General features: G+C 61.2%; 214 protein-coding genes, 4 tRNA genes, 2 pseudogenes and 1 riboswitch (2 of these 221 cut by a window edge). Of the genes and pseudogenes, 113 read left to right on the forward strand and 107 right to left on the reverse strand.

Annotated features, from left to right (window positions below):
- Positions 1-722: the 3' portion of a lipocalin-like domain-containing protein gene (locus J5274_RS12555; protein ID WP_142822659.1), read on the forward strand. The gene continues 355 nt to the left of window position 1, outside the view; 722 of the gene's 1077 nt are visible here — the last part of the coding sequence; the start codon falls outside the window, past its left edge; its stop codon occupies positions 720-722.
- Here the strand turns inward: J5274_RS12555 and J5274_RS12560 are convergent.
- Together J5274_RS12560 and parE are read right to left on the reverse strand one after the other, a co-directional pair.
- Positions 719-1927: an AI-2E family transporter gene (locus tag J5274_RS12560; protein WP_202617119.1), complete on the reverse strand. Its 1209-nt coding sequence runs from the start codon at positions 1925-1927 to the stop codon at positions 719-721. The genes J5274_RS12555 and J5274_RS12560 overlap by 4 nt on opposite strands.
- Before the next feature lie 166 nt (positions 1928-2093).
- Positions 2094-4157 carry a DNA topoisomerase IV subunit B gene (gene parE, locus J5274_RS12565; protein WP_142822660.1) on the reverse strand — a complete coding sequence of 688 codons (2064 nt, stop codon included), beginning with the start codon at positions 4155-4157 and terminating at the stop codon, positions 2094-2096.
- Between the two features lie 210 nt (positions 4158-4367).
- Between parE and J5274_RS12570 the strand changes: the two genes are divergently transcribed.
- The 5 genes from J5274_RS12570 to J5274_RS12590 all read left to right on the forward strand — a co-directional run bounded on the left by J5274_RS12570 (position 4368) and on the right by J5274_RS12590 (position 9706).
- Positions 4368-5255: an alpha/beta hydrolase gene (locus J5274_RS12570; protein ID WP_142822661.1), complete on the forward strand. Its 888-nt coding sequence runs from the start codon at positions 4368-4370 to the stop codon at positions 5253-5255.
- A gap of 122 nt (positions 5256-5377) precedes the next feature.
- On the forward strand, positions 5378-6148 hold the full coding sequence (gene tpiA / locus J5274_RS12575) for a triose-phosphate isomerase (RefSeq protein WP_142822662.1): 771 nt from the start codon (positions 5378-5380) through the stop codon (positions 6146-6148).
- 133 nt (positions 6149-6281) lie between these two features.
- Positions 6282-6716: a preprotein translocase subunit SecG gene (secG, locus tag J5274_RS12580; RefSeq protein ID WP_142822663.1), complete on the forward strand. Its 435-nt coding sequence runs from the start codon at positions 6282-6284 to the stop codon at positions 6714-6716.
- 139 nt (positions 6717-6855) lie between these two features.
- A complete protein-coding gene (locus J5274_RS12585; protein WP_142822664.1) occupies positions 6856-8484 on the forward strand; it encodes a CTP synthase in 1629 nt (542 codons plus the stop codon).
- Positions 8485-8644: 160 nt separating this feature from the next.
- A complete protein-coding gene (locus J5274_RS12590) occupies positions 8645-9706 on the forward strand; it encodes a HoxN/HupN/NixA family nickel/cobalt transporter (RefSeq protein ID WP_219274616.1) in 1062 nt (353 codons plus the stop codon).
- 69 nt (positions 9707-9775) lie between these two features.
- Here the strand turns inward: J5274_RS12590 and J5274_RS12595 are convergent, their stop codons facing one another.
- A complete protein-coding gene (locus J5274_RS12595) occupies positions 9776-10864 on the reverse strand; it encodes a citrate synthase/methylcitrate synthase (RefSeq protein ID WP_142822666.1) in 1089 nt (362 codons plus the stop codon).
- Positions 10865-10948: 84 nt separating this feature from the next.
- On the opposite strand from J5274_RS12595, the pseudogene J5274_RS12600 reads away from it, so the two are divergent.
- Both J5274_RS12600 and gnd read left to right on the forward strand, forming a co-directional pair.
- Positions 10949-12084, forward strand: a pseudogene (locus J5274_RS12600) (citrate synthase family protein).
- Between the two features lie 193 nt (positions 12085-12277).
- Entirely contained in the window at positions 12278-13306 is a 1029-nt protein-coding gene (gnd, locus tag J5274_RS12605; protein ID WP_142822668.1) for a phosphogluconate dehydrogenase (NAD(+)-dependent, decarboxylating), read from the forward strand.
- A 78-nt stretch (positions 13307-13384) separates the two neighbouring features.
- Here gnd and glp read toward each other — a convergent pair whose 3' ends face one another.
- The 5 genes from glp to J5274_RS12630 are packed head-to-tail and all read right to left on the reverse strand — an operon-like array spanning position 13385 to position 18872.
- On the reverse strand, positions 13385-14611 hold the full coding sequence (gene glp, locus J5274_RS12610) for a gephyrin-like molybdotransferase Glp (RefSeq protein WP_142822669.1): 1227 nt from the start codon (positions 14609-14611) through the stop codon (positions 13385-13387).
- On the reverse strand, positions 14608-15108 hold the full coding sequence (gene moaC, locus J5274_RS12615) for a cyclic pyranopterin monophosphate synthase MoaC (RefSeq protein WP_219274617.1): 501 nt from the start codon (positions 15106-15108) through the stop codon (positions 14608-14610). The genes glp and moaC overlap by 4 nt, the downstream gene beginning before the upstream one ends.
- A 1-nt stretch (position 15109) precedes the next feature.
- Positions 15110-15925, reverse strand: a complete 816-nt coding sequence (trpC, locus tag J5274_RS12620; protein ID WP_142822671.1) for an indole-3-glycerol phosphate synthase TrpC — start codon at positions 15923-15925, stop codon at positions 15110-15112.
- Between the two features lie 16 nt (positions 15926-15941).
- On the reverse strand, positions 15942-16958 hold the full coding sequence (gene trpD / locus J5274_RS12625) for an anthranilate phosphoribosyltransferase (RefSeq protein ID WP_142822672.1): 1017 nt from the start codon (positions 16956-16958) through the stop codon (positions 15942-15944).
- 18 nt (positions 16959-16976) lie between these two features.
- Positions 16977-18872, reverse strand: coding sequence for a peptidylprolyl isomerase (locus tag J5274_RS12630; protein WP_142822673.1), 1896 nt, complete (start codon positions 18870-18872; stop codon positions 16977-16979).
- A gap of 166 nt (positions 18873-19038) precedes the next feature.
- Between J5274_RS12630 and J5274_RS12635 the strand changes: the two genes are divergently transcribed.
- The 3 genes from J5274_RS12635 to J5274_RS12645 all read left to right on the forward strand — a co-directional run bounded on the left by J5274_RS12635 (position 19039) and on the right by J5274_RS12645 (position 22453).
- Complete coding sequence (locus tag J5274_RS12635; RefSeq protein WP_142822674.1) at positions 19039-19320, forward strand: hypothetical protein; 282 nt, start codon at positions 19039-19041, stop codon at positions 19318-19320.
- 429 nt (positions 19321-19749) lie between these two features.
- Positions 19750-20919 (forward strand): HlyD family secretion protein, encoded by a 1170-nt coding sequence (locus J5274_RS12640; protein ID WP_224127790.1) that lies wholly within the window; start codon positions 19750-19752, stop codon positions 20917-20919.
- On the forward strand, positions 20912-22453 hold the full coding sequence (locus J5274_RS12645) for a DHA2 family efflux MFS transporter permease subunit (RefSeq protein ID WP_142822676.1): 1542 nt from the start codon (positions 20912-20914) through the stop codon (positions 22451-22453). The genes J5274_RS12640 and J5274_RS12645 overlap by 8 nt, the downstream gene beginning before the upstream one ends.
- A gap of 27 nt (positions 22454-22480) precedes the next feature.
- Here the strand turns inward: J5274_RS12645 and J5274_RS12650 are convergent, their stop codons facing one another.
- Positions 22481-23035 carry a DNA-3-methyladenine glycosylase gene (locus J5274_RS12650; RefSeq protein WP_142822677.1) on the reverse strand — a complete coding sequence of 185 codons (555 nt, stop codon included), beginning with the start codon at positions 23033-23035 and terminating at the stop codon, positions 22481-22483.
- A 189-nt stretch (positions 23036-23224) separates the two neighbouring features.
- Between J5274_RS12650 and J5274_RS12655 the strand changes: the two genes are divergently transcribed.
- On the forward strand, positions 23225-23473 hold the full coding sequence (locus J5274_RS12655; protein WP_111215685.1) for a hypothetical protein: 249 nt from the start codon (positions 23225-23227) through the stop codon (positions 23471-23473).
- A gap of 137 nt (positions 23474-23610) precedes the next feature.
- The gene (locus J5274_RS12660) at positions 23611-23859 is read left to right on the forward strand and encodes a BON domain-containing protein (RefSeq protein ID WP_142822678.1); all 249 of its coding nucleotides are present in this window, start codon (positions 23611-23613) and stop codon (positions 23857-23859) included.
- A gap of 44 nt (positions 23860-23903) precedes the next feature.
- Here J5274_RS12660 and J5274_RS12665 read toward each other — a convergent pair whose 3' ends face one another.
- The 3 genes from J5274_RS12665 to J5274_RS12675 all read right to left on the reverse strand — a co-directional run bounded on the left by J5274_RS12665 (position 23904) and on the right by J5274_RS12675 (position 24900).
- Positions 23904-24170, reverse strand: a complete 267-nt coding sequence (locus J5274_RS12665) for a hypothetical protein (RefSeq protein ID WP_142822679.1) — start codon at positions 24168-24170, stop codon at positions 23904-23906.
- A gap of 20 nt (positions 24171-24190) precedes the next feature.
- Positions 24191-24454, reverse strand: coding sequence for a hypothetical protein (locus J5274_RS12670; protein WP_142822680.1), 264 nt, complete (start codon positions 24452-24454; stop codon positions 24191-24193).
- 152 nt (positions 24455-24606) lie between these two features.
- Positions 24607-24900: a DUF2934 domain-containing protein gene (locus J5274_RS12675; RefSeq protein WP_142822681.1), complete on the reverse strand. Its 294-nt coding sequence runs from the start codon at positions 24898-24900 to the stop codon at positions 24607-24609.
- A gap of 180 nt (positions 24901-25080) precedes the next feature.
- Here J5274_RS12675 and J5274_RS12680 point away from each other — a divergent pair, with 180 nt between their 5' ends.
- Complete coding sequence (locus J5274_RS12680; RefSeq protein WP_142822682.1) at positions 25081-26007, forward strand: DUF429 domain-containing protein; 927 nt, start codon at positions 25081-25083, stop codon at positions 26005-26007.
- Positions 26008-26089: 82 nt separating this feature from the next.
- Here the strand turns inward: J5274_RS12680 and sfnG are convergent, their stop codons facing one another.
- The 5 genes from sfnG to xylF all read right to left on the reverse strand — a co-directional run bounded on the left by sfnG (position 26090) and on the right by xylF (position 31381).
- Positions 26090-27193, reverse strand: a complete 1104-nt coding sequence (gene sfnG / locus J5274_RS12685) for a dimethylsulfone monooxygenase SfnG (RefSeq protein ID WP_219274618.1) — start codon at positions 27191-27193, stop codon at positions 26090-26092.
- 526 nt (positions 27194-27719) lie between these two features.
- Positions 27720-27796: transfer RNA gene (locus J5274_RS12690), tRNA-Arg, on the reverse strand.
- A 168-nt stretch (positions 27797-27964) separates the two neighbouring features.
- Positions 27965-28750, reverse strand: coding sequence for an ATP-binding cassette domain-containing protein (locus tag J5274_RS12695; RefSeq protein WP_142822684.1), 786 nt, complete (start codon positions 28748-28750; stop codon positions 27965-27967).
- Positions 28751-28764: 14 nt separating this feature from the next.
- Positions 28765-30078, reverse strand: coding sequence for a sugar ABC transporter permease (locus J5274_RS12700; RefSeq protein WP_142822685.1), 1314 nt, complete (start codon positions 30076-30078; stop codon positions 28765-28767).
- 262 nt (positions 30079-30340) lie between these two features.
- Complete coding sequence (gene xylF / locus J5274_RS12705; RefSeq protein WP_142822686.1) at positions 30341-31381, reverse strand: D-xylose ABC transporter substrate-binding protein; 1041 nt, start codon at positions 31379-31381, stop codon at positions 30341-30343.
- Between the two features lie 221 nt (positions 31382-31602).
- Here xylF and J5274_RS12710 point away from each other — a divergent pair, with 221 nt between their 5' ends.
- Positions 31603-32841, forward strand: a complete 1239-nt coding sequence (locus J5274_RS12710; RefSeq protein WP_142822687.1) for an ROK family protein — start codon at positions 31603-31605, stop codon at positions 32839-32841.
- 63 nt (positions 32842-32904) lie between these two features.
- On the opposite strand, the gene iolG is transcribed toward J5274_RS12710, so the two are convergent.
- Entirely contained in the window at positions 32905-33897 is a 993-nt protein-coding gene (gene iolG, locus J5274_RS12715; protein ID WP_142822688.1) for an inositol 2-dehydrogenase, read from the reverse strand.
- A 155-nt stretch (positions 33898-34052) separates the two neighbouring features.
- Between iolG and J5274_RS12720 the strand changes: the two genes are divergently transcribed.
- Positions 34053-34289: a hypothetical protein gene (locus tag J5274_RS12720; RefSeq protein ID WP_142822689.1), complete on the forward strand. Its 237-nt coding sequence runs from the start codon at positions 34053-34055 to the stop codon at positions 34287-34289.
- 18 nt (positions 34290-34307) lie between these two features.
- Here J5274_RS12720 and J5274_RS12725 read toward each other — a convergent pair whose 3' ends face one another.
- A complete protein-coding gene (locus J5274_RS12725; protein WP_142828839.1) occupies positions 34308-34817 on the reverse strand; it encodes a hypothetical protein in 510 nt (169 codons plus the stop codon).
- Positions 34818-34871: 54 nt separating this feature from the next.
- Positions 34872-35876, reverse strand: coding sequence for a LysR family transcriptional regulator (locus J5274_RS12730; RefSeq protein ID WP_142822691.1), 1005 nt, complete (start codon positions 35874-35876; stop codon positions 34872-34874).
- A 269-nt stretch (positions 35877-36145) separates the two neighbouring features.
- Between J5274_RS12730 and chvE the strand changes: the two genes are divergently transcribed.
- From chvE to araD, 5 genes are all read left to right on the forward strand, one after another.
- On the forward strand, positions 36146-37210 hold the full coding sequence (gene chvE, locus J5274_RS12735; RefSeq protein WP_142822692.1) for a multiple monosaccharide ABC transporter substrate-binding protein: 1065 nt from the start codon (positions 36146-36148) through the stop codon (positions 37208-37210).
- A 95-nt stretch (positions 37211-37305) separates the two neighbouring features.
- Positions 37306-38841 carry a multiple monosaccharide ABC transporter ATP-binding protein gene (gene mmsA, locus J5274_RS12740; protein WP_142822693.1) on the forward strand — a complete coding sequence of 512 codons (1536 nt, stop codon included), beginning with the start codon at positions 37306-37308 and terminating at the stop codon, positions 38839-38841.
- On the forward strand, positions 38841-40052 hold the full coding sequence (mmsB, locus tag J5274_RS12745) for a multiple monosaccharide ABC transporter permease (RefSeq protein WP_219274619.1): 1212 nt from the start codon (positions 38841-38843) through the stop codon (positions 40050-40052). Before mmsA ends, mmsB begins: the two co-directional genes overlap by 1 nt.
- 118 nt (positions 40053-40170) lie before the next feature.
- On the forward strand, positions 40171-41169 hold the full coding sequence (gene araD1, locus J5274_RS12750) for an AraD1 family protein (RefSeq protein ID WP_142822695.1): 999 nt from the start codon (positions 40171-40173) through the stop codon (positions 41167-41169).
- A gap of 57 nt (positions 41170-41226) precedes the next feature.
- Positions 41227-42966: an L-arabinonate dehydratase gene (gene araD, locus J5274_RS12755; protein ID WP_142822696.1), complete on the forward strand. Its 1740-nt coding sequence runs from the start codon at positions 41227-41229 to the stop codon at positions 42964-42966.
- Positions 42967-43079: 113 nt separating this feature from the next.
- Here the strand turns inward: araD and J5274_RS12760 are convergent, their stop codons facing one another.
- On the reverse strand, positions 43080-44507 hold the full coding sequence (locus J5274_RS12760) for a DUF6880 family protein (RefSeq protein ID WP_142822697.1): 1428 nt from the start codon (positions 44505-44507) through the stop codon (positions 43080-43082).
- A 274-nt stretch (positions 44508-44781) separates the two neighbouring features.
- Between J5274_RS12760 and J5274_RS12765 the strand changes: the two genes are divergently transcribed.
- The 3 genes from J5274_RS12765 (at position 44782) to J5274_RS12775 (ending at position 51515) form a co-directional block, all read left to right on the forward strand.
- Positions 44782-44855: transfer RNA gene (locus J5274_RS12765), tRNA-Gln, on the forward strand.
- A 194-nt stretch (positions 44856-45049) separates the two neighbouring features.
- On the forward strand, positions 45050-46636 hold the full coding sequence (locus tag J5274_RS12770; RefSeq protein ID WP_219274620.1) for a hypothetical protein: 1587 nt from the start codon (positions 45050-45052) through the stop codon (positions 46634-46636).
- 223 nt (positions 46637-46859) lie between these two features.
- Positions 46860-51515 carry a hypothetical protein gene (locus tag J5274_RS12775; protein ID WP_219274621.1) on the forward strand — a complete coding sequence of 1552 codons (4656 nt, stop codon included), beginning with the start codon at positions 46860-46862 and terminating at the stop codon, positions 51513-51515.
- Positions 51516-51570: 55 nt separating this feature from the next.
- On the opposite strand, the gene J5274_RS12780 is transcribed toward J5274_RS12775, so the two are convergent.
- Both J5274_RS12780 and J5274_RS12785 read right to left on the reverse strand, forming a co-directional pair.
- The gene (locus J5274_RS12780; RefSeq protein WP_142822700.1) at positions 51571-52182 is read right to left on the reverse strand and encodes a PilZ domain-containing protein; all 612 of its coding nucleotides are present in this window, start codon (positions 52180-52182) and stop codon (positions 51571-51573) included.
- 173 nt (positions 52183-52355) lie between these two features.
- Positions 52356-52952 (reverse strand): PAS domain-containing protein, encoded by a 597-nt coding sequence (locus J5274_RS12785; protein ID WP_219274622.1) that lies wholly within the window; start codon positions 52950-52952, stop codon positions 52356-52358.
- A gap of 266 nt (positions 52953-53218) precedes the next feature.
- Between J5274_RS12785 and J5274_RS12790 the strand changes: the two genes are divergently transcribed.
- Both J5274_RS12790 and J5274_RS12795 read left to right on the forward strand, forming a co-directional pair.
- Complete coding sequence (locus J5274_RS12790; RefSeq protein WP_142822702.1) at positions 53219-53998, forward strand: rhomboid family intramembrane serine protease; 780 nt, start codon at positions 53219-53221, stop codon at positions 53996-53998.
- Positions 53999-54105: 107 nt separating this feature from the next.
- Positions 54106-54540 carry a CBS domain-containing protein gene (locus tag J5274_RS12795; RefSeq protein ID WP_142822703.1) on the forward strand — a complete coding sequence of 145 codons (435 nt, stop codon included), beginning with the start codon at positions 54106-54108 and terminating at the stop codon, positions 54538-54540.
- A gap of 73 nt (positions 54541-54613) precedes the next feature.
- On the opposite strand, the gene J5274_RS12800 is transcribed toward J5274_RS12795, so the two are convergent.
- The 3 genes from J5274_RS12800 to folE form a co-directional block, all read right to left on the reverse strand.
- Complete coding sequence (locus J5274_RS12800) at positions 54614-55579, reverse strand: patatin family protein (protein ID WP_142822704.1); 966 nt, start codon at positions 55577-55579, stop codon at positions 54614-54616.
- 116 nt (positions 55580-55695) lie between these two features.
- On the reverse strand, positions 55696-56142 hold the full coding sequence (hisI, locus tag J5274_RS12805; protein ID WP_142822705.1) for a phosphoribosyl-AMP cyclohydrolase: 447 nt from the start codon (positions 56140-56142) through the stop codon (positions 55696-55698).
- A gap of 19 nt (positions 56143-56161) precedes the next feature.
- A complete protein-coding gene (gene folE / locus J5274_RS12810) occupies positions 56162-56776 on the reverse strand; it encodes a GTP cyclohydrolase I FolE (protein ID WP_142822706.1) in 615 nt (204 codons plus the stop codon).
- 272 nt (positions 56777-57048) lie between these two features.
- Between folE and J5274_RS12815 the strand changes: the two genes are divergently transcribed.
- The 4 genes from J5274_RS12815 (at position 57049) to J5274_RS12830 (ending at position 60954) form a co-directional block, all read left to right on the forward strand.
- Positions 57049-57495, forward strand: a complete 447-nt coding sequence (locus tag J5274_RS12815) for an iron-sulfur cluster assembly scaffold protein (RefSeq protein WP_142822707.1) — start codon at positions 57049-57051, stop codon at positions 57493-57495.
- 2 nt (positions 57496-57497) lie between these two features.
- Positions 57498-57854 (forward strand): membrane protein insertion efficiency factor YidD, encoded by a 357-nt coding sequence (gene yidD, locus J5274_RS12820; protein ID WP_142822708.1) that lies wholly within the window; start codon positions 57498-57500, stop codon positions 57852-57854.
- 165 nt (positions 57855-58019) lie between these two features.
- A complete protein-coding gene (gene thrS / locus J5274_RS12825) occupies positions 58020-60008 on the forward strand; it encodes a threonine--tRNA ligase (RefSeq protein ID WP_142822709.1) in 1989 nt (662 codons plus the stop codon).
- Between the two features lie 106 nt (positions 60009-60114).
- Entirely contained in the window at positions 60115-60954 is an 840-nt protein-coding gene (locus J5274_RS12830; protein ID WP_142822710.1) for a lysophospholipid acyltransferase family protein, read from the forward strand.
- Between the two features lie 26 nt (positions 60955-60980).
- On the opposite strand, the gene J5274_RS12835 is transcribed toward J5274_RS12830, so the two are convergent.
- Entirely contained in the window at positions 60981-62096 is a 1116-nt protein-coding gene (locus J5274_RS12835; RefSeq protein WP_374113721.1) for a hypothetical protein, read from the reverse strand.
- Positions 62097-62298: 202 nt separating this feature from the next.
- Between J5274_RS12835 and J5274_RS12840 the strand changes: the two genes are divergently transcribed.
- The 3 genes from J5274_RS12840 (at position 62299) to J5274_RS12850 (ending at position 64783) form a co-directional block, all read left to right on the forward strand.
- Complete coding sequence (locus J5274_RS12840) at positions 62299-62886, forward strand: nitroreductase (RefSeq protein WP_142822711.1); 588 nt, start codon at positions 62299-62301, stop codon at positions 62884-62886.
- The gene (locus J5274_RS12845) at positions 62886-63497 is read left to right on the forward strand and encodes a flavin reductase family protein (protein ID WP_142822712.1); all 612 of its coding nucleotides are present in this window, start codon (positions 62886-62888) and stop codon (positions 63495-63497) included. The genes J5274_RS12840 and J5274_RS12845 overlap by 1 nt, the downstream gene beginning before the upstream one ends.
- A 146-nt stretch (positions 63498-63643) precedes the next feature.
- Complete coding sequence (locus J5274_RS12850) at positions 63644-64783, forward strand: DUF2336 domain-containing protein (RefSeq protein ID WP_142822713.1); 1140 nt, start codon at positions 63644-63646, stop codon at positions 64781-64783.
- A 16-nt stretch (positions 64784-64799) separates the two neighbouring features.
- Here the strand turns inward: J5274_RS12850 and pcaD are convergent, their stop codons facing one another.
- The gene (pcaD, locus tag J5274_RS12855) at positions 64800-65600 is read right to left on the reverse strand and encodes a 3-oxoadipate enol-lactonase (protein ID WP_142822714.1); all 801 of its coding nucleotides are present in this window, start codon (positions 65598-65600) and stop codon (positions 64800-64802) included.
- 287 nt (positions 65601-65887) lie between these two features.
- Between pcaD and malQ the strand changes: the two genes are divergently transcribed.
- Entirely contained in the window at positions 65888-67687 is a 1800-nt protein-coding gene (gene malQ / locus J5274_RS12860; RefSeq protein ID WP_142822715.1) for a 4-alpha-glucanotransferase, read from the forward strand.
- Positions 67688-67720: 33 nt separating this feature from the next.
- On the opposite strand, the gene J5274_RS12865 is transcribed toward malQ, so the two are convergent.
- Positions 67721-68626 (reverse strand): LysR family transcriptional regulator, encoded by a 906-nt coding sequence (locus J5274_RS12865; RefSeq protein WP_142822716.1) that lies wholly within the window; start codon positions 68624-68626, stop codon positions 67721-67723.
- On the opposite strand from J5274_RS12865, the gene J5274_RS12870 reads away from it, so the two are divergent.
- From J5274_RS12870 to J5274_RS12915, 10 genes are all read left to right on the forward strand, one after another.
- Positions 68570-69484 (forward strand): LamB/YcsF family protein, encoded by a 915-nt coding sequence (locus J5274_RS12870; RefSeq protein WP_224127675.1) that lies wholly within the window; start codon positions 68570-68572, stop codon positions 69482-69484. The genes J5274_RS12865 and J5274_RS12870 overlap by 57 nt on opposite strands.
- A 74-nt stretch (positions 69485-69558) precedes the next feature.
- Entirely contained in the window at positions 69559-69792 is a 234-nt protein-coding gene (locus tag J5274_RS12875) for an acetyl-CoA carboxylase (RefSeq protein WP_142822718.1), read from the forward strand.
- On the forward strand, positions 69792-71156 hold the full coding sequence (locus tag J5274_RS12880) for an acetyl-CoA carboxylase biotin carboxylase subunit (RefSeq protein ID WP_142822719.1): 1365 nt from the start codon (positions 69792-69794) through the stop codon (positions 71154-71156). The genes J5274_RS12875 and J5274_RS12880 overlap by 1 nt, the downstream gene beginning before the upstream one ends.
- Positions 71157-71168: 12 nt before the next feature.
- Entirely contained in the window at positions 71169-72044 is an 876-nt protein-coding gene (locus tag J5274_RS12885; protein ID WP_142822720.1) for an allophanate hydrolase subunit 1, read from the forward strand.
- Positions 72034-73005 carry a biotin-dependent carboxyltransferase family protein gene (locus tag J5274_RS12890; protein ID WP_142822721.1) on the forward strand — a complete coding sequence of 324 codons (972 nt, stop codon included), beginning with the start codon at positions 72034-72036 and terminating at the stop codon, positions 73003-73005. The genes J5274_RS12885 and J5274_RS12890 overlap by 11 nt, the downstream gene beginning before the upstream one ends.
- 262 nt (positions 73006-73267) lie before the next feature.
- The gene (locus tag J5274_RS12895; protein WP_219274623.1) at positions 73268-74020 is read left to right on the forward strand and encodes an ABC transporter ATP-binding protein; all 753 of its coding nucleotides are present in this window, start codon (positions 73268-73270) and stop codon (positions 74018-74020) included.
- On the forward strand, positions 74017-74751 hold the full coding sequence (locus J5274_RS12900; protein ID WP_142822723.1) for an ABC transporter ATP-binding protein: 735 nt from the start codon (positions 74017-74019) through the stop codon (positions 74749-74751). The genes J5274_RS12895 and J5274_RS12900 overlap by 4 nt, the downstream gene beginning before the upstream one ends.
- A gap of 1 nt (position 74752) precedes the next feature.
- The gene (locus J5274_RS12905; protein ID WP_142822724.1) at positions 74753-75658 is read left to right on the forward strand and encodes a branched-chain amino acid ABC transporter permease; all 906 of its coding nucleotides are present in this window, start codon (positions 74753-74755) and stop codon (positions 75656-75658) included.
- Positions 75659-75661: 3 nt separating this feature from the next.
- Positions 75662-76744 carry a branched-chain amino acid ABC transporter permease gene (locus J5274_RS12910; RefSeq protein WP_142822725.1) on the forward strand — a complete coding sequence of 361 codons (1083 nt, stop codon included), beginning with the start codon at positions 75662-75664 and terminating at the stop codon, positions 76742-76744.
- A gap of 41 nt (positions 76745-76785) precedes the next feature.
- Positions 76786-77988, forward strand: coding sequence for an ABC transporter substrate-binding protein (locus J5274_RS12915; RefSeq protein WP_142822726.1), 1203 nt, complete (start codon positions 76786-76788; stop codon positions 77986-77988).
- Positions 77989-78412: 424 nt separating this feature from the next.
- Here the strand turns inward: J5274_RS12915 and J5274_RS12920 are convergent, their stop codons facing one another.
- The 7 genes from J5274_RS12920 to J5274_RS12950 all read right to left on the reverse strand — a co-directional run bounded on the left by J5274_RS12920 (position 78413) and on the right by J5274_RS12950 (position 85923).
- Complete coding sequence (locus tag J5274_RS12920) at positions 78413-79234, reverse strand: MBL fold metallo-hydrolase (protein WP_142822727.1); 822 nt, start codon at positions 79232-79234, stop codon at positions 78413-78415.
- Between the two features lie 4 nt (positions 79235-79238).
- On the reverse strand, positions 79239-80018 hold the full coding sequence (locus J5274_RS12925; RefSeq protein WP_142828833.1) for a TatD family hydrolase: 780 nt from the start codon (positions 80016-80018) through the stop codon (positions 79239-79241).
- A gap of 6 nt (positions 80019-80024) precedes the next feature.
- On the reverse strand, positions 80025-81578 hold the full coding sequence (gene metG, locus J5274_RS12930; protein ID WP_142822729.1) for a methionine--tRNA ligase: 1554 nt from the start codon (positions 81576-81578) through the stop codon (positions 80025-80027).
- A 118-nt stretch (positions 81579-81696) separates the two neighbouring features.
- Positions 81697-82716, reverse strand: a complete 1020-nt coding sequence (locus J5274_RS12935; RefSeq protein WP_219274624.1) for a DNA polymerase III subunit delta' — start codon at positions 82714-82716, stop codon at positions 81697-81699.
- A complete protein-coding gene (tmk, locus tag J5274_RS12940; RefSeq protein WP_142822731.1) occupies positions 82713-83399 on the reverse strand; it encodes a dTMP kinase in 687 nt (228 codons plus the stop codon). Before tmk ends, J5274_RS12935 begins: the two co-directional genes overlap by 4 nt.
- 149 nt (positions 83400-83548) lie before the next feature.
- A complete protein-coding gene (locus J5274_RS12945) occupies positions 83549-84730 on the reverse strand; it encodes a D-alanyl-D-alanine carboxypeptidase family protein (protein ID WP_142822732.1) in 1182 nt (393 codons plus the stop codon).
- A 68-nt stretch (positions 84731-84798) separates the two neighbouring features.
- Positions 84799-85923 carry a septal ring lytic transglycosylase RlpA family protein gene (locus J5274_RS12950; protein WP_142822733.1) on the reverse strand — a complete coding sequence of 375 codons (1125 nt, stop codon included), beginning with the start codon at positions 85921-85923 and terminating at the stop codon, positions 84799-84801.
- A 339-nt stretch (positions 85924-86262) separates the two neighbouring features.
- Between J5274_RS12950 and J5274_RS12955 the strand changes: the two genes are divergently transcribed.
- Entirely contained in the window at positions 86263-86601 is a 339-nt protein-coding gene (locus tag J5274_RS12955; RefSeq protein ID WP_142822734.1) for a hypothetical protein, read from the forward strand.
- Positions 86602-86796: 195 nt separating this feature from the next.
- Positions 86797-86886: transfer RNA gene (locus J5274_RS12960), tRNA-Ser, on the forward strand.
- A 73-nt stretch (positions 86887-86959) separates the two neighbouring features.
- On the opposite strand, the gene J5274_RS12965 is transcribed toward J5274_RS12960, so the two are convergent.
- Both J5274_RS12965 and J5274_RS12970 read right to left on the reverse strand, forming a co-directional pair.
- Positions 86960-87370 carry a hypothetical protein gene (locus tag J5274_RS12965; protein ID WP_142822735.1) on the reverse strand — a complete coding sequence of 137 codons (411 nt, stop codon included), beginning with the start codon at positions 87368-87370 and terminating at the stop codon, positions 86960-86962.
- Between the two features lie 113 nt (positions 87371-87483).
- A complete protein-coding gene (locus tag J5274_RS12970; protein WP_219274625.1) occupies positions 87484-88443 on the reverse strand; it encodes a LysR family transcriptional regulator in 960 nt (319 codons plus the stop codon).
- Positions 88444-88522: 79 nt separating this feature from the next.
- On the opposite strand from J5274_RS12970, the gene J5274_RS12975 reads away from it, so the two are divergent.
- From J5274_RS12975 to J5274_RS12985, 3 genes are all read left to right on the forward strand, one after another.
- Positions 88523-88768 carry a hypothetical protein gene (locus J5274_RS12975; protein WP_142822737.1) on the forward strand — a complete coding sequence of 82 codons (246 nt, stop codon included), beginning with the start codon at positions 88523-88525 and terminating at the stop codon, positions 88766-88768.
- A 2-nt stretch (positions 88769-88770) separates the two neighbouring features.
- Positions 88771-89481 carry an SDR family oxidoreductase gene (locus J5274_RS12980; RefSeq protein ID WP_142829059.1) on the forward strand — a complete coding sequence of 237 codons (711 nt, stop codon included), beginning with the start codon at positions 88771-88773 and terminating at the stop codon, positions 89479-89481.
- A 123-nt stretch (positions 89482-89604) separates the two neighbouring features.
- A complete protein-coding gene (locus tag J5274_RS12985) occupies positions 89605-90135 on the forward strand; it encodes an ester cyclase (protein ID WP_202617103.1) in 531 nt (176 codons plus the stop codon).
- Between the two features lie 499 nt (positions 90136-90634).
- On the opposite strand, the gene J5274_RS12990 is transcribed toward J5274_RS12985, so the two are convergent.
- The gene (locus J5274_RS12990) at positions 90635-91207 is read right to left on the reverse strand and encodes a TetR/AcrR family transcriptional regulator (protein WP_224127681.1); all 573 of its coding nucleotides are present in this window, start codon (positions 91205-91207) and stop codon (positions 90635-90637) included.
- A 137-nt stretch (positions 91208-91344) separates the two neighbouring features.
- Between J5274_RS12990 and J5274_RS12995 the strand changes: the two genes are divergently transcribed.
- Entirely contained in the window at positions 91345-92076 is a 732-nt protein-coding gene (locus J5274_RS12995) for an SDR family oxidoreductase (protein WP_142822740.1), read from the forward strand.
- A gap of 343 nt (positions 92077-92419) precedes the next feature.
- Here the strand turns inward: J5274_RS12995 and J5274_RS13000 are convergent, their stop codons facing one another.
- The 3 genes from J5274_RS13000 to J5274_RS13010 form a co-directional block, all read right to left on the reverse strand.
- Positions 92420-92860: a tetratricopeptide repeat protein gene (locus tag J5274_RS13000; RefSeq protein ID WP_142822741.1), complete on the reverse strand. Its 441-nt coding sequence runs from the start codon at positions 92858-92860 to the stop codon at positions 92420-92422.
- 129 nt (positions 92861-92989) lie between these two features.
- Positions 92990-94891, reverse strand: a complete 1902-nt coding sequence (gene cysC, locus J5274_RS13005; protein WP_374113722.1) for an adenylyl-sulfate kinase — start codon at positions 94889-94891, stop codon at positions 92990-92992.
- 527 nt (positions 94892-95418) lie between these two features.
- A complete protein-coding gene (locus J5274_RS13010; protein WP_142822743.1) occupies positions 95419-96561 on the reverse strand; it encodes a hypothetical protein in 1143 nt (380 codons plus the stop codon).
- 657 nt (positions 96562-97218) lie between these two features.
- Here J5274_RS13010 and J5274_RS13015 point away from each other — a divergent pair.
- The 4 genes from J5274_RS13015 (at position 97219) to J5274_RS13030 (ending at position 100791) form a co-directional block, all read left to right on the forward strand.
- Positions 97219-97779, forward strand: coding sequence for a transglutaminase-like cysteine peptidase (locus J5274_RS13015; protein WP_374108282.1), 561 nt, complete (start codon positions 97219-97221; stop codon positions 97777-97779).
- 247 nt (positions 97780-98026) lie between these two features.
- A complete protein-coding gene (locus J5274_RS13020) occupies positions 98027-98791 on the forward strand; it encodes a hypothetical protein (RefSeq protein ID WP_142822744.1) in 765 nt (254 codons plus the stop codon).
- Positions 98792-98917: 126 nt separating this feature from the next.
- A complete protein-coding gene (locus J5274_RS13025) occupies positions 98918-100417 on the forward strand; it encodes a D-alanyl-D-alanine carboxypeptidase (RefSeq protein ID WP_142822745.1) in 1500 nt (499 codons plus the stop codon).
- A gap of 107 nt (positions 100418-100524) precedes the next feature.
- Positions 100525-100791: a hypothetical protein gene (locus J5274_RS13030; protein ID WP_142822746.1), complete on the forward strand. Its 267-nt coding sequence runs from the start codon at positions 100525-100527 to the stop codon at positions 100789-100791.
- 1 nt (position 100792) lies between these two features.
- Here J5274_RS13030 and J5274_RS13035 read toward each other — a convergent pair whose 3' ends face one another.
- Entirely contained in the window at positions 100793-101230 is a 438-nt protein-coding gene (locus tag J5274_RS13035) for a DUF1489 family protein (protein ID WP_142822747.1), read from the reverse strand.
- 61 nt (positions 101231-101291) lie between these two features.
- A complete protein-coding gene (locus tag J5274_RS13040) occupies positions 101292-102698 on the reverse strand; it encodes an L-serine ammonia-lyase (protein WP_142822748.1) in 1407 nt (468 codons plus the stop codon).
- A 211-nt stretch (positions 102699-102909) separates the two neighbouring features.
- On the opposite strand from J5274_RS13040, the gene J5274_RS13045 reads away from it, so the two are divergent.
- The 3 genes from J5274_RS13045 (at position 102910) to J5274_RS13055 (ending at position 105156) form a co-directional block, all read left to right on the forward strand.
- A complete protein-coding gene (locus tag J5274_RS13045; protein WP_111221941.1) occupies positions 102910-103602 on the forward strand; it encodes a DUF599 domain-containing protein in 693 nt (230 codons plus the stop codon).
- Positions 103603-103680: 78 nt separating this feature from the next.
- Positions 103681-104670, forward strand: coding sequence for a heparan-alpha-glucosaminide N-acetyltransferase (locus J5274_RS13050; RefSeq protein WP_142822749.1), 990 nt, complete (start codon positions 103681-103683; stop codon positions 104668-104670).
- Positions 104671-104682: 12 nt separating this feature from the next.
- Entirely contained in the window at positions 104683-105156 is a 474-nt protein-coding gene (locus J5274_RS13055; protein ID WP_142822750.1) for an isoprenylcysteine carboxylmethyltransferase family protein, read from the forward strand.
- Positions 105157-105174: 18 nt separating this feature from the next.
- On the opposite strand, the gene J5274_RS13060 is transcribed toward J5274_RS13055, so the two are convergent.
- Both J5274_RS13060 and mgtE read right to left on the reverse strand, forming a co-directional pair.
- Positions 105175-105567, reverse strand: a complete 393-nt coding sequence (locus tag J5274_RS13060) for a MerR family DNA-binding transcriptional regulator (RefSeq protein ID WP_142822751.1) — start codon at positions 105565-105567, stop codon at positions 105175-105177.
- A 93-nt stretch (positions 105568-105660) separates the two neighbouring features.
- Positions 105661-107079, reverse strand: coding sequence for a magnesium transporter (gene mgtE, locus J5274_RS13065; protein ID WP_142822752.1), 1419 nt, complete (start codon positions 107077-107079; stop codon positions 105661-105663).
- Between the two features lie 164 nt (positions 107080-107243).
- Between mgtE and J5274_RS13070 the strand changes: the two genes are divergently transcribed.
- A complete protein-coding gene (locus J5274_RS13070; RefSeq protein ID WP_219274627.1) occupies positions 107244-107750 on the forward strand; it encodes a peptide deformylase in 507 nt (168 codons plus the stop codon).
- Positions 107751-107803: 53 nt separating this feature from the next.
- A complete protein-coding gene (locus J5274_RS13075; RefSeq protein WP_142822754.1) occupies positions 107804-108295 on the forward strand; it encodes a BON domain-containing protein in 492 nt (163 codons plus the stop codon).
- Between the two features lie 69 nt (positions 108296-108364).
- Here the strand turns inward: J5274_RS13075 and J5274_RS13080 are convergent, their stop codons facing one another.
- Both J5274_RS13080 and lipB read right to left on the reverse strand, forming a co-directional pair.
- The gene (locus J5274_RS13080) at positions 108365-108904 is read right to left on the reverse strand and encodes a hypothetical protein (RefSeq protein WP_219274628.1); all 540 of its coding nucleotides are present in this window, start codon (positions 108902-108904) and stop codon (positions 108365-108367) included.
- Between the two features lie 377 nt (positions 108905-109281).
- Positions 109282-110001 (reverse strand): lipoyl(octanoyl) transferase LipB, encoded by a 720-nt coding sequence (gene lipB, locus J5274_RS13085; RefSeq protein ID WP_219274629.1) that lies wholly within the window; start codon positions 109999-110001, stop codon positions 109282-109284.
- A gap of 201 nt (positions 110002-110202) precedes the next feature.
- On the opposite strand from lipB, the gene J5274_RS13090 reads away from it, so the two are divergent.
- The 9 genes and pseudogenes from J5274_RS13090 to fghA all read left to right on the forward strand — a co-directional run bounded on the left by J5274_RS13090 (position 110203) and on the right by fghA (position 118315).
- Positions 110203-110287 (forward strand) — tRNA-Leu (locus J5274_RS13090).
- Between the two features lie 182 nt (positions 110288-110469).
- Complete coding sequence (locus tag J5274_RS13095; protein ID WP_219274630.1) at positions 110470-111405, forward strand: DMT family transporter; 936 nt, start codon at positions 110470-110472, stop codon at positions 111403-111405.
- 84 nt (positions 111406-111489) lie between these two features.
- Positions 111490-112200, forward strand: a complete 711-nt coding sequence (locus tag J5274_RS13100) for a hypothetical protein (RefSeq protein WP_219274631.1) — start codon at positions 111490-111492, stop codon at positions 112198-112200.
- Positions 112201-112309: 109 nt separating this feature from the next.
- Positions 112310-113783, forward strand: a pseudogene (locus J5274_RS13105) (acetyl/propionyl/methylcrotonyl-CoA carboxylase subunit alpha); the annotation flags it as partial.
- Entirely contained in the window at positions 113756-114319 is a 564-nt protein-coding gene (locus J5274_RS29350; RefSeq protein WP_374113744.1) for a biotin/lipoyl-containing protein, read from the forward strand. The pseudogene J5274_RS13105 and the gene J5274_RS29350, both read left to right, overlap by 28 nt.
- Before the next feature lie 101 nt (positions 114320-114420).
- Positions 114421-115686: a hypothetical protein gene (locus tag J5274_RS13110; protein WP_142822761.1), complete on the forward strand. Its 1266-nt coding sequence runs from the start codon at positions 114421-114423 to the stop codon at positions 115684-115686.
- A gap of 149 nt (positions 115687-115835) precedes the next feature.
- Complete coding sequence (locus tag J5274_RS13115) at positions 115836-116963, forward strand: S-(hydroxymethyl)glutathione dehydrogenase/class III alcohol dehydrogenase (protein ID WP_142822762.1); 1128 nt, start codon at positions 115836-115838, stop codon at positions 116961-116963.
- Between the two features lie 54 nt (positions 116964-117017).
- Positions 117018-117485 (forward strand): YaiI/YqxD family protein, encoded by a 468-nt coding sequence (locus J5274_RS13120; RefSeq protein ID WP_142822764.1) that lies wholly within the window; start codon positions 117018-117020, stop codon positions 117483-117485.
- A complete protein-coding gene (gene fghA / locus J5274_RS13125; RefSeq protein WP_142822766.1) occupies positions 117482-118315 on the forward strand; it encodes an S-formylglutathione hydrolase in 834 nt (277 codons plus the stop codon). Before J5274_RS13120 ends, fghA begins: the two co-directional genes overlap by 4 nt.
- Positions 118316-118369: 54 nt before the next feature.
- Here fghA and J5274_RS13130 read toward each other — a convergent pair whose 3' ends face one another.
- The 7 genes from J5274_RS13130 to crcB all read right to left on the reverse strand — a co-directional run bounded on the left by J5274_RS13130 (position 118370) and on the right by crcB (position 123968).
- Complete coding sequence (locus J5274_RS13130; RefSeq protein WP_142822768.1) at positions 118370-118759, reverse strand: DoxX family protein; 390 nt, start codon at positions 118757-118759, stop codon at positions 118370-118372.
- A 112-nt stretch (positions 118760-118871) separates the two neighbouring features.
- Positions 118872-120404, reverse strand: a complete 1533-nt coding sequence (locus J5274_RS13135; protein WP_142822769.1) for an acyl-CoA carboxylase subunit beta — start codon at positions 120402-120404, stop codon at positions 118872-118874.
- Positions 120405-120469: 65 nt separating this feature from the next.
- Positions 120470-120955, reverse strand: coding sequence for a hypothetical protein (locus tag J5274_RS13140; protein WP_142822770.1), 486 nt, complete (start codon positions 120953-120955; stop codon positions 120470-120472).
- A 53-nt stretch (positions 120956-121008) separates the two neighbouring features.
- Positions 121009-121797, reverse strand: coding sequence for an ATP12 family chaperone protein (locus J5274_RS13145; RefSeq protein ID WP_142822772.1), 789 nt, complete (start codon positions 121795-121797; stop codon positions 121009-121011).
- Positions 121798-121806: 9 nt separating this feature from the next.
- Entirely contained in the window at positions 121807-122463 is a 657-nt protein-coding gene (locus tag J5274_RS13150) for an HAD-IA family hydrolase (protein WP_142822773.1), read from the reverse strand.
- Positions 122460-123455: an RluA family pseudouridine synthase gene (locus J5274_RS13155; protein WP_111221920.1), complete on the reverse strand. Its 996-nt coding sequence runs from the start codon at positions 123453-123455 to the stop codon at positions 122460-122462. The genes J5274_RS13150 and J5274_RS13155 overlap by 4 nt, the downstream gene beginning before the upstream one ends.
- Before the next feature lie 135 nt (positions 123456-123590).
- On the reverse strand, positions 123591-123968 hold the full coding sequence (crcB, locus tag J5274_RS13160; protein WP_142822775.1) for a fluoride efflux transporter CrcB: 378 nt from the start codon (positions 123966-123968) through the stop codon (positions 123591-123593).
- Between the two features lie 156 nt (positions 123969-124124).
- Between crcB and J5274_RS13165 the strand changes: the two genes are divergently transcribed.
- Complete coding sequence (locus J5274_RS13165; protein WP_111221918.1) at positions 124125-124397, forward strand: hypothetical protein; 273 nt, start codon at positions 124125-124127, stop codon at positions 124395-124397.
- A 13-nt stretch (positions 124398-124410) separates the two neighbouring features.
- Here J5274_RS13165 and J5274_RS13170 read toward each other — a convergent pair whose 3' ends face one another.
- Positions 124411-124941, reverse strand: a complete 531-nt coding sequence (locus J5274_RS13170; RefSeq protein ID WP_202617102.1) for a copper chaperone PCu(A)C — start codon at positions 124939-124941, stop codon at positions 124411-124413.
- 181 nt (positions 124942-125122) lie between these two features.
- Positions 125123-125209, forward strand: a riboswitch (glycine riboswitch).
- A 154-nt stretch (positions 125210-125363) separates the two neighbouring features.
- Between J5274_RS13170 and gcvT the strand changes: the two genes are divergently transcribed.
- From gcvT to gcvP, 3 genes are read left to right on the forward strand one after another with little or no spacing between them, the layout of a single operon-like run.
- A complete protein-coding gene (gcvT, locus tag J5274_RS13175; RefSeq protein ID WP_142822778.1) occupies positions 125364-126500 on the forward strand; it encodes a glycine cleavage system aminomethyltransferase GcvT in 1137 nt (378 codons plus the stop codon).
- Between the two features lie 27 nt (positions 126501-126527).
- Positions 126528-126890: a glycine cleavage system protein GcvH gene (gene gcvH, locus J5274_RS13180; protein WP_142822779.1), complete on the forward strand. Its 363-nt coding sequence runs from the start codon at positions 126528-126530 to the stop codon at positions 126888-126890.
- Entirely contained in the window at positions 126890-129754 is a 2865-nt protein-coding gene (gcvP, locus tag J5274_RS13185) for an aminomethyl-transferring glycine dehydrogenase (RefSeq protein ID WP_142822781.1), read from the forward strand. Before gcvH ends, gcvP begins: the two co-directional genes overlap by 1 nt.
- 36 nt (positions 129755-129790) lie before the next feature.
- On the opposite strand, the gene J5274_RS13190 is transcribed toward gcvP, so the two are convergent.
- Both J5274_RS13190 and sufA read right to left on the reverse strand, forming a co-directional pair.
- Complete coding sequence (locus tag J5274_RS13190; RefSeq protein ID WP_142822782.1) at positions 129791-130414, reverse strand: LysE family translocator; 624 nt, start codon at positions 130412-130414, stop codon at positions 129791-129793.
- A gap of 95 nt (positions 130415-130509) precedes the next feature.
- Positions 130510-130902 carry a Fe-S cluster assembly scaffold SufA gene (sufA, locus tag J5274_RS13195; protein ID WP_142822784.1) on the reverse strand — a complete coding sequence of 131 codons (393 nt, stop codon included), beginning with the start codon at positions 130900-130902 and terminating at the stop codon, positions 130510-130512.
- A gap of 190 nt (positions 130903-131092) precedes the next feature.
- Between sufA and J5274_RS13200 the strand changes: the two genes are divergently transcribed.
- Both J5274_RS13200 and J5274_RS13205 read left to right on the forward strand, forming a co-directional pair.
- A complete protein-coding gene (locus tag J5274_RS13200) occupies positions 131093-131398 on the forward strand; it encodes a type II toxin-antitoxin system RelE/ParE family toxin (RefSeq protein WP_142822785.1) in 306 nt (101 codons plus the stop codon).
- The gene (locus J5274_RS13205; RefSeq protein ID WP_142822787.1) at positions 131395-131697 is read left to right on the forward strand and encodes an addiction module antidote protein; all 303 of its coding nucleotides are present in this window, start codon (positions 131395-131397) and stop codon (positions 131695-131697) included. Before J5274_RS13200 ends, J5274_RS13205 begins: the two co-directional genes overlap by 4 nt.
- Here J5274_RS13205 and J5274_RS13210 read toward each other — a convergent pair whose 3' ends face one another.
- From J5274_RS13210 to J5274_RS13235, 6 genes are all read right to left on the reverse strand, one after another.
- The gene (locus tag J5274_RS13210; RefSeq protein ID WP_142822788.1) at positions 131698-132078 is read right to left on the reverse strand and encodes an SUF system Fe-S cluster assembly protein; all 381 of its coding nucleotides are present in this window, start codon (positions 132076-132078) and stop codon (positions 131698-131700) included.
- Between the two features lie 114 nt (positions 132079-132192).
- Entirely contained in the window at positions 132193-133434 is a 1242-nt protein-coding gene (locus J5274_RS13215; protein WP_142822791.1) for a cysteine desulfurase, read from the reverse strand.
- 12 nt (positions 133435-133446) lie between these two features.
- Positions 133447-134721, reverse strand: coding sequence for a Fe-S cluster assembly protein SufD (gene sufD, locus J5274_RS13220; protein ID WP_142822793.1), 1275 nt, complete (start codon positions 134719-134721; stop codon positions 133447-133449).
- Positions 134722-134743: 22 nt separating this feature from the next.
- The gene (sufC, locus tag J5274_RS13225; RefSeq protein ID WP_142822795.1) at positions 134744-135499 is read right to left on the reverse strand and encodes a Fe-S cluster assembly ATPase SufC; all 756 of its coding nucleotides are present in this window, start codon (positions 135497-135499) and stop codon (positions 134744-134746) included.
- Between the two features lie 281 nt (positions 135500-135780).
- Positions 135781-137250, reverse strand: a complete 1470-nt coding sequence (gene sufB, locus J5274_RS13230) for a Fe-S cluster assembly protein SufB (RefSeq protein WP_142822796.1) — start codon at positions 137248-137250, stop codon at positions 135781-135783.
- 148 nt (positions 137251-137398) lie between these two features.
- Positions 137399-138565, reverse strand: a complete 1167-nt coding sequence (locus J5274_RS13235) for a cysteine desulfurase family protein (RefSeq protein ID WP_142822798.1) — start codon at positions 138563-138565, stop codon at positions 137399-137401.
- A gap of 220 nt (positions 138566-138785) precedes the next feature.
- On the opposite strand from J5274_RS13235, the gene J5274_RS13240 reads away from it, so the two are divergent.
- Complete coding sequence (locus tag J5274_RS13240) at positions 138786-139463, forward strand: alpha/beta hydrolase (protein ID WP_111221903.1); 678 nt, start codon at positions 138786-138788, stop codon at positions 139461-139463.
- A gap of 87 nt (positions 139464-139550) precedes the next feature.
- Here the strand turns inward: J5274_RS13240 and J5274_RS13245 are convergent, their stop codons facing one another.
- Both J5274_RS13245 and J5274_RS13250 read right to left on the reverse strand, forming a co-directional pair.
- Positions 139551-140228: a hypothetical protein gene (locus J5274_RS13245; RefSeq protein WP_142822800.1), complete on the reverse strand. Its 678-nt coding sequence runs from the start codon at positions 140226-140228 to the stop codon at positions 139551-139553.
- 171 nt (positions 140229-140399) lie between these two features.
- Entirely contained in the window at positions 140400-141524 is a 1125-nt protein-coding gene (locus tag J5274_RS13250) for an anhydro-N-acetylmuramic acid kinase (RefSeq protein WP_219274633.1), read from the reverse strand.
- A 162-nt stretch (positions 141525-141686) separates the two neighbouring features.
- On the opposite strand from J5274_RS13250, the gene tyrS reads away from it, so the two are divergent.
- The gene (tyrS, locus tag J5274_RS13255; protein WP_142822803.1) at positions 141687-142943 is read left to right on the forward strand and encodes a tyrosine--tRNA ligase; all 1257 of its coding nucleotides are present in this window, start codon (positions 141687-141689) and stop codon (positions 142941-142943) included.
- 54 nt (positions 142944-142997) lie between these two features.
- Here the strand turns inward: tyrS and J5274_RS13260 are convergent, their stop codons facing one another.
- A complete protein-coding gene (locus J5274_RS13260; protein ID WP_202617101.1) occupies positions 142998-146429 on the reverse strand; it encodes an AsmA-like C-terminal region-containing protein in 3432 nt (1143 codons plus the stop codon).
- Between the two features lie 104 nt (positions 146430-146533).
- On the opposite strand from J5274_RS13260, the gene J5274_RS13265 reads away from it, so the two are divergent.
- The 5 genes from J5274_RS13265 (at position 146534) to J5274_RS13285 (ending at position 151421) form a co-directional block, all read left to right on the forward strand.
- The gene (locus J5274_RS13265) at positions 146534-147001 is read left to right on the forward strand and encodes a peroxiredoxin (protein WP_142829150.1); all 468 of its coding nucleotides are present in this window, start codon (positions 146534-146536) and stop codon (positions 146999-147001) included.
- The gene (locus J5274_RS13270) at positions 146991-147857 is read left to right on the forward strand and encodes a ferritin-like domain-containing protein (RefSeq protein WP_374113723.1); all 867 of its coding nucleotides are present in this window, start codon (positions 146991-146993) and stop codon (positions 147855-147857) included. Before J5274_RS13265 ends, J5274_RS13270 begins: the two co-directional genes overlap by 11 nt.
- 106 nt (positions 147858-147963) lie before the next feature.
- Positions 147964-149238 (forward strand): M23 family metallopeptidase, encoded by a 1275-nt coding sequence (locus tag J5274_RS13275; RefSeq protein ID WP_162854763.1) that lies wholly within the window; start codon positions 147964-147966, stop codon positions 149236-149238.
- Between the two features lie 234 nt (positions 149239-149472).
- Positions 149473-150999, forward strand: a complete 1527-nt coding sequence (locus J5274_RS13280; protein ID WP_142822806.1) for a DEAD/DEAH box helicase — start codon at positions 149473-149475, stop codon at positions 150997-150999.
- On the forward strand, positions 150999-151421 hold the full coding sequence (locus J5274_RS13285; RefSeq protein ID WP_142822808.1) for an NUDIX domain-containing protein: 423 nt from the start codon (positions 150999-151001) through the stop codon (positions 151419-151421). The genes J5274_RS13280 and J5274_RS13285 overlap by 1 nt, the downstream gene beginning before the upstream one ends.
- 9 nt (positions 151422-151430) lie before the next feature.
- Here J5274_RS13285 and J5274_RS13290 read toward each other — a convergent pair whose 3' ends face one another.
- From J5274_RS13290 to J5274_RS13310, 5 genes are all read right to left on the reverse strand, one after another.
- Positions 151431-151751 (reverse strand): TfoX/Sxy family protein, encoded by a 321-nt coding sequence (locus tag J5274_RS13290; RefSeq protein ID WP_111221896.1) that lies wholly within the window; start codon positions 151749-151751, stop codon positions 151431-151433.
- Positions 151752-151755: 4 nt separating this feature from the next.
- Positions 151756-152415: an NTP transferase domain-containing protein gene (locus J5274_RS13295; RefSeq protein WP_142822809.1), complete on the reverse strand. Its 660-nt coding sequence runs from the start codon at positions 152413-152415 to the stop codon at positions 151756-151758.
- The gene (locus tag J5274_RS13300) at positions 152373-153062 is read right to left on the reverse strand and encodes an XdhC family protein (protein ID WP_307877635.1); all 690 of its coding nucleotides are present in this window, start codon (positions 153060-153062) and stop codon (positions 152373-152375) included. Before J5274_RS13300 ends, J5274_RS13295 begins: the two co-directional genes overlap by 43 nt.
- A 5-nt stretch (positions 153063-153067) precedes the next feature.
- The gene (locus tag J5274_RS13305) at positions 153068-153394 is read right to left on the reverse strand and encodes an XdhC family protein (protein WP_142822811.1); all 327 of its coding nucleotides are present in this window, start codon (positions 153392-153394) and stop codon (positions 153068-153070) included.
- A 107-nt stretch (positions 153395-153501) separates the two neighbouring features.
- Positions 153502-153957 (reverse strand): flavin reductase, encoded by a 456-nt coding sequence (locus tag J5274_RS13310; RefSeq protein WP_142823586.1) that lies wholly within the window; start codon positions 153955-153957, stop codon positions 153502-153504.
- 197 nt (positions 153958-154154) lie between these two features.
- Here J5274_RS13310 and J5274_RS13315 point away from each other — a divergent pair, with 197 nt between their 5' ends.
- The 11 genes from J5274_RS13315 (at position 154155) to J5274_RS13365 (ending at position 163932) form a co-directional block, all read left to right on the forward strand.
- The gene (locus J5274_RS13315) at positions 154155-155237 is read left to right on the forward strand and encodes an ABC transporter substrate-binding protein (RefSeq protein WP_142822813.1); all 1083 of its coding nucleotides are present in this window, start codon (positions 154155-154157) and stop codon (positions 155235-155237) included.
- Between the two features lie 101 nt (positions 155238-155338).
- Positions 155339-156025 carry a ribulose-phosphate 3-epimerase gene (gene rpe, locus J5274_RS13320; RefSeq protein WP_142822815.1) on the forward strand — a complete coding sequence of 229 codons (687 nt, stop codon included), beginning with the start codon at positions 155339-155341 and terminating at the stop codon, positions 156023-156025.
- 7 nt (positions 156026-156032) lie between these two features.
- Complete coding sequence (locus J5274_RS13325) at positions 156033-156518, forward strand: hypothetical protein (RefSeq protein WP_142823587.1); 486 nt, start codon at positions 156033-156035, stop codon at positions 156516-156518.
- 89 nt (positions 156519-156607) lie between these two features.
- The gene (gene purB, locus J5274_RS13330; RefSeq protein ID WP_142822816.1) at positions 156608-157909 is read left to right on the forward strand and encodes an adenylosuccinate lyase; all 1302 of its coding nucleotides are present in this window, start codon (positions 156608-156610) and stop codon (positions 157907-157909) included.
- Positions 157910-157983: 74 nt separating this feature from the next.
- Positions 157984-158538: an alpha/beta hydrolase gene (locus J5274_RS13335; RefSeq protein ID WP_142829152.1), complete on the forward strand. Its 555-nt coding sequence runs from the start codon at positions 157984-157986 to the stop codon at positions 158536-158538.
- Positions 158539-158649: 111 nt separating this feature from the next.
- Positions 158650-161196: a bifunctional diguanylate cyclase/phosphodiesterase gene (locus J5274_RS13340; RefSeq protein WP_142822819.1), complete on the forward strand. Its 2547-nt coding sequence runs from the start codon at positions 158650-158652 to the stop codon at positions 161194-161196.
- A 239-nt stretch (positions 161197-161435) separates the two neighbouring features.
- Positions 161436-162200, forward strand: coding sequence for a phosphoribosylaminoimidazolesuccinocarboxamide synthase (gene purC, locus J5274_RS13345; RefSeq protein WP_111221888.1), 765 nt, complete (start codon positions 161436-161438; stop codon positions 162198-162200).
- An 18-nt stretch (positions 162201-162218) separates the two neighbouring features.
- The gene (gene purS, locus J5274_RS13350) at positions 162219-162461 is read left to right on the forward strand and encodes a phosphoribosylformylglycinamidine synthase subunit PurS (RefSeq protein ID WP_142822821.1); all 243 of its coding nucleotides are present in this window, start codon (positions 162219-162221) and stop codon (positions 162459-162461) included.
- A 19-nt stretch (positions 162462-162480) separates the two neighbouring features.
- Complete coding sequence (locus J5274_RS13355; protein WP_142822823.1) at positions 162481-162738, forward strand: hypothetical protein; 258 nt, start codon at positions 162481-162483, stop codon at positions 162736-162738.
- Positions 162735-163406, forward strand: a complete 672-nt coding sequence (gene purQ / locus J5274_RS13360; RefSeq protein WP_142822825.1) for a phosphoribosylformylglycinamidine synthase subunit PurQ — start codon at positions 162735-162737, stop codon at positions 163404-163406. Before J5274_RS13355 ends, purQ begins: the two co-directional genes overlap by 4 nt.
- A 118-nt stretch (positions 163407-163524) precedes the next feature.
- Entirely contained in the window at positions 163525-163932 is a 408-nt protein-coding gene (locus tag J5274_RS13365) for a hypothetical protein (RefSeq protein WP_142822827.1), read from the forward strand.
- A gap of 14 nt (positions 163933-163946) precedes the next feature.
- On the opposite strand, the gene J5274_RS13370 is transcribed toward J5274_RS13365, so the two are convergent.
- Positions 163947-164183, reverse strand: a complete 237-nt coding sequence (locus tag J5274_RS13370) for a DUF1127 domain-containing protein (protein ID WP_142822828.1) — start codon at positions 164181-164183, stop codon at positions 163947-163949.
- 101 nt (positions 164184-164284) lie between these two features.
- Between J5274_RS13370 and J5274_RS13375 the strand changes: the two genes are divergently transcribed.
- The 4 genes from J5274_RS13375 (at position 164285) to J5274_RS13390 (ending at position 169031) form a co-directional block, all read left to right on the forward strand.
- On the forward strand, positions 164285-165703 hold the full coding sequence (locus J5274_RS13375; RefSeq protein ID WP_142822830.1) for a PLP-dependent aminotransferase family protein: 1419 nt from the start codon (positions 164285-164287) through the stop codon (positions 165701-165703).
- Between the two features lie 132 nt (positions 165704-165835).
- Positions 165836-166429 (forward strand): acyloxyacyl hydrolase, encoded by a 594-nt coding sequence (locus tag J5274_RS13380; RefSeq protein ID WP_142822832.1) that lies wholly within the window; start codon positions 165836-165838, stop codon positions 166427-166429.
- Between the two features lie 121 nt (positions 166430-166550).
- The gene (gene purL / locus J5274_RS13385; RefSeq protein ID WP_142822834.1) at positions 166551-168782 is read left to right on the forward strand and encodes a phosphoribosylformylglycinamidine synthase subunit PurL; all 2232 of its coding nucleotides are present in this window, start codon (positions 166551-166553) and stop codon (positions 168780-168782) included.
- Positions 168783-168797: 15 nt separating this feature from the next.
- Positions 168798-169031: a BolA/IbaG family iron-sulfur metabolism protein gene (locus J5274_RS13390; protein WP_142822835.1), complete on the forward strand. Its 234-nt coding sequence runs from the start codon at positions 168798-168800 to the stop codon at positions 169029-169031.
- Between the two features lie 16 nt (positions 169032-169047).
- On the opposite strand, the gene J5274_RS13395 is transcribed toward J5274_RS13390, so the two are convergent.
- On the reverse strand, positions 169048-170199 hold the full coding sequence (locus J5274_RS13395) for a hypothetical protein (protein ID WP_142822837.1): 1152 nt from the start codon (positions 170197-170199) through the stop codon (positions 169048-169050).
- Positions 170200-170485: 286 nt separating this feature from the next.
- Between J5274_RS13395 and grxD the strand changes: the two genes are divergently transcribed.
- The 3 genes from grxD (at position 170486) to J5274_RS13410 (ending at position 173481) form a co-directional block, all read left to right on the forward strand.
- Positions 170486-170818: a Grx4 family monothiol glutaredoxin gene (gene grxD / locus J5274_RS13400; RefSeq protein WP_142822838.1), complete on the forward strand. Its 333-nt coding sequence runs from the start codon at positions 170486-170488 to the stop codon at positions 170816-170818.
- Positions 170819-170957: 139 nt separating this feature from the next.
- Positions 170958-172187 (forward strand): multidrug effflux MFS transporter, encoded by a 1230-nt coding sequence (locus tag J5274_RS13405; RefSeq protein ID WP_142823588.1) that lies wholly within the window; start codon positions 170958-170960, stop codon positions 172185-172187.
- A 10-nt stretch (positions 172188-172197) separates the two neighbouring features.
- On the forward strand, positions 172198-173481 hold the full coding sequence (locus tag J5274_RS13410) for a multidrug effflux MFS transporter (RefSeq protein ID WP_219274634.1): 1284 nt from the start codon (positions 172198-172200) through the stop codon (positions 173479-173481).
- A 10-nt stretch (positions 173482-173491) separates the two neighbouring features.
- Here the strand turns inward: J5274_RS13410 and J5274_RS13415 are convergent, their stop codons facing one another.
- From J5274_RS13415 to J5274_RS13465, 11 genes are all read right to left on the reverse strand, one after another.
- Complete coding sequence (locus tag J5274_RS13415) at positions 173492-174316, reverse strand: inositol monophosphatase family protein (protein ID WP_142822842.1); 825 nt, start codon at positions 174314-174316, stop codon at positions 173492-173494.
- Between the two features lie 21 nt (positions 174317-174337).
- Positions 174338-175165, reverse strand: coding sequence for an inositol monophosphatase (locus J5274_RS13420; protein WP_142822843.1), 828 nt, complete (start codon positions 175163-175165; stop codon positions 174338-174340).
- 48 nt (positions 175166-175213) lie between these two features.
- Entirely contained in the window at positions 175214-176086 is an 873-nt protein-coding gene (gene ttcA / locus J5274_RS13425) for a tRNA 2-thiocytidine(32) synthetase TtcA (protein WP_142822845.1), read from the reverse strand.
- A 71-nt stretch (positions 176087-176157) separates the two neighbouring features.
- Positions 176158-177087 carry a glutaminase gene (locus tag J5274_RS13430; protein WP_142822846.1) on the reverse strand — a complete coding sequence of 310 codons (930 nt, stop codon included), beginning with the start codon at positions 177085-177087 and terminating at the stop codon, positions 176158-176160.
- A gap of 67 nt (positions 177088-177154) precedes the next feature.
- Positions 177155-177772 (reverse strand): 30S ribosomal protein S4, encoded by a 618-nt coding sequence (gene rpsD / locus J5274_RS13435; RefSeq protein ID WP_111221875.1) that lies wholly within the window; start codon positions 177770-177772, stop codon positions 177155-177157.
- Positions 177773-178051: 279 nt separating this feature from the next.
- Entirely contained in the window at positions 178052-179566 is a 1515-nt protein-coding gene (locus J5274_RS13440) for an ATP-binding protein (RefSeq protein WP_142822848.1), read from the reverse strand.
- 168 nt (positions 179567-179734) lie between these two features.
- Positions 179735-180022 carry a HigA family addiction module antitoxin gene (locus J5274_RS13445; protein ID WP_142822850.1) on the reverse strand — a complete coding sequence of 96 codons (288 nt, stop codon included), beginning with the start codon at positions 180020-180022 and terminating at the stop codon, positions 179735-179737.
- A 40-nt stretch (positions 180023-180062) separates the two neighbouring features.
- The gene (gene murI / locus J5274_RS13450) at positions 180063-180863 is read right to left on the reverse strand and encodes a glutamate racemase (protein WP_142822851.1); all 801 of its coding nucleotides are present in this window, start codon (positions 180861-180863) and stop codon (positions 180063-180065) included.
- On the reverse strand, positions 180844-181671 hold the full coding sequence (locus tag J5274_RS13455) for an RNA methyltransferase (RefSeq protein WP_142822853.1): 828 nt from the start codon (positions 181669-181671) through the stop codon (positions 180844-180846). The genes murI and J5274_RS13455 overlap by 20 nt, the downstream gene beginning before the upstream one ends.
- 76 nt (positions 181672-181747) lie before the next feature.
- On the reverse strand, positions 181748-183760 hold the full coding sequence (locus J5274_RS13460) for an FUSC family protein (RefSeq protein ID WP_142822855.1): 2013 nt from the start codon (positions 183758-183760) through the stop codon (positions 181748-181750).
- A 45-nt stretch (positions 183761-183805) separates the two neighbouring features.
- Entirely contained in the window at positions 183806-184348 is a 543-nt protein-coding gene (locus J5274_RS13465) for a hypothetical protein (protein ID WP_142822857.1), read from the reverse strand.
- A 229-nt stretch (positions 184349-184577) separates the two neighbouring features.
- On the opposite strand from J5274_RS13465, the gene J5274_RS13470 reads away from it, so the two are divergent.
- Positions 184578-185789, forward strand: a complete 1212-nt coding sequence (locus J5274_RS13470; RefSeq protein WP_111221868.1) for an NADP-dependent isocitrate dehydrogenase — start codon at positions 184578-184580, stop codon at positions 185787-185789.
- A 78-nt stretch (positions 185790-185867) separates the two neighbouring features.
- Positions 185868-186314 (forward strand): GNAT family N-acetyltransferase, encoded by a 447-nt coding sequence (locus J5274_RS13475; RefSeq protein WP_142822858.1) that lies wholly within the window; start codon positions 185868-185870, stop codon positions 186312-186314.
- A gap of 74 nt (positions 186315-186388) precedes the next feature.
- Here the strand turns inward: J5274_RS13475 and alaS are convergent, their stop codons facing one another.
- Both alaS and recA read right to left on the reverse strand, forming a co-directional pair.
- Positions 186389-189049, reverse strand: coding sequence for an alanine--tRNA ligase (gene alaS, locus J5274_RS13480; RefSeq protein WP_142822860.1), 2661 nt, complete (start codon positions 189047-189049; stop codon positions 186389-186391).
- Positions 189050-189212: 163 nt separating this feature from the next.
- Positions 189213-190301 (reverse strand): recombinase RecA, encoded by a 1089-nt coding sequence (recA, locus tag J5274_RS13485; protein WP_111221865.1) that lies wholly within the window; start codon positions 190299-190301, stop codon positions 189213-189215.
- A 240-nt stretch (positions 190302-190541) separates the two neighbouring features.
- On the opposite strand from recA, the gene J5274_RS13490 reads away from it, so the two are divergent.
- The 3 genes from J5274_RS13490 to J5274_RS13500 all read left to right on the forward strand — a co-directional run bounded on the left by J5274_RS13490 (position 190542) and on the right by J5274_RS13500 (position 193436).
- Positions 190542-191486: a carbohydrate kinase family protein gene (locus J5274_RS13490; RefSeq protein WP_142822862.1), complete on the forward strand. Its 945-nt coding sequence runs from the start codon at positions 190542-190544 to the stop codon at positions 191484-191486.
- A 46-nt stretch (positions 191487-191532) separates the two neighbouring features.
- Entirely contained in the window at positions 191533-192459 is a 927-nt protein-coding gene (locus J5274_RS13495; RefSeq protein ID WP_142822864.1) for a pseudouridine-5'-phosphate glycosidase, read from the forward strand.
- An 80-nt stretch (positions 192460-192539) separates the two neighbouring features.
- A complete protein-coding gene (locus J5274_RS13500; RefSeq protein WP_142822866.1) occupies positions 192540-193436 on the forward strand; it encodes a DMT family transporter in 897 nt (298 codons plus the stop codon).
- Between the two features lie 17 nt (positions 193437-193453).
- Here J5274_RS13500 and cckA read toward each other — a convergent pair whose 3' ends face one another.
- The gene (cckA, locus tag J5274_RS13505; protein WP_142822868.1) at positions 193454-196060 is read right to left on the reverse strand and encodes a cell cycle histidine kinase CckA; all 2607 of its coding nucleotides are present in this window, start codon (positions 196058-196060) and stop codon (positions 193454-193456) included.
- 333 nt (positions 196061-196393) lie between these two features.
- Between cckA and J5274_RS13510 the strand changes: the two genes are divergently transcribed.
- Positions 196394-197494 (forward strand): flagellar biosynthetic protein FliO, encoded by a 1101-nt coding sequence (locus J5274_RS13510; RefSeq protein WP_219274635.1) that lies wholly within the window; start codon positions 196394-196396, stop codon positions 197492-197494.
- Positions 197495-197586: 92 nt separating this feature from the next.
- Here J5274_RS13510 and dksA read toward each other — a convergent pair whose 3' ends face one another.
- A complete protein-coding gene (gene dksA, locus J5274_RS13515; protein WP_142822871.1) occupies positions 197587-198006 on the reverse strand; it encodes an RNA polymerase-binding protein DksA in 420 nt (139 codons plus the stop codon).
- Positions 198007-198287: 281 nt separating this feature from the next.
- Between dksA and J5274_RS13520 the strand changes: the two genes are divergently transcribed.
- The 4 genes from J5274_RS13520 to J5274_RS13535 all read left to right on the forward strand — a co-directional run bounded on the left by J5274_RS13520 (position 198288) and on the right by J5274_RS13535 (position 202080).
- Positions 198288-198797 carry a histidine phosphatase family protein gene (locus J5274_RS13520; RefSeq protein ID WP_142822873.1) on the forward strand — a complete coding sequence of 170 codons (510 nt, stop codon included), beginning with the start codon at positions 198288-198290 and terminating at the stop codon, positions 198795-198797.
- Between the two features lie 79 nt (positions 198798-198876).
- Positions 198877-200352, forward strand: a complete 1476-nt coding sequence (locus tag J5274_RS13525; protein WP_142822875.1) for a YcjX family protein — start codon at positions 198877-198879, stop codon at positions 200350-200352.
- Entirely contained in the window at positions 200349-201425 is a 1077-nt protein-coding gene (locus tag J5274_RS13530; protein ID WP_142822876.1) for a YcjF family protein, read from the forward strand. Before J5274_RS13525 ends, J5274_RS13530 begins: the two co-directional genes overlap by 4 nt.
- A gap of 103 nt (positions 201426-201528) precedes the next feature.
- Positions 201529-202080, forward strand: a complete 552-nt coding sequence (locus J5274_RS13535; RefSeq protein ID WP_111221855.1) for a hypothetical protein — start codon at positions 201529-201531, stop codon at positions 202078-202080.
- Between the two features lie 75 nt (positions 202081-202155).
- On the opposite strand, the gene folK is transcribed toward J5274_RS13535, so the two are convergent.
- From folK to folP, 3 genes are read right to left on the reverse strand one after another with little or no spacing between them, the layout of a single operon-like run.
- On the reverse strand, positions 202156-202674 hold the full coding sequence (gene folK / locus J5274_RS13540) for a 2-amino-4-hydroxy-6-hydroxymethyldihydropteridine diphosphokinase (RefSeq protein ID WP_224127693.1): 519 nt from the start codon (positions 202672-202674) through the stop codon (positions 202156-202158).
- Positions 202667-203035: a dihydroneopterin aldolase gene (folB, locus tag J5274_RS13545; protein WP_142822878.1), complete on the reverse strand. Its 369-nt coding sequence runs from the start codon at positions 203033-203035 to the stop codon at positions 202667-202669. The genes folK and folB overlap by 8 nt, the downstream gene beginning before the upstream one ends.
- Positions 203032-203883 (reverse strand): dihydropteroate synthase, encoded by an 852-nt coding sequence (folP, locus tag J5274_RS13550; protein ID WP_224127696.1) that lies wholly within the window; start codon positions 203881-203883, stop codon positions 203032-203034. Before folP ends, folB begins: the two co-directional genes overlap by 4 nt.
- Before the next feature lie 110 nt (positions 203884-203993).
- Between folP and J5274_RS13555 the strand changes: the two genes are divergently transcribed.
- Positions 203994-204623, forward strand: a complete 630-nt coding sequence (locus J5274_RS13555) for a DUF922 domain-containing Zn-dependent protease (protein ID WP_142822880.1) — start codon at positions 203994-203996, stop codon at positions 204621-204623.
- Between the two features lie 295 nt (positions 204624-204918).
- Here the strand turns inward: J5274_RS13555 and J5274_RS13560 are convergent, their stop codons facing one another.
- Both J5274_RS13560 and J5274_RS13565 read right to left on the reverse strand, forming a co-directional pair.
- Positions 204919-205239: a 2Fe-2S iron-sulfur cluster-binding protein gene (locus J5274_RS13560; RefSeq protein ID WP_142822881.1), complete on the reverse strand. Its 321-nt coding sequence runs from the start codon at positions 205237-205239 to the stop codon at positions 204919-204921.
- A 161-nt stretch (positions 205240-205400) separates the two neighbouring features.
- Positions 205401-205769 (reverse strand): Hpt domain-containing protein, encoded by a 369-nt coding sequence (locus J5274_RS13565; RefSeq protein WP_142822883.1) that lies wholly within the window; start codon positions 205767-205769, stop codon positions 205401-205403.
- Positions 205770-206239: 470 nt separating this feature from the next.
- Between J5274_RS13565 and J5274_RS13570 the strand changes: the two genes are divergently transcribed.
- Positions 206240-213112 carry a hypothetical protein gene (locus J5274_RS13570; protein ID WP_142822884.1) on the forward strand — a complete coding sequence of 2291 codons (6873 nt, stop codon included), beginning with the start codon at positions 206240-206242 and terminating at the stop codon, positions 213110-213112.
- A 93-nt stretch (positions 213113-213205) separates the two neighbouring features.
- On the opposite strand, the gene J5274_RS13575 is transcribed toward J5274_RS13570, so the two are convergent.
- The 10 genes from J5274_RS13575 to J5274_RS13620 form a co-directional block, all read right to left on the reverse strand.
- Positions 213206-213508, reverse strand: coding sequence for an RcnB family protein (locus tag J5274_RS13575; RefSeq protein WP_142822885.1), 303 nt, complete (start codon positions 213506-213508; stop codon positions 213206-213208).
- A gap of 159 nt (positions 213509-213667) precedes the next feature.
- Positions 213668-215275 (reverse strand): glycoside hydrolase family 43 protein, encoded by a 1608-nt coding sequence (locus J5274_RS13580; RefSeq protein ID WP_142822887.1) that lies wholly within the window; start codon positions 215273-215275, stop codon positions 213668-213670.
- Between the two features lie 86 nt (positions 215276-215361).
- The gene (mgrA, locus tag J5274_RS13585; RefSeq protein ID WP_142822889.1) at positions 215362-216393 is read right to left on the reverse strand and encodes an L-glyceraldehyde 3-phosphate reductase; all 1032 of its coding nucleotides are present in this window, start codon (positions 216391-216393) and stop codon (positions 215362-215364) included.
- Between the two features lie 64 nt (positions 216394-216457).
- On the reverse strand, positions 216458-217591 hold the full coding sequence (locus J5274_RS13590) for a Gfo/Idh/MocA family protein (protein WP_142822891.1): 1134 nt from the start codon (positions 217589-217591) through the stop codon (positions 216458-216460).
- Positions 217592-217605: 14 nt separating this feature from the next.
- Positions 217606-218367, reverse strand: a complete 762-nt coding sequence (locus tag J5274_RS13595) for a sugar phosphate isomerase/epimerase (protein ID WP_142822893.1) — start codon at positions 218365-218367, stop codon at positions 217606-217608.
- 87 nt (positions 218368-218454) lie between these two features.
- The gene (locus J5274_RS13600) at positions 218455-220911 is read right to left on the reverse strand and encodes a glycoside hydrolase family 2 protein (protein WP_219274636.1); all 2457 of its coding nucleotides are present in this window, start codon (positions 220909-220911) and stop codon (positions 218455-218457) included.
- A gap of 121 nt (positions 220912-221032) precedes the next feature.
- Positions 221033-222124, reverse strand: coding sequence for an ABC transporter ATP-binding protein (locus tag J5274_RS13605; protein WP_142822897.1), 1092 nt, complete (start codon positions 222122-222124; stop codon positions 221033-221035).
- A 2-nt stretch (positions 222125-222126) separates the two neighbouring features.
- Entirely contained in the window at positions 222127-223065 is a 939-nt protein-coding gene (locus tag J5274_RS13610) for a carbohydrate ABC transporter permease (protein ID WP_142822899.1), read from the reverse strand.
- Positions 223058-223954, reverse strand: a complete 897-nt coding sequence (locus J5274_RS13615; protein WP_142822901.1) for a carbohydrate ABC transporter permease — start codon at positions 223952-223954, stop codon at positions 223058-223060. The genes J5274_RS13610 and J5274_RS13615 overlap by 8 nt, the downstream gene beginning before the upstream one ends.
- 65 nt (positions 223955-224019) lie before the next feature.
- The gene (locus J5274_RS13620) at positions 224020-225258 is read right to left on the reverse strand and encodes an ABC transporter substrate-binding protein (RefSeq protein WP_142822903.1); all 1239 of its coding nucleotides are present in this window, start codon (positions 225256-225258) and stop codon (positions 224020-224022) included.
- A gap of 445 nt (positions 225259-225703) precedes the next feature.
- Between J5274_RS13620 and J5274_RS13625 the strand changes: the two genes are divergently transcribed.
- Positions 225704-226744 carry a LacI family transcriptional regulator gene (locus tag J5274_RS13625; protein ID WP_142822905.1) on the forward strand — a complete coding sequence of 347 codons (1041 nt, stop codon included), beginning with the start codon at positions 225704-225706 and terminating at the stop codon, positions 226742-226744.
- Positions 226745-226836: 92 nt separating this feature from the next.
- Here J5274_RS13625 and gndA read toward each other — a convergent pair whose 3' ends face one another.
- Entirely contained in the window at positions 226837-228264 is a 1428-nt protein-coding gene (gene gndA, locus J5274_RS13630) for an NADP-dependent phosphogluconate dehydrogenase (protein WP_142822906.1), read from the reverse strand.
- 205 nt (positions 228265-228469) lie between these two features.
- Here gndA and J5274_RS13635 point away from each other — a divergent pair, with 205 nt between their 5' ends.
- Positions 228470-228877: an SRPBCC family protein gene (locus tag J5274_RS13635; RefSeq protein WP_142822908.1), complete on the forward strand. Its 408-nt coding sequence runs from the start codon at positions 228470-228472 to the stop codon at positions 228875-228877.
- Here J5274_RS13635 and J5274_RS13640 read toward each other — a convergent pair.
- Positions 228874-229485, reverse strand: coding sequence for an ABC-type transport auxiliary lipoprotein family protein (locus J5274_RS13640; RefSeq protein WP_219274637.1), 612 nt, complete (start codon positions 229483-229485; stop codon positions 228874-228876). The two genes, J5274_RS13635 and J5274_RS13640, sit on opposite strands and share 4 nt — an antisense overlap.
- Positions 229486-229517: 32 nt before the next feature.
- Positions 229518-230686: the 3' portion of an MlaD family protein gene (locus J5274_RS13645; RefSeq protein ID WP_142822911.1), read on the reverse strand. 202 nt of this gene lie beyond the right edge of the window; only the last 1169 of its 1371 coding nucleotides appear in the window; its start codon lies beyond the right edge, outside the window; the stop codon is at positions 229518-229520.

Genomic DNA, 230686 nt, shown 5'->3' on the forward strand with positions numbered 1-230686 from the left:
TTTCGCGCGATGGTTCAGGCGCTGCCGGGGTCACGGCGACGCCTTTTGCGGCGTGGATCGACGACTGGCAGATGAAGACGCGTCCGGATAAACCGGCAGGTGGCGACGCGCTGTCCCACATCGATCTCACTGCCACCGGTGCAAGTTTTCGCTACGATCTCACTCTCGACGCGAAAGGTCCCATCTTGGCGCAGGGCGATGGCGGCTATTCGGTGAAATCGGCCGGCGGTCAGGCAAGCGAATACTATTCGCAGCCGTTCTACGCGGCAAAGGGCACGCTGAAACTGCCGGGTGGCGATGTCGCCGTGACCGGGGATGCGTGGCTCGATCGGGAGTGGTCGTCGCAGCCGCTTTCGGCCGACCAGAAGGGCTGGGACTGGTTTTCGCTGCATCTCGAAAACGGTGAAAAGCTGATGGGTTTCCGGCTGCGCGACAGCGGCGCGGGTTTCACCTCGGCCACCTGGATTGCCGCCGATGGCAAGCCGACGCCGTTACCCAAAGGCGCCCTGACCATGACGCCGCTCAAGACAACGAACGTCTCAGGCCACACCGTGCCGACCGAATGGCGCCTGGATATCCCGGCCCGCAATTTCAGTGTGACGACCAGCCCGCTGAATGCGCAGGCCTGGATGGCAACGCGCTTTCCATACTGGGAAGGGCCGATCAGCTTCCAGGGAACGCAAAAGGGCCGCGGTTATCTCGAAATGACCGGTTACGACTAGCGGACAGCGCTGGCATCCAGATCGGCCTTCGGAACGTCGCGGTGAATGCGCAGCGGCTGTTCGGCGTCGTTGTATTCCTGCTCGTCCTCTGCAAGCTCGACTTCGCGGATCCATTCGCGCCAGATCGCAACGATGATCGCCATCAGCACCGGACCGATAAACAGCCCGAGAAAGCCCATCGTCTTGACGCCGCCGACGAGGCCGAAAAACGTCGGCAGGAACGGCAGCTTGATGGGGCCGCCGACCAGTCTCGGTCGCAGCGTCTTGTCGACGATGAAAAGCTCGACCGTGCCCCAGACGAGCAGCGCGACGCCGGCGACCTGGGCACCGCTGCCGAGCAGATAGAGTGAGACCAGCGTGAATGACAGGGGCGCGCCGCCGGGAATGAGCGCCATCACACCGGTGAGCACGCCGAGCGTCACGGGCGAGGGGACGCCAGCGATCCAGTAGGCGACGCCGAGGACGATGCCTTCACCGATGGCGATGACTGTCATGCCCATGACCGTCGAACTGATGGTGATCGGCACGACCCGTGAGATCCGCGCCCAGCGATTGGGGAAGATGCGCTCGCCGATCAGATCCAGCTGCCGCACGAAACCGATGCCGTCACGATAGACGAAAAACAGCGCGATCATCATGAACAGCAGCGTCAGGATCACGTGGAATGCGCCACCGCCTGCCGCAAGGACCGCGCGGTAGATGTTGCCGATGTTGGCGCCGCTGACGACCTGCGCCATTTCGCCGATGGCACCGGGAACGCCGACATAATGCGTCCATTGCTCATTGAGCCACGGCCCGGCGATCGGCAGGTCCATGATCCACAGCGGCGTCGGAGCGCCGAAGCGATTGACGTGCAGCGCCCAAGTGAACCACTCCTTCACCTCGCCGGAGGTGTAGATCACCGCAAAGACGATCGGAAGCACAAGGAAGGCAATGATCAGAATGATGGCGATGGAGGCGGCGATGGTGCGCCGATTGCCGGTGCGGCGCAGGATGTCGCGATAGATCGGCCAGGTCGCAAAGCCGATGACCAGCGCTGCCAGCACCGGAACGATGAAGCCGTAAAAGAAGTAGATAGCGGCCAGCGCGATAAGCAGCAGCAACCAGCGCGCGGCGGAGATCGACGGGATCAGCGCCATCCGTGCCTGTGTCGCTGGTCCCAGCCAGCTCGGTTCCCCCGGCTTTTGACGTTCGAACATACCCACCCGGACTTCTGTCTTCATTTCAGTTCAATTGGTTATGGGGCATGAACCAGGCTGATTCAAGGGTAAGGCCCGCAATGGCCTATATTACGCCGCCGTGACAGCGATGCGACCGCAAGTGGTTGTGGAGGAGAAAAAGTCTACCTCGCGTCGCTCCCCGATATCGACCCTAGATATCGAGATTTTCCGCAAAGGCTGCGCGCTCCTGAATAAAGCGGAAGCGGGCGTCTGGCTTGGTGCCCATCAAGGCATCCACCGCATCCCGGGTCCCCTCGAAATCGACATCGTCGATTGCGACCTTCAGCAGCGTCCGCCGCGCAGGGTCCATCGTCGTTTCCTTGAGCTGTGCCGGCATCATTTCGCCAAGGCCCTTGAAGCGCCCGATTTCGACCTTCTTGCCCTTGAACACCGTGTTCATGATCTCGGCACGGTGCGCATCGTCCCGGGCATAAAGGGTTTTTGCACCCTGGGTCAGCCGGTAGAGCGGCGGCACCGCGAGGAACAGATGGCCACCCCGGATCAGGTCCGGCATTTCTTGGTAGAAGAAGGTGATCAGCAGCGACGCAATGTGGGCGCCATCGACGTCGGCATCGGTCATGATGATGATGCGTTCGTAGCGCAGATCCTCGTCCCGGTATTTGGCGCGCGTTGCGCAGCCGAGGGCCTGGATCAGGTCGGAAATCTGCTGGTTGGCCGACAGCTTTTCGCGGGTGGCACTGCCGACATTGAGGATCTTGCCGCGCAATGGCAGGATCGCCTGATTGGATCGGTTGCGAGCCTGCTTCGCTGAACCGCCAGCCGAATCGCCTTCGACGATGAAGAGTTCGGCACCGGCGGCCGTATTCTGCGAGCAGTCGGACAGCTTTCCCGGCAACCGCAGCTTGCGGACCGCGGTCTTGCGATTGACCTCTTTTTCCTTGCGACGACGCAGGCGTTCCTCGGCACGTTCGATCACCCAGTCGAGCAGCTTTTCGGATTCCGCCGGATTGTCGGCGAGATAGTGGTCGAAGGGGTCGCGCAGGGCATTTTCGACGATGCGCTGGGCTTCGGCGCTGGCCAGTCTATCCTTGGTCTGGCCGACGAATTCCGGCTCGCGGATGAACACCGACAGCATGCCGACGGCTGAAATCATCACGTCGTCGGTGGTGATCGCGGCGGCGCGCTTGTTCTGCGTCAGCTCGGCGTAGTTCTTCAAACCCTTCAGCAGCGCAATGCGCAGGCCTGCCTCATGGGTTCCGCCTTCGGCGGTCGGAATGGTGTTGCAATAGGAATGGACCTGCGGATCGCCGCCGTACCAGCTGATCGCCCATTCCAGAGAGCCGTGGCCGCTGGCCTTCTCCGACTTGCCTGCAAAGATCTCGCGGGTGACGGTGAACTCCTTGCCCATTGTCGCCTGCAGATAGTCTTTCAGGCCGCCCGGAAAATGGAAGACTGCCTTGTCGGGAATATCGGAGCCTTCCGGCAGCATGCCGGCATCGCAGCTCCAGCGGATCTCGACGCCGCCGAAAAGATAGGCTTTGGAGCGGGCCATGCGGAAAACACGGGCCGGATCGAACTTGGCGTGATCGCCAAAGATCTGCGGATCGGGATGGAAGCGCACGCGCGTGCCGCGACGATTGTGGATATCGCCGAGTTCCTCGAGACCGCCCTGCGGAATGCCGCGTGAAAAGCGCTGGCGATAGAGCTTCTTGTTGCGGGCAACTTCGACTTCCATGTCGTCCGAAAGCGCATTGACCACGGAGACGCCGACCCCGTGCAGACCGCCTGAGGTCTCGTAGGCCTTGCCATCGAACTTGCCGCCCGCATGCAGCTTGGTCATGATCACTTCGAGTGTCGACTTGCCCGGCACCTGCGGATGGTTTTCCACCGGAATGCCGCGGCCATTGTCGCTGACGGTCAGGTAGCCTTCGACGTCGAGATGGACCTCGATAAAATTCGCATGGCCGGCGACGGCTTCGTCCATCGAATTGTCGATGACTTCGGCAAACAGATGGTGAAGCGCCTTTTCGTCGGTACCGCCGATATACATGCCGGGGCGCATGCGCACGGGTTCGAGGCCTTCGAGCACGCGGATGGCCGAGGCGTCGTAGCCGTCCGAAGAAGATTGCGTCGGCGGCGCCGGGCGAGGAGCGGCTGCGACTTCCGGCTTCTTCGGGGCATCTGCCTTCTTGGCGACTTCCGGGGCTGCGGCGATCGTCGAGACTGCGGAAAAGAGATCGTTGCTGTCATCCATAAGCGTGTTCAAATCTTAAAGTGAGAGTAATCCCCGCGAGCGGTTGCAGGCCAGAGCGAATCGAATGGCGCTGCACGCTCGACTGATCCGGATTCTGGCAGAAATCTAGCAAAAAAGCGACGCAGGCAGATTCCGGGACCAATTGGAAAAAAGATTTGCGTCGGCCACCGCCGAATGGCAAGCCACAGTTCTTCAAAGGGTCCCATCGGCATGCCAATGTCCACAGTTCATTTCCTCAAGATCGCTGCCACCGTCGCGTTTATCGCCTTCCTGGCCACGGACGCGTCTGCCGTGCAACTGAAACCGTTCAAGGACGAGCTCTTTTCCAGCCAGACCGTCGTCGAGAGCCACGATAACGGTGCGTTCGAGACCATCGACTACCAGGAGATGCGCGACATCAACGGCCGGGACATCGTTCCGGAGCGCCGCGTCAAGCCGGCCTATCTCGGGCTCGGCGTCCGCTGGAAGCAGACGGACGAGACACTGGCTCTCGGTGCACGCAAACTCGATGTCACCAGGGTGGGACCTGCGAGCGGGCAGGCATTCACTGTTATCTTTATCCACGGTCGAGCCGGTGACCGGCGGCTGGGCTCGAACGACTATATGTTCGGCGGAAACTTCAACCGGCTGAAAAATCTCGTGGTCGACAATGGCGGCAGCTACTATGCGCCGACCATCAGGACGTTCGATGCAGAAGGCGTGGCCGATGTCGCAGCGCTGATCCGGGCAGCCTCCGAACAATCAGGCGGACAGCCTGTGATTCTGTCCTGCGCCTCGATGGGCAGCATCGTCTGCTGGGGGATCACGCGGGATGTCGAGAGCGTCAAGCGGCTTTCCGGCATGGTGATGATGTCAGCCGTGACCGACCCGACCTTCGCCAAGAGCCCGTTCTACAAAGCCCGGCTGCCGATCTGGTTTGCCCATGGCAGCGCCGACAAGGTCTATGCGGCTGCAGACCAGCAGGCGCAGTTCGAAAAGCTTATCAAGGCGAAGTATCCGACCCGCTTCACGCTCTATACGAACGGCACCCACGGAACGCCATTGCGCATGCTGGACTGGCGCAAGACCCTCAACTGGCTGTTTTTACCCTCGCCATGATCGCAATTTTTGCTTTCGGGCGGAGCGACGGATGGCAATCGGGATGGCGTAATGGCGCGCAACTTTCATTTTGCCGATTCTTTTGCTAGGTCCGCATGCAAAGCGACGGGAGGAGAGGCGCCATGACACAGAAGATACGTCCGCTATTGGCGGGCAACTGGAAAATGAACGGCACGCGGGACAGCCTGACGGAAATCAAGGCTATCGCGGATGCGATCGATCAGGCGCAGGCGGAGAAGGTCGAGGCACTGCTCTGCCCACCGGCAACGCTGCTCTATGTGGCGACCGCACTCTGCGATGACAGCCCGCTGGCGATCGGCGCCCAGGATTGCCACCAGCACCGCATTGGCGCCCACACCGGGGATATTTCCGCTGAAATGATTGCGGATTGCTTTGGCACCTATGTGATCGTCGGTCACTCCGAGCGGCGCCGGGACCATGGCGACAGCAGCGAACTCGTGCGTGCCAAAGCGGAGGCCGCACATGCGGCGGGACTGACCGCCATCGTCTGCGTCGGCGAGACTGCCGAAGAGCGTCAATCCGGCCATACTATCGATGTTCTGAAGCGGCAGATCGAAGCATCGGTCCCGCGCGGCTCGACGGCGGACGATACCGTCATCGCCTATGAGCCGGTCTGGGCCATCGGAACCGGCCTTGTGCCGCAGGAAGACGAGATTGCCGCCGCCCATGCTTTCATGCGCGCCGATCTCGTGGCGCGGCTGGGACGGACTGGTAAAAGCATGCGGCTCCTCTACGGCGGCTCCGCGAACCCTGCCAACGCAGCTGTTCTCATCGGCATCGATAACGTCAATGGCTTGCTGGTCGGCGGAGCGAGCTTGAAATCGGTCGATTTCAACGCGATATACAACGCATATCTGAAACACACGGCCTGACGCTGGCCGCCTCCTGCCGTTTTTCGGCTGCAGGGGCGGGCCGCGATGAAAAGGCTTGGAATAGGCGAGAGGCTCATGTAAAGAGCCGCGAGCTTTTATTCTTATGCCCGTATACGCGGGCGGGACTGGACCTATGCAGACCGTATTGATTGTCATTCATCTCATGATCGTGCTTGCGCTGGTCGGAGTGGTTCTTATTCAACGCTCCGAGGGCGGCGGCCTTGGCGTCGGCGGTGGGTCGGGCTTCATGTCCGCCCGTGGCGCTGCCAATGCGCTGACCCGGACGACGGCGATCCTTGCGACGCTGTTCTTCATCACGTCGCTCGGTCTCGGCGTCCTGTCGCGCTATGAAGGTCGCCCGACCGACATTCTCGACCGGATCACGCCGGCTGGACAGACGAAGAGCGGTGGCATTCTCGACTCGCTCGGCGGCGCAAAGCCTGCAACGGGCACGGCCCCTGCTGGGACTGCACCGGCAGGGACGGCACCCGCTTCGCCTTCCGGCCAGGCTGCTCCGGCAACGCCAGCTCCGGCACCGGCGCCGACCGGTGTCCCCACGGGTCAGTAACAGACCCTGAAACGATCCTCCGGCAGGTCTCAAAACCTGCCGGTTTTATTTTGTCCATCCTCCGCCTCGTCTTCAAAAGTTCTGGAAAAGAATTTTGGGGCTGGCGGAATCATTTGTTAAAAGGTAACCGGTGGCTCCCATGGCGCGATATGTATTCATCACCGGCGGCGTGGTTTCCTCTCTAGGCAAGGGAATTGCGGCCGCTGCTCTCGGAGCACTCTTGCAGGCCCGCGGTTATAGATGCCGCCTGCGCAAGCTCGACCCCTATCTGAATGTCGATCCGGGCACCATGAGCCCGACACAGCACGGCGAAGTCTTCGTCACGGATGACGGCGCAGAGACCGACCTCGACCTCGGGCACTACGAGCGCTTTACCGGCCGCTCCGCCACCAAAACCGACAACATCACAACCGGTCGCATCTACAAGAACATCATCGACAAAGAACGGCGCGGCGACTACCTCGGCGCCACCGTCCAGGTTATTCCGCACGTTACCAACGAGATCAAGGATTTCGTTACCGAAGGCAACGACGACTACGACTTCGTCATCTGCGAAATCGGAGGTACTGTCGGCGATATCGAGGCGATGCCTTTCATGGAGGCCATCCGCCAGCTCGGCAACGACCTGCCGCGCGGCACGGCCGTCTACGTCCACCTGACGCTGATGCCGTACATTCCGGCTGCCGGCGAGCTGAAGACCAAGCCGACCCAGCATTCCGTCAAGGAACTGCAGGCGCTGGGTATTCACCCCGACATCCTGCTCGTACGCGCCGATCGCGAGATCCCGGAAGCCGAGCGCAAGAAGCTTTCGCTGTTTTGCAATGTCCGCCAGTCCGCTGTTATCCAGGCGCTGGACGTTGCCAATATCTATGATGTGCCGACGGCCTACCACAAGGAAGGTCTCGACAACGAAGTGCTGGCCGCCTTCGGTATCGAACCGGCACCGAAGCCGCGTCTCGAAGCGTGGGAAGAAGTCTGCAATCGTATCCATACGCCCGAAGGCGAGGTGACCATTGCCATCGTCGGCAAGTACACTGGCCTCAAGGATGCCTACAAGTCGCTGATCGAAGCGCTGCATCACGGCGGCATCGCCAACCACGTCAAGGTGAAGCTCGAGTGGATCGAATCGGAAGTCTTCGAAAAGGAAGACCCGGCTCCCTATCTCGAAAAGGTGCACGGCATTCTCGTGCCCGGCGGCTTCGGCGAGCGCGGATCGGAAGGCAAGATCCACGCGGCCCGATTCGCCCGCGAGCGCGCAGTTCCCTATTTCGGTATTTGCTTCGGCATGCAGATGGCGGTCATCGAGGCGGCCCGCAACCTGGCCGGCATCGAGCACGCCTCGTCGACGGAATTTGGCGCCACCAGCGAACCGGTCGTCGGCCTGATGACCGAATGGATCAAGGGCAACCAGCTAGAGAAACGCGCGGCCTCAGGTGACCTCGGCGGCACGATGCGCCTCGGCGCCTACAAGGCAGCGCTCAAGAAAGGCACGAAGATCGCGGAGATCTATGGATCTTCGGATATTTCCGAACGCCATCGCCATCGCTACGAGGTCAATGTCGATTACAAGGACCGGCTGGAAAGCTGCGGCCTGGTATTTTCCGGCATGTCACCGGACGGCGTGCTGCCGGAGACGATCGAGTACCCCGATCATCCATGGTTCATCGGCGTCCAGTACCATCCGGAACTGAAGTCCCGTCCTCTCGACCCGCATCCGCTGTTCGCAAGCTTCATCGAGGCAGCACTCGAACAGAGCCGCCTAGTCTAAGGCGACAAGGCAGATCAGGAAAACACTTGGAGCCCGGCGAAAGCCGGGTTTCTTTTTGCGCTGCATCAAATTTTCGCAAAACTACGTCATTTGCCTCTCGTCTCGATTTTCTTTCCATGGCAGTTTGCGGCCTATTGTCCGCAAAGGAGAACGATGTTCTATGCCCAATCCGTTTGACGACCGGAAAGACCGTGCCGGGACGAAGATCACCATGACCTACGTCCTGCTGATCGGCTTCAATATCGGTGCGTGGGTCTGGGCATGGACCGCCTTTTCAGACCGTCCAGCCTTGTTGGGGACGGCATTCCTTGCCTACATGCTCGGCTTGCGGCATGCCTTCGATGCCGATCATATTGCGGCTATCGACAATGTCGTGCGCAAGCTGGTGCAGGACAAGAAATCGCCGGTTTCCGTTGGTTTCTTCTTTTCGCTCGGTCATTCCAGCATCGTCGTGCTCGCATCGATCGCCATTGCCGCCACTGCTTCGATGATGCCGCTCGGCGCTTTCCGCGATGTCGGCGGCATTGTCGGTACATCCGTTTCAGCGCTGTTCCTGGTCGCCATCGGCGTTGCCAATTTCTTCGTGCTGCGCGGTATATGGGCAGCTTTCCGTCGCGCCAGGCGCGGCGAGACGATCGTCGAGGAAGACCTCGATGCACTGTTGTCGAACAGCGGCTTTCTCGCGCGCATCTTCCGGCCGATGTTCAAGATCGTCACGCGCTCATGGCACATGTACCCCATCGGCTTACTATTTGGCCTCGGCTTCGACACGGCAACGGAAATCGGCTTGCTCGGGATATCGGCGACGCAAGCTGCGCAGGGCATGTCGTTCTGGACGATCCTCGTTTTCCCAGCGCTTTTCACGGCCGGCATGTCGCTGCTCGACACCACCGACAGCGTCTTGATGACCCGTGCCTATGGCTGGGCCTTCATCAATCCGATGCGCAAGCTCTGGTACAATCTGACGATCACCGCCGCCTCGGTCGCCGTGGCGATCTTCATCGGCGGCATGGAGGCACTTGGCCTTCTCGTCGATAAGTTCGGGCTCGAGGGCGGCGTTTGGGGCACAATTGCCGATCTCAACGACAATCTCGCCAATTTCGGCTACGCCGTCGTCGGCATTTTCGTCGTCAGCTGGCTGATCTCGACGCTGGTCTACAAGATGCGCGGCTATGACGATGTGACCCTGAACCTCGCCGCTGGGCAATCCACCACGAACTGATGGATCTGGCATGATCGGCTGTCTTCCGGATCCACCAATAGCGGCGGATCCGGGTTTGTCTACCGATCGTCAGGCGGCCTTGGGCAGTGGCCCAGTATAGCGGGATTGCGGGCGGATGAGTCGTCCGTCCAGCACCTGCTCGCGCGCATGGGCAATCCAGCCGACCGTGCGGCCGATTGCGAACACGCCGGTGAATGACTCCCTGGGGAAACCGAGCGAATCGAGCAGCAAGGCCGTGTAGAATTCGACGTTAGTCTCGATAGGGCGATCCGGCTTGCGTTCGCGCAATAAAGCCAGTGCGGTCTGCTCCACGGCTTCCGCCAGCGCCATCCGTCGTCCGTCCACCTGTCCGGCGGCAACGATCGGCTTTAGTGCTGCCTTCAGGGCATCGGCGCGCGGATCGCGCACCCGGTAGATGCGATGACCGAACCCCATCAGCCGCTCGCCCTTGTCGAGTTCGGCGGCGATCCAGGCGCGGGCGTTGGCGGGTTCGCCGATGGCGTCCAGCATATCGAGCACCGGCCCCGGCGCACCACCATGGAGCGGACCGGTCAAGGCTCCGAGCGCCCCGAGCACGGAGGAAGTGAGCCCCGCCTGGGTCGAGGCGATGACACGGGCTGCAAACGTCGAGGCGTTCAATCCGTGGTCGGCGATGGTGACCAGATAGGCATCTAGTCCCGCCGTCTGTTCAGCCGTGGGCATGATGCTGGTGAGCATTCGCAAAATATCCTCGGACTGCGAAAGGCCGGCATCCGGGCGTATCGCCGGCTTGCCGTCGCGCAGCCGCAGAACTGCCGGCAGGAACACGGCAGGTGCTGCCAGCAACCTGAGAGCCGTGGCACGGTCCGCACCATCCGGCACGCGGGCAAGCAGCGCCCTGATAGCTTCGACCGGCGGCAACCTGAACAGGCCCGCTTCGCTCTCGGTTACGATGTCGAACATCGAAACTCTTGCGTCACCGATGAGTGACTTCAGCCCATCGACATCGTTCGTTTCCGGAAAAAGCCCCGAAAGCAACAGCTGCGCAACGTCCTCGTAGCGGCTCGTTGCCACGAGGTCGTCCAGCGACACGCCACGTATCACCAGTCGACCGGCGAGCCCGTCGACATCGGACAATCGGGTTTCTGCGGCAATGACATCGTCCAATCCACTTTTCATCGTCTTCTCCTTTGACTATGCGAGAGGATCGGCGCCATTTGTATTGACGTCAATCTTGATGCTTTCGATCAATATGAGGATGCCATGTCGTGGCTGACTGCAGAGCAGGCGTTGCAACTGCTCGGAACGAAACAGCAGACCTTGTACGCCAATGTCAGCCGGGGTCGCATCCGTGCCAAGCCCGATCCGGCCGAGGGCCGCCGCAGCCTTTATTTTCGCGATGACGTGCTCCGGCTCGCCAACCGCCAGGCCGGTCGCCGCAAGAGCGAAACTGTTGCTGCCGAAGCAATCCAATGGGGTGATCCCATGCTGCCCTCGGCGGTCTCGACCGTTTCCGATGGCCGGCTGTTTTACAGGGGCAGGGATGCTGCAGCGCTGTCGGAGAATGCGACGCTTGAGGAAGTTGCAGCCCTGCTCTGGGATATGCGCCGTCCGCTGTCTTCCCTGGCGAAGCTCGACGGCTCGAAAGACGGCGCGACAATCGCATCGGCTTTGGTTGCACTGGCAGGTCGGGCGACGCGGGATCTACCGTCCATGGAGAGATCCCAGTCCGCGCTGCAGGCCGACGCGCAGAGCGTGCTTGCCACGGTCGCAAATGTGCTCGCTCCCTGGTCCGCCGACCAGCCCCTGCATAGACGTCTGGCGGAAAGCTGGGGCCGCCCTGCCGCAGCGTCGATCATTCGCTGCGCGTTGGTGCTGTTTGCCGATCACGAACTGAATGCCTCGACCTTTGCCGCCCGCGTCACAGCCTCGACAGGCTCCTCCCTGTCTACGGCGGTCCTGTCCGGGCTGGCGACGCGGGGCCGCTGCATGGCGGCGCCTGGCAGGCTGTGAGGGTACTCGTGGGCAACGCCGAGGAGCTCGGTGCCCACGAGGCGGTGAACCGTTATCTAGCTCAGGGGCGCAAGCTGCCGGCCTTCGGGCATCGCCTTTATCCGCACGGCGATATCAGGGCCACCACGCTGCTCCGACATTTCGAGCTCCCTACGGCCTTCGCCGACCTGCAGGCGGCAGCGGAGGAAATCGTCGGCGAACGCGTCAATGCCGACTTCGCCCTGACGGCGCTTGCCGTCGCCTACGACCTCCCGCGCGATGCGCCGATGATCATATTTGCGATGGCGCGGGCGGTAGGGTGGCTGGCACATGCGATCGAGCAGGCTTTGGGTGGGCGGCTTATCCGACCACGCGCTCGTTACATCGGCCCCACATTGGAGGCTTGAGCCTGCGCCCCAATGGCAGTAGGAAGATGTAATTCAAACGATTAGGGTTGCTCACGTATTCTTGATGTTTCGCAGCTACGCTTGCCTGCTAACCCTCGACGCCGTAATTTGCGAGCACTAAGGCCTGTCGCAAAATCACCCTATACACTTGACCGGAGCGACCGCTCCAAAACCGTCCCAAGGAGACGTGACTATGCAGATTGGTATGATTGGCCTCGGCCGCATGGGCAGCAACATGGTGCAGCGGCTGATGAAGAGCGGCCACACGGCCGTCGTCTTCGACGCGCGCGCCCAGAGCGTCGAGGACCTCAAGGGCATGGGCGCCACCGGCAGCTCCAGCCTTGAGGACTTTGTCGCCAAGCTGGATAAGCCACGCGCCATCTGGATGATGCTGCCGGCAGCCATCGTCGACAACGAACTGACCAAGCTGGTGCCGTTGCTCGAAGAGGGCGACATCATCATCGATGGCGGCAACTCCTATTATCATGACGACATTCGTCGTGCGGCGATGCTGAAGCAGAAGGGCATCCACTATGTCGACGTCGGCACCAGCGGCGGCGTGTTCGGCCTGCAGCGCGGCTATTGCCTGATGATCGGTGGCGAAACGCCGACCGTCCAGCATCTGTCGCCAATCTTTGCAACGCTCGCGCCCGGCATGGGCGACGTGAAGTCGTCCGCCCAGCGCAGCGAAGTCGCTGCTGCCAAAAGCACGGCCGAGCAGGGCTTCCTGCATTGCGGTCCGCATGGCGCCGGTCACTTCGTCAAGATGGTCCACAACGGCATCGAATATGGCCTGATGGCTGCCTACGCAGAGGGCTTCAACATCCTGCGCCATGCCAATATCGGCATGCAGCAGGCCGAGGCAGACGCCGAGACAGCGCCGATGTCCAACCCGGAATTCTACCAGTACAACCTCGACATCCCGGAAATCGCCGAAGTCTGGCGTCGCGGCAGCGTCATCACCTCCTGGCTACTCGATCTGACGGCAGATGCGCTGCACGAAGATCCCGCCCTGTCGCAGTATGCCGGACGCGTTTCGGACTCCGGCGAAGGCCGCTGGACGATTTCCGCGGCTATCGACGAAGGCGTTCCGACACCTGTCCTGAGTGCGGCCCTGTTCAGCCGCTTCTCTTCGCGCGGCAATGACGGCTTTGCCAACCAGGTGCTGTCAGCCATGCGCGCCGGCTTCGGCGGCCACCACGAAAAGCCGCCGGTCAAGTAAGCCTATCGGCGAGACACGATCTTCCATCGGGCGGCGCAAGCCGCCCGAAGTGATTCTAACGGTTGCTTGTTAAGGGCGTCAGCCCTGCAGGTCGGGCCGCAGCAGGAGGATGGGGCAGGGCATGCCGGCCGGCATTGCCGGTGCATTCGGCGGCCGGACGATCAGGCAATCCGCCTGCGCGAAGATCTTCATCATCGAGGAATCCTGCTTGTCGAAAGGCTCTGTAAGCCAGTTGCCATCGCTCGATTTGGAAAGCGTTGCGCGGACGTAGTCCTGACGCTGGTTGTTCGCGGCAAGCGGTGTCGCCGTCAGCGCTGTCGCGCCACGCTGGATCGGCGGAAGGCTGGCAAGCTTGCGGATCAGCGGCTCCAGGAACAGGATCCCACATACGAGACTCGACACCGGATTGCCGGGCAGGCCGAGGACATGGGTTGGCCCGAGACTGCCGACCATCAACGGCTTGCCCGGCCGCATGGCAATGCGCCAGAAGTCGAGCTGCATGCCCGCTGCGACAAGCGTCGCCTGCACAAGGTCATGGTCTCCTACGGAGGCCCCGCCGAGCGTCACGATGACGTCTGCACCGGCGTCGCGCGCACGTTCCACAGCCGCCGTGATTGCCGCGCTGTCATCCGGCGCAATGCCGAGGTCGAGGATATCGGCTCCGGCCTGACGGGCCAGCGCTGCGATACCAAAGGTGCTTGAGGCAAGGATCTGCGACGGGCCGGGGACTGAGCCGGGCGGCAGGAGTTCGTCGCCGGTGGCAAGGATCGCCACCAGCGGTCTGCGAAAGACGTCCAGCGTCGCATGGTTCATGGCTGCTGCCACCGTAAGCCGGGTGAAGTCCATGACGGTGCCGTGCGGCAGCACGATCTCGCCATCGACGAAATCCTGACCGCGTGGTCGCACATGCTGGCGGGCGCGTACCGGATAGGTCGAGCGGATGCTGCCATCCTCCGTCGTCTCGACATCCTCCTGCAGAAGCACGCTGTCGGCACCGTCTGGCAGAGGTGCGCCCGTGAAAATCCGAACTGCTTCTCCGTCGGCAACCGACCCATCGAAGGCATGGCCGGCGGCCGAGACGCCGATGACTTTCAAACTGCTATTCGGTCCAGAGAGATCGGCGTGCCGGATCGCGTATCCGTCCATCGCGGAGGCGTCGAAAGGCGGCTGGGTGAGGCGGGCGGGAAGGTCTCTCGCCAGTACACGGCCGGAGGCATCACTGAGGGTCACAGTCTCGTGCTCGGCGACAGGCCGCACCTTGTCCAGCAAGCGCGCCTGCGCTTCGGCAACAGGCAGCAAGCTCATGGGGATGGGCCTGCAAGCCGGAAGTCGCCGGATTTGCCGCCGGACTTTTCCTCGAGCCGGATGCCGCCGATTTCCATCAGCCGGTCGGCCGCCTTAGCCATGTCGTAGATAGTCAGGCAGGCAACGGAGACGGCGGTCAATGCTTCCATTTCGACGCCGGTGCGTCCCGTAAGCTTGGCAGTTACCGTCACACGCAATCCGGGCAGGCTGTCGTCGGGCGTGATCTCCACACCGATCTTCGTCAGCATGAGCGGATGACAAAGAGGAATCAGGCTCGATGTCTGCTTGGCGCCCATGATCCCTGCCAGGCGGGCCGTGCCGATGACGTCGCCCTTCTTGGCATTGCCCTCGAGGATCAGCCGTAGTGTCTCCGGCTGCATCTTAACATGGCCCGAAGCCGTGGCACTGCGCATGGTCTCCGCCTTGTTGCCGACATCGACCATGTGCGCTTCGCCGGACGCATCGATGTGCGTGAGGCTGCCGTGCTCTGCCGCCATGCTATTCGGCCGCCAGCGCGGCGGCTTCGCCTGTCAGGAGGGTTCGCGTTGCCGCTGCCACATCGTCCTTGCGCATAAGGCTTTCGCCGACCAGGAAGGTATCGATCCGGCATGCCTGCAGCCTGAGGCAGTCGGCGTGGGTGAAGATGCCGCTTTCGCCGACGATTATCCGATCCGCGGGCACCATTGGTGCCAGTCTTTCGCTGGTGGCAAGGCTGACCTCGAAAGTGCGCAGGTCGCGGTTGTTGATGCCGATCAGCGGCGACGACAGTTTCAGCGCACGCTCCATTTCCGGCTCGTTATGCACTTCCACCAGCACATCCATGCCGAGCCCGAAGGCTTCGTCCTGAAGGCGCTCCGCATCCTCGTCCGAAAGCGATGCCATGATGAGAAGGATGCAGTCGGCACCCCAGGCGCGAGCTTCCTGCACCTGGTAGGTCTCGAACATGAAATCCTTGCGCAAGGCGGGCAGGCTGCAGGCGGCGCGGGCAGCAGTCAGGAACGCCGGGGAGCCTTGGAAGCTAGGGGCATCGGTCAGCACGGAAAGACAGGCAGCTCCGCCCGCTTCGTAGGCCGCAGCCAATGCCGGCGGATCGAAGTCGGCACGGATCAGCCCCTTGGACGGGCTTGCCTTTTTGATTTCGGCGATGAGCCCGAACATGCCTGCCTCATGCTTTGCCACGAGTGCCCGGTGAAAGCCGCGCGGCGGGGTCTGGTCCGCTTGCATGGCCTTGAGGTCGGCAAGCGACACCGATGCCTTTGCGGCCTCGATTTCCTGCCGCTTGTAGATTTCGATCTTTTTGAGAATGTCGGTCATGGCGAGCGCCCTTCCTTCAGTCGCTGTCGTTGGAGACGGCAATCAGCCTGTCGAGAGCGGCAGCCGTAGCGCCACTGTCGAGCGATTTTGTGGCAAGCCGCATGCCGTCGATGACGGTCCCGGCCTTGCCGGCTACGACCAGCGATGCAGCGGCGTTGATCAGCGAGATATCGCGATAGGCATTTTTTTCGCCGGAGAGCACGGCACGCAAGGCTGCCGCATTGGCAACGCCGTCGCCGCCCTTGAGGTCGGCCAGAACAGCATGCTGCACGCCAAAATCGCCGGGGCCGAGTTCGAATGTCCTGATCTTGCCGTCTTCGAGTGCCGCGACCTGCGTCATCCCCGTCGTGGTGATCTCGTCGAGGCCGTCGCCATGGACGACCCACACGCTTTCAGCACCGAGATCGCGAAGCACTTCGGCAAGCGGCACCACCCATTGCGGCGCATAGACGCCGAGCAACTGACGGCGCGCGCCCGCAGGGTTCGACAGGGGGCCGAGAAGATTGAAGATCGTCCGGGTACCGAGTTCCACCCTGGACGGGCCGACATGGCGCATCGCCGAATGGTGCATCTGGGCGAACATAAAGCCGATGCCGGCGTCGCGGATGCAGCGGCCTATATGCTCCGGCGAGATGTCGAGCTTCACACCCAGCGCCGAAAGGCTGTCGGCAGCACCGGACTTGGAGCTCAGCGCGCGGTTGCCATGCTTTGCGACGGGAACGCCGCAACCTGCGACGATCAAGGCGGCGAGGGTGGAGATATTGTAGGTGCCGGTCCCGTCGCCGCCGGTGCCGACGATGTCGATGGCATCGGCCGGAGCTTCCACAGGCAGCATCTTGGCGCGCATCGTGGTGACGGCGCCGACGATCTCGTCGACGGTCTCGCCTTTCATCCGCAGCGCCATCAGGAAGCCGCCGATCTGCGACGGCGTCGCTTCGCCGGACATCAGGATCTCGAAGGCCTGCCGCGCCTCGTCGCGCGTCAGACTTTCATGGCCGGCGACTTTGGCAAGCAGTGGCTTCAGATCGGCCATCGAGGTCGGTTCCCTAGCTTAGCGCTGCACGGCCTGAGCCGCGGCCTCGCGGTTTACGGTCACGCCGTATTTCGTCTGCAACTCGGCAACCATCTGGTCGAGGATATCGTCACCAGCAGCGTCTGCAATCCTGGAAATCTGCTGGTCCTGGTTGGCAAGGACATCCGTGGCTGGCGGCGTCGTGTTGACGTCGGTTACCTTCAGCAGGATCTGCGTCGTGTCGTCGCCGCCGATGGCGCTGGCAACCGTATCGACAGGTCCGGAGAATGCTGCCGACACACCGGCGCGGCCAAGGACGCTGTCGTCCATGTTGCGCGTCACGTTGGTCTTGTTCTCGACGGCAATGCCAAGCGGCGCGGCAATATCGGCGAGCGACTTGCCCTTCTTGGCCTCATCCTTCAGGGCGGTGGCCTTAGCGGCGAGGGCGACCTTCTGCTGTTCCGCTGTCCAGTCGGCAGCGGCCTTGTCATGCACCTCGGCAAGCGGACGATCGTGCTCAGGGGTCACGTCCAGTACGTCGAACCAGACATAGCCATCGCTGCCGATGGGAACGGGAAGTGCCTGGACGCCGACATCGGTCTTGAAGGCTTCTGCGAGCAGCTTCTGGCGCTCGGGAATATCTTTGACCTCATTCCCAGCCTTGTCGAGGCCGGTGGCGTCGACGGAATCGACCGTCACTGGCTTCAGTTTCAGTTGCTGAGCTGCCTCGACCAGTGTCGCGCCGGAGCCGCGTGCATCTTCGAATTTGTCGTGCAGGTCTGCGATCTGAGAAGACGCTGCGGCAATTGCCATCTGCTTGCGCAGGTCTTCCTTGACGTCCTCGAACGACTTGGCGCTTTCCACCTTGATGTTGGTGACGCGCAGGATCACCGGTCCGAACGATCCCTCGATGACGCCTGTCGTGCCGCCGTCCTTGGTGACAGCGAAAGCCGGTTCCGCAATGGCTGAATCCGGAACGCTCGCCTTGTTAAATGTGCCGAGCATGACGTCGCTGGCGGTCTTGCCCTGGTCGGTTACGAGCTGGTCGAAGGTCGTGCCGGTTTTAAGGGCGACGGAAGCCGCGTCCGCCAGGTCCTTGTTGGCAAAGCTCAGCTGTTCGATCGTCCGGGTCGCCGGCGTCGTGAAGCTTTCCTTGCGCTTTTCGAATTCGGCGCGCACCGCATCGTCGGTGATGGCGGCGGTATCGGCAATGTCGGCTGCCTGCAGCTTCACGTAGGAGAGTTTGCGATACTCCGGCGCACGATACCGCGACTTTACGCCTTCGAACCACTTCGCCAGCACGTCGTCAGCCGGTGCCTTGACCGGATCGATGTTCGCATTGGTGAGGATCAGGTAGTCGATGCTGCGGCTTTCGTCGTGGAATTCCTTCAGGCCGGCAACCAGCGTTTGCGGTGCCTTGAAGCCGTTGGATATGGAATCGACGATCTGGCCGCGAACTGCGACCTTGCTGCGCTCATTGATATAGTCATCCTGGCTGATACCAGCATTGGCGAGGCGGCTGGTGAACAGCCCGCGGTCGAATTGACCTGTGTTCGACTTGAATGCCGGGTCTTCGCCGATCAGTTTGGCGAGCCGGTCCTGCGACAGGCCGAGGTTCATGTCGGCTGCCAACTGGTCCAGCGAGGCGCCAGCGACGAGCTGGGAGTTGGTCTGCTGTTCAAGCCCGAAGGCGCGGGCCTGCTCCGGCGACAGCTGCGTTCCGAACTGCTGGCTCAGCGCCGAGAGCTGGCGTCGATAGGCGAGGCGGTATTCCGCGGCGCCGATCTGCTGGTCCCCGACGGTAATCACGGTCGATCCGGTGCTTCCGCCGATCAAGGACCGCGACACGCCCCAGATCCCGAAGGATGCCACTAGCAACAGCATCAGGCCCTTGGCGACCCAGGTGCGGGCCAATTCTCTCAGCAGTTCAAACATCGGAATGCTAACCTCAATATGGAACGGCCTCGCAAATCAGGCGAAGCATTGGCTGTTCCTTAGAGCAATCCGCACGGGAATTGAAGAGCATCCGCCGAAATCGCAAAATGCGCGGAACCAATGCCGATACTCGGCGTTTATCGGGCACAAACAAAGGAGCTGAAAAATGGCTGAACTGAAAACCGCTTCCATCCAATCCGCAGCAGCACGTGTCGAAACTGAAGCAGCAGCGCAGGATCTTTCCGCGCAGATCACTGCCCTCAAGGAAGATCTGGCAAAGCTGTCTGAAAGCGTTGTGGCGATCAGCCAGGGTGCCAAGACGGTTGTGACGGAAGAGGCCGCTCTGGTAACCTCTCGCGTCCGTGACAAGGTTCGCGAAGAGCCGCTTTTCGCGCTCGCCGTGACCGCAGGTGTCGCCTACGTCGTCGGCCTTCTCAGCCGCCGCTAATACCTTAAAATCTGAACTAACAGGAAAGCCGGCGGTCATCGCCGGCTTTCTTGCGTTTGTGGCTTTGTATACAGCTAGAGCGATATAGAACGTTTGACTTATTATGTATTAGGGTATAGTAAGCATGCTAACGAATAGCAGGCTTTATGCCCATGACGATTTTCTCTTTCCACGCTTTATCCGAAGGCGTTACAGCGCGCCGCCAAGTGTGCGAGCCGGCTGTCGTCCTGAATTCCTGCTCCCACAAGCTCCCTGGTCATAACAGACCGTCGGCGAGGGGCCGTCGCGCGCATTTCCCGCTCGTCCCGACATTCTTCACAAATTCTCGCCCCAACCAAGTTGACAGCTGCCGGTTGGCGCTGTGCCAGCAAGAGACCTCCCATGGCTGAACGACTACCTCTTCCCAGATCCGCCAAATCCGAAAAGACCATGCGTGTCGTCACGACGGACGAGATCGCCGAGGGACCCTCCGGCAATCCGACCGCGGCGCCGACCGCAGTCGTCCCGCCTGCGGCAGTGCCCTCAGCACCGCGCAAACGTCGTGGTGCAACGCGGCTGATCCTGTTCGCGGCGCTCCCCATCGTCTTGGTCATCGGCGGCTATTTCTACGTCACCGGCGGGCAGGTCATGTCCACCGACAACGCCTATATCGGCGCCGACATGGTCGGGGTTTCCACCGATGTCAGCGGCTTCGTCGCTGCCATCGAGGTGCATGAAAATGAACAGGTGAAGAAGGGCCAGGTGCTGTTCAGACTGAAGCCCGATTCCTTCCAGATTGCGCTGGAGGGTGCCAAGGCACAGCTCGGCGTTGCCCGCAACCAGATCCTGAACCTGCAGGCCAGCTACCAGCAGACCCTGGCGGAGATTGCCCAGGCCGAGGCGGACCTGCCGTTTTACCAGACCTCGTTCGATCGCCAGCAGAGCCTGATCAACAGCTCCGCAGCCTCCAAGGCCGCCTTTGATTCGGCCAAGCACGACCTCGACGCCGCCAAGCAGAAAGTAGCGGTCGCCAAAGCCCAGGCCGCCACAACGCTGGCTCAGATCGGCGGTGACCTTAACCAGCCGCTCGAGCAGAACCCCACCTATCTGCAGGCCAAAGCCGCCGTCGACGACGCGCAGCGCCAGCTCGACGACACCGTGGTTCGGGCGTCCTTCGATGGCACCGTGACCAATGTCGACAGCCTCCAAGTTGGTGGCTACCTCGCGGCTGCCCAGCAAGGCTTTTCACTGGTGTCGTCGAACGACATGTGGATCGCCGCCAGCCCGAAGGAAACCGAACTCACCTACGTCAAGCCGGGCCAGAAAGTCTCCATCTCCGTCGATTCCTATCCGGGCACGGTCTGGACGGGCACTGTCGCCAGCATCAGTCCCGCCTCGGGCTCCAGCTTTTCGTTGCTGCCGGCGCAAAACACCACCGGCAACTGGGTTAAGGTGGTCCAGCGCATCCCGATGCGGGTGAACATCGACGATGCCGCCGGCAAACCGCCGCTTCGGGTCGGCATGAGCACGGAAGTGGACGTCGACACGGGCCACGCTCGTGGCTTGCCGGATTTTGTCGCAAAACTGCTGGGCCGTTCCGATGGCAAGGGTCATGAGTAACCCATCCGACGGCGCCGCGCCCGTCATCGCCAACCGCGGCGCAATCACCGCCTGTGTCATTCTCGCGGTCATCATGCAGGCGCTGGATACGACGATCGCCAATGTGGCATTGCCGTATATCCAGGGCAGTGTCGCAGCCAGTTCCGACCAGATCAACTGGGTGCTGACCTCCTACATCGTCGCTGCCGCCATCATGACGCCGCCATCGGGCTTCCTGTCCGCCAAGTTCGGCCGCAAGCGTGTGCTGCTGACGGCAATCGCCGGCTTCGTGGCCGCCTCTGTGCTCTGTGGCTTTGCCCAGTCTCTGGTGCAGATTGTTGGCTTCCGCCTGTTGCAAGGTCTTTTCGGCGCGGCTCTCGTGCCGTTGTCGCAGGGTATCCTGCTGGACATCTACTCCGTCGAGGAGCGCGGCAAGGCCATGGCGCTGTTTGGTGTCTCGGTGATGGTTGGTCCGGTGCTCGGCCCCGTCATCGGCGGCTGGCTGACAGACCATATTAGCTGGCGCTGGGTGTTCTACATCAACGTGCCGATCGGCCTTGTCGCCTTTATGGGCATCGTCGTCTTCGTCAAAGAGACGAAGGTCGACGCGCTGGCTAAGCTCGACGTTTTCGGCTTCAGCATGCTGAGCCTCGGCATAGCTTCGTTGCAGCTCTTCCTCGACAGGGGCGAGCAACTGGACTGGTTTTCATCCGGCGAGATCATCGTCGAAGCGCTGGTCTGCTTCTGCGCCTTCTACCTGTTCGTGGTCCACACATTCACCACAGAGAAATCCTTCGTCAACCCGCGTCTCTTTCTCGATCAGAATTTTTCCGTCAGCATGTTTTTCATCTTTATCGTCGGTGTCACTTATCTGGCATCGCTGGCGCTGATGACGCCCTATTTGCAGACCCTGATGGGCTATCCTGTCGTCACGGCGGGCATCGTCATGGGACCGCGTGGCCTCGGCACCATGGTCTGCATGTTTCTTGTCGGGCGCCTCATCGGCAAGGTGGATACGCGCTGGCTCTTGCTGCTGGGGCTCGGCCTCACGGCCTGGGCGATGTACGAGATGACCGGCTGGACACCCGATGTCTCGCAAACGACGATCATCGTTGTCGGCTTTGTCCAAGGCGCCGGTTTGGGCTTCCTGTTCGTACCGCTGACCACCGTCGCATTCGCGACCCTGCCGGCGCACATGCGCGGCGAGGGGACAGGGCTGTACAATCTATCGCGCAATATCGGCTCCAGCGTCGGCATCTCCATCGTCTCGGCGCTGATCATCCGCAATACCCAGAGCAACCACGAATCGATTGCTGCCTACGTGACGCCGTTCAACCACGCGTTCGACGCACCAGCCGCCCAGGGCCTAAGCCCGCTGACCGCGATTGGCCGCGCCAGCTTGGACAATATCGTTACCCTGCAGGCGACGATCATCGCCTATATCGACGACTTCAAGCTGCTGATGCTGATGTCGCTGTTTGCCATGCCGCTGGTCATCCTGCTGCGCAAGCCGGCTGCACCGCCGAAGGTCGACCACAGCATTGCCATGGAATAGCAAATGCCGGAGCCTGCCGATGCGGCATCAGCCAAATTTACGGCTGACAAAGCGCGATCCTGCCGCTCCGAACCGCCAGGCAGCCGCGACATTGCGCGTGATGCCGATCCGCGGCCCCGAAACGATGTCCATCGCAGGACCCGCAGTCAGTGTGAACGGCGGCTGGTCCAGAGGCAGCCCGTTGTGTGCGAGTTCGATGCCCAGCGCCTGGCTGAGCTTGCCGGGACCGCTGCACAGTTGCGCAAGATTATCCGTGCCGCGTCGCGCTGCCATCCTGTCGAGACCGGTGTTCGGTTCCAGCGCACGGATCAGCACCGCGCTACCGGGCAGGCAGACGAAGTTGATGCACCAGTGAATTCCGTAGGAGCGGTAGACATAGGCATGCCCGGCAGGGCCGAACATCACGGCGTTGCGCAATCCCGGACCGCGGAAGCTGTGGGAGGCTTCGTCGTCCAGCCGATAAGCCTCCGTTTCGACTATCAAGCCGCCGACGCCGTCGGCGCAAAATTGCCAGCCGATGAGATCGCGCGCGACCTCCACGACATCCCGCCCGAAAAAGGCAGCCAGGCTGTTGCTGAGCATAAGACACAAACCTTTGATCGATGGAGGTCACCCTGCAACTGCAGACGTTGAGCACGTGCGTGTATAGTAACCCGGTCCAATCGAAGTCAACGAACCCCGGGCCCGGCGACCTCAGGTTCAACTTGCCGAGTTGCTGCTCAAACTGGGAACATATTAGCGTTTTGCGTCTTTCCACGCAGGAGGCTGCGGATGGCTAAGTTCTATTTCAACATAAGCGATAACGAGGGCTTTTCCGCCGGTGACGCGCCCTTCGAATATCCGACGCTGACTGCGGCCATCGACCAGGCTAAGAGCGTGCTGGCAGAGATGGCGATCGATGGGATCCCAGAGGGCAACGGCCGTCGCCTCTCCGTGGAAGTCGCCAATGACCGCCGCCAGCCCGTTGTCCGGTTCACGATTGTGCTGATGGTCGACTATTCGCCCAGCGATAGCGCCTGACGGGTTTTGCGGGCGTAGACATTGCAGCCCGATATGACAATCGATGACGCTCTGACATCAAAATTGTGAATATGAACGCACGATGAACAAAATTGGCGTTCATACGTTACAACTGATAGAAAAAGGAGCGTGTCGCCATGTTCATGTCTATTCTTCCAACGAGCGGTTTTGTCGGCGCCCAGATGGCTGGCCTTTGTGCAGCAGTTTCCTCAGCCTTGGCCTACGCATCCGGCCTTGACGGAGCCCGTATTGAAGTCACCCAGGATCGAGGTGTCATCTATCTCGACGGCTCCGCACCGAGCCTTACGGCACTAGAAGCCGCAGTCAACGTAGCGCGCGAGATCGCCGGCAATTCCGTCTGCAACCGCATCGAGCCAGCCTACTGAGCCTTACCACCGGCGACAGGCTCCTGATATTCGCGTAGACCGATCTACGGCCGCTTGGCCGCATCCTTGTCAACGACCTCGAAGATTGCCCTCAGCCGATCCAGGTCGTTGGCCTTCAGCGTTTCCACATCCCCGGTCGGATTGAGTGGCTTGAACCATTCGATCGCCTCCCGCAGCACTGTCGCGTAGGGCTCGCGGTATTCGCTCAGCCCTAGCACCCATTCTCGGACGGTTTCGCGCTCCATACGGGACGCGGCATAGCGAGCATGGACGGTCTTGGCGGAACTGATGAGGTCGTCGACGTTTTTCATGGGCACTCCTCGGCTGACCGTCAATGGACCGGCGGGTCCTGGTCGTCAAGGAAAGTCCGTATTCCCTCGCGCTCTATAGTCGCCAGGAATTCATCGAAGGCATCGCGGTCGGTGGAGAAACCCTCTTCCCACATGGTTCGTCCATCCGCAGCATCGGTCACCTCCATCTTCCAGTCGAGCGTGGTGCCAGCTGCACGGAATATGTCAACGCGCACCGTGGTGCCGCCTTCCGAAAACTCACCGGAAAGCTCCGAGTGCTCAATTCCATCTTCGTTCCGAATCATCCGATCTTATCCTCCAGCTTTTCGCTTCCTAACATGCACGAAAGGCGAATTCTCGACGGTTGGGTATCGACAAAAGAAGAGCCCGATGCGCTGGGCGCATCGGGCTCTGATAGTTCATAACGGCCGCCTCTTATTCAGCACCTTGTGCAAAATTAGGGCTGTTCGCGGGTGCCGTTTGCATTGGTGCGCTGATCGTCGTCCTCCAGATCCGTTGAGACCATATACGTGTCCGAATGCTCGCGGGCCGCCTCGCGCATGGCGCGCGGGCTGGCGAGATCGTCACCTTCGATGGTCTCGGAATCGGCCTTGCCGCCAGTTCCGGCCTCAGCGTCGTAGTCGCGCTCTGCTTCAGCCCAGTGCTCCGAGTGAGCGCCGTCCGGCTGTCCGTTGCGTTCCCAGATTGCGTGTGCGCGGCGTTGGATTTCTGTTTCGCGGTTATCACTCATCATCATTCTCCCGTTGATGCATATAAAACATGCACGGCGTCAAAGCGTTCCAAAGAAACGGAAGTGTGAATATATACGGTACGGATAAAGCGGTGTTTGCAGGCGAAACGCAACATCAAAGTTCTGCGCTAAAACTATCGCCTGTATACCCAGCGAGCACGTCAAAAAAGGATAAATGGCATGGCACTCGAGGTCTGCGCGCATTGCGACTGGAGCAAGCACAGCGGAAAGCGCTGGATGTCGGCCGCCATTCGGGCGGATGGCAAATGGATTGTCGCGGCTCCGGAGCTTGTCGGCGATACCGCCACCTTGTTTCAGAGACTGGCAGGACGTTCCCACCAGTCCGGCTCGCTGCTGGTAGGGTTCGACTTCCCGATTGGGCTTCCGAAAGCCTACGCCGCAGATGCCGGTATTGCCTCGTTTCGCGAGGCGATCGCACAGTTCGGGAAGGGCGATTGGTCCGATTGGTATGACGTCGCCGATCAGCGCCACCAGATATCCCATCGACGGCCGTTCTACCCGATGCGGCCAGGCGGAACGGAGAGAGCCCATCTCTACGACGGACTCGGCATCCTAAGGAGCGATGACTTGTTGCGAGAATGCGAACGGGCGACGCCCTACAGGCCAGCCGGCTGCTCATTATTCTGGACACTGGGCGGCAATCAGGTTGGCAAGGGTGCGATATCGGGATGGCAGGAGATCATTGCGGCGGCGCTCGACGAAGTTGGCATCTGGCCATTCGATGGAACGCTCGCAGAGCTTACCTCCTCCAGGTCTGTGGTGATCTGCGAGACCTACCCGGCCGACGTATACAGCATGCTTGGAATTGGGAAAAAGTGGGGAAGCAAGAGGCGTCGGGAGGATCGACGGCGCGTCGGTCCCGGCATTCTGGAGTGGGCGAAAGCGCGTCAGGATATCGACACGACGGCAATCGTCGACTGCCTGCGTGACGGCTTCGGAGACGACGGCTCCGGAGACGATCGCTTCGATGCGGTTGTCGGGCTGCTCGGAATGCTCGAAGTCGTCACCGGCCGCCGCCCGGAAGGCTCACCGGACAGCGATAGCGTAACGCAGGTCGAAGGCTGGATACTCGGACATCTTCGTTGACAGTTGCAGGCGCAGGGTTGGCAGGTGCGGATCGCTAAAGATCCGCACCGGTTTCCTGGTCGATCTCGCTTGTTGACGCTGCCTATTCGGCGGCGACGGCGGTGGTGGATGCTGCCGCTTCGATCTCGCGGACAAGCGGGATCACATGGCGGCCGAAATACTCGACCTCTTCCTGGAAATGCAGAAAACCCAGCAGGATGAGATCGGCACCGGCGCGCTTCAGATCGACGATTCGCTCGGCAACCTGCCGTGGCGTACCGATCAGGTTTGAGCGAAAGCCGTCATTATACTGGACGAGGTCCTCGAACGTCGATTTCGCCCAGTTGCCCTCGCCCTCGGGGGAGGCCTTGCCGGCATTCTTGACCTCATGGGCGAAAGCCTTGACGGCGTCGATGTTGGCCTTGTCGATGATCTCGGCAAGCACTGCCTTCGCCTCTTCCTCCGTCTCGCGGACGATGGCAAACGCATTAACGCCGACGCGAACGGAATGGCCATTGGCCGTCGCTTTCGTCTGGATATCGTCGAACTGCTTGCCGATTTCCTCCGGCGTATTGCCGTTGGTGAAATACCAGTCGGAGACACGCGCGGCCATGTCGCGCGCTGCCCGAGACGAACCGCCCTGAAAGATTTCCGGCTGCGGGTCGAGTGGTTTCGGCTTCAGCGAATAGTCGTTGAAACGATAGAAGTCGCCGCGGAAAGTGAACTTGTCCTCGGTCCAGATGCCGCGCAGTGCGCGAATGAATTCTTCCGAACGGCGATAACGCTCGTCGTGGTCGAGCCAGTGCTCGCCGATGGCATGAAACTCTCCGCGAAACCAGCCGCTGACGACATTGACCGCGACGCGACCGTTGGTCAGGTGGTTGATCGTGGCGATCTCCTTGGCCGCAAGCGCCGGGTTCCAAGGCCCCGGCAGCAATGCTGCAATGACCTTCAACGTCGTCGTTGCCGCGAGCAGGGCATGACTGAATGCCACGGATTCATGCTGGAATTCCGCGCCGTATCCGGCCGTGAAGCGGATCTGGCTCAGCCCATATTCAAAGCCCGCCGCTTCCGCGATCTGCGCCAGCTTCCTGTTATAATCGATCGTCCAGGACGTTCGTTGTTCGATATCGGACGTCACCAGCCCACCCGAGACATTCGGCACCCAATAAGCAAATTTGACAGGGTCGGAGTTGTGAAAAGTCATCGCATTATCCTCCTTCATGCAAATCAGGCTCGGGCGCGTCGCGAAGAGTGTGGTGGACGGAACGCAACAGTCAAAAAGTCCACCGATTGAGGCCTTCATAATCTACCAAATCGATAGAACTTGAAGGACGCCGAATGCCAATAAACCACGACTTCAGAGAAAAATGCCCGGCTCGCATCGTGCTCAAGGAGAATATCAATCTCGCATCCGTCAGGCGCCACTCGGATGATCGACAGTGCGAACTGCGGTCACTGATATCGCGCCGCCTCCGCCCGCATATTCCGAAGCGGCCTTGTGAGGCACGCAAAGCTTGGTGATCAAGCTAAGGGCGACTGCGGTAAAATCTGGACGATCTCGTGCGTGAGGACAAGCGATTCCGGGGGCACGCAACTAACGATTCGCAAGTTTGAAGCGTGCAACTATAAGACTATTGCAACGTCTCGATATCGCAGCAAAAGGAAGACCAAGGCTGCAGGAGATGAGGCGTTAGCTTGTTTTACAAGGTGGAGACCGACAAATTAGGAGATGGCGCACCCGACAGGATTCGAACCTGTGACCTTTGGAATCGGAATCCAACACTCTATCCAGCTGAGCTACGGGTGCATGCCGAGGGCGGGGCTTACCGCCTGTCCGATGGCAGGTTCATAGCCCAGGTCGCGTCAGGCATCAATGCGGAAAATGCGGAAAAGCTGTCAACGACGCCAACAGTTTTCCGCAAAAGAAAAGGCCGCGAAGTTTTGGTTCGCGGCCTTATGCTTTCAAGCGTGGCGATTACGCCGTCTTCATGGCGCCGGGGCCTGGAGTGGCCTTGGGCGGCACCTTGCCGAGGATGATCATGCCGAGCACCTCGTCCTTGGTGACATCCTCTGTACGGGCATGGCCCACCACCTGGCCGTTCTTCATGACGGAGACGCGGTCGGCGAGATCGAAGACATCGTGGATGTCGTGGCTGATGAGGAAGATACCGATGCCTTCCTTTTTCAGTTGCTTGATCAGTTCGCCCACCTGCGCCGTCTCTTGCGGGCCAAGGGCCGCCGTCGGCTCGTCCATGATGAGGATGCGCGCGTTGAAGAGGATAGCCCGCGCGATCGCCACCGACTGCCGCTGGCCACCGGAGAGCGCCTTGACCGGTTCCTTGAAGCGCTTGAAGTTGGGGTTCAGCCGGCCCATCACCTCGCGCGCCGAGGCCTCCATCGCCACGTCGTCGAGCGTGCCCCAGCGGGTCTGCAACTCGCGACCCAGATAGAGATTGGCGGCCGCATCGACATTGTCGGCGACCGCGAGCGTCTGGTAGATCGTCTCGATGCCGAATTTCTTGGCGTCGCGGGGCGTGCGGATGTCGACGGTCTCGCCGTTGATCAGGATGTCGCCGCTGTCGCGCTTGTAGGCGCCGGACAGGATCTTGATCAGCGTCGACTTGCCGGCGCCGTTGTGGCCGAGGAGGGCGACGACCTCGCCGGGGTAGAGATCGATCGAGGCGTTGTCGACCGCGTGTATGCCGCCGAAGGAAATGGAAATGTTCTTCAGTTCCACAAGCGGAGTGTTGTGATCCGTCATAGCTGGAATTCCTCTTACTTGGCCCGCGAGCGATAGACGGTGTCGAGCCAGACGGCGATCACCAGCACGACGCCGACGACGACGTTCTGGATGGGGGTATCGACATTGGCGAGCCCCATGCCCGACTGCAGCGACTGCATGACGAGGGCGCCGAGCATGGCGCCGGCCACCGTGCCGGTACCGCCGGCGAGCGACGTGCCGCCGATGACGGCCGCAGCGATGGTGTAGAGCTCATAGGTCGTGCCCTGCGAGTTGGCGGCGGCATTCAGCCGGGCGGTCGAGATCGCGGCGGCGACGGCGGCGAGAAAGCCCATTAGCGTGAATATCTTCACCGTGACCCAGCGCGTCTTGATGCCGGCGAGTTCGGCTGCTTCCGGATTGCCGCCGATGGCAAACACATAGCGACCGAAACGTAGCCGCGTGGCGATGAACGTCATGATGATCCCGGCGGCGACGGCAATCAGGACGGGGACTGCAATACCGTAGGGGATATCGAGGCCGCCGTCAGGCCAGGCGATGCCGTGGTCGTTGGCGTATTTCTTGGCGATACCGACCGGCCAGTAATAGATGGTGAAGACATAGATCGTGCCCAGCACCATGGCCGAGCCGAGGATGGCGAGGAAATATTCGGCCCAGACGGGGCGCCTGGGAAAGTTGAAGCGCTTGCGTTGGCGCCGCGAGCCGGCGATGCCGACGACGATCATCAGGCAGGCGACGATGCCGATGACCCAGCTCCAGGTGGCGCCGATGGAGCCTTCCGCGCCGCCGCCCATGATCCGGAAAGTGGCATCGAGAGGCGCCACGGTCTGGCCTGACGTGACATACCAGGCAAGCCCGCGCCAGGCGAGAAAGCCGCCGAGCGTGACGATGAACGAGGGAACGCCGAGGAAGGCGATGATGATACCCTGCAGGAGCCCGATCAGGGCGCCGGCAGCCAGTCCGCATATCAGCGCGATGACCCATGTCCAGTGGCTGTCAAAGCCGAGATAGGTCGGCAGCCATTTTGCCTGGACGACACCCATGATCATGGCGACGAAGCCGAGCAGGGAGCCGACGGAAAGGTCGATATTGCGGGTGACGATGACCAGAACCATGCCGGTCGCCAGGACGGCGATCTCGCAGGTCTGGACAGAGAGGTTCCAGAGGTTGCGCGGGGTTAGGAACAGGTGCCCGGTATAGAGGTCGAAGCCGACCCAGATGATCAGCAGGGCGCCGACCATGCCGAGCATGCGGGTATCGATCTCGGTGGCACGCAGGAAGCGCGTGAGCGCATTGGTCTCCGTGGCGCGCGCACCGCCCGATGTTGTGGACTGGGTCATGTCGGCCATTGCTCTGCCGTTCTCCACTGTTGAGCGCAGACCGTCGACACTTTGCGTTTCACTGGCATAAGTCTGGCGCTGTTCTCGAATATGCGTCCCCGGCCGATGGATGGACAATCTCTCGGCATAGGTGCCGGCACGCGCGGTGACGACCTCAGTGACGCAAGCGTTGCGGCAGTGGCCATAGCGTCCTTGCAGACATGGCCACGCCGGTGGCGATCGGCGCCGCACCGGATATCGGGCGGCGCCTCACTTGCAATTGGGTCAGCGGTTACTTGCAGGCAGCAACGGCACCGGCCTTGACGCCCTGGCAGGCTTCGGCCTTGGAAATCCAGCCAGCGTCGATGACGACGTTGAGGTTATCCTTGGTGATGGCGACAGGCGTCAGGAAGACCGACTGCATTTCGACATGCTTCGGACCACCGTTGAAGCTCTGGACGCCCTTGATTTCGGTCATTTTCTTGCCCCCGGCGAGATCGAGAGCGATTTCAGCGGCGCGCTTGCCGAGTTCGCGGGAGTCTTTCCAGACGGAAACGGTCTGGGTGCCGAGCGCGATGCGGTTGAGGGCCGCCTTGTCGGCATCCTGGCCGGATACAGGCACGGAACCGGCAAGGCCTTGTGCGTCGAGCGCAGCAACGGCGCCGCCTGCAGTGCCGTCGTTGGAGGCAACGACCGCGTCAACCTTGTTGTTGTTGGCGGTCAGGATCTGCTCCATGTTGCGCTGTGCATTCTGCGGCAGCCAGCCATCGGTATAGGCTTCGCCGACATTCTTGATCTTGCCGGCATCCATGGCAGCCTTGAGGACTTCCTTCTGGCCTGCAAACAGGAAGTCTGCGTTCGGATCGGAAGAAGAGCCCTTGATGAAGACGTAATTGCCTTCAGGCTTGACCTTCAACACGTCGCGGGCCTGCATGCGGCCGACTTCCTTGTTGTCGAAGGTGATGTAGAAAGCAGCCGGATTTTCGATGAGTCGGTCGTAGCCGACCACTGGAATACCCTCGTCTGCGGCTTTCTCGATTGCCGGGCCGATGGCGTCGCTGTCCTGGGCAAGCACGATCAACGCCGTGGCACCCTGCGAAATCAGCGATTCGACGTCGGTCAACTGCTTGGAAGCAGAAGACTGGGCATCTGCCGAAATGTACTTGGCGCCCGCTGCGGCCAGTGCCTTCTTGATTGCGGCTTCGTCGGTCTTCCAGCGTTCTTCCTGAAAGTTCGACCAGGAAACGCCGACGACGAGATCCTTGGCGAAGGCGGTCGTCTGCATCGTCAAAACTAGGGCTGCGCCAGCGGCGAGCCTAACAAAAGTTTTCATAATACCCTCCCGAGTGAAGCGCGACCGCACGCACCTCTAGAGCTCCCGCCCGGCCGCCGCGAATGTGCTGTCGAAAAAACTCCTTTTTTCTCGACAGTCGAGAAATTAAGTGTCAGAGAATTTTAAGGCTGTCAACACTGCACGACAGGGTTTTGTCGGTAACGAAAATCCAACCGCAGGTTCGTCAGGCGCCGCGGACAGGCAGAGGGGAGAGACACCTGATGCAAGGCAAGTCCAGTGCCGAGTGGGTGCGCCGGCGCAACAGCGTCATGGTGCTCAGGGCACTGCGCCGCCACGGGCCGCTGGCTCACACGGAGCTCTCGGATCACACGACCTTGTCGTCCGGCACGATCTCGGCAATCACCGCCGATCTCGAGCGTGCCCAGATCATCGTCAAGACCGAGCAGCAGCTGGCTGGCGGCCGCGGCCGGCCGCGCGTGGCCTTTGCCCAGCGCCGCGACTGCGGCTATCTGGTGGTGCTCATCATCTCGTCGGATGCGGTTCAATATTCGTTGGTGGATTATGCCGGCACCTTGCTCGATCGATTTTCCGAAGGCCGGTCGCAGGACGGAACGGGCATTGCCCGATTCGTCGAATCCATAAGGGCAGGGTTATCCAGAATTGTCGCCCGCTCGAAGATTGCGCCGCAGGACGTGCTCGTCATCTCGATCAGCAGCAAGGGCCTGGTAGACGGTCTTGAGCCGGTGCTGCGCTGGTCGCCAATCTTCGGGGAGGAACAGATCGACTTTGCCGCAGTTCTCGGAAACGATTGGCCGGCGAAGATCATTCTCGGTAACGAGACGCTGCTGGTGGCCGATGCCGCCGGACAGCGCGAGGAGCAGGGCCGGGGTTTCGAGACGCTGGCAGCCCTGTCGCTTGGCCACAGCATCGGGCTCGGCATCGTCAGGCGCACCGCCAATGGCGACCGCGAGGTCGCGGCACCTAATTTCGGCCATATGCTGCATGAGCCGAATGGCGGCCTCTGTCGCTGCGGGTCGCGCGGCTGCATCGAGGCCTATGCGGGTTTCTACGCCATCCTGCGCAATGCCTTTGCCGTGCCGCTCGACACCATTCCGGCCAAGTTCGTACCGGTCGCCGAACTCGACAAGATCGCAGCCAGCGCCCGGCAGGGAAATCGTCGCAACCGCTTTGCCTTTCACCAGGCAGGCCTGGTGCTCGGCAATGGCCTGTCGCGGGTGCTCAGCCTTTACGAGCAGATGCCTATCGTGCTGACGGGTCCGGGAACGCGATACGTCGATCTATTGCAGGAGGGTATGGAGGAGGGTTTGCGGCAGTCGCAGATCGTTCGCATGGGAGGCCTGCCGGAAATGAGGATCATGGCAGACGAACAGGCGCTGGTCTTCGAGGGCCATCTGCGCCGGGCGCTGGATGCGATAGACGGCGACATCGTTGCATTGCGGGCGATTGCCGATGTCGAGATCAAGGATCGGGCGGGGTAGGCACCCCAATATATCGACGCCGGATAGTGGCCCGGCGTCGATCGATAGCTTGAGCGGATAATCTCAGGCGACGGAAATCAATTTGCCTTCCTTGACCGAGCGCACTGCCGCGTCGGCAAGTTTCAGCGCGGCGAGGCCATCGGCGCCGGACGGGCTGATGTCGGTGCCTTTCTCGACGGCGCTGATGAAGGCGGCAATCTCGTTGGCATAGGCTTCCGTATAGCGCGTCATGAAGAAATCATGCAGCGGCGGACGGGTATATCCGTCGCCATTGGCGACCTCGATGGAGAAGGGGCGCTGGTTTTCAGCGGCTACCATACCCTTCGAGCCGTGGATTTCGATGCGCTGGTCGTAGCCGTATGTAGCACGGCGCGAATTCGAGATCATCGCCTGCTTGCCGGACGCCGTCTGCAGCAGCACCGACACGCTGTCGTAATCTCCGGCGACGCCAATTGCCTTGTCGATCAACACTGCGGCCGTGGCGCTGACGGACACCGGCTCTTCGCCGAGCAGGAACCGCGCCATGTCGAAATCATGAATGGTCATGTCGCGAAAAATGCCGCCAGAGCGCTTGATGTAGTCGACGGGCGGCGCACCGGGATCGCGGGAGGTGATCGTCACCATCTCGACGTCGCCGATCTTTCCATCGTCGATCGCCTTGCGCACGGCCATGAAATGCGGATCGAAGCGGCGATTGAAGCCGACCATAAGCTTTCCCTTGGTCTTTGCGACGACGTCGATGCACGCCTCGACCCGGGCGGTATCGAGGTCGATCGGCTTCTCGCAGAAGACAGCCTTGCCAGCGCGGGCAAAACGTTCGATCAGGTCTGCGTGTGTATCTGTCGGGGTGCAGATGACCACTGCGTCGATATCTGCTGACGATTCGATCGTGTCGATGGTGCGAACCTCGCAGCCATAGGCCGAAGCTATCGCATTGGCTGCGGCCGCAAAGGGATCGGCTACCGCTACCAGTTTCGCATCACCGTTGGCGCTGACTGCCTTGGCGTGAACCTTGCCGATACGGCCGGCGCCGAGCAGGCCAAATCTTACCGTCATTTTCCATCCTCCCAGATTCGGAACAAATAAACCGTCTTGGTCTCATTCTGGAATTTTCATTCCATCTTCCTGTGCCGTCGTCAAGCGCCCGGGGTTTCACAATCGCGAAATTCAGCTTATGGACGGTGCCGAACAAACAAGCGGACAACAGCCTCATGAAAATGATCGACCCGAGCCATCGATTCTACCGCCCAATCTACGTGCGCATCGGCATCGTCGCCCTGTGCCTTGGGTGGGCAATCATCGAGGCAACCTTCGGTGAGCCGATCTGGAGCATGGCCATCGGTGCCGTAGGTGCCTATGCTGCGTGGGTTCTGCTGTTGAACTATACGCCCACGCCGGAAGAAATCGCACCGCCGCCGCCGCGTGACGATGCAGGTCCAGAAGCCTGATCTGTCTGAAAGCCTAATCTATTTGAAAAGTCTGGCGCGGATCTCGATGCGGCGCAGTGCCTCGTCGATCAGCAGGTTGGCGATTTTCATGCGCGTCGTCGCCTGTTCCTTGAACAGCGGGTTGACGCTGTCGGGATGGTTGGCCTTGGCAAAACTGCGGCGCTTGTCGTTGAGCGTCTGCAGCGTGTCCGCAGCCGAAATTCCAAGTTCCGCAGCAACCTCCTGCGGCAGGATACGCGCCAGGTGGACCGGCATCACCGGTGCGGCGCATTCCTCCGGCTCTATGTCTTGCGTTGCAGTGGACGGCGCCTCAGGCGCGAGCGGTTCTCGTTCGGGCCCGAGGTTGTCGAGATAGGCCTGGTCAGGTCGCGCCTCGGATACGGACACGCCATCCCGCACATCAGCCGCGAAGCTGGAATTCAGGCCTTGAATTCGGTGCGCCGAAGCCGGCTGAGCGAAAACTGCTTCTTCATCCTCGGCGTCGAGACGGTCGAGAACGGATTGAAATATGGATTGTCCAAACAGCATGATGTCTCCCAATCCGTAAAGCCTACGACGCGAAAGTGGTGTCTGGCTGGTCGGTCAGATTGCAGCGCGCCGGCTTTCCTGCAGGATCATGTCATAGAGCAGCAGGGCGCTGGGTGGCAGGGCACGCTCGCGCGCCGTGATGAGGCTGTAGGGCTTCACATCTATGGCGAAATCGATCGGCAGGATGCAGGCCTCGCCTGCGTGAGAACTCTGGCCGCAGATGAAATCGGCCATGTCGAGAGCGATCGGCGAAATCGCATCTGTCTTGCAGACGACGGCAAGGGTCAGGACCACCGACGACGTGTTGACGATATTCTCCGGCAACGCCACGCCGGCGGAGATGAAGATATCCTCGAGCCTGCGGCGCAGCAGCGTACCCGGCGGCTGGAACACCCAGTCCTGGCCGGTGAGATCCGCAAGCCCGACGACGCCCTTTTTGAGCAATGGATGCCCCTTGCGTACAATCAGGCAGGCCTTCTCGATGCCGATCTGGTGGGCGGTGAACAGCCGCGGGTTCAGTTCGTCCGGAATGCGGCTGATGATGAAGTCGTGGCGTGCTGCCAGCAATTCGCGGGCGAGAACGTTGCTGTTGTCGACCTGGATATTGATTTCGATGCCGGGATAGGCCTCTGTCACCCGCTGTATCGCCGGGACCACCAGACTGATGGCCGGAGCTGCCACCGCACCGAGATGCACGGACCCACCCTTGCCGGTACGCAACTCGGCAATCTCGCGGCTGGCCTCCCGCAGTTCCAGCAGGATCTTGCGGGCCCGCTTGGCAAGCGCCAGGCCGAACGGCGTCAGTTCCACGCCACGGGCAACGCGCTGGTAGAGAGATGTCTTGGCGATCGCTTCCATCTCCGACAACATGCGCGAAGCTGCAGGTTGAGAGATATTCATGGATTCGGCTGCGGCGGATATCTGTCCGTGATCCTCGATCATGACAATCATCCGCAGATGATTCATCTTCAATCCGTTGCGCAGGAGGCTGTCGTCACGAAAATTATCTGTGTGAATTTCTATACCATCACGAGAATAATCGTTGTGTATGTTCTCCATGGTGGCATTTTTCCTGCTTACGGGGCCAAAAAGTAGTACTTTTTACCATTATACCAAAATCATCATATTGTACGCCAGTTATTCTATTTGACAGTTATACGAATTGATTCCAGTTTGCCGCCGTGCTGGGAGCAGCATGACACGTGTGGGATCGTGGAGGAGACGTACTTCGTATTGATATTGAAGTAATATCCAATCAACGGAACCTGCCACAGTTTCGGGGTGGGCGCTTTTGCGTACGCCAAATTTTTAAAAAACGGGAGAGAGCAATGAAATCCATTATCTCATTGATGGCCGCAGCGGCCTTCGGTGTTGCAACATTTGTCATGCCAGCCATGGCTGCCGACAAGGGTCTGGTTGGTATCGCTATGCCAACGAAGTCTTCGGCGCGCTGGATCGATGACGGCAACAACATCGTCAAGCAGCTTCAGGCTGCTGGTTTCACGACCGACCTGCAGTATGCTGACGACGATATTCCTAACCAGCTTTCGCAGATCGAGAACATGGTCACCAAGGGTGCCAAGGTTCTCGTCGTCGCTTCGATCGACGGCACGACCCTGTCGGACGTTCTGCAGAAGGCCCATGACGCCGGTATCAAGGTTATCGCCTATGACCGCCTGATCCGCGACTCGGCCAACGTCGACTACTACGCTACCTTCGACAACTTCCAGGTCGGCGTTCTCCAGGCTGGCACCATCGTTGACGGCCTCGGCCTCAAGGACGGCAAGGGCCCGTTCAACATCGAGCTCTTCGGCGGTTCGCCGGACGACAACAACGCCTTCTTCTTCTATGATGGCGCAATGTCGGTTCTTCAGCCTTACATCGACAGCGGCAAGCTCGTCGTGAAGTCCGGTCAGGTTGGCATGGACAAGGTCGGTACGCTGCGTTGGGATCCGGCAACGGCCCAGGCCCGCATGGATAACCTCCTGTCGGCCTACTACACCGACGCTCACGTCGACGCAGTCCTGTCGCCTTACGACGGCCTGTCGATCGGCATCATCTCGTCGCTCAAGGGCGTCGGCTACGGCTCGGGCACCCTCAAGCTGCCAATCGTCAGCGGCCAGGATTGCGAAATTCCTTCGATCAAGTCGATCATTGCTGGCGAACAGTATTCTTCGATCTTCAAGGACACCCGCGACCTCGCCAAGGTCACCGTTGCCATGGTCACCGCAGTTGCTACCGGCGGCACACCTGAAGTCAACGATACCAAGACCTACGACAACGGCGTCAAGGTCGTTCCTTCCTACCTGCTGAAGCCAGTCGTCGTCACCAAGGACACCTACCAGAAGGTCCTGATCGACAGCGGCTACTACAAGGCTGAACAGCTTAAGTAAGCAATGAAAACCACCGGAACCCGCAGATTGCGGGTTCCGGACTTCGCATTTATGATCGTCGCGTCAGTCACGACTCCCGGCGTTGGATTTTGATTATGGACAATATTATCCTAGAGATGCGGGACATCACCAAGACGTTCCCGGGCGTCAAGGCGCTTGAGAATGTGAACCTCAAGGTTCGGCAAGGTGAGATCCACGCACTGGTGGGCGAAAACGGGGCCGGCAAGTCGACCCTCATGAAAGTTCTATCCGGCGTCTATCCGGCCGGCACATACGATGGCGATATCGTATACGAAGGCGATGTACGTAACTTCAAGGTCATCAAGGACAGTGAAGCCATCGGCATCATCATCATTCACCAGGAGCTGGCACTGGTGCCGCTTCTGTCGATCGCCGAAAACATTTTCCTCGGCAACGAGGTTGCGACCAACGGTGTCATTCGCTGGCAGGAAGCTTTTTCACGCACCCGCAAGCTGCTCGACAAGGTTGGATTGAAAGAGTCGCCGGAAACCCTCGTGACCAACATCGGCGTGGGCAAGCAGCAACTGGTCGAAATCGCCAAGGCGCTGTCGAAGAGCGTGAAGCTGCTGATCCTCGACGAGCCGACGGCCTCGCTCAACGAAAAAGATTCCGACGCCCTGCTCAATCTCCTGATCGAGTTCCGCAACCAGGGCATCACCTCGATCATCATCACGCACAAGCTCAACGAAGTGCGCAAGGTGGCCGACCAGATCACCGTCCTGCGCGACGGGATGACCGTGAAGACGCTGAACTGTCACGAGGAAGAGATCAGCGAAGACATCATCATCAAGAACATGGTGGGCCGCGAACTGGCTGACCGCTATCCGCCGCGCTCCGTGCCGATCGGCGAGACGGTTCTGGAAGTCAAGAACTGGAACGCCTTCCACCAGCACCACCGCGACCGCCAGGTTCTCCACGACATAAATGTCAACGTCCGCAGGGGCGAAGTGGTCGGTATTGCCGGCCTGATGGGGGCAGGGCGCACCGAGTTCGCCATGAGCGTCTTTGGCAAATCCTACGGCCACAAGATTACCGGCGAAGTGCTGATGGACGGCAAGCCCGTCGATGTCAGCACCGTGCGCAAGGCGATCGACGCCGGTCTCGCCTACGTGACGGAAGACCGCAAGCATCTGGGCCTGGTGCTGAACGACAGCATCATGCACAACACCTCGCTGGCCAACCTTGCCGGCATCTCCAAGGCGACCGTCATCGACAGCCACAAGGAATCGGACGTCGCCACCGACTTCCGCTCCAAGCTGCGCATCCGCAGCTCCGGCATCTTCCAGGAGGCCGTCAATCTTTCGGGCGGCAACCAGCAGAAGGTCGTCCTTTCCAAGTGGCTGTTCTCGGATCCTGAAGTCCTGATCCTCGACGAGCCGACGCGTGGTATCGACGTCGGCGCTAAATACGAAATCTACAGCATCATCAACCAGCTGGCTGCCGACGGGAAGGGCGTTCTGATGATATCATCGGAAATGCCCGAACTGCTTGGGACTTGCGACCGCATCTACGTCATGAACGAAGGACGCATCGTCGCTGAATTGTCCAAGGAAGAGGCAAGCCAGGAAACCATCATGCGCGCTATCATGCGCTCTGGGGAGAAGAAATAATGACTCCTGTTAACCCCCCCGCCGCTGAGGAAAGCCACGTGATTTCCGCCGTCGATTACATCCGCGGCAATATTCGTGAATATGGCATGCTGATCGTTCTCGTGGCGATCATGGTGTTCTTCCAGTTCTACACAGGCGGTATCCTGTTCAAGCCGGTCAACCTGACGAACCTCGTGCTGCAGAACTCGTTCATCGTCATCATGGCGCTGGGCATGCTTCTCGTCATCGTTGCCGGTCATATCGACCTTTCCGTCGGCTCGATCGTCGGCTTCGTCGGCGCCATCGCCGGTATCCTGACCGTGCAATACCAGATGAACTTCATCCTTGCGGCCCTGCTTTGCCTGGTCGTCGGCGGTGTCATCGGGGCGGCCCAGGGCTACTTCATCGCCTATCACAAGATACCGTCGTTCATCGTCACGCTGGCCGGTATGCTTGTCTTCCGCGGCCTGACGTTGTTCGTCCTCGGCGGCAAGAACATCGGGCCTTTCCCGAAGGACTTCCAGCTGATCAGCACCGGCTTCATCCCCGATTTCATCGACATCAGCGGGCTCGTCTACGGTCTTCACTCGACCTCGATCATCCTGTCGATCGTCATGCCGCTGCTCCTCTTCATCATGGCGTGGCGTCGCCGGAAGACCAACGAGAACCACGGCATCGACGTCGAGCCGATGAGCTTCTTCCTCATCCAGAACCTGATCATCTGCGGCGCCCTGCTGTTCCTCGGCTACCAGCTGTCGTCCGACAAGGGCCTGCCGAACGTCCTGATCATCATGGTCATCCTGATTGCAGCCTACGCCTTCATCACCCGCCAGACGACCATCGGTCGTCGCGTCTATGCCATGGGCGGAAACGAGAAGGCGACGAAGCTTTCGGGCATCAACACCGAGCGCCTGAGCTTCTTCACATTTGTCAACATGGGTGCGCTTGCAGGTCTCGCCGGCATGATCGTCGCCACCCGCCTGAATTCGGCAACGCCGAAGGCCGGCGTCGGCAACGAGCTTGACGTCATCGCGGCCTGCTTCATCGGCGGTGCCTCGGCGTCCGGCGGCGTCGGCAAGATCACCGGTGCTGTCATCGGCGCGTTCATCATGGGCGTCATGAACAACGGCATGTCGATCGTCGGTCTCGGCATCGACTTCCAGCAGATGGTCAAGGGACTGGTGCTTCTCGCTGCCGTCTTCTTCGACGTCTACAACAAGAACAAGGGCTGATCGCCTCTGGCGATCGGTTCCCATTTGCAGTCAGGCGAGCGATTTTCGCGGGCTCTTTCCTTAAGGGCGTGCCACGCGGGCTAGTCGCTTCCGCCTTCCAGATAGAAGGACAAGGTCCGTGCTCATTTCCCAGATCAAAGGTGCAGACGGCGCGATAACAGTCGCCGTCCGCAACGAACCGGGCGAAACCGCCAAGGCCGTCAAGGGTGCCGCCAGCGTCTATGCGCTCGCGATCGAGGCTGCGGATGGTGGAAAATCACTCTCCGAAGTCATCGCCGCCCATGGGCTGGGTGAGACTGTCGACCTCGACAAAGCCTATGCCGAAGGCAGGTTCCTGCCGCCAATCACGCATCCGGACGCTGCCCACCTGCACCTGACAGGCACGGGCCTTACCCATCTGGGTTCGGCTGCCACCCGCGATTCCATGCACAAGAAGACATCCGAAGAGGCTGAGGAAACCCTCACCGATTCCATGAAGATGTTCCGCATGGGCCTTGAGAACGGCAAGCCGAAGAACGGCGAAAAGGGTGTCCAGCCCGAGTGGTTCTACAAGGGCAACGGCAACGAGGCCGCAGCCCCCGGCGCACCCTTGGTCTCGCCCTCTTTCGCGCTCGACGGCGGTGAAGAGCCTGAAATGGCCGGCATCTATGTCATCGGCAAAGACGGCACGCCGTTCCGCATCGGCTTTGCGCTGTCGAACGAATTCTCCGATCACGTGACGGAGCGGATCAACTACCTCTACCTCGCGCATTCCAAGCTGCGGCCCGCCAGTTTCGGCCCGGAAATCCGCATCGGCGCTGCGCCCGACGATATCAGGGGCACGTCGAAAATCACCCGCGATGGCAAGGTCATTTTCGAAAAGCCTTTCCTGTCGGGCGAAGCGAACATGTCGCACACCTTCGCCAATCTCGAATATCATCACTTCAAGTACGGCCTGTTCCGCGCCCCCGGCGACGTTCACGTCCACATGTTCGGCACGGCGACGCTGTCGTTTGCGGACGGTATCAAGCCACAGGCCGGCGATGTTTTCGAGATCGAGGTTGCGGATTTCGGCCTGCCACTGCGCAATCCGCTCGCCGTAGCCGCGGAAACAGACGTGACGGTTCGCCAGCTCTAGAGACTTATGCTCCGGCCCGAGAGGGATGATCCGGAACGCCCCCAAGGACGATGTGACATGCACAAGAAAGCAGAATGGCCGCGCCGGTTGAGATCGCAGGAGTGGTACGGCGGCACCAGCCGTGACGTGATCTACCACCGTGGCTGGATGAAGAACCAGGGCTATCCGCACGACCTGTTTGACGGACGGCCGGTCATCGGCATCCTCAACACCTGGTCGGACATGACCCCGTGCAACGGCCACCTTCGCGAGCTCGCGGAGAAGGTGAAGGCCGGTGTCTGGGAGGCCGGCGGCTTCCCGATGGAAGTGCCGGTATTCTCGGCTTCCGAAAACACCTTCCGCCCGACCGCGATGATGTACCGCAACCTCGCTGCACTGGCGATCGAGGAAACCATCCGTGGCCAGCCGATGGACGGCTGCGTGCTGCTCGTCGGCTGCGACAAGACAACGCCGTCGCTGATCATGGCAGCCGCTTCCGTCGACCTGCCGTCGATCGTCGTCACCGGCGGCCCGATGCTGAACGGCTATTTCCGTGGCGAGCGCGTCGGCTCGGGCACCCATCTCTGGAAGTTCTCCGAGATGGTGAAGGCCGGCGAGATGACGCAGGAGGAGTTCCTCGAGGCAGAAGCGTCGATGAGCCGTTCTTCCGGAACCTGCAACACCATGGGCACCGCCTCGACCATGGCGTCGATGGCCGAAGCCCTCGGCATGGCGCTGTCGGGCAACGCCGCGATCCCCGGCGTAGACAGCCGCCGCAAGGTGATGGCGCAGCTGACAGGCCGCCGCATCGTCGAGATGGTCAAGGACGACCTGAAGCCTTCCGACATCATGACCAAGGAAGCCTTCGAGAACGCCATCCGCACCAATGCGGCCATCGGCGGCTCCACCAATGCCGTCATCCACCTGCTTGCCATGGCCGGTCGTGTTGGTATCGATCTTTCGCTGGACGACTGGGACCGTTGCGGCCGCGACGTACCGACCATCGTCAACCTGATGCCGTCGGGCAAGTACCTCATGGAGGAGTTCTTCTACGCCGGCGGTCTGCCTGTCGTTCTGAAGCGCCTCGGCGAAGCGGGCCTGCTGCACAAGGACGCGCTGACCGTCTCGGGCGAGACGATCTGGAACGAGGTCAAGGACGTTGTCAACTGGAACGAGGACGTCATCCTGCCGGCCGACAAGGCGCTGACCCAGTCTGGCGGTATCGTCGTCGTGCGCGGCAACCTGGCTCCCAAGGGCGCGGTATTGAAGCCATCCGCTGCTTCGCCGCATCTGCTCGTCCACCGCGGTCGGGCTGTCGTGTTCGAGGATATCGACGACTACAAGGCGAAGATCAACGACGACACGCTCGATATCGACGAGACCTGCGTCATGGTCATGAAGAACTGCGGCCCGAAGGGATATCCCGGCATGGCCGAGGTCGGCAACATGGGCCTGCCGCCGAAGGTGCTGAAAAAGGGCATCACCGACATGGTCCGCATCTCGGACGCTCGCATGTCCGGCACTGCCTACGGTACCGTCGTGCTTCACACATCGCCGGAAGCCGCTGTCGGCGGCCCGCTGGCTGTCGTGAAGAATGGCGATATGATCGAGTTGGACGTGCCCAACCGGCGCCTGCATCTCGACATTTCCGAGGCGGAACTGGCAGAGCGGCTGGCCGCATGGCAGCCGAACCACGACTTGCCAACGTCCGGCTACGCCTTCCTGCACCAGCAGCATGTCGAAGGTGCCGATACCGGCGCCGATCTCGACTTCCTCAAGGGCTGTCGCGGCAATGCGGTCGGCAAAGACAGCCACTAAAAGCCATCCAGATATGATATCGACGAAAGGCGGGGCCATAACCCCGCCTTTTCCTTATCTGCAATTGGCCAAGACTTTGCCGGCGGGCGAGGCGGCTTCCGGCTAACTACGCTTTACCCGACAGCGCTCCAGAAACCATGCTTCTTGCCATGCCTTCGCTTCAGCGCCGCGACATAGACAGCATGATCCGGGAACGCCCCAAAATCGGCGATATGGCTTGCGAGCATTGCGCAGGTGGCAAGGTGCCGGGCGGCGTGGCGATAGCGGCTGGAGCGGCCGCCCTCCAGCGAGAAGTCGATCATCGCCCGCAACAGGATGGTGGCCGCCAGCGGTTGTTTTTCCTGCAGCCAGTCGGCAGCTTTGGCCAGGATCTCGTAGAGGTCGCCGTCGATCTCCCCAGCGCGGGCAAGCACGAGCTTTGCCGCTTCCGCCGGCGCCGGCCATCCCTCGTAAAACATCAGCGCCGTATGGACATCCTCGAAGTCGGCCACATAGGCGAAGGCCTTTTCCTCGGCCTCGATATCGTCGAAATCCGGCAGGCGCTTGATGAACGCCTTCAGGTGTTCGACGCTCAGGTTCCGCTCGAAACACTGCCAGCGAAAAGCTTGCGCCTCCGCCTTGCGGTCGAGCGCCTCCAGCGTCTCGATGCGCAAATGCTGCCACTCGATATCCAGCGCGGGGCGTCCCGTCGGCGGCGCCTTGTCGAGCGCCTCTAGCGCTTCCGCCGCCCGCCCGGCCGCAAGCAGCCGCGCGGCAATATCGGCGGCAATGGCAGGCACGGTCTGCGACTTTTCACTGTGCTGACGGACAAAGGCATCGACGTCCCCCTCGGCATCGGCGATCTGCTGCAGCGCGATGCGGACGGCGGAGTCCCGATGGCGGGCCTCGATCTCGTCGGCATAAATCGGCCCGCTCATGCCCCAGCCGATGGCGACGCGGTCTTTGGGCACCTCGAGCTGCTCCTGCTGCCATCCGTCCAGAAGCTTCTTGAGTTGCGCCAGCCCGGTCTGCCCCAACGCCGGTGCAAGCGCCGGGATCAGCGGATCGCATTCGCCATACTCGTTGCGCCTGATCGCGCCAAATACCTGTTCCGGCAGCCTCTTGTGGTGGGAAGCGCTTGGGGCGATGGTGCCGAGATCGACGCAAGCAGCATGAAAACTGCCGATGATCACCCCATTGCTGTCGTCGCATCGCGCAAAGATTGAACCGGCTAGCTCGAGAAAGCGCCACAAAAGGTCCATCGCCTCGTCAGGATCGCCATCGGCGATGGTGCCTGAAATCATCGTACGCTGCGTTTCGAGGTCGCTCTTAAGGGCCTTGATCTTGCGCCAGTCGATGTAGGTTTTCGCCCGGTCGATGGACGACAGCCGCTTGCGCACCTCGCGCGCCACCTCGGCCGTGCTCTGCGCACCCGCCAGCTCCAGGCGAAGCCGCCGCTTGTGCGCCGCGTTGCCCATGCTGATCTCGATCAGCAATTCGGACAGCCGCCCGGCGCCGAGCGCCTCGAGGTTCTTCGCATTCAACGTCGTCTTGGCGGCCATGAAACATCTGCTTCTTTGGTTTCGATCCGGGTGTGCGGAGCCGGCAGATTAACGGCGCCAAGGGCAGGGGGCAATCGCGTTCGCCACCCAGATGCAGCCCAAGCGCATCCCGTCAGAGCGGTTTTTGCAAGAAGAAACAACAGCCTCGCCACGCCAGCCGATAAAAATGCGCACTAAGCCAAAACACCCGCCGGCAGGGGGTTGCATCGCCAAGAGAATCCTTTATATGACGACGCACCGGCGAAGACCTGAGGCATGCCACAGGGATCTCTATTGGGGAATAGTTCAACGGTAGAACGACGGACTCTGACTCCGTTAATCTTGGTTCGAATCCAGGTTCCCCAGCCAATTTTGTAAAATTCACGTTGCTTTTAAGATTTGTATCAGAACAGATTTTGCCTATCGGGCGATCGTGAATTGCATCTGCATAAAAATGTTTTGCTATAGCGTTTCCATGCAACTTCTATCCGAGAATTTTAGCTACTAAAACAAGCGTTTTTCTTTGGCAAATTTCCGGAAGCTATTGCCTTCTAAGTGTGCCAATGGCGCATGCAAGCATCGGTTGGGAGCGCAATTTGAATAGAGATATTGGGAGTCTGGGGGAGGGATTCTTCGACCAACTTATTGTGCACACCCCGGGGCTGGTCTGCAATAAGGTTCAGGCCGATAAGCGTGGCTGGGACTTTCTCGTTGAGTTTCCTTCGAAATCCTTAAATTCGCTACCCTTGGATATGCAACCTCCGCCTCTGTCTGCCTTTGTGCAAGTAAAGAGTACCGAAAATCGAAATCTGTCGCCCCGCATAAGGCTCTCCAACGCCCGTCGCTTTTTGCTGAGGCCGGACCCATGTTTTTTCGTACTTTTTGTCTACGAAAAAGGTAAACGGGAGCCTTTCAAAGCGTACTTAAAACATTTCTGGTCTGAGCTGATTGAGCAGACTGTGCGTGCGCTACGCACAGCGGAGAAAGACGGTCGCACCAAATTGAACTTGACCATGATGCCGGTGAATTTCGACGAGTCCCATCAGATTTCTTTCGATAATATAAGCGATCAGATGCTAAGAGCGATAAACGACATCAAAGGGCACTATGCTTCCGAAAAAGGAAGGTTGACTTATTTCTCTGGCGCGGAAGGTGGTTTGGGGTCGTGCAGCCTAGCCTTCGACGAAAGCGTATCCGATGATGATCTTATCGATCTCGCTTTGGGACTAAGAGCCAGTGTTCCGATTGACCGTTTCGCACCTAATTCGAAGCGATTTGGAATAACACTGCCGTTGCCGGGGGTGAGGGATGGACCAGGAGAGATTTCTCTGGAGGTGAAGCCTTCGTGCTCTGCGACACTTATTTTGTCAGGGCAGAGTTTTGATGACATCATCATGCCCGTCGATTTTTATGCACCAACCGCGTTTCCTTGGATTAGACATGAACTAATTCGTTACCGAATAAAGAATTCTTTTTTAGATTTTATCTTTCATCCTGCGAGCATGACCGCAAGTAAAATCGAGATTGATCTACCCTCCGGGGCTTCGTTATCGATCCATGACTTCGAACGCTTTTTAAGTCTGTTCGTGACATTGCGCGGGAAATCAGTAACTTCACAGATATGGTTCGAAGATAGTATGAAGATGTGGGGGACGATGGAGGTTCCATCGATCAGACCGAGCGAAGATATTACCGGCTGGACAGCGCATCTTCATTTTCTTCGGCACTTTATCGAAAAGGCTTCTCATTTCGTCGAGGGCGTCAATTTATCCCAGACTCAAATGATTGACGCGTCCGAGGAAGTTTTCGAATTTATGTTTCTTTTGAACAGCCCCACGATGAATGCAAACGGTCAGATTGAAAAATTACCTACCCTAAGCGCACAATATCGAATATTTCATCCGCTTATGGTTCAGGTGGGTCTGTTCTGTTTTTGCTGTTTGGTATCGCGACTGAGTACCGCGATTTGCGAAGAAGATGAGCGCATCAACATTTCTATGAGCGAACCGAGTCATCTAGCGAGTTATATTCTGAAAGCGAATGAGGGCATAACTGCCCAGTTGCTGGCTGACATTGAGCAACGCGCGAAATCTTTTGACGGGGAAGTCGCAAATATTATCCTCGCTGCTCCCCCCTTAGTTCGCGCCTAAGCAGCTCCGTATTTAATACACCATACACCCCATCCCCGACAGCCCCGTGCAAGCTCATCCTCCCATAACCGCCTCAGGTCGGGGAACGTGGCGAGTCTTTGTGCGCGTCCTGTAAGCGGCCGAGCTGTGAGGGCGTTCGGGGTCCCCTGTGATTTCGGGCGTGCATTGTTCGCGGGGGCGCGGGCAGGGCTTCGCGGCTGTCAAGATATCAAAGGGGTTCCACATGATTTCGCCGATTTCCTCGCTGAGCGCCACGCAGATCAGGGCGCTTGCGACCACGACTATCGCGGCCTGGACGACCAACGACATTTCGGCGTTGTCGACGACGCAGATCAAGGCGCTCTCGGCAGCGCAGGTCGCGGCCCTGGAAACGGAAGACCTTGCTTCCTTCTCGACAGCCCAGCTCTCCGCCATCTCGGCAACCTCGATCACCAGCCTCAGCCTCGACCAGCTGGCCATACTCACCACCGACAAGATCGGCGGCCTCGCGGCGACGCAGATCGCGGCGCTGAAGACCGCACAGATCGGCGCGCTCGACGCGCAGCAGATCGAGGCGCTGACGCCCGCCCAGGTGGCATCCCTCAGTGCCGGCCAGATCGCAGCACTGTCGACGGACGATATCGCCGGCTTCTCGACGGCCGACATCGCCGCAATCAGCGCCAGTGCCATTACCGGGCTGTCGTCCGCCAATATCTCCGTGCTCAGCTCCGGCCAGACTGCGGCCCTCAAAACCAGCCAGATCGTCGTGCTGAGGACCAGCCAGGTTGCGGCGCTGACGACGGACCAGATCCCCGCGCTCTCGACCGCGCAGGTTGCCGCCCTCAGCGCGACGCAGGTCAGGGCCTTGCCGACCGGCGATGTCGGTGTCCTCTCCAGCGCGCAGATCGGCGCTCTCGGAACGAAGGCGATCGCCGGCCTGACGTCGGCCCAGATATCGTCGCTGTCGACGGGGCAGATCGATGCCTTCACGTCGGTGCAGATTGCCAGCCTCACCTCGCTGCAGGTCTCCGCCGTCAGCGCCGCCGGCCTCGCCACCTTCTCCTCCGGCGACATGGCGGCGATCAGCACCGTGGCGCTGGCAGGCCTGTCCACCGCCAGCATCGCAGCACTCACCTCCGACCAGGCAGCAGCGCTGAAGACAAACCAGATCGCGGCGCTGAGAACGGGCCAGATTGCAGCGCTCACCTCCGACCAGATCCCGGGCCTGTCGACCTTGCAGATCGCCGCCCTGAGCGCATCGCAGGTGAGGATGCTGAACGGCGCCAGCATCGCCGCTTTGTCCACAGACCAGGTTGCGGCCATCAGCACCAAGGCCGTCTCGGGCCTCACCACGCAGCAGATCTCGTCGCTCTCGACAGGGCAGGCGCAGGCGCTCACTCCGGCACTGGTCGGCGTCATGACGGCAGCCCAGATCGGCGCGCTCAATACTGCTGATCTCGCCACCTTCTCGACGGCCGATATCGCCGCAATCAGCGTTGCCGCATTGCCGGGCCTCTCCACCGCCAATGTCGCCGCTCTCAGTTCCGACCAGCTTTCTGCCCTGAAGCCCACCCAGATCGCAGCCCTGAAGACAACTCAGATCGCAGCGCTCGACGCAACCCAGACACCGGCGCTGACGACGGCGCAGGTGACCGCGCTGACTTCCCTGCAGCTCAAGGCTTTGGCGAGCACCAGCGTCAGTGCCCTGTCCGCCGACCAGATCGGCGCGCTCAATGCCAAGGCCGTCGCCGGCATGACGACCGCCCAGATCGCGGCCCTCTCCACGGATCAGGCTGCAGCGCTGACATCCAGCCAGATCGCAAGCCTCAACTCCGGCCAGATTGCAGCACTCAGCACCGCCGATATCGCGACGTTCTCGCCCGACGAAATCGCCGCCATCAGCGCGGTCGCCCTGGCAGGGCTGTCCACTGACGGTATCGCGGCGCTCACCCCGGATCAGGCGGCGGCGCTGAAGTCGGCCCAGATCGCGGCCCTGAAGTCCGGCCAGATCGCGGCCCTTTCGTCCGACCAGATTGCTGCGCTTACGACATCGCAGGTCGGCGCGCTGGTCTCGGCGCAGGTCAAGGCCTTGTCCAGCGGCGGCCTTGCGGCCCTTTCCGGCGACCAGATCACCGCGTTGAACGGCAAGGCTATCGCAGGCTTTACCTCGCTGCAGATCTCCTCCCTGTCGACGCTGCAGATCGAGGGCTTCACATCCGCCCAGGTCGCCAGCCTCAGTTCAGCGCAACTGGCAGCGCTGAGCACGGCAGACCTCGGTGTTCTGTCTACGGACGAGGTCGCGGCCATCAGCAACGCGGCGCTCTCAGGCCTTTCGAGCGCCGGCATTGCCGCCCTCTCGCCGGAACAGACGGCAGCGCTGAAGGCAACCCAGGTTGCCGCCCTGAAGACGGCGCAGATCGCAGCCTTGAGTGCCGCCCAGATTGCCGAACTCGGCACCTCGCAGGTAGCCGTGCTGACGGCAGCGCAGACCGGCGCACTGTCCAGCACCACCATCGCCGCGCTGTCGAACGAACAGATCGGAGCCCTCAGTGCCAAGGCCGTGGCAGGTCTCACGTCGGCACAGATCGCTGCCCTGTCGGTCGATCAGGTGGAATCTCTGACCTTGGCGCAGGTCGCAGGCCTCGGCTCCGCCCAGATCGCCGCCATGAGTTCAGCGGATCTCGCGGCCTTCTCTGCCGATGAAGTGGCAGCCGTCAGCACCGCAGCGCTGTCCGGCCTCTCCAGCGATGTCCTGTCGTCCCTCAGCGCCGACCAGATAGCAGCGTTGAAGACAAGCCAGATCGCGGCCCTTAAAACTGCCCAGATCGCCGGCCTTGCATCCGGGCAGATCGGCACCCTGAGCACCACGCAGGTTGCCGCCCTCAGCGCCGCGCAGGTCACGGCTCTCTCCTCCGGCAGCGTCACGGCCCTCTCCGACGACCAGATAGCGGCGTTGAGCGTCAAGGCGGTCGCTGGCCTGACGTCGACGCAGATCACCCTGCTATCCAGCGACCAGATCCAGTCGCTGACCTCGGCACAGGTGGCAGGCCTTGGCTCCTCCCAGATTGCCGCTCTGAGCACGGCAGGTCTCCAGGCCTTCTCGACCGACGATATCGCGGCGATCGGGACGGGTGCTCTTGCAGGCCTCTCGACCACGGCCATCGCCGCCCTCAGCCCGGATCAGGCCGCAGCGCTGAAGACGACGCAGATCGCGGCGCTGAAAAGCGCACAGATCGCGGCTCTGACCACGGCACAGATTGCCAGCCTTACGACCCAGCAGATCGGGGCGCTCAGTTCATCAGCCATCTCCGGCATTTCGACAGCTGACATCGCAGCCTTTTCCGCAGACCAGATCGCCTCGCTGACGGCAACGGCGATGAAGGGCCTGACCTCCTCGCAGATCGCTGCCCTGACGACCGACCAGGTCAGCGGTCTGTCTGCATCGCAGATCGGGGCGCTGAATTCCTCGCAAATTGCAGCCCTCAGCACCGCCGACCTCGCGACCTTCTCGGCAGCCGATCTGGCCGCGATCAGCGCGGCGGGCATGTCGGGCCTCTCCAGCGACAATATCGCCAGCCTTTCGCCTGACCAGGTTGCTGGCCTGACCGCGGTCCAGGTGGCCGGGCTGACATCGTCACAGATAGCCGCCCTGACCGGGGCACAGGTTGCAGCGCTGACGACCACGCAGGTAGCCGCCCTCGGCTCGTCAGCGATACCCGGCCTGTCCACGTCAGGCATCGCATCCCTGTCGGGCGATCAGATTGCGGCGCTCACCACCAAGGCCGTCGCCAGCCTCACCACGGCGCAGGTCGGCGCCTTGTCCAGCGACCAGATCAACGCGTTGACGGCAACGCAGATTGCCAGCCTTGCCTCGAGCCAGGTTGCCGCCCTGACTGCGGGCGATGTTGCGGTCCTTACCGCCGACGATATCGCAGCGATCACGGCCTCGGCGCTTTCCGGCCTGTCATCCAGTAACATCGCCGCCCTCAGCGCCGACCAGATCGCAGCCTTGAGTGCCAGTCAGCTGGCTGCACTGCAGACAGCCCAGGTTGCGGCGCTGACTTCAGCGCAGCTTCCGGGCCTCACATCGTCGCAGATCGGCGCGCTCACCTCTCTCCAGATCGCGGCGCTCTCCAGCGACAGCATTGCAGCCCTGTCGCCCGACCAGGTGGCTGGCCTCAGTGCCAAGGCCGTCGCCGGCCTGACGGCAGCCCAGGTCGCCGCCTTGTCGACCAGCCAGGTCGAGGCGCTGACACCGACCCAGTTTGCAGGCTTCAGCGCCGCGCAGGTCGGTGGCCTCAACAGCGCAGATGTGGCTGTTCTCTCGACGGACGATATCGCAGCTATCGGAGCGGCTGCGCTGCCGGGGCTGGCGAGCGCCAACATTCCGTCGCTCACGCCGGACCAGATGGCGGCCCTGAAGACAAGCCAGATCGCCGCACTGACCTTCGCCCAGACCCGGGCCCTGAGTTCGGCACAGGCCGCAAGCCTCAGTACCGATCAGGTGGCGGCGCTGAACGCGGTACAGATCGCAGCGCTCGGAACGGCCAGCGTCGCAGCGCTCTCGACCGATCAGGTCGCGGCCCTGAATGCAAGGTCTCTGGTCGGCCTGACCACGGCGCAGATCGGCGCCATGTCGACGGCGCAGGTCGAAGCCCTGACGCCGGCCCAGGTGGGCGCACTCAATTCCCTGCAGATCGCGGCATTGAGCACGGACGGGCTGTCAGCCTTCTCGCTGGCAGACATCTCCTCGATCTCTACGGCAGCGATTGCCGGCCTCTCCACGGGTGATATCTTCGGATTGTCGAGCGCCCAGTTGCAGGCAATCACCGCATCACAGGCCGAGGCACTGGATCCAACCCAGATGGCGGCGGTCATCACAGCCTACCAGTCGTTCTGATAGGATTGGACCATGTCTCTACCCACGGCGCGAAAAGCGTCGTGGGCTTTCCGGCTCAGAGAAATTCGCGCAGCGTGTCGCGCGATTGCAGCGACAGGAATTCGATTGCAACGCCCTCGCGGAAATGGCGAACGATCCTGCCGCGCATGTTGCCGAGGCGGACGGCCATGCCGAGGGCAGGGCGCGCTTCGACATCGACGGCAGCACCGGAGAGCGACAGATCCATGAGGCGGCAGTTATAGACGGAGCCATCCTCGAGGGTCAGTTCCACCGTCGCACTCTTCGGCGTCAGGCGGTCATGGCGGCGATCCTCGGGCAGGCCGAGTTCGTGCTTGTTGGCAAGCCAGGTCAGCTGTGCTGCGAGCTTCTCGCGTTTGCGATCAGTGGCGTTGATCGACATGTTGAAGCCGCGATTGTCGACCGAGATGACAAGACCCTCAATCCGGCCTAGATGGTCGATATAGGCAATAACCCGCTCATTCGCGCGCGGCCTGCCTTCGCATGTAACGTAAAGGTCGCCCGGCGACATATCGACGACCATGCACTCGAATTCATCGTAATTGGCCAGCATCAGGCGACCTTGCATGTTGATCGGCACCCTTTGAAAGGTCCGTTGTTCCATGCGCGGCGCACTCCGCGTTGTCATTGCTGGCTGGAATGAGTGCATAAAGCGACTTCTTGATCCTGTGAGGCTCCAAGGATTGGTAGCAGAAATTTGTTAATAGATGATTGGCCGCCGTACGCCAGTTGCATTCGATGCACGTCATGCACTCATTCGCCACGCCCCAAAAGAGCACAGGTTGTATCGTGACTATCGGAGCATCGCTGACGGTTCGAAGGTCAGAGATTGAGTGCCCGGCGAACGGCGTGGGACAGCCCCAACCCCTTGCTTGCCAAAGCCGATGCTGGAGATTGCGGCGCAGGCGTTTCGGGTTCGCGCAAGCCCGTCCGGCCATCGATCGTACGGCCACGATCGAGACGAAGACCGGCGAGGGGCTGCGTTCCAAGCCAGGCGCTTTTGCTCGTCGCCACCAGGCAACCCAGCACCCGGTCGCAGCGATCCGGCGAGGAGCGCATCGGCAGCAGGATGACCTCGAATGTCATCGAGCGGCCATAGCCGCCATTGCCCGTTGCGTTGAGCACGGCCGGCGAAACCCCGTCCATGACGCCCTTGGCAAAGGTGACGGCCTCGGCACCCTGGCTGCTCCACAGCGAAGAAAAAGGCATGTCGCGAAGTTCCCGGCCGAAAAGGCTGCAAATCATCGTCCCCGCCAGTCGAAACCGGGGACCGCCGTCATCGGCGGCTTCCAGGATGAAGACCTGCGGCAACATGTGGCGGATGGCACCCGGATCGATCTCGGACCGCAACGGAGCGTCGGCGATCCCTCGGGTGCTCTTCCAATAGGTAAACAGTTCAAAGCTCGTATCCAGGCGCATGGTCGGTCCGTGTGTCAATTCGGTGCAGGATGGCGGATATTTCCGCCCTCTGGTCCATCCCATGCTTATTCCGTGCCACGGCAACCGGCTTAGGGTTAACGAAGCCTTTCAATTGACCGGCGACGTCTTCCCGTGAGATCGAGGATGATAATCATCCGAAGGGGTGACAGCGCCGACTTCAAGCCGCCCGGCTCAATCGGGCGGCTTCTTTTTTGGCAACCGCTCCTGTATGCCTTGCGTTTTCCTTTCACGACGAAGAGCATGACATGCAAGACGATGCGCCGAAGCTTCCGCCGACCGTGGAGAACCGCCCAGACGCGCCTCCGCCGCGCACGCCGATCTTCAATCTGCCCCCCGTGCTCGTCGCCAGCCTAGGCCTGCTGCTGGCGATCTTCCTGATCCAAAGCGTATTTTTCTCGACGGACACGCTCGACTGGTTCTTCTTTACTTTCGGCTTCGTACCGGGCCGCTACATAACGCCTTTGTCGCAGCAGGGTCTGGAGTGGCTCTGGACGCCGGTGAGCTATTCGCTGCTGCATGCGAGCATCGAGCACATCCTGTTCAACGGCTTGTGGCTGATGGCCTTCGGTGCGCCGGTGGCTCGCCGCATCGGCCCGGTGCGCTACATCGCATTCTGGATACTCTCGGCAATCGCAGCTGCAGCACTCAATGCCGCCATCCATTGGGGCCAGATGACGTTGATGATAGGCGCATCGGGCGTCGTCTCGGCGCTGATGGGGGCTGCCTGCCGCTTTGCATTTCCGCCCGAGAAACGCGGGCCTCGCCCGATGGAATCGCACCTCAATCCAAGACTGTCGATCATTGGCGCATTGCGAAGCCGGACAGTCCTGATGTTCATCCTGTTCTGGTTCTTCACCAATATCCTCATCGCCTTCGGCATGCCGCTGATTGGCGATGGATCGCAGGACGTGGCATGGGACGCTCATGTCGGCGGCTTTATCTTCGGTTTCCTGCTCTTTTCGCTGTTCGACCGCCCGATAGAATTGCCGACGCCGCCTGAAGACGTCGCCGCCATCGATGGCTGAAGGTTGCATTCCCGGCAACCTGAGTGCAACATCGAATTCCGGCCGCGCGGAGGGAGGAGACCACGGGCGACCGGAATCCTATTGCGATTTCGAAAGGGGAGGATCGAATGCCAATTTCCGTAAAATCCATTTTGGACGCCAAGGGTCGCGCCGTGGTGACCGTCGGTCCGGACACTACGCTGCTTGAGGCCGCTGCGATCCTTGCGGAACACCGCATCGGTGCGCTGGTGATCGGATCGCTCGGAGGCACTATCTCCGGCATATTCACGGAGCGGGACGTTGTAAAAGCTGTTGCCAAATATGGCCGCTCCAGCCTCGACCAGCCCGTCGTAGAAGTGATGAGTTACAACATCGTCCGCTGTAGCGAAGATTCGACGGTCGACGAGGTCATGGAGATGATGACCCAGAGACGGTTCCGCCATGTACCGGTGGAAGACGACGGCAAGCTCAGCGGCATCATTTCGATCGGCGACGTCGTCAAGGCCCATATCCGCGAGATTGAACTCGAGGCCGAACAGATCAAGGCCTATATTGCTGGATGAAATATCCTGGGGAGTGGGCTGATCACAGCACCTCCCCAGCCATGATTGCCGAACGAGCGCCACCCCACCCACTTCAGCGGGCGTAAGCTTCCTGCATGCGGCGAATCTCCGGAAGTCGGGCCGAAGCCTCCTCATAGCCGCGATCGATAGCCGCACCGGCGCGATAGAACTCGGAAAGGCCGATATCGCTCAGTCGCGGATGGAGCGCCAGATCCGGTGGATCGCCGGCAAGGCGCGCGCGCGAAATCCTGTCCTGTATGATGTTGAAGGCCTGCACCATGACGCCGGTCATGCCGAGCCTGGTGTACGGCGCTTCGGGCTGGCGATGGATGTCGGTCGCCGGCAGCAGAGCGTTGTGCTTGACCACGGCGGAGCGGCCGTAGAGATCGTAATTGAGGTTGACCGCGACGACCAGCGGCTGCTCGTAGGACCGGCAGACCGAGACCGGCACCGGATTGACGAGTGCGCCGTCGACGAGCGTTCGGTTGTTGCTGCGCACGGGCTCGAAAATTCCGGGCAGCGCGTAGGACGCCCGCAACGCTGTGATCAATGATCCGTTGGTAATCCACACCTCATGGCCGGTGTTGAGTTCGGCCGCCACGGCGACGAAAGGCCGGGGCAGGTCCTCGATGTTCAGCCCCTGCAGATGCTCCTGCATCCGCTTGGTCAGCCGCATCCCGCCGAACAGCCCGCTTCCGCCGATGGTCAGGTCGAGCAGGCTGGCAATGCGGCGCATGGTGAGCGAGCGGGCGAAGGATTCGAGTTCATCGAGCTTGCCGGCAAGATAGCAACCGCCGACGAGTGCGCCGATCGATGTGCCGGCAATCATGCCGATCTCGATGCCGGCCTCGTCGAGCGCCCTCAGCACGCCGATATGCGCCCAGCCTCGCGCTGCGCCGCCGCCCAGCGCCAACGCGATTTTCGCTTTGCTTGGAAGGACCGGAATGAGGGCCGTTGCGGAGAGATCGTTGCCTTTGGCCGGGGAGGTAACCGCCGGACTCTGTCCGGCGCCCTGACGATTGAAACGCCAGTTCAGCATCTTGTCTTCCTTCGAGGCGTATTGCGCCTCTTGTTATGTCGCGTCCCTTTTTGTTTGCCTGAACATCATACGTCGACAGGACTTAACAGTGTAATGCCCTGCCGGATCAATTTGTCTTAATGGCCATACACATCGCGTGGGTCGAAGTGGCGGTGGGTGTCGACGATTCGCACCACCGGCTTACCGTCCTGCAATTCGACAACCCGGTAGAAACACGAGCGGCGACCGGTATGGCAGGTTGCAGCGTGGCCACCCACCTCGACCTTCAGCAGGATGGCATCCTGGTCGCAATCGGTGCGGATTTCCACCACCGTCTGGAGATTGCCGGAGGTTTCGCCCTTCTTCCAGATCTTGGCGCGCGACCGGCTGAAATAATGCGCAATGCCGGTGCTGAGCGTGAGGGACAGAGCCTCGGCGTTCATGTGCGCTACCATGAGCAGGACACCATCACTGGCGTCGGTGACGACAGCGGTGATCAGACCGCCATCGTCGAAACGCGGCGTGAACTCGCCGTCATCCTCAAGTTCCGCCTTGTCGCGGGAAGGCTCCCTGAATCCTATCATCGCAAACCGTCACCTGAAATTAGCGTCCGCGCACCAGCGTCATGAAACGCGCCTGCTCGGCCGGATCGACCTTGTAAGAGCCGGTGAACCGTGTCGTCAGCGTTGTCGATCCCTGCTTCTGCACGCCGCGCATGGCCATGCACATATGCTCGGCCTCGATCATGATTGCAACGCCACGAGGACGCAGCGTCTCGTCGATTGCGGTGGCGATCTGTGCCGTCATAGTTTCCTGGGTCTGCAGGCGGCGCCCGAAGATATCGACCACACGGGCGATCTTGGAAAGGCCAAGAACGCGGCCGTTCGGCAGGTAGGCCACATGAGCTTTTCCAATGATCGGCACCATGTGGTGCTCGCAATGGGAAAAGAACGGAATGTCGCGCACCAGAACCATGTCGTCGTAGCCAGCCACTTCCTCGAAGGTCCGGCCAAGCACATCTTCCGGATCCAGGTCGTAACCGGCGAACAGTTCGCGGTATGACTTGGCGACGCGTGCGGGCGTGTCGATCAATCCCTCCCGGGTCGGGTCGTCACCGGCCCAGCGGAGAAGGACACGCACGGCATCCTCGGCTTCCTTTTGAGTAGGACGATCCGGGTGGGTGTCGGTCAGCGCCAAATTCTTCAACACAGCGTCCATTTCAGGCTCTCCTGATCCGCGATAGGGATCGTTTCAGTCTCGTCAGCGACATTGCCAGCCGGACACGGCTTTCGGCAAAATCAGTCCATACGTCCAGATTCTCGCGGCCGTCGTACACTGTTTCGGGTGAAACTCGCAGAAGAGCGTTGTAAAATCATGTCCTACGAACGAGATACATATAGTACGGCACCCTTGATGTGAAAGTGTTCGATCGGACACGGTGTGTTTTTCGTTTAGAATACAGTGACCGCCATATCGGAGCCCGGAGCGCAATGGACGACATCTACAACACCAAAATCCTTGAGTTTGCCGGCAACATTACGCGTATCGGTGTGATCGAGGATGCGGACGCCAGCGCCAAGGCGCACTCGCGTCTATGTGGCTCCCGCGTCACAATATGGCTGAAACTCGAGGGAAATATGGTCAGCGACTTCACCCACGACGTCAAGGCATGCGCGCTCGGCCAGGCTTCATCGTCGCTCATGGCACGCCATGTTGTCGGGGCGACCGTGTCAGAACTGCGCCAGGCTCAAAGCGACATGCTGGCGATGCTGAAGGCAGACGGCGAGGGGCCTGTCGGCCGATTCGAGGAGATGCGATACCTCCGCCCGGTCAAGGACTATAAGGCGCGGCACGCATCGACGATGCTGACATTCGACGCCGTCATCGATGCCATCGAGCAGATCGAGGCCAAACGCGGCGTAGCCGTGGAGGCCTGACCATGTGCGACGCGCACGGCCATGGCGACAAACCCCGCCAATCCAGAAACTATGCCGGTCCCTTCCGCAAGACCCCGGACCGACTGCTCGGTATTGGCCTGATCCGCCTCTACCAGCTGACACTTTCCGGCTTCATCGGCAATTCCTGTCGCCACCTGCCGACCTGTTCGGAATACGGCTATGAGGCAATCGCACGACATGGCCTCTGGCCCGGCGGCTGGATGACGTTGTTTCGCGTCGGCAGTTGCGGTCCTGGCGGCAGCAGCGGCTTCGACCCCGTTCCGGAGGTTCTCGAGCGCAGATACCGGTGGTGGACGCCGTGGCGATATCTGGCCCTACGCCGCTCGCCGGGCGCCTGATGAACAACATCACACACGGCCGGGTAGAACATGAAGGGCGTGCCTGATCTTTACTCAAAGCCTGAAAACATCTATCAGGCGCTGCGAGATCGGCGGCCGATTGCCCCGTCTCGTTTATGACGCACCACCCGCATTGGTTGGCGGGACTGGATAAGGAAGCTTATGATGACGGACGCTATTTCCCTGACATTTCCCGATGGTTCGGTGCGCGGCTTTGCAGCCGGCGCAACAGGCCGGGATGTCGCCGAATCGATATCAAAGTCGCTGGCCAAGAAGGCCGTGGCGATTACCATAGACGGCACCGTACGGGACCTCTCCGAACCGGTGACATCAGGGGCGATCGAGATCGTCACCCGTACCGACGCACGCGCGCTGGAACTCATCCGCCACGACGCAGCCCATGTCATGGCAGAAGCCGTGCAAGAACTATGGCCCGGTACGCAAGTGACCATCGGTCCCGTGATCGAGAACGGTTTCTATTACGACTTTGCCAAGAACGAGCCGTTTACGCCGGACGACCTGCCCGTCATCGAAAAGAAGATGAAGGAAATCATCCAGCGCAACAAGCCGTTCACCAGAGAGATCTGGTCGCGCGAAAAGGCCAAGCAGGTATTTGCCGACAAGGGCGAGACCTACAAGGTCCAGCTGGTCGATGCGATCCCTGCCGGCCAGGATCTGAAGATTTACTACCAGGGCGACTGGTTCGACCTCTGCCGCGGCCCGCACATGGCCTCGACTGGCCAGATCGGCACTGCCTTCAAGCTGATGAAGGTGGCCGGTGCCTACTGGCGTGGCGACAGCAACAACCCGATGCTGACCCGCATCTACGGCACGGCGTTCGCCGAACAGTCGGAACTCGACAACTACCTGAACATTCTGGCTGAAGCCGAGAAGCGCGATCATCGTCGCCTCGGCCGCGAGATGGACCTTTTCCATTTCCAGGAAGAGGGACCTGGCGTGGTCTTCTGGCATGGCAAGGGATGGCGGCTGTTCCAGTCGCTGGTATCCTACATGCGCCGGCGTCTTGCGCGCGACTACCAGGAAGTCAATGCGCCGCAGGTGCTCGACAAGTCGCTCTGGGAAACCTCGGGACACTGGGGCTGGTACCGCGACAACATGTTCAAGGTGACGGTTGCCGGCGACGAGACCGACGACGAACGCGTCTTCGCGCTGAAGCCCATGAACTGCCCCGGTCATATTCAGATCTTCAAGCATGGCTTGAAGTCGTACCGCGAACTGCCTGTACGCCTTGCAGAATTCGGCAATGTTCATCGCTACGAACCCTCCGGCGCGTTGCACGGGCTGATGCGCGTACGCGGCTTTACGCAGGACGACGCCCACATCTTCTGCACCGACGAACAGATGGCCGCCGAATGCCTGAAGATCAACGATCTCATCCTGTCGGTCTACGAGGATTTCGGCTTCCAGGAAATCGTCGTCAAGTTGTCGACACGGCCGGAAAAGCGGGTCGGGTCGGATGCCCTGTGGGATCGCGCCGAAGCCGTCATGATGGAAGTGCTCCAGACCATCGAGGCGCAATCGGGCGGGCGTATCAAGACTGGCATCCTGCCGGGCGAGGGCGCCTTCTACGGTCCGAAGTTCGAATACACGCTGCGTGACGCCATCGGCCGCGAATGGCAGTGCGGGACGACGCAGGTCGACTTCAACCTGCCGGAACGCTTTGGCGCCTTCTACATCGACCAGAACTCGGAAAAAACCCAGCCGGTTATGATCCATCGCGCCATCTGCGGCTCGATGGAGCGCTTCCTCGGTATCCTGATCGAGAACTTCGCCGGTCACATGCCGCTGTGGATTTCACCGCAGCAGATCGTCGTCGCAACCATCACATCCGAGGCTGACGACTACGGCATGGAAGTAGCCGAGATGCTGCGCGAAGCAGGCCTGCAGGTCGAGACCGACTTCCGCAACGAGAAGATCAACTACAAGATCCGCGAGCACAGCGTCACCAAGGTGCCCGTGATCATCGTTTGCGGCAAGAAGGAAGCCGAAGAGCGCTCGGTCAATATCCGCCGCCTCGGTTCGCAGGCACAGACTTCGATGTCGCTCGATGCGGCTATCGAAAGCCTGACGCTGGAAGCCACGCCTCCTGACGTTCGCCGCAAGGCAGCGGAGAAGGCGGCCCGGGCAGCCTGAGCGATCACCCTCTGACAGAGCCGTGCTGGCTCTGTCAGAGAACTGACATCGAAGTGTAATATACCGACGCCAGTGTGATCAGGGGCGGGTCTTTCCCGGGATAATCGTGAAGCTCAAAGTGCTTTCCTACGCCAATGACCGTGACCCCCGGCTGAAGCGCTGGTTCATTCGCTCCATCGAGGGACTGTCGGGCCGGGATCGTTACGCGCGGCTTTACGACATCTGGCGCAGCGACATCGTTGCCTCCGGCGACCGGGTGTTCGGCAAGATGCTGGATCTTATCGACATCCGCATGGACGTGCGCGGCGCCTGGCCGCCGGCGAACCTGCCCGATACGCCGCTCGTCATCGTCGCCAATCATCCCTTCGGCATCGGCGACGGAATCGCGGTGCTGGCGCTCGCCGAACAGCTCGGTCGCCCCTTCCGGGTGCTGATCAACGATGAACTGCTCAAGGTTCCGGAGATGAGCGCCTATTCGCTGCCGATCTCGTTCGAGGAAACCCGCGAGGCGATGGCGATGAATATGCAGACCCGTCACGAAGCCGTTCGTCTCTTGAAGGAAGGCGTGACCATCATCGTCTTTCCCGCTGGTGGCGTGGCCACGGCGAAACGGGGCTTTGGGCTGGCTGAGGATCTGCCCTGGAAGATTTTCCCGGCCAAGCTGGTGCAGGCAGCGCGGGCATCCGTCATTCCGATCTATTTCGAAGGCCAGAACGGCCGTCTGTTCCACCTTGCGAGCAAGCTATCCCTGACGCTACGCATCTCTATGCTGATTCGGGAATTCCGACGCCTCTCCGGCAGCACGATCACCTCACATATCGGCGAACTCATCACCTTTGAAAAGCTCAGCGAGGGTGCCGATCGCAAGGATCTGCTGTCGCGACTTTATAGCGCCGTGTTCTCGATGGCGCCGCCGAAGCGCCCGGTTCTCAGCCGCGCCAGCTGAGTTTGGCCGAACTGAGGTGAACCCGGCTAATCCATGCTGGTGCCGTCGTCGCCTGCGGGTAGCGGCGGCTGGACGGCCGAGGGGCCTCCCGCCTCGGGCGGCGCGGTTGGCGCTTGTGCGGCCGGCGCCTGCGGGGAAGGCGCCTGTTGCAGCTGGTCGTCAGGTCCGTTTTCGGGATCCTGCAGATCCTGCGGCTGCTGCTCTTTCATCAGCACCTCGACATCGGTGTTTTTGCCGGCCGCGACACTGAAATCCCGCTGATAGATCTTGTCCTTGTTGCGCGCGACCGCGGTGTAACGCCCCTCGGCCAGGATCATCGTCGGGAAGGCACTGACGCTCTCGCCGACAATGTCGCCGGCAGCCGTCAGCACGGACCAGGCTGTATCGGCAATAGCCTCGCCGCCGGCATCCGAAACCAGCTTGAAGGTGAGTTTTGCGGCGCGATGCTGGATCGTTGCCTCGGTCACCTTGCCGGCCTCGACCTGGATATCGGCGCGGATGATGGCATTGACCTGCCCGTATTCCGAGACAATGTGGTAGGTCCCGGCGCTGAGTCCCACCAGCGTGTTCGGCTTGACGTCGGACATGACGAGACCGCGTGTCCCGTCCTCCTTCACCTCGTTGGAATAGACGGAAAAGCTGAGCTCGGCCGGTGGAATCCTGACATCGGAGCCGGACACCGCGTTGAGCAGGATACCGCCGGCATCGAGCACCATGACCTGCTTCTGCGTCTCGCCGCTTTCCGGCACTGTGAGCTTCTTGGTAACGCCGGCACGACCGAATGAAACGTTGACGAAATAATCCCCCGGGCCGAGCTGAAAGGCCGCCGAACCGCCTTTGGAGCTTGCCACCAGCGGCAGTTTTCCGTCACCGCCAGCGACGGGACTGAACACGTACCAGGACAGACCCTGTTGCAAAGGCGGTCCATCCGCCGTCAGCTTGGCGTCGAGTGCGACATCGCGGATGGCGGCGGCCTTCTTGTCCGTCCCCGGGGAGATGAAAGCGTTTAGCTTCGGCATTTTCGCCGTACTGTCGAGCTGCTTGAATTCCTTGAAGGCATCGTCTGCCCGGACGGAGAGGCCGGTAGCGAGCAAAAGCATCGCCGTCAGGCCTATACGACCGGTATGAACAAAAGCCGACATGAATTCCCACCGATCGATGACGCGTATCAATCTGCAACAGAAGACCAACGCGGTGGCAAATTCAAGACCTTGGCCATCATAGCCCCCGGGTTTCGCATGGTTTTGTCCCTGCAGCGGCAATTGACATCGGCGCAACCGACAGCGACAAACCGGCATCGCCATTCATGACACTTGCGACCTTGTCGCCACGATGGAATTTCTGATGAAAAACGACATCACGCTGATCGATTACCTCGCTGTCCGCCGGTCGACGCCTGCCTTCCAGATGTGCGAACCCGGGCCGGGCAGGGGCGAACTCGAGGACATGTTGCGACTGGCCTCGCGCGTGCCGGATCACGGCAAGCTCGCACCCTGGCGCTTTATCGTCTACCAGGGCAACGAGCGAGCCAAGATCGGCGAGGCGCTGCTGCAATTGGCGCTGGAGGCAAAGCCTGACCTTTCCGACGAAATGAGGAAGGTCGAACTCGCCCGGTTCACCCGCGCGCCTGTCGTCATCGCCGTCGTCAGCACCGCCGGACCTCATGTCAAGGTGCCCGAATGGGAGCAGGTCCTGTCGGCTGGCGCGCTCTGCCTCAATCTGTCGATGGCGGCCAACGCCCATGGCTATGTCGCGAACTGGCTGAGCGAGTGGTTTGCCTATGACGAGCGCGCCTATCCGTTGCTCGGCATCAGGCCCGGCGAGAAGGTTGCGGGTTTCATCCATGTCGGATCGACCACCTTCCCGATCACCGAGCGGCCGCGCCCTGAACTCAGCGACACCGTGACCTGGGTCGGCGGAGGCGACGGCTGATGTTCTACAGCACGGACACCAACCGGCACGGCCTGTCCCACGATCCGTTCAAATCCATCGTCACGCCAAGGCCCATTGGCTGGATCGGCAGCAAGGGCAGGGATGGCTCGATCAACCTGTCGCCCTACTCATTCTTCAACGCTGTCTGCGACACCCCGAAGATCATCATGTTCTCCTCGCAGGGCCGCAAGGACAGCGCCCGGAACGCTGAGGAGACCGGCGTCTTCACCGCAAATTTCGTCAGCCGCAACCTCCTCGAACAGATGAACGCCTCTTCGGTGAGCGTACCCTATGGCGTCGACGAGTTTGCTGTCGCGGGTTTGACAGCGGCACCCGCTCAGCTGATCGATGCGCCCTATGTTGCGGAGGCCTTCGCCGTGCTCGAATGCAGGGTGACGGAAATCCGTAATCCCATGACCTTGTCCGGGACGCCGGCCAACAATTTCATGGTGTTCGGCGAAGTCGTCGGCATCCACATCGACGAGGCAATCATCCGCGACGGGCGCCTCGACATGGAACTGGCACAGCCCATGGGCCGCATGGGCTATATGGACTACAGCGAGGCCAGCACCGTGTTCGAACTGCTGCGTCCACCCACGCCAAAGTCGTAATTCGATGTCGATTTACCCGTCGTCGGCCAATTCGACAATCTTACCGGACGCTTAACGCCTATGGTGAACCAATCATAAACTTTTTGCCGCTAGCCTCGGAATCACAGTAGCGGACGGCAGCCGTCCCCAACATCGAGGCCGGAAAAGTGATCGTAGAGGCATTTCTTCGCTGGGCGGAAACGGCCAAGGCCGGCGACAGGGCAAGGGCTGCCAATGCGCTCGGACGGGCGTATCTTGGCACAACCATGCCAGCTGCCGAACGCGATGCGGCCGAGATGGCGATGACTTTCCTGCTTGACGATCCATCACCACGCGTCCGCCTGTCTCTCGCGGAAGCGTTGGCCCATGCAGCAGATGCGCCGCGCAACGTCATCCTGTCGCTGGCAACCGACCAGCCCGAAATTGCTGCGCAGGTCATCCTCTGCTCGCCGCTGTTTAACGACGCCGATCTCGTCGACCTCGCTTCGCGCGGCGACAGCGTCACGCGGGTGCTGATTGCCTCGCGCGGAGCGCTCGGTCCCTCGGTTGTCGCGGCCATTGCCGAGATCGGCGACGAAGAGGAAGTTCTTTGCCTGCTGGAGAATGGCGGGGCTTGCTGGTCGCGCGCTTCGTTGAAGCGTGTCACAGATCGGCTCGGCCATTCCGCCGATATCCGCCGTCTGCTGCTGGAGATGCATGACTTGCCCTGCGATGCACGCCATCTGCTGATGCAGCAGGTCAGCGACGCGCTGGCGGAATTTTCGCTCGTACAGGCAACCCTCAGCCCGCGCCGCCTGCAGCATGTGACCCGAGAGGCAGGCGAAGCGGCTACCGTGGCAATCGCGGGTGCCGTCAACCATGATGAAATCTCCGGAATGGTCGAGCACCTGCGGCTGTCCGGGCGCCTGACGCCGGCTTTCCTGATGCACACGCTGTGCAGCGGCAAGGTCGATTTCTTTGCCGGCGCCGTCGCCAATCTCTCAGGCTGCAGCGAGCCCCGCGTCCGTTCCATCCTCGGCACCGGACGCATGCATGCCGTGCGTGCCCTCTTTGAAGCCGCCGGATTGCCGCGCGACATCAGCACGCTGTTCGTCGAGGCGACGATGCTCTGGCGCCAGGCTTCGCGTTCGACCATGGAGACGATGCTCGATACCGTGTCTCAACGTCTGTTGCGACGCCTTGGTCGGAGACACGGCACTGCTGGCGGCGCCACCGACTTGCTGGTGATGGTGGAAAAGCTGCACATCCAGGAGCAGCGTCAATCGGCCCGCAATTTCGTCTCCCAGGCAATGCCCTGCGCGGCCTGAGAAACCTAAGGATCGCCTATTTCCCCGCCTCGACTTCGGCGATGAAAGCCTTGATGATTTCGGTAAGCAATGCCGGCTGTTCGACGCAGGCTATATGTCCGGCATCGCGGATCAGCTCATAGCGCGCATCGGGAATACGCTTGGCCATCGCCAGAACGACAACTGGCGGTGTCGAGCCGTCCTTACCGCCGGCGACACAGATCGTCGGTACGGCGATGGACGTCGCCGCCGCCTCATAGTCCGCGTCTCTCAACGCCTCGCAGGTCGCCACGTATCCCTCGGCCGGCTGACGGACCAGCATATTCCGATAGCCGGCATAGGCTGTATTCTCTGGGCGTCGGAATTCTACCGTGAACCATTGCTCCATGATGCCGTCGGCAAGCGCCTCGATGCCACCGGCATTGACTGCGGCGATGCGGTCGTTCCAGAGTGCGGGTGTCCCTATCCTCGGCGCCGTGCCGCAAAGGATGAGACCTCGTACCAGTTCCGGACGGCGATGGTAAAGCGACTGGGCAATAAGCCCACCAACAGACAGCCCGCAGATATACGCATTGCTGACCGAGAGCATGTCGAGAAGACCGGCGAGGTCGCCGGCATGGTCCTCGATCGCATATGGCGTCCGGCCAACATCCGAAAGACCATGACCGCGCTTGTCATAGAGGACGATGGCGAAATCGCCCGCAAGGCGGACGATCACGTCGCGCCATATGCGGAAATCCGTGCCGAGAGCATTGGCAAAGACGATCGTCGGCTTGTCGGCCGGCGCGCCGATGATTTGATAATGGATCATCACATCGTTGATGCGGGCAAACTGCATGCTTTGTCCTCACGATCGGTTTAGGCTTCCTTAGCCAGCGGCATGCCGGCAAAACGCTCTATTGCCATGAGGATCGCTGCACGGCAAAGAAAATCAGTCCGTTGCAGCGAGCGGCTTAGGTCAGTTCGATCAGTCGCCACTCCGAGCCACGGACACCTCGGGGAGAGCATTCCGACGCTCATCTACCCAATGGCTGGCGGATTGGTTCGGAACAATAGCAAACCGATTTTGTTGTCCTAGCAACGCCGCAAGGGCCTCCGTCCCGGCGCTCGAGGAATTGACAGCCAATGCAGAAACATCATCAGAGCCTGAGAAGCATTGCCCGCATCCACGGCATAGACCTCCGAAGGCCGCTCTCTGACGGCAGCACAACGGCAGTATCCGACGCTACACTGCGGATGATGCTGACGGCGCTCAAGGTCACGTTCGATGATGAAACAGCACCCACATGCCCCGCCAACTGTTTCCTACCTCCAGAAATCGTGGACCGTCCGTGCTGGGGTCTGAGCCTGCAACTCTACGAGCTTCGTTCAGCCCGGAACTGGGGCATCGGTGACTTCCTCGACCTTGAGGCGTGCTGCGATATCGCCGGCCCGCTGGGTGCCGACTTCATTGGCCTTAACCCGCTGCATGCACCATTCACGGCCGATCCCGAGCGCTGCAGCCCCTATGAGCCTTCCAACAGGCAGTTTCTCAACCCTTTCTATATTTCAGTCGATGCGGTCGAAGGCTTCGTGATGACGCCCGCGCTGGATGAGCGCATCCGGCGACTTCGTGCCACGGAGCTTGTGGACTACAGGCAAGTGGCGGAACTGAAGCTCGAGGTGCTGCTAGATCTCTGGACGAGCGGGAAGGGCGGTCGCGGTAGCCCTGATTTTGCCGCCTATGTCTCGGAAGGCGGCGAAGGTCTGCAGCGACACGCCCTCTTTGAAGCCCTCTCTACCGAGATGGCCAGGCGCGGTGTCGGGACCGGTTGGCACGCATGGCCGGAGGCTTATCGCACTCCATTTTCAGAGGAGGTCGGCCGCTTTGCGGAGGAGCACGCCGAAAACATCATGTTCCACAAATGGCTGCAGTGGCTGGCGCATCAGCAACTCGGCCTAGCCGGCACCCGTGCCAGGGAACGTGGCATGCGCATCGGGCTATACCTCGACCTTGCCGTCGGCGAGGCGCTCGACGGCTCTGCGACCTGGAGCGACCCGGATTTCTACGTCTCCGGCGCCAGCATCGGTAACCCGCCCGAACCCTATGCCATCGACGGCCAGGACTGGCGGCTGGCCGCCCTTCTGCCGGACGCGATCGCATCTGGCGAAGCCTCGCCGTTCCAAAAGATGCTGGCGGCTGCCATGCGCTACGCCGGCGCTATCCGCATCGACCACGCGGCCGCTCTTTCGCGCCTCTTTCTCGTACCCACCAGCGGCACTCCGGCAGACGGGGCATATGTTTCCTATCCGCAGGAAGACCTGATCCAGGTCCTTTCCAGCGCATCGCAGCAATACCGCTCTATTGTCATTGGCGAAGATCTCGGCAATATCCCCGGTGGTCTCCGCGAAGACCTCGCCGACGCGCAGATCCTCTCCTACCGCATTCTGTCCTACGAGCGAAACGGGCAGGGGTTCATCGCACCGGAAGCGTACCCGGCCCTCGCGCTTGCCTGCGTCTCCACCCACGATCACCAGACATTTACGGGCTGGTGGCGCGGCGACGACATTGCTCTACGCTCTGAGCATCGGCTGGTGCCCGCCGAGCTTGCCGAAGTCCACGAGATCGCAAGGCAGGAGGAGCGTGATGACCTCCTGCGTGCCTTTGCAGATGCCGAGGTTCGCGAGCCAGCGATAACAACGGGCGAAGACGAAAGTATTGCTCTTGCCGTAGCCTCCTATCGCTATATCGCGCAGACGCCATCCGCGATGGTAGCGGTCAGGCTTGCAGACCTCACCAACGAACCGAACCCGACCAACATTCCAGGTACCAGCACCAGCTATCCGAACTGGAAGCCCAAGCTGTCAGTCCCGCTGGAATCGCTCGGTGAGGCACCGCTGTTTCGTGAAATCGTCAGCGCCATCAGTCAGATCCGACCGCGATAGTGCAAAGGCAGCAGGCTGAGGTAACTTGCTGGCTCAGCCCCCACCACCAAGTGTCACGGACATGAAAGCCCGGAATGTCGCTGCGGCCGTGGCCATAGGTCGCGCGCGCGCCCAGGCCAGTCCGACATCCATACTGGGGACGGGTTCGATCAGTCTGCGAACTTCGATGCGCTGCCCCTCGAGAGACCACGGCCGATAAACCATGTCCGACAGGATAGTGACGCCGACACCGGCTGCGACGAGCGAGCGGACGGCCTCGACGGAGCTGGTCGTCAACACGGCATTCGGCTTTTTACCGGCAGCATCCCAGTAGCGTGTGGCGGTCGTGCTCGCCTCGTCGACGGTCAGCATCACATAGTCCTCCTGCGCGACGTCGGCGAGGCTGATTTCGGTCCGTGAAAGCAGGTGGTGATCGGCCGAGAGCCAAAGTCGGCGTGACGATCGCAGCAGCAGTTCCTGTTCGAGTTCGTCCGAATTCGCCAGGTTGGAGACCAGCATGATCGCGATATCCAGGTCGCCGCTGGCCAGCTGTCGCTCGACTTCGGCGCGGGGCAATTCCCTGATCTCCACCGAGATATGCGGGTAGGTCTTCCGGAAGCGCGCGTAGTATTTCGACATGAAGTAGCCGGTCACCGTGTAAGTCATGCCCATGGTCAGTTTTCCCGACAGTTCCGCACGCTCGCGCAGAGGGCTGTGAACCGCAGCGGCGACCGCTCCGGTGATGATCCGTGCGTGATCGAGGAACCGGGCGCCCTCCATCGTCAGCCGCACACCTCCATGCGTCCTCTCCAGAAGCTTGACCCCAAGCTCCTCTTCCAGCGATTTTATCGCTGCCGTTACCGCCGATTGGGAGATGTTGAGGTTGACGGCCGCGTGGCTCACTTGTCCACTTTCTGCAGACGCAATAAAATAATCCAGTTGTTTCAGCGTGATGCTCATATCTGTTCCACCAATTTCTTATTATCGTTTTTTTCGATATTACATTACGAAAATTACTATTTCACAAGAGGCAAAAGCTCGGACAAGATTTGTGCAACGCCGCAAAGACGGCAGCTTATAAGGGGCACGACAACGATGAGCGTCACGCTGAACTGTGACATGGGAGAGAGCTTTGGCCTTTACAGGCTGGGCGACGACGCCGGGCTTATGCCGCTTATTGATGCGGCGAATGTGGCCTGCGGCTTCCATGCATCCGATCCCGACCATATGCGAACAACAGTCCTCCGCGCCAAGGAGCATGGCGTCAAAGTCGGGGCACACCCGTCGCTTCCTGATCTCCAGGGTTTTGGCCGACGCGAGATGAAGATGAGCCGGCAGGAGATCGCCAACTCGGTCATCTACCAGGTCGGCGCGCTGCTCGGTTTCCTGAAAGCGGAAAACATGCCGCTCAATCACATCAAACCGCATGGCAGCCTTTACAACATGGCCGCCCGCCAGGAAGAAGTTGCTCAAGGCATATGTGATGCGGCAGAGGTGTTCGGTGTGCCGGTGTTCGGCATGACAGGTACCCTGCACGAAAGCATCTACCCGCAGCGCGGCATCCGCTTCATCCCGGAATTCTATGCCGATCTCGACTATACGCCGGCGGGTGCGCTGATCGTCACGCGCGAGCATCCGGCCATGGATCCGGAGCTGATGGCGTCCCGCTGCGTGCGCGCATTGACGGACAAGCAGGGCACGGCTACCGACGGCAGTCTCTTCCCGGTTGGCTGCGAAACGATTTGCGTGCATTCAGATACGCCGAACGCTATCGATATTGCCAAGGCCGTGCGCAGCGCAATCGCGCCCTGGCACTGATTTCGGCGGCCGCCACCTATGGCGGCCTTATTGCCTGCATCCATCTCGCATTGTCGGAACAGGAGACCCATTCCATGCCACAGATCCTTTCACCGCTTCCCGGAACGTTCTACCGCAGTGCGGCACCTGGCCAGCCACCTTTGAAGGCCGACGGCGACGATGTCGCGATTGGCGACGTCATCGGCCTGATCGAGGTGATGAAGTCCTTCCACGAGGTCAAGGCAGAGGTTGCCGGTAGCGGGATTTCCTTCCTTGTCGATAACGAAGACCCTGTCATGGCAGGCGCACCGCTGGCGGACGTCGGCTGATGCTGAAGAAGTTGCTGATAGCCAATCGCGGCGAGATCGCAGTGCGCGTCATCCGCGCTGCCAAGGACCTCGGTATTGCGACGGTAGCAGTTTATTCCACGGCCGACGCGGATGCGTTGCATGTTCAGCTTGCAGACGAAGCCGTCAACATCGGTCCACCGGCAGCCAAGAAGTCCTACCTGAACATCGAGGCCCTGTTGGCGGCAGCCCGCGACACCGGTTGTGACAGCATTCATCCGGGCTACGGCTTCCTTGCCGAAAATGCCGAGTTTTCCGATGCTGTGACGGCGGCAGGCCTCGTCTTCGTTGGCCCCTCCGGCAATGCAATCCGCTTGATGGGCGACAAGGTTTCGGCGCGCCTCGCTGCGTCTGCTGCCGGCGTTCCCGTCGTTCCGGGTTCGGTCGGTCGCGTCGAAAGCATCGAGGCAGCGCGGGACGTTCTGGCAGAGACCGGTTTCCCGGTAATGATCAAGGCCGCTGCCGGCGGTGGCGGACGCGGCATCCGCATCGCCAATTCGTCAGCCGAGTTCGAGCAGGCCTATCCGCAGGCCCAGGCCGAAGCCCTGGCTGCTTTCGGGGACGGAGGCCTTTACATGGAGAAGGTCATAGGCCGTGCCCGCCATATCGAGGTGCAGGTGCTTGCCGATGGCCATAATGCGGTCCATTGCTACGAGCGGGAATGCTCGCTGCAACGTCGTCGCCAGAAAGTCTGGGAGGAGGCGCCTTCGCAAGCCCTCTCAGATGCGCTGCGCGAAGAACTCTGCGCCTCGGCCGTAGCGCTCGCAAAGGCCGTCGCCTATTCCGGCGCGGGGACAGTCGAATACCTCTACGACGATGCTGCCGACCGCTTCTATTTCATCGAAATGAACACCCGTATCCAGGTTGAACATCCCGTGACCGAGGCTGTGACCGGCATCGATCTCGTGGCGGAGATGCTGCGGATTGCCGGCGGCGAGCCATTGCGATTGTCCCAAGCCGATATCAGGGTCAGCGGACACGCAATCGAAGTGCGGCTGAATGCGGAAGATCCCGCCAAGGACTTTGCGCCGTTTCCGGGCAAGGTCGGCGATCTCAGAATACCCGGCGGCCCCGGCGTTCGCTTCGATTCGATGCTCTACGCCGGTTACCAGGTGCCGCCCTTCTACGATTCACTTCTCGCCAAGCTGATCGTCCACGCAGAGACCCGGGAAGGGGCGATTGCGCGGCTGCAAAGGGCATTGGGCGAACTCAAGATCTCGGGCATGAAGACGACCAAGCCGCTGTTTCTGGCACTTGCCGCAGATCCGGCAGTCCAATCAGGAGACGTGCATACGCGCTGGCTGGAAGGCTGGCTTGTCGAAAACGCAGCGGCGCTTGCCAGCTGAAAAGGAGAACCGATGTCGATACGCTTCAACTTCGGCGGTGACGAACACATCTTCGGCGAGGTGTCCGAGGAAATGTCGCTCACTTCGTTCTTCACCGGCCTTTCGATGATCAACGCGGTTCGCGAGGCCGGTATCCGAGGGGTCACGGAGACCTGCCCGGCCAATGCGAGCTTCCAGATCCGCTTCGATCCGGATGTCATTTCGCCGCAAGATCTTCTGAAAGAACTGCAGTCAATGGAAGACGCCGCGTCGAAATCCGACGCCGCGCTTAAAACACGCATCATCGAGCTTCCCGTCTATTTCCAGGATCCCTGGACCCACGAGACGGAAATGCGCTTCCGCGAGCGTCATCAGGACCCCAGCGCGACGGACCTCGAATATTCGGCCCGCATAAACGGATACGCCACGATCGAGGAATTCATCGCCGCCTATTCCGGTCAGCCCTGGTTCGTTTCCATGGTCGGCTTCGTGGCGGGCCTGCCATGGCTCTACCAGATGGTGGAGCGCAAGAAGCAGATCGAGGCGCCGAAATACCTGCGTCCCCGTACGGACACACCGAAACTCACCGTCGGTCACGGCGGCTGCTTTGCGGCGATCTATTCGGTACGCGGCGCCGGCGGCTACCAGATGTACGGCGTCACGCCGGCACCGATCTATGACCCGACCCGCAAGATCCGCTATCTCACCGACGAGATGTGCCTCTTCAAGCCGGGTGACATCGTCAAGTTCAAGTCGATCACGCGTGACGAATACGATGGCACGCTTGAGGAAATCGAGGCGAACCGCTGGCAGCCCACGACGCGCGATTGCACCTTCAAGCTCACCGACTTCAACAAAGACATGCTTGGTACCAATGTCCAACTGATGGAGCTTCTCAATGGCCGTTAAAGTCATCAGTCCCGGCCTTGCGACCTCCGTGCAGGACCTCGGTCGCCCCGGCTATTATCACGTCGGCATCCCCGAAGGCGGCGGCATGGACCGGTTTTCGAGCCGTATGGCAAACCTGCTTGTCGGCAACGACGCAGGAGCAGCGGTCCTCGAAGCGACGTTCATGGGGCCTGAGCTGGAGTTCACTCAACCGGCCGTGGTCGCCATCACCGGCGGCGAGTTGCCGCCCAAGGTCAACGGCGAGGAGCGCCCAACCTGGGAAAGCTTCGAGGTCAAGGCGGGCGGCCGTCTCTCCTTTGGCTACCTCAAATCCGGCGCGCGCGCCTATATTGCGATTTCGGGCGGCATCGACGTGCCCGTCGTGCTCGGGTCCCGCTCCACCTACGTGCTGGGCGCGCTCGGCGGCTTTGAAGGCCGCGTGCTGAAAGCCGGTGACGAGCTTCCCATCGGGCAGGCAACCGGTACCGCCGGCCGCTCGCTACCAGCGGCCCTGCGCGGCCTCGGCGCGATGCCGGCAGAACTGCGCATGCTGCCCGGCATCTACTGGCACAGGATCACCGAGGCTGCAGGAAAGCGGTTCTTCGAGGATACCTGGAAGGTAGCCCCAGAGGCAGATCGCATCGGCTACCGCTTTCGTGGGGGTACACCGCTGGAATTCATGCCCCGTGAACAGCCTTTTGGTGCAGGTTCCGACCCTTCCAATATCGTCGATGCCTGCTACCCCTATGGCTCGGTTCAGGTGCCGAGCGGCACGGAGCCGATCGTCCTCCACCGTGACGCCGTATCGGGCGGTGGCTACATGATGCTCGGCGTGGTGATTTCGGCAGACATGGATCGCATCGCCCAGATGCAGCCCCATACGCCAGCGCGCTTCGTTCCCGTCACCCTCGAGGAAGCTCTTGCTGCGCGCGCCGATCGCCGCGCCGAACTCCGGAAGGCGGAAGACTACCTGACCGCCTGAGGCAGCGGCCCGCGACCGGTCAGGACCGGGCGAGGGAAGGGACGAGGCTAAGGTCGGCGCGAGCCGGCCCTTCGAAGCGCCAGCCGACAAAGGCTGGCACGCGCAACAACAAGACAAAGCCGGTAAACGGCGAGACTTTGGCAGCCGAGTGGTCCGCAGAGATCGCCGGTACCGAAAAAGGGGAACATAGCTAGACTCGGCAGGCTGTAACACGGCCGGACCCGTCGTTCCCTTTCCATCGGTAACACAAGGAACTGGGAACATGGTTGAACTGAGCGCGCAAAACATATCGGTCGCCTTTGCAGGGCTCAAGGCGCTGTCGTCGGTGACGCTCGACATCACGCCCGGACATATCAGCGGACTGATCGGCCCGAACGGTGCCGGCAAGACGACGCTCGTCAACGTCCTCACCGGATTTCAGGCGCCGACGGAGGGCGAAGTGAAGCTCGATGGAGCATCGCTCAATCGCCTCAAGCCGCATCAGGTGCGCCGCAGGGGCATCGCCCGAACGTTCCAGGGCGGGCGCCTGTTTCGCGACCTCGCGGTCGTCGACAATCTGGAAGTGACCGGCGTCGGGCTCGGCATGAGCCGGCGCGCCGCCGTCGCCGAAGCTGAGGCCATGCTCGACTGGATGGGCATCGGATCGCTCGGTTCGCGTATCGCCGGAACGCTTCCCTACACGGACGAGCGCCGGGTCGCTATCGGCCGCGCGCTGATGGGCCGCCCAGCCTACATCCTTCTCGACGAGCCCGCCGCCGGCATGAGCAGCCAGGAGGCGGCCGACTTGTCGTCCCTTGTGCGCAAGATCGCCCGCGAACTCGGCTGCGGCGTGCTGATCATCGAGCACAATGTCGGTCTCGTCCTCGGTCTCTGCGACCACATCGTCGTGCTCGATTCCGGTGCTGTCATAGAGGAGGGGACACCGACTGCGATCCGCAACAGCGAAAAGGTCCGCCACGCCTACATGGGGACCGCTGCTGACACACCGCTACCGGTCGTGGAGGTGCTGCTATGAGCCTGCTGGTTCTCGCCGATATCGAGGTTCGCTACGGTCGCCTGACGGCCGTGCGCGGCGTGTCGTTTTCCATCAGGGATGGTGATACGGTTTTCATTACCGGGCCAAACGGCGCCGGCAAGTCATCGTTGCTCCGCGCAATTGCCGGCGTCACGCCCGCCTTTGCAGGGACGATCGATTTCGACGGCTACAATATCACCGGCCGCGCGCCGGAGGATATTGCCCGCCTCGGCTTTTCGCTGGTGCCTGAGGGCCGGGATGTCTTCGGTTCGCTGACCATCGAGGAAAATCTGCTGGTCGGCACCGGAATGAAGGCAAAGGATCGCGGCTGGAAGGCCAAGGTCGCCGAGGATCTCGAGGCGGTCTACCAGACATTCCCGATGCTGAAGGAACGCCGCAACGGCCAGGCCGGCCTGCTGTCCGGCGGCCAGCAGCAGATGCTCGTCATCGGCCGGGCGCTGATGACCAATCCGCGCCTTATCGCCATCGACGAGCCGTCGCTCGGGCTGGCGCCCAATATCACCGACCAGGTGTACGAGCGGCTGATTGCCCTGCAGGCGCTGCGCAAGTTGACGCTGCTGATCGTTGAACAGAGTTCCACCCGCGCCAATCTCGTCGGCGGTCGAATGCTGCTGATGCGCGGTGGCGAGATCGTGCTCGACGGCGACGCGCGCGAACTCGGCACCAGCGAGGCCATCCAGGCCGCCTATTTCGGCTACGAGGACAAGTGAGATGTTGCAGATCGTATTTGACTCGCTGTCACTCGGTTCGCTCTACGCGCTCGGCGCCCTCGGCATCGCGCTGATCTTCGGCGTCATGCGCCTGGTGAATTTCGCCCACGGGGACGTCATCGCCTTCTGCGTCTTCGCATTGCTCTGGCCATCCACGGATGCGATGGCCATCGTCTTTGCCGGAAACCTGCCATGGTACCTGCTGGTGCCGCTCGTGCTTGCTACCGGTGCTGCGCTGTCGGTCCTCTGCGAAGTCGTCGTCTTCCGCCGTTTTCGCCGTGCCAACCCGGCCACCATGATGATCGCCTCTTTCGCACTCGGCTTCGTCATCCGCTACTTCCTGCTGATGCTCTTCACGAGCCGCCCGAAGTCGATCTCGCTGCTGCCCATGCTCTCGCAACCGGTGGAGATCTTCGGCGCCCGGCTGCCTCTGCTGCAGCTGATCACCATCGTCGCGACAGTGTTGATCCTGATCGCCCTTTCGCTCTTCCTGCGCCGCACGAGGTTCGGGCTGGAAATGCGCGCAGCCGCCGAAAACTTCTCGATGGCACGGATGCTCGGGGTGAGGGCCAACCGGGTGATCATGGGGGCCTTCGCATTGTCCGGAGCGCTGGCTGGCGCAATCTCGCTGATCTTCGTCTGCCAGACAGGCACCGCCGATATCCAGATGGGTGGGGCGATCATGCTGATGGCATTCATCGCAACCGTGATCGGCGGCCTCGGCAGTCTTCCGGGTGCAGTGCTTGCCGGCTTCCTGCTGGGTGCTGCCTCCGTCATCATGCAGGTGGTGTTGCCGATCGATGCGCGTCCGTTCCGTGATGCCTTCGTCTATGGCGCCGTCATCCTCGTCCTCCTCTTCCGTCCGCAAGGTCTGATCGCCGCGCGCGGCACCAAGGAAAGGGTCTGATCCATGACCACTGCTACCGCTCCCGCCTTGCCGGCCGAACTGGCATCGCCGCGCAAGCCCGCACCCTTCGCGCTCGCCCGGCGCACGATCATGACGCCGATCCTGCTGTCTCTGCTCATGCTGGCGATCGCCGTGCTGACCGTCATGACCGGCTCGCGTCCGTTCAACCAGGCGGTGATCGATGTCTTCGTCCGCATCACCCTGGTCGTCGGGCTCTATATCTTCATCGGCAACTCCGGGGTCCTCAGCTTCGGCCATATCGGATTTACCTGCATGGGTGCCTATGCCGCAGCGTGGCTGACCATCAGCCCGATGATGAAGAAGAGCGCGCTTCCGGGCTTGCCCGGGTGGCTGCTCGAGACGCGTCTTCCATACTGGGAGTCTGCGATCATCGCGGCGATCTTTGCCGGGCTGGCGGCCTTGGTGTTCGGGCGGGTGCTGATGCGCCTGTCGGGCATTGCAGCCTCGATCGCCACCTTCGCGATGCTGGCGATGATCAATACCATCTACTCCAACTGGCAGGACGTCACCGGCGCGACGTCGTCGGTGGTGGGCATTCCCATCGTCCGCCTCATCTGGCCTTACGTGGGTGCTGCCGTCCTCGCCATCTTCATCGCTTGGGCCCATGCCATCTCCCGCTCGGGACTGGCCTTGCGCGCCGCCCGCGACGAGCCGACCGCAGCAGCGGCCTCGGGCGTCGACATCCCGAAGGAACGGTTGGTCGCGTTTACCATCTCAGGCGTGGTCATGGGTCTCGGAGGCGCTCTGATGGCGCATTCGATCGGCGTCGTCACGCCCGACAATTTCTACCTCGGCCTCACCTTCATCACGCTTTCCATGCTCGTCGTCGGCGGCATGAGCAGCCTTTCCGGCGCGGTGATCGGCGTGGTCCTTCTCTCTGCCCTCATCCAGGCTCTGCGCTGGCTGGAGGCGGGTGTCCCCGTGGGCACAGTCACCCTCGCTCTTCCCAAGGGGCTCCAGGAGATCGCCCTCGGTGTCATCATGATCGTAATTCTCGCGCTTCGTCCTGCCGGCTTGATAGGCAATCGCGAGATCACGTTTTTCAGGCGTAAACATAACAAATAGCCGACGAGGACAACAATCGTCAGGCAATAAAGGAGCAGCTAATGGAATACGTAAGAAGACTATTTGCAGCAGTTCTGGCCACGGCATTCGCCGCGGCCGCAGTTCCGGCCATGGCCGACGACAGCAAGATCGTTGTCGGCTTTGCGACGGCCGCATCCGGCTTCATGCAGGCTTACGACAAGCCCGCAACCGATGCCGCGATGATCCGCATCGACGAGATCAACGCTGCCGGCGGCCTGCTCGGCAAGAAGATCGAAGTCGTATCGGCCGACACGAAATCCGACCGTGCAGAAGGCGCCAAGGCCGGCCTGTCGGTCATCGACCAGGGCGCAAGTCTGGTGGTCGTTTCCTGCGACTACGATTTCGGGGCACCGGCAGCGCTGGCCGCCGAAGATGCCGGACTGGTGTCGTTCTTCCTTTGCGCGGAATCGGTCAAAGCCGGTATCCAGGGCGTCGGCAAGCACAGCTTCTCGGCTTCCGTGCTGGCAGCGGTGCAGGGCGCGACGATGGCCGAATGGGCCTTCAAGGAAAAGAAGGCCCAGACCTTCTACCGCCTGCTCGACACCTGGACGGAATACAACAAGGGCATCTGCGACGGCTTCGACTGGATGATGCCGAAGCTCGAAGCCCAGGGCGCCAAGCTCGTGGGCCAGGATACCTTCAAGAACGAAGATGCCTCGATCGCCGCCCAGATCACCCGCATCAAGTCGCTCCCCAAGGAGCCTGACGCCATCATGCTCTGCACGATGATGCCGGGCGCCGTCTCGGCGATCAAGCAGATCCGCGCCGCCGGTATCAACTCGATGATCCTCAACGGCTCCGGCGTCGATGGCAGCTACTGGCTGTCGGCCGTGCCGGACCTTTCGAACTTCTACACGCCGGTTCAGGGGTCCATCTACGGCGACGACCCAAATCCCGATGTGCAGAAATTCAATGCCGTCTATAAGAAGAAGACCGGCACGGATCCTTCCAGCCAGTATGTCTATCCCGGCTATTCGATGATCGACGTCTGGGCCAAGGCCGTCCAGCGCGCAGGCACGACCGATGCCGACGCGGTGGTTGCCGAACTCGAGAAGATGAAGGACGAGCCGACGCTCTTTGGACCGCGCACCTTCACCGCCGAACTGCACCACCAGAACAAGGCGCGCTACCTGATCGTCGAAACCAAGAACGGCAAGCCCGGCGTCGTCGGCAACTGGACGATCTCCGAGCCAGTTCCAATGGAAGCTTTGGTCAAGAAATAACAACCCACCACCGGGTCTGACCCCCCAAAACCAAAAAGCCCGACCGCCTCCAAGCGGCCGGGCTTTTCAAGTTCTGCTACGGAGAAAAGTGTGACGCGGGCTTACCGAAGCTACGCCGAGAGCCGGCCAGGCGGCGGACGTTGATCCCGCGCTAAATCTCACATCTCAGTCGCCGCCCATGGCCACGCTGGCAACAACGGGCAGGGGTCCTTTGCGCAATATCCTGGCGTTCGGCCATGTCGAGCTGCGAGTAGGTGCGTTTCATGTCCCATTCCTTACAAGCGATAAACCATTGTTATCTATTGCAAGTCGCACTTCATCCTTGAACCCACCCCGCTAAATACAAAAGTTGGATAAGATAGATTATGGAACTGATGTGGATAGCCACATACTACCAAACCCCGCACCCATCGCAGATCCACGGCTACTCCGGCGTGTCGATCTCGAACTCGAAGCTCATCTGGTCGTAGGCCGGTTCGACGTTGGCTGGTGTTTCTCTGAGAACGGTGGCGTAGTCGAGCGGTGTGTGCATGTGGGTCAGGATGGCGCGCTGTGGCTTCAGGCGGCTGATCCAGTCGAGCGATTGCTCCAGCGACAGATGGCTTGGATGGAACCGGTACTGGAGCGCGTCGATGATCAGCACGTCGAGGTTTGCGAGAGCCTGGATGGATGCTGGCGGGAAATCGCTGACGTCGCTGCAATATGCGACGTCGCCGATGCGAAAGCCGAGCGACTGGATGTCTCCGTGTTGCTGCAGATGCGACTGGACATGGATCGGGCCGCCGGCGCCGTCGATTACGAACGCCTGCATATCCTCAATGATGACGGGCGCGACGATCGGCGGGTAATTGCTGCCGGCCGGTGTTTCCAGGCAATAGCCAAAACCTTGCCGTATGCGGTCCATGGTGACCCTGTCGGCGTGGATCGGAATGCGCTGGTTGTCGATGTGGAAATAGCCGCGCAGGTCGTCGATGCCATGGATATGGTCGGCGTGTGCGTGGGTGTAAAGCACCGCGTCGATTGCCTCGACCCTGGCGCGGACCATCTGCTCGCGAAAGTCGGGACCGGTGTCGACAACGACGGTGGTGACGCCACCATCGGCTGCAAACTGTTCGATCAGCAATGCCGCCCGGCTGCGCCTGTTCTTGGGATTGGTAGGGTCGCAGGCGCCCCAGTCGCCGGTGATGCGCGGAACGCCCGGAGACGATGAGCAGCCGAGAATGGTGAACCGCCGCCTGTAGGTCACGCCGTCAGATCCTCGGCATCTTCGAAAAAATCCTGAATGCATTCTCGGTCGTCAGCGCCGCTACTTCCGCACTGCTGACGCCGATGGTCTCGGCCAGCACTTCAGCCGTGTTGACGACGTAGGACGGCTCGTTGCGCTTGCCGCGCCAGCGTTTTGGCGCAAGGTATGGCGCATCGGTCTCGACCAGAAGCCGGTCATGCGGGACGGTCCTGGCCACTGCGCGCAGTTCCTCGGATTTGGGGAAAGTCAGGATGCCGGAGAACGAGATATAGCCGCCGAGCGCGACGCCCGTGGCTGCCAGATCGGCACCCGCCGAGAAACAGTGCAGGATGAAGGGGAAGGCGCCCTTCCCTGTTTCCTCGGTCAGGATTTCAGCCATGTCGTCGTCGGCGCTGCGACTGTGGATGACAAGCGGCAGGCCGGTTTCGCGCGCCGCAGCGATATGTCGGAGAAAGCCGGTGCGCTGATCTTCAGGCTTCACGGTGTCGTAGAAATAGTCGAGCCCGGCCTCGCCGATGGCCACCACCTTCGGATGGCGCGACAGCCGAACGAGATCCTCGACCTCGATGTCGAGCTCCTCGTCGGCATTGTTCGGGTGCGTGCCGACGGAGCAAAACACCGACGGATAGGCGTCGGTGATCGCCAGCAGGCTGTCCAGCTTGGCGACCCGCGTCGAGATCGTCACCATCTGGCCGACGCCGGATGCGTGGGCACGCGCCACGATGGCATCGCGCTCATCGGCGAAATCGGCAAAATCGAGGTGGCAGTGGGTATCGACCAGCATTTCGTCCTAAGCCTCCGGCGCCACGTAGCGCGGGAATACCGGCTTCGGTGCCTCCAGCGGGGTGCCCGGCACGAGACGACCCGCCTCGCCCAGCGCCGCAAAATCACGTTTGTCCGCAGGCGCTGCTACGAGGTCCAGCAGCTTGACTGCCGAATCCGGCACGAACGGCTGCAGCAGGATCGCAATCTGGCGAACCACCTCGGCGGTCACGTAAAGGACTGTTCCCATACGGACAAAATCGGTCTTCTTCAGCGCCCAGGGCTCCTGGCCGGCAAAGTACCGGTCGGTTTCAGACACGACGGCGATGATGGCCGCCAGTGCCCGGTGGATCATCTGCTTGCCCATCTCGTCGCGGGTGATATCGGCCAGGGCATCGACTTGCGCCAGCATCGCCTTGTCCTCATCTCTCAGAGGCCCAAATTCCGGAATTTTTCCGTCGCAATTCTTGACGATCATCGACAGCGAACGGCTGGCGAGGTTACCGATGCCGTTGGCAAGATCGGCGTTGATGCGTGTGCCGATGGCGTCTTCGCTGCAATTGCCGTCTTGCCCGAACGAGATTTCGCGCATCAGGAAATAGCGGATCGGGTCGAGGCCGAAATGGGCAATTAGCTCGAACGGATCGAGCACATTGCCGAGCGACTTCGACATCTTCTCTCCACCCTTGGCAAGCACGAAGCCATGGGCAAAGATCCGCTTCGGCAGCGGCAACCCGGCCGACATCAGGAACGCCGGCCAGTAGACGGCGTGGAAGCGTATGATGTCCTTGCCGATCACATGCACGTCGGCCGGCCAGAATTTTGCGCGCGGGCCGTTAGGGTCTTCCAGATAGCCTGTCGCGGTCAGGTAGTTGGTGAGCGCATCGACCCAGACATACATGACATGTGCGGGATCGTTCGGCACCTTGATGCCCCAGTCGAAGGTGGTGCGCGAGATCGACAGGTCGCGCAGCCCCGATTTGACGAAGGACATCACCTCGTTGCGGCGCTCGGAGGGGCCTATGAAATCGGGATCGCTTTCGTAGAGCGCCAGCAGCTTGTCCTGGTACTGCGACAGGCGGAAGAAATAGCTTTCCTCCTGCACCCATTCGACGACCGTTCCCTGCGGCCCGTAGCGCAAACCGTCGGCGCGCTTCTCGGTTTCGTTTTCCTGGTAATAGGCCTCGTCGCGCACGGAATACCAGCCGGCGTAGGAATCCTTGTAGATGTCGCCATTCTCGGCCATCCGGTTCCAGATGTCGCGCGAAGTCTGGTGGTGACGCTCTTCCGTCGTGCGGATGAAGTCGTCGTTCGATGAATTCAGCAGCTTGCCCATCGCACGGAACTCGTCCGAGTTTCGCAATGCCAGCGCCTCCGGGGCAATCCCCTCGAGCTTTGCTGTCTGCTGCATCTTCTGGCCGTGCTCGTCGGTGCCGGTGAGAAAAAACACCTCGCGCCCGTCCAGCCGCTGGTAGCGGGCCAGCGCATCCGTGGCGATCAGCTCATAGGCATGGCCGATATGCGGCCGGCCGTTGGGATAGGCGATCGCGGTTGTGATGTAGAATGGGGAAGTGTCTTTCATCGGCGGCATCGAGCCCGTCTTGTTATGTTTGAAGAAGCTGCGTCGCTATTATCGCAAGTCGCACCGCAGCGAAACCTTGAAGTTTGGCGCCAGCGTCGATCGACCCGGCAGGAGGCGACTACAGCTGCTGTTTGAGATCGCCCAGCACGGTTAATATGGTCTGCTTGCGATCGAGATTGTAGGCCTGCGACACTATCAGCCGTTCGGTGACGTCAGAATGAAGCCGCGACATCCGCTCGGCGTCCACCACCCGGCCTTCGAGTGCCGCCTGGCGCGCCCGTGCCATGATGTCGTCCTCGATCTGGGAGACGAAGAAATCGAAGATCGTTTCGCTCTCCCGGCCCGACAGCACGTCCGCGAGCTTGTGCATCGCCTTGCGCGCTGCAGGCCCGTCGGAAGCCACCACCTGGCGGTAGGCCGCGACAATGTCCGAGCCACTGTAGTTGATGAGCTTCAGCGCCTCGCTGACGCTCCCCTTGGCATCGCGCAAAAGGTTGGCATCGGCGGCGATGTCGAGATTGGACAAAGCCGCTGCCAGCGCTTCATCACTAAGCGGTGACAGGCGCAATGGCAGGCATCGCGAGCGTATGGTCGGCAGAAGCTTGCCGGGCGCGTGCGACAGCACCAGGAACAGCGCCCGCTTAGGCGGCTCCTCGAGTATTTTCAGGATGGCGTTTGCAGCGCTGCGGTTCATGTCGTCGGCGGGGTCGATGATAACGATGCGCCAGTTGCCGGTGCCCGACGTCTGCGAGAAGAATTTACCGGCCCTCCTGACCTCGTCGACGGTGATTGCCGATTTCACCTTGCCGGTCTTCTCGTCGACAGGGCGCGCCAGATAGAGAAGGTTGTGAGACGCGCCTGAAGCGATGGCATGGCTGACGACAGAGGCCGCATCGGGATCGGCGATCTCGCCCGGCGCCATCAGCGGATCGGGATGCGACAGCACATGATTGGCAAAGCGGAAGGCCAGCGTCGCCTTGCCGATGCCCTCCGGCCCCTCGATCAGGATGGCATGGTGGCCCTTGCCGGAACGATAGGACTGGGCCAGGAACGCATCTGCCTCCGCATGGCCGAAAAGCCTGGTATTTTCCATCGGAGCAATGGCGCCGTCCAGCACGCCGGGCCGTTCGTCGCTCATTGTGCGGTCTCCGGCCTGGGCCCCGCCTGCCCGTCATGCGATGCAAGCCGCTGGCTGACAATGGCAAGGATGCGGGCCGCGATCTCTTCGGGTGCATGCAGGGCGTCGATGACATGGCAGCGTTGCGGATCGCCGGCAGCAATATCGAGAAACGCTTCCCGGCGCTTTTCATGGGTTTCCATCTCTTCCTTTTCAAAGCGATCCGGCTCGGCCGTCGTCGCGGCTCCGCGCCTGTGTGCACGCTCGAGGCCGACGCTGGCGGGCAGGTCGAGGATCAGGGTGCAGTCCGGCACGACGCCGTCGACGGCGATCCGTTGCAGCGCCTCGATGAAATCCGGCTCCAGATTGCCCGTTACGCCCTGGTAGACGCGCGATGAATCCATGAACCGGTCGCAGAGAACGATTTTCCCTTGCGCCAGAGCCGGGCGGATGACCTCCTCGACATGATCGTTGCGGGCCGCAGCAAACAGGATGGCCTCCATGCGCGTCCCGAAAGGCTCGGCAGCCCCGGAGAGCAGCACGTGGCGCACCGCCTCCGCACCGGGCGGCCCGCCGGGCTCGCGGGTGACCAGCACATCGCGACCGCTCGCCGTCAGGGCTTCGGCGAGCAAACGGATTTGCGTCGATTTACCGGCACCCTCCCCGCCTTCAAAGCTTATGAACAAACCGGTTCCGTTCGACAATTGCTCGCATCCTGCGATCTCGCATTCAATTCGGCAGTCAGATAGGCACTGCCATCGGCCGTTGGCGCCTGTTTAACGCAAGACGATGCCGGGCGAAACCTTCTGGCCGAGAGTTTGCAATGTTGTACGGTGATTTGCCCGAAGCTCTCTCAAGCCGGCGTCGGCGTTTCCCAGAGCCAGGAAAACAAGAGCGTTTCCGATAGCTCGACGAGAGCATCGAGCGCCCGGCGCCCGAGACCGCCCTGCGCGACATCGCCGTCGGTGAACAGCGGAACCTCCCTGACGACGCGGGTGCCAGAAAACACTTTCAAAATCCCCGCCGGCTGTCCGCTTGCAACAGGCGCGGCCAGCGGCCAGCGGTAGATGACGCGGGCCGTCAGCCGATCGGGATTGTTGACAGGCACGTAGACATCCACGCCTGTCTTGGCGACAAGCCCGACCGATGCCCTGGCGCCGCCGTAGACGCTGGCCGTGCCGATCACTTCGCCCTCATCGAAGACACGCTGGCTCCTGAAATTGCTCAGGCCCCATTCGAGCACACGCTTGGCTTCCTCGGTGCGCTCCTTGTCGGAGCCGAGCCCGCCCATGGCCAGAAATAGACGCCGACCGTCACGCGTCACGGAGGAGACGATCGAAAACCCCTCGCCCTCCGCAAAGCCGGTTCCCAGTCCATCGACGCCCATGGTCAGCGGCAGCAACGGATTGCGGTTCCGCTGGAAAATCTTGTTCCAGGTAAAGTCGGGCTGCGCGAAGGATTTGTAGAGGTCCGGATACTTTGACTGCAGGTCGCGCGCCAGCGTTACCAGTTCGCGGGCGGAAACCTTGCTGTCGGCATCGGGAAGTCCTGTCGCATTGCCGAACTGCGCCTTCGGCATGCCGATCTCGCGCGCATGCTGGGTCATCCTGCGGGCAAACTCCGCCTCGCTGACGGACATGCCTTCGGCAAGCACGATGCAGGCGTCATTGGCCTGCTGGATCGCCACGCCCTGAACGAGGTCGCCGATCCGTACGCGAGATTTCAGCGCTGCAAACATAGTAGACGCCCGCGACGGTGCACCGCCCCTGCGCCAGGCATTTTCGGATACGGGATAGGTGGTGTCGAGGCTGACCTCGCCGCGGGTCAGGGCATCGAAAACCACGTCCAGCGTCATCAGCTTGGCCAGCGACGCCGGTGAAAACGGCTTGTCCTCGTTCTTGGCCAGCAGAACGGTTCCGGTAGAGGCCTCTATCATAAAAGCCTGCCCGGCCTTGGTGTCGAAGGCGGGCGGTGGCGCTTGCGCGACCGCATTTGTGGAAAACAGCACGACTGCAGCGAAAAGGCATTTCAGCATCGATAGTCCCCTTCCCGCTTGCCTGCATTCAAATTACGCGCGGCCCGGGGTGAAGGCAATTGCCACCCTCAATCGACCTGCGCGGCAGCCATCTGCCGATGATACGAAGCCAGTATCGATTTCTGCGTCAGGCCATCGTTGCGGACCATAACGGCATCGAACGCCAGCGCCCGAGGCGCCGCCCTGTCAGGCTCCCCATAGGCGACGGCAAGCGACGACGCCGGCGTCAGCGCGGCAAAACCCTGGCGGGAATTCGGCCGCTCGTAGGGAACGGGCCCGATCTGCGGCAGCGACACGAGGATACCCTGGGCCGCCGGCTCCGGTGCGCCCCAGTTCATCTGTGGCTGCTGCTGCTTGAAGGCCGGCGATGTCGGGCTCGATCCGGCATAGGCAGTCGATGCCATGGGAGCAGCCACGGGCACCGGCACGCCCGATGTCGGGTGGCGGGTCGGCTGGCGCAGCGGCGTCTGCACATAGTCCGGCAACTGGTCGGCGGTCATCTTGCCATTCGATGCGACCATCAGGCCGCTGCCGAACTGGCTGCCGGGATTGATGCCAGGCACGCGGCTGCCTTTCGGCACGTAGGAGGCCATCAGATAAGGCATGTCGTGACCCTCGAGCGGCGCACGACCGACATATTGCACCCGCACCGCGCCGGTCCCGCTGTCGCGAAGATCGAGGAGGTCGGCGCTCTTGTTCGAAAGGTCGATGATGCGACCGGGATGATACGGCCCACGATCGTTGACACGCACGATGACCGACGAACCGTTCTCGACATTGGTAACCCGCGCATAGCTAGGCAGCGGAAAAGTCGGATGGGCTGCAGACAGGCTCAGCTGGTCATAGACCTCGCCATTGGCCGTCAATCGGCCGTGAAATGCGGAACCGTACCAGGACGCGATACCGACCTTGTTATACCTGTAGTCTTCCTTCGGATAATACCACGCACCCTTCACCTGATAGGGATTGCCGACCATGAAGCGTCCGCCGCCGCTCGGGATCTTGCCACTGGTGACGACGCGCGGGCTGGCCTTGACGCCATATTCGGCTTCAGAAAAATATTCCTTGCCATGCTTGGTCTTCAGAGGCGGAGCATGCGTCGTGCCGCAGGCGGAAACGGCTGCACACACGGCCGAGAGAGCCGCCCAACGCAGGCCTCTCCTGTATGATACCGAAACATTCTCGAACGTCATGTCTGCCAAACCGATACGCGATACTGAACAAGGTGGAACAGAAGAGGGTGGATGAGACGACGGGTCTCCAACTCCAATTCCGACCTACGCCCCAATCACCTAACGGGACTTTAATCATGTTTGCATGATGTCAAATTAGCCGGTCCCAGTGGCCTAAAAGGAACAATTGTAACGATCATGGTTAACCAGCAGTAAACGGAACCAGGCAACCCCGCGCCAACGCTGACGGCCGGGAAAAGTATCAACCCGTTGCGTGACTGCGCTGTCCCTACGGATCGAATCTCAACCCCCAGGTCAGGTTCGTCCCCTAGCCGTACGGTTTTATCCCGGGGAAGCTACATGCGTCTGTTTTCGATCATCCTGGCCGGCTCACTGGCGGTTTCCACCACTGCGTTCGCCAATTCTCCCTGCAGCGGCAAGAAAGGTGGCATCGACCATTGCGAGGGCAGCACATTCATCTGCAATGACGGGTCGGTGAGTGCCAGCAAGAAGTCATGCTCAGCCACCATGGGAACGGGCACGGGAGCACTCGGCATCGCCGGTGCCCAACAGGAAGAAATGTCGCCGGCAGCTTCGAGCGACTGCTCCTGCCGATCCGCAACCTATTGCACCGGCCCAAAAGGCGGCCACTTCTGCACCACAGATACCGGTGGCAGGAGCTATCTCCGTAAAGACTGACGAACGAGCCTCGACCAGCCAACGATGTTGGCTTAGATCAATGTGGCGAGGATGCTTGCACCGCCGAAAAGGTTGACGCCGCGTTGCAAGAAGCTATAAGCGCAAGTCGAAAACCGAATTAGTTGCAAACTGTGCCGCAACTAATCATCCCGGTCGACGGTATTGAAGAAGAAACCGCTTCAATATCAAATACTTGGAAGAGTGTCCGAGCGGTTTAAGGAACCGGTCTTGAAAACCGGCGTGCGGGAAACCGTACCGTGGGTTCGAATCCCACCTCTTCCGCCATTTCGCCGCAGATTGTGCGACAAACTGCGATTGCTGCGAATGGGATCATCATGTCATCTCGCCGACGCGCAAATCAAAAGTGCTCGTCAAGAAACGCCGCCGCTTCGTCCGAGATACCGACTACCTTGTTCGTCGCCTGACGATAGAGTTTAAAATTTTGCTCGGTTCCCGGCTGGCCATCATTCCATTCATTGAGAGGCTTTAGCTCGCTCCGCCCCAGCGGCCTTTTTACGAGCGCGGTGCATCTAATGGTGAGGCTCACGCGCGGCGTTTGCCGGGCGACGCCGCGCTTCTTTGCAATCGCCTCGGCATAAGTCACGATGCCACGCGCGCAAAGGCCTCGTCCGCCCTCGTTCTCGCTCGCGAATACGAAAACTACGTCACCTTTGACGATCTGTTTGCCGCCGTACATCGTTTTCTGTGCGGTGAACGAGAAACTTTTAGCCCGTGGATCGCCAACCTCAGCCTTGATCGCGAACGCCATGACCCTCCCTCCCGACTGCCCAAAGGGCATCATAGTGCTATAGCGTAGACATAGTGCCATCGTCATCGGGCGTCGCCCGCCACTTTGCCGAGGCAGCCGTGTCTGCGACCGGCTTATCGCAGATCGCCGCCCTTTTCACGCCATGAAACGCCTTCGCCGGCGATCGACTGTTGCCGATCCGAATCAATCGTGGTGTCGATGTAATCCGCAAGCCCGTCGAGCAGGACGCGTGTTTTGAGTGGCAAATACCGAGCGCTTGGATAGAGGGCAACGATCGGCGCTTCGCCACCATCCCAACCTGGCAGTACACGCTCAAGCAGGCCTGTGGTGAGGTCCCCGGCAATATCGACTTCCGATTTCAACATGATGCCAAGGCCGTCCCGCGCCCAGCCGTGCACGACATCGCCGTCATCGGCGCGTAGCCGTGCATGGGCCGCAATATTTGCTGTGGCGCCATCGGGCCCGTGCAGGTACCAGGGTTCGCTGGCGGCGCCATAGCGCAGGAAAGCGTGCGCCTTTGAATCGCCCGGCGTGAGCGGCCGGCCAACGCGATCGAGATAAGCGGGCGCCGCAACCAGGATGCGCCGATTGTCGGCGAGCTTTCGCATCATGGCCGAACTGTCAGCGAGGGCGCCGATGCGGATCGCGACATCAAAGCCGTCGCCTACGATATCGACCACACGGTCGTCGAGTTCCAGCGCGACGGTAAGGCCGGGGTAGCGCTCGGCAAGTCGTCCAAGGGCCGGCGCCACGAAGCGCCGGCCGAAAGCGATCGGCGCACTGACGCGCAAGGTTCCGACCGGCTCGTTGCGACCGCCAGCCAATCGGCCTTCCGCCGCCTCCAGGGTTTCGAGAGCCCGCACAACATCGGCCAGCAGCCGAGCGCCTTCGTCTGTCGCGCTCAGTGACCGGGTGGTACGATGTATCAGCCGAACGCCGACGCGGCTTTCGAGTGTCCCGAGCCGCTTGCTGACCACGGCCAGCGTGACGCCAAGGCGCAATGCTGCAGCCGTCAGGCTGCCCTCCGCCAGGATAGCGCGAAACGTATTTAGCTCGTTGAGGTCGTCGAGCATCAATTATCAATCCAAAGTCGACAAACAATCGTCTATAAATAACATTATCATCTATGGCACGATAGTCCATATCTGGCTCATGACGAATGTAGCCATTCTCACCACCAATCGAACGCTTCTCGGTAGCGGCCTTGCCGCAATCGCCGCGTTCGCGATCTCCGCTCCCGGCAATGCCCGATCGAAGCCCGCCGTGTGGTTCGCTCGCAAGGATGAGATCGCGACATGGGCAGCCGAGCACCGCGCGATCACTCCCATTTATGACCTCGGCGCTGGCCGTCAGCGGGTTGCCCCGCTCAGCCGCCTGATCCCGAACGAAAGGATTTGACCATGACTCTCTCCCTGAAAGATAAACGCGTCCTCGTCGTCGGCGCCACCGGCGGGATTGGTGCCGCGACGGCCGAAGCTTTTGCCGCGACCGGTGCTTCCGTCTTCGCCGCTGGCCGGCCCGGTCCCAAGCTCGAAGCCCTCGCCACCCGCATCGCGGCCCAGCCCGTCGCGCTCGACACTCTCGACAACTCCGCCATCGAAGTCTTCTTCGGCGAGGCGCAGCCGTTCGACCACCTGGTGATCGCCGCGGCGGCAACCCGGAGCGGTCCCGTTGGTGGGCTGTCGCTCGACGACGCCAAGGCCTCCATGGAAAGCAAGTTCTGGGGCGGCTATCGCATCGCGCGGGCCGCCAGAATCGCGGATAGCGGTTCGATCACCTTCGTCTCGGGATTTCTCTCACGGCGTCCGAGTGCGAGTTCGGTGCTGCAGGGGGCAATCAATGCGGCCTTGGAAGCGCTCGGACGCGGCCTGGCGTTGGAACGGGCCCCGGTCCGGGTCAACACAGTGTCGCCCGGCCTGATCGACACGCCGCTCTGGGGCGGCATGGAAAAGGCCGACCGCGCAGCCATGTTCGCCCGCACGGCCGAACGGCTGCCCGTGCGTCGCGTCGGCCAGCCGGAGGACATCGCGCAGGCGATCCTGTTCGTCGCGACCAATCCCTTCGCCACCGGTACCACGGTCACAGTCGATGGTGGCGCCACCATCGCCTGAGACAAGCGGTGCTCGCCCCAACTCGGAAACACGACCGCTTCACCACTGCGCCGACCGCTATCCTCGACGAACGCGTGTGTCGCGGGGACGACAATGCCGCCAACCCCTGAAAGAGAAAATGTCATGCGCAAATTTCCAGTCGCAGCCGCCATCCTCGGAATGCTGCTCTCGGTGCCAGTCGATGCCGCGGAGCTGAAGATCGACGATCTCACCGTTGGAAGGACCGTCTCGAACGAACAAAACCAGGCGACAGTGACGGCAGCGAAAACCTTCTATCAATTCTGGAACACCGGCGACGAAGCCGCCCTCAAGGCAGCGATTGCGTCGACCTTCACCGACCGCACGCTGCCGCCCGGCCGTCCCCAAGGACCGGAAGGCCCGGCGTTCGCCTCGAAAAAATTCCGCTCAGCGGTCCCCGATCTCCGCGTCGAGGTGAAGAAAATGATCGTCACAGATGAGTTTGTTACGGTTCATATGGAGTTCAGAGGTCATTTCACCGGCACCTTCGGCACAGTGAAGGGCCAAGGACAGGCGATCGACTTCATCGCGACCGATCTGCTCAAGGTGACCGATGGGCGGATTACGGACAACTGGCACATTGAGGACAATCTGACACTGCTCTCGCAAATGGGCGTCGCGACCGTAACGCAGTAATGGTTGCGCGAACCTGAAAGCCCCTACCGTGTGGGAGCGCTTTCGAATGGTGCATCAAGTTGCGCGAGCAGCGGTCCATTCCTGACGGCGATGATATCATCATCGGCCAGATGCGGCATTAGAGGGCTATAGCGTAGACGTAGTGCTCTTCATCATCGCGCGGGGCCCGCCATTTCGCCGACTTTACGCCATGGTGCGACATTCTTCGCGATAGATCCTCGACCACCGCCGATAGAGCCACAGAGGCGATATGTGAGGATGTCATACATGGCTTATGAGAACCCTCGGATCGGCAGCAAGCGCCCCCAGACGGACGCTTAAATGAGCATTTCGAGCCGCCGAAAGCGGCCATTTGTTCAGCGCGATCTTTCCCGTTTCTCTGTCTCCCCGCGAAGATTTGGGGGGAAGCCGAAGTTGCGCTCGGTCGCGTGTATGAGGAACGCGGCGGCTTTCTCGCTCCCGGTCCGCAGTCGGGAAAGTTGCCTTGGCGGTGAAGGCGTTAAGGCGGCGATCGAGCCGCTTCCAAATAGGCGTTGCACATCATCATGAGCTGACCTTGGACGGCGCGTTCCTCGTCTGGAGGCAAGTTGCGCTCGAACACGTTGCGGACCGTGCCGAAAACGGTGGCTAGCAGCGTCAGGTTGACGGTCGACAGCTCGGCAAAGGTCGCATCGGAAGCGGTTCCTAACATCGCAGCGGTCGCGGCATCGACACGGGTGGCGAAGGCTGCGATCAGCGCCTCGTTGTCAATCTCCACAACGGAGCGATAGAGCGCGCGTGTCACCTCCGGCCGCTCCGTCTTGGCGTGCCAGTAGGTCGTCACCAGCGCCTCGACCATCCGCTTGATGGCAGCGCCGTGCTGCACCAGGCACGCAGCCTCTATTTTGGCCGCCAGTGCGTCGAGATAGCGTTCGTTGAGCGCATAGAACAGCGCCTGCTTGTGCGGGAAATACTGGTACAGCGTGCCCACCGACACGCCCGCCCGCTGCGCGACGCGCGTGGTCGTCAATCGGTGCGGTCCATCGCTCACCAAAACCTGAATGGTCGCCTCGAACATGACGTCCAGCGTCACCGTCGCTCGTGCCTGACGCGGCATTTTCCGGGGGTTTAGGTGGGACGGCCGCGCCGAAGCCATAAGCGAATCCTCAAACCAATCGATTTTTTATACATTGGAGTGCCACCAAAACGAACACCACAAGGACTGAACACATGGCCGACACTTCCCGCATCGCGCTCGTCACCGGCGCGAACAAAGGCATCGGACTGGAAATTGCTCGCCAACTTGCTCAAGCGGGTGTCACCGTTATCATCGGCGCTCGCGATCCCGATCGCGCCAGCTCGGCCGTGAGCGGGCTATTGGAAGCTGGCCTGTCGGTTCGATCCGTTACCCTCGACCTCAACGATCATGCGGGCATCGCTGCGGCGGCCGAAACTATTCGCGCCGAATATGGTCGGCTCGATATCCTCGTGAACAACGCCGGCATCGTCGATGCCGAGGACGGGCCGCCGACCAGCGGCTCAGCGGAGGCCGCGCGGCGAACCATGGACACCAACTTCGTCGGCACGTTGGCTGTGACGCAGGCGATGCTGCCGCTACTGCGCCTGTCGTCGGCCGCCCGTATTGTGAACCTATCCAGCTCGCTAGGTTCGCTCGCGCTCAACGGCGATCCAGCCTCGCCCTACTATTCAGCCCGGCTGATCGGCTACAATGCCTCCAAGGCGGCGCTGAACATGCTGACTGTGCAGCTTGCCGAGGAACTGCGCGACACGCCCCATGTCATCAACTCGGTTAGCCCCGGCTTTGTGAAGACCGACCTGACCGGGGGCAACGGCTTCATGACGCCCCAGGAGGGCGCGAAGCTGCCGGTCAAATACGCGCTGCTAGGTGGAGATGCGGTCTCCGGCCGCTTCGTTGAAGCAAGCGGCGAGACGCCTTGGTAAGCTTTCGCGTAGGACGCCCTGCCCGCATGACGGACGAGAGAGACGAGAGCGGACGGCCGGCAATTCACCAGCCCGGCCCTTCAGGACATGGATAAAATGGCCAAACTGCTAATGAACCGTGGCAATTGGCCTCGGAAGTCTCGCCGTGCGGCGGCAGGGGGATACAGCTTAGACATCATCACAATCGGGCGCGGCCGCCACTTCGCCGATGTTCAATCAGAGGCATTGTCGAGATGGTTTGCCCCACACCCTCACAGCCAGTCGAGCTATCCCGAGCGCTGTCCTCTGGCCAGTTTGGTCATCAATTTGCGCTTCGAAGACGCCAATGCGGCACGGCAAGCAGTCAAGATACCAGCTTCCGCATGCGCAGGTAGTTCAGATACTTCGCATCGGATTCCTCGAAGATCTCCTCGCCCTCGGCCATGTAGGCGCGCAAGAGCGGGTCGGTGCTCTCCTCCTGATGCCCAAGATCGTAAAGGCATGTGCCTATGCCTAACTGAACAAAGCCGTTGGCATGGCCATCGCTGCTCGCTGCCGCCCGCTGGAAGGAGGAGAGCGCGGACTCCATATCGCCTTGCTGCCTTTGGGCGTCGCCTATAGAAGCATAGAGCCAAAGCGCCGCATCCCATTTGTGGTGCGGCTCCGGTAGCAAACGGATGGCCGACTGCCAGCACCGGATCGCACCTGTCTCGTTGCCGGCATCAAGCAGGTCATTGCCCTGCTCGGACAACTCCGTTACGCGCTCATGAATGTCGTCCGCCAGTTCTTCCTGTTCAACACTCATTCTGCAAAGCCTTGTCTATCGATTTATCGGATATCTCTGTGGCGGGCGACGAAAGATACCCTGCTCTATACGTACCCGACCGTCGCGTCCGCGGCCATCGTCTTCAATCCTGTTGAATGAAATTGCGCGTTAGACCAGAAACCCAAGCCCACGAAGCCTTTTCTCCAGCGCGGCCATCGTTTCCTCCGGCGACCTTCCGACGGTCTCCAAGCGGACCTCGGGTTTTTCCGGGGCTTCGTAGGGGGAATCGATGCCCGTGAAGTTCTTGAGCATCCCATTTAGCGCCTTGGCATAGAGACCTTTTGGATCGCGGCGGGCACACTCTTCGAATGGCGTATCGACGAAAACCTCGACAAATTCGCCTGGCTGCAACATCTCCCGCGCCATCTGTCGCTCTGCACGAAATGGAGAAATAAACGACACCAGGACGATGAGGCCAGCATCGGCCATCAGCCGCGCGACCTCGGCAACACGCCGGATATTCTCGACCCGGTCCTCGTCCGTAAATCCCAGATCGCGGTTGAGCCCATGACGCACGTTGTCGCCATCCAGGAGATAGGTATGGTAGCCGGCAAAATGCAGCTTTTTTTCGAGCAAATTGGCAATTTCCGACTTGCCCGCACCGGACAGGCCAGTGAACCACAGGACGACCGGCTGTTGATACTTTGCCGCCGCGCGCTGCGTCTTGTCGATATCGAGAGACTGCCACTGGATATTCCCAGCGCGCCGCAACGGATTGAGGATCGTTCCTGCAGCCACGGTGGCATTCGTCATCCGGTCGACGAGGACGAAGGCACCGGTGATGCGATTGACCGCGAAAGTGTCGAACGCGATGCGCGACTGTACCGAAATATTGGCCACGCCTAGCGCGTTGCGCTCAAGCGTCTTTGTCGCCTCATGGGCAAAGCTGTCTACGTTGATGCGGCATTGCAGATCCGTCACCGTGGCGTTGACCTGCTCAACCTCCGTCCGCAGGATATAAGATCGACCGGGTAACAACGGCTGCTCATCGAACCAGACGAGATTGGCGGCGAACTGGTCAGAGACATGCGGATGCGCGGAGGGCGACACAAGCATATTGCCGCGCGATACCTCTACCTCGTCCTCGAGCACGATCGTGATCGCCTGGCCTTCGATGGCGCGCGTAAGATCTCCCTCGTCAGTGAGGATGCGCTTCACCCGTGTCAATTTGCCGGATTTGGCGATGGCGACGACGTCGCCCTGCTTTACCGATCCGGAAGCCACTGTGCCGGCAAAGCCGCGCAAATCGAAATCGGAACGGCTGACATACTGCACCGGGAAACGAAATGGCGCGTCGGCAGTTGCCTCCCCGATCGATACGGTCTCGAGCTGCTCCAGCAAGGTCGGACCCACATACCAGGGTGTCCGGTTCGATCGCCGCACGACGTTGTCGCCGTGGCGCGCCGAAACAGGGATCGCCTCGATTGTCTCGAAACCGAGTTCAGCAACAAACCTGCGATACTCTTCCTCGATACGTCGGAATACGTTGCCATCAAATGCGACAAGATCGCATTTGTTTACCGCCAGAATGACGTGGTTGATGCCGAGCAGCGAGGCGATGACCGAATGGCGGCGCGTCTGGGACAGTATCCCCTGGCTTGCATCGACAACGACGACCGCCAGATCGGAAGTCGAGGCGCCCGCCGCCATGTTGCGCGTGAATTGAGCGCGACCCGGTGCATCGGAGGCGATAAATTTTCGCTTCGATGTTGAAAAGAACCGATGACCGGGATCATTGTCAGACACCAGGGATCCCTTGGCTTCATGCGCATTGGCGAGCGGCGAAAAATCGGTGTCTTCATTGTTGGAAGATGCGTACAAACGGCTTTGACTTTCGGACGCAGGTTCGTGTGCAATCACGCTGTCATCGTCCAGAAGCCGGCCAATTAGTGTGGACTTGCCGCCATCGATCGATCCACACGTCAGAAACCGCAGTTGCGGCTTCTGCGTCCGCGCGGTAGCGATCGCGCTTTTTTCGTCAGCGGCAGGCTTGCCTCGGGACCTGTTCAAATGGGGGCGCATGCCTGTCAAAATAACCCGCTTATGACTTTGTGTTCATCCGCAAATGCGCGTCCGAATCAAGTTAGAGAAGGGGCTTCCCTTCAGTTATCGCAGGCGGCAGCTGATAGTTTGCCGCGCTTGAACACCTACATTCTAAGGAGCAGGCTCTGCTCAGGTACCGACAACGTGAAGTTGACATCTGCTTCGCTAAGGATTCGTAGGTCACCGTTTCAGATAATGTCATTAGTCTTTGGAATTTCAAGTTGGCAGCCAATTAAAAAACCAAAAGACAGTTCTTTAGATACCAATCCGGATCCACCTGCGAAATACACTTAGGATTGCAATAAGCGTGAGAAAATCGGCAGAATAACAGGCAGCGGCCTGACACTTCTGAATTGCGGCAATAAATATGTTAGCGCCGCATTCAGGCGTTGAAGTTTTCAACGCCTGAAAAAGATGAGGATAAGGGTGACAGCCGCTCGTGACGTCAACCTGATGTCAACAAAGCCCTATCAATCAACCCCGCGCCAAACTTTTTACCGGCGGCTGATACCCTTGGCCGCTGACAACGCTGCGCGTACGGGACCCGTGGCGCGCCATGTCCGGCTTTCGGTGACAGCTCTGAAATCGGCTTCGGCCTTTTCAGCGCGAGCTTGTTCGGTGGAAACCGAAATTTGCAGTTTGGCGGCTTTGCTTTCGGCGCGCTCTGCCTGCACGCGCAATCCGGATGCTTCATTCGAGAGCCGAGCGGATTCTTGCACCAACGCGGCCACTTCGCTCTTGAGGCGGGACACTTCGCTCTGCAGACCTTCGGATCCCCCCTTCAACCCGGCTGCTTCGCTTGCAGAACGACCCGCCTCATCAGAAACCCGCGAAAGCTCCGCACGAACTCGAGCCAGTTCGCGCCGCAGCGCAAGCATGTCCACTTCGTCATGCCGCAGCGACGCCGGCCCACGGTGCAGCGTCGGTGAAGTCTCCCGTTTGGTCCCCTCCTCACCGCCGACACGCACCTTAGCAGGATCGGCTATTCGCTCGTGGGCCGAATATGCGAGCTCTGGCGTCACCTCCGGCGGGAGGACAGGCTGGAGCGCTCTGAAGAGGTATTGCTTGTCCTCGATTATTTTCGGGAAAGCTAGAAAATGGATCGGTATCTCGGCTCTTGCGGCGCGCCAGATCAAGTCGTGGAACGACACAGCCAGCAGGCGTGCCTGATCGAGGGGATTGACCGAATAGACTACACCGCCAGGTGTCGTTCCCCAAACTTCCCAACTTTGGTCCAGCTCTGCCATCCAGGGAGCCGACTCGTGCATCGCCCGCATTTCTAGGACTGTGCGGCTGGTCGCAGCTTCCACGAGATCGCGAACAGGAATCAAAATTGCGTCCACGGCGATATGCGGGTTAGCCAGGATTTGTTCAAAATACTGACCGATCCACGGAGACTTCACCACATAGGGCAGGTTCTCTCCGGTTCCGCTGACGATTTCTTCCAAGCCGGCATTTGCCGTGTCGTCCCACATTACCTGGCCATCTCTGCTGCGCGAGAGAGTGGTATCGAGCCCGAGTTCTGTTAGATAGCGCACCAGAAAACTGGTGCCTGCACGCCCGGTGCCAGCAATCAGAAGATGACGCTTTGGCGATTGGTATGAGCCCGCCGCTGGATCGGCTTTAGTTTCGTTCAATCTATTACATCCTTTATTGCGCTGATGTAGCGCTGAAAACAAACGGCAGCCGTATTACGCGGATGGCTGCATGAGACAGGGCACTCACCCGTTCATAAGTTTGACGTGGCACCAATGTTTTGCCAATTCACGATTTGCGCGAGATATTACGAACGCCTGACAAATTCAATCGTTGGGGAATTGTCAGTTCTCAGCTCCGCGTTAAGCGGAGAAAAAAACGCATTTCCGAAAAATAATTTTTGCACAGCTGCTGGGCTGAAGGCGGAGATAGGTGGATGTTGTGGTGACAAAACGTGCTGGGATGTTCTGAAACGGGACAAGGTGTGCTGGATCGGCACAATTTCTTTCACAGTCCGCTCAGGCAGTCGCATTTTGGTACAATGGCGTAAAACCTATAGATATCAGTGGGATGCCGGCGTTGGGGGCTGCTTTCGGCCGTCACTTCGTCTTTTCCCATATATTTCGATTTTCGTTCAAATTTGCGTCGATTTTTATTCGAGTTTTATTACTGTTTGTCTTTTGTTTTATTCTATTAAGTCCTTAATTTGACTACGTAATTTTGCGTGGGGTAAAAACGTCTGTGGCAATGTCGTCTCCATAACGGGGACGAAAAAAATGATAACATCCTTGCTGCGCAGAGCCGCCACGGCCGCCGTCATGACACTCAGCCTGATTGGCTTTGCTGAGGCGACACCGGCGACCATGGGGATTACCGGAAATGCTGCTCCGCCGATCGGCCACTACGAATTCTGCCGCGACAATCCGAGCGAGTGCGCTTATGCTGGCGGCGACGCCGGTCCTGCAATTCTCAGCGAAGACCGCTGGAAGACGATCCTCAAGATCAACTACACCGTCAATACGACGATCAAGCCGATGACCGACATGGAACTCTACGGCGTCGAGGAAAAATGGGCGATCCCCACTTGGGCCGGCGATTGCGAGGACTACGCGCTGCTGAAGCGCAAGGAGCTCATCGCTGCCGGGTTCTCGCCGTCGGACACGCTGATGACAGTGGTTCTGCAGCCAAACGGCGAAGGCCATGCCGTGCTGACAGTGCGCACCGACCATGGCGATTTCATTCTCGACAACATGCGCAACAAGGTCATGCTCTGGTCGGATACGGAATACACATATCTGAAGCGCGTTTCGGTCGAAAATCCTTCACGCTGGGTCAAGATCCAGGATGGCCGCGCAGTTGCCGTCGGCAGCGTGAAATAAGCTTTTGCATAACCGGTCGCCAGCGCGTCGCTGTCGTCCGTCTAGCCCGGTCCGTCCCCGTACTCGTCATTGACCGGCGCTTCGAGCCGTTCCCGCTGTCCCGGGAACGGCTCTTTTTTGTTTCCAGCCAATGCAGCCGGCGATTAACCCGACGTTAACCATGATGGCGCCAACTGGGTCGTATCGAGACTCATTCGTATTGTTGCCGGGGCACAAAGCTGCCGGCGGATAAACGAAGGCAAGATCCATGGCCGCCGCCTCCCCGTCGAATACTACCGTGGATAACCACCTACCGCTCGTGAGTGGCGGCGTGGCGTGGCGATTGTTTTTCCTGCTGGCTTTGCTGGTCGTCCTGACGATAGCCATTGCCGTCGGTGGACACTGGATCGGCAGACGGATTTCACTCGCCGGCCACACCACCAGCACACAGACTTTTGCGATCACCATCGGCGAAGACAGCCTGAGGCTGGCGGCAAATACCATCCGCTTCCCGAGCGAACGCATCGATGGCGTCACCGAGCGTGTCGATCTCTATCTGACGTTTCCCGAGATGCAGGGATACAGCGACGCCAACAGTCAGAATTTCAACGATATTTCCCGCTCGTCCTCGCTGGTCTTCCTGCAGCTGACGCAAGGGACGATGTCACGCGACATGTCCGGACGACTGGAGCCGATCTACGCGCATTTGATCGAGGGCGCCCCATTTTCGGGACCGAACGGACTGACGGCCCATCGGCTTCGGTCCGACGCCGGATATGCCGGCGAGACCCTGCTGACAGCACCGCGGCTCGGCAAGCCGGACTATGTCGTCCGTTGTCTGCTGCCGTCTTCGCCTGACAAAGCCACCAGCGCAGATTGCCAGAGAGACGTCAAAATCGGTAACGATCTCAGTCTTCTCTACCGCTTTTCCAGCCGCCTTTTGGGCGACTGGGATCATATTGATGCCGCACTTCAGCAGTTTGTGGAAATGCGCCTGACCCAATCCGCAACACCAACGGCTGCCCTTCCCTGAGACGTCGCAAAAGCAGCCAAATCCCGCAACGAACTGTTCATCATAAACCGATTGGTAACGCTACGCCCCTATTATTGCCCGCAACGGGCGCTCTGGGGAGGTTGCGGCCGGATCGTTGGAATTAAAATGCAAGTGAAGAGTGAAATAGTGCCCAGGTCAATTTTCAGAGCATCGTCGTCCCGTACCCGTCGGTCTGTCACCAAGATTTGCCTCGGTTTCGCCATGATGGTCTCCGTCATTGCCGTCGCATCGCCGTCAAACGCTGCAAAATATGCTGGGATCGTCGTCGATGCGAAGACGGGCAACGTGCTCTATAGCGAGGATGCTGATTCTCTGCGCTATCCGGCGTCTCTGACCAAGATGATGACCCTCTATCTCACCTTCGAAGCGCTTGAATCGGGCCGTATCAAGCTTGACACCCAGATACCTTTCTCTGCGCTTGCCTCAGCCCAGGCACCCACCAAACTCGGCGTTCGTCCCGGCGGCACGATCACCGTCGAACAGGGAATCCTCTCGCTCGTGACGCTGTCGGCCAACGACGCTGCAATGGCGCTTGGCGAATATATCGGCGGCTCCGAGGAGAAATTCGCCGCGCTGATGAACAACAAGGCGCGCGCGCTCGGCATGACGCGCACGACCTACCGCAATCCGAATGGCCTGCCCAACACCGCGCAGATGACCACGGCGCGTGACCAGGCCCGGCTCGGCATCGCCCTTCGCGAGCATTTTCCCCAGTATTACGGCTACTTCTCGACACGCTCCTTCACGTTTGGCAGGCGCGTGATCGCCAATCACAATCGCCTGGTCGGTTCGGTTCGGGGCGTTGACGGCATCAAGACGGGTTACACACGGGCTGCCGGGTTTAATCTGGTGACGTCTGCAGAGCTCGAAGGTCGCTCTATCGTCGGCGTCGTGCTCGGTGGCGCCTCTACCCCTGCCCGCGACAACCAGATGCGCAAGCTCGTTGCTACGTATCTGCCAAAGGCATCGCTGCATGCAGACGCCGGCAAGGCTGTGGCGCAGGTCGCCCAGGTGGCCCCGGAGCGTCCGGCCTTCCAGGCACAGGCGCCTTTGAAACCGAATGTCGCCGCTGCCGCAGCCCGTATGGCCGCTATGGGCGATGTTCGCCCGCCGGCAAGTGTGCCCACGCCGTCCGGCCGTGACCCGTCGTCCAGCGTCGCGGCATTCGCCGCAGTCACGCCGACATCGTCCAATCCGCTCGTTGCGACCAAGCCACACAACAAGAATGTACCGCCAAACGACGTCGCCTCGATCGTGCCGGCCTACGCCCAGTCGTCCAGCGACAGCGATGACGTCGACAGCGTCGTGACTGCATCCACCCGCCCGGCCAAGGCCAATCCACTGGATGACAAGGGACCCCGCGGGTGGGTAATCCAGGTCGGCGTTTCTCCCAGCAAGGAGATGGCAAGCGATCTCCTCGACAGCGCCAAGAGCAAGGGCGGCAAGTCGCTGCGCTCTGCAAAGGCCTACACGGTGGCTTTCGGGAGTGGCAACTCTCTCGTCTACCGCGCCCGCTTCGGCGGCTTCGAAGACCAGCGTGAAGCCACCAACGCCTGCAGCGTCCTCAAGCGCTCCGGTATCAAATGCTGGGCGAGCCTGCAGTAGGCCGTCTTGCGATGTACTGGCCGATGCCGCGTTCCAGCATCGGTTCTTCGAATAGACGCGTAATGTTCGTTCGACCCTGAATTTGTAATGTGTACGGGGAATTTAAAATGGCAGTGAACGAGAACAGTCCGGATATCTCGGTCGGGGGGGGCAAGGGCAGGCCGAAAGCCTACGCGCTGCACCCTCTCCACGAGGCGGCAATGCGGATCGCCGAAATCGGGCGCGGCCGCTCCCGGTCTAAAACCAAAGACCTGATCGGTGTACTGTTGTGCCATGGCGCGCGCGCCTGGCGCTATTCGCAGCCCGAAGCACGCATCCATCTGCATGTCTCGACCATCAACAGACAGGCGCCAGTGCTGATGCGGCTTCGCTAATTCAGAGAAGACCGAGTTCGATGAGTTCGCGGCGAAGCTCCGCGGGCATCTCGGCAACGTCAGCACCGAGGCTGTGCAGGTCGCGCGGAACGTCTTCCTCGGTTAGGTAGCGCCAGCCCTGGAAAGGCCGGCGCGGTTGGCTGGTGGTCTCGATGACTTCCGGACCGAGGATAAGCCTGCAGCGCGAAATACCCTCCCCGTCGGTAAAGCTGACGACATCCAGGAGCTTCTGGCGGGCCTGGACCTGGCCCTTGATCACCCAGTATAGCGAACCACCGTCCACTAGCTCCGCAATGCGTTTCGGCACCATCCGGGTCGTGTGCACGCTGTGCGGTTCGAGACCGGCGGCAAGCGCGGTCAGCGAGCTCTCGGCAACCCATTCGCGCAAGTCATCGATAGAATCGGCGCCGACGCAGAGTTTGATCATATGCAAAGCCATGCGGCCGTTTCAAATCCTTTTGGCCGGCAGCGTCAAGCCTTTCCGGACGGCATCCACAAGCTCAGCACTCGACCACGTTGACGGCCAGTCCGCCTGTGGAGGTTTCCTTGTATTTCTCGCTCATGTCGTAGCCTGTCTGGCGCATGGTCTCGATACAGGCGTCGAGCGGGACGAAGTGCTGCCCATCGCCCTTCAGCGCCAGCGAAGCGGCGGTCACCGCCTTCACCGCACCCAGCGCGTTGCGCTCGATGCAGGGCACCTGCACGAGGCCCGCAATCGGGTCGCAGGTCATGCCGAGGTGGTGCTCCAGGGCAATCTCGGCGGCGTTCTCGATCTGCTCCGGCGAGCCTCCCATGACGGCAGCAAGCCCCGCTGCGGCCATCGCCGCTGCCGACCCCACCTCGCCCTGACAGCCCACCTCGGCGCCGGAAATCGACGCATTGTGCTTGATGATGCCGCCGATGGCCGCTGCCGTCAGCAGATAGTCGCGGATACCGCGCTCGTCGGCATCGTCGTGGAAATGGGTGTAGTAGCGGATCGTTGCCGGGATGACGCCGGCAGCACCGTTGGTGGGGGCCGTGACGACGCGGCCGCCGGACGCATTCTCCTCGTTGACAGCCATCGCGTAGACGCTGAGCCAGTCGTTGGCGAGCAGCGGATTGATGCGGTTGCTCCGCCATTCCTCTTCGAGCTTGGTGTGGATGGTGCGCGCCCGACGACGGACGTTGAGCCCGCCGGGCATAATGCCCTCGCCCTTGAGGCCGCGGTCGATACAGCTGCTCATGGCCGCCCAGAGCTTGTCGAGCCCGGCATCGAGCTCGGCCGTGGTCATCTTGGTTTCCTCGTTGGCGCGCTTCATCTGGGCAATTGACAGGCCGGAGCGTTGGGCCATCTCGAGCATCTGCTTGGCGCTGGCAAAGGGAAACGGGATCTTTTCGCCGGAAACGGGCTTCGCTTTATTGGCCCGCATCTGCGCAAGTTCCGTATCGGTCACAACGAAGCCGCCGCCGACGGAATAATAAATGCGCCTGACGAGCAGCCGGTCGTCCTTGTCGAATGCCGAGAAGCTCATGCCGTTGGCATGGCCGGGCAGCGGCGTCTTCTTGTCAAACACCAGGTCGGTCTTGGGCTGGAAGCCGTAGGTCGGGTGGCCGGGGGGCGATATCTGGCCACTGCGCTCCACCTCGGCAATGATGCCGTCCATACGATCCGGATCGACCGTGTCCGGCTGTTCGCCGGTAAGGCCGAGGACGACGGCGCGGCCGGTGCCGTGGCCGATGCCGGTAAAAGCCAGCGAGCCGTGCAGGCTGACCTTTATCTGCGCCACATGGACATTCGAGGACGGGCGCGGCCATTCGCTCGACAGCAGGAGGTCGAGAAACAGGTTGGCTGCCGACATGGGTCCCATCGTGTGCGAACTCGATGGACCGACACCGATCTTGAAGACGTCGAAGACGGAGAGAAACATGAAAACCTGCAGATAGGAGGAACGGCTGCAACGAAGCTATGTCAACGACATCACGGGCCACGGCGACCCACCGACATCGGATGGGATGACAGCGACATTACGACACTGCGGCCATGGTTCAAAGATAAGATGCGCGCAGCACTCCTTCAACATTGCACTTGCGGCCGTCATGGCTAGTGTCGGGGCTTGAACAGCCCTGGGGACCCGCTTGATGTCGACCGCCGATTTTGCCGCCTTGGCACTTTTCATCTTTCTCTGGATAGCCCTCAACTGGATCACCAGCAGTTCGAGGTTCTTCAACCGCATCAGCCTGACGCAGGCGATGATCGAGCGCCGGCGCGAATGGATCTACAATTCGCTGCGCCGCGACCTGAAGATGATCGATACCCAGATCCTTGCAGGCCTGCAGAACGGAACCGGATTTTTCGCCTCGACCTCCATCTTCGCGATCGGCGGCTGTTTTGCGCTGCTCGGCGCCACCGACAAGGTCAATGCCTTCTTTGCCGACCTGCCCTATGTCTTCAACGGCAGTCGGACCACCTTCGAATTGAAGGTCGCCGGCCTCGCTGGCCTGTTCGGCTATGCCTTCTTCAAGTTCGGTTGGGCATACCGCCTGTTCAACTATTGCACGATCCTCTACGGCGCCATCCCGATGATGGGCGATGTCGACAAGGACCCGGCATTGACGCGCCGCGCCGCCGAGCGCGTCATCCACATGAACATCATCGCGGCCCGCAATTTCAACGCCGGCCTGCGGGCGATCTTTCTCTCCATAGGTTATCTCGGCTGGTTCGTCAGTCCCTATGTGTTCATGGTCACCACCCTTTTCATCATCGTCGTCCTCATACGCCGCCAATTCTTCTCCGACGCTCGGCTTGCCATCATGGATATCGATGTGCCTTGAAATCGCCGCGCTTGTCCTATTTCCGGGAACATCTTCTGCTGCGGCCGATGAACACTGTTTCCCGGAAAGGATGAGTTGATGGCTGCTGTCGCCGAGAGCATCGACGAACCGCGCAAGCCCCCGCGTATCGGCCTGCTCGACACGTTGCGCGGCATCGCCCTGCTGGCCATGGCGAGCTATCACTGCACCTGGGACTTCGAGTTCTTCGGATATCTCGATCCAGGCACGGCCGAAACAGGTTGGTTGAAGATATACGCCCGCGTCATCGCAAGCACCTTCCTCTTCATGGCCGGCGTCAGCCTTGTCCTCGCAAACCGGCCGGCCATCCGTTGGCAACCTTTCTGGAAAAGGCTGGCGATGATCGCGGTGGCGGCGATTGCCATCTCGGTCGTGACGCGGTTCGCCATGCCGGACGAGTGGATCTATTTCGGCATCCTCCACAGCATCGCAGCACTCAGCCTCATCGGCATCGGCTTTCTGTGCCTGCCGACAGCCTTTATCTGGCTGGCCACAGCAGTGCTGGGAGTAGGCTGGGTCGTCAATGTCTTCGTCATGCCGGGTGCGCTTGGCTCGGACCTGTTCAACCCTCGCTACCTTGCCTGGCTCGGCTTTGCGACGATGCCGGTGCGCTCAAACGACTTCGTGCCGCTATTTCCTTGGGCGCTGGCCTTCTTTGCCGGCTTCAGCGCAGCCACTCTCGCCCTGCGCACCAGTCTGCCGCAGCGGCTGGCATCATTGGGTACCGGCAACAGCCTACTGGCGAAAGGCGGGCGCCACAGCCTGCTCTTTTATCTGCTGCACCAGCCCATCCTGTTCGGTCTCGTCTATCTTCTGTCGCTGGTCGCACCGGCGCCAAAGCCGGATCCAGCTGTCGGCTACCTCCGCCAATGCCAGGCCACCTGCACCCAGTCAGCAGGCGAAGCACTGTGCCGCAGCTTTTGCCAATGCACACTCACCCGGATGAAATCACAAAGTCTGTTCGAGCCACTCCAGTCTGGCGCAATCCAGGCAGATCAGAATGATCAAATACAGAGAATCGCAGTACAGTGTACGGAACAAGCGCAGTGACGGGAGTATTCTATGAATGCCTATCGTGCCAAGCCGCTCAGCTTTCCCTGGCCTCCGTTCATCTATGGGCTTGCCATTATCACGGCGATCGTTGCTGACGCGGTCATCCAGATACCCATACCCGGACTTCGATCTTCCTATTTCTGGACGCTCGGGGCCGCTCTTACACTCATAGCCGTCTGGCTGGACCTTTGGGCGATGAAAACGTTGCTTGACCGAAGAGCCACGGTCATGCCCCATCGTCGCTCGGTTCACCTGATGACGACAGGACCGTTTCGCTATACGCGCAACCCGATATACCTTGGTTATACGCTGGTCACGGTCGGGTCGGCGTTGCTGACCGGCAACCCATGGCTACTGGTCGCAGCCCTCGCCGCGACAGTCGCCACCGACTACGGTGCGATCAGACATGAGGAACTGCACCTGCTGTCCCGGTTCGGCTGCGAGTTCGAATTCTACTGCCGCCATACGCGACGCTGGCTTTAGCCGTAAGACTGCCGCGCCTCAGGTTCCGACACCGATTTCAGCCAGTCGGCCTATGCAGGCCTCCTCGACATGGTCGAGTTCGGTCAACGTATCCTCGATGTCCTTGCGCTTCTGCCGCAAATCGTCCCGCTTTTCAGCAATCCTCTTCATCAGAAGCTTGAGCTGGCCGATCTCGCCGGGCGGTTCGCGGTAGACCATGATGATCTCGCGAATCTCGGCAATCGTGAAGCCAATCCTTCGGCCTCGCAGGATTTCGGCAATAAGCCGCCGGTCAGCCTGGCGAAACAGCCTCGTGCGGCCGCGCCGCTCCGGATGGATCAGCCCTTCGTCCTCGTAGAAACGTAGCGTTCGGGTGGAAACGCCGAACTCGCGTGTCAATTCGGTGATGCTGTAAAATTTGTCGACCGGCAATGAATCTCGCCTCCGGGGCTGAAGCAATGGCTCTTACGTAAAAGTCAATTCTAGCCAATGTCGCCCGGCCCGGCAATCGATCAATGGCGCCGCTCAGTGAATGACAAACCACCATGTTGCGATGCCGAGAAATGCGAAATAGCCGGTGCAGTCGGTAACCGTGGTAACGAAGGCCGACGAAGCGATGGCGGGATCGGCGCCCATCCGGTTCAGCAGCAACGGCAGCAGGATACCGCCAAGCGCCGCCGCGACAAGGTTGATGACCATCGCGGCACCGACGACCACGCCAAGCTGGAGATCGTGAAACCAGAAGGTGGCGATCGCTCCCATGAGGATGGCGAACACGATGCCGTTGAGCAACCCGACGGTCGCCTCCCTGCGGATGATCCGTGCCGCATTGTAGATATCGAGATCGCCAGTCGCCAATGCGCGTACGGTCACCGTCATCGTCTGCGTACCGGCGTTGCCACCCATGGAAGCGATGATCGGCATCAGCACGGCGAGCGCGATCATCTTCTCTATGGAAGCGTCGAAGACACTGATGATGCTGGACGACAGGATCGCCGTCAGCAGGTTGACGGCAAGCCAGAGAAAGCGCGACCGCACCGTCGAAGCAACGCTATCCGACAGTTCTTCATCGCCGACGCCGCCGAGCCGCTTGATATCCTCGTCCGCTTCCTCGTTGATGACGTCGACGACGTCGTCGATGGTCAGCACGCCGACTAACCGACCGTTATCATCGACCACAGCGGCAGACAGCAGGTCGTACTGCTCAAAAAGACGGGCAGCCTCTTCCTGGTCCATCTCTGCCGAAATCGGATGCGTGGTCTCGCGCATGATGTCTTCGATCTTCGTCTGGCGTTTGCTGCGCAGGATGCGATCGAGCGCAAGCCCTCCGAGTAGCTTGAAGGTCGGATCGATGACGAAGATTTGCGAGAAGTCTTCCGGCAACCCCTCTTCCTCGCGCAGATAGTCGAGCGTCTGGCCGACTGTCCAGAAAGGCGGCACTGCCACGAACTCCGTCTGCATGCGGCGACCCGCCGAGCTTTCCGGATAATCCAGCGCCCGCCGCAAACGAACACGTTCGGTGAAAGGCATCTGCGACAGGATTTCGTCGCGATCCTGCTTGTCGAGGTCCTCCAGGATATAGACAGCGTCGTCCGAATCGAGCCCGCCGATACCGGCAGCAATCCGCTCGTTAGGCAGGTGATCGACGATCTCGCGGCGGATCGCCTCGTCGACCTGCGTCAGCGCCGTCATATCGAAATCGTCACCGAGCAACCCGACAAGCGCCAGCCGTAGGTCGGAGTTCAGCGCCTCGAGAAGATCGCCAAGCTCGGATTCGTGCAGACGCACGACATTGCGGTGCAGAAAACCCGTATCGCCGGCATCGATCGCATGGCTTACCTGCGTCAGAAAATCGGCACGTACATTGCCGTCTTCGTCGTAGATGTCGAAGTGCCCGGTGTGGCTCCCGGCGCGAACGCGTTCGTCTGTGTCAGTCGTCGTCATCCGCGCCTCGCATTTTGCCGCATTCAGCACACCGAGTGAGAATGGCTGGATAAAATCCAATGTCAACAAGCGGATAGCCATGAATTCCGGTGGGATGGGAAGCTTGACACAGCCATTCGTTCAACAGTCTAACCGCTACGCCACAGTTTTAAAAAAAGTGACCCATGACCCCTCTTGCCATTCTTCGCTATCCAGATGCCCGCCTGAAGGTCGCCTGTGCCCCGGTGGTTGCCTTCGATGACGATCTTCGCCGGCTGTCGTCGGATCTGCTGCAGACGATGCGGGCAGCACCCGGGGTCGGAATAACGGGCGCCCATGTCGGCATCCTGAAGCGCGTCGTGGTGATCGAACTGCAGCCGGGAGACACCATCCGGACCCTCATCAATCCCGAGATCGTCTGGTCATCCACCGAAACGGCGCGCCATCTGGAAGGCAGTGTCTGCATGCCGGGTGCAACAGAGGAAGTCGTTCGGCCCTCCAGCATCCGCTACACCTACCGCGACATCGACGGTGCGCACCACGAGGATACCGCCGACGGCTTCCTTGCGGCCTGTATCCAGCATGAGATCGACCAGCTCGACGGCATCTTCTGGCTGCAGCGTCTGTCGAAGCTGAAAAGGGACCGGCTTGTCAAAAAATGGGAAAAAGGTGAAAGCGCCCGACGCGATTGAACCAAGCGCGCTTCAAGCCGTTGTGGGACTGAAACGACGCAAGGAGTTCGATCATGGGTGGTATTAAGAAAGACACGACACGCGAGGAAGACTACCGCGACTACGAAGAGCGCGACCTGAAGGAAGGCTGGCCCTATGACGACGATGCCGGCGCCTCGTCCGAGCCATCAGAGAATCGCCCTTATGGCGAGACGGACGCCAACTTCGATGAAGGCAGCAACAAAAGCTTCACCGTCGCGCGCACCGACGCCGACGGCCAGCAGGAGCGCCAGTCCAATTCCCTGACATCGACGACCCGAGACCTTGTCGAATCGGACGATATCGAGGAGCGGGTGATGGATGCGCTCAGCGACGTCGAGGGTGCCAGCCCCGAAATGATCGACGTGCGCTCGGAAGGCACAGTTATCATCCTTGAGGGTGAGGTCGACGATGCAGCAACGGCGCGCCAGCTTGGACGCATCGCCCGCTCAATCTCCGGTGTGACCGCCGTTCGCAACCTCATCCAGATCATCGGCGTCGACGCAAACATCCCCGACGACGACTGATAACAATAGGATAGACGCAAGAACGGGCGCCCCAACGGCGCCCGTTTTCGTTTGCGTCAAAGTATGAAATCAGCCTTTGAGCTTTGAATTGCAAAGGCTGTAATAACCGCCGCCCTTCTGGATCCACTTGACGCCGGCCAGCGCGTTCTTGGCCTTGGCATCGTGGTAGGCATCGACGCAAGTGTGGAAGCGGGCCTTGCCGGCAGTTTCGGACGCATATTTCGGCGAAACGGCAGTGGGCAGGCTCAGGCCGGCAGGCGCTGCCATAGTCGGCTTGGCCGGCTCCTTGGCTGGGGGCGCCGTGGCGTCCGGCTCGTCTGCTGCCTTTGTTGCAGTCGGCTTGGCGGCCATTGTGTTGGCCTTGGTTGGCGCAGCGGCAGTGGTTGCTGCCGGCGCTGCGGCGGCAGGCGCTGCAGCGGCATCGGCGCCGCACTGGGCGGTACGGTAATCGTTCCACTTCATGCCGTTCAACGTCCCTGCGGCCTGCGCCGCCTTGTACTTAACGCTGCACTCTTTCATCGTCAGGGCCGACGCGGGCGTGATCAAGGTCAGCGAGCCAAGCAGGGCGAAAGAGGCGAAAGATGTGAGTAAGAGTGTACGGCTGGTCATTCCAAGTCCTCACTTTGATGGTTGGGTCAGTATCGATCCCGCGATTCCCCGTCTTGCGTTGCGCAGGGAGCCGCTGAAAGAAGAGACTATTTCAGCGAAGGTGAACGCAGGATGACGAAAAGGCCAGGCCTCATTTCAAGGGACTAGAAGAGAGGCGGTCGGGATTATGGCGTGCACCAGCTGAAACACCACTCCGCACAGAACGATGAACGCGAGGCCCATGGGCATCAGCAAATTGTTGTTCAGCATGCATGGCTCCCCCCGATACTTGGTTCAAGCATAGTCTACTATCAAGGACTGGCAAGCCCGATATTAATGTTTGGTTAAGCTTGATGCAGCGCCCAGCAACACAATAATATCAACATAATCGAAGCATATCAGGGCTTGTCTTCAACAGTCGGACCAAACACTGCCTCGAATGACTGTCGCAGGTTGACGTCGACGTCTGCCATGGTGACGGGCAGTCCGAGATCGACAAGGCTGGTGACGCCGTAGCCTGCGATGCCGCAAGGCACTATACCCGTGAAATGCTCCAGATCCGGCTCAACGTTCAGCGACAGGCCATGGAACGTCACCCATTTGCGCAGACGGATACCGAGCGCTGCGACCTTATCCTCCGCCATCGATCCATCTGGCAAAGGCGGCCGTTCTGGACGCCGCACCCAGACACCGACCCTGTCCTCGCGCCGCTCGCCACGCACGTTCATCGTCTCCAGCGTGCCGATGATGACCTCTTCCAGCGCTGCCACGAATGCACGGACGTCCTGGCGCCGGCGCTTCAGGTCCAGCATGACGTAGACGACGCGCTGGCCTGGACCGTGATAGGTGTATTCGCCGCCTCGCCCGGTCGCAAAAACCGGAAACCGGTCCGGCTGGATCAGGTCGGCCGAATGGGCGCTCGTGCCGCCGGTATAGAGTGGCGGATGTTCGACCAGCCATACGAGCTCGTCGCTGCGCCCCTCGGCAATGTCAGCCACTTCCCGTTCCATGGTCGCCACGGCATCGGTGTAGTCCACCAGGCCGTCAGCGACACGCCAGCGCACCGGAGGCGAACCAGGGGCCGGAATCATCGAAATCTCAAGATCCTTGCGCAACATCGCCGTCTGACTTCCCTGCAACAATTTATGTGAGACCGCCGGCAATAGCTGCAGCCGTTATTATGGCGTTATATGGATGGTTTAGAGGGTAAATTCAAACGCTTGTCACAGCATGTGAAAAAATCGGTGATAACGCCCTTGTGCCCCTCAAAGCCTTTTGCTACATGCAGCGCGCCGGAGCAATTCGGCACCTACCACGATGCGGTCGTGGCGGAATTGGTAGACGCGCAGCGTTGAGGTCGCTGTGGGGCAACCCGTGGAAGTTCGAGTCTTCTCGACCGCACCATCTCTTCTCGCAGGCTTTATGCAGCGGAACGAAGAGCTCTCTTTAAAGTCGAAAACGACTTTCGCTTCGGCGAGCCGCCGGGGCAGCCGCAAGATGTTATTGTTATCCCTGCTTCTCATAGTTGCTCTTGCCTGCGCATTTCGCCTGTGATTGATGTCACGACGAAAACCGCAGAGCACCCAATGTCCCCAGCTGATTCTTCCTTTCAAAATCCGTTGCGCGGAATGCTGATCATGGCAGGCGCGATGGTCGTGCTTCCGGTCATGGATGCGATTGCCAAGTATATGGCGACGTTTGAGGGGATGTCGCCGGGACAAGTGACTTTTTACCGCTTCTTCTTCCAGCTCGTCTGTACCCTGCCGCTGCTTCTGGCCGGCGGATCTGTCTTTTCCACCAGGCGCCCGTGGATGAACCTTTTGCGCGGCGTCCTGCATGGAGCGGCAAGCCTGCTGTTCTTCGTGGCTGTCAAATACATGCCGCTTGCCGATGTCTTCGCCATCTATTTCGTCGAGCCATTCATCCTGGTCTGCCTGTCGGCAGTCTTCCTCGGCGACAGGGTCGGCTGGCGGCGGTGGCTGGCGATCGTCGTCGGTTTCGGCGGCGCGATGATCGTCATCCAGCCAAGCTTCGAGATCTTCGGCCTGAAAGCGCTGTTGCCCGTCGCCTGCGCGTTTCTCTACGCCATCTACCTGTTCATGAACCGCGCCATCGGTGAAGCCGATTCGCCCTTGGCAATGCAGACCATGGCCGGTATCGGCGGTACCGTCTTCATGGCCGGGGCCCTGTTCGTCGGCAATGCCGCCGGCGCGGAGGACTTCTCCCTGTCGTTGCCCGGATCCACCCTCGGCCTCCTGCTGCTCCTCATCCTCGGCTCGATTTCCGGCTACGCTCATATTCTGGTTGTCAGGGCATTTCGTCTGGCGCCGCTCTCGCTGCTGGCGCCGTTTCAGTATTTCGAAATCATTTCGGCAACGGTGCTCGGCTACGCGCTTTTCGGCGACTTTCCGAACCTCTCCAAATGGATCGGTATTGCCATCATCGTCGGCTCCGGATTGTTCATCATCTGGCGCGAGCGGGTTAACTCGCGATTGTTAAAAACAGCGGTATTCGCTGACTAGGACATTAACCGCGATCCTTGAGGCTTTCTCAACCGGAGGGCGGTAAAGAATTTCCCAGTTTCATGAAGAAACGGGAGATAAAAGATGAGCGAGTTCCGTCTCTCTTTTCCGGCTTGGCTTCTTGCCGGAAAGAGTCGGCTTTCGGCCGAAGATGTACTGACATTGCGTAGGATTAGCTTTCCGGATGGCATCCGGGCGTCTGAAGACGCGGCTCTCCTCATGTCGATCCACAATTCCATCCCCGAGAAATGCGACGAATGGCATGGCTTCTTCATAGGAGGGCTGGCCGATTTCATCGTCAATCACAGCTATCCCCAGGGTTCGCTGGATGATGCGAACGCGGCCTGGCTGATACAGGCGCTGTCCAGCGATGGCGTTGTCCACGCACCGAGCGAATTCGAGGTGCTGATGCAGGTCATCGATATCTCGGCAAACGTGCCGCCTGCGCTCGGCGCCTTCGCGATCGACCAGCTGAGATACGCCCTGGCTGCCGGCACCGGCGCCTATTGCGAGCTTCGCAGCATCGATAGCAGGGGCATTACCCGCCACGACGTCGAGTTTGTCCGGCATGTGCTCAGACACTCGATAGACCCGTCTGGCATCGTCCTTTCGGCTGTCGAGATCGAGGCTCTCGACCGTGTTGAGCTGGCAGCGGATCCGCATGCAAACCATCCCGACTGGACCAGGTTGCGACAGGCAGTCCGGGCGAAGCGCAGTGAAAATACCCCGCGCATCCGCTGGCTCCGCGTGTCGGACGATATGCTGGCAGAGGGCAACACCGAGGCTGCCGCCTGAGCTTGGTAGACTCCGGCTGGGCAATTTGCCCGCCGGATGTTTTACAGCATTGAACCGCTTGCGGATTTGCGATTAGAACAGTCGATACTCAAGCCGCTGCGGAGCATCGATGTTCACGAAAATCCTGATCGCCAATCGCGGCGAGATCGCCTGCCGGATCATCAAGACGGCGCGGCGGATGGGCATCGCCACGGTTGCCGTCTATTCGGATGCCGACCGAGACGCGCTGCATGTCGAAATGGCCGACGAGTCCGTGCACATCGGTCCACCGCCTGCGGCAGAGAGCTACCTCGATGCAGACAGGATCATCGCTGCCTGCCGCCAGACCGGCGCCGAGGCTGTCCATCCCGGCTACGGCTTTCTCTCGGAACGGGCATCCTTCTGCGAGGCGCTGGAAGCCGAGGGGATCGTTTTCATCGGGCCGAAGCCCAAGGCCATCAAGGCCATGGGCGACAAGATTGAATCGAAGAAGTTCGCCCGCGCCGCTGGTGTCTCCACGGTTCCGGGCTATCTGGGAGTAATCGCCGACGCCGACCATGCGGAGACTATTGCCGCAGAGATCGGTTACCCCGTTATGATCAAGGCCTCCGCCGGGGGCGGTGGCAAGGGCATGCGTATCGCCTGGAGCAGTGCCGATGTCCGCGACGGGTTCGACCGTGCCAGTTCGGAAGCCAGAAGCTCGTTCGGCGACGACCGGCTGTTCATTGAGAAATACATCGTCGATCCCCGCCATATCGAGATCCAGGTGCTCGGCGATGCTTTCGGCACCGTGCTCTATCTCGGCGAACGCGAATGCTCGATCCAGCGTCGGAACCAGAAGGTCGTCGAGGAAGCACCCTCGCCCTTTCTCGATGCCGCCACACGGAAGGCCATGGGCGAGCAGTCGGTGGCGCTAGCAAGAGCCGTCGACTACCAGAGCGCCGGCACCGTCGAATTCATCGTCGACAGCGAGCGCAATTTCTACTTTCTCGAGATGAACACGCGCCTTCAGGTCGAGCACCCCGTTACCGAGCTTGTCACGGGCATCGATCTCGTCGAACAGATGATCCGGATCGCAGCGGGTGAGCGACTATCCCTGGCGCAGGAAGACGTGGCGCTGAAGGGCTGGGCCATCGAAAGCCGCGTCTATGCCGAAGACCCCTACCGCAATTTCCTGCCATCAATCGGCCGATTGACCCGTTACCGCCCACCGGCCGAGCGCCGGACGACAGATACGGCTCTCCGCAACGATACCGGCGTCTTCGAAGGTGCCGAGGTATCTATGTTCTACGACCCGATGATCGCCAAGCTCTGCACATGGGCGCCCGATCGCCTGCAAGCCATCGAGGCCATGGGTGAGGCGCTGGATGGCTTCGTCGTCGACGGGATCGCCCACAACATTCCCTTCCTGTCCGCGTTGATGAAGCATCCGCGCTGGCGGGAGGGACGGCTCTCCACCGGTTTCATCGCCGAAGAGTTTCCCGATGGCTTCGCGCCGATGGCGCCGGACGCAGAGCAGACCGTAACGCTGGTGGCGATTGCCATGGCCTGCGGCACGATCGATGCTGACCGCCGCCTGCACTATGCCGACCGCCTGCGTCCGCCGCCTGGGGACGAGATGATAGACCGTGTCATCAAGCTCGGGACGGATTACTTCCGCGTGCGGATGGCGAAGCGCGATAACGCAACGCCGTTTACGTATCTCATCGAGATAGCGGGCAATGAGATCGCGGTTGTCACCGGCTGGAGACCCGGCGATGCGGTGTGGTCAGGAACGGTGCACGGGCAAAGCGTGACTGTCCAGACCCGGGAGCAGTCCAACGGCCTGCGCCTGGATTGGCAGGGCCTGTCGGTCGTCACCCGGTTCCTGACACCCCGGCAGCATGAACTCGACCGCCTGATGCCCATCAAGACGCCGCCAGATACCTCGAACCTGCTTCTATGCCCGATGCCGGGCCTGCTGGTCTCCATCGCGGTGACGGAAGGACAACTGGTCAAGGCTGGCGAAACGCTGGCGGTCGTCGAGGCGATGAAGATGGAAAACGTGTTGCGGGCGGAGCGTGACCTGACCGTCGGCGCGATCGCAGTCAAGCCGGGGGAGAGCCTGGCGGTAGACGCTGTCATCATGACATTCGCGTGAGCCGGCCGGATGGTTAAATTGGTCGCTATGATCCTCGCGCTTTCTTAAAGAATCTGGCGCGATAAACGCCTTCAGGAGCAATTGCGCCCTGAGGAAAAACCGTGTCGTCGCTCTATTCCGCCATCCTGTTGCTGGCGATCAATCTCGGCGTACTGTGGCTGCTGATGGCTGCTCCCGTCGGGACGCGCACGATCCGCATGCGTCGCTCCTTCCGCCAGTCCGCCGATGCTCTATGGCGGGCGGTCAATCCGTCTGGAGCCAGCGCCGACTGGCACCATGCCGTCATCTCCAGCCGCGCCATGCCGGATAGACCGGGCATTGTCGAGCAGACCTATCGCCATCTCGACCGAGAGGGACAATCGATCCGCCGGCTTTTCGACGTCAAGATGACCGAGCCGATGCCCGGCATGCTTGGCTACACGGCAACGGTCGTTGACGACAGCACGCTCGACAATCGCTTCTGGCGCCATTTCCACGAACGGCGTCAGGTCGTGACCGACGCATCCGGCACGACGTTGATCGTCGAGCAGACCGATACCTATCGCGGTTTTGCTTTTCTGATCTTTCGCTATTTCACGCTCCGCCGCGAGTTGCGCGCCCTCGAGGGCTGGCTGAAAACAGGCCAGTCGACGCCCAACGGCATTTTTGAACATCCGCTCGTCCAGACCTTCCTGGCAGTCCTGTCGACCCTGATCCTCTGGCCATTTTTCGGCCTGGATGCCGCCGGGCTGATGATATCCACCTTCCTGACGGTAGTCATCGTCCTGCACGAACTCGGTCATATGGCCGCCTACCGGACATTCGGCCATCGCAAGGTGCGGATGATCTTCGTGCCCCTCCTTGGCGGCATCGCGATTGGCGGACGGCCATACAACAGCCTGTTCGAAGTCGCGACCTGCGCGCTCATGGGATCAGGCATGTCCGCCTTCCTGGTGCCGATCCTGATTGCAGGCATACGCGCCAACGAGGCCGGCTGGCTGCCGGCCGATTGGCACGGACCTCTGCTTGTCTTCCTGCTCATTCTCGGCGCCTTCAATCTCCTCAATCTTTTGCCGATGTATCGCTTCGACGGGGGTCAGGTTCTGCGCCAGATCTTCACCGGGAAATTCAGCCTCGTCTTTGCCAGTTTCGCAATAACGCTGGCGATACTTGCCGTTGGCTGGTCCATCGGCCTGACAGCATCTACGCTGCTTGCCGCCCTTGCGGTGTTCACGCTGCTAAGCCTGATCGGCTTCGGCTCGGTCAAACCAAAGCACGAACTGGAGAAAATGTCCGGTGGCGAGCGACTGCTCGTCTCGTTCGGGCTTTATGCCGCCGTGGCGATGCATGCCTATGCCATCCGTTTTGCCGCAGACATCCTGTTCTGATCGCGACCTCTTCGGTCGAAACTCCGGCTGGCGTAGTGGCTTCGACTGCGAACCCGGCTAAGTATCTGATTTTTCGCTTGAGCCGTGGCCGCGCGCCGTGCAATGTCGCCGCACTCGACAATCCAGTGCAAATCAGCAGGAGACAGACGATGGACGTACGCGCCGCCGTTGCCGTTCAGGCAGGAAAACCGCTCGAAATCATGACCGTCCAGCTCGAAGGCCCTCGCGCCGGCGAAGTGCTGATCGAGGTCAAGGCGACCGGCATCTGCCACACCGATGATTTCACGCTCTCCGGCGCCGATCCCGAAGGCCTTTTCCCGGCGATTCTCGGCCATGAAGGCGCCGGCATCGTCGTTGACGTGGGCCCCGGCGTGACCTCCGTCAAGAAGGGCGATCACGTCATCCCGCTGTACACGCCGGAATGCCGCGAATGCTACTCCTGCCTGTCGCGAAAGACCAACTTGTGCACCTCGATCCGCGCCACCCAAGGCCAGGGCGTCATGCCCGACGGTACGTCGCGTTTTTCCATCGGCAAGGACAAGATCCATCACTACATGGGCTGCTCGACCTTCGCCAATTACACGGTCCTCCCCGAGATCTCGCTCGCCAAGGTCAATCCCGACGCGCCGTTCGACAAGATCTGCTACATCGGCTGCGGAGTGACGACTGGCATCGGCGCCGTCATCAACACGGCAAAGGTCGAGATCGGCTCGACGGCAATCGTCTTCGGTCTCGGCGGCATCGGGCTCAACGTGCTGCAGGGTCTCCGGCTGGCAGGCGCCGACATGATCATCGGCGTCGATCTCAACAACGACCGGAAGGCCTGGGGCGAGAAATTCGGGATGACGCATTTCGTCAATCCGAAGGATGTCGGCGACGACATCGTTCCCTATCTCGTCAATATGACCAAGCGCAACGGCGACACCATCGGCGGCGCCGACTATACGTTCGATTGCACAGGCAACACCAAGGTCATGCGCCAGGCGCTGGAATCGTCTCATCGGGGTTGGGGCAAGTCCGTCGTCATCGGCGTTGCCGGCGCTGGCCAGGAAATCTCAACCCGCCCGTTCCAGCTGGTCACCGGCCGCTCCTGGATGGGCACGGCCTTCGGTGGCGCGCGCGGCCGCACGGATGTGCCGAAGATCGTCGACTGGTACATGGACGGTAAGATCCTGATCGATCCGATGATCACCCACACGATGCCGCTCGACGACATCAACAAGGGGTTCGAGTTGATGCACAAGGGCGAAAGCATCCGCAGCGTCGTCTTGTACTGATCTGGTCGAGGGCGGCCTTCCGGCTGCCCTCCCGTCTTGAAAATGGACCGTCTTATGATTTACGTCGATGCCGACGCATGCCCGGTGAAGCCTGAAGTCCTGAAGGTTGCCGAACGGCACAATCTCGAAGTGACTTTCGTTGCCAACTCAGGCCTGCGCCCGTCACGAGATCCGATGATCAAAAATGTCATCGTTTCCAACGGCTTCGATGCCGCTGACGACTGGATTGCGGAGCATTGTGGCGTTGGCGACGTGGTGGTCACTGCCGACGTGCCGCTGGCCGGACGCTGTGTTGCGACCGGTGCCCTCGTAACGGGTCCGACGGGACGGGTCTTCGACACGGGCAACATCGGCATGGCAACGGCAATGCGCGATCTTGGCGCCCATCTGCGCGAGACCGGCGAGAGCAAGGGCTACAACCCAGCCTTCTCGCCGCGCGACCGGTCCAGCTTCCTCGAAACATTCGACCGGCTCTGCCGGCGGGCGAAAGCCCAAGTCCCCCCGACTGGAGATCCCACATGAAGGTCCATTCCCAGGTTACCGCTTTCGGCGGAATGCAGGGCGTATACTCGCACGAATCCGAGGCCTGCCAGTGCGAGATGACGTTTGCCGTCTTTGTGCCCCCGCAGGCCATCGAACGGCCCTGCCCGGTCCTTTGGTTCCTCTCCGGCCTCACCTGCACCCATGCCAACGTGATGGAAAAGGGTGAATATCGGCGGATGGCGGCGGAGCTCGGCCTGATCGTCGTCTGCCCTGATACAAGCCCGCGTGGCAACGATGTGCCCGACGAACTCACCAACTGGCAGATGGGCAAAGGTGCGGGTTTTTATCTGGATGCCACCGAAATGCCATGGGCTGCAAACTTCCAGATGTATACCTACATCACCGAGGAGTTGCCGGCCTTCATCGCGCAGCATTTCCGAGTCGACATGACACGCCAGGGCATCTTCGGACATTCCATGGGTGGCCACGGCGCCCTGACGATCGCCCTGAAGAACCCCGACCGTTTTCGCAGCTGCAGTGCTTTCGCGCCCATCGTCGCGCCGATGACCGCCGACTGGTCGACCGGTGCTTTCAAAAAGTATCTCGGTGAAGATCAGGCGACGTGGCGGGCCTACGACGCCTGCGCGCTCGTCGAGGACGGCGCCCGCTTTCCGGAAATCCTGATCGACCAGGGTAAGGCTGACGGCTATCTGGACACCGGCCTGCGCCCATGGCTTTTCGAGACAGCGACCGAAAATACCGGCATCGCACTCACGCTGCGCATGCACGAGCGCTACGACCATTCCTACTATTTCATCTCGACCTTCATGGACGATCACCTGAAGTGGCATGCCGAACGGCTGGCCTAGGTCGGAACGTGGATATCGAAAGGGGGAAGCCAAGCGCTTCCCCCTTCGAGCCGTTTACTTCTTGCGATTGTCGACGGCCAGCAGGCCCGGGCCTGCGAACACGAAAAACAGGAAGACGAAGCAGAACAGAATGGCCGCATCGCCACCGTTATTGACCGGGAAGAAATCCTTCGGTGCGTGCGCCATGAAATAGGCGACGGCCATGTTGCCGCAGAGAATGAAGGCAACCGGGCGGGTGAAGAGGCCGAAGAGGAACAGCAGGCCGCCGAATGCTTCGAGAATACCTTGGGTCAGAGACAGCGCCGTCAGTGGCCCGGCGTGCTCGCCGTTCGGAAAGGCAAAAAGCTTCTGCGTGCCGTGCTCGATGAACTGCAGCGCAGTCATGATGCGCAGGATCGTAAGAGCGTAGGGTTGGTATTGGTTTAATCGATCAAAAAATGCCATGAAAATCTCCGGTTGAAAGCTCCCGCGCAACCGTTAACCTGACGGTTCGATTCCACGAAGACACAGCTTCTGACACCACATCAATTTTTCGTGTAAAATCCGCGACTTGTCGTCACAGGGGAATGTTGTCGTGCTTCTTCCAAGGGTTCGACAGGTCCTTGTTCCGCAGCATCTTCAGCGCCCTTGCCAGACGCCTGCGAGTTGAGTGCGGCATGATGACCTCGTCGACATAGCCTCGCTCGGCGGCGACGAAGGGTGACAGGAAACGATCCTCGTACATCTTGGTATGCGCCGCGATCTTGTCCGGGTCGGCGATATCCTTGCGGAAAATGATCTCGACCGCGCCTTTGGCCCCCATCACCGCGATCTGCGCAGTTGGCCAGGCATAGTTGATATCGCCGCGCAGATGCTTGGATGCCATCACGTCATAGGCACCGCCGAACGCCTTGCGGGTGATGACAGTCAGCTTCGGCACCGTCGCCTCCGCATAGGCAAACAGCAGCTTGGCACCATGTTTGATCAGCCCGCCATATTCCTGCGCCGTGCCGGGGAGAAATCCAGGCACATCGACGAAGGTGACGACGGGAATGTTGAAGCAATCGCAAAAGCGCACGAAGCGGGCGGCCTTGCGAGAGGCGTCGCTGTCGAGCACGCCGGCCAGAACCATCGGCTGGTTGGCGACGAAACCGACCGTCGATCCCTCGATCCGGCCGAACCCACAGACGATGTTCTTCGCAAAGCTTGCCTGGATCTCGAAGAAGTCCCCCTCGTCCGCCACCTTGAGGATAAGCTCCTTGATGTCATACGGCTTGTTGGCGCTGGCTGGGATCAGCGTATCCAGAGACATATCCATGTCAGTCACTGACTGGTGACTGGAAATAGATGGCACCGGCGCGGTGTTGGAGAGCGGCAGCAGATCGATCAGCCGGCGCACCTGCAGCAGTGTGTCGATGTCATTGTCATAGGCGCCGTCGGCAATCGACGATTTCGTCGTGTGGATCGATGCCCCGCCGAGTTGCTCTGCCGTCACGGTCTCGTTGGTCACAGTCTTAACCACGTCAGGCCCGGTGACGAACATGTAGGACGTGTCGCGCACCATGAAAATGAAGTCGGTCATCGCCGGCGAATAGACGTCGCCACCGGCACAGGGGCCCATGATGACCGAGATCTGCGGAATGACGCCGGAGGCAAGGACGTTACGCTGGAAGACCTCGGCGTAGCCACCAAGCGCTGCAACGCCCTCCTGGATACGGGCACCGCCGGCATCGTAGAGACCGATGATCGGCGCCCGGTTCTTCAGCGCCATATCCTGCAGCTTGATGATCTTTTCGGCATGCGCTTCGGAAAGCGAGCCGCCGAAGACGGTAAAATCCTTGGCAAACACGAACACAGTCCGGCCGCTGACCGTCCCCCAGCCGGTGACGACGCCGTCGCCGGCAATACGGTTGTCCTGCATGCCGAAGTCGCTGGAGCGATGCTGAACGAACATGCCGAACTCTTCGAACGATCCCTCGTCGAGAAGCACGTCGATCCGCTCGCGTGCCGTCAGCTTCCCCCGCGCATGCTGTGCATCGATGCGAACCTGTCCCCCGCCGAGCCTGGCCGCCTCGCGGCGTTCTGCCAGTTCCTCCAGAATGTCTTTCATGCCAGCCTCAGGTCCAACCGCATTTCAGGGTCTGTCGTCTCACGCCTCGGTCGCTTCCGGACCCGTCAGTTATCAGGTCGCGGCGCCGTAAGCCCGTAGGCCGCACGAATGCGTGCGGCAATATCCTCGGCCATGAGGTCGTCTATTGCATCGCTATCGGCCGAAAAAGTTGTCGACTCGAAGGAGTTCACGGCAACCACCGAGCCTGTATCGATCGCACTGGCGTCGATATCGACCTTTGCGGAGTTGCGGTTCTTCTCGTAGCCCTGAGCCCGCTCGGATTGTGTGATGTGGATGGTGAGTGCCACGGCACCCTCCGTCACAGCATGCTTGGTGGCAGCAATCGCGGCGTTCACCCGTGTGCTGACCTCGGACAGCAGCCTCGGAGACGCGCCATTCGCGGAGACGACAGTGACACTGCGGACATCGTAGACAGGCCCGGGCGGCGGATTCAAAGGCGGCATGTGATAGCACGCGGACAGCAGCACGCATGCTGCCAGCGCCGGCAACAGCCGAACCTTGGTGGAGAAAGAAATTTTGCTGCCGATCATCACGCTACGCCCGTTAGGCCTCAACCTTCGCTATAACGGATTGCAAATCAACACTATTCCGCCAAAGCGTGACGAAAAACCTCGGCAGCGGTGAGAAATTCTGCAAACCGCAGCGACCGTCGGTGCTCCGCTTCTGCATCGCTGCCCCACTGTTCGCTCGTCCAGTCCTCGTCGAGATGTGCCAGCGACCAGCTTTCTTCTGCCGGAAGATATCCCTCAGCAAACGCCAGTGTGAGGATCGCCGATCCCGTCAGCGTCGTCAGGGTATGAAGGCCTGCCAGTTGCAGCGGGTTTCCGTATTTCGAGAGCGCTGATTCGAATTTGTCGATGGCCTCTTTCGGCTGCTCCCGATGCATCACACCTTCGGCCAGCAGAAACCGGGCCCCGAATGTCGCATCCGCCCAGTCCAGTACGGGGTCCCAGCGCTCTGCCTGGCGCCGGACGAGTTCGACCGGCGTATGCGCCCGGTAGCAAATGAGGTCGATGCCGCTATAGCGGACGATATCGTCTGAAACGGCCTTGGGATCTTTGGCGATCCCGTCCAGCGCCGTGTTGACCAGCCGCGTGACCGGCATCGTCATCGGGTCGATGAAATCAGCCTGGGCCCGCCATTCCCCGGCGATCCGATCTGCTAGCACCGCGTTTGCAACGCTCAGTGCGTTGCGGGCCGGTGTCTTCACGGGACGACCGTCGAGTTCCACTGCAAAGCCACCCTCGCCCTGGCGAACACCGACCTCCTTGTAGAAGCGCTTCGGCAGCGGCTTCTTCATGGCAATCTGCGCACGGCGAACCGGGTCGGGATCGCTTAGCTGCTGGGTGAAATCTGTCAGATCTTCGCGCATCGGATAGCCTCAGACAATATGGCTCAGCAGGTCGTTCGGATGGTGGGCGATGGCGTCTGCACCGCTTGCAAGCAGGTCTTCTATTGCGGCATAGCCCCAGGCAACGCCAATCGCCGTTGCACCGGCGGCCTTGGCCATCTGCATGTCGTATATCGCGTCGCCGATGACAACCGTATCGTGGGCAGAGATGCCGGTTTCCTCGCAGCATTCCGTCACCATGGCGGGATGCGGCTTCGACGGGCAGTCGTCGGCTGTGCGCGAAACGACGAAATGCGGCGCAAGGCCGTGCATGTGTAGGATCTCGGTGAGCCCGCGACGGGATTTGCCGGTGACTGCGCCGATCGTCAACGCGTCGCCGCGCGCAACCAGCGTATCGACCAGCGGCCGTATACCGTCGAACAAGGGTGTATCCATGCCCGGCTCATCGCGCACATCGGTGTAGATGGTCTTGTAATGAGCCATCATGGCTACCGCCTCGTCGTCGACATGCTGACGACCCAGCATGCGGGCAATGGCGATATCGAGCGTCAGGCCGATGATCGACTTGGTCGAGGCGATGTCCGGCCGCTTGTGCTTGAAGTCGACAAAGGTGCGGGCCATCACCTCATGGATCAGGCGCGCGCTGTCGACGAGCGTACCGTCGCAGTCAAAGAGAACGAGCTTCATTCTTCGTTGTTTTCATAGGGCGAGAGATCGAAGCCGAGCAGGTTCCAGCTCTGCACCATGTGTGGCGGCAATGGTGCCGTCACGCGCAGTCGTCCGCCGTTCGGGTGCGGTATGTCGATGTGCCGGGCATGCAAATGCAGCCGCTTCTGGATACCGCCGGGGAAAGGCCAATTGTGGTCTTCCTCGAAATATTTCGGATCGCCGATGATCGGATGGCCCATGCCCAGCGCATGAACGCGGAGCTGGTGGGTACGGCCCGTATAGGGCTCCATCTCGAGCCATGCCATCGTCTGCGCCGCTGTTTCCAGCACACGGTAATAGCTGATCGCATGATCGGCGCCGTCTTCGCCGTGCTTGGCGATGCGCATCCGATCGCCGTCCGGTGTCGCTTCCTTCACCAGCCAGCTTGAGATCTTGTCCTCGTGCTTGCGCGGGACGCCCTTGACCAGCGCCCAGTAGGTCTTTTTCGTGTCGCGCTCGCGAAACGCCGCTGTCAGCTTCTGTGCTGCACCGCGGGTGCGGGCGACAACGATGACGCCGGTCGTGTCGCGGTCGAGACGATGCACCAGACGCGGCTTTTCGCCCTTCTTGCTGGTCCAGGCTTCGAGCATCTTGTCAAGGTGACGGTGCAGGCCGGAGCCGCCCTGCACGGCGAGGCCGGCCGGCTTGTTGAGCACGAAGACTTTCTCGTCCTCATGCAGCAACATGCGGGCCAGCAGATCGCCATCGTCGTCGTTTTTCAGGTCGCCGCCGCTGATCGGGCCGCCCTTGATGATCTTCTCGTCGATATCCATCGGCGGAATACGCACGGTCTGGCCGTACTGGACACGCGCGTCGGTCTTCACGCGTCCGCCATCGACCCGCACCTGGCCGGAGCGAAGCAGTTTCTGCAGCTGCCCGAATCCGAGGCCTGGAAAATGCACCTTGAACCAGCGGTCAAGGCGCATGCCCGACTCTTCCGGCTCGACTAGTCTATGCTCAATCCCGGCCATGCTTCTTCTTTCAAACGATGAGGTCTCGGCCTAAGCCGGCCTTTTGCCGTCGCTTTAGAGCATTTTTCGGCAAAGTGGAAACCGGAATCGTCGCCATTGGTCGTTTGTTACGCTTTCCGGCCCGGTTTTGCCAGATCAGGTCAGCGCCCGCGCCACCATGAGGCCTGCAAAGACCGTGCAGAGCGACACGCCGACGCTGACGAAAACATATAGCAAGGCAAGGCCGACATTGCCACGCTCAGCCAAGGCGATGGTATCGAGCGAAAAGGCGGAGAATGTGGTGAACCCGCCGACGAACCCGGTCATCAGCAAAAGGCGCAGATTGTCCGATCCGCCATATTTCCGGGCTATGACCTCGGCAAACACGCCGATGACGAAGGAACCGACGACGTTGACGGTCAGCGTCCCCCAGGGGAAGGCAGGCCCGCCGATCCTGAAACCCCAGATGCCGACATAATATCTGAGCACAGAGCCGATTGCGCCGCCGAAAGCGACCAGAAGAACTTGAAACATGAGGTGCTGTTACCGAAGGATTGGAGATCCCGCCAAGGTAGAAATCAGCAAAGCCTCATTCGTTTGGCTATCCGTAAAATACCACCGGTTTTCTTCAGCGCGCAAGAAGATCGTCGCGATAAGGTTCCATATGGTTCTCCGTCTGGACATCTCGTAATGGTCGAAGTCGTCAACGTTTCCGCCTACATGGCATCCTGGGCCGCTGACATGACCAAACAGCCGACGCTGGTTCCGCCTGCCATCGCCGAGCGTACGGCGCGCAAGGAAGCGCTGCGCCGACTACGGGATGGTGTTGACGACAGCGATGTCGAAAGCATTTCGCCAATCATTCAGGCAACGACCATCGGCCTTGACCTGATGAACGAAGGCAGCCGCCAGCCGCGCTCCACGCTCCAGCACGCGCTGGATTCCTACGCCGAGAACGACTGACTTGCCGTTCCGCCTAGTTGCCCCTCGCTGCCTCCACCGGCAACGACATCGAAACCGCTCCGGCTTTTTCAAACGTCAGCATAACCGGCACGATACCGCCTTGTCTGAAGGGCGCCCTCACTTGCTTGAACATCATGTGAAGCGTGTTCGGCGACAGCACAACCGTCGCGCCCGGGGCGATCACGATGCCATCCTTCAGTTCGCGCATCCGCATGATGTTGTCCTTCATCGTCATTTCGTGAAGCTCGACTTTCGCTGCCGTCGGAGACGAGACGGAGACCAACCGCTCTTCGCTGCTGCCACCATTGTGGATCGTCACGTATCCGCCGCCGACCGGCTGCCCCGGCAACATCGCCCTGACATAGCCGCCGGTGATGTCGAGATCGCCTGCCTTGACCGCCGCTGTGCCGACAGGTTCCGGGCTGGACATCGACATGCCAGACATATTTTTCATATCACTGCTCTGCGCCAGCACTATCGAGGTTCCCGACGCAAGCAGCACCACCGTGAGCCCTAGAACTCTGAGGGAGTTGCGTTTCTGCATAGCGTTCTCCTGTCTGGCGATGCACGTTTCACATCGTATGCGATCTTCGGATGATGGGATGTTTGGCCCGAACTTGCAACGCTGCCGCGCAGGCATCGCGAATGCCGGAACGCCGCGACAAAAAACTGCCGGATCGCGACATTTCCACTTGCCAACGCCGGCGCCCGCCCGATAATGGCTGCCAACCCGATTGGGAGAATCCGGCGATGCCGGTGCCGAAGGAGCAACCGCCCCGGAAACTCTCAGGCCCAAGGACCAGTCGGGGGCAGACGAAACTCTGGAGAGAGGCGCCGCGTTGACGGTGCTCGCCGAAGGGATAACAATCTCAGGCGAACGGACAGAGGGGGCTCATCACCAAGGCGCCATTGCGCCGGATCCATGAGCCCGCGCTTCGAGAGAAGTGCAAACGCCGGAGGCGTCGTTTGACCGAGACAGTTGCCCTGAAAAAGACAGCACTGCACCAGCTGCACATTGCACTGGGTGCCCGCATGGTGCCTTTCGCCGGATACGACATGCCGGTGCAATATCCGGCCGGCGTCCTCAAGGAGCATCTGCATACGCGATCAGCCGCCGGTCTCTTCGATGTGTCGCACATGGGCCAGATCATCATCCGCGCCCGTTCAGGCACTTACGAGGATGCGGCCCTGGCGCTGGAGACCTTGGTGCCCGTCGACATCCTCGGCCTCAAGGCGGGACGTCAACGCTACGGCTTCTTTACGGATGACAGCGGCGCAATTCTCGACGACCTGATGATTGCCAATCGCGGCGACCATCTGTTCGTCATCGTCAACGCCGGCTGCAAGGACGCCGATCTCGCCCATCTGCAGAAACATATCGGCGATCGGTGCGAGATCACGCTGCTGGACCGCGCCCTCGTTGCGCTCCAAGGCCCCCGTGCGCAGGCAGCGCTGTCGGAGCTCTGGCCGGGCCTCTCGGAAATGAAGTTCATGGATGTCCGCGATGTCGGCCTGCACGACGTACCCTGCCTGGTGTCGCGTTCCGGCTACAGCGGCGAGGACGGTTTCGAGATTTCCATTCCGGCAGACAAGGCCGAAACGGTGGCCAAATGGCTGCTCGATCATCCCGACGTGCAGCCGATCGGCCTCGGCGCCCGCGATTCCCTCCGGCTCGAGGCCGGCCTCTGCCTCTATGGCAATGATATCGACACCACCACATCGCCCATCGAGGCAGGGCTGGAATGGGCGATCCAGAAAGTCCGTCGCAACGGCGGCGCTCGTGCCGGTGGCTTTCCGGGTGCGGAACGTATTCTGGCCGAACTCGACCACGGGGCGTCGCGCCGCCGCGTGGGACTGAAGCCGGAGGGCAAGGCACCGGTTCGCGGCCATGCCAAACTTTACAGCGATGCCGAAGGCTCGACGGAGATCGGCGAGGTCACTTCCGGCGGCTTCGGCCCGAGCGTCGATGGCCCCGTGGCCATGGGCTATGTGCCGACAGCTCTCGCTACGCCCGGAACACCGATTTTCGCCGAGGTGCGCGGGAAATTCCTGCCCCTCGTCGTCACCGCCCTTCCCTTCATCACCCCGACTTACAAACGCTAAAACCGGTTCCCCAGAGAGGATATTTCCATGTTGAAGTTCACCGAAGAGCACGAATGGCTGAGCATCGAAGGCGGCATCGCCACGGTCGGCATTACGACCTACGCCGTCGACCAGCTTGGTGACCTCGTTTTCGTCGAACTGCCGGAGATCGGCGCCACTCTGACGAAGGCAGGCAATGCTGCGACGGTCGAGAGCGTCAAGGCCGCCTCCGACGTCTACTCCCCGCTCGATGGTGAAATCACCGAAGTCAACGAAGCGATCGTAGCAGATCCATCGCTGGTCAACTCCGACCCGATGGGCAAGGGCTGGTTCTTCAAGCTGAAGCTCGCCAATGCCTCCGATGTCGACACGCTGCTGGACGAAGCCGCATACAAGGAGCTCACCGCCTGATGAATACGCCGACCGAGTTTACCTTTACGGACTACCAGCCGTATGATTTCGCCAACCGCCGTCACATCGGTCCTTCGCCCGAGGAAATGGCGGCGATGCTGAAGGTCGTCGGCTACAAGAGCCTCGATGCGCTGATCGACGCCACCGTGCCGCCAGCGATCCGCCAGACGTCGCCGCTCGCCTGGGGGCCAGCGATGACCGAACGCGAGGCGCTCGACAAGCTGCGCGAGACCGCCAACAAGAACAAGCTGCTCGTCTCGCTGATCGGCCAGGGCTACTACGGCACGATCACTCCGCCTGTGATCCAGCGGACCATTTTGGAGAACCCCGCCTGGTACACGGCCTACACGCCTTATCAGCCGGAAATCAGCCAGGGCCGCCTGGAGGCGCTGCTGAACTACCAGACCATGATCACGGATCTGACCGGCCTCGACGTTGCCAACGCCTCGCTTCTGGATGAGGCCACAGCGGCCGCCGAAGCCATGGCGATGGCCGAGCGCGTGTCGAAATCGAAGGCCAAGGCATTCTTCGTCGATGCCGCCTGCCACCCGCAGACAATCGCACTGATCGAGACCCGCGCCGAGCCGCTGGGCTGGCAGGTTATCATCGGCAATCCCTTCACCGATCTCGACCCGGTCGATGTGTTCGGCGCCATCTTCCAGTACCCCGGCACCCATGGCCACATCCACGATTTCACCGGCCTGATCTCCAGATTGCACCAGACCGGTGCGATTGCCGTTGTCGCCGCCGACATCCTGGCCCTGACGCTGCTGAAGTCCCCCGGCGAAATGGGTGCAGATATCGCCATTGGTTCGTCGCAACGGTTCGGCGTACCTGTCGGCTACGGCGGCCCACACGCCGCCTACATGGCGGTCAAGGATGTCCACAAGCGCTCGATGCCCGGCCGGCTGGTCGGCGTCTCGCTCGACGCCCGCGGCAACCGCGCCTACCGCCTGTCGCTGCAGACGCGCGAACAGCATATCCGCCGCGAAAAGGCGACTTCCAACATCTGCACCGCCCAGGTGCTGCTCGCCGTCATGGCCTCGATGTACGCGGTCTTCCACGGTCCCCAGGGCATCAAGGCAATCGCCCAGCAGGTGCACCAGAAGGCCGTGCTGATGGCCAAGGGTCTCGAAAAGCTCGGCTACACCATCGAGCCAGAGACCTTCTTCGACACCATCACCGTCGATGTCGGTCACATGCAGGCGCTGATCCTGCGCGCCGCTGTCGCGGAGGGGGTCAACCTGCGGAAGATCGGCGAAACCCGGATCGGCATGAGCCTCGACGAGCGGACCCGCCCGGCAACGCTGGAAGCCGTCTGGCGTGCCTTCGGCGGCACGTTCGAGCTCGCGGACTTCGCTCCGGAATATCGCCTGCCGAAGGACCTTTTGCGCACCAGCCCCTACCTCACGCATCCGATCTTCCACATGAACCGCGCAGAAAGCGAAATGACCCGCTATATCCGGCGGCTGTCGGACCGGGACCTGGCGCTCGACCGTTCGATGATCCCGCTCGGCTCCTGCACGATGAAGCTGAACGCCACGGCCGAGATGCTGCCGATCAGCTGGCCGGAATTTGCCGATATCCACCCCTTCGTGCCCGACGACCAGGCGCTCGGCTATCGCGCCATGCTCGATGACCTCACCGAAAAGCTCTGCGCCGTCACCGGCTACGACGCCTTCTCGATGCAGCCGAATTCCGGGGCTCAAGGGGAATATGCCGGTCTCCTGACTATCCGCAACTACCACCGTGCCAACGGCGACGATCACCGCGACGTCTGCCTGATCCCCACCTCTGCCCACGGCACCAATCCGGCCTCGGCACAGATGGCCGGCATGAAGGTGGTGATCGTCAAGGTCGGTGACGACGGCGATATCGACATGGACGATTTCCGCACCAAGGCAGAGCAGCATGCGGCAAATCTCTCCTGCTGCATGATCACCTATCCCTCGACCCACGGCGTGTTCGAGGAGACGGTGAAGGAGATCTGCGAACTCGTCCACAAGCACGGTGGCCAGGTCTATCTCGACGGCGCCAACATGAACGCCATGGTCGGCCTGTCCCGACCCGGCGATATCGGTTCCGACGTCAGTCACCTGAACCTGCACAAGACCTTCTGCATCCCGCATGGCGGTGGCGGTCCCGGCATGGGCCCGATCGGCGTCAAGGCGCATCTGGCAGCCTACCTGCCCGGCCACCCGCAGACGGACGGTCGCCCCGGCGCCGTCTCGGCAGCAGCCTTCGGGTCTGCCTCGATCTTGCCGATCTCCTGGAGCTACTGCCTGATGATGGGCGGCGAAGGACTGACGCAGGCAACCAAGGTGGCAATCCTCAACGCCAACTACATCGCGGCCCGGCTGAAGGACGCCTATCCGGTGCTCTACACATCGAAGGCCGGTCGCGTGGCGCATGAGTGCATCATCGACACGCGTCCCTTGGTCGACAGCGCCGGTGTTACCGTCGACGATGTCGCCAAGCGCCTGATCGACTGCGGTTTCCATGCGCCGACAATGAGCTGGCCGGTGGCTGGCACCCTGATGATCGAGCCGACCGAATCGGAAACTAAGGCTGAACTCGACCGCTTCTGTGCAGCCATGCTCGCCGTCCGCGACGAGGCCCGCGCAATCGAGGACGGCCGGATGGACAGGACGAACAACCCGTTGAAAAATGCGCCGCACACGGTCGAAGACCTCGTCGGCGAATGGAATCGCCCCTACTCCCGCGACCAGGCCTGCTATCCGCCTGGCGCCTTCCGCGTGGACAAATACTGGTCACCGGTCAACCGCGTCGATAACGTCTACGGCGACCGCAACCTCATCTGCACATGCCCGCCCGTCGAGGACTACGCCGAAGCGGCAGAGTAAAGACAGAATGGCTCCGGATCGAACCGGGGCCATTTTTCATGCGAAGAACTTGTAGGTCGCAACGCAAAGCGCCAGAGCACCGAAGCCGATCAGCAGGTAGGCCGAGACCCGCCCGACCTTGTCGGCAAACTGGTCCGACAGCCGGTCGCGCGCCAGACGAACCGCGCCGCTGAGGAACAGCCACCAGGCGACCGAGCCCGTAAACGCTCCCCCGACGATAAACGCTGCACTCGCAGCACTGCTCTCATGAGCAAGACCGAAGGCTGCAAAAAGTGCGCCGAAGGAAATGATCGTCGCCGGATTGGAAATGGTCAGGAAGAATGTCGCGACGGTCGTTCGAAAAAGATCGGCGGCGCCGATATCCGCAGCCGCGATGGGGTCGCGGCCGAGGCTCTTGTAGCCGAGCCAGATCAGCAGCAGCCCGCCACAGAATGCCAGCGGCAAAGCGATCTTCGCGAGCACGTCAGCAAATATAGCCAGCCCGCCAACGGCAACCAGGGCGTAGCTCGCATCGCCGAGCGCCGTCCCGAGACCCAGTGCAGCGCCGGCCCAGAAACCGCGTTCCAGCGTGCGGTTGATGCACAAGGTACCAATCGGCCCCGGTGGCGCGGTGATGATGATCCCGAGCAGCGCGCCCTTCAGAAACAGTATCAGCCACATGCTACATCACCGGTCCTGCCGGCAGCAGCGAACGGAGCACGAAAAGCAAAGGCCGCCCGAGACGGCGGCCTTTGTCCAACGGCGGCGATAAGAGATCAAATGGCTGCAACAGACGCCTCGCGCTGGGAGGCGAGCGCTGCGAGATCCGCAGGCTTGAGTTCGACCGATTCGCCACAGCCGCAGGCGGAGGTCTGGTTGGGATTGGTAAAGGTGAAGCCGGAGCGCAGCGTCGTCGTTTCGAAACCCATCTCGGTTCCGAGCAGGTAAAGTACAGCGGACGGCTCGATCCAGACCTTGGCCCCGTCGCGCTCGATCAGATCGTCCTTGGGATTGGCTTCGGTCACCATGTCGATGGTGTATTCCATCCCGGCGCAGCCACCCTTCTTGATGCCGACGCGAACGCCCTTGGCATCCGGCCCGGAATTCCCGACGATCGCCTTGACGCGATCTGCCGCGCTTTCGGTCATGGTCATAACTGCAAAGCCCATCGGCCTAGTCTCCTGTGGCAACCGGGTTCAAGGCCCGGTGCTTCGTCGCATCAATTTAAGCCGAGCGGCTTAAGGCTTCAATAGCAATCTCGATACAATCGGCAGCCGCACACGAGGCGGCCAGTAATTCGTTGCGCCCAGCCCTGAACTCTGTAACTGTACAATATGCACTCTATGGAGTACATTTCCTGTGTTCGTTATCCAGCGCACCGAAATCTTCCAGCAGTGGATTATGCGACTGAAGGATCGTAGCGCCGCCGCTCGCATTGCATCGCGCATTTTGCGCGCGGAAGACGGTAACCTGCGTGACGTCAAACCTGTCGGAGATGGCGTCGAGGAAATGCGTATCGACTACGGGCCGGGCTACAGGATCTATTTCCTCAGACGGCGCTCGGTGTTTGTCGTTCTTCTCGTCGGCGGCGACAAGAGCACGCAGCGAAGAGACATCATCGAAGCAAAGCGCCTTTGTGCCGAATGGAAGGAGCGGAACCAATGACCTCAGACACCAGACTTTTCGACGCTTCCGAGGTTCTCGACAGCGAGAGTGCAATCGATGAATTTCTCGCTGCGGCATTCGAAACCGAGGACCCGGCATTTATCGCCAAAAGTCTTGGGGTGATTGCCAAAACCCGAAACATGAGCGCGATCGCCCGAGATGTTGGAATGAGCCGTGCTGCCCTCTACAAATCGTTGAGCGGCAAAGGCAATCCGGAATTTGCGACCATTATAAAGGTTATGAAGGCACTTGGCCTCGGCCTGGCTCCTGTCTCTCGGTCTAACCAGGGCGCTGCCTGATCAGTACCAGCCGACGGAAACCTGCGCTTCTTCCGACATCCGGGCCGGCGTCCATGGCGGGTCGAAGGTCATACCGACCTCGACGCCGGAAATGCCTTCCACCGCACCCACGGCGTTCTCGACCCAGCCGGGCATTTCGCCGGCAACCGGGCAGCCGGGAGCGGTTAGAGTCATCATGATCTTCACCATCCGGTCGTCCTCGATGTCGATCTTGTAGATCAGGCCGAGTTCGAAGATATCAGCCGGGATTTCCGGATCGTAAACCGTCTTCAGGGCCGCAATAACATCATCGCTCAGGCGCGCCAGCTCGTCGGCCGGAATGCTGGAGTGGACGATGCCTTCGCGCACGTCGGTCGTCTGTTCGCTGTTATCCAGGTTCATCTCGGGCACTCCTTAGAGCAGTTCCGGCAAATGTACGTAGCGGCTTTACATCCGGAAATGCGTAAAAACAGAGAGATAGAGCACTTCTGTGTATAGATGAACGGCAGAAATGCTCTAGGCAAAGAATTTTCGTGCATGATCGAGCGCATCGGCAAGTGCGTCGACTTCTGCGCGGGTATTGTACATGCCGAACGATGCACGGCATGTGGAGGTGACGCCAAAACGTTTCAAGAGCGGCTGGGCACAATGGGTCCCTGCCCTGACGGCGACGCCCTGTCGGTCGATCACCATCGATACGTCGTGAGCATGGATGCCGGCCAGTTCGAACGAGAAGATAGCTCCCTTGCCGGGCGCGTTGCCGAAGATGCGCAGCGAATTGATGGCGCGCAGGCGTTCGGATGCATAGGCGGTCAGATCGGCCTCATGGCGGGCAATGGCTTCGCGTCCGATGCTGTCCATGTAATCAAGCGCGTAGCCGAGCCCGATTGCCTGGACGATCGGCGGGGTGCCTGCCTCGAAACGGTGGGGCGGGTCGTTATAGGTCACCGCCTCCTCGCCGACGTCGACGATCATCTCGCCGCCACCCTGGAAAGGCCGCATCTCGCGCAGGCGCGACTGCTTGCCGTAAAGCACGCCGATACCGGAGGGGCCGTAGAGCTTGTGACCGGTCACCACGTACCAGTCACAATCCATATCCTGCACGTCGACCGGCAGATGCACCGCACCCTGGCTGCCGTCGACAATCACAGGGATGCCGCGCGCGTGTGCAATCCGGCAGATTTCCTTGACCGGCAGGACAGTACCGAGTGCGTTCGACATATGGGTGACGGCGACAAACTTGGTGCGCTCGGTCAGGCTTTTCTCGAAATCCTCGATATGAAACGCACCCTCGTCGTCTACCGGCACCCAGACCAGCTTGGCGCCCTGCCGCTCGCGGATGAAGTGCCACGGCACGATGTTCGAGTGATGCTCCAGGATCGTCAGCACGATCTCGTCGCCTTCACCGATATGCGGCATTCCCCAGCCATAGGCGACAGTGTTGATCGCCTCGGTGGCATTTTTGGTGAAGACGATATCGTCGATACCGGGGGCATTCAGAAACCGTCGCACTTTTTCACGCGACGCCTCGTAGGCCTCCGTAGCGGCATTCGAGAGGTAGTGGAGCCCGCGATGGACGTTGGCATATTCGTTGGAATAGGCATTCGAAATGGCATCGATCACCACCTGCGGTTTTTGCGCCGAGGCACCGTTGTCGAGATAGACGAGCGGCTTGCCGTAGACCTCTTTCGACAGGATCGGAAAATCCCGTCTGATGGCCTCGACGTCATAAGTGGTGGCAGTGGTGATCTTGTCCATCATAGGATCCAATCAGGCGTGCTTTTCGAGCCAGGTCGAGATGATGCCCTTCAGCGCCCCGACCAGGGCTTCGTTTTCAAGTTCCTCGACCACCTCGATGACGAAGGCGCTGACGAGCATCGCCCGTGCCTTGCTGGCGGGAATACCGCGGGCCATCAGGTAGTAGAGATGGGTGTCGTTGATATCGATGACGGTCGCGCCGTGGCCGCACTGAACGTCGTCGGCAAAGATCTCCAGCTCCGGTTTTGCCGAGAAATCACCATCGTCCGACAGCAAAAGCGTGTTGCACGACATCTTGGCATCGGTCTTCTGGGCATCAAGAGCAACACGGATCATGCCCTGGAAGACGCCGCGAGCCCTGTCGAAAACAACGTTGCGGATGATTTCCTTAGACGTCGTATTCGGCACGTTATGGCCGAGCGTCATGGTGACGTCCGTATGGGTCTCTCCGCCGAGGAGGTTGACGCCGCGCAGCTGCAGGTCCGCACCCTCGCCTGTGACAGCGATGTGCAGCTCCTGGCGCACAAGCTTGCCGCCGGCATTGACGACGAACAGCGTGAGCTTTGCGTCCTTGCCGAGATCAATGCGGATTTGGCCAAGATGGGTATCTTCCGTGCCCTGCTCCTGCAGGATGACCCAGGTAACCTCGGCGCCTTCGCCGATGCGGACTTCGCTGACGGCCGAGACAAGCGCAGCATCTGCGGTCACCGCACGGTGACGTTCGATCAATGTGACACTGGAGCGGGCACCGAATGTCACCGGCAGGCGGCTGTGCATCTGTCCACCGGCATGGATAAACTGGATTTCAAGCGGCGACTCGAGTTTCGTATCCGCCGCAATGTCAACGACATAGCCGTCGCGCACAAAACTGCCGTTGATACGGCCGATGGCATCGTCCCTATCGAGCGCATCGAGACCAGCGGTCGCACTGCCGTCGATCAGACTATCGGCATAGGACTGCACGGTCACGCCGGCAGGCGCCGAGAGGGTGCCGCTCAGACCTTGGGAGACAGTCAGCACCGCCGAACCAGGCACAAGCGGTTCTAGCTCCTCGACGCGGCCGGACGTCGCTGCCTCCGGTACCGAGCGCAAGAGGTTTTTCAGATCGGTGTAATGCCACGCCTCGACGCGGCGCGTCGGCAGGCCGGCAGTCTTCAGCTCGTCCAGCAACCGGTCGCGCAGCGCGAAAACGTCGCCATTGCCCGGCAGTTCGCCGAGTTGCGTGTTGTAGGCCTCGATCAGCGCCAATTCGGCTGCCGTCAGGCGGGTCGTCGTCTGCATGTTCATGGACGTCGTCCTTTCCGCCCTATCAGGCTGCAGCGCCAATGATATCGGCGTAGCCATTGGCTTCGAGATCGTGGGCCAGCGTCTTGTCGCCGGTCTTGATGATCTGGCCCTTGTAGAGAACATGGACCGTGTCAGGTACGATGTAATCCAGCAAGCGCTGGTAGTGGGTGATGACGATAGTGGCGCGATCCGGCGACCGCAGCGCGTTGACGCCATCGGCAACGATCTTCAGGGCGTCGATGTCGAGGCCCGAATCCGTCTCGTCGAGGATGCAGAGTTTGGGCTGCAGCAGCGCCATCTGAAGGATCTCGGCGCGCTTCTTCTCGCCGCCGGAAAAGCCGACATTGAGCGGACGCTTCAGCATCGCGGTATCAATTTGAAGCTTGGCTGCAGATTCCTTGACAAGGCGCATGAAATCCGGCGTCTTGAGTTCTTCCTCGCCGCGCGCCTTGCGCTGTTCGTTCATCGCCACCTTGAGGAACTGCATGGTGGCCACGCCCGGGATCTCGACCGGATACTGGAAGGCAAGGAAGATACCCTTCGACGCACGTTCGGCAGCGTCGAGTTCCAGGATACTTTCCCCGTTATAAAGGATCTCGCCCTCGGTGACTTCATAGTCGCTGCGACCGGAGAGGATGTAGGACAGCGTCGACTTGCCGGAGCCGTTCGGACCCATGATGGCAGCGACTTCGCCGGCCTTCACCGTCAGGTTGAGGCCACGAATGATCTCGGTGCCGTCTTCGGCGATGCGGGCGTGGAGGTTTCTGATTTCAAGCATGTCTGTAATCCATCTTCAAAGTTTGCGTTGCGCGCTTTGTAGCGCTGCAGTCAGAATTTACGCACGCTCAGGGTGCCAGGACCTTAAGCAGCAGAACAATCAGCCGGAAGAAAAAGCTGGCCAAAAAAAGCCAAATATCCGCTCCGAGCAATGCGTCGACGACGACCGAGAACCGTCCCATCCGATCCGCAAGGTAACGATACTTGCGGGGTGGGGCCTTGGCTGCAGAGCGGTGGTCGGTGAACGACTGCCCTGGGTTTCCCGGCCGCGTCGCTTTCATATCAACCCACACTGCCCTCAAGCGAAATCGAGATCAGCTTCTGCGCTTCGATCGCAAATTCCATCGGCAGTTCCTGCAGGACTTCCTTGACGAAGCCGTTGACGATCAGGGCGATGGCCTCTTCGGTCGGGATACCGCGCTGCAGGCAGTAGAACAGCTGGTCCTCGGAGATCTTCGAGGTCGTCGCTTCATGCTCGAACTGCGCCGAGGAATTCTTCGCCTCGATATAGGGCACGGTGTGCGCGCCGCAGCGGTCGCCGATCAGAAGCGAGTCGCACTGGGTGAAGTTTCGGGCGTTGGTCGCCTTGCGATGGGCCGAAACCTGGCCACGGTAGGTGTTCTGCGAGACGCCGGCAGCAATGCCCTTGGAGACGATGCGGCTCGACGTGTTCTTGCCGAGATGGATCATCTTGGTGCCGCTGTCGATCTGCTGGTGACCGTTGGAGACCGCAATCGAATAGAACTCGCCACGGCTGTCATCGCCGCGCAGGATGCATGACGGATACTTCCAGGTGATGGCGGAACCTGTCTCGACCTGCGTCCAGGAGATCTTGGAGCGTGCGCCGCGGCAATCGCCGCGCTTGGTGACGAAGTTGTAGATGCCGCCCTTGCCGTCCTTGTCGCCCGGATACCAGTTCTGCACGGTCGAATATTTGATCTGCGCATCGTCCAGCGCCACCAGCTCGACGACAGCCGCATGCAGCTGGTTTTCGTCGCGCTGCGGTGCGGTGCAGCCTTCGAGGTAGGACACATAGGCCCCCTCTTCGGCAATGATCAGCGTCCGCTCGAACTGGCCGGTGCCCTTCTCGTTGATGCGGAAATAGGTCGACAGCTCCATCGGGCAGCGAACGCCCTTCGGAATGAACACGAACGAGCCGTCTGTGAATACCGCCGCGTTGAGCGTCGCATAATAGTTGTCGGTGGTCGGCACAACTGTGCCGAGATACTGCTTGATGAGATCCGGATGCTCGCGAATGGCCTCCGAGATCGACATGAAGATCACGCCGGCCTTCTTTAGCTCTTCCTTGAACGTCGTCACCACCGAGACGCTGTCGAACACAGCATCGACGGCGATCCGCGAAGTCTGGACACCGGCAAGGATTTCCTGCTCGCGCAAAGGGATACCAAGCTTCTCGTAGACCTTCAGCAGCTCAGGATCGACGTCGTCGATAGACTTCGGTCCCGGCGTGCTCTTCGGCGCGGCGTAATAGTAGATGTCATTGAAATCGATCTTCGGATAGTCGACGCGGGCCCATGTCGGCTCCTCCATCGTCAACCAGCGACGATAGGCATCGAGACGCCATTCGAGCATCCATTCCGGTTCCTGCTTCTTGGCAGAAATGAAATGGATAATCTCTTCGGAAAGGCCCTTGGGTGCCTTGTCCATTTCGATGATGGTCTCGAAACCATACTTGTATTGGTCCACATCAATCAGGCGCACCTGATCGATCGTTTCCTGGACGGCAGCCATGTCGTTCTCCAATCTCGCCGGATACAAGGTCCGGCAGCTTGTCAACGGTTTAGCAAATTTGCATTTGCCACTATGTAGGTGGCCAATGGGATTTTTTCACCCCGATTGGCAAGCGTAAACTTGCGTTTCCGCAAAATTCAAAATGCGGTCAAGCCGCAACCCCGGAAAGCCTTCGCCTCCCGGCAATTTTCGCAAACGCTGCGAGCACCCGGTCGATGTCGTCATTTTTCGTGTCGAAACCAAGCGATATACGCAATGCGCCGAGACGTGGATCGCGACCCATCGCCACCAGCACGTGGCTCTCGCCCAGCTTGCCCGCCGAGCAGGCAGAGCCCGCCGAGAGCGCAACGCCCTCGAGATCGAAGGCAATCTGCCCGGTTTCAGCCTTCAGCCCGGGCAGCGTGAAGAATGTCGTGTTCGGCACACGCGGCTGGCCCTCGCCGTGAATGATCACGTCATCAGCCGCATCGCGCATGCCTCCCTCCAGTCGGTCGCGCAATGCCAGAACGGCCGCATTTCGCGACTGGAACTCAGCGGTGGCCGCAGCAGCGGCCGCACCGAAGCCGATCACCGCCAGCGAATTTTCCGTCCCCGACCTGTGACCCTTCTCCTGGCCACCGCCATGGATCAGCGGCTTTGGCATCATGATCTCCCCGCGCGACACGAGCGCCCCGGCGCCCTTGGGACCGCCGATCTTGTGCGAAGAGACGATCATAAAATCCGCGCCGATCTCGTTGATGTCGGTCTTCACCCGACCGACACCCTGGACAGCATCGACGACGAAGATGCCGCCATGGCGGCGCACAATCTCTGCTGCCGCCCGGACCGGCTGAAGGATGCCCGTCTCGTTATTGGCGAGCATGATTGCGACCATCGGCAGGCCTTGTGCCTTGTCATGGCCGGAGAGCATGGTCTCCAGCGCGACGAGATCGACAACGCCATCGAACGTCACCGGAATTTCGCTGACGCGGTCCTTTGCAAACCGCCCGCCTTCGCGCAATGCCGGATGCTCGATAGCCGAGACGTAGAGGTGGCCAACGGCGAGCGGCGTGCGGCCCATGCGAAACTCGGGCGTCAGCACCATGTTGGCTGCCTCGGTGGCGCCGCTGGTGAAAATCACATGCGCCGGGTCAGCACCTGTCAGGACAGCCACGTCGCGTCTGGCGGCCTCGATGGCAGCGCGCGTGGCGCGGCCTTCGCCATGAACAGAGTTGGGGTTGCCGAAAAGATCGAGTCCACGCAGCATCGCCTCCCGCGCCGCCGGATGGAGCGGGGCGGTGGCATTCCAGTCAAGATAGAGGCGTGATGCCGCCATGACCTGCTTTTCCTGCCTCAGCGATGCGGATTACCGGCGCCGGCTCATTTTTCTTGTAATTGCCGGCGGGCTTGCCTTATGACACCTCCACAACGCGTGGAAGATCATGCAGAGTTTCGAATTGTTCTAAACTGCGTTCTAGAAAAGATGAGCGCGTTCGTCAAGTCAACTTGCTGCCTAATGCATCTTGTCAACGCCGAAAATCAGGTACGGAGTATCGATGCCCGAAGTCATTTTCAACGGCCCCGCTGGCCGCCTTGAGGGCCGCTATCAGCCATCCAAGGAAAAAAGCGCACCGATCGCTCTCGTCCTTCATCCGCATCCGCAGTTTGGCGGAACGATGAACAACCAGATCGTCTACCAGCTGTTCTACATGTTCCAGAAGCGCGGTTTCACCACCTTGCGCTTCAATTTCCGCAGCATTGGCCGCAGCCAGGGCGAATTCGACCACGGCGGCGGCGAACTGTCGGATGCAGCCTCGGCGCTCGACTGGGTACAGAGCCTGCACCCCGATTCGAAAAGCTGCTGGATCGCCGGCTATTCCTTCGGTTCGTGGATCGGTATGCAGCTTCTGATGCGCCGCCCGGAAATCGAAGGCTTCATGTCGATTGCGCCGCAGCCGAACACCTATGATTTCTCCTTCCTCGCCCCCTGCCCGTCGTCCGGCCTGATCATAAACGGCGATGCCGACAAGGTAGCCCCGGAGAAGGATGTCAACGTGCTGGTCGACAAGCTGAAGTCGCAGAAGGGCATCCTAATCACCCACAAGGTCGTGCCGGGCGCCAACCACTTCTTCAGTGGCCAGGTCGATACGCTGATGGGCGAATGCGAGGACTACCTCGATCGGCGCCTCAACGGTGAACTGGTGCCGGAACCGGCCGCCAAGCGCATCCGCTGAACTTAGACAGCCGGAATTTTCAGAGCCGCCGAAGCAATTCGGCGGCTTTGTTCGTTTGTCGATGGCGACCGATTGAGCTCCCGGAACCTAGCGACCGATCGTCGGCCACGGGAATGAAAGCACTTCGCGCGTGTAGGTCTCCACCACGACACTGAACGGAACGCCATCCCCACGGGTCAGAAACGCGCGGTGCTGGAGGACAAACTCAGGTATGGAGAGGTCGCCGCTGGTCGAAGGCGGGAGCACACCTCCCATGTCCCAATCGGCTGGCAGCGGTTGCCAGAGCAGTTCGGCTGAAACCGTGTGCCTTTGAAAATGCAGATCCTGCACCGCGCGTCCGAACGCTGTATCAGTCGTTTCCAGAACGTGATTCATGCTCTCCGTCAGACGCGATGGAACGTACCAGTTGTCGGCTTCGGACAGGATATGGTCGCCGCACATCAGCTTGACCCGGCGATACTTGACCGGCTCGGTATCGGTCACGCCCAGGAGTTTGCGGACCCCTGCATCGGCCGGCTTTTCAGCCCCCGGCTCGAGATGCGCGACAACTTTCGGCGTTGGCGCAAGCTTGTGGGTGGCGCACCAGCGATCGAGCGTCAGCGTGGCGCTGTCATGGCTGAGCAGATCTGCGTTCAGCGCGTTGACGATGGCCAGTGCCGTGAGGCGACCGACGGCGGTGTCGGGCGGACCGGGCTGGTCTGCCGATGCCGTGCCGGTGAGCAAAAGGCCAAGGGCCAGGGTGGATAAAGAGAACCGGGTTTTCATATTTATGCCTCGCATATACGCCTTGCCGCGGTGTGATTGCTACAATCCGCGTCAAAACCTTACTACCGCTTGCGCTATGGCAATCCGATGACACACCGATTTCCCGTTTCATTTTCATGTGCTTAGACGCTGAGAAAATGGTGGAGAACTGTCATGCCGCACGCCATGCGATTACCCGTGGCGTACCAGTATACCACCGGTCACCGGGACGCTGACACCCGTGGTTCCCGGATAGGTCAGCGGCAATCCCTCCAGCGAGCGGACCGCGAGATAGGCCCAGGCTTCCGCCTCCATGCTGCCACCATCGAAGCCGGCCGCTTCAGCAGCAACGACGCGGGCGCCTTGCTCTTCCGCCAGTTCGGAAAACTCGGCCATGATTACCGGGTTCAGCCGACCGCCACCGCAGACGACATAGTTTTTCGGCGGCTGCGGCAGATAGCCCGCGAGCTTCAGGATGGACGCAGCAGTGACATGCGCCAGGGTCCGCGCGCCATCGGCAAGCGAGACTTCACCCTTGACCGGCGGCAGGAAGTCGCTGCGGTCGAGAGACCGGCGCATGTTGGCGGAAAAGAACGGGCTGTCGAGATAGCGGCGCACCAGCGGCGGAGACACCGTGCCCCTGGCGGCGGTCTCGCCATTGCGATCGTAGGCCTTGCCGGTATGGGCCTCGATCCACTGGTCGATCAGCATGTTGCCGGGACCGCTGTCGAAGGCGGAAAGCGCGCCATCCTCGGCAACGTAGGTGAGGTTGGAAATACCACCGATGTTGACGAACACCACCGGTACTGCGAGTTCCGGCGGCAGGTTGGCCGACAGCGCCGCATGGTAGATCGGGATCAGCGGCGCGCCTTGTCCGCCCGCTACCATGTCGTTGGCACGCATGTCGTAGACGACATCGATGCCAGTCTCCGCAGCCAGCAGCGGCCCGTCGCCGATCTGCACCGTCAGCCCCTCGTCCGGGCGATGCAGCACGGTCTGGCCGTGAAAGCCTATGACGTCGACGTCGGCGGGCGACAGGCCGTTGCGCATCAGGAAGGATTTGACGGCCGCCGCATGGCAGAGCGTCAGCGCCTGTTCGGCAGCACCGAGATCGCCCGGCCGTTCGCGCCGATCCTGGATTACCTTGGCCGTCTCCAGTGCTTTTTTCCAGCGGCCGCGCAGTTCGTCGTCGTACGGAATATAGAGGCTCGCCCCGCGCTCCACGACGTCTCGTCCGTCGGTGCGCAGCAAGGCGATATCGATCCCGTCCATCGACGTGCCACTCATCAGCCCGATTGCCGTTCTTGTCTTCGTCATGAACCCTCGCAAAACCTGAACCCTCGCAAAACAGCCCGCGCAAAACATTGCCGCCGCAATAGTGCACTTTCGCGAAAACAGTGCTAAACGCGCCGCGACGGTTCAACAACAGCGATTTTGCCCCTTTGCACGCCTAGGGCGGCGCATTCGAGAGACCCTATCATGGCCGAATTCAAATCCGATTTCCTGCACACTCTTCAAGAGCGCGGCTTCATCCACCAGGTTTCAGATGAGGCCGGCCTGGATACGCTGTTCGCCAAGGAAACCGTCACGGCCTATATCGGGTTCGATCCGACAGCCCCAAGCCTGCATGCTGGATCGCTGATCCAGATCATGATGCTGCATTGGCTGCAGGCCACCGGCCATCGCGCAATCTCGCTGATGGGGGGCGGCACCGGCATGGTCGGCGACCCCTCCTTCAAGGAAGAGTCGCGCCAGTTGATGACGGTCGACACCATCGAAGGTAACATCGCCTCGATCAAGCAAGTGTTCTCCAACTACCTCAACTACGGCAACGGCAACAACGATGCCTTGATGATCAACAATGCCGAATGGCTGCGGTCGCTGAACTACCTCGAATTCTTGCGCGATGTCGGCCGGCATTTCTCGGTCAATCGCATGCTCGCCTTCGACAGCGTCAAGACCCGGCTGGAGCGCGAGCAGTCGCTGTCGTTCCTCGAGTTCAACTACATGATCCTGCAGGCCTACGACTTCGTCGAGCTGGCCAAGCGCTACGACTGCCGGCTGCAGATGGGCGGCTCCGATCAATGGGGCAATATCGTCAACGGCATCGATCTCGGTCACCGCATGGGGACACCGCAGCTCTACGCCCTGACCTCGCCGCTGCTGACGACATCGTCGGGCGCAAAGATGGGCAAGTCGGCGAATGGTGCGATCTGGCTCAATGCCGACATGCTGTCGGCCTACGATTTCTGGCAGTACTGGCGCAACACCGAGGATGCCGACGTCGCACGCTTCCTGAAACTCTACACGACCCTGCCGATGGACGAGGTTTCCCGCCTCGCCACACTCGGCGGCGCTGAGCTAAACGACGTCAAGAAGATCCTTGCAACCGAGGTGACCGCCCTTCTGCACGGCCGCGCCGCTGCCGAACAGGCGGCCGAAACGGCGCGCAAAACCTTCGAGGAAGGCGGCATCGCCGAGAACCTGCCATCGATCGACGTGCCCTCGGCAGATCTGGAGGCTGGCATCGGCCTGTTGTCGCTGATCGTACGCGCGGGCCTTGCAACATCCAACGGCGAAGCACGCCGGCATGTCCAGGGTGGCGCTGTACGCATCAATGATCAGCAGGTTACCGACGAGCGCCAGGCGATCGGCACCGGTAACGTGACTGCCGATGGCATCATCAAGCTCTCTCTCGGCAAGAAGAAGCACATGCTGATCCGCCCGCAGGGCTGAGGCACTAAAATCATCGCGATCAGGCCGGCCATCGTGCCGGCCTTTTTGTCTCCGCTAGAATTCGAAAATCTGCCGGAAGATGCCGGGGGCGATGACCGAGAGCGGGTTGATCACCAGGTTGGGCGAATCGAATGGGCCCGTCAGTTTGAAGGTGATGCCGATCAGGCCGCGGTCGGTACCGTTGCCAAGCAGGAAGCCGACGATCGGCACCTCGGCAAACAGCCGGTTCAAGCCGTAGGCGGGCATGAACGTGCCGGTCATGTCGGTGTTGCCCTTGGCATCCTTGATCGTTCCTTGGAACGTCGCCCCCACCTGGTCGCCGCGCACGACGCCGTTCTCGACGGACACCACACCCTTGCGGATGGACAGGTGCGCAAAGCCACGCTGGAAATTCTGCGCGCTGGTGTCGATATCGTGCTTGACGGCGGAGTTCAGGCTTTCGCCGTCCCGTCCCGCCGGCGTCGTGACGATGGATTGCAGCTTCTTCTCGTTGACGATGGAAAAACGCCTGATATCGATGGACCCGTCCCAGCTGTCGTCGCCGTCGGCGCGAAGGTTGAGATTGAGCAAGCCGCCTTTCAGGTGGCCGTAGACATCGACGAACCGTGCCACCGAGCCGGCGTCGCTGCTGGTGACATGGAACGTGCCACTCTGCCCGCCCTTTGTCATCTCCGTGACAACAGCCTGCCCGGTCCGGGTGACGCCGGAGAAGTCGGCCTGCGTCGCCTTGCCGTTGTTAAGCGCATAGACAAGGCTGACATTCCTGATCGTCTCGTCGTTGAAGCCGATGATCTTGTCGAGCTTGGCACGGATCGTCGCATCCGTCTTGTCGCTACCGCCGGCGTCGCCCTTGCTCGGCGCCTTCAATCGCGCCAGGATCGGCCTGATATCGGCGGCGTTGCCATCCACCCTCACGTCGTACGCGCCCTTTGTGCGCTTGATCGACAAGGCGAAATCGTCAACCGACGATAGCTTGATGCTCGAGAAGTCGGCGGATGACAATCCGGATTTGCCCACCTGGATGGAGCCGGTAGCCCCGAAGCCATCACCCTTTAGCGTGAAGTTCTTCAACGATGGCTGGTCGGCCGGCCCCGATGCCTCGAACTCGGCATTGGCAGCAATACCGCTTCCCTTCGACCAGCCGATCCAGGGCACGGTGAGCGCTGCCTTGGTCAGGTCGATCTTGATGTCCTGCCGGTTTTCATCGATCCGCGTGACCTTCACCTTCAGCGGCCCGTCGACGAAATCGGAGAGCCCCGGGAGGATGGTCTCCCGCTGCTGATTGGAAAGCGTCACGTCGACAACGCGCTCACGCTTGATGGACGATCCCTTTTCCGTTGGCTCGACCATATCGATTTGCGCCGGGATGCCGTCGATAAGCGCGTCTGCGGCGAGATGCACCTCCTGCGGATCGGCATCGATGGTACCGTCGACATTGGTGATCTTGCGACCGTCGAAGGCCTTCAGGACGTCGACCTTGTGGAGCTGCAGGCTGGCCTTCCAGACTGGTGGCGGCGGGTCCTGATCGTTGATCAGGCCAAGCGTCGCCTCGACATCCGCGTCGATCTTGCCGCTGAAATCCTCGGGCTTGAACTCGGTGCGCTGCAATACGCTCAAGGGTTTGAAGCTCAGCAACTCACCAACCGCGTCGCCATTGCCGGAAAGCGCCAGCTTCATCTTCGCGGTCAGCGGCTTGTCGTAAACCGCAGGAATGGAAAAGGTGCTCGGACCGACTGCGACCTGTCGGCCAGACGGAAAATACGACGTACCCTTGACGATATCGACAGAAATAACCGGACCCTTGAGGTCGAAGTGACCCGTCATGTCGCGGATAGGCGGAATTTCACCGGGCACGTTGAGGCGCGAACCGTTGATATCGAAAGCCAGATGGATCTCGTTTTCGTCCAGCCGCAGATTACCGGTTGCCGCCGCCTGGGCAAGCCGCCCGCCGGGAATGAACAGTGAAATCGTGGCGTTGCTCATGGCCCCGCCGAACAGGTTGCCCTGTACCCAGGTGCGCGCTTTAGGCGACATCCAGAAAGGCCACAGCTGTTTGACGGCAGCGGCCTGCAGCTGCTCCGCCTGGGCGCCGAAGCTGATTTCCGGCGAACCCGGCGCAATGCGCAGCCGCAAGGAACCAAACAGCGATCCCATCGGCGTGGTGATGCCGATGGTGTCGAGTTTCAGCTCCTTGTCGGCCGTCATGTAGCGGCCATTGGCATGGCCATCGAAGCTGAGCGGAGCTTCACCGGCTTCAGAAGTCGCTGCCGTCGCGTTGGCGATCCGGAAATCGACGCCAAAACCCTTGGCAGCGGTCGGATCGACCCGGTCGAGGTCGATAACCGAACCGAAAAACGGCACGACCGTCGATTGGAACGTCGCCAGCGACTTGTTGATCTCGAGCGCCTGGCGATCCGAATTGTAGCTGAGATTGATATCCGCGCCGGAAATCTCCTGCGCATCGCGGTCCATATAGAGCGTGCCGGGCAGCACCTTGATGGCGGCTGTCAGCTTGGGATCGACACCCGATGCGCCACGGGTAGACGACAGCGAGACGTCCGCAAAGCCGGTAATCCCCTGCCGCGGCGTCCCGTTCGAATCGTAAGCCATCGACAGCGGCACCAGATCGAGGTGGCGGATCACGGCCGTCATCGACGACGGCCGATCGGCCTCCTGGGTGGCATTCACATCCAGCGACGCCACTGAGCCGTCGATCGATAGCTGGCCTTTCAAGCGCAGCGTGTTGGGCGTCGGACGTGAAAACGCCAGCTGGTCGATCACCAGCGAAATCGGCGTGCCACCGTCCTGTCTTGCGAGCTTTACGGCAAGGCCGGATATCTCGACGGCATCCGTACCGCCGCGTTCAACGAAATGCTGCAGGAAATCGAGATTGGAGAATGCCGATTCCAGCGCGGTCGGGATGCTGTCTACCCGGAGATTGGCGACATCGATAGGCTCGCTCTGCGGCAGCAGCGCGGTGTCGAGAGCTATACCCTTGGCCCGGACTGTTGCGATTGCGATTCGGCCCTGAACGAGCGCAAACGGATCGAGAACCATGCGCACGGCGCCCATGGTCGAGAGGTGCTTCCCGGTTTCCTGGTCGACGACATTGACGTCGCTCGCCTCGAGCGCGAGTTGCATGTCGGAGGTGAACCGCAGCACCGTCGAGCCGACCTCGGCCTTGTAGCGCGGTCCGATGGCGTTATCGAGGGCAGCCTGGGCCTTGACCGAGAGCGGTTCGTCGAAGATCCCGCTCTCGATGCTGGCGATGACGACACCGGCGATCAGCACGATAAAGATGGCGAAAACGCCGGTTATGCGGGTCGCATGCCAGACATGTCCACGGCGGCGACGGCGGCGGCGCGGGCTATTGACGATAATCGGATCGTCGACCTGCGAGGACGGCATTTGATCGAGCGGAACCAGATCCTTCTTGCGGAATTTCAACTTTTCGCCCCGGATCAATCCACCGCGTCCTTCTGTCATGCGTTTTTACAGTTGACGGTCCGCAAGAGCGGCGCCAAGCACATTTCACTATATCGGCATAGTCGGTATAGTCATCAAAATCCCGGCAAAAGAAAGGTTTTCCCATGACAGAACTCAGTGTCGGCGCAAATGCGCCCGCTTTCGATCTTCCACGTGACGGGGGCGGAAACGTCTCCCTTGCAGCGTTTCAGGGCAAGCCTGTCGTACTGTTCTTCTACCCTAAGGACGACACGTCGGGATGCACCACCGAATCAGTGGCCTTCACTGGTCTCGCATCGGAATTCGAGAAAGCCGGTGCAGTGGTAATTGGCATGTCGCCGGATTCCGTCAAGAGCCACGACAAGTTCGTAAAGAAACATTCCCTTGGCGTCATCCTCGCTGCCGACGAGGAAAAATCCACGCTGGAAGCCTATGGCGTCTGGAAGGAAAAGAGCATGTACGGCAAGAAATACATGGGCGTCGAGCGCACCACCGTGCTGATTGGTGCAGATGGCCGAATCGTCAGGATCTGGGAGAAGGTCAAGGTGCCCGGTCACGCCGAGGAGGTCCTGGAGGCCGTCCGTGCGCTCTGAGCGCGACGCGGACGCCGTGACAGTCTCCGATGTGCAAGCCGCCGCCATCGTCTCGCTTCGCGGCGGGGCGATCGCGGCCATCGGTGCGTGCGATGTCGAGCGCAAAGCCGAGCTTGCGCAGGAGACCGCCAGACGCTGGTTCGCCCGCGTCCTGTCGCTGCGCTCGCCGCTCGACCCTGTCCTGCCGGATCGCCCGGGACGCCCGGCAAAGCCGGAACTGATCCCGCCGAAGAATATGGAAAAGCGGTCCCTTCACAGTGTAAAGGGCCGCATTGCGCTTCTCCACGCCATCGCTCATATCGAATTGAATGCCGTTGACCTCGCGCTCGACATCGTCGCCCGCTTTGCGACCGAAAAGGTCCCGAACTCGTTTTTCGATGGCTGGATGCAGGTTGCGTTCGAGGAGGCGAAGCATTTCCGGCTGGTGCGTCAGAGATTGCAGCAGCTTGGCGCCGACTACGGCGACCTGCCCGCCCATGACGGCCTGTGGCAGGCAGCCCACGCCACCCGGACCGACCTGACGGCGCGCCTGGCCGTCGTACCGCTCATTCTTGAGGCACGCGGCCTCGACGTGACGCCGGCGCTGCAGACCAAGATGCGCGAAACCGGAGACTTCGAAAGCGCCGCCGTCCTCGATGTCATCTACGAGGATGAAAAGGGCCACGTCGCGGTTGGCGCCAAGTGGTTCAGATTTCTCTGCGCCCGCGAGAAACGCGATCCGGTCGCAACGTTCCAGGCGCTCGTCCGCAGCAATTTCAGGGGTCCTCTGAAGGCGCCCTTCAATGATATTGCACGTGCCGAGGCCGGCTTGACGCCGTCCTTCTACCGCTCGCTGACCTCCACCAACCGCAGTTGATTTTGCAAACGATTTTGCCGCAGGCAAGCCTGCGGAAAGGCTTTGTTAACCATGCTCGTGCCTAATCCTGCCTGCAGCGCAGAAACGCTGCGGTGGGAGAATCGCCGTGGGAAACGGACAGCAGAACAGGATTTTTGGCGGCGCCCGGCAGCAGCATGTCATCATCCTCGCCAGCGGCGACAAGGTCCGGCACATGACGCTGCGCCCCTGGATGATGGCATCCGCCATCGGATGCGCTGCAATCCTCGTCATCGGCTATCTGCTGGCAACCTCCTATCTCGTCCTGCGTGACGATCTGATCGGCGCCACCATGGCCCGCCAGGCGCGCATGCAATATGATTACGAAGACCGAATTGCCGCATTGAGGGCGCAGGTTGACCGCGTCACCTCGCGCCAGTTGCTCGACCAGCAGGTAGTCGAGCAGAAGGTCGACAAGCTGATGCAGCAGCAGATGTCGCTCTCGTCGCGTCACGGCAAGCTCGATGCATTGCTGGACCGGGCCGAAAGCTCGGGCGTCATCGACAAGCAGCCACCGGCCCCCGGTGCAGATCATGCCGAATTGACCGCCCGACAAAAGGCCCTCGAACTGGCCAACGCCGGTAGCCCTGCGGAAGTCACCCCCGACAACTCGACGCTCGCCTACCTGCCCGCCAAGGAAACCGTCGCCGACCATGCCGACCGGGTGTTCTCCAAGGTCACCCTGTCGCTGAAGAAGATCGAGCAGGACCAGCTGAAGCGCATCAAGCGGCTGACCGATGGCGCCGACGACACAGCCGATAACATCCAGTCGATCATCAAGACGGTGGGCGTCACAGTTCCGGCGTCCCCCGCCGCGATCGATGACGATGGAGGCGTCGGGGGCCCTTTCCTGCCGCCGGAGAATGTCGACCCGTTCGACCAGTCGCTGGCAAATCTCGATACGGCGCTGACGCGGCTTGAAGCAGCGCGCGGAACGGTCGAACAGCTGCCCTTCCGCAACCCCGCACAGGGCAAGCTGATCACCAGCCCGTTCGGCAACCGCAAGGACCCCTTCTTCGGCAAGCTGGCGCTGCATCCCGGCGTGGATTTCCATTTCGATCCCGGCGAGGCCATCAAGGCAACGGCGCCGGGCAAGGTCGTTTCGGCAGGCTGGGCCGGCGGCTATGGCAACATGGTGGAAATAGACCACGGCGATGGCATCTCGACACGCTACGGTCATATGGCAGCCATCACCGTCCAGGCCGGCGATACGGTCAAGGCCGGCGAGCAACTCGGCCTTGCCGGCAGCACGGGACGGTCGACCGGAACCCATCTCCACTACGAAGTCCGCGAGGACGGACGTCCCGTTGACCCGATGTACTTCGTCAATGCAGGCATCAAGCTTGCCAGCTATATCAATTAGCTAGCCTTGCAATTTATCGCTTTGCCCGGGGCATTTTTGTCCCTATGATCATGACAGCAATGCAACAGGCCACCGCGCGACGGAATTTTTTTACCCCGCGCGCCGGGAACACTCCCTCGTTGCCTCATTTCCTTGACTTCAGGGCGTTTTGATACTATGTGGCGCTGCATTGCGGCATACAGCCTGTCGACTCATCGTGCGGTCGACCAAACCGAAACGGAAACAGTTTTCCCTTTGACCACATTTGCTGACCTTGGCCTGAGCCAAAAAGTCCTATCCGCTGTCACCGACGCGGGCTACACCATCCCTACTCCGATCCAGGCCGGCGCCATCCCGTTTGCGCTGCAGCGCCGCGATATCTGCGGCATTGCGCAGACCGGAACAGGCAAGACCGCCTCGTTCGTGCTACCGATGCTGACCATGCTCGAAAAGGGTCGGGCCCGGGCGCGCATGCCGCGCACGCTGATCCTCGAGCCGACGCGCGAACTGGCAGCCCAGGTGGCTGAGAACTTTGAAAAATACGGCAAGAACCACAAGCTGAATGTCGCGCTGCTGATCGGCGGCGTGTCGTTCGAAGAGCAGAACAAGAAGCTCGAGCGCGGCGCCGACGTGCTGATCTGCACGCCTGGACGCCTGCTCGACCATTGCGAACGCGGCAAGCTGCTGATGTCAGCCGTCGAGATCCTGGTCATCGACGAAGCCGATCGCATGCTCGACATGGGCTTCATCCCGGACATCGAGCGCATCGTCAAGATGATCCCGTTCACCCGCCAGACGCTGTTCTTCTCGGCCACAATGCCGCCGGAAATCCAGAAGCTGGCCGACCGCTTCCTCCAGAACCCGGAACGCATCGAAGTATCGCTGCCGTCCTCGACGGCAAAGACCGTGACGCAGCGTTTCGTTGCCTCGCACGGCAAGGATTACGAAAAGCGCGCGACACTGCGCGACCTCATCAACGCCCAGACGGATCTCAAGAACGCGATCATCTTCTGCAACCGCAAGGTCGATGTTGCCGATCTCTTCCGCTCGCTCGAGCGCCACGGCTTTTCAGTCGGCGCGCTGCACGGCGACATGGACCAGCGCTCGCGCACGACGATGCTGCAGAATTTCCGCGATGGCCAAATCCAACTGCTGGTGGCATCCGACGTTGCCGCACGCGGCCTCGATCTGCCCGATGTCGGCCACGTCTTCAATTTCGACGTTCCGATCCATTCGGAAGACTATGTCCACCGCATCGGCCGCACGGGACGTGCCGGTCGCTCGGGCGCAGCATTCACGCTGGTGACCAAGCGTGATACGAAGTATATCGATGCCATCGAGAAGCTGATCGATCAGAAGATCGAATGGCTTAACGGCGACCTGAACGCTCTCCCGCCGGCAGATGAAAGCCAGGAAACCGAACGTCCGCGCCGTGGCAGCAGCCGCGACAAAGACAAGGAACGCGGTCGCGGCAGAGGTCGTTCTGCACCGAGCCATCCCGTTCACAAAGCTGATATCGACGTGGTTGATACTGTCGTTCAACCCGTCGAAGTTGCACCCGTACCAAAGGCCGAAGTTGTGAAGAACGAGCGCAAGATCGAGACTAACAAGCCGCAGAACAATAATTCTCGCAACAATCCCGGCCGCCCTTACCCGGCAAACGATGACAATCGCGAACGTCGTGCCCGCTATCATCGCGACCAGGACGACGGCCCGACACCGCTGGGTTTCGGAGACGACATCCCTGCTTTCATGCTGATCGTCACTGCCGCCAAGGTCTGATGACTGCACCGGGCACCGATTTTCCGGGGCTGGGCACCGGGCTTGCCATCCTTCGTGACGGCAAGCTTCTGCTCTATAAGCGGATGAAGGCGCCCGAAGCCGGATTTTGGAACATCGTCGGCGGCAAGATCGACCTGATGGAAGCCTCCGCCTCTGCTGCCAAACGCGAGGCAGGGGAAGAGTGTGGTCTCCAGATTGGACAGATCGATCTGCTCTGCACGACGGAGCAGATCATCGAGGCGGACCGCCAGCACTGGGTGTCCCTGATTTACGTCTGCACGGATTTTGCCGGCGAGCCATCGCTGATGGAGCCGGACAAATTATCCGAATTCGGATGGTTCAGCCGCAACGCGCTGCCAAGCCCGCTTTCTGCCTTTACCAGGGCTGCCATCGACCACCTAGACACCGATCTCTTTCCCTGACTTCAGCCGTTACTTCTCCGTCCGCAGCGCCGCCTCGTATGCAAGCCGCACCCATTTTGCCATGACATCGGGATCGTCGAACGCATCCTCCGGGATCGACCAATACGGCATGAACACCGGCTTGCCCTTCTTCCCCTCGTACGACCAGCGCCTGGCGCCGGCCGATTCGAAAGCGGGCGAACTGACATCGTCGGCCTTCAGCAGCATCTCGTCGCGAAAATCCAGGGCGATGATCCGGCCCTGATGATAGACGCCCTTGCCGCCGAACATCCGCTTGATTGTCACCGGCCCGAGTGCCGCAAACATTTCCTCGATATCAAGATTGTCCAAGACCTTACTCCTTCAGAGTGCCACCGGCTGCAAGGACGGCATCGGGCGTATCGACATCGAGATGCGCAGCACGACCGATCTCGACATCGACAACCGGCAGGCCGCACCCATCGATTATACCGCGCGCACCCACATCGCCCCTCAGTGCCATCACGGCTGAGCGCAGCGAAATCGGCAGGATCACCGGGTTGCCACGCTCTCCATCCGAGACCGCGCGGACGATAGCCTCGCCGCCGGCCGCTTGAAACGCCTGGATCAGCGCCATGAGATCGGAGGTTTCGACGCCGGGCATGTCGGCCAGCATCACCAGCACGCCAACGCTCCCCGACGCCGACACGGCGCCGAAACCAGCGACGAGAGAGCTGGCCATACCGCTTTCGAAATCCGGATTATAGACGTTTTCGATATCGAGCCCCGCCAGTGCGGCCGTTATTTCTAGATGTCTGTGCCCGGTGACAACGAAGACCGGCGCGCCCGTTGCGCAAGCCCGTTCTACCATGACCGTCACCAGCGGGATGCCATCGAATGTTGCCAGCAGCTTGTGCGGACCACCCATGCGGCTGGCTTTACCGGCTGCCAGCACCACGATTGCAACGGAATAGCGTGCGATCTTTTCCGGCATCAGGCTGCCTCCCCAGCCGAGGATGGGGACCGGCGACGCCATGACTGGATAATCTCCGCCAGAATGGCGACGGCAATTTCGGCGGGGGTCACGGCCCCTATGTCGAGCCCGATTGGCGCATGTATCCTCGAAAGGTCCGGATCGCCAAACCCCTCCGCCTGCAAACGCAGCAGGCGCGCGGCATGGCTCCGTCGACTGCCCAGCGCACCGACATAGAAGCACCCGGCTTGCAGCCCAGCGCCGATGGCGTAGTCGTCGATATCAGGCTCATGCGCCACCGCCACCACAGCGGTGTGGCGATCCACCACCAGCTTTTCCCTTGGCCAGCCGACGATAAGCTGCGCCGACTCGAAGCCATCGGCAGACGAAAAGCCGATCCGGGGATCGATGATCGTGAGATCGAATCCCGCCACACTCGCCATCGACGCCAGTGCTCGACTTATCCGCACCGCGCCGATGACGACGATTCTAGGTTCTGGCACATGGATGTTGAGGAAAAGCTGGCTTCCGTCGAGTGCAATCTTCGACGATCTGCCGCTCCGGAATGCAGATGTGACCGCATCGCCAAGAGCGCCGTCGATCCCTTCGCCTTCGACCACAAGCCGCTCCGTCCCATCCACGAGATCGGTGACGACAACAGCGGCATGCCGGTCACGACGCAAAGAACATAGCTGGCTAAGCGTTTCCATTCGCATCAGCCTACCTTCTCGATGTAGACCTCGATCCTGCCACCGCAGGAGAGGCCGACAGCGCGGGCCACCTCGTCGGTCACCCGGAAATCCATGAGCCTCCCGGCGCCGGTCGCGATGACCTCGAGCGCTGCAGCAACCACGTCGCTCTCGATGCAACCGTTCGAGAGCGTACCCTCTGTGGCACCGTCCGCGGAGACCACCATCTGTGTTCCCACCGGCAGCGGCGCCGAACTCCATGTCTCGGTCACCGTCGCCAGTGCCACTGCCGTGCCGGAAGCAGCCCATCTTTCGGCTGTATCGAGGACATCCGTTCCTGCAAGTATCGACATTGGTCCTCCTGGACCCCACAAAAGATGGGGAATGCATGGCAATCAAGCGCCGATAGCCAAAGTTAAAGTCAGGCCGGCATGTGTCAACACGCCGCCCGGACGAAGATCTATCGGCCAACGGCGTGGTAGTCGCGGTGCATGTAGAGCAGAGCCGGGCGTCGCTCACTGAAACGCACAGCCACCACTTCCCCGAAGATGACGTTGTGGGTCGTGCCGCGCGTCACATCGACAACCTTGCAATCGAAGGCAGCGAGGGCGTCGACCAGAACGGGCGCGCCGGTCGCCAGCGTGTCGAAACCGCCCATGGCAAAGCGCTCGTCGGTGGACAGCTGCGTCTTGCCGGAGAAGGCATCGGCCAGCACCTGATGATGGGCGCCGAGTGCGTTCAGCGAAAAGATGCCGCTCGCGAGGAAGATGTCGTTCTTGGCATTGCCGCTGTTGAGGCAGACGAGCACCGTCGCTGGATTGTCGGAGACCGAGCAGGCCGCCGTGATCGTCACGCCGCGACGGACACCCTCATGCACGGTCGCAACCAGCTGCACGTGGCCGGCGTAGCGGCTCATGGCGTCTCTGAAATGGGCCGGATCCAACGACTGTTCCAAGCGATCTCTCCCATTCTGCTGCTGGCATCGCCAATATGGAGCCCACGCGCCAGCTTTTCCACCATGCTCAGGTGAAAGCACGTCTTGTACCGGATTTTCTTTGACGGCAGGGAGTGGTCCGATAAAAGAACAGGAGAAACAATCGGGATTTTCCTTTCATGAACAGGCTGCGTCGATCCCTGCTCGCCCTGGCGCTGCTGTCTGCGGCGGAAAGCAGCCATGCGGCCGGCGTTTCCATCGGCGTGGTCGCGCCCCAGAACGGCACCTTCGCATCGCTCGGCGCCCAGATGATTGCCGGCGCAAAATTCCAGGCACAGGCCGCCAACGACGCCCTGACGACAGTTGACGAACCCTGCACCGAAAACAGCGGCCAGGTCATCGCCGACGCCCTGATCAAGGCCAAGGTGCAAATCGCCATCGGCTTCCTCTGCAGCGATTCGCTGGAAGGTGCGCTTCCGCGCTTGAAAGATGCCGGCATCCCTGCCATCACCGTGTCCGTGCGCTCGCATATCCTGATGGAAGATGCGTTGAAGAACGGCTGGCCGTTTTTCCGTCTCGCCCCGGCAGACAGCGCCGAGGCAAAGCGGATAATCGGCGTCATCCTGCAGAACTGGGCCTCGCAGCCGCTGGCGCTGGTCGATGACGGCACCATCCATGGCCGGGAACTCGTCGATGCCGTGCGCACCGGCCTTGACGAAAACGGCCTGAAACCGGTCTTCAACGACACGCTTCGTCCCGGTCAGGATCAGCAGATCAGCCTCGGCAGGCGCCTGAAAAAGGCTGGCGCCACAGCCCTGCTTGTCGGCGGAGACCGCAGTGACGTCGCAATCATCGCCCGCGATGCGGCAGCGGACAAGGATGCCCTGCAGATCATGGGAGGCGATGCGATGCGGGCTGCCGACCAGCCCATTCCGCTTGCCGACGGCGTGCTTGCCGTGACCATACCGGACTATGCCAGCCTTCCCCCGGCCGCACAGGCTGCCAAAGCCTTGCGCGACGCCGGTGTCGAGCCGGAAGGCTACGTCCTGCCGACGGCGGCGGCTGCCCTGATCGCCGACCAGGCCGTCACCGCAGCGCTGGCGGACAAGACCCCAGTCGCCGCGAAGCTCGTGGGAACGACATGGCAGACACCGGTCGGCCCCGTCGCCTTCGGCAACGATCACGAATTGACCGAGAACCCCTATCGCCTGCTGGAATGGCGCGACCATCGCTTCCAGCCGCCGGTCTCGCCCGGCAACTAGCCGGCAAGCCCCTGCCCGGGTGGAGTGCTGGCGGCGCGTCGTTGCCGTTCCTCCCATCCGGTGATAATCAAGCGTCAGATGACTTTGGAGTTTCCCCGACCATGCCGTTGCCGATCCGAATTGCCCCTTCCATTCTCGCCGCCGACTTCTCCAAGCTGGGCCAGGAAGTCCGTGACGTGACCGCGGCAGGCGCCGACTGGATCCACCTCGACATCATGGACGGACACTTCGTGCCCAACATTTCGTTCGGCGCCGATGTCATCAAGTCCCTGCGCAGTTTTACCGATGCCACTTTCGACTGCCATCTGATGATCGAGCCCGTCGATTTCTACCTGGAAGCCTTTGCCAAGGCCGGTTGCGACCGCATCACCGTGCATGCCGAGGCTGGCCCGCATCTGCATCGCTCGCTGCAGACCATCCGCAATCTCGGCAAGAAGGCCGGCGTCACACTCAATCCGGCGACCCCATTGTCTGTGCTGGAAAACGTGCTCGACGATGTCGACCTGATCCTCATCATGTCGGTCAACCCAGGCTTTGGCGGGCAGAAGTTCATCCCCGCAATGGCCGACAAGATCCTCAAGGCCCGGCAGATGATCGGCGACCGACCGATCGAGCTCGAGGTCGATGGTGGCGTGACCGTGGAAACCGCATCGATGATCACCGCAGCCGGTGCGAATGTGCTGGTCGCAGGGTCGGCAATCTTCAAGGGCGGCTCGGCTGAAGCCTATCGCAAGACGGTCGGCGATCTGCGTGCCGCTGCTGAGCAGGGCCGCGTTGGCGCGGCGTGAGCCGTCGCTGATCGACAAGGCGGCGCGGACAACGACCGTACCGCTGCATCTGACAGGCGCTGTTGCCTGGGGCGCCCTGATGACGCTTTCCGCGGCACTGGCGCTCTACCGGCACAACGGCCTGCAGACGGACCGGCTCGACAGCCTGCTGATCGTCTATTTCCTCGGCGGCGCCCTCGCCTGGCCTCTTGCTGTAACGGCGGCTGGCTGGTTATCGGGCGGCAAACCGGTGGAGACACGCTTTGCTGCCTGCCTGCTTTGCCTGGCGCTCGCAACCATGTCGATGACGGCTTTTCTCTTCGCGCTCGACTACCGCGTCTTCTATTCGCGCTGGCATGCACCGGCCGGATCGCTCATCTGGATGTTCCAGTTCGTCTTCACCGGTGCCAGTGCGGTCTATCAGTTCGGTGTGCTCGGCAGCCGCCTGTTTCTGCCGCTCGGGCTCATCTGGCTGCCGACGGCAAGCTACTATCTGGCGCGACGCCTGCGATGAGCGCCCGCCAAGCGTTGAGATTGTCATCCGTCTTTGCTAAAGGGGCGGCAAGCCTTGAAATTCCTGCTGTTGAAGAAAGCTGAGAGCTTATGATCCCTCGCTACTCCCGACCGGACATGGTCGCCATCTGGTCGCCCGAAACGAAGTTCCGCATCTGGTTCGAGATCGAGGCCCATGCCTGCGATGCGCTGGCAAGCCTCGGTGTCATACCGAAGTCCGCGGCCGAGACGATCTGGGAAAAAGGCGGCAAGGCAACCTTCGACGTCGACCGTATCGACGAGATCGAAGCCGTCACCAAGCACGACGTCATCGCCTTCCTGACGCATCTGTCGGAAATCGTCGGCCCGGATGCCCGCTTCGTCCACCAGGGCATGACATCCTCCGACGTCCTCGACACCACCTTCAACATCCAGCTTGTGCGCGCCAGCGACCTGCTGCTGGCCGATCTCGACCGCCTGCTCGCGGCGCTGAAGACCCGCGCCTTCGAGCATAAGGACACGGTCCGTATCGGTCGCAGCCACGGCATCCACGCCGAGCCGACCACCATGGGCCTGACCTTTGCCCGCTTCTACGCCGAGATGGTCCGCAACCGCGCCCGCCTCGTCGCCGCCCGCACAGAGATCGCAACCGGCGCTATCTCCGGCGCCGTCGGCACCTTTGCCAACATCGATCCGTCAGTCGAGGAATATGTCTGCGAGAAGCTCGGTCTTGCTGCCGAGCCGGTGTCCACACAGGTCATCCCGCGCGACCGCCATGCCATGTATTTCGCCACGCTGGGCGTGATCGCCTCCTCGATCGAAAACGTCGCCATCGAAATCCGCCACATGCAGCGCACTGAGGTCCTGGAGGCGGAGGAATTCTTCTCGCCCGGCCAGAAAGGCTCGTCGGCGATGCCGCACAAGCGCAACCCGGTGCTGACCGAAAACCTGACGGGCCTCGCCCGGCTGGTGCGCATGGCGGTTATCCCCGCCATGGAAAACGTTGCCCTCTGGCACGAGCGCGATATCAGCCATTCGAGCGTAGAGCGCGCGATTGGTCCAGACAGCACCATCACGCTCGACTTTGCACTCAACCGGCTTGCCGGCGTCATCGAAAAGCTGGTCATCTATCCCGAGAACATGCTTCGCAACATGAACAAGTTCAAGGGCCTGGTCATGAGCCAGCGCGTGCTGCTCGCCCTCACCCAGGCCGGCGTTTCGCGCGAGGATTCCTATCGCCTCGTCCAGCGCAATGCCATGAAGGTCTGGGAACAGGGCAAGGACTTCCTCGAAGAACTGCTTGCCGACCCCGAAGTCCGCGCCGCGCTTTCCGAAGAAGAATTGCGCGAGAAATTCGACCTCGGCTACCACACCAAGCATGTCGACACAATCTTCCGCCGCGTTTTCGGCTGACGATCCTAAGGCGGCAGCGTCTGGCTCCGCCTTCATCCCGGCACCGGCGTGTTCAGCTCACAGATGGCAGAAGCATGAAAGTATCCGAAGCAGATATCCTCATCGTCCCCGGCTATACCAACTCCGGTCCTGACCATTGGCAGACGCGCTGGGAGCAGAAGCTCAGCACGGCGCGGCGCGTCGAGCAGGCGGAGTGGTCGAAGCCGGTGCGAGACGACTGGGCAGCCCGCATCGCCGAAGAGGTAAATGCCTCGACCAAGCCCGTGGTTCTGATCGCCCATTCGCTGGGCGTGCCCTCGGTGCTGCATGCCATCCCGCATTTCAAGAAGCCTATTGCCGGCGCCTTCTTCGTGGCCCCACCAGACGTTACCAACCCGGAAATCCGCCCGAAGCACCTGATGACCTTCGGCCCCTATCCGCGCGATACACTGCCCTTTCCATCGATGACCATCGCCAGCCGCAACGATCCTTTCGGCACCTATGAGCACGCCGAGGAGATTGCCAAGAGCTGGGGGTCTACCTTGATCGACGCTGGCGAGGCCGGCCACATCAACGCCGATTCCGGCCATGGTCCCTGGCCCGAGGGCACGATGGTCTTTGCGCAGTTTCTCAGCAAACTGAAACCATAAAAACTCCCCTGACTGTTTGAGGGCAAAGTTACATTAGCTTTTCCGCTTATGTTGTTTATCTCAAATTAATCAAATGCACCCACAGTATTGGCAGTGTCTGTGGGTGCTCCTTTGACTTGGTTTTCAAACGATGAGACGCGTTTCGACGGCGTGACGGCGGGCGTCTTCGATGTTCTCCATCGCGTTCCCGTAGCAACCCTTGCCGTCTCGCTGGCCGACCATTGCATGGTCTACGCCAACGCAGCATTCTGTGCGCAGTTTGGTACTCCCACCGGGCATAAGACGGTGGATGAACTTACTCTACCCGACGACCTTCCCCTTCTTCGCAGGCAGTTGAACGGGCTTTCAAGCGAGCCCAGCGTCGAAGCCGTCTCGATGCGGCTGCGGGGCAACTCGGATCGTCCAATCTGGGTTTCGGCGTCCTTCACGAAGCTTGCGACACCGGAAAATTGCATCCTCATCCAGCTGGCCGATATCGACCGTGAAAAACGCCTCATCGAAGACCTCGGCGAAAAGGAAAGTCGCTGGAACTCGGCACTGACAGGCTCGGGGCTCGGGGTCTGGGATCACGACTTCGTCAAGGGACGGTTGAGCTATTCCGAGACCTGGCGAAAAATGCGCGGCTACACGTCGGAGGAGGAAGTCGACGCTGCACTTGAAAACTGGATCCTGTCCGTTCACCCGGACGATCGCGACTATGTGTTGAAGTCCATCGAGCTGCAAAATTCAGGCAAGGCCGTGAGCGGCACCTTTTGCTACCGGGAGCGTCACAAGGACGGCCACTGGATCTGGATGGAATGCCGCGGCGCCGGCGTCGAATGGGACGAGCACGGCACTCCCACCCGAATTATCGGTACCGATATCGACATCACCGCCCGCAAGGCTGCCGAGGAGTTGCTGACACACACGTCGAGACGGCTCGATCTGGCGCTCGATGTCTCCGGCATCGGTGTCTTTGAGGCTAATTTGGATACAGGGGTTGTCGAGTGGGACCATCGCCTGCTCGTCATCTACGGCCTGCAACATACGCCGAGCCTCAAGCGGCTCGACGCATGGATCGAAACCATCCATCCCGATGATCGGGAGAGAATCGAGAGGCATCTCCAGGACCATCTAGCCGCCCGCGAGGCTTTCGAGCAGGAATATCGGATCGTCCGGCCCGATGGTACGGTCCGTGTCATCCGCGGGCGCTCGACAACATTTGTGGACGGCAGCGGCACCAACAGGATGATCGGCGCCAACTGGGATGTGACGACCGAGGTCGGGCTCCGGGACGAGCTTAACCGCGCCAAGGAACTCGCAGAAGCCCGTAACATCGAACTTGAACTGGCCAAGGAGAAAATCGAGCACATCGCTCTCCACGACCACCTGACCGGGCTTCCCAATCGCCGCTATCTCGATCGTATGCTCTCGGCACGAGCCGAAGAGTGCCGCGCTGATGGCACGGTCCTCGTGGTCCTCCATGTCGACCTCGATCGCTTCAAGCAGATCAATGATACGCTGGGTCACCGCGCCGGTGACATGATGCTCAAGCATGCCGCCTCCGTGCTGCGCGATGGCGTCGCCGCCGGTGATTTCGTCGCGCGGATCGGCGGCGACGAATTCGTTATCGTCTGCACCCGGAAGGCATATTCAAGGAAGATTTCCGGCCTCGCCGAACAGGTTATTCGCGAACTGCACAAGCCGGTTCGCTACGAAGGCCACGATATCCGGTTCGGCGCCAGCATCGGCATCGCCTTCGACAGCGGCGACGACCTCGATGCCAAGCAACTGCTGCTGAATGCCGATATCGCGCTTTACCGCGCCAAGGGCAGCGGTCGAAACAGGCACGAGTTCTTTTCGCTGGATGCCCGCCAGCATATCGTCACCACCAAGCGCCTATCGGATGAAATCCTCCTCGGCATAGAGCGCCATGAATTCATACCGTTTTACCAGCCGCAGTTCTCTGCATCCACGCTGAACGTCATCGGCGTCGAGACGCTGGTGCGTTGGCAACATCCCGAGCATGGCATCCTGTCTCCCGACCGCTTCATGTCGACGGCCGATGACCTCGACGTCGTCGCCGTGCTCGACCGTCTCGTCTTGGAAAAAGCCCTCGCGGACCAGCAGTCATGGCGCGACGCCGGGATCGATATCCCGAAAATCTCGGTCAATGTCTCCGCCCGCCGGCTGGCTGACCCCAATCTCGGCAAGGCGTTGCGCGCGCTGAAGATCAAGCCCGGTACGGTGTCCTTCGAGCTGCTCGAATCGATTTCCCTCGACCAGTATGGCGAGACATCCCTTGCCAACCTGAAGCGTCTGAGGCGATTCGGCATTGACATCGAAATCGACGATTTCGGCACAGGCCATGCCTCCATTGTCGGCCTCCTCCGCTTGAGCCCCAAGACCCTCAAGATCGACCGCGAACTCATCAAGCCCCTGGTGGCATCGGCGGAGCAACGGCGGCTCGTCGGGTCGATCATCGAGATCGGTCGTTCGCAGAAGATCGGCGTCACCGCAGAGGGCGTCGAGACTATGGAGCATGCCCGGATCCTTGCCGAACTCGGCTGCGACAGTCTGCAGGGCTATGCGCTCGCGCGCCCGATGCCGGCTGCGGAAATTCCCGCCTTCATCCGCAGCGAGTGCTGGCGCCCCGACCGCAACGTCCAGGCCGCCTGAGAACGCCTAGAGGCCGCCCGCAGCGACGGTCTTGCGACCTTTCGCGCCGTCTGAATATTCGTCGTAAAGTTTGTCATCCCGGTGATACATTACGATTCCCGCGACTTTGACAGCCGAGGGCGGATTCGGAGGAAGGAGAGGCAGGCGCATTGTGAATTTGCTTCTTTTCCTTTATGGGGACGCCCAGAGATTGATCCCTACGCGCCATCCCAAGGGCGCCAACGACAGAGAATTACAAGATGAACCGTCGCCGCCGTATCTACGAAGGCAAGGCAAAGATCCTTTATGAAGGACCCGAGCCTGGCACGCTGATCCAGTTCTTCAAGGATGACGCGACCGCCTTCAACAAGAAAAAGCATGAAGTCATCGACGGCAAGGGTGTACTCAACAACCGCATCTGCGAGTACATCTTCAACCATCTGAACAAGATCGGCATCCCGACCCATTTCATCCGCCGCCTCAACATGCGCGAGCAGCTGATCAAGGAAGTCGAGATGATCCCGCTGGAGATCGTCGTGCGCAACGTTGCCGCCGGATCGCTGGCAACGCGTCTCGGCATCGAGGAAGGTGTCGTCCTGCCGCGCTCGATCATCGAATTCTATTATAAGTCCGATGCCCTCAACGACCCCATGGTGTCGGAAGAGCACATCACGGCCTTCGGCTGGGCCAACCCGGCCGAACTCGACGACATCATGGCGTTGGCCATCCGCGTCAACGATTTCATGACGGGCCTGTTTCTCGGCGTCGGCATCCAGCTCGTCGACTTCAAGATCGAATGCGGCCGCCTATTCGAAGGCGACATGATGCGCATCATCCTCGCCGATGAGATCTCGCCGGATTCCTGCCGTCTCTGGGACGTCGAAACCCATGAGAAGATGGACAAGGACCGCTTTCGCCGCGATATGGGCGGACTGCTGGAAGCCTATTCCGAGGTCGCCCGTCGTCTCGGCATCATCAATGAAAATGAGCCCGTGCGCGGCACGGGACCGGTTCTCGTCAAGTAAAAAGGCAGGAAGACACCAGTGATCAAGGCTCGCGTCACCGTCACGCTGAAGAACGGCGTTCTCGACCCCCAGGGCAAGGCAATCGAAGGCGCGCTCGGCGCTCTCGGTTTCGAAGGCGTGGACCATGTCCGTCAGGGCAAGGTTTTCGACGTCGTCCTCGACGGTACCGACAAGGTCCGCGCCGAGGCTGACCTCAAGTCCATGTGTGAAAAACTCCTCGCAAACACGGTCATCGAGAACTATACTATAGCTCTCGACTGAGGGTTGTGGACAAGGTCCAATGACTGAGGCAACGCAGGAACTGATGTACGAGCTGATGAAGCGAATCCAGGGGGACGTTGCAGGCCTCAAGGAGGGCCAGCGTGACCTGCGACAGGAGATGTCCAGCTTGCGCGGACAGTTCCACTTGTTGCAGGGCGACTTCAATAATCTGCGTAATACCGTTGGTCACATAGACATTCGTCTCGAGCGCATCGAAAATCGCCTCGAACTTCGTGAACTTGCAGAAGCACAAGCTAGGTTTGAACCGCACCCATGAAATCAGCAGTCGTTCAGCTTCCAGGCCTAAACCGCGATCGTGATATGATCGCTGCCTTGACAAAAATCTCCGGCGTTGCGCCAATCACCGTCTGGCAGACGGAGACGGAAATCCCGGATGTCGACCTCATCGTCATTCCCGGTGGCTTTTCCTACGGCGACTACCTTCGCTGCGGCGCCATTGCAGCGCGCATGCCAGTCATGCGGGCAATCAAGGAAAAGGCCGAACAGGGCGTCAAGGTTCTCGGCGTCTGCAACGGTTTCCAGATCCTCGTCGAGGCCGGCATGCTGCCCGGCGCGCTAATGCGCAACGCCTCGCTGAAGTTCGTCTGCAAGGAAATCAAGCTCGAAGTCGTCAATGCGGACACAGACTTCACGCGCGCCTATGAAAAGGGCCAGGTGATCCGTTGTCCGATCGCCCATCATGACGGCAATTACTTCGCGGATGCCGAAACGCTGGCTTCCATCGAGGGCAACGGCCAGGTTGTTTTCCGCTACCTCGAAGACGGCAATCCCAACGGCTCGATGAACCATATTGCCGGCATCATCAACGCCAAGGGCAATGTGCTGGGCATGATGCCGCACCCGGAAAACCTGATCGAGGCCGCTCATGGCGGCTCGGACGGGCGTGGCCTATTCGCCTCCGCACTCGACATTGTCGCGGCCTGAGACATTCCTGACATTCTGCCATTGACCGGCGCGTTCTCCCTGAATGCGCCGCAAAGGCAGCTTATTGGCTCGTGAATTGGCGACGCGAGTTCGGCCCGACAGATTGAAAGACAGATTGATGCGCATTTCTACCAACGGAATTCTGACAGCCGCCGCCCTCTCCGCCTTGGCAGTCTTTGCCGCTTCATGCCAATCCAAGCGCGCCCCTGAGGTCACGCTGACCCAGCCCCGCACAGCGCTGTCGACGATGGAGCGTGTTGCGGTTGCCGCCCACGGCTGCTGGTTCAAGTCATCCGACCCCGCCTTCGCGCGCTACACGATGGCCCCGGAGCTGAATTCCTTCACCGGTCGGCCGCGTTTCCTCGTTGTTGAGCGCAGCCAGCCGACCGGCCGCCCCTTGCTCGTCGTCCAGGCAGAAGGCAACCCGGCGAAGCTTGCTGCCTTCGGACCGCTGATGAACGGTCCAAACTCGGCTCGCATCACCTCAGACATCAACCGCTGGGCCGGCGGCACCAAGGGCTGCTAAAAATCAGAAGCCGGCTACTCCCAGAAAAATGACTTCGCGACCTCCCGCCGGACCTCTGCGGGAGTGAGGCCTATGTCGCGCAACTGATCCATGGAAAGCGCACGCAGCGCCCGGCGGCTACGCTTCTTTTCGGACCACACCGCCATCCGCTCTATGATGCCGGCAGCAAAAGCCGTGGGACGAAGACGCCGCTGCGGTGCGTCGCTATAGATTGCACCCCGCGCTTCCCTAATTGTATCGATTGTACCCATCGCATCCACCTTACTGTCGAGAAAAATCTGCCGTTTGCATTTTCGCCCAGACGCCGGTCGTAATCTTGACTTTGAACGGGTACAATGGCACGATTGTCACCATGACAAATTGGCTTCCAGACATTTCCAGTGGTACGGGTCCGGTTTACGTGCGGGTCGCCGACAGCATTGAAACCGCGATCAGCCACGGCATATTGCCGCCGGGCGCAAAGCTGCCGCCGCAACGCAATCTGGCCTTCGACATCGGCGTGACCATCGGCACCATCAGTCGCGCCTACGCCCTAGTGCACGAACGAGGATTGGTTGCCGGCGAGGTCGGGCGCGGCACATACGTGCTTGACCGCGAGCACAGCAAGCCGATCACCCAGATGGATCCCATCACGCAGGCCCTGTCCGGCACGCGCGGCATGGAGGCGCCATTGGCCACGGTTCGCTTGGATACGACGGCAGCTCCCGATATCGGACAGGGCGAGATCATCGGCCGCCTGTTTGCCGATATCAGCCGCGAAAAGAGCATGGAGATCTCGTCATACTCCCGCACGTTCCCCGCCAGTTGGTCGGTTGCCGGGCAAGCCTGGCTTTCTCGAAACGACTGGCGGCCGGCGGTCGAAAATGTCGTTCCGACGCTTGGCGCCCATGCCGCAGCAATCGCGGTCATTGCGGCAGTCACTTCGCCGGGGGACAAGATCGTCTTCGAGAACCTCACCTATACTCAGGTCAGCCGCGCCACCCGGCTGCTCGGGCGCCGCGCGATCCTCGTAGAATCTGATGAGCAGGGCATCATTCCTGATGATTTCGAGCGCCTCTGCCAGCAACAGCATCCACGCCTCGCCTTCCTGATGCCAACCGCCCATAACCCGACGCTGACGACGATGCCGGAAGCACGCCGCCGTGCCATCGCCGCAATTGCCCGACGGCACAGCGTCTGGCTGATCGAGGACGACATCTATGGCGGGATGACCGGAGACCAGACGCCGCTGATGGCAAGCATTGCGCCGGAACGCACATTCCTGGTCAGTGGACTGTCGAAGTCGGTGACGGCGGGCGTGCGCGGCGGCTGGGTCGCCTGCCCGCCACACTTTGCCCAGCGCGTGAAGGTGACGCACAAGATGTCGACCGGAGGACTGCCGTTCATCCTTGCAGAGACTGGCGCGCGTCTCGTCCACAGCGGTCACGCCCTGTCGCTTCGAACCCGCACGGTGGCAGAGATAGCGACGCGCGAGGCGATGGCGCGGGAAGCCTTTGCCGGCTTCGAATTCTCATCCGAGCCGCATATTCCATTCCTGTGGTTGAAACTGCCGGAGCCGTGGCTGTCGGGAACGTTCAAGAACGCGGCGCTGGCGGAAGGCGTGCTGATCGACGACGAGGACGAGTTCAAGGCAGCCCGGACGGAAAAAGTCTATCACCGGGTTCGCATTGCCTTTTCATCTCCCCAGGACCGCAGCGTCGTGCAATCGGCCTTCATGACCTTGCGCCGGCTACTCGAAAACGGCTCTGCGGGTTACGATAGCGATAGCTAAAGCAACTGTGGCATTTTGGTGTCAGCCTCCCGGAAAGCGTGAACGCCCTACCGCGACTGCTTTACGCAACATGAGCCGGTGCTACGAATTGGTTGCTGCACCGATTCGTGCACGTGGTTGTTGGAGGTTCTGATGCGCCTGAATGGTACCTTACGTCGCCTGGCCTTCATCAGTGCGGCGTTAGCGTCCGTCGCTTCCGGGTCCTCCGTCACTGCAGCGGACATGAGCCAGGCCCCTGCCGATACTACCAGGATCTTCGACGAACTGCGCTTCGGCGCAAGCGCTTCGATCCAGACCGGACACGATCACGAAAACGGCGTCTTTCCGGATGTCCAGGTGCTCTTCAATCCGTTCGGGTACAATCCGGCCGGCGACTGGAAGGACCAGATCACCCACCCCCGCATCCATATCGGCACATCCATCGGCACCGGCGGATCGGCTGACCAGCTCTACAGCGGCCTGACCTGGACGATGACCTATTCGAGCGGCATTTTTACGGAAGCCGGCTTCGGCGGTGTCATTCACAACGGCAACCTGACGGCCGAGAACGATGGCCCCAAGCTCGGCTGTCATCTACTGTTTCATGAATATCTCGGCGCAGGCTATAATTTCGACAGCCACTGGAGCCTGATGGCGCAGGTTGCACACTCCTCGCACGCCGATCTCTGCAATGGCCCTAATGCCGGCATGACCCGCGCCGGGCTGCTGGTTGGCTACAAGTTCTGATAGCGACCTTGCGCTTTCCTGTGTGATGGCCGCGTTGAGTGGCCATTTTCCTATCGCACGATCAGACCACATGCGCTAAAGAGACCTTAAATCCCCTTCAGGTCAGGACTCTCCAGCGCTCATGACTCTTTCCAATACCATTCAGATTACCCCAGAACTCATCGCCGCCCACGGCCTCAAGCCGGATGAATATCAGCGCATTCTGGATCTGATCGGTCGGGAACCCAGCTACACCGAGCTCGGCATCTTTTCGGCGATGTGGAACGAGCACTGCTCCTACAAGTCCTCGAAGAAATGGCTGCGTACACTGCCGACGACAGGCGCCCGCGTCATTCAGGGGCCCGGTGAAAATGCCGGTGTTGTCGATATCGATGACGGCGACTGCGTCGTCTTCAAGATGGAGAGCCACAACCATCCGTCCTACATCGAGCCCTACCAGGGCGCGGCGACGGGCGTCGGCGGCATCCTGCGCGACGTCTTCACCATGGGTGCCCGCCCGATTGCGGCGATGAATGCCCTGCGCTTCGGCTCCCCCGATCACGCCAAGACACGCCATCTCGTCTCCGGCGTCGTAGCCGGGGTCGGCGGATACGGAAATGCCTTCGGTGTTCCGACGGTCGGCGGAGAAGTCGAATTCGACGCACGCTACAATGGCAACATCCTGGTCAACGCCTTTGCGGCCGGCCTTGCCAAGTCGAATGCCATCTTCCTGTCGGAAGCCAAGGGCGTCGGCCTGCCCGTCGTCTACCTCGGTGCCAAGACCGGCCGCGACGGCGTTGGCGGCGCGACCATGGCCTCAGCGGAATTCGATGAGCAGATCGAGGAAAAACGCCCGACCGTGCAGGTTGGCGACCCCTTTACCGAAAAGTGCCTGCTGGAAGCCTGCCTCGAGCTGATGCTGACCGGTGCCGTCATCGCCATCCAGGACATGGGCGCTGCCGGCCTCACCTGCTCCGCCGTCGAAATGGGCGCCAAGGGCGACCTCGGCATCGAACTCAATCTCGACCTGGTGCCGGTGCGCGAGGAGCGCATGACGGCCTATGAAATGATGCTGTCGGAAAGCCAGGAGCGCATGCTCATGGTGCTGCAGCCGGAAAAGGAAGACGAAGCCAAGGCGATCTTCGTCAAATGGGGCCTCGACTTTGCCATCGTCGGCAAGACCACGGACGACCTGCGCTTCCGTGTGCTGCATCAGGGCGACGAAGTGGCCAACCTGCCGATCAAGGATCTCGGCGACCAGGCACCGGAATATGACCGCCCATGGCGCGAGTCGGACAAGCGGGCCGCCCTGCCCGCCAATCTCGTCGCAGCCCCGGACGACTACGGCCAGGCGCTGCTGTCGCTGGTAGGCTCCGCCAACCAGTCGAGCCGCCGCTGGGTCTACGAGCAGTACGATACGCTGATCCAGGGCAATTCCCTGCAGCTTCCCGGTGGCGACGCCGGCGTCGTGCGCGTCGACGGCCATCCGACCAAGGCGCTGGCCTTCTCCTCCGACGTGACGCCTCGCTATGTCGAGGCCGACCCGTTCGAAGGCGGCAAGCAGGCCGTTGCCGAATGCTGGCGCAACATCACGGCCACGGGTGCCGAGCCGCTGGCCTCGACCGACAACCTCAATTTCGGCAATCCGGAAAAGCCGGAGATCATGGGCCAGCTGGTCGGCGCCATCAGGGGCATCGGCGAAGCCTGCCGCGCCCTCGATTTCCCGATCGTCTCCGGCAACGTCTCGCTCTACAACGAGACCAACGGCGTCGCCATCCTGCCGACCCCGACCATTGCCGGCGTTGGCTTGCTGCCTGACTGGAGCAAGATGGCCCGCATCGGCGGCGCCTCTGAAGGCGACCACATCCTGATGATCGGCGTCGATGGCAGCCATCTCGGCTCGACGATCTACATGCGCGACATTCTCGGCGACACCAGCGGCCCCGCGCCCGAGGTCGATCTGTTTGCCGAACGCCGCAACGGCGATTTCGTCCGCTCTGCCATCCGCAACGATCAGGTCACCGCCTGCCACGACATTTCCTCCGGCGGCCTCGTGTTGACGCTTGCAGAAATGGCGATGGCCTCGGACAAGGGCATGGAGATCACGCTCGGTGAATGCCGCGGCCAGCCGCATGCGCTGCTTTTCGGCGAGGACCAGGCCCGCTACGTCATCGCGGTAAAGCCTGAGATCGCCGACTTCGTCTGCATCAATGCCGAAAATGCCGGCGTGCCTTTCCGTCGTCTCGGCAAGGTTGGTGGCAATGCGCTGGTGATCGACACGCTTCTGTCGGTTCCCGTCGACCGGTTGCGTCATGCCCATGAATCGTGGTTTCCTGCCTTCATGGACGGCAGCGCCTTGGCCGCTGCCGAATAAGGGGAGTAGACGACGATGGCCATGAAACCCGGCGATATCGAAGACATGATCAAGGCCGGCATTCCCGGCGCCACAGTAACGATCCGCGACCTTGCCGGCGACGGCGATCACTATGCGGCTGAGGTGGTCTCCGAGGCATTCCGCGGCAAGACACGCGTGCAGCAGCACAAGATGGTCTATGACGCCCTGCAGGGAAACATGGGCGGCGTACTGCACGCCCTGGCGCTGCAGACGTCCATACCGGAGTAACAAGGATTGCCGGTTCCTAGAGGACCGGCAGTTTCTTCTGGGTGAACTGCGTGAAATCTGACGCCGGCAGCGGGCCAGCCGTCATCAGCGTAAAATCGAAGGGCGCCTTTAGATCCGGCCCCAGCACGTATTGACGGTGAACGCGCAGGAAATCGCGCTTGATCTTCCGGTAGTGGACGTCGCTCAGCATGGTCTTGAAGCGCACGAAGATAATATCCCCCTGCCTTTTTTCCGGATGACCGCAAAGCGCCACGACCTTTGTCTTGTAGAAATGGATGGCGTCGGTCAGGCAATGGACCTCGATCAACGAGATCGCCGGACAATCCGCAATCAGCCCTACCCGCGCGCGCAGAACCTTCGCCGAGCGGAACAAAGCGCATTGCAGGATCGCGCTTCCAAGCGTGAGGAAAACTACCCGCTTGCCTTCGAATAACGCAGGCTCCCGCTCGAGCAGAAGGCCGATCACATGGGCTGCCACGGTCGAGCCCATGCTGTGCGACGAGATCACATACTCATCGGCAGGCTCGCGCAGTGCCTCGCGAACCACGACGGCGCAGCGCTCCAGCCAGGCTTGCGCATCGAGGCCACGCAGCCCCGCCATCGCCACAGCCATCTCCCAGTCCGAAAACAGATGCAACGTATGCAGCCTGTCTCTGCGAGGTAGAAACACATACCAAAAGAGCACTGCAGCAAGCGGCATACTGAAAAGCAGGCTCCAGGCACCAAGCCCCAGATAATAGGGCACAGCGGCTATCAGCATGCCTGCGGCAAATGCCGCCATCACCAGCAGGAATGGAAAGACGAAGAACAATCCGAAGCGCCATGCATGGCGGAAGTAGCCGCCCATTCCGCCGCCGACGACGACGCGGAGCGCTGCGAGATACCCGAAGCCGAGGCGGGTGAGGAGGTTGCGGCTGTTGAGACCCGATACGAGATCATTGTGATCGAAAATATGCACGCGGCTTTTGGTCTGCCAGTCACTGGCACTGGCACTAACATCGAAATACGAGGTGGCGCCAGTGCGCTTGAAATCGCCGATAGCGGCATCGTAGCCCCAAACCTCGGCGCTCTGCTTTGCCGAACGTGCGTAACGCGCCCTGTGGGCCGCAGCGTCGAGCGGCTCGAAACCCGGAAAATGCAGGACGACCCGCTTCTGAACCTTTGTCATCGACGTCCATCAATGTCGCGAGAGCCGCGACGAACACAAGTTATCAGGAGGCCCGGCAGGACTGGAAAGACACACTGCATGGCAAGGTGGTTTGCTAGACGAAGTCGCTCGATATTCATAGCCGCGATGTTTCGGCAGGTATCATTTGGTCCAACCCCGCCTCGCCCATCAGCCGCTAAAAAAGGCAATGCCGCACTATTGCGGCTGGAATTTGAGCGACCACATGCTATGTAAGACGAACAATCGACGATGCGGGCCTTGAACCCGCATGTGAAAGGATAATCTGATGAGCGGCATCAACGAATTGATCGACAATGAAGTGAAGAGCAGCGACGTCGTTCTGTTCATGAAGGGCACACCGCAGTTTCCGCAGTGTGGCTTCTCCGGAAAAGTCGTGCAGATCCTTGATTACATCGGTGTCGACTACAAGGGCGTCAATGTCCTTGCCGACGCTGAAATCCGTCAGGGCATCAAGGACTATTCGAACTGGCCGACTATCCCCCAGCTCTACGTCAAGGGTGAGTTCATCGGCGGCTGCGACATCATCACCGAGATGTTCCAGGCCGGCGAACTCCAGCAGCATTTCCAGGAACACGGCGTCCCCGTCCGCGTTGCCTGATCGGGCACCGGGCACCCGCCCGGTTTCCATTGTCCAGTCCATCTGCTAGGCGCTGCCTCATAGGCAGCGCCTCAGCTCGTCTATGGGAATGAAATCCGTGGCAAACTCCTCCGAAGCCATGTCCGCTGGCCGCGTGCCGATGGGCAAACGCGAATTCATCGCGCTGGCTGCACTGCTAATGGCTCTAAACGCGCTTGCGATCGACATCATGCTGCCGGCGCTGCAGCAGATCGGCGCCAGCCTCGGCGTCGAAAATGAAAATCATCGGCAATACATCGTCTCGGCCTATCTCATGGGCTTTGGCGGCGCACAGCTTGTATACGGTCCGCTTTCGGACCGCTTCGGACGGCGCGTGCCGTTGATTGCCGGCGTGGTCATCTACATCCTGTCGTCGCTCGGCATTGCCTTCATTCCCTCGTTCTTCGGCCTGCTGGCACTGCGTTTCGTCCAGGGGCTGGGAGCTGCCGCCACGCGCGTCATCACCATTTCCATCGTCCGCGACATCTATGGCGGCAGGCAGATGGCCGAGGTCATGTCGCTGATCATGATGGTATTCATGATCGTGCCGGTAATTGCGCCGGGATCTGGCCAGATCATTATGCTTTTTGCCAGCTGGCACATGATCTTCGTATTTATCGCCGCCATCGCGTCCTGCGTGCTGGTCTGGGTCTACTTCCGCATGCCGGACACGCTGCATGCCGAGGACGTGCGCCCCTTCACGGTAAAATCGATCCTGGCCGGCTTTGCGATCGTTCTCTCGAACCGCACCGCGCTCTGCTATACGCTCGCCAGCACCTTCATATTCGGGGCGCTGTTCGGCTTTATCAACTCCGCCCAGCAGATCTATGTCGGCATCTACAAGCTCGGTGTCTACGCACCACTGGCCTTTGGGGGTGTCGCCCTTTTCATGGCGTCTGCATCCTTTGCCAACTCGCAACTGGTCGGGCGCTTCGGTATGCGCCGCCTGTCGCACGCCTCGCTGATCGGCTTTAGCGTCATTACCTTCGTTTGGCTGGTCGTACAGCTGTCCTTCGCGTCGCCGATGCCATTTCCGCTGTTCATCGTCTTCTTCGCGCTGGTGATGTTCCAGTTCGGCCTGATCGGCTCGAACTTCAACGCGCTGGCCATGGAGCCGCTCGGTCACGTCGCCGGGACCGCCTCGTCCGTGCTCGGCTTCATGAGCACCGTCGGTGGCGCCCTGATCGGCGCGGCCATCGGCCAGTCCTTCGACGGAACGGCGACGCCGATGGTGGTGGGCTACTTCACGGTGTCGCTGATCGCTCTCGGTTTCGTCCTATATGCCGAGCGCGGCAAGCTTTTCCGGCCGCACAACGCACCCGTCGTCAACGATCCCTCCCTCGCCCACTGACAGGCCTCACATGACCCAGCCGATAACATCGAACGACGTGGCGCCGGGAGGATCGGAGCGCATCGGTCTGGGACTGGTGGAGTTCATCGTCACCATCGCCCTGATGACCGCCAGCGTGTCTCTGGCGATCGACAGCATGCTGCCGGCGCTACCCAGGATCGGCGCAGCGCTCGGCGTGCCCACCGCCAACGACACCCAGCTGGTGATCGGCGTGTTCTTCTTCGGCTTCGGCCTGGCGCAGCTCGTCTTCGGCAGCCTGTCAGACACCTATGGGCGCCGCAACATCCTTCTCGGCGGCCTTGTCTTCTACGTCATCACGATGTTCGCCGCAGCCTGGACCGACAGTTTCGCGGTCCTCCTCGCGCTACGTTTCGCGCAAGGCGTGGGTGCCGCCGCCGTCCGCATCACCACGATGGCAATGGTCCGCGATTGTTTCGGCGGACGCGAGATGGCGCGGGTCATGTCCTTCGTGATGATCGTCTTCATGATCGTCCCCATCGTCGCCCCGGCCCTCGGCCAGCTGATCATCACCTTTGCGACCTGGCCGTGGATCTTCATTTTGCTCGGCAGCGCCGGCGCGGTGTTGCTGGTCTGGGCGTTTTTCCGGATGAACGAATCCCTGCCCCTGACGGAGCGGCTGCCGCTATCGACGCGCTCCGTGCTGTCAGGCTTCCGCACCGTGCTCACCAACCGCATCACCTGCGGCTACATGCTCGGCATGACGCTGTTTACTGGTGTCATCTGCGCCTATGTGATGTCGGTGCAGCAGGTGTTCGGTGAAGTCTTCGGTCTCGGCGACTGGTTGCCATTAGCCTTTGCCGCAAGCGCCGGCGGCATTGCGATCGCCAATTTCGCCAATGGCTTCTTCGTCCGCCGTTTCGGGATGCGGCGCATCTCCCACGCGGCCATGATCCTGTTCACGATCATCGCCGCTTGCGGTTTTGTATTCGCGCTGGCGATGCCACCGAGCTTCATCGTCACATATCTGCTGATTTCGTCGCTGCTGGTGATGTTCGCCGTCATCGCCACCAATTTCACCGCCATCTGCCTGGAGCCAATGGGCCACCTTGCGGGCACCGCCACTTCGATCACCGGCTTCGTCTCGACGACCGGCGGCGCGCTGGTCGGCGGCGCGGTCGGCCAGCTGTTCGACAGCACGACGCGGCCGCTGTTTGCAGGATTTGCAATCTTCGGCGCGCTGACGATCGCGGCCGTCCTATGGGCTGAAAATGGCAAGCTGTTTTCCCACCCCGGCGACGATCCCGTCCTCGACCCCGGCGCCATGCACGGCTGAAACGCCAGCCTCAGAGCGTGAAGACCTCACGGCGCAGCGTCTCCCAGGATGCCTTGTCCGGCGTGATCAGCAGCCCGCCGTCTGAGTGGTGGGGCAGGTAGCGAGATCTATCGAAGCGCGCCGCATAGGCACCCGCCTCCTCGCTGATCAGCACGCCGGCCAGATGGTCCCAGGGCAGGATCTTGTTGTACATCAGGTAATGCACGTGGCCGCCGGCAAAGGTGCGGTATTCATGCGCCGCGCAGCGATAGTTGGAAGCAAAGCGCACCTTAGCGAGATTACCCATGACCTCGGCGCGCTTGCTCTTGTCGATGAAGCCCGTCGAGGCAAAACCGGTCATCTGCTCCAGTGGCACCGGCGCTGCCACGGACAGGCGCTCCGCCTCGCCGCCTGGCCTGCGGAGCCAGGCGCCGCTACCTTTTTCCGCCATCACCCAGTCGTCGCCCATCGGATCGAATATGATCCCGGCGATGGTTTCACCTCGAACGACCACCGACGCCATGACGCCGAAGGCAGGAACGCCTGCGGCAAAGTTGAATGTGCCGTCGACCGGATCGACGATGATCGCAAGATCCGCGCCCTCAAGCTTGCCGAGAAGATCCGGGTCGGCCGCGACCGATTCCTCGCCGATGAACACCGCCTCCGGCCAGAGCCTCTCGACCTCGGCCTTGATCATCCGCTCGGCCTGCTCGTCGGCCTCGGTCACCAGATCGGTCGCTTCCGACTTTATACGGATATCGCCGGCACCGAGACGACGGAAGCGCGGCAGGATTTCAGCCTGCGCCGCGTTTCGCAGCAGGTTGGCGAGAACGGTGATGTCGACGGTCGCGGTCATGGCAGTGTTCCTCGATTGATGTCAGAGACCGATGATCTCCCGGCGAACCGCTTCCCAGCTCTCCCGGTCGGCAGCGGCAATGATGCCGCCGGTCATTTCGCCCGGTGGATGGGCCGAGCCGTCAAAGCGGGCGCTATAGCCACCCGCCTCGCGGTGGATCAGCAGCCCGGCCAGATGATCCCAGGGATTGAGCTTTTCATGGGCCACGAAGTCGATCTTGCCTGACGACAGCATCCAGTACTCATGGGCCGAGCAGTTGTAGTAGAAGCTCATCCGGATCTTGGCCATGTTGCTGGCAATTCGCGAACGTTCCGGCTCGCCCATATGCGCCCAGGCGACGATACCGGTCATGGAAGAAACGGGTTTCGGCGCAGCGACCCGCAGCCGCTGGGAACTGCCGTTGCTACGCGTCAGGTGCGCGCCTCCGCCGGCAACCGCAGTGATGGTGTCGCCGAGAACAGGATCATGGATAATGCCCGCCACGGTCTCGCCATTTGCGACGACGGCAAGGATGGTGCCGAACATCGGCAGGCCGGCCGCAAAGTTGAAAGTGCCGTCGACGGGATCTATGACGAAGGCAAGTTCCGCGCGGTTCAGGGCAGGCACCACCGAGCGATCGGTATCGTAAGCCTCCTCGCCGACGATGAGCGCTTGCGGGAAACGCTGCCGCAGGGCTTTCGTGATACGCTCCTCGGACAGCAGATCCGCCTGCGTCACGAGGTCGATGGACGATGTCTTTTCGGCGATGTCGGCGGTCTGAAGATTGCGGAAACGCGGCATGATTTCCGCTTCGCCAGCCTGCCGGACCTGTTCGACCAGGAAAGCGATGTCATTTTCGTTAATGGCCATAAAAACCCGATCCCTCACAATATGCTGCGCTGCGGCATAACCGCTATGTCACGACGGTTTTGTGACAGCAAGACCGGAAAAATCGAACAGGGCGGGATCGAGCAGATGCGACGGGTTCACATGCGCCAGGGCGCGTAGCATTGTGTCCTTGCGGCCGGGCATGCGGCGTTCGATATCGGCGAGCATATCCTTCATGGCGTTGCGCTGCAGGCCATCCTGCGAGCCGCAGAGATCGCAGGGAATGATCGGGAACTGCATGGCGGCTGCGAACTTCGCAAGGTCGTCCTCGGCGGCATAGGCAAGCGGACGGAGCACCATCAGGTCGCCCTCGTCGTTGAGCAGCTTTGCCGGCATCGATGCCAGACGACCGCCATGAAAGAAGTTCATGAAGAAGGTCTCGAGGATGTCTTCCCGGTGATGCCCGAGCACCAGCGCCTCGCAACCCTCCTCGCGAGCGATGCGATAGAGATTGCCGCGACGCAGCCGCGAGCAGAGCGAACAGTATGTGCCCCCGGCCGGCACTTTTTCCTTCACGATGGAATATGTGTCCCGATACTCGATCCGGTGCGGCACGCCGACCTTCGTCAGGTACTCCGGCAGCACGTGCTTGGGAAAATTCGGCTGCCCCTGGTCGAGATTGCAGGCGATGAGGTCTACCGGCAGCAGCCCGCGCCATTTCAGGTCGAGCAGCAGCGACAGCAGGCCATAGGAATCCTTGCCACCGGAGACACCAACCAGCCAGCGCTTCTGACCCTTCAGCATGTCGAAATCGTCAAATGCCTGGCGCACTTGGCGCAACAGGCGCTTGCGCAGCTTGTTGAAGGATACGGAGCGCGGCGCATCAGCGAAAAGCGGGTGCGCGCCGGCGGCATCCTCGATGTCGGCTTGGATTTCGTCGACCACGGGCATCGCTATGTTCATATCACCATCCATCCAGGGTCGGCTGCCCTTGCCTCAGGCCATAGCAGAACGGCCCACCGAAGACACGCCTCTCAATCGCCAAATACCGACCAGCCGGTACGCGCCGCCAGCATTTCGAGCGCCACTGCGCCCAACTGCGAGTTGCCGACCTTGTTCAGCCCCGGCGACCAGACGGCGATGGAGGCGACCCCGGGCGCGATTGCCAGGATACCGCCGCCGACGCCGCTCTTGCCGGGCAGGCCGACGTGATAGGCAAAGTCACCGGATCCATCGTAATGGCCGCACATCAGCATCAGCGCATTGATGCGCCGCGCCCGCTTCGGCGACACGACGGAATGGCCGGTGACCGGGTTGCTGCCGCGCGCGGCGAGATAGAGCCCCGCCTTCGACAGCTGGCTGCAACTCATGGCCAGTGCGCACTGGTGAAAATAGACGCCCAGTACATGCTCGACGGGATTTTCGATGTTGTGGTAGGCCCGCATGAAATTGGTCAGGGCAAAGTTTCGAAAACCGGTCTGCGCCTCGGAGCGGGCGACGCGGTCGTCGATGAGAATCGATTCGTCATCGGCCAGATACCGCATGAACCGCAGGAACTCGCCGATCACTTCTTTTGGCGCATGGCCGGAGAGAACGACATCGGTAACCGCAATGGCGCCGGCATTGATGAAGGGGTTGCGCGGAATGCCGGCTTCCTGCTCGAGTTGGACGATGGAATTGAAGGCCGAACCCGATGGCTCGCGACCCACTCGTTTCCACAGCTGCTCGCCGATCTTGCCGAGCGCCAGCGTCAGCATGAAGACTTTCGAGATACTCTGGATCGAGAACGACATTTCGGCATCGCCGACGCGATAGACGCGGCCATCGACGGTGGTGATCGCCATGCCGAACTGGCGGACGTCGACCTTGGCAAGCTCGGGGATATAATCGGCAACCTTGCCCTCGCCGAGCCGTGGCAACAGGTCGGCATGAATGCTGTCGAGGATCGCCTGCACGTCGGTCATCGTCGCCTCCGAATAGAAAAAAGCCGCCCCGAGGAGCGGCTTTCCAATAGTATGATAATCGCGTCGATTAACGCGAGTAGAATTCGACGACCAGCTGCGGTTCCATGACGACGGCGTAAGGAACGTCGGTCAGGGTCGGCACGCGGACGAAAGTCGCAACCATCTTGTTGTGGTCGACTTCGATGTAGTCAGGAACATCGCGCTCAGCGAGGCCAACGGCTTCGAGAACGATGACCAGCTGCTTCGACTTCTGACGCACTTCGATAACATCGCCGGCCTTGCAACGGTAGGAACCGATGTTGACGCGGACGCCGTTGACCGTGACGTGGCCGTGGTTGACGAACTGACGGGCAGCAAAGACCGTTGGAACGAACTTGGCGCGATAGACGATCGCATCCAGACGCGATTCCAGCAGACCGATCAGGTTTTCAGACGTATCGCCCTTGCGGCGGTCGGCTTCGGCGAAGATCGCGCGGAACTGTTTTTCGCGCAGGTCGCCGTAGTAGCCCTTGAGCTTCTGCTTGGCGCGCAGCTGAACGCCGAAATCCGAAAGCTTACCCTTGCGGCGCTGACCGTGCTGGCCAGGACCGTATTCGCGACGGTTGACCGGCGACTTCGGGCGGCCCCAGATGTTCTCGCCCATACGGCGATCGATTTTATACTTGGATGATGCGCGCTTGCTCATCGTATTTCCCTATCAAGATGTTCGACCGGTTTGTTGCCAAACCAGATCAAGGAAACACGCCCTCCTCTGAACCCGGTTTTCGGGGTTCCGACAGGTTCCTCACATTCGCGAACGGAGGAGCCACGGGACATGTCAAATGAAACACCGGACATTTCTGCCCGGCGTTGGGCGCTGTTTAGGCAGAAGTCATGGAATTGTCAACAACGGATGCCGCTAGGAAACGCCTGTACCGGCAAAACCGGCACAGGCCAGCCATTCAACCACAAAGCTAGCCTTGAATCACTCGGCTGCCGTCTGTGTCACGCTGACATCGTCGACGGCATTGGCGTCGCCCGGCGCCGTCTGGCAATCGATATCGGGAAAAGCCACGACTCGCCTGCCGGAAAAATCGGTGTGCACCACGACGCTGCCCTGTTCCTCGAAATAGCTGAGCAGGCGTCTGGCGCGTCGGGCGGAGTGCGTGCCGTAGGCGCGCGCGATCCGCGCATCCGACGGGCACGGCTCGCCGCAGATGGCAGCCTTTGCGAGCATCAGGAACACGCCTTGCAGATCGTCGGTGACGCCCTTCGACAACGTCATCGCCGTCGCCCAGTTTTCCGTCTCGGCAGTCACCGGATCGACGCCGGAGCGCGAGATCGCCACCCGGTGACGGAAATCCGGCATCGACAGCGGCGGCCCTGGAATGCGCCGCATGCGCACCCGCACCAGGAACTCCTGGTAGAGCACTGAATCGGTTCGGAAGCCGGAGGCAGGATCGTCGAGGATTTCAGCCAGTACGGCGCCCAGCCGCTCCTGCCGCTCCTCGGGGCTCACATCCGCCTGCTTCGGCCGGGCATCCTCGATCGGCGCCATTGCCGGCGGCACAAACCGCGAAAGCTCGGCCAGGATATCCGTCGTCGGCCTGGGCGTCGGTGTGCGGCGCACGGCAGCGCGCTGGAATTCCTGCGGATCCGGCGTGAAGATCAGGTCCTCGACATCCATCGGCGCATCCGGCAGCGGCATCAGCTTCGGGCTAGACGAGCGCGCCGAGGTTTCCACGGCACCGATGGTGATCGGCATCGGGCGGCGCGAGAGGGCCGGACCAAGCGCTACGAAATGGCCGCGCTGCAGGTCGCGGAACATCTCCGCCTGGCGCCGGTCCATGCCGAGCAGGTCGGCGGCACGCGCCATGTCGATGTCGAGGAAGGTGCGGCCCATCAGGAAGTTCGAGGCTTCGGCCGCCACGTTCTTGGCAAGCTTTGCCAGCCGCTGCGTGGCGATGACGCCGGCGAGCCCGCGCTTGCGGCCACGGCACATCAGGTTGGTCATCGCGCCGAGCGACATCTTGCGGGCATCGTCCGAGACTTCGCCGGCAACGGCGGGCGCGAACATCTGCGCCTCGTCGACGACGACAAGCACCGGATACCAGTATTCGCGGTCGGCATCGAACATGCCGTTCAAAAAGGCGGCGGCGGCGCGCATCTGCTGCTCGACATCGAGCCCCTCGAGCGTCAGGACGCAGGAGACCCGGTGCTGCCGGATGCGCGTCGCAATGCCCGTCAGTTCCGCCTCGCTACGCTCGCCATCGACGATCACATGGCCGAACTTGTCGGCAAGCGTAACGAAATCACCCTCGGGATCGATGATGCATTGCTGCACCCATTGCGCCGATTGCTCCAGCAGGCGCCGCAGAAGATGGGATTTGCCGGAGCCGGAATTGCCCTGCACCAGCAGGCGCGTCGCCAGCAGCTCCTCGATATCGAGCTGGGCGCTGGTCCCGCCGGACGCCGTCCCCATGTCGATGCCGACCTGCAATGCACTACCTCGTTCAGTCTAGACTCAGGAAATGTGAAGCTGCCATTGTTCAGCAACGGCGCGCTTCCGTCTATCAGAGAATTGCCGGGCGTTCGCCGCCGCGTTTGGGAAACCCACAAGGGATTTGCAAAGCGCACGCTGGCGCCGTTCAGTGCGGGCCACAGCCTCTCATGCGGCCTTGTCGTCCAATGGCCTCACCGCTGGATGATCGCGCTTCAAGGCTTGCGCCAGATCGTAATTGCATTGAAGCCCCAGCCAGAAGCGCGCCTTGCTGACGCCGGCCATTTCCAGCCGGACTGCGAGATCCGGGCTTATGGCTGCTCGGCCATTCAGAACGCGCGACAACGATACGCGTGAAATCTTCAGGCGCTCGGCAGCCTCGGTAACGGGAAGCCCCAATGGCAGAAGGAAATCCTGTCGCAACAATTCTCCGGGATGAGGAGGAGATTTCATCATGTCGGGGACCTCTTGGTTATACGCGCTCCATAACAGCACACTAAGCCCTCAGCCCAAACCCCTGCATCAGTCGCCGCGTCGCAAAATCCGGATTGCCCGAGGTGAACACCGCGAAGTCGTCCGCTTCCGGGTGAACGGCATCGGCGAGGACAGGCACGAGGCTGCGGGCGCGGCGGGCGATGGCCTCGGCGGGGTCGAGCCAGTCGACCGGCCAGGGTGCCAGGCGACGGAAGAGGTTGGCCATGAACGGATAGTGGGTGCAGGCGAGCACGACGATGTCGGTCTTGCGACCCTCCTTTTCCACGAAGCATTGGCCGATCTCCTGCAGCACGGCTTCGTCGGAGACCGGTTCGCCCCGGATATAAGCTTCCGCCATCCGCGCCAGGTTTTCCGAGCCGACGAGGCGGACATGGCACTGGGCGGCAAACGACTGGATCAGGTCGCGGGTATAGGCGCGCTTGACGGTTCCAGGCGTCGCCAGCACCGAGACGAGGCCGGAGCGGGTCCGCTCGGCCGCCGGTTTGATGGCTGGCACGGTGCCAACGAACGTCATGTCAGGAAAGGCGGCGCGCAGATCGGCGCCAGCCAGCGTGAAGGCGGTGTTGCAGGCAATGATGCAGATCTCGGGATCGTATTCGGCCAGCAGTCGAGCGAAGAGCGAGATGATGCGGTCTTTCAGCGGCTGCTCTTCCCAGCCGCCATAGGGGAAGCCGGCATCGTCGGCTACATAGACGAAGCCGCGCTCCGGCATCAGCACCCGCGCCTCGCGCAACACGGTCAGGCCGCCGATGCCCGAATCGAAGACCAGGATCGGCTTGGGCTCAGTCGTCGGCGCTGTCATCGACGGGTTTTTCCTTGGCGGCATTGCGCGGTTCGGCGCGGGACACGTTCCGCGGAAAGCGATCCAGCGACGAGATCACGCCACGCATGACACTGATCTCCTGCTCGGTGAACCCTTGCCGCGAAAACACAGCCCGGAGATTGTCGACCATCTTCGGCTTTTTTTCGATGGGATGAAAATAATTCCGCGCGCTCAGCGCTTCCTCGACATGGTCGAACAGCCCCTGAAGCTGCGATTTCGTCGATGGGCGCTGCGGATTGGCGGCAAAGCTGGTGACGCTCAGGTCCTCCATGCCGGACTTCATCCACTCATAGGACATCAGCAGCACGGCCTGGGCGATGTTCAGCGAGGCAAAAGCGGGATTGACCGGGAAAGTGACGATCTCGTCGGCCAACGCCACTTCCTCGTTGCTGAGACCCCAGCGCTCGCGCCCGAACAGAACGCCGCAGCGCTCGCCGGCGACAAAACGCCCCCGCAGTGTCTCCGCAGCCACGACAGGCGAGCGGACAGGCTTGTAGCCGTAGCGCTCGCGGGCCGTCGTGGCATACACGAAATGAAGATCGGCAATAGCTTCTTCCAGGGTCGGAAATACGCGCGTCGCCTCAATGACATGACTGGCATTTGAGGCAGCGGCAGTCGCCTTTTCGTTCGGCCATCCGTCGCGCGGGTTTACGAGACGCAGTTCGGCAAGGCCGAAATTCGCCATGGCGCGCGCCACCATGCCGATATTCTCGCCCATCTGCGGCTCGACCAGTATGATGACCGGCCCCTCGGCCAGCAACGGCTTTTCGCTGTTTGTTCCTGACATGACTATCCTCGATGCGCCGCAGTGGCGAAATTGCTGCCGGAAATACCCGCGAAGGCCCGGAACGGCAAGCCCCGGCTCATGGATAAAGCCGATCGAGCATCGATCCGACCATCTCGATGCCGAGCCGCATGCCGCCGCGCGACAGCGGCAGATGGCGCCCGGTCGCCCGCGCCGACTTGCGGTCGACGAAGAAGCACTCCGAGCCCCTGCCTGAGATAGCATTCAGCCGCTGAAGGTTCTCAGACACATTCAGCGCGATCTCACCATCCGGATCGTCGCGAGAAAAGGCGATATTGCGGGCAAAGACCCGGGCCCAGTAGGTGCAGGCCATCAGAATTGCCAGCGTCTGGCGCACATTGCCCGGTTTGCGCACCAGGCTCCAGGACTGGCCGAGGGGCTTGGCCGCGGTGGTGACGTCGCGGTAGGCGGCATCGAGGTTTTGCGACAGGCGGATCAGCTCCAGGCCCGGACCGCTTCCGCCGGCGGCATCTAGCAAGGCCCGGAGCGCATCGAACCACTTGACCAGCGCCCCATCCAGCACGCCTCGCGTCTTCGCTGGAAAGACCAGGAAGGCAACCGCCGCACCGGCCGTCGCGCCGATGATTGTTTCTCCGATACGTAGTTGCAGCACCTGTAGCGTCAGCGCGCCCGTCATGCCGTAGACCAAACATAGAACGATGGAGATGAAGAAGGTCATGGCCCCGTAGGACACTTGGATAAAGTAGAAGCCGAGAAAGATCGACACGACCGAAAGCAAGATGGCAATGGCGGTATGGCCCGCTACCACCAGCGCCAAGGCCATGCCGACGGCAATCCCCAGCACGGTGCCCATCGAGCGCTGAAACGCCTTCACAGCCGTATCGCCGCGCGAATTGGTGTTGGTGAACACCAGGAACGCCGTTAGCACCGCCCAGAACCAGCGCTCGCGGGACAACAGCAGACCGAAGACCATGGCGATGCCGGTGGCCAGCGTGATCTGCAGTGCCGATCGCATGGCGGCATCGTCGAGCGATAGTCTTGGCCACTTGATGACCGTGCGCGCGCCATTCCCGCCGGCGATATCGCTGAAACCCGTCATGCGGCCGAGAGACAGGGTTTCCGTCAGCGCATCGCGGGCGTCCCGGAGCCAGATCATCGCCCGCATCGTCTCGGAACTGCGCTTGTCCGCCATCGTCTCGAAGCCATCGGTCTCGCGCTCTAGCAGGGCGTCGTCATGGGCAATAACGGCGTGCACCAGCGCAAAGCTCGGCACGGCGCTCTGGCTCATCATGATGGCGCTTTCCGCCGCCAGATGGACGTCGAACAGACGCATGGAGATATCCACGGCCGGTGTATCGCTGGCGAGGGTACCGCTCGCCGGGGTATCGACGGCGGGTGCATCGTCGGACGGCTTGGGAATGAAGCTCTCCGCCATCAGTACGACGTCCTTCAGCCGCTCCTCAGCCTGGAGCAGCGCGCGATGCTCGGCTTCCGAAATCCGACCGTCGCGGACGCTGACCGCAAGTTCGATCAGCATCTGGTTGACCCGGCCGAGCACGCTCTCCAGCGCCCGCAGCAGGTCCTTGCGCCAGTCGTCCGGCAGCAGGACGGATCGCACGCCGTGGGCGACCAGCGACGAGACCACCGAGCCGATCGCCACCAGCGGCATCTCACCCAGCCTGGGCTGGAAATAGGCACCCATGAAATAGGACATAAAGGCGAACATGCCCACCGCATTCCAGCGCACGCCGAGGGCCCTCACCCAGCTTGCGGCAAAGATGATGGCGAGGAAGGCGACATCGCTGATGTAGCGATGGTCCGCGAGCAGCGCTGCCAGTATGACGGCCAGCACGCTGGCCAGGCAGCCGATCAGCCGTGTCACCAACTGTTCCGAAGGACGCTTGTCGCGCACGGTGAAGCCGCCCTGGATCGACAGGAGTATCCCGAGTGCATAGGCGACATCGGGCAGCGGCACGATCGTTGAATGGATGACGAAGAGAATGCTGAATGATAGCACCACGGTCAGCGTCACCCGCGAGGCCTGTCGCAGCCGCGAAAATGCCGGGTCGTTGGCGGCCAGCCAATCACGAAACCGATGGGCGATGTGCATCAGGATCCTTCGTCGTTAAACGCATCGCCAGCCTGTGGCGTCAGGCTACGGCTGCTTGGCGATATCCTGCATGGCAGCCTTGAGGGAACTCGGCTTACCATTGTCGTCCGTCGTCAGGATGTCGTCGACCACCAGTTTTCCGCCTTCGGTCAGAACCTCGAAGCGAACTTCCGTGAAGGCGTCAGACGCTGCAGCGTCGTCGGCGCCCATGCAGCGCGACTTCTGGAACCGCGCCACCACCTCGGTCTTGCCGCCCGATACAGCCCCGGGAACGATCGTCACGTTCTCGAGCGGACAGGCATCCTGGCTGCCGACAATGACGTCGTAGTCGAACGGCGAGATGCCGTCTTCCGTCGCCGGATAATTCTGGGCGGCCTGGTAGCCACGGATGAAATCGGCGCTGAACAGCTGCCGCAGGTGCGACGCATCGAATATGTCCTGCCAGTCGCCGTCGCCCCCGGCCCAGTTGGCTACCGTCGCATCCATGATGGTCTTCACCGGAGAAACGGCAGGATCTGCGGCGAAGGCGCCGGGCGCCTGGATCAACACAAGGGCGGCGATGAGGTATGCAGGCAGCGATCGGGGCATGGCAATGTCCGTAAACACACAAAATATCGTTGTAAAATCGGCTATATCGGCGAGCCTTACAAGCGCCTCGCACTAGAAAAGCGGTGATTGGCCGGGCAGATTTGACGCGCAAAAAGGCGAATTCTGCGCCCTTCCCGGCTTTGCCTCGGCGCCCCGCGGTGCTATAGCGCTCGAGACTTCAAGTCCAACACACCGGGCCGCCCGGCCATAAGCAGAACGAGGCAGATATATGGAAAAGATCAAGGTTGCAAACCCCGTCGTCGATCTCGACGGCGACGAGATGACCCGCATCATCTGGCAGTTGATCAAGGATAAGCTCATCCTTCCCTACCTCGACCTCGACATCCAGTATTACGATCTGTCGGTCGAAAATCGCGACGCCACGAACGACCAGGTGACGATCGACGCAGCCCACGCCATCAAGAAATACGGCGTCGGAATCAAGTGCGCGACGATCACTCCGGACGAAGACCGCGTCAAGGAATTCAACCTGAAGCAGATGTGGAAGTCGCCGAACGGCACGATCCGCAACATCCTCGGCGGCGTCATCTTCCGCGAGCCGATCATCTGCGAAAACGTGCCGCGCCTCGTTCCCGGCTGGACCAAGCCGATCGTCGTCGGCCGTCACGCCTTCGGCGACCAGTACAAGGCCACCGACTTCAAATTCCCGGGCAAGGGCAAGCTGTCGATCAAGTTCGTCGGCGAAGACGGCGCCGTCATCGAGAAGGAAGTCTACGACGCACCGGGCGCCGGCGTGGCTCTGGCCATGTACAACCTCGACGAATCGATCCGCGATTTCGCCCGCGCTTCGCTGAACTACGGCCTGATGCGCAAGTGGCCCGTCTATCTGTCGACCAAGAACACCATCCTGAAAGCCTATGACGGTCGCTTCAAGGATATCTTCCAGGAAGTCTTCGACGCTGAATTCAAGACCCAGTTCGATGCCCTGAAGATCACCTACGAGCACCGCCTGATCGACGACATGGTCGCCTCGGCTCTCAAGTGGTCCGGCGGTTATGTCTGGGCTTGCAAGAACTACGACGGCGACGTCCAGTCCGACATCGTCGCCCAAGGCTTTGGCTCGCTCGGCCTGATGACCTCGGTGCTGCTGTCGCCAGACGGCCAGACCGTGGAAGCAGAAGCAGCCCACGGCACCGTGACCCGCCACTACCGCCAGCACCAGAAGGGACAGGAGACATCGACGAACTCGATCGCCTCGATCTTCGCCTGGACACGTGGCCTCGCTCACCGCGCCAAGCTCGACGACAACGCAGCGCTCGCAAAGTTTGCAGCGACGCTCGAAACCGTCTGCGTCGACACGGTCGAAAGCGGCTTCATGACCAAGGATCTGGCCCTGCTCATCGGCCCCGACCAGCCCTGGCTGTCGACGACTGCCTTCCTCGACAAGGTCGATGAAAATCTCCAGAAGGCAATGGCATAAGCCATTATCTTAATGTGATCGGCGGACGGCGGGGACTTCCCCGCCGTTTCCATATCTGCAGGCCGGAGACCGGATCCGATGACCAACACCATTCGTCCGCTGAAGCTTGACGACCGCACCGCCTGGGAGCCGCTCTGGCAAGCCTACCAGCGCTTCTACGAGGTCGAGCTCCCGCCGGAAACGACAAACCGGACATGGGCGCGATTTCATGACCCAAACGAGCATATGCAGGCGCTCGGCGCTTTCGATGACTTTGGCCGGCTGGTGGGCATCGTCCACGCCATCTTCCACCGCTCGACGTGGATGCCGGAATGGACCTGCTATCTGCAGGACCTCTATGTCGAGCGCGATCAACGCGGCAAGGGCACGGGTGCAGCCCTTATCGAGGCGGTGGCGGACCTTGCCCGGGCCAATAACGCCGGTCGCCTCTACTGGATGACCCACGAAACCAATACCGCTGCCCAGCGCCTCTACGACCACGTCGCGGCACGATCCGGCTTCATCCAGTATCGCAAGGCCCTATAGCAAGCCATTGTAAAACGAAAAATGGCGGAAGCTGATCGCTCCCGCCATTCCAAATCTTAAAATCTCAGCACCTGTCAGACGGCGAGTGCTGCTGCAACGGCCTCGATCGCCTCGTCGGCCTTGGAGCCATCGGGACCGCCGGCCTGCGCCATGTCTGGCCTGCCGCCGCCGCCCTTGCCGCCAAGCGCCGCAGACGCGGTGCGAACCAGATCGACCGCGCTGAAACGGGCGACCAGATCTTCGGTCACCGCCACCACGGCGCTCGCCTTGCCATCCTCGGAGACGCCGACGAGCACGACGACGCCGGAGCCGATGCTAGTCTTGCCTTCGTCCGCCATGCCCTTCAGATCCTTCGGATCGACGCCGCCGATAGCCCTTCCGAGGAATTTGACGCCGCCGATATCGCGCACTGCATCGGCGCCATCGCTCTGCCCGCCGCCCATTGCAAGCTTGCGCTTGGCATCCGTGAGCTCGCGCTCCAGCTTGCGGCGCTCGTCCATCAAGGCTTCGACGCGGGTGACGACCTCGGCAGGCTGCACCTTCAGCGCTGCTGCCAGAGCTTTGACACGGTCATCCTGCTCGGCCAGATAATCGCGGGCCGAAACGCCCGTGACGGCCTCGATACGGCGCACGCCGGCGCCGACGGCGCTCTCCGAGAGCACCCGGATCAGGCCGATCTGGCCGGTCGCCGTCACATGCGTTCCGCCGCAGAGTTCGATCGAATAGGGCTTGGCAGCCTTCTCGCCGCGCACCGCCGTACCCATCGACACGACACGGACCTCATCGCCGTATTTTTCGCCGAACAACGCCATGGCGCCTTCTGCAATCGCATCGTCGACGCTCATAAGCCGCGTCGACACAGGCGCATTCTGCAGCACGATCTCGTTGGCCATTTCCTCGACGACCTTCAGTTCCTCGACCGACATAGGTTTCGGATGCGAGACATCGAAGCGAAGGCGCTCTGGCGCCACCAGTGAACCCTTCTGAGCGACATGGGTGCCAAGCACCTCGCGCAGCGCCTCGTGCAGCAGATGGGTCGCGGAATGATTGGCGCGCAGCCGGCCGCGGCGATCATGATCGACCGTCAGCACAACGGGGTCGCCGATCTTGATCGTGCCGGTTGCGACGGTCGCCACATGGGCAAACAACCCATCGCCGCGCTTCTGCGTATCGGACACGGTCAGCTTGACGCCCTCGCCGGCAATCACGCCCGTATCGCCCATCTGGCCGCCGGACTCGGCGTAGAAAGGCGTCTGGTTGACGACGATCTGCACCGTCTCGCCCTCGGCAGCGCTGTCTAGAGATACGCCATCGCGGACGATCGCCTGGATTACGCCTTCAGCGGTCTCGGTGTCGTAGCCCAGGAATTCCGTCGCGCCGTTCTTGTCCTTCAGTTCGAACCAGACGGTCTCCGTCGCCTTGTCGCCGGAGCCGGACCAATGGGAGCGGGCCTCGGCCTTCTGGCGGGCCATCGCATCGGTAAAGCTGCCGACGTCGACGGCGATGCCGCGCTCGCGCAGCGCATCCTGCGTCAGGTCAAGCGGGAAGCCGTAGGTGTCGTACAGCTTGAAGGCCGTCTCGCCATCGAGCATATCGCCCTTGCCCATGGTGGCGGTGGCGTCGGACAGCAGTGACAGACCACGGTCGAGGGTCTTGTGGAAGCGGTTTTCCTCGAGCTTCAGCGTTTCCGAAATCAGCGATTCCGCCCGCACCAGCTCCGGATAGGCGCGGCCCATTTCCTGCACCAGCGTCGGCAGCAGCTTGTACATCAGCGGATCGCGGGCACCGAGCAGCTGAGCATGGCGCATGGCGCGGCGCATGATCCGACGCAGCACATAGCCGCGACCTTCGTTTGACGGCAGCACGCCGTCGGCAATCAGGAAGGCCGACGAGCGCAGGTGATCGGCGATGACCCGGTGGCTGGCCCGGTTATCGCCGATAGCCATCACTCCGGTTGCTTCCTCGGAGGCCTCGATCAGCGCCCGGAAAAGATCGATGTCGTAATTGTCGTGCTTGCCCTGCAGCAGCGCCGCCACGCGCTCGAGGCCCATGCCGGTGTCGATCGACGGACGCGGCAGGTCGACCCGCTCGTCCTTTGAAAGCTGCTCGAACTGCATGAAGACGAGGTTCCAGATCTCGATGAACCGGTCGCCGTCTTCGTCGGCGGAACCGGGAGGCCCACCCCAGATATGGTCGCCATGATCGTAGAAGATTTCCGAACAAGGACCGCAAGGGCCGGTATCGCCCATCGCCCAGAAGTTGTCGCTGGTCGGAATGCGGATGATGCGGTCGTCGGACAGGCCGGCGATCTTCTTCCAGAGGTTAAAGGCATCGTCGTCCGTGTGGTAGACCGTCACCAGCAAGCGCTTGGCGTCGATATCGAATTCCTTGGTGATCAGGTTCCAGGCAAGCTCGATGGCCTGCTCCTTGAAATAATCGCCGAACGAGAAATTGCCGAGCATCTCGAAGAAGGTGTGATGGCGGGCGGTGTAGCCGACATTGTCGAGGTCGTTGTGCTTGCCGCCGGCGCGCACACATTTCTGTGCCGAGGACGCAGTCTTGTAAGGGCGCTGTTCCAGCCCCGTGAAAACGTTCTTGAACTGCACCATGCCGGCGTTGGTGAACATCAGCGTCGGATCATTGCGCGGCACGAGCGGGCTCGACGGAACGATCTCGTGCCCATTCGTCTTGAAGTAGTCGAGGAAGGTCGACCGGATTTCATTTACGCCGCTCATGCTATGCCCTTATCGCTGCCGTCGGCAGTCCCCATACAAAATCCACTGGCTTTTATCGCTCGCTCTCGATCCTGTCCAGCCGCACGAACGAAAGCGGTCGCACATCCCGAAAGACGTGCGGCCGACAGCTTGAACTTACCCTTCGACCTTGCGGCCGGTACCGTTACATATCGGCGGCAACGTCGCCGTCGTTGGCATCGGGACCGCCGTTCACCAGCAGCTTGTCGGCGATCAGGCCGGCACTCTGGCGCAGCATCGTCTCGATCTCCTTTGCCAGTTCCGGATTGTCGCGCAGGAAGATCTTGGCGTTCTCGCGACCCTGCCCGAGGCGCTGGCTGTTATAGGAGAACCAGGCACCGGACTTCTCGACGATGCCGGCCTTGACGCCGAGATCGACGAGTTCGCCGGTCTTCGAGACGCCTTCGCCATACATGATGTCGAACTCGACCTGCTTGAAGGGAGGCGCCATCTTGTTCTTGACGACCTTGACGCGCGTCTGGTTGCCGATGACCTCTTCGCGATCCTTGACCGCACCGATGCGGCGGATGTCGAGGCGGACCGAGGCGTAGAATTTCAGCGCGTTACCGCCGGTCGTCGTTTCCGGCGACCCGAACATCACGCCGATCTTCATGCGGATCTGGTTGATGAAGATGACCATCGTGTTCGACTTCGAGATCGACGCGGTCAGCTTGCGCAGCGCCTGGCTCATCAGGCGTGCTTGCAGGCCTGGCAGGCTGTCGCCCATTTCGCCTTCGATTTCAGCTCGCGGCGTCAAGGCCGCAACGGAGTCGATGACCAGAACGTCGATGGCGCCGGAGCGTACCAGCGTGTCTGTGATTTCGAGAGCCTGCTCGCCGGTGTCGGGCTGCGAGATCAGGAGGTTCTGGAGATCGACGCCGAGCTTGCGGGCATAGACCGGGTCGAGCGCATGTTCGGCGTCGACGAAGGCGCAGATGCCGCCCTTTTTCTGGGCTTCGGCAATGGTCTGCAGCGCCAGCGTCGTCTTGCCCGAGCTTTCCGGTCCATAGATCTCGACGATACGCCCCTTCGGCAATCCACCGATGCCAAGTGCGATATCGAGGCTCAAGGAGCCCGTGGATACTGTCTCGATCTCGACGATGCTTTCATTCGAGCCGAGCTTCATGATCGAGCCCTTGCCGAATGCCCTCTCGATCTGAGAGAGTGCGGCTTCGAGCGCCTTGCTTTTGTCCACCGATTTTTCCTCTACGAGCCGCAAACTATTCTGTGACATGAGATCCACCTTTAGGTTATTGAAGCCGCACAGGCAATGAAGCAGTTGATGTCGTTTTTGTACTTGATTTGTTCCGGTTCCGCAAGGGGCCTTCAAATAATTGAAACAAAAAGGTAAAATGACCTTTGTTCTATATTTGTTTTCCTTTTTTGCCGCAAAGACTTAGGCGATCCTCAGCAGGCTTTCTGGGGTTTGCAAATGCGGGTCGATTCGGCTCTTTCGAAATGACCGGGGCTGGGTATGTCTAAGCAAATTCTCGTGCTCGGCGGCGCTCACATCGACAGGCGTGGCCGCATCTTCGGAGAGACCGATCCAGGCGCCAGCAATCCGGGCGCTTGGTTCGAGGAACCGGGCGGCGGCGGCTTCAATGCGGCCCGCAATCTCGCCCGGCTTCACCATGACGTGCGGATGATCTCGCCTCGCGGCGGCGATGCTCTTGGCGACATGGTGGCGGCCGCCGCCCGCGAGGCTGGCGTCGACGACCGCCCGTTCGTCTTTCTCGATCGCACGACGCCGAGCTACACGGCGATCATCGAAAAAGACGGAAACCTGGTCATCGCGTTGGCCGATATGGAGCTCTACAAGCTCTTCAGCCCTCGCCGCCTGCTGATCCGCGCCATCCGCGATTCATTCGCATCGGCGGACCTCATTCTCTTCGACGCCAATCTGCCGGCCGAAACACTGGCTGCGATTGCCCGCAAGGCGGTCGATCTCGGCAAGCCGCTGGCAGCCATTGCCATCTCCCCGGCCAAGGTCGTGCGCCTCAAACCCTGCCTTGCCGATATCGACTATCTGTTTCTCAACCAGTCGGAAGCCGCAGCCCTCACCGGCAGCAGGCCGGACGATCCGCTGCAGTGGGTGAGCCAGTTGCAGGCCCTTGGTCTCAAGGGTGGCGTCATCACGCGAGGGCAGCAGCCTCTCGTCGCCTTTGACGGCCGCATCACCCTCACCTTGGAGCCTCCAGCTGTGGACGACGTCGCCGACGTCACTGGCGCCGGCGATTCGCTAGCGGCCGGGGTGCTTTCGGCGCTGATGGACGGTCTCGATCTCGCCGAGGCGGTGCGCCACGGCGCTGCAGCGGCCGCAATCACGGTTCAGTCGCCGTTTGCAACGGCCGCTAATCTGTCGCCGGAGCATCTTCGTCAGGTTCTCGCCCTTGTCGGCGCGCCCAAAATACTGTCATGAAGCCCCATCCCGCCCATCAAACCCGCAAATTCAGGTGGACAAGACCATGACCAAACCATTTTCCGCGCTGTTGCCGATCTCCTATTCAAGCGAAGTTGCCGCTGCCAAGGCACGCGGCGCACCGATCGTCGCGCTCGAATCGACGATCATCACCCATGGCATGCCCTATCCCGGCAACATCGACATGGCCCGCAGCGTCGAGGCGATCATCCGCGAGGAAGGCGCCGTCCCGGCCACCATTGCTGTCATCCACGGAACGTTGCACATCGGTCTTGAACCGGCCGAGCTCGAGAGCCTCGCCCAGACCACGGACGCGATGAAAGTATCGCGCGCCGACCTAGCCTTTGCAATTGCGGAGCGCCGCACCGGGGCAACCACGGTTGCAGCCACGATGATTGCGGCAGCCCGGGCTGGCATCAAGGTGTTTGCCACCGGCGGCATCGGTGGTGTGCATCGCGGCGCCGAGACCAGCTTCGATATCTCGGCCGACCTCGAGGAGCTGGCACGTACCGGCGTCATCGTTGTCTGCGCCGGCGCCAAGGCAATCCTCGATATCCCGAAGACGCTGGAAGTCCTGGAGACCCGTGGTGTTCCCGTCGTCACCTTCGGCAGCCCGGAATTCCCTGCCTTCTGGTCGCGTGCCTCCGGCCTGCCAAGCCCGCTGACGCTGAACAGCCCGGCGGCAATCGCCAATTTCCAGACTATGCGCGAGCAGCTGGGTATCGATGGCGGCATGCTGGTTGCCAATCCCGTGCCGGAGGAAGACCAGATCGAGCGCGAGGAAATGGAGATCTACATCGAGCGCGCGCTCGACAGCGCCGAGCGCGAGGAAGTGGTCGGCAAGGCCGTCACGCCCTACCTGCTCAGCACGATCTTCGACATCACTGGTGGCCGCAGCCTGAAAACCAACATCGCGCTGGTCGAAAACAATGCACGGCTCGCTGCCGAAATCGCCGTCGCTCTGGCGGATTAAGCAGAAACGTCGCGCACCGAAGCTGCCGCGCCGGTCTCCGGCGCGGTTTTTCGTTTCAGGACGCTAGCAGGAAACCTCCCGTGCCAGATATCTTACCTCTAGCCGACGCAGGGCCACGCGACAGCCGCATACCGCTGGCAGCCCTGATACTTGGCGGCGCTGCCATCGGTGGCTCACCGATTTTCGTACGCCTGTCTGAGGTGGGTCCGCTTGCCACGGCGTTCTGGCGTGTGGCGCTGGCGCTCCTGCCGCTACTTCTCGTCTCACTCGCCAGCCGCCGGAAGTCCGCTGTTCAACCGCGTAACCTGTCGGAATGCTTGATGCTGGTCCTGCCGGGGCTGTTCCTCGCCACGGATCTCGTCACCTGGCACCTCTCCATCCACATGACATCCGTTGCCAATGCGACGCTGCTTGCCAATCTGGCGCCGATTTTCGTCGCAGCCATCGGCTGGCTGTTCCTCGGCGCCCGGATCACCACACTTTTCCTGCTCGGGCTGGCAACGGCGCTGGTCGGCATCGTCACCCTGAAGGGCGGCCTTTCCGGTCTTGCCAACGGCGATCTCAGGGGAGATGGCCTGGCAACAGTCGCAGCGCTGTTCTACGCCGGATATATTCTGGTGATCGGCAGGCTCAGAACCCGGTTCGACACGCTGCAGATCATGGTCTGGAGCACGGCCGCCGCAACCATCTGTCTTTTCCCGGTGGCCCTCATGATCGAGGGCGTCATGCTGCCACCAAGCCTGTTCGGCTGGCTCATGCTGATCGGGCTGGCCTTCATCAGCCATGCCGGCGGCCAGGTGGCGATCACCTATGCGCTCGCCTACCTGCCGGCCGCATTCTCATCGCTGACGTTGTTGCTGCAGCCGGTGGTCGCCGCCTTACTGGCCTGGGCGCTGCTGAGTGAGAGCATCGGCCCGCTGCAGGCCATCGGTGGCGCCATCGTGCTGGCCGGCATCCTGATCGCCCGACGCGGCTGAACCGTCACGCTTGCCGATCAGCTGTCCAGCATCTCGCGAACGGCGACAGCCAGTTGTTTCAGCGAAAACGGCTTCGGCAGGAAGCCGAACTTCGAATCCGCCGGCAGGTTGCGCGCAAACGCATCCTCGGCATAGCCCGAGACGAAGATGAACTTCATATCCGGATAGATCTTGCGCAATTCGCGCAGCAGCGTCGGCCCATCCATTTCCGGCATCACCACGTCGGAGACGACGACATCGACCTTGCCTTCGAGTTCCTCGAGAATTTCCAGCGCCTCGACGCCGGACCCAGCCTCATGCACGGTGTAGCCGCGCGTTTCCAGCATCCTCTTGCCGCCGCGCCGCACGGCCTCCTCGTCCTCGACCAGAAGCACGACAGCCGATTTGCCGGTGAGGTCTGCCTGCTCGACGTCTGCAAGTGCGGCGCCCTCGCCCATCGGTGGCGCATGCGGCGCTTCCTGCGGGCTTTCGCCGGGCAACAGGATATCCATCACGTGACGCGGCAGGAAAACGCGGAAAGTGGTGCCCCTTCCCACCTCGGAATCGGGCTGGATGTAACCGCCCGACTGCTTGACGATGCCGTAGACCATGGCGAGCCCGAGACCCGTGCCCTTGCCGACATCCTTGGTGGTGAAGAACGGCTCGAAGATCTTGTCCATGATTTCAGGCGCGATGCCAGTGCCGTTATCGGTGACTTCCACCAGCACCATGTCTTCGTTCGGCAGATAGGCAGAGTTGAAGGCCGCCATGTCGTCCGCTGCGACATTGCGGGTGCGCAGCAGCAGCGTACCGCCGTCCGGCATTGCATCGCGGGCGTTGACGCAGAGGTTGATCAGCACCTGCTCGAATTGCGAAAGATCCGTTTTCACCGGCCAGAGATCGCGCCCGTAATCGACCTCCAGCTTGACGCGGGTGCCCGAGAGCAGCCGCTCGACGAGCATCCGGAGATCGCCGATGACATCGGTCAGGTTGATGATCGTCGGGCGCATCGTCTGCTTGCGCGAGAAGGCCAGCAACTGGCGCACGAGCACGGCCGCGCGGTTGGCGTTGCGCTTGATCTCCATCAGGTCGGCAAAGCTTGCGTCGGCCGGCCGCGCCTGCAGCAGCAGATGGTCGGACGACAGCAGGATCGCGGTCAGCACATTGTTGAAGTCATGGGCGATGCCGCCGGCAAGCGTACCCACGGCATTCATCTTCTGCGTCTGCGCCATTTGCGCCTCGAGCGCCTTCTGCTCCGTCACCTCGACGGCGTAGACGATGGCAGCCTCTTCCGGCGCCTCGTCGCTCTGCTCGATGACCGCATTGATGTAGAAGCGGAAATGCCGTGTCTCATCCTTCGGGTTGCGGGAATCGATCGACGGAATATCGCCCTGCCTGTCCTTGGCAGCGGCAAATGCCTGCGCCAGCAGCGGCCGCTCGCTTTCGCTGAAGATCGTCTCCAGCGTCGCGCCGCGCTCGATATCGTCGCGCGAAACCACGTTGGAAAACAACTTCAGGAACGGTGCGTTGGTGCGAAGGATACGCCCTGTCCCGTCGACGGAAGCAATCGCCATCGGCGTATTGTTGAAAAAGCGGGTGAAGCGCATCGCCGCAACCGAGGCCGACTGGTCGTCGTCATCATCCTTCTGGCGGCCGAGAACGATCGTCCGGCTTTCGCCGGGGGCACCGTCACGCATGGAGGTGACGCTGTGCACCAGACGGGCCGGCAGGCTCTGGCCGTTGCCCTTGCGCAGGTCGAGATCGAGGGTAACGGTCTTCTTCAAGCCGGGCTCTGCTTGCACGGACTGGATCAGGGCGAGCCCCTCGCCGGCCACGAGGTCGCCGACGGTGATCGATCCCGGCGTAAACTTTGTAAGATCGAGACCCAGCCATTCCGCCAGCGTCGCATTGAGATAGAAGATCTCGCCCTTTCGTCCGGCCGAGAAGAAACCGGCCGGTGCATGGTCGAGATAATCGATGGCGTTCTGCAATTCCTTGAAGAAACGCTCCTGGTCGTCGCGCTCCGAGGTGATGTCGGTAATCTGCCATATGTGCAACGGCTTGCCGCGCCCCTGGCCCGGTGGCAGCAGGCGGGCTTTTAGGCGGTACCAATGCGCGCCGGAGCCGCTGGAGCCGACGGGACCGAGCGGCTTCATCAGCCGGAATTCCTCGCTGCCTTCCTTGCCTTCGCGCAACTCGTTCGACAGGCGGTAAAGAGCCTGGTTGGATTCGCGGTTGCGCGACAGCAACGTGTCGAGCGACTGGACCTCGGTGGTCTTGCTGGCGCCGGTCAGCTTGCCATAGGCGAGATTGGCGTAGACGATACGGCCCTTGTCGTCGGTGATCAGCGTGCCGTCGGGCTGGCTGTCCAGGAACGAGCGCGCAAGACTGTCGGACTGGGTCTGCGGCATCACCTCGACGAAACCGATGATCGACGAAACCAGGAAGAAGATCCCGACCATGGCGAGGATTCCGAGCGCGCCGAGCACGATCTCGTTGTCGAGCTCGTTCTTGAACACGACGAATGCCGCCGCCGCTGCGATCAGCACCAGCGCCAGAAGAATGATCCGAAGCACGATACCGGAACGAACCCCGCGATCGACCAGCGGCACGCTATACTCGTCGGACTGACGCAGCTTGGTCATGAACCCCTCGTTGGCCCGCGCCGCATTCCGTCAATGTGTTGACGGATTTGGAATCAGGACTTTGACCTTCTTAGCAAGTTGCGGCATCGGCAAAAAGCGGCCCTTGGTGGAGAAAGGCTTGAATTCACAAGGAACTGCGCCAGCTTTCTTCAGAATATCGTTCAGAATGCGGGCATCGACGGTATTTTGGGTGCCGGCATCACAGAATGGCCAATGACATCTTGTTTAGGCAGGGATCCTGTCCCAATGATTGCCGCCTGACACAAGCCTAATCTTGCGGCTTCAGGGCCGCACGCCAGATGACGTAAACGTTGAAATCGGAGTATCGAAACTATGCTGGACGAGATCGCTGGAACCTATGGCAGCCGCCTGTTCGTCGCCGCCGGCGGCGTAGCGGTGGCCCTTCTCGTGCTGGTCGCCATCTTGTGGCTGGTGCGCAACCGGGCGCCCTCGCCATTCGTGCGCGGCGGCAAGGGTCGCCAGCAGCGGCTGCAGGTTTTGGATGCCGCAGCCATCGACGCAAGACGCCGGATCGTCCTCATCCGCCGCGACGGCGTCGAGCATCTCGTCATGATCGGCGGCCCCACCGATATCGTCATCGAAAGCGGCATCGGCGATACATCGAGGATTGCGGCGCCCGCCCAGCCCATCGCCAGCGCCCCGCCCGTCCAAACAATCACGGCTCCGGACCCGGCCCCACGGCAACTCGAAGCCTCGACGGAACCGTCGCCTATCGTCGGTCGGCGCCGGGAGCCCGCTGCTCTCTCATCCCCGCCACCCGCACCGCCGGTCACAACGACCGAGATCGAACGACCGGCTCCCGCAGTGTCGTCGCCGATGGCAGCGCCGGAGCCGAGGCAGCAGTTCGCGCCGCCAGCGCCAGCGCCAGCGCCTGCACCGGAAGTCGAAGCCGCCTCTGTGGCTCCGAGAGACGAGCGCCCGCTTGCGGCTGCAGCCCCCGTCCAGGCACCGCCTGTGGAACCGGTTGTCTTCGAACGACAGGCGGAGTTGGACGCCGCCGATATTCTCGATGCCGCCCGCAGCCGTGTCCTGCCCACGGAACACTCAAGGGACAACAGGCAGGCACCTGCGCGCGAGGCAGAACCTCCCGCCCCAGCGCCGATGCTCGCGCAGGATGCTTACAGCGAATCCTACGAGGTCCCGGCACCTGCGGTCGCGCAACCCAAAAAACTCGGCAGCGATTTCGAAAGCGTCCTCGAAGCGGAAATGACCAACAACCTGACGGCAGAGCGCATCGTCCAGCCGATAGCACCGCCGCCCGCCGTCCGCCCCGAGCCGACGCCACGTCCAGAGCCCGTTCCGCCGCAGCAGCGCCGCGATCCCGACATGGCGCCGATCACCGGCGGTGACGCTGCCCTGCAGAAGGAAGTTGCCCGCATCTTCGGGGAAATGAGCGTCAACCGCGAGAAATAAAGCGTGGGCCTGACGACGACCCGATGCTGAAAAAACAAAAGGCACGACCGTTGCGGGTCGTGCCTTCTTAACAGATTTGGATCGCTTGATCCCTATTCGTCGCGGTAGACTTTTTCGCGACGCTCATGGCGTTCCTGCGCTTCGATGGACAGGGTGGCAATCGGGCGGGCGTCGAGGCGCTTGAGGCCGATCGGCTCGCCGGTTTCCTCGCAGTAACCGTAGGTTCCGTCGTCGATGCGAGAAAGGGCTGCATCGATCTTGGAAATCAGCTTGCGCTGGCGGTCCCTTGCACGAAGCTCGATGGCCCGGTCCGTTTCGGATGAAGCACGGTCTGCGAGATCGGGGTGATTGGCGCTTTCCTCAGCGAGATGCTCAAGCGTTTCACGCGCTTCTCTCAGGATATCGGTTTTCCAGACAACCAACTTGGACCGGAAATAAGCCTTCTGCCGTACATTCATGAACTCCTCGTCTTCCGAGGGAACGTAGCTGCTAAGATCGATCTTCTCACTCAACGCGATTCTCCTGAAGAACATCTCATATGGCGCGGGGTATACAGCAAGCGACCGTGCCGGTTCAAGCCTAATACAGCCGCTGATCGGATTTTTAAATCTGTCATAAAAAACGGCTAAAGGTCTAATTTTTCATCATTTATTTTGGCGAAGCTTTTGAGCCGAAGCTATAAGGCTTCTGTGGACCAAGCTTTGTTTTCGCCGTTGCTTGGGATGTCGCGGTTGACGGATGGGCGTCGCGAACGCAAGGTCGATCGATAAACTTCACGATGGAACTGACCCCCATGACCCGTATTTTGCCGCCACCGTCCCGCATCTACCTGCTGCGACACGCCGAGGCAGCGCAGGCGCAGCCGGGCGAGCGCGACTTTGACCGGGCGCTGAATGACAACGGTTTTGCGCAGGCAGAAATCGTCGCCGGCAAGGCTGCGGACAAGGGCTACAGGCCGGATCTGGTGGTTGCTTCGACCGCGTTGCGCTGCCGCCAGACCACGGATGCCTTCAAGCGCGCCATCGGCGCCACCACCGAGGTCCAGTATGTGGACGGGCTCTATGACGCCTCGCAGGAGACCTATCTGGACATCCTGTCGGCCCAGGCCGGCGGCGACTCGATCATGCTGGTCGGCCACAATCCGATAATCTCGCAGGTACTGGAGGCCCTGATCGGCCATGAGGCGATGCAGAAATCCCTGCCCGGCGGCTTTCCGACAGCGGGATTCGCAGTCCTCGACGCCATCCAGGGTCCAGACGGATCGACGGCGACCTGGATTCTCAGCGATTTCATTCGCGAATAGACGGCGAGCGGCAGGAGGCTGCTTCTTTTCACGGCAGCGCTCCCTATATTGCGATTGACTTCAATGCAGGGATGCCGCTTTGCCGCCGAGCCTCACTTCCTTCACCGACGACGCGCTGATTGCCTTTGACAATATCGCCGACCGGGCTGCCAATCTCGTCAATCCGACCATTCGCCTCGGCGTGACGGGCCTGTCGCGCGCGGGCAAGACGGTTTTCATTTCCTCGCTCGTCCATAACCTCCTGAACGGAGGCCGCCTGCCGCTGTTCGAGGCCATGCAGTCCGGGCGCATCTCGGCCGTGCGCCTCGAGCAGCAGCCCGACGATGCGGTCCCTCGCTTCCAGTACGAAGACCACATCCGGGCGCTGGTGAAGGACCGCATCTGGCCGGACTCGACGCGTGCCATTTCCGAATTGCGGATTACCCTGGAATACCAGAGTGCCAGCGGCTGGAACCGGATTTTCTCCCCCGGTCGTCTGTCGATCGATATCGTCGATTACCCCGGCGAGTGGCTGCTCGATCTGCCGCTGCTCGCCAAGGACTACCAAACCTTCAGCGACGAGACGCTGGCTTTGGCGCAAACCGGCGTCCGCGCCGAATTGTCCCGGGAGTGGCTGGCACTCTCCGCCTCCACGGATGCGGCGTCTCCAGCCGACGAAATGCGCGCCCGCGACCTGGCCCAGGCGTTCACCGCCTACCTTCGCGCCTGCAAATCGGATGAGCGCTCGCTCTCTACCTTGCCACCCGGACGTTTCCTACTCCCAGGCGATCTCGACGGATCGCCGGCGTTGACCTTTGCACCTTTGCCGACACCTGCGCCCGGCAAGGCTGGAAAGGGCTCATTGTGGGCGATGATGGAGCGGCGTTACGAGGCCTACAAGTCTGTGGTCGTCAAGCCGTTCTTCCGCGAACACTTCGCCCGGCTCGACCGGCAGATCGTCCTTGTCGATGCCCTGCAGGCCATCAATCGCGGCCCCGAGGCGATCCAGGACCTCGAGCGGGCGCTGGCCGACGTGCTGGCCTGTTTCCGCCCCGGCACGAACAGCTTCCTCTCCTCCTTTGTCGGCCGTCGCATCGACCGGGTGCTGGTTGCCGCCACCAAGGCCGACCATCTTCACCATGAGAGCCACGACCGGCTGGAGGCCCTCACCCGCCGTCTCGTCGAGAGGGCAACCCAGCAGATCGGCATGACCGGTGCCGGCATCGACGTCATGGCGCTGGCCTCGATCCGGGCCACCCGCGAGGCGACGGTGACGCGCGACGGACAGGTGCTCCCGGTGATCGTCGGAACGCCCATTGCCGGCGAGACGATCAATGGCGACGTCTTCGATGGTGTCCGCAATACCGCCGTCTTCCCCGGCGACCTGCCGCTCGATCCGCAGCAACTGTTCGCGCTTCCCGGCACCGAGAGCCATCCCGGTCCGCTGCCGGATGTCAACGTCGTGCGCTTCCGGCCGCCGCTGCTCGACCGTTCGCCGACCGGCGTGGTTCTCTCGGTGCCGCACATCCGGCTCGACCGCGCCATGCAGTTCCTGTTCGGAGACCGCCTCGCATGACCCCACAGATCGAAAACGATCCGCCGCATTCCTCACGCAGTCCGGCAGCCTTCTCGATGGAGCCGGAACAGCCGCAGGCCGATGCCCGTCAGGCAATGCCCGCCCGCCGTCCGCAAAGCTTCGATGCAGATGTTATCCTGACCCCTGACGAGGAGGATCCCTTCCTAAATCCGTCGTCGTCTCTCGAGGGTACGCTGCCGAGCCTCAAGCCCCGCCGGCGCTTTTCCTTTGCCAAGGTGGCGCTCAGTGCGTTCGGCATCCTCCTTTCGCTCGCCTTCGGACTGTGGACGGATGAGCTGATCCGCAATCTCTTCACCCGCGCCGACTGGCTGGGCTACACGGCGTTGACCGTGCTTGGCATCGGCATCCTCGCGGTGATCGGAATGGTCGTCCGCGAAATCGCCGGCATGATGCGGCTGGCAACGGTACACGCCATCCGCGCCGACGCGGAGGCTGCCGCGCTGGAGGCAAAGCCGGCGCGAGCGCGGGCGCTGGTGGATCGGCTGTCGACGCTGTTTGCCACCAAGCCTGCGACAGCCAGGGGCCGCGCCGCACTAAAGGCGACGGAAGGCGATATCATCGATACGCCGGGCCTGATTTCGCTTGCGGAGCGCGAACTGCTGGGTCCGCTGGACCGCGACGCACGGGCGCTGATCCTTACCGCCTCCAAGCGCGTCTCGGTCGTCACCGCCGTCAGCCCGCGTGCGATCGTCGACCTGCTCTACGTGCTTTTCGAATCCACCCGCATGGTGCGCGCTATGGCCGACCTCTATGGCGGCCGTCCGGGAACACTGGGCATGCTTAAACTGATGCGCGATGTCGTTGCCCATCTGGCTGTCACCGGCTCCATTGCCGTCGGCGACGGCCTCGTCCAGCAGATCGTCGGCCATGGACTGGCCTCGAAACTGTCGGCCCGGCTCGGTGAAGGTGTTGTCAACGGGCTGATGACGGCCCGCATCGGTATTGCCGCGATGGATCTCTGCCGTCCTCTGCCATTCAGGGCGCTCAAGCGCCCGGGCATTGGCGACTTCATCGGCGACCTCTCGCCCGGCGCGGCCAAAAGACAGCCCTGACAGGCCATTCTTTAAGGCCCGCACCCCAAAAGAAACCAGCCGTTAACCATTCTGAGGCAAAGTCGGAGCTTAGTTTCCGGTACACCTTTGCCAAGGAAAGCCCATGTTTTCGCGTAAGTTTATTGTTGTATGCGGCCTCGCCGTCATGGCCCTCTCCGTCGTCGACTGGGCGCAATCGGCCAATGCCTCGTCCCGCGACAAGGCTTTCTTCCAGTCGGTGTCCGGCGCATGGCGCGGTCCGGGCGAGATTGTTGCCGGCAAATACAAGGGCACCAAATTCACCTGCAATCTGATCGGCACGCCAAGCCAGGGATCCGCGACAGGCGTCAAGCTCGACGGTACCTGCCGCGTCGGCGTCTTCCAGCAGCCGATGTCTGCCGAGATCACACAGAGCGGCAGCACCTATAACGGCAAGTTCCTGGACGGCGCCGCCGGCAAGGGCCTCGACGTAACTTCGGGGTCCGTCAACGACAACACAGTCGTCGTCGGCCTCAACCGCCAGAAACTGAACGGTGCCATGATCGCCCGCCTGCAGGACGACAAGTCGATGAACGTGACGATTTCGGTCAAGGTCGACGAGCAGATGGTCCCAGTCATCGGCCTCAGCCTGAAGCGCGAGGCTGTCGACACCATGACCGTCGGCGCCATCAAATAATCGTTGTCATACGTTGAGTTTTTAAAAGGCCGGGAGTTTTCAAAAGGCCGGGCTGTTGCTCGGCCTTTTTGCTGGCTAGCTGCGTTGCCACCAGCCGCTATCTGCATCCGCTACTTCGATGCCGCCGATGTCGGCGTTTGCAAGCCACGCCGTAACGGTGTTTCCAGCCACCACCAGATCTGCTGCAATATCCGCTAGCGGCATCAGCACGAACCCGCGCTCGGTCATGCGGGCGTGCGGGATTTGCAGCTTTGCGGTATCGAGCATGACAGCCCCGTAGGTGAGGATATCGATGTCGATCGTCCGGGGTCCCCAGCGCTCGATCCGCTCCCGCTTCATGCCGCGCTCGATATCGAGACAGACGTCGAGCAAAGTCTCTGGTGGAAGCGAGGTCCTGATCGCTGCGCAGGCGTTGAAAAAGAACGCCTGATCCGTCTTCCCCCAAGGCGGCGTGCGGTAGAGTTTCGACACCGCGACGATGCTGCAATCGGCGCGCTGGTCGAGGGCCTGCAGGGCCGTGGCCATCGCCCGGACCGGATCGGCAATATTGCCGCCAAGACCGAGCATTGCGGTGGAGAAATCAGTCTCAGGCAAAGTGCTCGATGCTCACTTGAACGTAGTCGAGAACGCCCGGGACAGGTGCGTTCGGCTTGCGGACGGTCACCCTGACGCGCTTGATCTGCGGAAACTTTTCGCACAGGCCCTTGGCCACGTCGAGCGCCAGCGCCTCGATCAGGTAGCGACGCTTGCCGGTGACGATTTCCTCGATGACGGTGAAGGCGACGCCGTAGTTGACGGTGCCGTCGATCGAATCCGTCACCAGCGCCTCGCCGGCGGCAACGTCGAGTTCGGCGTCGACGAAGAACCGTTGCCCGAGAAACTCCTCCTCGTCGTGTACGCCGTGGCGGGCAAAGAATGCACAGTTCTGCAGGGTGATGGTGTAGATACCGCTCATGATGTTTTTATTCCTGATTTCGCCTGCATCTCCAGCATAGCATTGACGACGGCAAGTGCGTCCCTGTTGATTGCGACATTATGCACGCGGAAAATCGCTGCGCCCTGCATTCTGAGCAGCACCGTTGTCGCAGCTGTCCCCGCATCCCGCTCCTCGGCCTCCCGTCCGGTCAACTGGCCGATGAAGCGCTTTCGCGATGTGCCTGCGAGGAGCGGAAGGTCGAACCGCTTCAACTCGGCAAACCGCAGCATGAGTTCCAGGTTTTCATCGCCGTCCTTGGCAAAACCGAAGCCGGGATCGAGCACGATCCTGCCGCGATCGACCCCGGCAGCATCGGCAATTGCCAGCGATTGCTCGAGAAACACCCTCTGATCATCGATAACATCCGCCAACTTCTGGCGTTCGCGACCGGTGTGCATGATGCAGAGGCCGGCACCGCTCTCGGCGGCAAGTGCTGCAATGTCCGGTTCGCGCTGCAGCCCGAATACGTCGTTGACGATGTGGGCTCCGGCGGCAACTGCCAGCCGCGCCGTCTCTGCCCTGTAAGTATCGACGGAGATCAGCGCCTCGGTGTTGCCGCGCAGGGCTTCGATCACCGGCAGCACCCGAGCTTGTTCTTCGGCCGCGCTGACGGGTTCGGCGCCCGGCCTCGTCGATTCGCCGCCGATATCGACGATGTCAGCACCCTCGGCGACACAGGCAAGCGCATGGGAGACTGCCGCATCGACGGACTGGAAACGGCCGCCGTCTGAAAAGGAGTCCGGTGTGATGTTGACGATCGCCATGATCGCGCTGCGGCTGAGATCAAGACGACGACCATGGCCCACATGCCAGATATTATCGCGCATCGCTATCACGAACGTCCGCTCCGTTGAAATTGAAAAAAACCGTCGCCCGATGTTGCGCTCGCAGTGGCTATGCCGCAAGCTTCCGTGAAGTTCAACTGGTCCGATCACGAATGCCGACTGCATCGCGCTTTGCTTGCCTCCCACTCGCCGTTTTGCTGTCATGCGGCGTCTTGCGGAGCGCAGAAGCGGAAGTCGTCGCGCATAAATCATTCTCTTATTTCGATATCAGCGGCGACACTGCCGACGAACTCGACGAGGCGCTCAATGCCGGCGGCCCAGCGGCGATGGGCGCCAGCAGCCGCCATCCCGGTGCAACGCGCATCCGCTTCGGTGGCCAGGCGACTTATGTTGAGAGCGGCGACCGGTGCCATATCGGCGGCGCCCGGGTCACGGTTGACATCGTCGTCATCCTGCCGCGCTGGCGGGATCGCCGTCACGCGCAGCCCCGTCTTTCCGCTGTCTGGGACAGGCTATCGGCCGACATCAAACGCCACGAGGAGCGTCATGCCGAGATTGCGAGATTGCATGCGCGCAGCCTGGAGAAGGCCATCCTCTCGCTGCCAGCAGAGCGGACCTGCGATCTGCTGCAAGACAAGGTCAGCGGCGAATCAGTGCGCAATACCGTCCTGCACGATCAGGACCAGGCGCGGTTCGACCGTGTCGAGGCTACAAACTTCCAGATCCGCATGCAGCGCCTCGCGCAACGACGACACAGCGAAAAATCGGAAAAGATAGATTAAAAGCATATATTTAGAGAATCGCGACAATCGCTGTCGATCACCGCAACTGTGCGAAATATGACACGCTGTAGCTGAGATAGCAGGGGAAAAGCCGGCTTTACGCTTTACCACAGCCGTAATGTAGTATCATCTTACGTATAGCATCGACGATGGTATTGCGTTCCCATTTTCCTGGGTTCTCCCGGCGTATCCGAAGCCGCAAGCGCTTCCTCCCTCGCCTGTAGGCGATACGCCCGCCTGGCCTCGCTCCGCAAATGGGCGAGGTTTTTTTTGGGGCGCCTTGAGAGATGCAGGACTAGGCTTGGCGCTCCGGCACGTGAACGACAAGGCCGTCCAGCGCCGAGGTCAGCTTGATCTGACAGGAAAGCCGCGAGCTTGGCCTGACATCGAAGGCGAAATCGAGCATATCTTCTTCCATCGCAGCGGGCGGTCCCGCCTGCTCTATCCAGGCATCGTCGACATAGACATGACAGGTGGCACAGGCGCAGGCGCCGCCGCACTCGGCTTCGATGCCGGGCACGGAATTGCGCACCGCGTTTTCCATCACGGTCGAGCCCTCGTCGGCATCGAAGTCGAAACGCGTGCCGTCGAAAGCAACGATTGTCAGTTTGGTCATAAGATAATCCGGAATCCGCGAGTGATATTTGTCAGGGTCGGATTTTCTTCCAACAATTCCAAACAGCAGTCAACATCGCCGGCTCCGAAAGCCACTGGCTCGGCCGGATACCGGTCAGCGATGTTGCCGTCCCTCATGGGGACGGCGCAGCGAATCCGAGCTTAACGGCAAAGCTTGAGAATGAAGTTTTCCGCTTCGACGACGGCGGTGCCGACAGCCGCCATGCAGGCAGCATCGCTGGAGTGCGCTTCGAAAGCCTCGGCGGATTGCGCTACCTTGAAGGCACCAACGGCGCTTGCTGCACCCTTCAGACGGTGGGTACCAGCCTTCACCTGGTCGGCATTGCCGCTGCCGATATCGTGGAGACAGCTGCGTGCCTGGCGGGCGAACATCTGCAGAACCTCGATTTCGAGCACCTTGTCGCCCATGGTCTGCCGGGCGAGATGGACCAGATCGATAGGCTTTTCCCGCGACGGCCCCATGCCGCGCGAGTTGTCAGGGGCTTCAAATGCGATGTTCAAGGCGGCCATGGGCCCATTCTCCGGTTGTCTCTTGTCGGTGCGTTGCTGCATCCTTGCGGCTGCGGCATGGCCATCCCGTTAAATTCCGGCACAACGAAGGCGGAAAAATGCACGTATGGTTAACGACCGTTAAACACGGTTAAATTATCGGCTTTTCGACAATGCATTGATTTAAAAGGTGTTAACAACACGCTAACGCTTCCGGACGTTTGCCATCCCATAATTGTAACAGTGCTGCTAATGTGTCAGTACGGTACTGGTGTTTCGTGCCGCGGCGTCGCCTTTGCCCGACGCCCCGAAAGTGGTAATGTTTTGGTACCGCCCATTGTGCAAAATTGCACTTCGCGCGGATTGTAATGTGGATGCCGATGCCTTGTTAAGGAAATCGGTAGTACGGCTGGCGAGATGTTGCGTATCGGATCTTGGCGGATTTTCGAAATGCAGGGTCGGCCGGAACGAGTGTAACGAGGCGTATCCGTATGGCGAACAACAAATACAGCGAGTCGGTTGAAGACAAGGCTTTCAAAGCTTTGGACGAAGCGCTGCAAATCGATTTCAGCGATGACGGAATACCAGCTCGCACCGGACCTGCGCCGCGTGCAACGGAGGCAGATTTGGCCGAGACCTCGAATGCGCGTGCACGGCAGGCAAAGGAAGAAGCGGCTCGCAAGGCCGCCGCAGCCCGCGGAACTGCCGGGCGACCGGGCGATACCCCTCGCAATCAGATGTTCGAACCCGCCAACGATACCAGCAGGGCCAGCCCCCAGTCGATCCTGCGCTCGCTGGACAACGCCTCCATCGGCGGCGCCATCCGCAATGCGACGATCTTCTCGGTCATCTGGCTGATTGCCGGCATCGGTCTGACGAGCGTCATCTATTCCCCGCCTATCTGGCAGATCCGCTCGCTCGCCGAACTCGTGGCCCTGCCTGGCGTGATCGCCTGCATCATCGGGATCCTTGTTCCGATCCTGCTGTTCTATGCCTTTGCCATCATGCTGTCGCGCGCCCAGGACATGCGCAACGCCGCCCGCTCCATGGCTGAAGTAGCACTGCGCCTCTCCGATCCCGAGACAATCGCCTCCGAGCGCATCATGACGGTCGGCCAGGCCGTACGCCGCGAAGTCTCCGCGATGAACGAAGGCATCGAGCGCACTATCGCCCGCGCCACCGAACTCGAGACCCTCGTCCATTCCGAAGTCAACGCGCTCGAGCGCAGCTATGCCGACAACGAAATGCGCGTGCGCGGCCTCGTCCACGAACTCGGTTCCGAGCGCGACGCCATCGTCAATCACGCCGAGCGGATCCGCTCGTCGATCTCGGGCGTCCACGAGCAGATCAAGGAAGACATGTCGCTCGCCACCGAGGAAATCGCCATTCGACTGGCGACCTCGGGTGAAGCTTTCGCGACCCTGATGGACACGCGTGCCGCTGCTCTCTCGGAAAAGTCGAACGCAGCCCTGCAATCGCTCGGCTCGCTGCTAGCGGCCAAGACCGACAGCCTCATCGAAAACCTGAGTGCTTCCGGCTTCGCCTTGAACCAGGAATTCGATACGCGCCTGGAATCCCTCTCCACCACCCTGTCCGAACGCGGCAAGAAGCTTCTCAGCCAGTTCGAGACACGCGCCTCGACGCTGGACGCCAACACCGACAAGCTGAATGCCGCGCTCAACGACCGCGCCCGCCAGTTGAACGAAACCCTGATCGCCCGTACCCGCGAAATTAGCGACAGCCTGAACAGCGGTGAACGCGGCATCACCGGTACCCTCGACAACGTGCTTGCAAAGCTCAACAGCGCACTTGACGAAAAGGGAGCCAGCTTCCGCCAGAGCCTGCAGTCGAGTGTCGACGACACCGTCATGGACCTAGACCTTCGCTCCGGCTTTTTCGAAGAGCGTCTGCAGTCGACGGTCGCGCAGGTGTCGACAAGCTTCGACGAACGTGTCGCGGAATTCGCAACGGCATTCGACAAGCGTGCCGGCTCGCTCGACAGCAAGCTGATGGAAAGCCTTGCGCGCATCAACGAAACGCTGGCCGGCGGCTCGGAAGCCATGGACGGCATCCTTACCACCAGCATCGAGCGTATCGGCTCCTCGCTGACCGACCATTCCTTCGCACTCGCCACAGCCCTGTCGACCGGCCATGAGGTGCTCGAAAGCGCCATCGGCTCGAAGGCAGCCGAAATTACCTCGGCGCTCGAAAGCCGCACCAGCGAATTCACCGCTGCGTTGCGCGGCGCGACTGGCGACGTTGCAGCCGTGCTCGGCACGGGCTCCGAAGAGCTGCAGGCAGCCCTCAGCGCCCGCACAGAGCAGCTGACGTCGGCACTTCGCGGCGCCACGCTCGAACTCTCATCATCCCTCACCACAGGCAGCAACGAACTGAGCAGCACCATCGCAGCCCGCTCAGCCGAGCTGACATCGGCGCTGACAGCCGCCACGACCGATGTTTCGTCGGCCGTCATTTCCGGCACCGAGACCCTGAATGCCACGTTCGAGGGTCGCGCCGAGGCACTGAGCGAGGCGCTTGCCGCCCGCTCCGGACAGTTTACCAGCGTCATCGAAACAGCCACGTCCGAACTGACGACGGCGCTGTCTTCCGGTACCCACGAACTGACATCGGCCTTTGTCGGCCGCACGCAGGCGCTCAACGACACCCTGTCGGCGCGCACCGGCGAAATCACCCAGACGCTCGGCTCCGCCCACGAGCGGATCGATGCCGTCATGGCCGAGCGCAGCGGCGCGCTTTTCAATGCTCTGTCGGACAGCCAGTCGCGCTTCGAACAGACCCTGGCCAGCCGTTCCGAGACCATCGTCAGCGCCGTTTCGGACAGCCACGAACGCCTGACAGACGCACTGGACGAGCGCACCATGACGCTCGCCATCTCGCTCTCCGATAGCCAGGAACGCCTCGAGCAGACCCTTGCCAGCCGCTCCGAGACGCTTTTGGGCGCAGTATCGACGACCCACGAGCGTCTGACCGATGCCCTGGACGACCGGACGATGGCTCTCGCCATCGCACTGTCCGAAACCCAGGAACGCCTCGACCAGACCCTGGCGAGCCGCACCGATGCCTTCACCAATGCCGTTTCCGACAGCCGCGACCGCCTGACGGAAGCGCTGGACGAGCGTGCCATGGCACTTGACATCTCGCTGTCCGAGACCCAGGAGCGGCTCGAACAGACCCTGACCAGCCGCACGGACGCCTTCGCCGCTGCCGTTTCCGACGGCCGCGAACGCCTCACCGAAGCCCTGGACGAACGCGCCATGGCGCTGGCGATCTCGCTGTCCGAGACCCAGGAGCGGCTTGAAAATACGCTCAGCACACGCGGCGATGCCATCGCCACGTCGGTTTCCAGCGGTCACGACCGCATGCTGGAAACCCTGGATAACAAAACCCGCGTCCTCGCGCAGACCTTGGCCGAAAACCACGCCCTGCTCGACGAGACACTCGGCGTCAGCGTCGAGGCGATCAATGCCGTCGTCTCCAGCAGCCACAGCCGCCTCGGCGATGCTCTCGACGACAAGACCATGGCGCTCGCCATCTCTCTCGAAGAGTCCCAGAACCGTTTCGACAGCGCGCTCGAAGCCCGCACCAACGCCATTCTCGACAGCGTTGCTGGCGCAGAATCCCGCATCGCAGGCACCTTCGGGAAGGAAGCCGAGACAATCCGGGCAGCCTATGTCGACAATCACGAGCGCCTCGACCAGGCTCTCGGTGCCCACACCGAACGGCTGGCCAGCGTCCTCAACAACGGCGGCGAACGCCTCGAAACCGTGGTCGGCCAGTCGACCGCGCGCGTCGAGAATGCGCTTGCCGACACCACGGGCCGCCTGGAAGCCACCATCGGCACCGGACTTGCGCAGATGGACCACAGCCTCGAAAACGCCCACGAGCGCCTCCGCACGACGCTCGACCAGCGCGGCAACGCCATCCAGCAGACATTGCGCGACGCCCACGAGCAGATCGACGGTACGCTCGCCGAACAGGCCATGACCATCGGCACGTCGATCGCCACCAGCGTCGGCATGATGGAAATGTCCCTCGAAGAGCACGAAGCCTCGCTTCGGGGTGCCATCGACACCAGCGCCCGCTCGCTCGAGGAACGCCTGCAGAGCAGCGCCGGCGCCATTGCCGGCAGGTTCCAGGACGCCGCCGGTGAAATCATCCGCTCGGCCGAAACCTTCTCGTCGCACCTGACGGCCTCCGTGGAAGGCATGACGACGCGCTTCGAAGACACGGGCTCGCGCGTCGAGTCCGGTCTCGTCGGCATCGAACACCGGATCCGCGATGGTATCTCCGGTGTCGTCGAACAGGTCGACGCTGCCGGTAACCGGCTGGCGGAAAGCCTCTCCGGCAGTGTCGAGCAGATCGACCGCGCCACCAGCGAGGCAGCTGCCCGCCTGACGGAGACCCTCGACGGACGCACTGCCAACCTCAGCAACGCCATGGAAACCGGTACCGCCCGCATCGACGAGCGCCTGTCGACCATGGATCGCGCGCTCAATCTCGGCCTCGATGCCGTCAACCGCACCATCGAGGGCAAGGCCACCGCGCTCGCAACGACGCTGCGCACGGCAGTTGCCGACGCTGCGCAGGGCATGGACAACGAGGCCACCCGCACCGCAGAGCTGCTCGCCAGCACCGGCCAGCAGTTTGCCGACAACCTCGGCAACCGCAGCGAAGACTTCACCCGTACGATGGAAGAGCGCTCGCAGGACATCGTCCACCGCGTCTCCGAAACCCAGAACCGTCTCGCAGGCCAGGCGGCAGCCGTCGCCCAGACGTTCTCCGAGGCCGGCAACATCATCGTCAACAAGGTTGCCGAGGCTGAAGGCCTTGTCGGCAACCAGGTCACGGCGCTGTCTGCCGCCCTCTCCGAGGTCGAACAGTCGCTCGAAGCCCGCGGCGCATCGCTGCGCTCGGCCCTTGCCGGCACCGGCGAGGAAATTGCATCGACCATGGCCCGCGTCGAACGCGCGCTCGAGGATCGCAGCACCGCTATCCGCACCAGCCTCGACGAACGCAGTCGCGACATCGATGCGACGCTTTCGGATGTCGACAAGACACTCGAAGCCCGCACCCAGCAGATGCGCTCCACACTGGCCGGAACAGGCGAACAGATTGCCTCCAGCCTGACGCGCGTCGGCGAAGCCCTCGAGGAACGCACCAACGCCATCCGCACCAACCTCGACGACCGCGCCCGCGATATCGATGCGACGCTTGCCAATGTCGACAAGGCGCTGGAAGCACGCGGTTCGTCCATTCGCAACAGCCTCGACGACCGGAGCCGCGACCTGAACTCCATGCTGGCCGGCCGCTCCGCCGAACTGGTACGCATCATCGACGAAAAGGCCCGCCCGGTGGTCGACGCCTACGCTGCCACCGGCGAACAGGCAGCCGAGCGCATCGCGGCGGCAGCCCAGCAGGCAGCCGAACGCCTGCGCACCGAGAATGCCGCCTTGGTCAATGCCATTGCGTCGCGCACCAACGAGACGCTGGCCGCCATTTCCGCCCGTACGGAAAGCGTCACCAGCACGGTCGATGCGCTGGAAACGAGCCTGCTTTCGAATGTCAACGGCCTCATCGAACGGCTGGGCGACAACAACTCGGCGATCGTTGCCATGCTCAACCGCGCCACGCACGATCTGGCCGAAGTCGATACACGCCTCGGCTCGACCAGCACGCGCTTTGCCGAGAGCGCCGGCAAGGCTTCCGAACTGGTCTCCGCCTCGACCCGCCTGCTCGAAGGCAAGATCGACAAGCTCAGCGACATCTCGATCCACACCCTGTCGCAGGTCGGCGGGATCATCAGCCGCTTCGACGAGCACTCCAAGGTCCTGACCCAGGCATCGCAACTTCTGGGCGCCGCCCAGTCGAACCTGATGTCGACGCTGGAAGAGCGCGAAAGCGCGCTGGAAGGCCTCTCGGTCGGGCTCGTGCAGCGCTCGGAAGAGATCGAAAAGACCCTGCGCGCTGTCGGCTCCATCGTCGAAACCGCATTCGACCGCGCCGAACAGCGTTCCAATCAGGTATCGGGCAATCTGCGCCAGGGCGTACAGGCCTCCGTCGCCGATATCGGTCGCGTGCTGTCCGAGACGGAAGCCCGCGCCCAGCAGACGGCCGAGACGATGCGCGATGCGCTCGCCAAGGCCGGCCAGGAAGCAAACGATGCGATCGAGGGCACCTTCGCAAATGCCGAGCGTCGTTCCAACGAACTCACCAGCCGCCTGCGCGGCGGGCTGACAGCGTCGATGTCGGATGTCGAGAACATGTTCTCGGAAGCCGGCAAGACGACCGACAATGCCGCCTACTCCATGCGCGAAACCCTGCGCGTTGCCGTCGAGGAAGCCATCGACCGCTTCTCCGGGGCCACCGACGAGATCCGCCGTTCGGCCGGCGATATCCGCAAGGAACTCGACCTCACCCGCACGGAACTGAAGCGCGGTGCCTTCGACCTGCCGGAAGAAGCCAAGGAAAGCGCCGCTGCCATGCGTCGCGCCGTGGCCGAGCAGATCAAGGCCTTGCAGGACATCTCGCAGATCGTCGGGCGCTCGTCGCAGCAGCTGGAAATCGCAACGCCTGTGACACGGGCTTCCGCCCAGCCGCAGCGTGTCGCTCCCCAGCAGGCAGCCGTCGCGCCGCAGCCTCAGCCAGCTGCAACGCAGCCGCAGCCGGTCGCCCAGCAGCGCCAGCCGATTGCCCAGCAGCCTGCACCGCAGTTCCTGCAGCAGCCGGAAGCTGCCGCTCCGCAGCGTCCTATCGAGCCGATGGGCCTTCGCGGCACCATCGCTGCCGACCGCGCACCACAGGCTCCCCGCCAGCCCGCAGCAACGCCAACGACGCCTGCCCGCCAAGACCAGGCCGGCGGCGGTTGGATCAGCGACCTGTTGCGCGGCGCATCGCGCGACGACGCGGCCGACACGGCACCGGCCCGCGCACCCGCCCCGCGCGCTCCCGCCGAGACCGCCGCCCAGGCACCTCGCTCCGGCGATGCCAGAAACCCGCGTCACGTCGTGGAATCGCTGAACTCTCTGTCGGTCGATATCGCCCGCGCCATCGATCACGACGCATCGGTCGACCTCTGGCGTCGCTACCAGCGCGGCGAACGGGATGTCTTCACCCGCCGTCTCTACACGCTGAAGGGTCAGCAGACCTTCGACGAGATCAAGCGCAAGTATGACCGCGAGCCGGAATTCCGCACCGCCGTCGACCGCTACATCGGCGACTTCGAAAAGCTGCTCGCAGACGTTGCCAGCACGGACCGCGACAAATCCGTCACCCAGTCCTACCTGACCTCGGACACCGGCAAGGTCTACACCATGCTCGCCCACGCCGCCGGCCGTTTCAGCTGACAACAGCACCCCGCATAAACTGAAAAATCCCTGGTCATGAGCCAGGGATTTTTCGTTTCACGGTAGGTGGTTAATGATCAATCCAGCCGCTGCTCAGCGCGCGGCCACGACGCTGAGGATGAGGCCGCTGGTGGAGCCGACCATCAGGAAGCTTCCACCGATGCGGACCCATCGATAACCATGGGGCGGCGTCTTCAGGCGGTAGCGGGTGTAGTCGAGGGGGACCGCGTGGTTGCGGTCGGAGGGTGAAAGCCGATGGCCGCGCGTCCAGCTCCCCTTGTGCAGAACAGGCCGATGAACATCCTTTGATGACGTCGCGGCAAGGGCTGCAGGGGCTTGCGCCAGCGGTGCAATCAGGCACGCCGCAGCAAGCAGCGCGGTGATCGTCTTCTTCATGGGCTTTCCTCGTAGTTTTTTACGTCTTTTAGACGCGCAGCCTTACCTGAAAAAGGTGACGGATCGCGGTCAAATATATTAAATTTTGTCAATGCAGTCAGGCGCGACCCGCTATGGGGCAGGCCGGCCAGGCAAACATGGCCCGCGACGTCCGTCAACCTAGAGGATATCGTAGTTGAACCAGTCGAAATCTGCGGCTTTCGCCCGACCAGAGAGATCGAAGGCAAACATGCCGACAAAGGCGCCGGTGAACGAGCCGTGCTCGCCACGCCCGCCCTCGTCCGAGATCACGCCGGCGTCTAGCACCGGCCCGATCGCCTGCCAGGCGCCCATGCCCTCGGCCTGCCAGTAGAACTGCAGGTCGTTGTCGCACACCTCGAGAGAGAGCTGCACTCGTCCATCGGGAACGGCGACGCCGCTGCCAACCGGGAAGCTCAAACGTCCCTCGGGATAATCGCCCGGGCATGAGAGAATGGTCAGGCACCTCCCGAGTTCTTCATGCACGGTCACGGCGAGCGCATGAAATTTGAAGCGGTTATAATAGTGGGTCAGGCCCGCTACCTGTTGGTAGGTATCCGGCAGAAACTCGATCACGGTTTCCGCCTGGAACCGATGATGCTCCTGCCGACGGGCAACCAGCGATTGCTCGAACCATGAGCCTATGCTTTCGCGGCCGAACAGCCGCAGATGGCCTGGCCGCTCTGTGAGACTGAACAGCAGCTCCGGCCTCGGGGTGCGAAGCCACTGGAAATCGGCCGGCAGCGTCGGTCCGTCGAAATTCGCGCCGCTGCGTCGCGGCTTGTCGAGGGGAACAGCACCGGCAAGGCCCGGAACGTCCACGTCGCCCACCACGGTGCCGTTTGCGAGATAGAGCCAGTCATCCTTCCAGACGCATTTCTGCAGGGCCGTCTCGCGGCCGAGTGTGGAGCGACGCAAGGGCGCCAGCGGACGGCCACAGAGGTGGGTGTGATAGGCTCCACCGTCAGGGGTCTCGACATATTGCCCATGCCCGGTGCGCTGCAGGCCTGCCTCCGGGTGATCCTTCGCAGTGATCAGGTGGCTGTCCGGATGCAGTTCGTAGGGGCCGGCGATATCGCGCGCGCGCGCCATGGTGACGGCATGGTCGTAGCCGGTGCCACCCTCGGCGGTCGTCAGGTAATACCAGCCGTTGCGCTGGAACAGGTGCGGACCCTCGACGAGACCGAGCGGGCTGCCGGCAAAGATGTTGCGGATCGGGCCTTTGAGAGACTTGCTGGCGGCATCGTATTCCTGCAGCAGGATACCGTCGAAGGCCGGCGATTTCGGCGAGCCGCCGAAGCTCTCGCTGCGGTGGTTCCACTGCATGTTGACGAACCACTTGCGACCGTCGGCATCGTGAAACAGCGACGGGTCGAAGCCCGACGAATTGACATAGACCGGATCCGACCATTCGCCCTCGATGGTCTCTGAAGTCACGATGTAATTATGGGCGTCCTTGAAATTACCGTCGAGCCGTTTGACATCGGTGTAGACCAGCCAGAAAAGCCCATCGGCATAGGAAAGGCAAGGCGCCCAGACGCCGCAGCTGTCCGGATTGCCGCGCATGTCGAGCTGCGCCTGTCGCTCGAGCGGCCGGCGCACCAGCGTCCAGTTCACCAAGTCGCGCGAGTGATGGATCTGCACACCGGGATACCACTCGAAGGTAGATGTGGCGATATAGTAGTCGTCACCGACGCGGCAGATGGACGGGTCGGGATTAAAGCCAGGCAAAATAGGATTGTGGATCATCGGTCTACCTCCTCCAAGGCGATGAAAGCGCCGCCCGCAGGCGACGCCTCAGTTCGAACTATCGGCACACAGTCACCGAGCGGCGACTATTCAAGCTCGGCCGACTTGGCCCAGAGGTTGATATCGGCCTCCTTGGCATAAACGTCGATTTCACTCAGCTCCTCGGCGGTGAAATCGGCGTTGTCGAGCGCCTTGACGCAATCGACGATCTGCGACGAACGGCTGGCGCCGATCAGCGCCGAGGTCACCCTGCCGCCGCGCAGAACCCAGGCTATCGCCATCTGCGCCAGCGTCTGGCCGCGCTTTTCGGCAATAGCGTTCAGCTTGCGGATATTGTCGAGGATCGACGGGCGAATGAATTCCCGCTTCAGGAAATGGTCCTGCGCGGCACGGCTGTCTTCCGGAATACCGTTCAGATACTTGGTCGTCAGCATCCCCTGCGCCAGCGGCGAAAAGACGATGGATCCCATGCCGACGTCGTCCAGCGTGTCGAGCAGCTTGTCGTCCTCGACCCAGCGGTTGAGCATGGAGTAGCTCGGCTGGTGGATGAGGCATGGCGTACCCAGCGATTTCAGGATCGCGGCCGCCTCGCGGGTCCGCTGGGAATTATAGGACGAGATGCCGACATACTGTGCCCGCCCGGAGCGGACGATGTAGTCGAGCGCGCCGCAGGTTTCCTCGAGCGGTGTGTCCGGGTCGAAGCGGTGCGAATAGAAGATGTCGACATAGTCGAGGCCCATGCGCTTCAGGCTCTGGTCGCAGGAGGCGACGAGGTACTTGCGGCTTCCCCACTCGCCGTAGGGACCCGGCCACATGTTGTAGCCGGCCTTGGAGGAGATGATCAGTTCGTCCCGCAGGCCGGCAAAATCCGTGCGCAGGATTTCGCCGAACGCCGTTTCGGCCGAGCCCGGAGGCGGGCCGTAATTGTTGGCAAGATCGAAATGGGTGATGCCGAGATCGAAGGCGGTGCGGCACATGTCGACCTTGCGGTCATGGGACGTGTCGCCACCGAAATTGTGCCACAGGCCGAGCGAAACGGCCGGCAGCTTCAGGCCGGAACGGCCGGTGCGGTTGTACTTCATCTTCGAATAGCGGTCTTCCGCCGGTTGCCAGCTCATCGATATCTCTCCCATGCTCGAACGCGGGCTGTTCAGCCCGCGCGCACAATAGCTTCCGCCAGCTTTACTTCAAGAGCGCCTGTGCCTCTTCGATGCCGAGTGCTGCCGGCTGGCTGCAGGTGGTCGTCAATTCGATAAACCGGTTATCGGCGCCGGAAGTCAGGATCGACGTCATGACATCGACGCCGTGCAGCGTACGGTCGAGCGAGCACCGGGCATCGCGCCCGTCGATGAGCGAGGCCGCCATGTCGGCGAGCCCGGCGGTGCGATAATTGGCGCGCGGACCCTGCGGACTTTCCTGGTTGGCGATGCCGAAGGGATGGTCCCATGCATCCAGCGTCTTGATATCCTTGTTGCGACCGCTGGCTTCGACCGTTCCACCGAAGAAATTCGGATCGGGCACGTAGAGCGAGCCCTCGGTGCCGTAGAGCTCGATGCTGCCGTGCCGATGCGACCAGACGTCCCAGCTGGCCGTCAGCGTGATGGTCGCGCCGCTGACGAATTCCAGCAACGCCTGGATGGTCGTCGGCGTCTTTACCGGAATGATTTCGCCATGACGTGGCTGGCTGGTGATCGTGCGGGTCTCCGACGCCATCGAGGTCATCGCTCCGACGCGCTTGACGGGCCCGATCAGGTTGATGAGATCGGCGACATAATAGGGGCCGAGATCGAGGATCGGGCCGGCGCCTGGCAGGAAGAAGAAGTCAGGGTTTGGATGCCACATCTCCATGCCAGCGCTCATGACATGGCAGGTGCCCGACGTGATCCGGCCGATGCCGCCGTCGTCGATGAACTTGCGCGCCAACTGGTGGGCGCCGCCGAGAAAGGTGTCGGGAGCGCAGCCGACGGCGAGCCCCTTTTCCGTCGCAAGACGCCGCAGCGTCTCGCCCTCTTCCAGCGTCAGCACCAGCGGCTTTTCCGAGTAGACGTGCTTGCCGGCTTCGAGGATACGCTTGGAGACCGCGAAATGGGCGTCCGGGATGGTCAGGTTGACGATCACGTCGAGCTCGTCGTTTGCGAGCAGCTCGTCGATCGTTTGTGCCCTGACGCCAAATTCCTCCGCCCGAAGCTCCGCCGCACCCATGTTGATGTCGGCGCAGGCGAGCACCTTCAATCCCTTGAAGAGCGGTGACAGCGTGAAATAGGTCGTTGAGATATTGCCGCATCCAATGATGCCGACACCGAGTTCCTTGGCCATGATGAGCCCTCCGATCAGTAGGTCTTGAACGATGCGATAGAGCGCGTCACGACGCGGTCCAGATCGTTGGGATTGTCATGCTCCACCACATAATGGCGGGCGCCCGTCGACTTCAACGCCTGCATCAGCTTGGCCCAGTCGAGCGTGCCGTGGCCAACGTCGGCCCAGCCGCCCTCATCCGTGTTTTCGCCGGCTGGCGCGATGTCCTTGACGTGGACGGCGGTGATGCGCGCACCCAGGGTCTCGATCCAGGCGAACGGATCGGCGCCGCCGCGCACTACCCAGGCGATATCGGCCTCCCACGAAAGACCGGGGCCACCGGCCATGATGTGTTCCATCGGCGTCGAGCCATCGGCAAGCTTGACAAACTCGAAATCATGGTTGTGCCAGCCGAAATCGAGGCCGGCATTCTTGAACCGGCGGCCCGCCGCCTCCAGCCGGGCGCCAAATGCATGCCAGCCCTTTGCGTCCGAGGGCCGCTGGTCAGGCATGATGTGCGGTGCGTAGATCGACTCGATGCCGAGCACGCCGGCGATCTCGAGGGCACGCTCGGGGTTGCTCTCCAGCAGGTCGAGGCCGAAGTGTCCGGTCGGCATGGTGAGGCCGTTACTGTCGAGATCGGCACGCATCGCCTTCAGTCCGGCATCGTCGAGGCTCGCATACATCGCGCCATAGCCCTCGACCTCCTTGTAGCCGGCCTTGGCAACCTTGGCGAACACGTCGGAAAACGGCGGGAACTCGCGGGCGCTGTAAAGCTGAAAACCAAGTGTCGTCATTGCTTTCTCCTCCATGGCCGTTCGGCCTGTCGTCTTGGCCGGCTTGTGCCGGTCGGGGTGCCGCCGATGGCAGCAACGTGATTGGGGTCAGTCCAGCGATTGGCAGGACTGCAGGTCGTAGAAACGGAAATCCGGCAGGGCGTCGGGCGCCATCGGCAGCGACGGCATGAACCTGACCAGCCGCGTCTCGCCTGCTGTAAGATCGAATGCGTTGTCGGAATAGCGCCCGTCTGTCTCGCTCTCGATCATGACGAAAAGTGCAAGTCCGCTGGCGGTGAGCGTCATTTCGACCGCCCCGTCCTCCGCGCGCTCGATGCGCCGGACGCTGAGGCCCGATGGCTCGAGTTCCAGCGCCTTGTAGGTACCGTGGACATAGTGTCCCTGCCCGCCCATGCCGTTCGAAGCTGTGAATGTCCATCCGAGAAGGCAGCCGGGAGCAATCGCCGCAGCATCGACCTCGAAGGCAGTGACGGCAGCATCAGGACCGCAGGTCGCCTGCACCGACGTCATCGGCCTGACCTCGCCGGACATGGTGATGATGTGCAGCGCCAGGTCGATGCTGACCTCGTCAAGCGTGTCGTTGACGACGGACATCCGGATCGTCGCCTTGTCCTCGCTCGGGATCGCGGCGACGGCGACAGGCTGGAAGAAGCGTCGCACCATGTAGTGCATCGCCTTCCAGCGCCCGCCATAATCGAGGCTGGACCACGACGCGACCGGCCAGGTGTCGTTCAGCTGCCAGTAAATCGTCCCCATGCAATGGGGCTTCAGCGAGCGCCAGTAATCGACCGCCGTCTGGATCGCCAGCGCCTGCTGGATCTGGCTGAGATAGACGAAATTGGCGAAATCCTTGGGGAAGCGGAAATAGCGGAACATCGTTGCCGCGATCCGCTGGTTGCCGCCGGCGTTCTTCTGGTGAAGCTCCATCACCGGCGATGCGACGTTCATGTCCTTCGGCTCGGCATAGGTCCGGATGACCGGCAGCGAGGTGTAGGACTGAAAGCCGAATTCCGAGCAGAAGCGCGGGCGCACGGAGCGGTAATTGTCAAAGCTCTTGTTCTCGTGCCAGACCGACCAGTAGTGCATGTCGCCGGAGCCATCGGCATGCCAGGCATCGCCGAAATCGAGATAGCCCGAGGCCGGGCTCGACGGCCACCAGATCGCCTCCGGCGCCGCCTGCTTCATGGCAAGCTCGATGGTCCGGTTGAGCCGGTCGTATGAGACCAGGTAGCGGTCGCGATCCTTGCGCGATTCCTCGAACCAGGTGAGAGCGCCCACCAGTTCGTTGTCGCCGCACCAGAGCGCGATCGAGGGATGGCTGGCCAGACGCTTTACCTGATACGTCACCTCGGCCGCGACATTGTCGAGAAAGTCCCCGGTCGAGGGATAGAGATTGCAGGCGAACATGAAGTCCTGCCAGATCATCAGGCCAAGCCGGTCGCAGATGTCGTAGAACCAGCCGGCCTCGTAGAAGCCGCCGCCCCACACCCGGATCATGTTCATGTGCACATCGGCTGCAGACTGCAGCAGGTCCTCGGTCTTTTCCCGGCTCGAGCGCGAGAACAGCGCATCGGCGGGGATCCAGTTGGCACCGCGGCAGAAGATCTCGCGACCGTTGACCTTGAAGGCAAACCGGCTGCCGGCCGCATCCTTGTCGGTGATCAGTTCGATGGTGCGAAGACCGATCTGCCGTGTCACCACCTCGTTTCCGGTTTCGACCGACAGCCTGTAGAGCGCCTGCTCGCCGCTGCCGGCAGGCCACCAGAGCCTCGGTTCGTCGATATGGAAGACGTGGGTAATGGCGGTCTCGCCGGCCACCACGCCGCAATCAAGCCGCACCCGCTCGCCGTCCAATTCGAAATAGAGCTGTGCCACCCCCTGCCGGCCGGCAAACAAGGCCGCCGTCACCAGGAGATCGACGGTGCCGTCGTCGTTGTGCATCTGGCGCGTCGTCACGCTCTCGATCCGCGCCGTCTCCAGCCGGCGCAGCGCTACCGTGCCGTAAAGTCCGAGCGGCGCGATAGCGATATTCCAGTCCCAGCCGAAATGGCTCTGCGGCTTGCGCAGCATGTTGCCGTTGGCGATGGGCGAATTGCCGGGATGGTAGGGGATGTAGAAGGGCTGCTTCTCCTGCAAGGCGGCGCCGACTGCAATGCTGGAATGCAGCACGATGCTGAGCGTGTTTTCACCGGGTCGCAGAGCCTTGGAAACATCGGGACGATAGCGGCGAAAGCAATTGTCCGCCTCGAGCACGACGGTATCGTTGATCGTAACGGTCGCCACCGTATCGAGAGAGTCGATATCGAGATACCAGTCGCCGTCGACCTTGCCGAGAACAAAGCGCCGTTGCAGAACCCAGTCACGATGCGCCACCCATTGGACGATCTCCTCGTTGCGCCCGACATAGGGATCGACAATGATGCCGGCCGCCTGCAGTGCCGAATGAACGTCGCCGGGGATCTGGATTTCAGCCTGGTGGTCACTGCCCGGCGATGTCAGCTGCCATGCGCCGGCGAGATCGATCGTAGTTTCTGTATCCGTCATGCCGTCATTTCCTAAATTCAACGCCGAAAGCGCCTCTCGCTCTTTCTTCGCTCAGTCCTCGGCCAGCTGGGCATGCCTCAGCGGCGCTGAAGCGCCGACGGAGACCCGCAACCCCTCGCCCCTAGATCCGCAATTCTGTCGCAGCATCGAAGACCGAGGCCACGGACATATCGAAAATCAGCTTGATCGCCGCACCCGGCTTGAAGCGTCGCGCGCCGTTGATGCGCACCGACATGATGTGGCCGGCATGCTTGATCCACAAAAGATTATCGGCCCCCATCGGCTCTTCGATATCGACGACCGCATCGTGGACTTCAGCACCGGGACCGGCGGCCTCGTTGACCCCGATATGCTCCGGACGCAGCCCGAGCACGACCTTGCGACCCGCCACAAGCGGCTCGGAAGCCGCATAGCCGTCGAGCGTGAAGTCCACGCCGTTGGTCGTGAAGGCCACCTTGCCGTCCCGCTCGACCAGCTCGCCACGCAGGAAGTTCATCGACGGCGAGCCGATGAAGCCGGCGACGAACAGGTTGCGCGGCGCATTGTAGATCGTGGTGGGATCGTCGAGTTGCTGGATGACGCCGTTCTTCATGATGGCGATGCGGTCGGCAAGCGTCAGAGCCTCGATCTGGTCGTGGGTGACGTAGATCATGGTGTTCTTCAGCGCATGGTGCAGGCGCTTGATTTCGACGCGCAGTTCGGAGCGCAGCTTTGCATCGAGATTGGACAGCGGTTCGTCGAACAGGAAGACATCGACGTCGCGCACCAGCGCCCGGCCGATGGCAACGCGCTGCCGCTGGCCGCCCGAGAGTTCGGCCGGCTTGCGCTTCAGCAGCGGCTGGATCTGCAGGATCTCGGCAGCCCTTGCGATGCGCTTTTCGATCTCCGCCTTCGGCAGACGCGCCACGCGGAGGCCGAAGGACAGGTTCTTTTCGACCGTCATCTGCGGATAGAGAGCGTAGGACTGGAACACCATGCCGATGCCGCGGTCCTTTGGCTCTTCCCAGGTGACGTTCTTGTCCTTGATGAAGATCTGGCCGTCGGAGATGTCCAGCAACCCGGCAATGCAATTCAAAAGCGTCGACTTGCCGCAGCCGGACGAGCCGAGAAGCACCAGGAACTCGCCGTCCGCGATTTCGAGGTTGAGGTTCTGCAGGACATTGACCGCGCCGAAATTGAGCGACAGATCGCGAATGGAAACACTGGATGTCATGATCAACCCTTTACTGCGCCGGCGGCAATGCCCCGGACGAAAAGCCGTCCCGAGACGAAATAGACGATCAGCGGAACGAGGCCGGTGAGGATCGTCGCGGCCATATTGACGTTGTATTCCTTCACGCCCTGAACGGAATTGACGATATTGTTCAACTGCACCGTCATCGGATAGAGATCGGGCGTCGTGTAGACGACCCCGAACAGGAAGTCGTTCCAGATACCGGTGACCTGCAGGATCATCGCGACGACGAAGATCGGCAGCGACATCGGCACCATGATCTTGAAGTAGATGCCCCAGAAGCCTGCGCCATCGACGCGGGCCGCCTTGAACAGTTCCTGCGGCAAGGATGTGAAGTAGTTGCGGAACAGCAGCGTCAGGATCGGCATGCCGAAGACAGAATGCACCAGCACCAGTCCCGTCAGCGAGCCGTAAAGCCCGATCGAGCGAAGCATGATGACGATCGGGTAGAGCATGACCTGATAAGGCACGAAGGCGCCGAAGATCAGGATCGTGAAGAACAGCTGCGCTCCCTTGAAGCGCCAGTTGGCGAGCGCGTAGCCGTTGACCGAGGCGATTGCGATCGAAATCAGCACCGACGGCAGGGTGATCCTGACAGAGTTCCAGAACCCGCGGCTCAGTCCGTCGCAATTCAGACCGGTGCAGGCGGAGGACCAGGCCTTCACCCAGGGCTCGAACGTAATCTCCATCGGCGGAGAGAAGATGTTGCCCATCCGGATCTCGGGCATACCCTTAAGCGACGTGACGATCATCACGTAGAGCGGCAGGAGATAGTAGGCCGCAACGACGAAGAGCGTGCCGTAGAGCATGATGTTGCGGGGCGAAACGATCCGCCGGGGCTTGGCACCGCTCGGGCCGGAAAGCGTACGCGGTGCCGCCATGCCGGGGGCTAGTTGATTGACTGCGAGCACGTCAGGCATTCTTCCGGCCTCCGCCAAATTCGAGGTAGGCCCATGGGACGACGACGATCACCACCGAGATCAACATCATCGTCGAGGCCGCGAAACCCTGACCGAGATTTTGCGCCAGGAACATGAGGTCGTAGACGTATTTGGCGGGAACTTCCGAAGCGATCCCGGGCCCGCCACCCGTCTGCGCGACAACCAGGTCGTAAAGTTTGACGATGCCGCTGGTGATGATCACCAGCGTGGTGATGAAGACCGGACGCATCATCGGGATGATGATCAGCAGGTAGGTTTTCCACATCGGGATGCCGTCCACCCGGGCAGCCTTCCAGATATCCTCGTCGATACCGCGCAGGCCGGCGAGCATCAGGCACATGACGAGCCCGGTGCCTTGCCAGAGACCGGCGATCAGCACACCGTAGATGACAATTCTCTGGTCATAGAGCGGATCGAAGGTGAAGGTCGAAAAACCCAGGCTGCGCACGATGTGCTGGATGCCGAATTCCGGGTTGAGGATCCACTGCCAGACAAGCCCCGTGACGATGAAGGACATCGCGAACGGGTAGAGGAAGATCGTTCGAAACGTGTTTTCGAACCGGATCTTCTGGTCCATCAGGGCCGCCAGCAGGAAGCCGATCAGCAGGCTGAAGATCAGCGACAATATTCCGTAGATCGCCAGGTTCTCGATGGAGATCAGCCAGCGCTGCGTCCCCCACAGCCGGCGGTACTGGTCCAGCCCGACGAAATTGAGCCGGGGCAAAAGCTTCGAGTTGGTGAACGAATAAACGACGGTCCAGATCGTTCCGCCGGTGAAGACGCAGAGCGCCGTCAGGATCATCGGGATGGAAGCGACCTTGGCGTTGAGATTTTTGAAAAGCTGCCTCGGGCGAGCATTCTGGGGCATGGGGGCCTCGCGGTCCTGTCTCGGAAAGAGTGGCCGGCCCTGCGGGGGCCGGCACCAAAGCGAGCTTATTCGGCGCTGCCGATGATTTCGGCATAGCTCTTTTGCGCATCTTCGGGCTTGATGCTGGCGTCATTGAAGAACTGCGTCATCAGGTTGTTGAGCTGCGTCGTCGTGTCCGGAGTAATCAGTTCGTCCGTGCTTTTGACGACATTGCCCTTCTTCAGGACAGCCAGCCCCTTCTTCATGCAGTCATTGGCAGCCGTCAGGTCGACGTCGCCACGAACTGGCATGGAACCCTTCTTGAGATTGAAGGCGAGTTGGCCTGCAGGCGACATCATCACAGAGGCGAGCACTTCCTGCGCCTTGGACTGGTCGACGTTGGCAAGCTTGGGGAAGTAGATCGAATCCCCGCCCGTGCTGATGTACGGATCGGCGGCACCGAGATCGACGAGGCATGTATAGTCCTTGCCGGCGACCTGGTTGGCGACCTGGAACTCGCCCTGCGCCCAGTCGCCCATCGACTGCGCCCCGGCCTTACCGGTGATCACGAGGTTGGTTGCCTGGTTCCAGTCCTGCACGTTGGAACCCTTGGCCAGCTTGCGGGCGTCGTCCGCAGCCTTGAAGATCTTGGCCATCTCCGGACCGGCCGCTGCCTTTGCGTCCTTCTTCTCATAGACATTGAGATAGAGGTCCTTGCCGCCGAGTGCGAGAAGCAGGTTGTTGAACAGTCCGGTGACCTGCCAGGACTGCTGACCCAGCGCCAGCGGAAGAATGCCGGCCTTTTGCAGCGCCGGACCGGCCGCGACGAATTCATCCCAGTTCTTCGGAACAGCAACGCCAGCCTTTTCGAAAGCTGCGTTCGACAGCCACAGCCACTGCCAGGCATGGATGTTGACCGGTACGCAATAGATCTTGCCATCGACGGTGCATCCGTCGAGAAGCGATGGCGGGTTGATGACTGATTTCCAGTTTTCCTTCATCGCGACATCGTTGAGATCGCGCATCAAGCCGGCCTGGACGAGCTCTTCTGCCTGCCGACCATGGTTGAACTGCGTGGCCCCCATCGGCTTGCCGCCGGTAATGCGCGAGACCATGATTGGCCGGGCTGTATCACCGGAACCGGCAATGGCACCGTCCACCCAATGGTTGCCTGTCGCATCGAATGCTTTCGCAAACTCCTTGACCGCCGCAGCCTCCCCGCCGGACGTCCACCAATGCGTCACTTCAAGATCTGTGGCCTTCGCCGAAACGGCCGAAAGCGCCACGGAAGCCAGCATGGCGACCGTCAAAAAACGCATATTCATGAGTTCTCCTCCCTCACTGAAACGTTACAGTAAAAACGTAGAGCAATCGTTTTGAGGGCGCAACTACCTGGGTGCAATTTTCTCAGAAAAAAGCCCATCCTTCCCATTGTGAGCATCTACCAAGCAAAAATGAGTGTTGCGCTCAGCAAAAAGGCAAATCGGCTCCAGGCCGAAAATTATTATCAATACATTGATTTAATGTATTTTTCTGAGCTATTCGACCCCTTCATTTCGGTGGTTATTTCGCGGTCGCACAAATTTGCGGCATTGCAGCGGAGATAGGAGAGATGGAGAGCTCCCCTGAAGAAAGGCAAAATATGGGCTCGACAACGCAGCTGTATCGTTACAGATTTAGGGCTTCAGATCGCCACCGGCCCATCCGTTGACGCTTGCGGTCCAAGCGCCATCATATTAAGGCGTCCCATCAGGAACGGCGTTGGACAGCATGGACAATCAAGAAAATTCAGAAGGAGACCGGCGCCCAGCCGCAATCCGCGAACGGCCGACCCTGAAAACCATCGCCTTCATGACGGGCCTCGGCATCACGACCGTTTCGAGAGCGTTGAAGGACGCCTCGGATATTGGTGCGGAAACGAAGGAACGGGTCAAAATGGTCGCCCGCCAGCTCGGCTATCAGCCGAACCGCGCGGGTGTGCGCCTGCGCACCGGCAAGACCAACGTCATCGCCCTGGTGCTCAGCATTGACGAGGAAATTCTCGGTTTCACCAGCCAGATGGTATTCGGCATCTCCGAGGTCCTATCCGGAACGCAGTATCACCTCGTGGTGACACCCTATTCCCACGACCGCGATCCGATGATTCCCGTCCGCTACATTCTCGATACGGGGTCGGCCGACGGCGTCATCATTTCGCGCACGGAGCCGGACGATCCGCGCGTCCGGTTGCTGGCCGAGCGCAACCTGCCCTTCGTCACCCATGGCCGCACAGACATGGGCATCGTCCACCCGTTCCATGATTTCGACAACGAGGCGTTCGCCGAGGAAGCGGTCAGGGCGCTCACCGCCAAGGGCCGCCGCCGCATTGCCCTGCTGCCTCCGCCGGCGCGGCTGTCCTATTACACCCACACGCGCAACGGCTTCCAGAGCGGCTTGCTCCGCTATGGTGCCGAGGAAGTCCCGCTGAAGATCACCATCGATGCGCCGCTGGAAGACATCCGCAACGCTGTCGAGCAGCTGATGCGCTCCCCGAATGCGCCGGACGGTATCGTCTCCACAGCCGGCGGAGGTGCCATTGCCGTCAATGCGGGCATCGAGGCAGCCGGCCTGCGGCTCGGACACGATATCGATATGGTCGCCAAGCAGTCGAGCCATATCCTGAACTGGATCAGGCCCGAGATCGTCACGATCTACGAGGACGTGCGTCACGCCGGCCGCGAACTGGCACGCTCGCTCATCCGCAGCATCGACGGCACCGGGCCGGCCGAGCTGCAAAGCATCAGCGCCCCCGTCTGGCCGGACGCCTCGTAGACGACGTCGCGACTTCAGCCGAACCCAACGAGAAGAGCCCGCCGAAACGCTTGGCGGGCTCTCTCATTTTTTCCATGGCAGAGTGGCTGAAATCAGCCTTGCGCGCCGCTGCCCCAGGGGCCGTGGTGGATATCCTTGCCATCGACCCGGTCGAACCCGTGTGCGCCGAAGAAATCGCGCTGGGCCTGGATCAGGTTGGCGGTACCCCGCGCCTGGCGATAGGCGTCGAAATAACCGAGTGCCGAGGCGAGTGCTGGAACCGGCAGACCGGCAGTCACGGCGGCGGAGACGATGCGGCGCAGCGATGGCAGCGATTCCTTGACCATGTCGGAGAAGGCCGGCGTCACTACCAGGTTGGCGGCATCCGGCGCCTTGGTGAAGGCGCTGGTGATTTCATCGAGGAACTGCGAGCGAATGATGCAGCCGGCGCGCCAGATCTTGGCGATGACCGGCATCGGCAGCGACCAGTCGAACTGGCGCGATGCCTCGGCCATGACGGCGAAGCCCTGCGCATAGGCGCCGATCTTTGCCGCGAACAAGGCCATTTCCAGATCGTTCAGCAGGTCGGCGCCAAATGTCATCGGAAATTCGTTTGTCGGTGCGCCGAAGATCTTTTCGGCAGCCTCGCGCTGCTCTTTCATCGACGACAGGCTGCGGGCAGCCACGGCTGCCTCGATGGCGGTTGCCGGGATGCCCATGTTCTGCGCTTCGATCACCGACCACTTGCCGGTGCCCTTCTGGCCGGCCTTGTCGAGGATGATGTCGGGCATGGCAGTCCCGGTGGTCGGATCTTTTGCGGCAAGCACCTTCTCGGTGATCTCGATGAGGTAGGAGTTCAGACGACCCTTGTTCCAGTCGCCGAAAATCTTGCTGATCTCGTCCGCGCTCTTGCCGAGACCGTCGCGCAGGATCCCGTAGATCTCGGCGATCATCTGCATGTCGGCATATTCGATGCCGTTATGGACCGTCTTGACGAAATGGCCAGCACCGTCTGTGCCGAGCCAGGCGCAGCAGTCCTCGCCGTTGTATTTGGCCGAAATCGAGGTCAGCACCTTTTCGACGCGCTTGTAGCTCTCCTCGGTGCCGCCGACCATGATCGACGGGCCGTGCCGGGCCCCCTCCTCGCCGCCGGAAACGCCCATGCCGATAAAGGTCAGCTCGGTGTCCTTGAGGCGGTCGAAGCGGGCCATGGTGTCGCGGAAATTGGCGTTGCCGGCATCGATCATGATGTCGCCCTTGGACAGATGCGGCTGCAGCGCCGCCATCTGCTGGTCGACGGGCTCGCCGGCCTTGATCATGATGATGATCGGCCGTGGCGGCCGGATGGCCTCGACGAACTCCTCGATCGTCCGGCACGGGATGATCTGCTTCTTGAGGTCTCCCGCACTCTCGTAGAACTCGTCGGTGACCGAAGCTGTACGGTTGAACACCGCGATGCGGTTGCCTTTTTCGGCAATGTTCAGTGCGAGGTTTGACCCCATGACCGCGAGGCCGATGAGACCGATTTCTGCCTTTTCCACGACAACTCTCCCTTGTTGAAACTTGGACGGACTTTGTCGCACCACCATCGGCCATGGGCAAGCCTTGCCATGTTCAAAACGGATCGATTGACAGAACCAGGCAGGATTACCGTAGGATCGGGCAAGGTGTTTTGCGGCTGCAGATTGCGGCACTTCGCCTGGATCGCGGAACCGTATAGGAACAACAGGACGACGGGAGGAAAAGATGTCCACAATGACGGCAGAGATTGTCCACATCACCATCCGTCGTGACTGGCGGGAGGTCTACGACTTCGCCTCGAAACCGGAAAACATGCCACTCTGGGCATCCGGCCTGGCGACCGCCTTCGTGCCCGACGGTGCCGACTGGATCGCAGCCGGAGCGCTTGGTACCGTGCGGATCGCCTTTGCGCCGCCAAACGACTTCGGCGTCATCGACCATACCGTCACCGAGCCTTCCGGCCGGCAATTCTACAATGCGTTGAGGGTCGTACGAAACGGCGACGGATGCGAGATGATGTTCACCCTGCTGCGCGTCGAAGGCATGACGGATGCGCAGTTCGAAGCCGATGCTAATCACGTCGCCAGGGATCTGGCGACGCTGAAGGGGCTGATGGAGAGCGAGGCTCTCTAGATGCTTTTCAGCGTCCAGTCGACGATCTGTGCCGAGACGGATGCGAAGGCCCTGTCTAGCGACTTCACATAGGCGTCGTTGGTCGTGCCGGTCGTTGGCACGGCGACGCGGAAGACGTCTTGCTTGCGCACGGTGCCGGTCTTGTCGTTGAGGATCTTGGCCGAGATCTCGACGACTGCCGCCTGCTTGGTGGTATCGATCTCGAACGCCCGGATATCGGTCACGACCTGATAGTCGATTGCCAGACCCTGGCCGGGAACGCCGACGCCGCCGACCTTGCCGGAATTCTCGAAGGCTTCGACCAGCTTCGACTGCACCATGCGGCTGAGCTTGTCGCTCCACTGCGCCTTGGCGAGATACTGCAACTCGGAGCCGCTGACCCTGACGACGATCTGGTTGCTGTCGATAGCGCTGAGCGCCGTCGGTGCCGGTACCAGGATCTGCTTGCCATGGGCTGCCGGACCCTTGCCGCTGACATTGGCAGCCAGATCGAACGTATCGTTCTTGGCACCGCTGCCGCAGGCTGTCAGCAGCGCTGCAAGCACTGGCAAAGCCACGACGGACCTGCGTGCCGTCAACCAACCCTGAACCGAACCAAATTCCAACATGCTGCGCCTACCCCTTGAAACCTTGCCGCCGGTCAATGCCGTGTCCGCCCGTTATACTGCTTGACGGTGTCGCCACCGAACAGCAGGCGCTGCGGGTTCTTGTCGAAATTGCTGATCGTGTCGTTCAGATTCTGTACCGTCCGCCTTGTATCGTTGACCAGCGTTTGCACGTCGTTCAGGCCACCGGCCGAGAAGCGCTGCAGGTTGTCGGCGATCGGTCCGATACGCGAGTTGATGCTGTCGGCAACCTTCTTGAACGATTCCAGCGTGTCACGTGCTTCCGTAAAGAGCGACTGGGTGTTGTCGGTTCCCAGCAACGCATCGACTTTGATCAGAATTCCATCGACGCGGGTCGAAGCAGAGTTCAGCTTGTTGGCCATCTGCGACACATCCTGGATCGTCTGGCTGATCTCGGCCTGCTTGGCCGACACGCTGGCGGTGATATCGCGGATCGAGGCGACGGCAACGCGGGCATCCTTGGTCGCCTGCGAGATATCGTCTACCGAGCCCTTGATCTTCGAAGGATCGATCGAGGCCACCAGCTGGTCGACCTTGTCGAGCGTCAGCTGAGCCTTCTTGCCGAATTCGTTGTAGGTATCCGACGTTTCCTTGATGCTGGTGATCGTTGCCTTCAGGTTGCTGGATGCATCGGCGACGTTCGCTGTCAGCTTGTCGACGTTTTTCACGACGTCGTTGATGCTCTGGGCGTCGACCGCACGAACCAGCTTCTCGACGGCATCGAGCGTCGAATTGACCTTGCCGGAGACGCTGCTGAAGGTCTTGGCGAGTTCACCGGCACTGGCGAGAAACTGATCGATATTGCCGGCATTGTCCGCAAGCGCCTTGGAGAAGGTATTGGCGTTCTTGACGGTATCGGTGAGCGGCCCACGGGCATCCTTCACGAAGCCCTGGAAATCGCCAATAGTGTCGTTGGCGCGGTCCATGATCTTGTCGGCGGTCGCCAGCAGATTGGTAACGCTCGATTGGTCGGCGAGCAGAACGGCCCGCTTGCCGGTATCGAGCGAGCGCTTGAGGATGTTCTCGTCGCCGGTGCGACCACCGGAGAGTTCGATATAGGCAGCACCCGTCAGGCCCTGGATTTCGAGAACGGCCTTGGTCGTCTCATAGACCGGCGCATCTGCCCGCACTTCGGTGAAGGCCAGCGAATAGCGCGGATCGTCGGCGTCGATCGAAAGCGTCT

It is taken from the genome of Rhizobium sp. L51/94 (genome assembly GCF_019355555.1).
Taxonomy (GTDB): Bacteria; Pseudomonadota; Alphaproteobacteria; order Rhizobiales; family Rhizobiaceae; genus Rhizobium; species Rhizobium rhododendri.

Excerpts from the sequence above, each read along its gene's own strand:
- parE (WP_142822660.1), bottom strand. The coding sequence starts at position 4,157 with ATGGATGACAGCAACGATCTCTTTTCCGCAGTCTCGACGATCGCCGCA.
- J5274_RS12570 (WP_142822661.1), top strand. The coding sequence starts at position 4,368 with ATGCCAATGTCCACAGTTCATTTCCTCAAGATCGCTGCCACCGTCGCG.
- tpiA (WP_142822662.1), top strand. The coding sequence starts at position 5,378 with ATGACACAGAAGATACGTCCGCTATTGGCGGGCAACTGGAAAATGAAC.
- secG (WP_142822663.1), top strand. The coding sequence starts at position 6,282 with ATGCAGACCGTATTGATTGTCATTCATCTCATGATCGTGCTTGCGCTG.
- J5274_RS12585 (WP_142822664.1), top strand. The coding sequence starts at position 6,856 with ATGGCGCGATATGTATTCATCACCGGCGGCGTGGTTTCCTCTCTAGGC.
- J5274_RS12590 (WP_219274616.1), top strand. The coding sequence starts at position 8,645 with ATGCCCAATCCGTTTGACGACCGGAAAGACCGTGCCGGGACGAAGATC.
- J5274_RS12595 (WP_142822666.1), bottom strand. The coding sequence starts at position 10,864 with ATGAAAAGTGGATTGGACGATGTCATTGCCGCAGAAACCCGATTGTCC.
- gnd (WP_142822668.1), top strand. The coding sequence starts at position 12,278 with ATGCAGATTGGTATGATTGGCCTCGGCCGCATGGGCAGCAACATGGTG.
- glp (WP_142822669.1), bottom strand. The coding sequence starts at position 14,611 with ATGAGCTTGCTGCCTGTTGCCGAAGCGCAGGCGCGCTTGCTGGACAAG.
- moaC (WP_219274617.1), bottom strand. The coding sequence starts at position 15,108 with ATGGCGGCAGAGCACGGCAGCCTCACGCACATCGATGCGTCCGGCGAA.
- trpC (WP_142822671.1), bottom strand. The coding sequence starts at position 15,925 with ATGACCGACATTCTCAAAAAGATCGAAATCTACAAGCGGCAGGAAATC.
- trpD (WP_142822672.1), bottom strand. The coding sequence starts at position 16,958 with ATGGCCGATCTGAAGCCACTGCTTGCCAAAGTCGCCGGCCATGAAAGT.
- J5274_RS12630 (WP_142822673.1), bottom strand. The coding sequence starts at position 18,872 with ATGTTTGAACTGCTGAGAGAATTGGCCCGCACCTGGGTCGCCAAGGGC.
- J5274_RS12635 (WP_142822674.1), top strand. The coding sequence starts at position 19,039 with ATGGCTGAACTGAAAACCGCTTCCATCCAATCCGCAGCAGCACGTGTC.
- J5274_RS12640 (WP_224127790.1), top strand. The coding sequence starts at position 19,750 with ATGCGTGTCGTCACGACGGACGAGATCGCCGAGGGACCCTCCGGCAAT.
- J5274_RS12645 (WP_142822676.1), top strand. The coding sequence starts at position 20,912 with ATGAGTAACCCATCCGACGGCGCCGCGCCCGTCATCGCCAACCGCGGC.
- J5274_RS12650 (WP_142822677.1), bottom strand. The coding sequence starts at position 23,035 with ATGCTCAGCAACAGCCTGGCTGCCTTTTTCGGGCGGGATGTCGTGGAG.
- J5274_RS12655 (WP_111215685.1), top strand. The coding sequence starts at position 23,225 with ATGGCTAAGTTCTATTTCAACATAAGCGATAACGAGGGCTTTTCCGCC.
- J5274_RS12660 (WP_142822678.1), top strand. The coding sequence starts at position 23,611 with ATGTTCATGTCTATTCTTCCAACGAGCGGTTTTGTCGGCGCCCAGATG.
- J5274_RS12665 (WP_142822679.1), bottom strand. The coding sequence starts at position 24,170 with ATGAAAAACGTCGACGACCTCATCAGTTCCGCCAAGACCGTCCATGCT.
- J5274_RS12670 (WP_142822680.1), bottom strand. The coding sequence starts at position 24,454 with ATGATTCGGAACGAAGATGGAATTGAGCACTCGGAGCTTTCCGGTGAG.
- J5274_RS12675 (WP_142822681.1), bottom strand. The coding sequence starts at position 24,900 with ATGAGTGATAACCGCGAAACAGAAATCCAACGCCGCGCACACGCAATC.
- J5274_RS12680 (WP_142822682.1), top strand. The coding sequence starts at position 25,081 with ATGGCACTCGAGGTCTGCGCGCATTGCGACTGGAGCAAGCACAGCGGA.
- sfnG (WP_219274618.1), bottom strand. The coding sequence starts at position 27,193 with ATGACTTTTCACAACTCCGACCCTGTCAAATTTGCTTATTGGGTGCCG.
- J5274_RS12695 (WP_142822684.1), bottom strand. The coding sequence starts at position 28,750 with ATGACGGATCACAACACTCCGCTTGTGGAACTGAAGAACATTTCCATT.
- J5274_RS12700 (WP_142822685.1), bottom strand. The coding sequence starts at position 30,078 with ATGGCCGACATGACCCAGTCCACAACATCGGGCGGTGCGCGCGCCACG.
- xylF (WP_142822686.1), bottom strand. The coding sequence starts at position 31,381 with ATGAAAACTTTTGTTAGGCTCGCCGCTGGCGCAGCCCTAGTTTTGACG.
- J5274_RS12710 (WP_142822687.1), top strand. The coding sequence starts at position 31,603 with ATGCAAGGCAAGTCCAGTGCCGAGTGGGTGCGCCGGCGCAACAGCGTC.
- iolG (WP_142822688.1), bottom strand. The coding sequence starts at position 33,897 with ATGACGGTAAGATTTGGCCTGCTCGGCGCCGGCCGTATCGGCAAGGTT.
- J5274_RS12720 (WP_142822689.1), top strand. The coding sequence starts at position 34,053 with ATGAAAATGATCGACCCGAGCCATCGATTCTACCGCCCAATCTACGTG.
- J5274_RS12725 (WP_142828839.1), bottom strand. The coding sequence starts at position 34,817 with ATGCTGTTTGGACAATCCATATTTCAATCCGTTCTCGACCGTCTCGAC.
- J5274_RS12730 (WP_142822691.1), bottom strand. The coding sequence starts at position 35,876 with ATGGAGAACATACACAACGATTATTCTCGTGATGGTATAGAAATTCAC.
- chvE (WP_142822692.1), top strand. The coding sequence starts at position 36,146 with ATGAAATCCATTATCTCATTGATGGCCGCAGCGGCCTTCGGTGTTGCA.
- mmsA (WP_142822693.1), top strand. The coding sequence starts at position 37,306 with ATGGACAATATTATCCTAGAGATGCGGGACATCACCAAGACGTTCCCG.
- mmsB (WP_219274619.1), top strand. The coding sequence starts at position 38,841 with ATGACTCCTGTTAACCCCCCCGCCGCTGAGGAAAGCCACGTGATTTCC.
- araD (WP_142822696.1), top strand. The coding sequence starts at position 41,227 with ATGCACAAGAAAGCAGAATGGCCGCGCCGGTTGAGATCGCAGGAGTGG.
- J5274_RS12760 (WP_142822697.1), bottom strand. The coding sequence starts at position 44,507 with ATGGCCGCCAAGACGACGTTGAATGCGAAGAACCTCGAGGCGCTCGGC.
- J5274_RS12770 (WP_219274620.1), top strand. The coding sequence starts at position 45,050 with ATGGCGCATGCAAGCATCGGTTGGGAGCGCAATTTGAATAGAGATATT.
- J5274_RS12775 (WP_219274621.1), top strand. The coding sequence starts at position 46,860 with ATGATTTCGCCGATTTCCTCGCTGAGCGCCACGCAGATCAGGGCGCTT.
- J5274_RS12780 (WP_142822700.1), bottom strand. The coding sequence starts at position 52,182 with ATGCACTCATTCCAGCCAGCAATGACAACGCGGAGTGCGCCGCGCATG.
- J5274_RS12785 (WP_219274622.1), bottom strand. The coding sequence starts at position 52,952 with ATGCGCCTGGATACGAGCTTTGAACTGTTTACCTATTGGAAGAGCACC.
- J5274_RS12790 (WP_142822702.1), top strand. The coding sequence starts at position 53,219 with ATGCAAGACGATGCGCCGAAGCTTCCGCCGACCGTGGAGAACCGCCCA.
- J5274_RS12795 (WP_142822703.1), top strand. The coding sequence starts at position 54,106 with ATGCCAATTTCCGTAAAATCCATTTTGGACGCCAAGGGTCGCGCCGTG.
- J5274_RS12800 (WP_142822704.1), bottom strand. The coding sequence starts at position 55,579 with ATGCTGAACTGGCGTTTCAATCGTCAGGGCGCCGGACAGAGTCCGGCG.
- hisI (WP_142822705.1), bottom strand. The coding sequence starts at position 56,142 with ATGATAGGATTCAGGGAGCCTTCCCGCGACAAGGCGGAACTTGAGGAT.
- folE (WP_142822706.1), bottom strand. The coding sequence starts at position 56,776 with ATGGACGCTGTGTTGAAGAATTTGGCGCTGACCGACACCCACCCGGAT.
- J5274_RS12815 (WP_142822707.1), top strand. The coding sequence starts at position 57,049 with ATGGACGACATCTACAACACCAAAATCCTTGAGTTTGCCGGCAACATT.
- yidD (WP_142822708.1), top strand. The coding sequence starts at position 57,498 with ATGTGCGACGCGCACGGCCATGGCGACAAACCCCGCCAATCCAGAAAC.
- thrS (WP_142822709.1), top strand. The coding sequence starts at position 58,020 with ATGACGGACGCTATTTCCCTGACATTTCCCGATGGTTCGGTGCGCGGC.
- J5274_RS12835 (WP_374113721.1), bottom strand. The coding sequence starts at position 62,096 with ATGTCGGCTTTTGTTCATACCGGTCGTATAGGCCTGACGGCGATGCTT.
- J5274_RS12840 (WP_142822711.1), top strand. The coding sequence starts at position 62,299 with ATGAAAAACGACATCACGCTGATCGATTACCTCGCTGTCCGCCGGTCG.
- J5274_RS12845 (WP_142822712.1), top strand. The coding sequence starts at position 62,886 with ATGTTCTACAGCACGGACACCAACCGGCACGGCCTGTCCCACGATCCG.
- pcaD (WP_142822714.1), bottom strand. The coding sequence starts at position 65,600 with ATGCAGTTTGCCCGCATCAACGATGTGATGATCCATTATCAAATCATC.
- malQ (WP_142822715.1), top strand. The coding sequence starts at position 65,888 with ATGCAGAAACATCATCAGAGCCTGAGAAGCATTGCCCGCATCCACGGC.
- J5274_RS12865 (WP_142822716.1), bottom strand. The coding sequence starts at position 68,626 with ATGAGCATCACGCTGAAACAACTGGATTATTTTATTGCGTCTGCAGAA.
- J5274_RS12875 (WP_142822718.1), top strand. The coding sequence starts at position 69,559 with ATGCCACAGATCCTTTCACCGCTTCCCGGAACGTTCTACCGCAGTGCG.
- J5274_RS12880 (WP_142822719.1), top strand. The coding sequence starts at position 69,792 with ATGCTGAAGAAGTTGCTGATAGCCAATCGCGGCGAGATCGCAGTGCGC.
- J5274_RS12885 (WP_142822720.1), top strand. The coding sequence starts at position 71,169 with ATGTCGATACGCTTCAACTTCGGCGGTGACGAACACATCTTCGGCGAG.
- J5274_RS12890 (WP_142822721.1), top strand. The coding sequence starts at position 72,034 with ATGGCCGTTAAAGTCATCAGTCCCGGCCTTGCGACCTCCGTGCAGGAC.
- J5274_RS12895 (WP_219274623.1), top strand. The coding sequence starts at position 73,268 with ATGGTTGAACTGAGCGCGCAAAACATATCGGTCGCCTTTGCAGGGCTC.
- J5274_RS12900 (WP_142822723.1), top strand. The coding sequence starts at position 74,017 with ATGAGCCTGCTGGTTCTCGCCGATATCGAGGTTCGCTACGGTCGCCTG.
- J5274_RS12905 (WP_142822724.1), top strand. The coding sequence starts at position 74,753 with ATGTTGCAGATCGTATTTGACTCGCTGTCACTCGGTTCGCTCTACGCG.
- J5274_RS12910 (WP_142822725.1), top strand. The coding sequence starts at position 75,662 with ATGACCACTGCTACCGCTCCCGCCTTGCCGGCCGAACTGGCATCGCCG.
- J5274_RS12915 (WP_142822726.1), top strand. The coding sequence starts at position 76,786 with ATGGAATACGTAAGAAGACTATTTGCAGCAGTTCTGGCCACGGCATTC.
- J5274_RS12925 (WP_142828833.1), bottom strand. The coding sequence starts at position 80,018 with ATGCTGGTCGATACCCACTGCCACCTCGATTTTGCCGATTTCGCCGAT.
- metG (WP_142822729.1), bottom strand. The coding sequence starts at position 81,578 with ATGAAAGACACTTCCCCATTCTACATCACAACCGCGATCGCCTATCCC.
- J5274_RS12935 (WP_219274624.1), bottom strand. The coding sequence starts at position 82,716 with ATGAGCGACGAACGGCCCGGCGTGCTGGACGGCGCCATTGCTCCGATG.
- J5274_RS12945 (WP_142822732.1), bottom strand. The coding sequence starts at position 84,730 with ATGCTGAAATGCCTTTTCGCTGCAGTCGTGCTGTTTTCCACAAATGCG.
- J5274_RS12950 (WP_142822733.1), bottom strand. The coding sequence starts at position 85,923 with ATGACGTTCGAGAATGTTTCGGTATCATACAGGAGAGGCCTGCGTTGG.
- J5274_RS12955 (WP_142822734.1), top strand. The coding sequence starts at position 86,263 with ATGCGTCTGTTTTCGATCATCCTGGCCGGCTCACTGGCGGTTTCCACC.
- J5274_RS12965 (WP_142822735.1), bottom strand. The coding sequence starts at position 87,370 with ATGGCGTTCGCGATCAAGGCTGAGGTTGGCGATCCACGGGCTAAAAGT.
- J5274_RS12970 (WP_219274625.1), bottom strand. The coding sequence starts at position 88,443 with ATGCTCGACGACCTCAACGAGCTAAATACGTTTCGCGCTATCCTGGCG.
- J5274_RS12975 (WP_142822737.1), top strand. The coding sequence starts at position 88,523 with ATGACGAATGTAGCCATTCTCACCACCAATCGAACGCTTCTCGGTAGC.
- J5274_RS12980 (WP_142829059.1), top strand. The coding sequence starts at position 88,771 with ATGACTCTCTCCCTGAAAGATAAACGCGTCCTCGTCGTCGGCGCCACC.
- J5274_RS12985 (WP_202617103.1), top strand. The coding sequence starts at position 89,605 with ATGCGCAAATTTCCAGTCGCAGCCGCCATCCTCGGAATGCTGCTCTCG.
- J5274_RS12995 (WP_142822740.1), top strand. The coding sequence starts at position 91,345 with ATGGCCGACACTTCCCGCATCGCGCTCGTCACCGGCGCGAACAAAGGC.
- J5274_RS13000 (WP_142822741.1), bottom strand. The coding sequence starts at position 92,860 with ATGAGTGTTGAACAGGAAGAACTGGCGGACGACATTCATGAGCGCGTA.
- J5274_RS13015 (WP_374108282.1), top strand. The coding sequence starts at position 97,219 with ATGACACTCAGCCTGATTGGCTTTGCTGAGGCGACACCGGCGACCATG.
- J5274_RS13020 (WP_142822744.1), top strand. The coding sequence starts at position 98,027 with ATGGCCGCCGCCTCCCCGTCGAATACTACCGTGGATAACCACCTACCG.
- J5274_RS13025 (WP_142822745.1), top strand. The coding sequence starts at position 98,918 with ATGCAAGTGAAGAGTGAAATAGTGCCCAGGTCAATTTTCAGAGCATCG.
- J5274_RS13030 (WP_142822746.1), top strand. The coding sequence starts at position 100,525 with ATGGCAGTGAACGAGAACAGTCCGGATATCTCGGTCGGGGGGGGCAAG.
- J5274_RS13035 (WP_142822747.1), bottom strand. The coding sequence starts at position 101,230 with ATGGCTTTGCATATGATCAAACTCTGCGTCGGCGCCGATTCTATCGAT.
- J5274_RS13040 (WP_142822748.1), bottom strand. The coding sequence starts at position 102,698 with ATGTTTCTCTCCGTCTTCGACGTCTTCAAGATCGGTGTCGGTCCATCG.
- J5274_RS13045 (WP_111221941.1), top strand. The coding sequence starts at position 102,910 with ATGTCGACCGCCGATTTTGCCGCCTTGGCACTTTTCATCTTTCTCTGG.
- J5274_RS13050 (WP_142822749.1), top strand. The coding sequence starts at position 103,681 with ATGGCTGCTGTCGCCGAGAGCATCGACGAACCGCGCAAGCCCCCGCGT.
- J5274_RS13055 (WP_142822750.1), top strand. The coding sequence starts at position 104,683 with ATGAATGCCTATCGTGCCAAGCCGCTCAGCTTTCCCTGGCCTCCGTTC.
- mgtE (WP_142822752.1), bottom strand. The coding sequence starts at position 107,079 with ATGACGACGACTGACACAGACGAACGCGTTCGCGCCGGGAGCCACACC.
- J5274_RS13070 (WP_219274627.1), top strand. The coding sequence starts at position 107,244 with ATGACCCCTCTTGCCATTCTTCGCTATCCAGATGCCCGCCTGAAGGTC.
- J5274_RS13075 (WP_142822754.1), top strand. The coding sequence starts at position 107,804 with ATGGGTGGTATTAAGAAAGACACGACACGCGAGGAAGACTACCGCGAC.
- J5274_RS13080 (WP_219274628.1), bottom strand. The coding sequence starts at position 108,904 with ATGACCAGCCGTACACTCTTACTCACATCTTTCGCCTCTTTCGCCCTG.
- lipB (WP_219274629.1), bottom strand. The coding sequence starts at position 110,001 with ATGTTGCGCAAGGATCTTGAGATTTCGATGATTCCGGCCCCTGGTTCG.
- J5274_RS13095 (WP_219274630.1), top strand. The coding sequence starts at position 110,470 with ATGTCCCCAGCTGATTCTTCCTTTCAAAATCCGTTGCGCGGAATGCTG.
- J5274_RS13100 (WP_219274631.1), top strand. The coding sequence starts at position 111,490 with ATGAGCGAGTTCCGTCTCTCTTTTCCGGCTTGGCTTCTTGCCGGAAAG.
- J5274_RS13115 (WP_142822762.1), top strand. The coding sequence starts at position 115,836 with ATGGACGTACGCGCCGCCGTTGCCGTTCAGGCAGGAAAACCGCTCGAA.
- J5274_RS13120 (WP_142822764.1), top strand. The coding sequence starts at position 117,018 with ATGATTTACGTCGATGCCGACGCATGCCCGGTGAAGCCTGAAGTCCTG.
- fghA (WP_142822766.1), top strand. The coding sequence starts at position 117,482 with ATGAAGGTCCATTCCCAGGTTACCGCTTTCGGCGGAATGCAGGGCGTA.
- J5274_RS13130 (WP_142822768.1), bottom strand. The coding sequence starts at position 118,759 with ATGGCATTTTTTGATCGATTAAACCAATACCAACCCTACGCTCTTACG.
- J5274_RS13135 (WP_142822769.1), bottom strand. The coding sequence starts at position 120,404 with ATGAAAGACATTCTGGAGGAACTGGCAGAACGCCGCGAGGCGGCCAGG.
- J5274_RS13140 (WP_142822770.1), bottom strand. The coding sequence starts at position 120,955 with ATGATCGGCAGCAAAATTTCTTTCTCCACCAAGGTTCGGCTGTTGCCG.
- J5274_RS13145 (WP_142822772.1), bottom strand. The coding sequence starts at position 121,797 with ATGCGCGAAGATCTGACAGATTTCACCCAGCAGCTAAGCGATCCCGAC.
- J5274_RS13150 (WP_142822773.1), bottom strand. The coding sequence starts at position 122,463 with ATGAAGCTCGTTCTCTTTGACTGCGACGGTACGCTCGTCGACAGCGCG.
- J5274_RS13155 (WP_111221920.1), bottom strand. The coding sequence starts at position 123,455 with ATGGCCGGGATTGAGCATAGACTAGTCGAGCCGGAAGAGTCGGGCATG.
- crcB (WP_142822775.1), bottom strand. The coding sequence starts at position 123,968 with ATGTTTCAAGTTCTTCTGGTCGCTTTCGGCGGCGCAATCGGCTCTGTG.
- J5274_RS13165 (WP_111221918.1), top strand. The coding sequence starts at position 124,125 with ATGGTCGAAGTCGTCAACGTTTCCGCCTACATGGCATCCTGGGCCGCT.
- J5274_RS13170 (WP_202617102.1), bottom strand. The coding sequence starts at position 124,941 with ATGCAGAAACGCAACTCCCTCAGAGTTCTAGGGCTCACGGTGGTGCTG.
- gcvH (WP_142822779.1), top strand. The coding sequence starts at position 126,528 with ATGTTGAAGTTCACCGAAGAGCACGAATGGCTGAGCATCGAAGGCGGC.
- gcvP (WP_142822781.1), top strand. The coding sequence starts at position 126,890 with ATGAATACGCCGACCGAGTTTACCTTTACGGACTACCAGCCGTATGAT.
- J5274_RS13190 (WP_142822782.1), bottom strand. The coding sequence starts at position 130,414 with ATGTGGCTGATACTGTTTCTGAAGGGCGCGCTGCTCGGGATCATCATC.
- sufA (WP_142822784.1), bottom strand. The coding sequence starts at position 130,902 with ATGGGCTTTGCAGTTATGACCATGACCGAAAGCGCGGCAGATCGCGTC.
- J5274_RS13205 (WP_142822787.1), top strand. The coding sequence starts at position 131,395 with ATGACCTCAGACACCAGACTTTTCGACGCTTCCGAGGTTCTCGACAGC.
- J5274_RS13210 (WP_142822788.1), bottom strand. The coding sequence starts at position 132,078 with ATGAACCTGGATAACAGCGAACAGACGACCGACGTGCGCGAAGGCATC.
- J5274_RS13215 (WP_142822791.1), bottom strand. The coding sequence starts at position 133,434 with ATGGACAAGATCACCACTGCCACCACTTATGACGTCGAGGCCATCAGA.
- sufD (WP_142822793.1), bottom strand. The coding sequence starts at position 134,721 with ATGAACATGCAGACGACGACCCGCCTGACGGCAGCCGAATTGGCGCTG.
- sufC (WP_142822795.1), bottom strand. The coding sequence starts at position 135,499 with ATGCTTGAAATCAGAAACCTCCACGCCCGCATCGCCGAAGACGGCACC.
- sufB (WP_142822796.1), bottom strand. The coding sequence starts at position 137,250 with ATGGCTGCCGTCCAGGAAACGATCGATCAGGTGCGCCTGATTGATGTG.
- J5274_RS13235 (WP_142822798.1), bottom strand. The coding sequence starts at position 138,565 with ATGGCGGCATCACGCCTCTATCTTGACTGGAATGCCACCGCCCCGCTC.
- J5274_RS13240 (WP_111221903.1), top strand. The coding sequence starts at position 138,786 with ATGCCCGAAGTCATTTTCAACGGCCCCGCTGGCCGCCTTGAGGGCCGC.
- J5274_RS13245 (WP_142822800.1), bottom strand. The coding sequence starts at position 140,228 with ATGAAAACCCGGTTCTCTTTATCCACCCTGGCCCTTGGCCTTTTGCTC.
- J5274_RS13250 (WP_219274633.1), bottom strand. The coding sequence starts at position 141,524 with ATGACGAAGACAAGAACGGCAATCGGGCTGATGAGTGGCACGTCGATG.
- tyrS (WP_142822803.1), top strand. The coding sequence starts at position 141,687 with ATGGCCGAATTCAAATCCGATTTCCTGCACACTCTTCAAGAGCGCGGC.
- J5274_RS13260 (WP_202617101.1), bottom strand. The coding sequence starts at position 146,429 with ATGACAGAAGGACGCGGTGGATTGATCCGGGGCGAAAAGTTGAAATTC.
- J5274_RS13265 (WP_142829150.1), top strand. The coding sequence starts at position 146,534 with ATGACAGAACTCAGTGTCGGCGCAAATGCGCCCGCTTTCGATCTTCCA.
- J5274_RS13285 (WP_142822808.1), top strand. The coding sequence starts at position 150,999 with ATGACTGCACCGGGCACCGATTTTCCGGGGCTGGGCACCGGGCTTGCC.
- J5274_RS13295 (WP_142822809.1), bottom strand. The coding sequence starts at position 152,415 with ATGGCGTCGCCGGTCCCCATCCTCGGCTGGGGAGGCAGCCTGATGCCG.
- J5274_RS13300 (WP_307877635.1), bottom strand. The coding sequence starts at position 153,062 with ATGGAAACGCTTAGCCAGCTATGTTCTTTGCGTCGTGACCGGCATGCC.
- J5274_RS13305 (WP_142822811.1), bottom strand. The coding sequence starts at position 153,394 with ATGTCGATACTTGCAGGAACGGATGTCCTCGATACAGCCGAAAGATGG.
- J5274_RS13310 (WP_142823586.1), bottom strand. The coding sequence starts at position 153,957 with ATGAGCCGCTACGCCGGCCACGTGCAGCTGGTTGCGACCGTGCATGAG.
- J5274_RS13315 (WP_142822813.1), top strand. The coding sequence starts at position 154,155 with ATGAACAGGCTGCGTCGATCCCTGCTCGCCCTGGCGCTGCTGTCTGCG.
- rpe (WP_142822815.1), top strand. The coding sequence starts at position 155,339 with ATGCCGTTGCCGATCCGAATTGCCCCTTCCATTCTCGCCGCCGACTTC.
- purB (WP_142822816.1), top strand. The coding sequence starts at position 156,608 with ATGATCCCTCGCTACTCCCGACCGGACATGGTCGCCATCTGGTCGCCC.
- J5274_RS13335 (WP_142829152.1), top strand. The coding sequence starts at position 157,984 with ATGAAAGTATCCGAAGCAGATATCCTCATCGTCCCCGGCTATACCAAC.
- purC (WP_111221888.1), top strand. The coding sequence starts at position 161,436 with ATGAACCGTCGCCGCCGTATCTACGAAGGCAAGGCAAAGATCCTTTAT.
- J5274_RS13355 (WP_142822823.1), top strand. The coding sequence starts at position 162,481 with ATGACTGAGGCAACGCAGGAACTGATGTACGAGCTGATGAAGCGAATC.
- purQ (WP_142822825.1), top strand. The coding sequence starts at position 162,735 with ATGAAATCAGCAGTCGTTCAGCTTCCAGGCCTAAACCGCGATCGTGAT.
- J5274_RS13365 (WP_142822827.1), top strand. The coding sequence starts at position 163,525 with ATGCGCATTTCTACCAACGGAATTCTGACAGCCGCCGCCCTCTCCGCC.
- J5274_RS13370 (WP_142822828.1), bottom strand. The coding sequence starts at position 164,183 with ATGGGTACAATCGATACAATTAGGGAAGCGCGGGGTGCAATCTATAGC.
- J5274_RS13375 (WP_142822830.1), top strand. The coding sequence starts at position 164,285 with ATGACAAATTGGCTTCCAGACATTTCCAGTGGTACGGGTCCGGTTTAC.
- J5274_RS13380 (WP_142822832.1), top strand. The coding sequence starts at position 165,836 with ATGCGCCTGAATGGTACCTTACGTCGCCTGGCCTTCATCAGTGCGGCG.
- purL (WP_142822834.1), top strand. The coding sequence starts at position 166,551 with ATGACTCTTTCCAATACCATTCAGATTACCCCAGAACTCATCGCCGCC.
- J5274_RS13390 (WP_142822835.1), top strand. The coding sequence starts at position 168,798 with ATGGCCATGAAACCCGGCGATATCGAAGACATGATCAAGGCCGGCATT.
- J5274_RS13395 (WP_142822837.1), bottom strand. The coding sequence starts at position 170,199 with ATGACAAAGGTTCAGAAGCGGGTCGTCCTGCATTTTCCGGGTTTCGAG.
- grxD (WP_142822838.1), top strand. The coding sequence starts at position 170,486 with ATGAGCGGCATCAACGAATTGATCGACAATGAAGTGAAGAGCAGCGAC.
- J5274_RS13405 (WP_142823588.1), top strand. The coding sequence starts at position 170,958 with ATGGGCAAACGCGAATTCATCGCGCTGGCTGCACTGCTAATGGCTCTA.
- J5274_RS13410 (WP_219274634.1), top strand. The coding sequence starts at position 172,198 with ATGACCCAGCCGATAACATCGAACGACGTGGCGCCGGGAGGATCGGAG.
- J5274_RS13415 (WP_142822842.1), bottom strand. The coding sequence starts at position 174,316 with ATGACCGCGACCGTCGACATCACCGTTCTCGCCAACCTGCTGCGAAAC.
- J5274_RS13420 (WP_142822843.1), bottom strand. The coding sequence starts at position 175,165 with ATGGCCATTAACGAAAATGACATCGCTTTCCTGGTCGAACAGGTCCGG.
- ttcA (WP_142822845.1), bottom strand. The coding sequence starts at position 176,086 with ATGAACATAGCGATGCCCGTGGTCGACGAAATCCAAGCCGACATCGAG.
- J5274_RS13430 (WP_142822846.1), bottom strand. The coding sequence starts at position 177,087 with ATGACCGACGTGCAGGCGATCCTCGACAGCATTCATGCCGACCTGTTG.
- rpsD (WP_111221875.1), bottom strand. The coding sequence starts at position 177,772 with ATGAGCAAGCGCGCATCATCCAAGTATAAAATCGATCGCCGTATGGGC.
- J5274_RS13445 (WP_142822850.1), bottom strand. The coding sequence starts at position 180,022 with ATGATGAAATCTCCTCCTCATCCCGGAGAATTGTTGCGACAGGATTTC.
- murI (WP_142822851.1), bottom strand. The coding sequence starts at position 180,863 with ATGACAGCGCCGACGACTGAGCCCAAGCCGATCCTGGTCTTCGATTCG.
- J5274_RS13455 (WP_142822853.1), bottom strand. The coding sequence starts at position 181,671 with ATGTCAGGAACAAACAGCGAAAAGCCGTTGCTGGCCGAGGGGCCGGTC.
- J5274_RS13460 (WP_142822855.1), bottom strand. The coding sequence starts at position 183,760 with ATGCACATCGCCCATCGGTTTCGTGATTGGCTGGCCGCCAACGACCCG.
- J5274_RS13465 (WP_142822857.1), bottom strand. The coding sequence starts at position 184,348 with ATGCCCCGATCGCTGCCTGCATACCTCATCGCCGCCCTTGTGTTGATC.
- J5274_RS13470 (WP_111221868.1), top strand. The coding sequence starts at position 184,578 with ATGGAAAAGATCAAGGTTGCAAACCCCGTCGTCGATCTCGACGGCGAC.
- J5274_RS13475 (WP_142822858.1), top strand. The coding sequence starts at position 185,868 with ATGACCAACACCATTCGTCCGCTGAAGCTTGACGACCGCACCGCCTGG.
- alaS (WP_142822860.1), bottom strand. The coding sequence starts at position 189,049 with ATGAGCGGCGTAAATGAAATCCGGTCGACCTTCCTCGACTACTTCAAG.
- recA (WP_111221865.1), bottom strand. The coding sequence starts at position 190,301 with ATGTCACAGAATAGTTTGCGGCTCGTAGAGGAAAAATCGGTGGACAAA.
- J5274_RS13490 (WP_142822862.1), top strand. The coding sequence starts at position 190,542 with ATGTCTAAGCAAATTCTCGTGCTCGGCGGCGCTCACATCGACAGGCGT.
- J5274_RS13495 (WP_142822864.1), top strand. The coding sequence starts at position 191,533 with ATGACCAAACCATTTTCCGCGCTGTTGCCGATCTCCTATTCAAGCGAA.
- cckA (WP_142822868.1), bottom strand. The coding sequence starts at position 196,060 with ATGACCAAGCTGCGTCAGTCCGACGAGTATAGCGTGCCGCTGGTCGAT.
- J5274_RS13510 (WP_219274635.1), top strand. The coding sequence starts at position 196,394 with ATGCTGGACGAGATCGCTGGAACCTATGGCAGCCGCCTGTTCGTCGCC.
- J5274_RS13520 (WP_142822873.1), top strand. The coding sequence starts at position 198,288 with ATGACCCGTATTTTGCCGCCACCGTCCCGCATCTACCTGCTGCGACAC.
- J5274_RS13530 (WP_142822876.1), top strand. The coding sequence starts at position 200,349 with ATGACCCCACAGATCGAAAACGATCCGCCGCATTCCTCACGCAGTCCG.
- J5274_RS13535 (WP_111221855.1), top strand. The coding sequence starts at position 201,529 with ATGTTTTCGCGTAAGTTTATTGTTGTATGCGGCCTCGCCGTCATGGCC.
- folB (WP_142822878.1), bottom strand. The coding sequence starts at position 203,035 with ATGAGCGGTATCTACACCATCACCCTGCAGAACTGTGCATTCTTTGCC.
- folP (WP_224127696.1), bottom strand. The coding sequence starts at position 203,883 with ATGCGCGATAATATCTGGCATGTGGGCCATGGTCGTCGTCTTGATCTC.
- J5274_RS13555 (WP_142822880.1), top strand. The coding sequence starts at position 203,994 with ATGCCGACTGCATCGCGCTTTGCTTGCCTCCCACTCGCCGTTTTGCTG.
- J5274_RS13560 (WP_142822881.1), bottom strand. The coding sequence starts at position 205,239 with ATGACCAAACTGACAATCGTTGCTTTCGACGGCACGCGTTTCGACTTC.
- J5274_RS13565 (WP_142822883.1), bottom strand. The coding sequence starts at position 205,769 with ATGGCCGCCTTGAACATCGCATTTGAAGCCCCTGACAACTCGCGCGGC.
- J5274_RS13570 (WP_142822884.1), top strand. The coding sequence starts at position 206,240 with ATGGCGAACAACAAATACAGCGAGTCGGTTGAAGACAAGGCTTTCAAA.
- J5274_RS13575 (WP_142822885.1), bottom strand. The coding sequence starts at position 213,508 with ATGAAGAAGACGATCACCGCGCTGCTTGCTGCGGCGTGCCTGATTGCA.
- J5274_RS13580 (WP_142822887.1), bottom strand. The coding sequence starts at position 215,275 with ATGATCCACAATCCTATTTTGCCTGGCTTTAATCCCGACCCGTCCATC.
- mgrA (WP_142822889.1), bottom strand. The coding sequence starts at position 216,393 with ATGAGCTGGCAACCGGCGGAAGACCGCTATTCGAAGATGAAGTACAAC.
- J5274_RS13590 (WP_142822891.1), bottom strand. The coding sequence starts at position 217,591 with ATGGCCAAGGAACTCGGTGTCGGCATCATTGGATGCGGCAATATCTCA.
- J5274_RS13595 (WP_142822893.1), bottom strand. The coding sequence starts at position 218,367 with ATGACGACACTTGGTTTTCAGCTTTACAGCGCCCGCGAGTTCCCGCCG.
- J5274_RS13600 (WP_219274636.1), bottom strand. The coding sequence starts at position 220,911 with ATGACGGATACAGAAACTACGATCGATCTCGCCGGCGCATGGCAGCTG.
- J5274_RS13605 (WP_142822897.1), bottom strand. The coding sequence starts at position 222,124 with ATGACATCCAGTGTTTCCATTCGCGATCTGTCGCTCAATTTCGGCGCG.
- J5274_RS13610 (WP_142822899.1), bottom strand. The coding sequence starts at position 223,065 with ATGCCTGACGTGCTCGCAGTCAATCAACTAGCCCCCGGCATGGCGGCA.
- J5274_RS13615 (WP_142822901.1), bottom strand. The coding sequence starts at position 223,954 with ATGCCCCAGAATGCTCGCCCGAGGCAGCTTTTCAAAAATCTCAACGCC.
- J5274_RS13620 (WP_142822903.1), bottom strand. The coding sequence starts at position 225,258 with ATGAATATGCGTTTTTTGACGGTCGCCATGCTGGCTTCCGTGGCGCTT.
- J5274_RS13625 (WP_142822905.1), top strand. The coding sequence starts at position 225,704 with ATGGACAATCAAGAAAATTCAGAAGGAGACCGGCGCCCAGCCGCAATC.
- J5274_RS13635 (WP_142822908.1), top strand. The coding sequence starts at position 228,470 with ATGTCCACAATGACGGCAGAGATTGTCCACATCACCATCCGTCGTGAC.
- J5274_RS13640 (WP_219274637.1), bottom strand. The coding sequence starts at position 229,485 with ATGTTGGAATTTGGTTCGGTTCAGGGTTGGTTGACGGCACGCAGGTCC.